Source organism: Bradyrhizobium sp. HKCCYLRH3099, from assembly GCF_051167855.1.
Taxonomy (GTDB): domain Bacteria; phylum Pseudomonadota; class Alphaproteobacteria; order Rhizobiales; family Xanthobacteraceae; genus Bradyrhizobium.
The window spans coordinates 1-214,203 of sequence record NZ_JBNPTW010000014.1; the positions used below are offsets into that span (position 1 = coordinate 1).

Annotated in this window: 150 protein-coding genes, 2 tRNA genes and 9 pseudogenes; 77 read left to right on the forward strand and 84 right to left on the reverse strand. The window is 64.6% G+C overall.

Features of this window, described 5'->3' with window-relative positions:
- Nucleotides 1–396: 396 nt before the first annotated feature.
- Nucleotides 397–471: transfer RNA gene (locus ACQR1Y_RS23595), tRNA-Glu, on the forward strand.
- A gap of 189 nt (nucleotides 472–660) precedes the next feature.
- Here the strand turns inward: ACQR1Y_RS23595 and ACQR1Y_RS23600 are convergent.
- Nucleotides 661–1,623 (reverse strand): annotated as a pseudogene (locus ACQR1Y_RS23600) (tyrosine-type recombinase/integrase); the annotation flags it as partial.
- A 752-nt stretch (nucleotides 1,624–2,375) separates the two neighbouring features.
- Here ACQR1Y_RS23600 and ACQR1Y_RS23605 point away from each other — a divergent pair.
- Nucleotides 2,376–2,609, forward strand: a complete 234-nt coding sequence (locus ACQR1Y_RS23605; protein WP_434878394.1) for a helix-turn-helix domain-containing protein — start codon at nucleotides 2,376–2,378, stop codon at nucleotides 2,607–2,609.
- A gap of 660 nt (nucleotides 2,610–3,269) precedes the next feature.
- The gene (locus tag ACQR1Y_RS23610) at nucleotides 3,270–4,211 is read left to right on the forward strand and encodes a hypothetical protein (protein WP_434878395.1); all 942 of its coding nucleotides are present in this window, start codon (nucleotides 3,270–3,272) and stop codon (nucleotides 4,209–4,211) included.
- A 523-nt stretch (nucleotides 4,212–4,734) separates the two neighbouring features.
- Here ACQR1Y_RS23610 and ACQR1Y_RS23615 read toward each other — a convergent pair.
- From ACQR1Y_RS23615 to ACQR1Y_RS23630, 4 genes are read right to left on the reverse strand one after another with little or no spacing between them, the layout of a single operon-like run.
- Nucleotides 4,735–5,556: a HesA/MoeB/ThiF family protein gene (locus tag ACQR1Y_RS23615; RefSeq protein WP_434878396.1), complete on the reverse strand. Its 822-nt coding sequence runs from the start codon at nucleotides 5,554–5,556 to the stop codon at nucleotides 4,735–4,737.
- Nucleotides 5,553–6,065, reverse strand: a complete 513-nt coding sequence (locus tag ACQR1Y_RS23620; RefSeq protein WP_434878397.1) for a hypothetical protein — start codon at nucleotides 6,063–6,065, stop codon at nucleotides 5,553–5,555. The genes ACQR1Y_RS23615 and ACQR1Y_RS23620 overlap by 4 nt, the downstream gene beginning before the upstream one ends.
- Nucleotides 6,062–6,397: a hypothetical protein gene (locus ACQR1Y_RS23625; protein WP_434878398.1), complete on the reverse strand. Its 336-nt coding sequence runs from the start codon at nucleotides 6,395–6,397 to the stop codon at nucleotides 6,062–6,064. The genes ACQR1Y_RS23620 and ACQR1Y_RS23625 overlap by 4 nt, the downstream gene beginning before the upstream one ends.
- Nucleotides 6,394–7,068, reverse strand: coding sequence for a multiubiquitin domain-containing protein (locus ACQR1Y_RS23630; protein ID WP_434878399.1), 675 nt, complete (start codon nucleotides 7,066–7,068; stop codon nucleotides 6,394–6,396). Before ACQR1Y_RS23630 ends, ACQR1Y_RS23625 begins: the two co-directional genes overlap by 4 nt.
- A 121-nt stretch (nucleotides 7,069–7,189) precedes the next feature.
- On the opposite strand from ACQR1Y_RS23630, the gene ACQR1Y_RS23635 reads away from it, so the two are divergent.
- Both ACQR1Y_RS23635 and ACQR1Y_RS23640 read left to right on the forward strand, forming a co-directional pair.
- Nucleotides 7,190–7,507 (forward strand): helix-turn-helix domain-containing protein, encoded by a 318-nt coding sequence (locus ACQR1Y_RS23635; protein ID WP_434878400.1) that lies wholly within the window; start codon nucleotides 7,190–7,192, stop codon nucleotides 7,505–7,507.
- On the forward strand, nucleotides 7,507–8,412 hold the full coding sequence (locus tag ACQR1Y_RS23640; protein ID WP_434878401.1) for an ImmA/IrrE family metallo-endopeptidase: 906 nt from the start codon (nucleotides 7,507–7,509) through the stop codon (nucleotides 8,410–8,412). The genes ACQR1Y_RS23635 and ACQR1Y_RS23640 overlap by 1 nt, the downstream gene beginning before the upstream one ends.
- A 31-nt stretch (nucleotides 8,413–8,443) precedes the next feature.
- Here ACQR1Y_RS23640 and ACQR1Y_RS23645 read toward each other — a convergent pair whose 3' ends face one another.
- The gene (locus ACQR1Y_RS23645; RefSeq protein WP_434878402.1) at nucleotides 8,444–11,716 is read right to left on the reverse strand and encodes a DEAD/DEAH box helicase; all 3,273 of its coding nucleotides are present in this window, start codon (nucleotides 11,714–11,716) and stop codon (nucleotides 8,444–8,446) included.
- Nucleotides 11,717–12,181: 465 nt separating this feature from the next.
- On the opposite strand from ACQR1Y_RS23645, the pseudogene ACQR1Y_RS23650 reads away from it, so the two are divergent.
- Nucleotides 12,182–12,679, forward strand: a pseudogene (locus ACQR1Y_RS23650) (transposase); the annotation flags it as partial.
- 397 nt (nucleotides 12,680–13,076) lie between these two features.
- Here ACQR1Y_RS23650 and tnpC (ACQR1Y_RS23655) read toward each other — a convergent pair.
- From tnpC (ACQR1Y_RS23655) to ACQR1Y_RS23685, 7 genes and pseudogenes are all read right to left on the reverse strand, one after another.
- Nucleotides 13,077–14,603: pseudogene (gene tnpC / locus ACQR1Y_RS23655) on the reverse strand (IS66 family transposase).
- A 62-nt stretch (nucleotides 14,604–14,665) separates the two neighbouring features.
- Nucleotides 14,666–15,019: an IS66 family insertion sequence element accessory protein TnpB gene (tnpB, locus tag ACQR1Y_RS23660; protein WP_434878403.1), complete on the reverse strand. Its 354-nt coding sequence runs from the start codon at nucleotides 15,017–15,019 to the stop codon at nucleotides 14,666–14,668.
- On the reverse strand, nucleotides 15,016–15,912 hold the full coding sequence (gene tnpA, locus ACQR1Y_RS23665) for an IS66-like element accessory protein TnpA (RefSeq protein WP_434878404.1): 897 nt from the start codon (nucleotides 15,910–15,912) through the stop codon (nucleotides 15,016–15,018). Before tnpA (ACQR1Y_RS23665) ends, tnpB (ACQR1Y_RS23660) begins: the two co-directional genes overlap by 4 nt.
- 116 nt (nucleotides 15,913–16,028) lie before the next feature.
- Nucleotides 16,029–17,555: an IS66 family transposase gene (gene tnpC, locus ACQR1Y_RS23670; RefSeq protein WP_434878405.1), complete on the reverse strand. Its 1,527-nt coding sequence runs from the start codon at nucleotides 17,553–17,555 to the stop codon at nucleotides 16,029–16,031.
- A gap of 69 nt (nucleotides 17,556–17,624) precedes the next feature.
- On the reverse strand, nucleotides 17,625–17,978 hold the full coding sequence (tnpB, locus tag ACQR1Y_RS23675; RefSeq protein WP_172134748.1) for an IS66 family insertion sequence element accessory protein TnpB: 354 nt from the start codon (nucleotides 17,976–17,978) through the stop codon (nucleotides 17,625–17,627).
- Nucleotides 17,975–18,871, reverse strand: coding sequence for an IS66-like element accessory protein TnpA (gene tnpA, locus ACQR1Y_RS23680; protein ID WP_434878406.1), 897 nt, complete (start codon nucleotides 18,869–18,871; stop codon nucleotides 17,975–17,977). Before tnpA (ACQR1Y_RS23680) ends, tnpB (ACQR1Y_RS23675) begins: the two co-directional genes overlap by 4 nt.
- Before the next feature lie 426 nt (nucleotides 18,872–19,297).
- Nucleotides 19,298–20,143, reverse strand: a complete 846-nt coding sequence (locus ACQR1Y_RS23685) for a 3'-5' exonuclease (protein ID WP_434878515.1) — start codon at nucleotides 20,141–20,143, stop codon at nucleotides 19,298–19,300.
- Nucleotides 20,144–20,422: 279 nt separating this feature from the next.
- Between ACQR1Y_RS23685 and ACQR1Y_RS23690 the strand changes: the two genes are divergently transcribed.
- Nucleotides 20,423–21,352, forward strand: a complete 930-nt coding sequence (locus ACQR1Y_RS23690; RefSeq protein WP_434878407.1) for a Ku protein — start codon at nucleotides 20,423–20,425, stop codon at nucleotides 21,350–21,352.
- Between the two features lie 48 nt (nucleotides 21,353–21,400).
- Here the strand turns inward: ACQR1Y_RS23690 and ACQR1Y_RS23695 are convergent, their stop codons facing one another.
- Nucleotides 21,401–22,846, reverse strand: a complete 1,446-nt coding sequence (locus ACQR1Y_RS23695) for an IS4 family transposase (RefSeq protein ID WP_434878408.1) — start codon at nucleotides 22,844–22,846, stop codon at nucleotides 21,401–21,403.
- Nucleotides 22,847–22,994: 148 nt separating this feature from the next.
- On the opposite strand from ACQR1Y_RS23695, the gene ACQR1Y_RS23700 reads away from it, so the two are divergent.
- Together ACQR1Y_RS23700 and ACQR1Y_RS23705 are read left to right on the forward strand one after the other, a co-directional pair.
- Nucleotides 22,995–23,261 (forward strand): hypothetical protein, encoded by a 267-nt coding sequence (locus ACQR1Y_RS23700; RefSeq protein ID WP_434878409.1) that lies wholly within the window; start codon nucleotides 22,995–22,997, stop codon nucleotides 23,259–23,261.
- Between the two features lie 154 nt (nucleotides 23,262–23,415).
- Entirely contained in the window at nucleotides 23,416–24,480 is a 1,065-nt protein-coding gene (locus tag ACQR1Y_RS23705; RefSeq protein WP_434878410.1) for an adenylate/guanylate cyclase domain-containing protein, read from the forward strand.
- A gap of 202 nt (nucleotides 24,481–24,682) precedes the next feature.
- Here ACQR1Y_RS23705 and ACQR1Y_RS23710 read toward each other — a convergent pair whose 3' ends face one another.
- From ACQR1Y_RS23710 to ACQR1Y_RS23740, 7 genes are all read right to left on the reverse strand, one after another.
- Nucleotides 24,683–29,980 (reverse strand): hypothetical protein, encoded by a 5,298-nt coding sequence (locus ACQR1Y_RS23710; protein WP_434878411.1) that lies wholly within the window; start codon nucleotides 29,978–29,980, stop codon nucleotides 24,683–24,685.
- Nucleotides 29,977–37,935: a hypothetical protein gene (locus tag ACQR1Y_RS23715; RefSeq protein ID WP_434878412.1), complete on the reverse strand. Its 7,959-nt coding sequence runs from the start codon at nucleotides 37,933–37,935 to the stop codon at nucleotides 29,977–29,979. The genes ACQR1Y_RS23710 and ACQR1Y_RS23715 overlap by 4 nt, the downstream gene beginning before the upstream one ends.
- A 37-nt stretch (nucleotides 37,936–37,972) precedes the next feature.
- Nucleotides 37,973–39,706: an ABC transporter substrate-binding protein gene (locus tag ACQR1Y_RS23720; RefSeq protein WP_434878413.1), complete on the reverse strand. Its 1,734-nt coding sequence runs from the start codon at nucleotides 39,704–39,706 to the stop codon at nucleotides 37,973–37,975.
- A gap of 384 nt (nucleotides 39,707–40,090) precedes the next feature.
- Nucleotides 40,091–40,675, reverse strand: a complete 585-nt coding sequence (locus tag ACQR1Y_RS23725) for a hypothetical protein (protein ID WP_434878414.1) — start codon at nucleotides 40,673–40,675, stop codon at nucleotides 40,091–40,093.
- A 249-nt stretch (nucleotides 40,676–40,924) separates the two neighbouring features.
- Nucleotides 40,925–41,515 (reverse strand): matrixin family metalloprotease, encoded by a 591-nt coding sequence (locus ACQR1Y_RS23730; RefSeq protein ID WP_434878415.1) that lies wholly within the window; start codon nucleotides 41,513–41,515, stop codon nucleotides 40,925–40,927.
- An 818-nt stretch (nucleotides 41,516–42,333) separates the two neighbouring features.
- Nucleotides 42,334–42,759 carry a hypothetical protein gene (locus ACQR1Y_RS23735; protein WP_434878416.1) on the reverse strand — a complete coding sequence of 142 codons (426 nt, stop codon included), beginning with the start codon at nucleotides 42,757–42,759 and terminating at the stop codon, nucleotides 42,334–42,336.
- A gap of 323 nt (nucleotides 42,760–43,082) precedes the next feature.
- Nucleotides 43,083–43,526, reverse strand: a complete 444-nt coding sequence (locus ACQR1Y_RS23740) for a hypothetical protein (protein ID WP_434878417.1) — start codon at nucleotides 43,524–43,526, stop codon at nucleotides 43,083–43,085.
- Nucleotides 43,527–44,443: 917 nt separating this feature from the next.
- Here ACQR1Y_RS23740 and istA point away from each other — a divergent pair.
- The 4 genes and pseudogenes from istA to ACQR1Y_RS23760 form a co-directional block, all read left to right on the forward strand.
- Entirely contained in the window at nucleotides 44,444–45,976 is a 1,533-nt protein-coding gene (istA, locus tag ACQR1Y_RS23745) for an IS21 family transposase (protein WP_434878418.1), read from the forward strand.
- Nucleotides 45,973–46,797 (forward strand): IS21-like element helper ATPase IstB, encoded by an 825-nt coding sequence (gene istB, locus ACQR1Y_RS23750; protein ID WP_434878419.1) that lies wholly within the window; start codon nucleotides 45,973–45,975, stop codon nucleotides 46,795–46,797. Before istA ends, istB begins: the two co-directional genes overlap by 4 nt.
- Nucleotides 46,798–47,291: 494 nt before the next feature.
- A pseudogene (locus ACQR1Y_RS23755) lies at nucleotides 47,292–47,535 on the forward strand (IS21 family transposase); the annotation flags it as partial.
- Nucleotides 47,536–47,912 (forward strand): annotated as a pseudogene (locus ACQR1Y_RS23760) (ATP-binding protein); the annotation flags it as partial.
- A 280-nt stretch (nucleotides 47,913–48,192) separates the two neighbouring features.
- Here the strand turns inward: ACQR1Y_RS23760 and ACQR1Y_RS23765 are convergent.
- From ACQR1Y_RS23765 to ACQR1Y_RS23810, 10 genes are all read right to left on the reverse strand, one after another.
- Nucleotides 48,193–49,572 (reverse strand): aspartate aminotransferase family protein, encoded by a 1,380-nt coding sequence (locus ACQR1Y_RS23765; RefSeq protein WP_434878420.1) that lies wholly within the window; start codon nucleotides 49,570–49,572, stop codon nucleotides 48,193–48,195.
- Nucleotides 49,573–50,414: 842 nt separating this feature from the next.
- Complete coding sequence (gene mauJ / locus ACQR1Y_RS23770) at nucleotides 50,415–51,845, reverse strand: methylamine utilization protein MauJ (protein WP_434878421.1); 1,431 nt, start codon at nucleotides 51,843–51,845, stop codon at nucleotides 50,415–50,417.
- A 22-nt stretch (nucleotides 51,846–51,867) separates the two neighbouring features.
- The gene (locus ACQR1Y_RS23775) at nucleotides 51,868–53,256 is read right to left on the reverse strand and encodes a hypothetical protein (protein WP_434859959.1); all 1,389 of its coding nucleotides are present in this window, start codon (nucleotides 53,254–53,256) and stop codon (nucleotides 51,868–51,870) included.
- Between the two features lie 503 nt (nucleotides 53,257–53,759).
- Nucleotides 53,760–54,155, reverse strand: coding sequence for a hypothetical protein (locus tag ACQR1Y_RS23780; protein ID WP_434859960.1), 396 nt, complete (start codon nucleotides 54,153–54,155; stop codon nucleotides 53,760–53,762).
- 79 nt (nucleotides 54,156–54,234) lie between these two features.
- On the reverse strand, nucleotides 54,235–55,425 hold the full coding sequence (locus ACQR1Y_RS23785; RefSeq protein ID WP_434878422.1) for a hypothetical protein: 1,191 nt from the start codon (nucleotides 55,423–55,425) through the stop codon (nucleotides 54,235–54,237).
- Between the two features lie 590 nt (nucleotides 55,426–56,015).
- Nucleotides 56,016–57,212 (reverse strand): cytochrome P450, encoded by a 1,197-nt coding sequence (locus ACQR1Y_RS23790; RefSeq protein WP_434878423.1) that lies wholly within the window; start codon nucleotides 57,210–57,212, stop codon nucleotides 56,016–56,018.
- A gap of 266 nt (nucleotides 57,213–57,478) precedes the next feature.
- Nucleotides 57,479–57,781 carry a hypothetical protein gene (locus ACQR1Y_RS23795; protein ID WP_434878424.1) on the reverse strand — a complete coding sequence of 101 codons (303 nt, stop codon included), beginning with the start codon at nucleotides 57,779–57,781 and terminating at the stop codon, nucleotides 57,479–57,481.
- A 468-nt stretch (nucleotides 57,782–58,249) separates the two neighbouring features.
- Nucleotides 58,250–59,008, reverse strand: a complete 759-nt coding sequence (locus ACQR1Y_RS23800; protein WP_434878425.1) for an SDR family NAD(P)-dependent oxidoreductase — start codon at nucleotides 59,006–59,008, stop codon at nucleotides 58,250–58,252.
- A gap of 166 nt (nucleotides 59,009–59,174) precedes the next feature.
- Complete coding sequence (locus ACQR1Y_RS23805; protein WP_434878516.1) at nucleotides 59,175–59,696, reverse strand: ParB N-terminal domain-containing protein; 522 nt, start codon at nucleotides 59,694–59,696, stop codon at nucleotides 59,175–59,177.
- Nucleotides 59,697–59,955: 259 nt separating this feature from the next.
- Nucleotides 59,956–60,867: a LysR family transcriptional regulator gene (locus ACQR1Y_RS23810; protein WP_434878426.1), complete on the reverse strand. Its 912-nt coding sequence runs from the start codon at nucleotides 60,865–60,867 to the stop codon at nucleotides 59,956–59,958.
- A 179-nt stretch (nucleotides 60,868–61,046) separates the two neighbouring features.
- Between ACQR1Y_RS23810 and ACQR1Y_RS23815 the strand changes: the two genes are divergently transcribed.
- From ACQR1Y_RS23815 to ACQR1Y_RS23840, 6 genes are all read left to right on the forward strand, one after another.
- Nucleotides 61,047–62,063 (forward strand): alpha/beta fold hydrolase, encoded by a 1,017-nt coding sequence (locus tag ACQR1Y_RS23815; RefSeq protein ID WP_434878427.1) that lies wholly within the window; start codon nucleotides 61,047–61,049, stop codon nucleotides 62,061–62,063.
- Between the two features lie 80 nt (nucleotides 62,064–62,143).
- The gene (locus ACQR1Y_RS23820; RefSeq protein ID WP_434878517.1) at nucleotides 62,144–63,124 is read left to right on the forward strand and encodes a catalase family peroxidase; all 981 of its coding nucleotides are present in this window, start codon (nucleotides 62,144–62,146) and stop codon (nucleotides 63,122–63,124) included.
- A gap of 31 nt (nucleotides 63,125–63,155) precedes the next feature.
- Nucleotides 63,156–63,710, forward strand: coding sequence for a hypothetical protein (locus tag ACQR1Y_RS23825; protein ID WP_434878428.1), 555 nt, complete (start codon nucleotides 63,156–63,158; stop codon nucleotides 63,708–63,710).
- Nucleotides 63,711–63,920: 210 nt separating this feature from the next.
- Complete coding sequence (locus ACQR1Y_RS23830) at nucleotides 63,921–65,426, forward strand: outer membrane protein (RefSeq protein WP_434878429.1); 1,506 nt, start codon at nucleotides 63,921–63,923, stop codon at nucleotides 65,424–65,426.
- Between the two features lie 152 nt (nucleotides 65,427–65,578).
- Nucleotides 65,579–68,407: a DUF3160 domain-containing protein gene (locus ACQR1Y_RS23835; protein WP_434878430.1), complete on the forward strand. Its 2,829-nt coding sequence runs from the start codon at nucleotides 65,579–65,581 to the stop codon at nucleotides 68,405–68,407.
- Nucleotides 68,404–69,828 carry a CapA family protein gene (locus ACQR1Y_RS23840; RefSeq protein WP_434878431.1) on the forward strand — a complete coding sequence of 475 codons (1,425 nt, stop codon included), beginning with the start codon at nucleotides 68,404–68,406 and terminating at the stop codon, nucleotides 69,826–69,828. Before ACQR1Y_RS23835 ends, ACQR1Y_RS23840 begins: the two co-directional genes overlap by 4 nt.
- Nucleotides 69,829–69,992: 164 nt before the next feature.
- Here the strand turns inward: ACQR1Y_RS23840 and aroQ are convergent, their stop codons facing one another.
- Nucleotides 69,993–70,451: a type II 3-dehydroquinate dehydratase gene (gene aroQ / locus ACQR1Y_RS23845; RefSeq protein WP_434878432.1), complete on the reverse strand. Its 459-nt coding sequence runs from the start codon at nucleotides 70,449–70,451 to the stop codon at nucleotides 69,993–69,995.
- 254 nt (nucleotides 70,452–70,705) lie between these two features.
- Complete coding sequence (locus tag ACQR1Y_RS23850) at nucleotides 70,706–72,898, reverse strand: methyl-accepting chemotaxis protein (protein WP_434878433.1); 2,193 nt, start codon at nucleotides 72,896–72,898, stop codon at nucleotides 70,706–70,708.
- 368 nt (nucleotides 72,899–73,266) lie between these two features.
- Here ACQR1Y_RS23850 and ACQR1Y_RS23855 point away from each other — a divergent pair, with 368 nt between their 5' ends.
- Nucleotides 73,267–74,265, forward strand: coding sequence for a helix-turn-helix domain-containing protein (locus ACQR1Y_RS23855; RefSeq protein WP_434878434.1), 999 nt, complete (start codon nucleotides 73,267–73,269; stop codon nucleotides 74,263–74,265).
- Nucleotides 74,266–74,403: 138 nt separating this feature from the next.
- The gene (gene adh / locus ACQR1Y_RS23860; RefSeq protein ID WP_434878435.1) at nucleotides 74,404–75,921 is read left to right on the forward strand and encodes an aldehyde dehydrogenase; all 1,518 of its coding nucleotides are present in this window, start codon (nucleotides 74,404–74,406) and stop codon (nucleotides 75,919–75,921) included.
- Nucleotides 75,922–76,004: 83 nt separating this feature from the next.
- Here adh and ACQR1Y_RS23865 read toward each other — a convergent pair whose 3' ends face one another.
- On the reverse strand, nucleotides 76,005–76,679 hold the full coding sequence (locus ACQR1Y_RS23865; RefSeq protein WP_434878436.1) for a helix-turn-helix domain-containing protein: 675 nt from the start codon (nucleotides 76,677–76,679) through the stop codon (nucleotides 76,005–76,007).
- A gap of 252 nt (nucleotides 76,680–76,931) precedes the next feature.
- On the opposite strand from ACQR1Y_RS23865, the gene ACQR1Y_RS23870 reads away from it, so the two are divergent.
- From ACQR1Y_RS23870 to glnT, 4 genes are all read left to right on the forward strand, one after another.
- Complete coding sequence (locus tag ACQR1Y_RS23870) at nucleotides 76,932–77,825, forward strand: class II glutamine amidotransferase (protein ID WP_434878437.1); 894 nt, start codon at nucleotides 76,932–76,934, stop codon at nucleotides 77,823–77,825.
- The gene (locus tag ACQR1Y_RS23875) at nucleotides 77,825–78,508 is read left to right on the forward strand and encodes a protein glxC (protein ID WP_434878438.1); all 684 of its coding nucleotides are present in this window, start codon (nucleotides 77,825–77,827) and stop codon (nucleotides 78,506–78,508) included. The genes ACQR1Y_RS23870 and ACQR1Y_RS23875 overlap by 1 nt, the downstream gene beginning before the upstream one ends.
- 10 nt (nucleotides 78,509–78,518) lie before the next feature.
- Nucleotides 78,519–79,844 carry an FMN-binding glutamate synthase family protein gene (locus ACQR1Y_RS23880; RefSeq protein WP_434878439.1) on the forward strand — a complete coding sequence of 442 codons (1,326 nt, stop codon included), beginning with the start codon at nucleotides 78,519–78,521 and terminating at the stop codon, nucleotides 79,842–79,844.
- An 80-nt stretch (nucleotides 79,845–79,924) separates the two neighbouring features.
- Entirely contained in the window at nucleotides 79,925–81,223 is a 1,299-nt protein-coding gene (glnT, locus tag ACQR1Y_RS23885; RefSeq protein WP_434878440.1) for a type III glutamate--ammonia ligase, read from the forward strand.
- 314 nt (nucleotides 81,224–81,537) lie between these two features.
- On the opposite strand, the gene ACQR1Y_RS23890 is transcribed toward glnT, so the two are convergent.
- The 4 genes from ACQR1Y_RS23890 to ACQR1Y_RS23905 are packed head-to-tail and all read right to left on the reverse strand — an operon-like array spanning nucleotide 81,538 to nucleotide 86,624.
- Nucleotides 81,538–82,134 carry a sarcosine oxidase subunit gamma gene (locus ACQR1Y_RS23890; protein WP_434878441.1) on the reverse strand — a complete coding sequence of 199 codons (597 nt, stop codon included), beginning with the start codon at nucleotides 82,132–82,134 and terminating at the stop codon, nucleotides 81,538–81,540.
- The gene (locus tag ACQR1Y_RS23895) at nucleotides 82,127–85,105 is read right to left on the reverse strand and encodes a sarcosine oxidase subunit alpha family protein (RefSeq protein ID WP_434878442.1); all 2,979 of its coding nucleotides are present in this window, start codon (nucleotides 85,103–85,105) and stop codon (nucleotides 82,127–82,129) included. The genes ACQR1Y_RS23890 and ACQR1Y_RS23895 overlap by 8 nt, the downstream gene beginning before the upstream one ends.
- Complete coding sequence (locus ACQR1Y_RS23900) at nucleotides 85,102–85,365, reverse strand: sarcosine oxidase subunit delta (protein WP_434878443.1); 264 nt, start codon at nucleotides 85,363–85,365, stop codon at nucleotides 85,102–85,104. Before ACQR1Y_RS23900 ends, ACQR1Y_RS23895 begins: the two co-directional genes overlap by 4 nt.
- Nucleotides 85,366–85,373: 8 nt before the next feature.
- Nucleotides 85,374–86,624 (reverse strand): sarcosine oxidase subunit beta family protein, encoded by a 1,251-nt coding sequence (locus tag ACQR1Y_RS23905; RefSeq protein WP_434878444.1) that lies wholly within the window; start codon nucleotides 86,622–86,624, stop codon nucleotides 85,374–85,376.
- A gap of 56 nt (nucleotides 86,625–86,680) precedes the next feature.
- On the opposite strand from ACQR1Y_RS23905, the gene ACQR1Y_RS23910 reads away from it, so the two are divergent.
- Nucleotides 86,681–87,664: a GlxA family transcriptional regulator gene (locus ACQR1Y_RS23910; RefSeq protein ID WP_434878445.1), complete on the forward strand. Its 984-nt coding sequence runs from the start codon at nucleotides 86,681–86,683 to the stop codon at nucleotides 87,662–87,664.
- Between the two features lie 15 nt (nucleotides 87,665–87,679).
- Here the strand turns inward: ACQR1Y_RS23910 and ACQR1Y_RS23915 are convergent, their stop codons facing one another.
- From ACQR1Y_RS23915 to ACQR1Y_RS23935, 5 genes are all read right to left on the reverse strand, one after another.
- Complete coding sequence (locus tag ACQR1Y_RS23915) at nucleotides 87,680–88,147, reverse strand: J domain-containing protein (RefSeq protein ID WP_434878446.1); 468 nt, start codon at nucleotides 88,145–88,147, stop codon at nucleotides 87,680–87,682.
- 47 nt (nucleotides 88,148–88,194) lie between these two features.
- Nucleotides 88,195–88,533, reverse strand: a complete 339-nt coding sequence (locus ACQR1Y_RS23920; protein ID WP_434878447.1) for a Rieske 2Fe-2S domain-containing protein — start codon at nucleotides 88,531–88,533, stop codon at nucleotides 88,195–88,197.
- Between the two features lie 204 nt (nucleotides 88,534–88,737).
- The gene (locus ACQR1Y_RS23925; RefSeq protein ID WP_434878448.1) at nucleotides 88,738–89,685 is read right to left on the reverse strand and encodes an ABC transporter substrate-binding protein; all 948 of its coding nucleotides are present in this window, start codon (nucleotides 89,683–89,685) and stop codon (nucleotides 88,738–88,740) included.
- Nucleotides 89,686–89,781: 96 nt separating this feature from the next.
- Nucleotides 89,782–90,819, reverse strand: coding sequence for an ABC transporter permease subunit (locus ACQR1Y_RS23930; RefSeq protein ID WP_434859986.1), 1,038 nt, complete (start codon nucleotides 90,817–90,819; stop codon nucleotides 89,782–89,784).
- Nucleotides 90,812–92,335 carry a sugar ABC transporter ATP-binding protein gene (locus ACQR1Y_RS23935; RefSeq protein WP_434878449.1) on the reverse strand — a complete coding sequence of 508 codons (1,524 nt, stop codon included), beginning with the start codon at nucleotides 92,333–92,335 and terminating at the stop codon, nucleotides 90,812–90,814. Before ACQR1Y_RS23935 ends, ACQR1Y_RS23930 begins: the two co-directional genes overlap by 8 nt.
- Nucleotides 92,336–92,661: 326 nt before the next feature.
- Between ACQR1Y_RS23935 and ACQR1Y_RS23940 the strand changes: the two genes are divergently transcribed.
- From ACQR1Y_RS23940 to ACQR1Y_RS23955, 4 genes are all read left to right on the forward strand, one after another.
- Entirely contained in the window at nucleotides 92,662–93,498 is an 837-nt protein-coding gene (locus ACQR1Y_RS23940) for an SDR family oxidoreductase (RefSeq protein WP_434878450.1), read from the forward strand.
- 171 nt (nucleotides 93,499–93,669) lie between these two features.
- On the forward strand, nucleotides 93,670–94,794 hold the full coding sequence (locus ACQR1Y_RS23945) for a diguanylate cyclase domain-containing protein (protein ID WP_434878451.1): 1,125 nt from the start codon (nucleotides 93,670–93,672) through the stop codon (nucleotides 94,792–94,794).
- Nucleotides 94,795–94,882: 88 nt separating this feature from the next.
- Nucleotides 94,883–96,217, forward strand: a complete 1,335-nt coding sequence (locus ACQR1Y_RS23950) for an acyclic terpene utilization AtuA family protein (RefSeq protein ID WP_434878452.1) — start codon at nucleotides 94,883–94,885, stop codon at nucleotides 96,215–96,217.
- Between the two features lie 85 nt (nucleotides 96,218–96,302).
- Nucleotides 96,303–97,850: a GMC family oxidoreductase gene (locus ACQR1Y_RS23955; RefSeq protein WP_434878453.1), complete on the forward strand. Its 1,548-nt coding sequence runs from the start codon at nucleotides 96,303–96,305 to the stop codon at nucleotides 97,848–97,850.
- A 317-nt stretch (nucleotides 97,851–98,167) separates the two neighbouring features.
- Here the strand turns inward: ACQR1Y_RS23955 and ggt are convergent, their stop codons facing one another.
- The gene (gene ggt, locus ACQR1Y_RS23960; RefSeq protein ID WP_434878454.1) at nucleotides 98,168–99,841 is read right to left on the reverse strand and encodes a gamma-glutamyltransferase; all 1,674 of its coding nucleotides are present in this window, start codon (nucleotides 99,839–99,841) and stop codon (nucleotides 98,168–98,170) included.
- A 188-nt stretch (nucleotides 99,842–100,029) separates the two neighbouring features.
- Here ggt and ACQR1Y_RS23965 point away from each other — a divergent pair, with 188 nt between their 5' ends.
- The gene (locus ACQR1Y_RS23965; protein WP_434878455.1) at nucleotides 100,030–101,523 is read left to right on the forward strand and encodes an amidohydrolase family protein; all 1,494 of its coding nucleotides are present in this window, start codon (nucleotides 100,030–100,032) and stop codon (nucleotides 101,521–101,523) included.
- The gene (locus ACQR1Y_RS23970) at nucleotides 101,520–102,449 is read left to right on the forward strand and encodes a CobW family GTP-binding protein (RefSeq protein ID WP_434878456.1); all 930 of its coding nucleotides are present in this window, start codon (nucleotides 101,520–101,522) and stop codon (nucleotides 102,447–102,449) included. Before ACQR1Y_RS23965 ends, ACQR1Y_RS23970 begins: the two co-directional genes overlap by 4 nt.
- Nucleotides 102,450–102,464: 15 nt before the next feature.
- On the opposite strand, the gene ACQR1Y_RS23975 is transcribed toward ACQR1Y_RS23970, so the two are convergent.
- The 3 genes from ACQR1Y_RS23975 to ACQR1Y_RS23985 form a co-directional block, all read right to left on the reverse strand.
- Nucleotides 102,465–103,601 (reverse strand): diguanylate cyclase domain-containing protein, encoded by a 1,137-nt coding sequence (locus ACQR1Y_RS23975; RefSeq protein ID WP_434878457.1) that lies wholly within the window; start codon nucleotides 103,599–103,601, stop codon nucleotides 102,465–102,467.
- A gap of 94 nt (nucleotides 103,602–103,695) precedes the next feature.
- A complete protein-coding gene (locus ACQR1Y_RS23980) occupies nucleotides 103,696–104,772 on the reverse strand; it encodes a DnaJ domain-containing protein (RefSeq protein ID WP_434878458.1) in 1,077 nt (358 codons plus the stop codon).
- Nucleotides 104,769–104,933: a hypothetical protein gene (locus tag ACQR1Y_RS23985; protein ID WP_434859997.1), complete on the reverse strand. Its 165-nt coding sequence runs from the start codon at nucleotides 104,931–104,933 to the stop codon at nucleotides 104,769–104,771. Before ACQR1Y_RS23985 ends, ACQR1Y_RS23980 begins: the two co-directional genes overlap by 4 nt.
- A gap of 298 nt (nucleotides 104,934–105,231) precedes the next feature.
- Between ACQR1Y_RS23985 and ACQR1Y_RS23990 the strand changes: the two genes are divergently transcribed.
- The gene (locus ACQR1Y_RS23990; RefSeq protein WP_434878518.1) at nucleotides 105,232–106,107 is read left to right on the forward strand and encodes a dihydrodipicolinate synthase family protein; all 876 of its coding nucleotides are present in this window, start codon (nucleotides 105,232–105,234) and stop codon (nucleotides 106,105–106,107) included.
- A 242-nt stretch (nucleotides 106,108–106,349) separates the two neighbouring features.
- The gene (locus ACQR1Y_RS23995) at nucleotides 106,350–108,683 is read left to right on the forward strand and encodes a xanthine dehydrogenase family protein molybdopterin-binding subunit (protein WP_434878459.1); all 2,334 of its coding nucleotides are present in this window, start codon (nucleotides 106,350–106,352) and stop codon (nucleotides 108,681–108,683) included.
- A 290-nt stretch (nucleotides 108,684–108,973) separates the two neighbouring features.
- Here ACQR1Y_RS23995 and ACQR1Y_RS24000 read toward each other — a convergent pair whose 3' ends face one another.
- Both ACQR1Y_RS24000 and ACQR1Y_RS24005 read right to left on the reverse strand, forming a co-directional pair.
- Entirely contained in the window at nucleotides 108,974–110,386 is a 1,413-nt protein-coding gene (locus ACQR1Y_RS24000) for a sensor histidine kinase (protein WP_434878460.1), read from the reverse strand.
- Nucleotides 110,361–111,026, reverse strand: a complete 666-nt coding sequence (locus ACQR1Y_RS24005) for a response regulator (RefSeq protein ID WP_434860000.1) — start codon at nucleotides 111,024–111,026, stop codon at nucleotides 110,361–110,363. The genes ACQR1Y_RS24000 and ACQR1Y_RS24005 overlap by 26 nt, the downstream gene beginning before the upstream one ends.
- Nucleotides 111,027–111,143: 117 nt before the next feature.
- On the opposite strand from ACQR1Y_RS24005, the gene ACQR1Y_RS24010 reads away from it, so the two are divergent.
- The 6 genes from ACQR1Y_RS24010 to ACQR1Y_RS24035 all read left to right on the forward strand — a co-directional run bounded on the left by ACQR1Y_RS24010 (nucleotide 111,144) and on the right by ACQR1Y_RS24035 (nucleotide 116,426).
- Complete coding sequence (locus ACQR1Y_RS24010) at nucleotides 111,144–111,923, forward strand: ABC transporter ATP-binding protein (protein ID WP_434860001.1); 780 nt, start codon at nucleotides 111,144–111,146, stop codon at nucleotides 111,921–111,923.
- An 18-nt stretch (nucleotides 111,924–111,941) separates the two neighbouring features.
- Entirely contained in the window at nucleotides 111,942–112,808 is an 867-nt protein-coding gene (locus ACQR1Y_RS24015; RefSeq protein ID WP_434860002.1) for an ABC transporter permease, read from the forward strand.
- A 38-nt stretch (nucleotides 112,809–112,846) separates the two neighbouring features.
- Nucleotides 112,847–113,860: an ABC transporter substrate-binding protein gene (locus ACQR1Y_RS24020; protein WP_434878461.1), complete on the forward strand. Its 1,014-nt coding sequence runs from the start codon at nucleotides 112,847–112,849 to the stop codon at nucleotides 113,858–113,860.
- A gap of 522 nt (nucleotides 113,861–114,382) precedes the next feature.
- Nucleotides 114,383–114,994 carry a LemA family protein gene (locus ACQR1Y_RS24025; protein ID WP_434878462.1) on the forward strand — a complete coding sequence of 204 codons (612 nt, stop codon included), beginning with the start codon at nucleotides 114,383–114,385 and terminating at the stop codon, nucleotides 114,992–114,994.
- Between the two features lie 15 nt (nucleotides 114,995–115,009).
- Nucleotides 115,010–115,915 (forward strand): TPM domain-containing protein, encoded by a 906-nt coding sequence (locus tag ACQR1Y_RS24030; protein WP_434878463.1) that lies wholly within the window; start codon nucleotides 115,010–115,012, stop codon nucleotides 115,913–115,915.
- A gap of 13 nt (nucleotides 115,916–115,928) precedes the next feature.
- A complete protein-coding gene (locus ACQR1Y_RS24035; protein ID WP_434878464.1) occupies nucleotides 115,929–116,426 on the forward strand; it encodes a TPM domain-containing protein in 498 nt (165 codons plus the stop codon).
- Nucleotides 116,427–116,614: 188 nt separating this feature from the next.
- Here ACQR1Y_RS24035 and ACQR1Y_RS24040 read toward each other — a convergent pair whose 3' ends face one another.
- On the reverse strand, nucleotides 116,615–117,586 hold the full coding sequence (locus tag ACQR1Y_RS24040; RefSeq protein ID WP_434878465.1) for a helix-turn-helix transcriptional regulator: 972 nt from the start codon (nucleotides 117,584–117,586) through the stop codon (nucleotides 116,615–116,617).
- An 87-nt stretch (nucleotides 117,587–117,673) separates the two neighbouring features.
- Here ACQR1Y_RS24040 and ACQR1Y_RS24045 point away from each other — a divergent pair, with 87 nt between their 5' ends.
- Nucleotides 117,674–118,315, forward strand: coding sequence for a glutathione S-transferase family protein (locus ACQR1Y_RS24045; protein WP_434878466.1), 642 nt, complete (start codon nucleotides 117,674–117,676; stop codon nucleotides 118,313–118,315).
- Nucleotides 118,316–118,357: 42 nt separating this feature from the next.
- Here the strand turns inward: ACQR1Y_RS24045 and ACQR1Y_RS24050 are convergent, their stop codons facing one another.
- On the reverse strand, nucleotides 118,358–119,059 hold the full coding sequence (locus ACQR1Y_RS24050) for a GntR family transcriptional regulator (RefSeq protein WP_434894318.1): 702 nt from the start codon (nucleotides 119,057–119,059) through the stop codon (nucleotides 118,358–118,360).
- Nucleotides 119,060–119,109: 50 nt separating this feature from the next.
- Between ACQR1Y_RS24050 and ACQR1Y_RS24055 the strand changes: the two genes are divergently transcribed.
- The 5 genes and pseudogenes from ACQR1Y_RS24055 to ACQR1Y_RS24075 all read left to right on the forward strand — a co-directional run bounded on the left by ACQR1Y_RS24055 (nucleotide 119,110) and on the right by ACQR1Y_RS24075 (nucleotide 124,036).
- On the forward strand, nucleotides 119,110–120,192 hold the full coding sequence (locus ACQR1Y_RS24055; RefSeq protein ID WP_434894319.1) for a ribokinase: 1,083 nt from the start codon (nucleotides 119,110–119,112) through the stop codon (nucleotides 120,190–120,192).
- 250 nt (nucleotides 120,193–120,442) lie between these two features.
- The gene (locus ACQR1Y_RS24060; RefSeq protein WP_434860011.1) at nucleotides 120,443–121,570 is read left to right on the forward strand and encodes a helix-turn-helix transcriptional regulator; all 1,128 of its coding nucleotides are present in this window, start codon (nucleotides 120,443–120,445) and stop codon (nucleotides 121,568–121,570) included.
- A gap of 683 nt (nucleotides 121,571–122,253) precedes the next feature.
- Nucleotides 122,254–122,490: pseudogene (locus ACQR1Y_RS24065) on the forward strand (hypothetical protein); the annotation flags it as partial.
- 36 nt (nucleotides 122,491–122,526) lie between these two features.
- Nucleotides 122,527–123,225, forward strand: coding sequence for a YadA family autotransporter adhesin (locus tag ACQR1Y_RS24070; protein WP_434878519.1), 699 nt, complete (start codon nucleotides 122,527–122,529; stop codon nucleotides 123,223–123,225).
- 4 nt (nucleotides 123,226–123,229) lie between these two features.
- A complete protein-coding gene (locus tag ACQR1Y_RS24075) occupies nucleotides 123,230–124,036 on the forward strand; it encodes a hypothetical protein (RefSeq protein ID WP_434878469.1) in 807 nt (268 codons plus the stop codon).
- A gap of 105 nt (nucleotides 124,037–124,141) precedes the next feature.
- On the opposite strand, the gene ACQR1Y_RS24080 is transcribed toward ACQR1Y_RS24075, so the two are convergent.
- Together ACQR1Y_RS24080 and ACQR1Y_RS24085 are read right to left on the reverse strand one after the other, a co-directional pair.
- Complete coding sequence (locus tag ACQR1Y_RS24080) at nucleotides 124,142–124,534, reverse strand: limonene-1,2-epoxide hydrolase family protein (RefSeq protein ID WP_434878470.1); 393 nt, start codon at nucleotides 124,532–124,534, stop codon at nucleotides 124,142–124,144.
- 189 nt (nucleotides 124,535–124,723) lie between these two features.
- On the reverse strand, nucleotides 124,724–125,365 hold the full coding sequence (locus ACQR1Y_RS24085) for an NADPH-dependent F420 reductase (protein WP_434878471.1): 642 nt from the start codon (nucleotides 125,363–125,365) through the stop codon (nucleotides 124,724–124,726).
- Between the two features lie 178 nt (nucleotides 125,366–125,543).
- Between ACQR1Y_RS24085 and ACQR1Y_RS24090 the strand changes: the two genes are divergently transcribed.
- From ACQR1Y_RS24090 to ACQR1Y_RS24105, 4 genes and pseudogenes are all read left to right on the forward strand, one after another.
- Complete coding sequence (locus ACQR1Y_RS24090; protein ID WP_434878472.1) at nucleotides 125,544–126,473, forward strand: LysR substrate-binding domain-containing protein; 930 nt, start codon at nucleotides 125,544–125,546, stop codon at nucleotides 126,471–126,473.
- Nucleotides 126,474–126,638: 165 nt separating this feature from the next.
- Nucleotides 126,639–127,214, forward strand: coding sequence for a DUF3885 domain-containing protein (locus tag ACQR1Y_RS24095; RefSeq protein ID WP_434878473.1), 576 nt, complete (start codon nucleotides 126,639–126,641; stop codon nucleotides 127,212–127,214).
- A 2,527-nt stretch (nucleotides 127,215–129,741) separates the two neighbouring features.
- Nucleotides 129,742–129,921 (forward strand): annotated as a pseudogene (locus tag ACQR1Y_RS24100) (hypothetical protein); the annotation flags it as partial.
- A 152-nt stretch (nucleotides 129,922–130,073) separates the two neighbouring features.
- Nucleotides 130,074–131,615 (forward strand): hypothetical protein, encoded by a 1,542-nt coding sequence (locus tag ACQR1Y_RS24105; RefSeq protein WP_434878474.1) that lies wholly within the window; start codon nucleotides 130,074–130,076, stop codon nucleotides 131,613–131,615.
- Between the two features lies 1 nt (nucleotide 131,616).
- Here the strand turns inward: ACQR1Y_RS24105 and ACQR1Y_RS24110 are convergent, their stop codons facing one another.
- The 3 genes from ACQR1Y_RS24110 to ACQR1Y_RS24120 all read right to left on the reverse strand — a co-directional run bounded on the left by ACQR1Y_RS24110 (nucleotide 131,617) and on the right by ACQR1Y_RS24120 (nucleotide 135,234).
- Complete coding sequence (locus ACQR1Y_RS24110; protein WP_434878475.1) at nucleotides 131,617–132,825, reverse strand: CaiB/BaiF CoA transferase family protein; 1,209 nt, start codon at nucleotides 132,823–132,825, stop codon at nucleotides 131,617–131,619.
- A 248-nt stretch (nucleotides 132,826–133,073) separates the two neighbouring features.
- The gene (locus ACQR1Y_RS24115; RefSeq protein ID WP_434860019.1) at nucleotides 133,074–133,274 is read right to left on the reverse strand and encodes a cold-shock protein; all 201 of its coding nucleotides are present in this window, start codon (nucleotides 133,272–133,274) and stop codon (nucleotides 133,074–133,076) included.
- Nucleotides 133,275–133,509: 235 nt separating this feature from the next.
- Entirely contained in the window at nucleotides 133,510–135,234 is a 1,725-nt protein-coding gene (locus tag ACQR1Y_RS24120; RefSeq protein WP_434878476.1) for an adenylate/guanylate cyclase domain-containing protein, read from the reverse strand.
- A 236-nt stretch (nucleotides 135,235–135,470) separates the two neighbouring features.
- Here ACQR1Y_RS24120 and ACQR1Y_RS24125 point away from each other — a divergent pair, with 236 nt between their 5' ends.
- Nucleotides 135,471–136,976 (forward strand): glycosyltransferase family 39 protein, encoded by a 1,506-nt coding sequence (locus ACQR1Y_RS24125; RefSeq protein WP_434878520.1) that lies wholly within the window; start codon nucleotides 135,471–135,473, stop codon nucleotides 136,974–136,976.
- Here ACQR1Y_RS24125 and ACQR1Y_RS24130 read toward each other — a convergent pair whose 3' ends face one another.
- The gene (locus ACQR1Y_RS24130; protein ID WP_434860021.1) at nucleotides 136,977–138,008 is read right to left on the reverse strand and encodes a YcjF family protein; all 1,032 of its coding nucleotides are present in this window, start codon (nucleotides 138,006–138,008) and stop codon (nucleotides 136,977–136,979) included.
- A complete protein-coding gene (locus ACQR1Y_RS24135) occupies nucleotides 138,005–139,468 on the reverse strand; it encodes a YcjX family protein (protein WP_434878477.1) in 1,464 nt (487 codons plus the stop codon). The genes ACQR1Y_RS24130 and ACQR1Y_RS24135 overlap by 4 nt, the downstream gene beginning before the upstream one ends.
- Nucleotides 139,469–139,675: 207 nt before the next feature.
- Here ACQR1Y_RS24135 and trhA point away from each other — a divergent pair, with 207 nt between their 5' ends.
- Nucleotides 139,676–140,371 carry a PAQR family membrane homeostasis protein TrhA gene (gene trhA / locus ACQR1Y_RS24140; protein WP_434878478.1) on the forward strand — a complete coding sequence of 232 codons (696 nt, stop codon included), beginning with the start codon at nucleotides 139,676–139,678 and terminating at the stop codon, nucleotides 140,369–140,371.
- A gap of 24 nt (nucleotides 140,372–140,395) precedes the next feature.
- Nucleotides 140,396–141,190, forward strand: coding sequence for an SDR family oxidoreductase (locus tag ACQR1Y_RS24145; protein WP_434878479.1), 795 nt, complete (start codon nucleotides 140,396–140,398; stop codon nucleotides 141,188–141,190).
- Nucleotides 141,191–141,857: 667 nt separating this feature from the next.
- Here the strand turns inward: ACQR1Y_RS24145 and ACQR1Y_RS24150 are convergent.
- Nucleotides 141,858–142,328 (reverse strand): MarR family winged helix-turn-helix transcriptional regulator, encoded by a 471-nt coding sequence (locus ACQR1Y_RS24150; RefSeq protein WP_434878480.1) that lies wholly within the window; start codon nucleotides 142,326–142,328, stop codon nucleotides 141,858–141,860.
- Between the two features lie 86 nt (nucleotides 142,329–142,414).
- Between ACQR1Y_RS24150 and ACQR1Y_RS24155 the strand changes: the two genes are divergently transcribed.
- The 4 genes and pseudogenes from ACQR1Y_RS24155 (at nucleotide 142,415) to ACQR1Y_RS24170 (ending at nucleotide 147,300) form a co-directional block, all read left to right on the forward strand.
- Entirely contained in the window at nucleotides 142,415–143,212 is a 798-nt protein-coding gene (locus ACQR1Y_RS24155) for an SDR family NAD(P)-dependent oxidoreductase (protein WP_434878481.1), read from the forward strand.
- A gap of 387 nt (nucleotides 143,213–143,599) precedes the next feature.
- Nucleotides 143,600–145,273 carry an outer membrane beta-barrel protein gene (locus ACQR1Y_RS24160; RefSeq protein ID WP_434878482.1) on the forward strand — a complete coding sequence of 558 codons (1,674 nt, stop codon included), beginning with the start codon at nucleotides 143,600–143,602 and terminating at the stop codon, nucleotides 145,271–145,273.
- Nucleotides 145,274–145,644: 371 nt separating this feature from the next.
- Nucleotides 145,645–146,802, forward strand: a pseudogene (locus ACQR1Y_RS24165) (helix-turn-helix domain-containing protein); the annotation flags it as partial.
- 366 nt (nucleotides 146,803–147,168) lie between these two features.
- Nucleotides 147,169–147,300, forward strand: coding sequence for a hypothetical protein (locus ACQR1Y_RS24170; RefSeq protein ID WP_434860028.1), 132 nt, complete (start codon nucleotides 147,169–147,171; stop codon nucleotides 147,298–147,300).
- Nucleotides 147,301–147,343: 43 nt separating this feature from the next.
- On the opposite strand, the gene ACQR1Y_RS24175 is transcribed toward ACQR1Y_RS24170, so the two are convergent.
- The 9 genes from ACQR1Y_RS24175 to ACQR1Y_RS24215 all read right to left on the reverse strand — a co-directional run bounded on the left by ACQR1Y_RS24175 (nucleotide 147,344) and on the right by ACQR1Y_RS24215 (nucleotide 158,879).
- The gene (locus ACQR1Y_RS24175; RefSeq protein ID WP_434878483.1) at nucleotides 147,344–149,101 is read right to left on the reverse strand and encodes a hypothetical protein; all 1,758 of its coding nucleotides are present in this window, start codon (nucleotides 149,099–149,101) and stop codon (nucleotides 147,344–147,346) included.
- Between the two features lie 346 nt (nucleotides 149,102–149,447).
- Nucleotides 149,448–151,070: a benzoylformate decarboxylase gene (gene mdlC / locus ACQR1Y_RS24180; RefSeq protein WP_434878484.1), complete on the reverse strand. Its 1,623-nt coding sequence runs from the start codon at nucleotides 151,068–151,070 to the stop codon at nucleotides 149,448–149,450.
- A 110-nt stretch (nucleotides 151,071–151,180) separates the two neighbouring features.
- Nucleotides 151,181–152,029 (reverse strand): FAS1-like dehydratase domain-containing protein, encoded by an 849-nt coding sequence (locus tag ACQR1Y_RS24185; RefSeq protein ID WP_434878485.1) that lies wholly within the window; start codon nucleotides 152,027–152,029, stop codon nucleotides 151,181–151,183.
- Between the two features lie 2 nt (nucleotides 152,030–152,031).
- Nucleotides 152,032–153,144 carry a CaiB/BaiF CoA transferase family protein gene (locus tag ACQR1Y_RS24190; protein ID WP_434878486.1) on the reverse strand — a complete coding sequence of 371 codons (1,113 nt, stop codon included), beginning with the start codon at nucleotides 153,142–153,144 and terminating at the stop codon, nucleotides 152,032–152,034.
- A gap of 9 nt (nucleotides 153,145–153,153) precedes the next feature.
- Nucleotides 153,154–154,320: an acyl-CoA dehydrogenase family protein gene (locus ACQR1Y_RS24195; RefSeq protein ID WP_434878487.1), complete on the reverse strand. Its 1,167-nt coding sequence runs from the start codon at nucleotides 154,318–154,320 to the stop codon at nucleotides 153,154–153,156.
- 158 nt (nucleotides 154,321–154,478) lie between these two features.
- On the reverse strand, nucleotides 154,479–155,060 hold the full coding sequence (locus ACQR1Y_RS24200; RefSeq protein WP_434878488.1) for a thiamine pyrophosphate-dependent enzyme: 582 nt from the start codon (nucleotides 155,058–155,060) through the stop codon (nucleotides 154,479–154,481).
- Nucleotides 155,060–155,605, reverse strand: a complete 546-nt coding sequence (locus tag ACQR1Y_RS24205) for a phosphonopyruvate decarboxylase (RefSeq protein WP_434878489.1) — start codon at nucleotides 155,603–155,605, stop codon at nucleotides 155,060–155,062. Before ACQR1Y_RS24205 ends, ACQR1Y_RS24200 begins: the two co-directional genes overlap by 1 nt.
- 402 nt (nucleotides 155,606–156,007) lie before the next feature.
- Nucleotides 156,008–157,279 carry a cytochrome P450 gene (locus ACQR1Y_RS24210; protein ID WP_434878490.1) on the reverse strand — a complete coding sequence of 424 codons (1,272 nt, stop codon included), beginning with the start codon at nucleotides 157,277–157,279 and terminating at the stop codon, nucleotides 156,008–156,010.
- A gap of 304 nt (nucleotides 157,280–157,583) precedes the next feature.
- On the reverse strand, nucleotides 157,584–158,879 hold the full coding sequence (locus ACQR1Y_RS24215; RefSeq protein WP_434878491.1) for a cytochrome P450: 1,296 nt from the start codon (nucleotides 158,877–158,879) through the stop codon (nucleotides 157,584–157,586).
- Nucleotides 158,880–159,100: 221 nt separating this feature from the next.
- Between ACQR1Y_RS24215 and ACQR1Y_RS24220 the strand changes: the two genes are divergently transcribed.
- The 3 genes from ACQR1Y_RS24220 (at nucleotide 159,101) to ACQR1Y_RS24230 (ending at nucleotide 162,742) form a co-directional block, all read left to right on the forward strand.
- Nucleotides 159,101–160,273 carry an isovaleryl-CoA dehydrogenase gene (locus ACQR1Y_RS24220; RefSeq protein ID WP_434878492.1) on the forward strand — a complete coding sequence of 391 codons (1,173 nt, stop codon included), beginning with the start codon at nucleotides 159,101–159,103 and terminating at the stop codon, nucleotides 160,271–160,273.
- A 212-nt stretch (nucleotides 160,274–160,485) separates the two neighbouring features.
- On the forward strand, nucleotides 160,486–161,607 hold the full coding sequence (locus ACQR1Y_RS24225; protein WP_434878521.1) for a DUF898 family protein: 1,122 nt from the start codon (nucleotides 160,486–160,488) through the stop codon (nucleotides 161,605–161,607).
- Nucleotides 161,582–162,742, forward strand: coding sequence for a M48 family metallopeptidase (locus ACQR1Y_RS24230; protein ID WP_434878493.1), 1,161 nt, complete (start codon nucleotides 161,582–161,584; stop codon nucleotides 162,740–162,742). Before ACQR1Y_RS24225 ends, ACQR1Y_RS24230 begins: the two co-directional genes overlap by 26 nt.
- Nucleotides 162,743–162,965: 223 nt before the next feature.
- Here ACQR1Y_RS24230 and ACQR1Y_RS24235 read toward each other — a convergent pair whose 3' ends face one another.
- Together ACQR1Y_RS24235 and ACQR1Y_RS24240 are read right to left on the reverse strand one after the other, a co-directional pair.
- Nucleotides 162,966–163,709 carry a DUF2927 domain-containing protein gene (locus ACQR1Y_RS24235; RefSeq protein ID WP_434878522.1) on the reverse strand — a complete coding sequence of 248 codons (744 nt, stop codon included), beginning with the start codon at nucleotides 163,707–163,709 and terminating at the stop codon, nucleotides 162,966–162,968.
- A 128-nt stretch (nucleotides 163,710–163,837) separates the two neighbouring features.
- Nucleotides 163,838–164,410, reverse strand: coding sequence for a L,D-transpeptidase (locus ACQR1Y_RS24240; RefSeq protein WP_434860040.1), 573 nt, complete (start codon nucleotides 164,408–164,410; stop codon nucleotides 163,838–163,840).
- 279 nt (nucleotides 164,411–164,689) lie between these two features.
- On the opposite strand from ACQR1Y_RS24240, the gene ACQR1Y_RS24245 reads away from it, so the two are divergent.
- Nucleotides 164,690–166,237: an acetolactate synthase large subunit gene (locus ACQR1Y_RS24245; protein WP_434878494.1), complete on the forward strand. Its 1,548-nt coding sequence runs from the start codon at nucleotides 164,690–164,692 to the stop codon at nucleotides 166,235–166,237.
- Between the two features lie 135 nt (nucleotides 166,238–166,372).
- Nucleotides 166,373–166,888 carry a hypothetical protein gene (locus ACQR1Y_RS24250; protein WP_434860042.1) on the forward strand — a complete coding sequence of 172 codons (516 nt, stop codon included), beginning with the start codon at nucleotides 166,373–166,375 and terminating at the stop codon, nucleotides 166,886–166,888.
- A 101-nt stretch (nucleotides 166,889–166,989) separates the two neighbouring features.
- On the opposite strand, the gene ACQR1Y_RS24255 is transcribed toward ACQR1Y_RS24250, so the two are convergent.
- The 5 genes from ACQR1Y_RS24255 to ACQR1Y_RS24275 all read right to left on the reverse strand — a co-directional run bounded on the left by ACQR1Y_RS24255 (nucleotide 166,990) and on the right by ACQR1Y_RS24275 (nucleotide 172,132).
- On the reverse strand, nucleotides 166,990–167,190 hold the full coding sequence (locus ACQR1Y_RS24255) for a hypothetical protein (RefSeq protein WP_434860043.1): 201 nt from the start codon (nucleotides 167,188–167,190) through the stop codon (nucleotides 166,990–166,992).
- Nucleotides 167,191–167,424: 234 nt separating this feature from the next.
- Nucleotides 167,425–168,582: a Na+/H+ antiporter NhaA gene (gene nhaA, locus ACQR1Y_RS24260; RefSeq protein WP_434878523.1), complete on the reverse strand. Its 1,158-nt coding sequence runs from the start codon at nucleotides 168,580–168,582 to the stop codon at nucleotides 167,425–167,427.
- 82 nt (nucleotides 168,583–168,664) lie between these two features.
- Nucleotides 168,665–169,807 (reverse strand): OpgC domain-containing protein, encoded by a 1,143-nt coding sequence (locus ACQR1Y_RS24265; RefSeq protein WP_434878495.1) that lies wholly within the window; start codon nucleotides 169,805–169,807, stop codon nucleotides 168,665–168,667.
- 377 nt (nucleotides 169,808–170,184) lie between these two features.
- The gene (locus ACQR1Y_RS24270; RefSeq protein WP_434878496.1) at nucleotides 170,185–171,225 is read right to left on the reverse strand and encodes a phosphatase PAP2 family protein; all 1,041 of its coding nucleotides are present in this window, start codon (nucleotides 171,223–171,225) and stop codon (nucleotides 170,185–170,187) included.
- Nucleotides 171,226–171,811: 586 nt separating this feature from the next.
- Nucleotides 171,812–172,132, reverse strand: coding sequence for a hypothetical protein (locus ACQR1Y_RS24275; protein WP_434860046.1), 321 nt, complete (start codon nucleotides 172,130–172,132; stop codon nucleotides 171,812–171,814).
- Between the two features lie 152 nt (nucleotides 172,133–172,284).
- Between ACQR1Y_RS24275 and ACQR1Y_RS24280 the strand changes: the two genes are divergently transcribed.
- Genes ACQR1Y_RS24280 through ACQR1Y_RS24290 form a run of 3 tightly spaced genes read left to right on the forward strand, consistent with a single transcriptional unit; the run spans nucleotide 172,285 to nucleotide 173,801 of the window.
- Nucleotides 172,285–172,461 carry a hypothetical protein gene (locus ACQR1Y_RS24280; protein WP_434878497.1) on the forward strand — a complete coding sequence of 59 codons (177 nt, stop codon included), beginning with the start codon at nucleotides 172,285–172,287 and terminating at the stop codon, nucleotides 172,459–172,461.
- A gap of 48 nt (nucleotides 172,462–172,509) precedes the next feature.
- A complete protein-coding gene (locus ACQR1Y_RS24285) occupies nucleotides 172,510–173,112 on the forward strand; it encodes a hypothetical protein (protein WP_434878498.1) in 603 nt (200 codons plus the stop codon).
- A gap of 2 nt (nucleotides 173,113–173,114) precedes the next feature.
- Nucleotides 173,115–173,801 carry a hypothetical protein gene (locus ACQR1Y_RS24290; protein WP_434878499.1) on the forward strand — a complete coding sequence of 229 codons (687 nt, stop codon included), beginning with the start codon at nucleotides 173,115–173,117 and terminating at the stop codon, nucleotides 173,799–173,801.
- On the opposite strand, the gene ACQR1Y_RS24295 is transcribed toward ACQR1Y_RS24290, so the two are convergent.
- Nucleotides 173,785–174,087 carry a hypothetical protein gene (locus ACQR1Y_RS24295; protein ID WP_434878500.1) on the reverse strand — a complete coding sequence of 101 codons (303 nt, stop codon included), beginning with the start codon at nucleotides 174,085–174,087 and terminating at the stop codon, nucleotides 173,785–173,787. The genes ACQR1Y_RS24290 and ACQR1Y_RS24295 overlap by 17 nt on opposite strands.
- Nucleotides 174,088–174,514: 427 nt before the next feature.
- On the opposite strand from ACQR1Y_RS24295, the gene ACQR1Y_RS24300 reads away from it, so the two are divergent.
- Nucleotides 174,515–176,263 carry an ABC transporter ATP-binding protein gene (locus tag ACQR1Y_RS24300; RefSeq protein WP_434878501.1) on the forward strand — a complete coding sequence of 583 codons (1,749 nt, stop codon included), beginning with the start codon at nucleotides 174,515–174,517 and terminating at the stop codon, nucleotides 176,261–176,263.
- Nucleotides 176,264–176,459: 196 nt separating this feature from the next.
- On the opposite strand, the gene ACQR1Y_RS24305 is transcribed toward ACQR1Y_RS24300, so the two are convergent.
- Nucleotides 176,460–177,497, reverse strand: coding sequence for a thioesterase II family protein (locus ACQR1Y_RS24305; RefSeq protein ID WP_434894320.1), 1,038 nt, complete (start codon nucleotides 177,495–177,497; stop codon nucleotides 176,460–176,462).
- A gap of 533 nt (nucleotides 177,498–178,030) precedes the next feature.
- Between ACQR1Y_RS24305 and ACQR1Y_RS24310 the strand changes: the two genes are divergently transcribed.
- The 7 genes and pseudogenes from ACQR1Y_RS24310 to ACQR1Y_RS24340 all read left to right on the forward strand — a co-directional run bounded on the left by ACQR1Y_RS24310 (nucleotide 178,031) and on the right by ACQR1Y_RS24340 (nucleotide 203,449).
- Nucleotides 178,031–179,005, forward strand: coding sequence for a TauD/TfdA family dioxygenase (locus ACQR1Y_RS24310; RefSeq protein ID WP_434878503.1), 975 nt, complete (start codon nucleotides 178,031–178,033; stop codon nucleotides 179,003–179,005).
- A gap of 7 nt (nucleotides 179,006–179,012) precedes the next feature.
- Nucleotides 179,013–183,212 carry an amino acid adenylation domain-containing protein gene (locus ACQR1Y_RS24315; RefSeq protein ID WP_434878504.1) on the forward strand — a complete coding sequence of 1,400 codons (4,200 nt, stop codon included), beginning with the start codon at nucleotides 179,013–179,015 and terminating at the stop codon, nucleotides 183,210–183,212.
- A gap of 107 nt (nucleotides 183,213–183,319) precedes the next feature.
- Nucleotides 183,320–199,300: pseudogene (locus ACQR1Y_RS24320) on the forward strand (amino acid adenylation domain-containing protein).
- A complete protein-coding gene (locus tag ACQR1Y_RS24325) occupies nucleotides 199,297–199,515 on the forward strand; it encodes an MbtH family protein (protein WP_434860054.1) in 219 nt (72 codons plus the stop codon). Before ACQR1Y_RS24320 ends, ACQR1Y_RS24325 begins: the two are co-directional and overlap by 4 nt.
- Nucleotides 199,512–200,477, forward strand: a complete 966-nt coding sequence (locus tag ACQR1Y_RS24330; protein WP_434878505.1) for a phytanoyl-CoA dioxygenase family protein — start codon at nucleotides 199,512–199,514, stop codon at nucleotides 200,475–200,477. The genes ACQR1Y_RS24325 and ACQR1Y_RS24330 overlap by 4 nt, the downstream gene beginning before the upstream one ends.
- Before the next feature lie 204 nt (nucleotides 200,478–200,681).
- Nucleotides 200,682–201,074 (forward strand): hypothetical protein, encoded by a 393-nt coding sequence (locus tag ACQR1Y_RS24335; RefSeq protein WP_434878506.1) that lies wholly within the window; start codon nucleotides 200,682–200,684, stop codon nucleotides 201,072–201,074.
- A 167-nt stretch (nucleotides 201,075–201,241) separates the two neighbouring features.
- Nucleotides 201,242–203,449, forward strand: coding sequence for a TonB-dependent siderophore receptor (locus ACQR1Y_RS24340; protein ID WP_434878507.1), 2,208 nt, complete (start codon nucleotides 201,242–201,244; stop codon nucleotides 203,447–203,449).
- Between the two features lie 372 nt (nucleotides 203,450–203,821).
- Here ACQR1Y_RS24340 and ACQR1Y_RS24345 read toward each other — a convergent pair whose 3' ends face one another.
- The 3 genes from ACQR1Y_RS24345 to exbB are packed head-to-tail and all read right to left on the reverse strand — an operon-like array spanning nucleotide 203,822 to nucleotide 205,832.
- Nucleotides 203,822–204,715 (reverse strand): TonB family protein, encoded by an 894-nt coding sequence (locus ACQR1Y_RS24345; RefSeq protein WP_434878508.1) that lies wholly within the window; start codon nucleotides 204,713–204,715, stop codon nucleotides 203,822–203,824.
- Nucleotides 204,712–205,134: a TonB system transport protein ExbD gene (exbD, locus tag ACQR1Y_RS24350; protein ID WP_434878509.1), complete on the reverse strand. Its 423-nt coding sequence runs from the start codon at nucleotides 205,132–205,134 to the stop codon at nucleotides 204,712–204,714. The genes ACQR1Y_RS24345 and exbD overlap by 4 nt, the downstream gene beginning before the upstream one ends.
- 8 nt (nucleotides 205,135–205,142) lie before the next feature.
- The gene (gene exbB, locus ACQR1Y_RS24355; protein WP_434878510.1) at nucleotides 205,143–205,832 is read right to left on the reverse strand and encodes a tonB-system energizer ExbB; all 690 of its coding nucleotides are present in this window, start codon (nucleotides 205,830–205,832) and stop codon (nucleotides 205,143–205,145) included.
- 975 nt (nucleotides 205,833–206,807) lie between these two features.
- Between exbB and ACQR1Y_RS24360 the strand changes: the two genes are divergently transcribed.
- Nucleotides 206,808–207,428 carry a response regulator transcription factor gene (locus ACQR1Y_RS24360; RefSeq protein ID WP_434860061.1) on the forward strand — a complete coding sequence of 207 codons (621 nt, stop codon included), beginning with the start codon at nucleotides 206,808–206,810 and terminating at the stop codon, nucleotides 207,426–207,428.
- A gap of 946 nt (nucleotides 207,429–208,374) precedes the next feature.
- Here the strand turns inward: ACQR1Y_RS24360 and ACQR1Y_RS24365 are convergent.
- The 3 genes from ACQR1Y_RS24365 to ACQR1Y_RS24375 all read right to left on the reverse strand — a co-directional run bounded on the left by ACQR1Y_RS24365 (nucleotide 208,375) and on the right by ACQR1Y_RS24375 (nucleotide 210,765).
- Nucleotides 208,375–208,449, reverse strand: a tRNA-Val gene (locus tag ACQR1Y_RS24365).
- A 240-nt stretch (nucleotides 208,450–208,689) separates the two neighbouring features.
- Nucleotides 208,690–209,970 carry a hypothetical protein gene (locus ACQR1Y_RS24370; protein WP_434878511.1) on the reverse strand — a complete coding sequence of 427 codons (1,281 nt, stop codon included), beginning with the start codon at nucleotides 209,968–209,970 and terminating at the stop codon, nucleotides 208,690–208,692.
- Nucleotides 209,971–210,102: 132 nt separating this feature from the next.
- A complete protein-coding gene (locus ACQR1Y_RS24375) occupies nucleotides 210,103–210,765 on the reverse strand; it encodes a DUF1134 domain-containing protein (RefSeq protein ID WP_434860063.1) in 663 nt (220 codons plus the stop codon).
- 120 nt (nucleotides 210,766–210,885) lie between these two features.
- Here ACQR1Y_RS24375 and ACQR1Y_RS24380 point away from each other — a divergent pair, with 120 nt between their 5' ends.
- Nucleotides 210,886–211,398 (forward strand): YHS domain-containing (seleno)protein, encoded by a 513-nt coding sequence (locus ACQR1Y_RS24380; protein WP_434894321.1) that lies wholly within the window; start codon nucleotides 210,886–210,888, stop codon nucleotides 211,396–211,398.
- A gap of 21 nt (nucleotides 211,399–211,419) precedes the next feature.
- Here ACQR1Y_RS24380 and cysQ read toward each other — a convergent pair whose 3' ends face one another.
- Nucleotides 211,420–212,256 (reverse strand): 3'(2'),5'-bisphosphate nucleotidase CysQ, encoded by an 837-nt coding sequence (gene cysQ, locus ACQR1Y_RS24385; protein WP_434860065.1) that lies wholly within the window; start codon nucleotides 212,254–212,256, stop codon nucleotides 211,420–211,422.
- Nucleotides 212,257–212,497: 241 nt separating this feature from the next.
- Here cysQ and chpT point away from each other — a divergent pair, with 241 nt between their 5' ends.
- Nucleotides 212,498–213,160 carry a histidine phosphotransferase ChpT gene (chpT, locus tag ACQR1Y_RS24390; protein ID WP_434878513.1) on the forward strand — a complete coding sequence of 221 codons (663 nt, stop codon included), beginning with the start codon at nucleotides 212,498–212,500 and terminating at the stop codon, nucleotides 213,158–213,160.
- A 240-nt stretch (nucleotides 213,161–213,400) separates the two neighbouring features.
- On the forward strand, nucleotides 213,401–214,203 hold an 803-nt coding region (locus ACQR1Y_RS24395; RefSeq protein WP_434878514.1), incomplete at its 3' end, for an Hpt domain-containing protein.

A 214,203-nucleotide genomic window follows, 5' to 3' on the forward strand; every position in this document is an offset into this window, starting at 1 on the left:
CAGGAGCCGCCTTCAGAATCGATTTTTGACCGGATCACAATGCCTTACAGCGTAATTTCACATGCGATTCCCCTGCCCGCTTGCGGGGGAGGTCGCATCGCATCGCGAGATGCGATGCGGGTGGGGGCCTCTCTCCACACGCACCGCCGCCGCGGCCGCCCCCACCCCGACCCTCCCCCGCAAGCGGGAGAGGGAGCCCACCGCGGTCGCGGCCGGCCGTTTTTGTCCCCATTGGGACCCGCTCCCCTCCACCACCCGGGCAGTCCGCCTCCCCTCCCCCTTGCGGGGAGGGGGCGGGGGTGGGGGTCCCCACGGGGACTCTCTCCTCCACCCCCAAAAAACTCCCATCCCCCGTCTTGCGGCGCGGCGCGTTCAAGGCTATGCGGTTCACCTCACGCTCCCTTCGTCTAGCGGTTAGGACGCGGCCCTCTCAAGGCTGAAACAGGGGTTCGATTCCCCTAGGGAGCGCCAGTTCTGCCTTTTCCCCGCTGATTTCTTTGAGCTTTTGGTCGGTTTTCCCAAACCGGCGGATTGCGTTTGGGGAAGACCGTTCGCCTTGTGTCCTTCAAGCCGCGCCAGAGCATCGACCGCAAGGCTCGCCTGATCGGCCTCCTCGGTGTATCGCTCAGCCTCTGCAAGAGTGGTGTGTCCAAGGACGGACATGATCATCTTTGCCGTCGCGCCAGCCTCCGCCAGGCGGCGGCCGGTCGCCTTCCGTAGGCCGTGTGGCTGACAACCGAGCGGCAGGCCTGCGTCAGTAATGGCATCGCGCATCCATTGGCTGAAGCCGTCAACGCTGAAGGACTGACCGTAGGCGGTCGTGATGATCGACACGTGGTCACGTTTTGCGACAGCCAGGGCCGAAAGCAGGTCACGGTGGAGCGGAATCAACAATCGCCGTCCTGTCTTCTGCTGGGCGACGGCGATCCTGTTTTCTGGCGTGATGTGGGACCACGCCATGCGGACCACATCCGATCGTCGCTGGCCCGTGTTCAAGAACAGTTCGAAGGCCAGCCGCTGTTTGGTTTCCAGAGGCCACCTCTTGCGGAACAGCTCGATCTCATCCTCGGTCCAAGATCTGATGCGCTGAAGCTTGGGTCGCTTTATCCCGAGCGACGGATCGTGCTTGATCCAGCCGATGTTGATGGCGTGGCGGATCAGAATGCGAAGTTTCTTGAGAGTATCGAGAGCCGCGCCGGGCCGGTCGGCGAACGGCTGAAGAATGCCGGTGATGATGCGCTCGCGAGAAAGTCCAGCGACTGTCCGATGCCCGTGCTCGATTCTGAGGGCCTCGAGGCGTCTGCCGTACCCCTCCTTGCTGGTCTTTCGAAGGCCGATGTACTCCGAGCTTCGCATGTAAGAGGCGATCAGCGCGGAGATTGTGCCCTGAACGGGAGAGCGGATTTCGGGTCTCGACGTTGTCACCTGACCGAGAAGCGCGCTTTGGTAGGCTGACATGAACTCATGGCTGGTCGGGTCATCTGGCAGGCGAATGCGCCGACCCTTGCCGCGCCGAAATGACAGGTATGTATGCCCCTTGACGTGATTGCGCTCAACGTATGGCGGCAACCTTCGAGGCATCGACATCGCTCCACGTCTCGTCAAGGCCAGGATCATTGCCATCTGAAGGCAGCAGATCAATGGCAGTGTCCAGTTCTCGGACGTCCCATGCTTTCCGGCGCTCACCTAGGATTTTGGGCCTTGGCATAGTGCCTGCTCGCACCATTTGGTCAAAGACGTTGGCTGAAACGCAGATGTAGGCGGCTGCCGCCTCGCGAGTAATGAGCCGTGGCTTTAGGGATGACGGGAGAGCCGTCTGCCTTGGCATCGATTGAATACCCTTTCCGAAGCCCTGTGCACCTGCCGGAAAAACGCCGGAGGACGTGTCTAGGCTTTGGATCAGGTAAGAGTGAAGGCCTTTCCGTCCTTCGGAAGTGTCATCGCGCTACCGGAAGCAAAAGGGTCGGTTCACGGGTTCTATCGCGGGTGCTCATCGTCAGCTTGCGAGGCGTCATCCTGCTCGGACACGAGGAGCTCGGAGACGCGAGATACAGCGTCCGAGTGACTGCGAATCATCCCGCTCCACGTTCTGCTCTTCCGCGTCTCGCCGCGAAGTGGACCTCCCAAAATCGTGGTGATGAAGCCGCAGACCGGGGCGGCGGACACGATGCGCTCGCACGCTAAGCTTGCGACTGTAATGACCACGTTGCCATGTTCAATCGCAGTCACTGCCACGGCACGACCCTGCGAATTTGGTTCGGCGAAACGACCTTGCGACACAGAACCTCCTCTTAGGCCGATCGGGCGTTACATACTTTAGTGAATACATACTATAGTTGATAAAAACCAAGCACGCAATGGGCTGACTTCTGCCCATGGACATGCGTCGGTTGGTCGGCCGTAACGTTCTGCGGATCCGAAAAAACAAAGAAATGACTCAGGAGAAGCTGGCGGAGATTTCTGGCTTCAGCCAGCAGTACATAAGCGGCCTGGAGAAGGGGCAGCGCAACCCAACTGTCGTGACGATTTACGAGCTGTCGATAGCACTCGATGTGGATTATCTCGATTTACTGAAGCCCGACGCTCCGTCGAAGAGAGTGAAGGAATAGCGCCCTCTGCAGCAGCTCGCGGACGCCGATATGCGAAAGCCCCTAATAGGCGCCGTATTGGACTCAGTTACCTGGTCGCGGCAAGGAACGGGGGAGGGGTTGTCTTCAAGAAAGGGGGAATGCAACATCGAGCCGCATGGCACTCCGCGGCGGCGGCATGATGACCTACTCCCTCTCAACTTACGCTGTCGGCCCGCCTTTCAAAATGATCACCTTTCCGGCGCCGTGAGCGCGCGGCGCGGGTCCGGCGCGCTGCGCGACCAGGTCGTCCATGTCAGGCTGATCGCGCCGGAGATGCTCTGTGGGCTTCTAGGCCGCGTCCCGGCTCCGCTGGCGGACCAGGATGCCGGCCCGCGTTAGTGGATGGGCTGGGCCTGCAGCAGGGTCTGGCGGAGGCCGCTGCGGGCGTCGCCGTTGCTGATTGCGGGCCGAGTCGACCCGGAGGGACTTCCTCATCTTTGAGCCCCCCTGCCTCCTCTTATGTCGGCATATTCAGTCGCCGGAGGAAGCGGTCAGCTGCCGGTCAGATCATGGTAACTACAGCGATGGCAACTACTTGGGTCGCTAGGCTGGCTTGACAGAGATTAGTTGTTCTGAATCCATAAAAATAGATGTCCTGAGTAACGGCCAAGCAGAACCGACGGATTGCGCGAGGGTCGCATGCAACGTGTCTTGACGACGAAAGAGATCTGGACCGAAGCAAAGCGGTTGGCAGAGAAGGCCCCGGTTCGCAAACTCGCGATCGCCTACGTGACGAAAGACCATATCGGCTTACGCGAAGGCGATGTGCTTGTCGTTGACGCGTCCGTGGGATCGATCCAGTCAGGGCAAACCGACGCCAAGTTGCTTGCGGGTCTGCACAAGAAGAAGGTGGCCATCCATAGCCACAAGGATCTCCATTCGAAAGTCATGTTGCTTGGCGGACATGCCATCGTGGGGTCCGCCAACATGTCTGGTTCGCGTCTTACCGAAGCAGCCGTTCTCACGGACGCGCCGACGGTTCGATCAGGAGTGGCGTCGTTTGTCGCTCAGCTCGCGACCAAGCGCAGTCTCTTGGACGAATCTGCCATTGCAAAGCTCTGCAAAATCGAGGTTGTTCGCAAGGGATGGTCAAACACGAAGGATAGACCGCGGACCCCAGTGCGGCCGCTTGGGAATGCGACTTGGATAGTTGGCGTGCATGATTTGGCGCGCGATCCGTCGGTGGATGAGCAGAACCTGATTGATCGGGCCACTCGGAAGATCAATGAAAATCTCGGTGCTACGGCCGAAGAATATACCTGGATGCGGTGGAGCAAGAAAGCCAAGTTCGCCAAGGAGTGCCGCGAGGGCGACATCGTAATTCAGATCGACAACAACAACGGCACCAAGGGTCGAATTGTAACGCGTCGTCGCGCTGTCTTGCTGAAGCGAAATGAGCCGAAGTGGGTCAGGATCTATCTTAGCGACGTTGAGAACGATTCCGACGAGATCAATTGGTCCACATTTCAGCGGGTGTTGCGTGGAGCGGGCTATCTGCGAAAGGTCCGGCCGTTCAGCGTACAAAGACTTGAACCCGACATGGCCGATGATATCGACCTTCAATGGACGAAAGCGGTTTAGAGGTTCAGGGATGAAAGCGTTCTTGACGATAGCGGCCATCGTTGCCGCGTTTGGATCTGCGGCCTTCCGGATGTGGTCCGCCCTCACCAAGCCGGCGTATCCGATGGCGTACTTGAGTGGTCCCAAGAGGTTGGCGACCGCATTCACTTTCTGGCCAAGCTGAACGCGGTCGCCGCCGCGTTGACGGGGGCAATGCCCTGCTGCAGGGGCTGCCGCTCCTTCTGTATCCGTAGAGTCGGCGGGGCTGGATGCTGAATTCGGGCGGCCAGACCTCACAGAGGCCGTCCTGTGTGGGCACCATGCAGGTCAACGGCCGCCTGCAGGTAAAATCTCACACGGGACCTGATGCGGGATCTCGTTCTCGGGCGCTTGCAACCTTATGTCGTGAACGCACAGTGAGTAATTCGACTGCCGGTTGTATTCGGGCCGAGACCAGCTGAACTAAGCGAGGCGCGTCCGCTTGGCCGAAGGGCGTTTCTTTAGCAGCGTTCAGCGGAACGTGACGTCCCGTAGCGCCCGATGACTAGCGAATCGTTGGTCGGAAAGTTCGAATGTCGAAGCCTGGATCGCCCAATTCATCTGCGGGGTAGTGCCGGCAATGGCCGGGCTTCATATGACTCATGCGCTGGCTTTCAGTGACGGTACCTAGGTTCCCATCGTACTCAAGGTATGCGCTTCGGCTTGCTGTAGAGGCCCAGGGCGTGACTAGGCGAACGAGCAGCCCGACAGCAGATGAGGCCAAGATTCCATTTGGCCAAACCACCTGGGGGTTGCTGCCGGCCTCGCCATACTTTTTTGCTTCCTTCTCCAGAAGCGTCTCGGTTACGACGTGGCAACAACGCAGACAGGGGCCGCCAGGCGCCGACAGAACCACCTGACCGGCGATCAGGAAATCTCCGTCGTGGCCATGTACGTCCATTCCCATGTCAATGTAAGGAATGAGGTGGCGGCGGCAGAATGCGTCGAGTTGGCTTTTCGCGTCGACCTTGTCCAGACCGCCAACAATGACGTCGCAAAGCTTGAGGGCATCGCCGGCAGATTGCCAATAGTCCTGCACAATGGTGACTTGCGCGTCGGGCCGAACTCCCTTGATCACGCGTTCGGCGATCAAGACCTTGGGCGTCCGGCCCTTGACGTCGTCGTGCGTCCCGCCGACCAGCCTATTCAAATTGGTGTCCTCCATCACGTCGGGGTCCACCAGAGCGAACGAACCGATTCCGACGTGGGCCAGTTGCTGGGCGACGTGGGAGCCTCCGCCACCAAGGCCAACGATGCCGACCCGCGTTTTCAGGAAAACTTGTTCGCTGTCGGTTCCGAGGAAGCTCTGTCGATCCAGCCAGCTCATTGCGCGTCTCCGTGCTTGATGATCTGCGGTCCGATCACGGAGATCTCGGAAACGTACCGGCCACGGTCGTTTTCATTCAGCCAGATCATGGCATTGGCGGAATTGTTGCTGAGGACCATCATCCCGTGGGGCATCCGCGGGATGGCGTGGAAGAAGCCGGGCACGAATTCCGCCCCGCTGCCCAAGTCGACACGGCTGAACTGCGGCCGTCCCAGCCTTCCATGGCTGTGAACGTGCAGTAGCGAGGCGCGCGACTTGTAGGCGAACTGCAACGCCTTGCGCATGGCGTTACTGCCGATCCTCGCGCCAACATTAGGGTTGGGGTCGCAATCGTAGTCCTCGTCAGAGACGGGTTGATAGTCTGCGGCCAGGATGACGAGGATTTCATCCGCGATGGTGGCCTTGGCCGTGAAGAAGCCCACCCGTTCATGAGCGAACGGGTGGGGGCGATCGAGGTCGCTGCGTGCGGTGGACAAAAGTTGATCGGTGATCTTGAGGTGGATCTTCATTTGAAGGCACTCAGGTGGTTCGCGAGGATCTCTACCCAAGGCAGCGTAGCCGGCACGCCCTGCCAGGAGCAGGCGTACCAGCTACGACCGCAGATGTTGAACGGATTCCAGTTATTGGCACTGGGGGCCCTCACGGGTTCCGACAGGAAGAGACGGGTCGAATATCCCTCCCTTGCCGCCGGCCAGAGCAGGACGTCACGGATCACCGTGGCGCCCTGGTTCGCGATTCTGAGCTGCGGCAGGTAGACGGCTTGCTGGCCGCCTTCCGTCCACATGTCCGCATTGGGATACAGCTTGCGGATTTCGGCGAACTGGCTTGCGGCGTCGATCATGAAGACTGTCCGCAGGGGGGGTGCGACACGAAGTGCATGTCGTCCTTGATGTGCACCGACTGGTTGGGGGCGATCTCCTTGAACTCGCCGTCCTGGGTGACGAGGTCGAGGATGTACTGGTTGGGCACGCCGAAGACGGCGGCCAACTGGGCGCCGGTGTAGTTGCCGGGACGCAGCTCGTACGGCTTCTCCTTGTAGAAGACCGTGACCGTCCGGTTCTGGGTGCGGAGATGTTCGGTGCCACGGGCGGCTAGGTCGATGGTGGCGTGCTCGTGCAGGATCAAGTCCGCTTCGTCCTGGCGGTCCAGCACCAGCGCTTTGCCGTCCGGGACGCAGGCGATATCGCGCATCTCCGGCTCGGCGATGGTGGGGCTGCCCCACGCGTAGCCGACCTCGTCGACGGTGAAGTTGAACGTCCGGTCGATCAGAAAGGCGCGGAATTCCTTCCCTCTCTCGCCGGCCAGGGCGACGTCCTCGTCCAGGCCGACCGAGCGGCTTCCCGGGCGCAGCAGTTCTATGAGGACATGGTCGTCAGCGGGATCGAACCCAGAGGACCGCAGCAGCTTGCGGGCATCCTGGATACGGTCTCCGGTCTGATGATGGTTCCCGTTGATGGTGTACGAGAACTGGTGGTGCTTGCCGGCATCTTCCGGCGGGGTCTCAATGGGCATAGAAATCTCCTTGCGTATCCGCCGTTGATCCGGCACTGTATGGTTATATCAGACGAAACGTTCGGCGTCAACTGTTATGAACGGTTCGTTCGATATATCAATACAATTTCAGGGAAATCTGATGCTGCTTGGCGATCGAATAAAGGGACTCAGAATAAAAAAACGCAAGTCGTTACAAGAGGTTGCGGATGCGATAGGAGCGAGCAAAGCCCACATTTGGGAACTTGAAAGCAATCGAAGCACTAACCCGTCCCTCGACCTCCTCAAGAAGTTGGCCGCGTACTTTGATACCACCGTGGCGTATCTCATCGATGAGACGCCTGCTGCCGGTCAGGCCGAAATGTTCTTCCGGAAAAATCTCGACAAGCTGGACAGCCTCGAAGAGGGGCAGTTCCAGGTTCTCGAAGACCTGCTCAATATGATCGCGAAGAAGAAGTGATGGCGGAGAGTCCGACGTTCACCATAGATCCTGTGGAGCTCGGCGACATCGCGGAGCCGAAGAAGCTGGCGCTCGAAATCCACCGTCAACTGCGAACGCAGTTGGGCGCGGTGCCCCTCGCGCTCCCGCTCGCGAAGATCGCGGAGGACGTCGGTATCGTCGGCATGAAGGAATTCGAAACCAAGGAATTTGAGGGCACCTTGGTAATCTCCGAAGGGCGCGGGGCAATTGGCCTTCGTAAGGGAATGAGGTCGGGCCGCAGAAACTTCACCATCGGCCACGAAATCGGGCACTTCCTGATTCCATCGCACCGACTGGCGAAGGTGAAGTTTGAATGCTCAAGTGCCGACCTCAAACGTAATCGGTCTAGCAATCAGAAATGGGATTCCATCCCGCCTGCGCAGCGGATTGAGATCCAGGCCAACGAATTCGCTGCGGAGCTGTTGGTGCCGATGCCTGAGTTTCGGGCTGAGAGGCGCAAACTTGGCAAAGGCGCTGACCTCGGTCGCCTGCGCGAATTGGCAAAAAGCTTTGACGTGTCCTTGGAAATGATGTCCGGCGTCTACGTCAGAGACGTCGAAGATCTTGCTGCCATCATCATATCGCAGGATCGGGTCATCCGAAGGATCATTCCTGCCACCGATTTCCCGTATATGGGACTGCGGTCGGGTTCGCCGGTTCCAGAGGCGGCCTTTACGAGAACCTGGGTCGGGAAGTCCCGTCCTGGAGATGTTTCTGATCACAAGGAAGTATCGACGAGCACCTGGCTCGAGAAGCGAGGTCGAGTTGAGGCAATCTACGAGCAGACCATGGCTCAGGCCAATGGTTGGGCCACCACACTGCTGACTATTGAACAGGCTGAGGAAGACGACGAGGACGAAGACCGAAACTGGAACAGGCGCTAGCAAGGACGGATGGCTTGGCGGCTTGGAAAGCTCAGTGACAGAAAAGCCGTAGTCGCACGTTGGCCCTCGCGCACCCGGTTTTGAGCGCATCTAGGTGCATCAGGAATTGACGCAGCCGCCGTCCATCAGGGTCGTCGGTGATCGCTTTTTCTAGCGAACTACGTCTGACCATATTGCCTGCAACGATCCAGACCTCGCGTTCGAATGAGTTGTTCAAGCTTGCCTGCTTTATGGCCTCGTTCAGCTCGTCCACTGAAAGGCCATCTGCATTTAGGAAAACCCGGCCACGTCCGGCAAGGACCCGATCATTGGCTCTGACGTCTGCGCGCCACCGCGATGCAGTCCAGCTTGGAGGAACATTGGCTCTCGTGAGGAACGCCAATGACGCTAGCGCCTGGCGCCCGACGACCTCTAGTGCACCAACGTTATAGTTGGCTGTTCCATCCCCACCTGCCTTTGCGTGGATGAAGACGATTCGCTTTTCAGCCGGATTGGCGGCAATGAAGTCGCAGGTCTCCTCATTGTCATCGTCGCACAAGACGATCGAGTAGGACTTGAGTCGCTTCCCGAGTTCGCCCCAAACCCGAACGGGGGCTCCATTTGCAGCAGCATTGCAAATCGCCTCGACAACCCCGAAGACCGTCTGCCTTTGCCAGACGGAGTGGTTGGTGAATTGGATAGGTCCGGTTTTTTGACCTTTTTCGCTGATTGCCTCCTCAAGCCGGGGGACGGCGAAGACGTCCTCAAGCACAGGGAGAGACCCATCTGGAAGTTTGAGGTCTATCCTGGGGCGGTAGAACTTGCCTTCGCTGTAAACTAGGTCTGCCCTGGCGGGGATGATCCGGAACGACTGCGCCTGGTTTATTCGTTGGGTGAGCGGGACAGTGTTGCGGCGATCACTTATAGGGAGTGGCTCGTCGAGTGCATTGAGGTCTTCCGAGCGGAGGAGGTATCGGCCGCTCGCTTCGCGATACTCGATGTTGCAATCGATCTTTGTGCCGCCGACCACGACCGTAAAATTTCCGTCATCGTCAATTTCGGCGCAGAGGTCTTCGTATTCAAGCTCCTGATCCACGCCCGTAGCTCTGGCATCCTCGGTATCCGACGCGCGATCTGCAAATGCATCCTCGGAAAAGTTAAGCAGGATAGACCTTGGTTGAGCATCTTTTGAGGTCAGCGGTCCGGCGACTTGCGCATAACGGTCGAAAACCGAGCTGCGGACCCGTCCGGTATCGCTCAGCTCGGTAGCGACACCTTCTGCCCACTTCAGGTAGGCTCCTAGAGGGCGATATCGCTCTGCCGCATCACGTATTCGACTTTTTGCGAAGCCGATGTAACGGGCGCGCCTGGACACGAAGCCAAATGCGGTAATTGGCACCAGCGAGGGGTCCAGAAGATCGGTGAACGTCGTTGCGAACGAGCGCGTCCGCGTCGCCATGCTTCGGATGGAATGTTCGGACATGTCCAATGAGGAAAATGACATGCGTGTCAAACGAACTGATGAGGGATCAGCACCTGCAGGAAAGGCTCTTTCCAACAGTTGGCGGCTGCCGCGCCCCAATCCAAGCTTTGCAGGATCAACAACGATCCGACCAGTATCGTGAATGATGGTGAGCCGGCCGCAATCCACCAGAATGAACACACCTAGGGTCCATTCGGAGAAGAACTGGTCGACCAGAAACGGCGAATTGCGCCAACCATAATAGCTGAACCCGATCGCGTTATTGGGCAGTCCCACGATCGGAGTTACGCGAAATCTGTCCTCGTCCAGGATCGCGTCTTCGATTATTTCCTTGGCGTCCCAGGGATCTACAGGATCGACCTTTTCGAAAACTGCTCCAGACAGAGGAAGCTGTATGTCTTCGGCCGAAAGCGGCCTTGTGAGGGCGAGGCGTTCTCTGAAGGCGCCAGAGATGTATTGGTAATCAGGCATGATCTCCAATACCCGATCCGGCAAAGCAACTTCATTGGAGACGATATGGCCAACGTTGCTCGCGCAGTAGCCCTCAAATGAAAGATATCGCTTCCAAGTCCGCCGAAGTCTGTCGGCGTTGGCATCCAAGGCGAGCACCGTCCCCGTTTGTGGAGACTTGCCTGCCCGCTGCTTCCACCGAATGACGCGCCCGATTTGCTGGATGATCTGGCGGTCGTTGCCCATCAGATCGAAGATCGCGATAGCGACGAAATCTGGATCATCAACCCCCTCGATCAGCTTCGACTGGTGAAGCCAGAACTGCGCATTTGGGTGGCGCTTCCGCATCACCGAGACCTTGGTTCCGCGATAATCGTTCTTTGCCGCGCCTTTCAAACCCTTTCGAAGAGGCTTTGCCTCTTCGTGGACGACGACGCTACTTGTATTGAAGGTCGTATCAATCTTGTCCTGGAGCTTCAGGAGCTGGTCGAGGGTTTCCGCCCGCACGATGACCTTCGGGGTCTTTGTCCACCTTCCCGCATTCGTCAATACAGGCCTGAGCTTTTCATCAAGCAGCCGGAGAAATGCCGTGAGCGCCGACTTCGAATTGCTGGGAGCGCCGATGAAATCTATCGGCCGGATCACCTTTGTTGCGGTGGCTTTCTCGTGCGGATAGTTGAAGACGAATCTGCCTCGGACGCGGAATGACTTGTAATCATTGCGGTAGGGTGTCGCACTTAGAAGGATTGTCGGTTTATTTAGATCACGAACTCCCTTTGACCACGAAATAGCTGGTTCGTAGTGCCCCTCGTCAACGATGACCAAGTCCACGCGGGATGCCAGATTTGCGAGGAACTGCGCAGCCTCGGCGGCAACATCAGGGTCGGAGTGACGTTTGGTTCGTCGGATTTGATCGAAGGCTTGGTGCGTTCCGATAAGGACGACACGGTCTTGTCCCGGAAGGTGAGTGTCGATCTGTCGGATCGTGCTTGGCAACAAGTCTGATATGTAGGCCGGGTCCAAAGGTCGGCCGATCTCCCCAGGATCACCGAGGAAAGTTGAGTTCTCGGTTGTGCGATAGCCGATGTGCTGCCAGAATCTCCATTGCAGATCGTCGGATAGCTGGTCTCGCAGTGCCTCGCGCGGAACCAATATGAGAACGCAGCGAACGTTCGGCACGCACCTTGAGAGTACGGCGACTATGCCAGACTTGCCCGTTCCCGTCGGTAGCTTGAGGAGTGCAGCCTCTCGCAGCGCAGGTCGGTCGGGAATGTGCGGGTCACAAACAAGGTATGCGCATGCCAGAGAGACAGCAGTGCGCTGATGCTCCCATAGGTGTGGTTCATCCCCGCTTTCTCGGGTCCAAAATCTGAACTTCCGAAGGTCTGCCATCAGGCGGTCGAAAGTCGGCGCATCTATCGAAGACAGAGTACCGCCATCGATTGAAGTCCTTGGATCATTTACGAGAGCGGATAGCTTCAAATGTCGAGACCCTTGATTACAGGTTATCGCAATTGGAACTGAAGTAGCGAATTCGGAAGAACGGACTGAGAGTAGTTTTTTGATCGACTCATCACCTGACTTTGAAGTCAAGGTTGTTTCGAGTAATGCAAGCCAAATCCTGTTGACGAACTGTCGACCGACGATAGTGGAGCGACCGGCAATTACCCGCGTCACCCGTCCTGCAGCCGAGCGGGAATGGCCCCCGTGGCGTGCCAGCAAGTCACGTGATTGGTACTCCGGAGTGGAAAGCCGGGGCCCGCGGCCCCCAGGCTGTCAAGGCTAGGCCCTGCGGGCGGAAGACGCCGGCCGGGTAGTCGGTCGCTTCGCGTCCTCCGGCCCGCACCAACCCGGCGGACCGAGTACAAGAGGCTGCACGGCTTGCTGGTTCAAATGGTCGGCCGGGACGAGCTCTGGCGGCGCTTCTGCCGTTCCAGGCGCTGGTCCCGTGACGGCCTTGACCTTCAAGGCAGCGATCGACGATCCGCACCGGTTCAGCAAGTCCAAGGCTGTACGGGCGCATTTTGGGCTGACCTCCGCCGCATACAGACGGGCACATCGATCGACATCGAAGAGTACATCTCGAAGTGTGGCGATGGGGAGGTTCGCACCGTGCTCTACGAGACGGCGAGCGCGATGCTGGTGCGCTCCAAGCAATGGTGCGGCATCAAAGGCTGGGGTGTTCGGATCGCAGCCAAGCGTGGCCACAAACGCGCGGTGGTGGCTGTTGCGGGTAAGCTGGCCGTGGTCATGCATCGCATGTGGATCGACGGATCTGTGTTCCGGTTCGCAGAAGATGAAAGTGCCGCTGAACCGAGTCTTAGCAACCCGACGGCGCTCGCCACCGCTATGTGAGAGCTCTGGCGAGCGCCGTCTGGCAGACGGTGCGACGACAGAAGATTGGCTGAGGTTCCGCCGATCGGCGGAGAAGCGTTTGGTGGATCGAAGCGGATGCGGAGAGCACGCTATCTTGCCGGCGACGACAGCTCGATTGAGACGTCGAGCGCGCTATTGTGTCTGTGTTGCCCCGCGATTCTGACGACGACATGTGCGCCCGCTTGGCAGGCGGGGCTGAGCACGAACTCCTGGATGGACCACCAGATGTCATCACCCCGAGATCACGACGAAAGCCGGACAAATGCGATGTTGTCGACACTCGTGTGCAGCCGCATAATATCATGCAGAGGAGACGATCCTGTCGGAGCAGAAGGTGGAGAAGCGCCGATGTAAGCGTCCGGCCGCTGCACATGCATCAGGTGTTGACATGATCAGTCAGCGTCCAGCTCCACCGCAGCAATTCGTCGAGACGGTTGGCGGGGTGTCCGTCGATCATCCGCTGCAGGACGTCCTGCAGGTATGCGTAGGGCTCGACTTCGTTCAGCTTGCAGGTCGTGATCAGCGAGCTGATGACCGCCCAGCGATGTCCGCCGCCATCGCTGCCGGCGAACAGGTGGTTCTTGCGGCCGAGGGTCACGGGGCGGATGGCGCGCTCGACCGGATTGGTGTCGAGCTCGACGCGGCCGTTGTTCAGGAAGCGCGTCAGGCCGTGTCAGCGCGAGAGCGCATAGCGGATCGCCTCGGCAAGCGTGCCGCGGCCGGAGACCAGGCGGAGCTGTGCATCGAGCCAGACGTTCATAGCGTCGACGATCGGCTTGGAGAAGGTCCTGCGTTCGGCAAGACGGTAGTCGGGCGATCGGCCGCGGATGTGCGCCTCGATTGCATAGAGCTCGCCGATGCGACGCAGGGCTTCAGTTGCCACGGGGGACGCCGTGGCTTCGGCCACATCGTAGCACTTGCGTCGCGAGTGGCTCCAACACGCTGCGAGCGTGATGCCCTCTTTGTCGGCCAATCGCTCGAAGTCGGCATATCCGTCGACATGCAGGATGCTCTTGAATGCGGCCAGATGTGCGGCTGGATGTTCGGCTCTGCGGTCCGGCGCGAACAGATAAATGGCTGCCGGACGTTCAGGTCCGCTCCAGGGTCGTTGCTCGCGGGCGTACACCCAGTGCCGTCCCGTTTTGGTTCGTCCGCGTCCAGGATCGAGCACCGGGATCGGCGTGTCATCAGCAAAGAGATGGTTGGAGGCGAACACGTTCTTGCACAGCCGTTCGTGCAAAGCCTCGAGCCACCAGCATGCGCCACCAACCCAACCTGCGAGCGTCGAGCGGCAGAGATCGACGCCGTGACGGTCGAAGATCTGCGACTGCCGATAGAGCGGAAGATGATCGCAGTATTTGCTGATCAACACTTGCGCGAGCAGCGCTGGCGTCGCCAGACCGCCAGTGATCAACCGCTCGGGCGCACCGGCTTGCACGACCTTGTTGCAAGCTCTGCAGGCGTATTTGGGTCTGGTCGTGCGCACGACGCGAAGCTGCGCCGGGACCCAATCCAGCATTTCGCTGACGCTCTCACCGATCAGATGGAGAGCACCGCCACAGCAGCCGCAGACCCGGTCTTGTACGTCAAGCAGAACGTCTTCGCGTGGCAGATGATCGGGCAGCTCACGACGTCGCGGCGGAGATTTGGCTTCCGGTGTGACCTTCGGTTGCGCTTCTTCCACGCGGCCGATGTCGCTGCCGAGATCCTCCAGACCGAGTGCAAGCTGGTCGGGATCGATGCGTTCGGACCTGAGGCCGAACTGCATTCGCTGCAGCTGTTTGATGATGGATTTGAGCCGCTCGATCTCGGTGTCGCGATGGTCGATCGCAGCGGCAATGTCGCGCACCAGGCGCTGCAGAAGCTCAGGATCGGACGGGAGAGATCGAGCTGCATGTCCAATGGTACTCGAACACGCTGATTCGTAGAAGAATCGCAACTCAGTTCAGCACTGCATTTTGCAGATTATCCTGCAATTGCAGGCTTCCAGACCCGCTCTGGTGCGCGCCAGTCGATGCCTTCGATCAGCATCGCGAGTTGGGCTGGTGTGAGTGTGATCGAGCCATTATAGCCTGCCATCACCGGCCACACGAGCCCACCCTGGTCGATGCATTTCGTGAACAAACAAAGCCCGTTCCCGTCCCAGAGCAGGACCTTCAGGATCGATGCCTTCTTGCCGCGGAAGGCAAACAGATGACCAGAGAACGGATCCTTCTTCAGCGTGTCCTGCACCAGCATCGCAAGGCCGTCCATGCCCTTGCGCATGTCGGTGTAACCGAGCGCCAGGTGCACCTTCACGCCTGCAGGGACGAACATCATGGCGCCGCATCTCCGCTTTCGATCTGCGCCCGGACCGCATCCGGATCGCTGCCGGCGGGAGCGAAGACGCGCCGTCCGTCAGCGAGGTCGACAGCCATCATGCCCTCCGGTGGATGCACGAGATCGCGCAGGGCGCGCGCGGCGGGCAGGTCGTCGGGCAGCACAACACGGGCGAACTTGGAGCGCTTCTTTTGCGCAATGCCGGACTGCGCCCGCCAGCGGAACAGAAGCCCGGTTACGATCCCATGCTTGCGCGCGACGGCAGAAACCTTGGCGCCTGGTAGCTCGGTTTCCCTGGCAATCGCGAGCTTCTCCTCGTCGCTGAAGAAGCGGCGGGCCGGCGTTTTGGGCGCGGCCGGATCGCCGACCTCGGCGGCTGTCAAGTGGCGTTCGGGCTGTGAGTTCCTGGCACTAGTGCTAACGGCGGGACGGGCGGAGGGATGAAGATGGGCGCGCCAATCGATCGTCACCTCGCCGGCGGCCAGTCGGTCGCGCCATTTGCGCAGCGAATGCGGCGACAGCTGCATCGCCGCAGCGTAGGTACGAGGCTCCATTCCGCTCCAATTCGGCGCCTCGACATGCATCGCCCAGAACGCCTGGCACGCTCGATTGCGTACATCCGAGGTGATCGCGAACCTGCGCTGCTTCCCCTTTCGGAGCGCCTTTTCTCGCTCTTCACGGGCGCGCTCGCGGCGCAATTCCGTCTGATATTTCCCGAGCTTAAGCGCGGCCTCGTCGCCGGCCAGCCGCTTCAGCCAACGCCGCAGAGTGTTCTCGGTCAGACGTTGTTGCTGGCAGTATTTGCGGATCCCGAGACCGCTGCGACGCCACGCTTCGATGTGCAGCGACCACCATTCGCGGCGCGCTCTGTTCTCGAAATGTTTGGATCCCACCGGAGATTCTCCACAGCAGCAGAGAACTCGAAATGGAACGACGACACATGAGGGGGAAGGTGTGCAGAGACCGGACGGTTACGATGCCGAGTAAGCGTCCGGCCGCTGCACATGCCTCAGGTCTTGACATGATCAGTCAGCTTCCAGCTCCACGGCAGCAATTCATCGAGGCGATTGACGGGATGTCCGTCGACCATCTGCTGCAGGATGTCCCGGATGTAAGCATAGGGCTCGACGTCGTTCAGCTTGCACGTCGTGATCAGCGAGCTGACCACTGCCCATCGTTGGCCGCCACCATCGCTGCCGGCGAACAGGTGGTTCTTGCGGCCGAGGGTGACGGGGCGGATGGCGCGCTCGACCGAATTGGTGTCGAGCTCGACGCGGCCATCGTTCAGGAAGCGAGTCAGGCCGTGCCAGCGCGAGAGTGCATAGCGGATCGCTTCAGCGAGCGTGCTGCGGCCGGAGACCAGGTGGAGCTGCGCATCGAGCCAGACGTTCAGCGCGTCGACGATCGGTTTGGAGAAGGTCCTGCGTTCGGCAAGACGGTAGTCAGGCGATTGGCCGCGGATGCGCGCCTCGATCGCATAGAGCTCGCCGATCCGGCGCAGGGCTTCTGTTGCCACGGGAGACGCGGTGGCTTCGGCCACATCGTAGAACTTGCGTCGCGAGTGGCTCCAACACGCCGCGAGCGTGATGCCCTCTTTGTCGGCCAATTGCTCGAAGCCAGCGTATCCGTCGACATGCAGGATGCCCTTGAAGGCGGCAAGATGTGCGACTGGTCGCTCGGCCTTGCGGTCGGGTGCGAACAGGTAGATGGCGGCCGGAGGTTCGGGTCCGCCCCACGGCCGTTGCTCGCGCGCGTACACCCAAAGCCGTCCCGTCTTGGTTCGTCCGCGGCCAGGATCGAGTACCGGGATCGGCGTGTCATCGGCAAAGAGATGGTTGGAGGCGAACACGTTCTTGCACAGCCGTTCGTGCAAGGCCTCGAGCCACCAGCATGCGCCGCCAACCCAGCCCGCGAGCGTCGAGCGGCAGAGATCGACGCCGTGACGGTCGAAGATCTGAGACTGCCGATAGAGCGGAAGATGATCGCAGTATTTGCTGATCAGCACGTGCGAGAGCAGCGCCGGCGTCGCAAGACCGCCAGCGATCAATCGCTCTGGCGCGCCGGCTTGCACCACCTTGTTGCAGGCGCGGCAGGCGTATTTCGGACGGGTCGTACGCAGGACGCGAAGCTGCGCCGGGACCCAATCCAGCATCTCGCTGACGCTCTCGCCGATCAAATGGAGAGCACCGCCACAGCAGCCGCAGCCCCGGTCTTGTACGTCAAGCAGAACGTCTTCGCGTGGCAGATGATCGGGCAGCGCACGACGACGCGGCGGAGATTTGGGTTCCGGTGTGACCTTCGGTTGCGCTTCCTTGACGCGGCCGATGTCGCTGTCGAGATCCTCCAGACCAAGTGCAAGCTGGTCGGGATCGATGCGCTCGGAGCTGCGGCCGAAGTGCATTCGCTGCAGCTGTTTGATGATGGACTTGAGCCGTTGGATCTCAGTATCGCGGTGATCGATGGCGGCCGCGATATCGCGCACCAGGCGCTGCAAAAGCTCAGGATCAGACGGGAGATTGGTGAGATCGAGCTGCATGTCCGATGGTACTCGAACACGCTGATTCGTAGAAGAATCGCAACTCAGTTCAGCACCGGTTTTTGCAGATCATCCTGCAATCGCCGGCTTCCAGATGCGCTCCGGCGCGCGCCAGTCGATGCCTTCGATCAGCATCGCGAGCTGCGCCGGGGTGAGCGTGATCGAGCCATCATAGCCCGCCATCACCGGCCATGCGAAGCCGCCCTGGTCGATGCGTTTCGTGAACAGACAAAGCCCGTTGCCGTCCCAGAACAGGACCTTCAGGATCGATGCCTTTTTGCCGCGGAAGGCAAACAGATGACCGGAGAACGGATCCTTCTTCAGCGTGTCCTGGACCAGCATCGCAAGGCCGTCCATGCCCTTGCGCATGTCGGTGTAGCCGAGCGCCAGGTGCACTTTCACGCCCGCTGGAACGAACATCATGATGCTGTCTCTCCGCTTTCGATCTGCGCTCGCACGGCGTCCGGATCGCTGCCGGCGGGAGCGAAGACACGCCGCCCGTCAGCGAGGTCGACGGCCATCATGCCCTCCGGTGGACGCACGAGATCGCGCAGGGCGCGTGCGGCCGGCATGTCGTCGGGCAGCACGACACGGGCGAGCTTGGAGCGCTTCTTTTGCGCGATGCCGAACTGCGCGCGCCAGCGGAACAGCAACCCGGTGACGATCCCATGCTTGCGGGCGACGGCAGAGACCTTGGCGCCTGGTAGCTCGGTTTCCTTGGCGATCGCGAGCTTTTCCTCGTCGCTGAAGAAGCGCCGCGTCGGCGTTTTGCCCGCAGCCGGATCGCCGATTTCGGCGGCTGTCAAGCGGCGTTCGGGCTGTGAGTTCCTAGCACTAGTGCTAACGGCGGGACGGGCGGAGGGATGAAGATGGGCGCGCCAGTCGATCGTGACCTCGCCCGTGGCCAGTCGGTCGCGCCATTTGCGCAGCGAATGCGGCGACAGCTGCATCGCCGCGGCGTAGGCGCGGAGCTCCATCCCGCTCCAGTTCAGCGCCTCGACATGCATCGCCCAGAACGCCTGAGACGCTCGATTGCGCACATCCGAGGTGACCGTAAACCTGCGCTGCTTTTGTTTTCGCAGCGCCTTTTCTCGCTCTTCCCGGGCGCGCTCGCGGCGCAATTCCGTCTGATATTTCTCGAGCTTAAGCGCAGTCTCATTGCCGGCCAGCCGCTTCAGCCAACGCCGCAACGTGTTCTCGGTCAGACGTTGTTGCTGGCAGTATTTACGGATCCCGAGACCGCTGCGACGCCACGCTTCGATGTGCAGCGACCACCATTCGCGGCGCGCTCTGTTCTCGAAATGTTTGGATCCCACCGGAGATTCTCCACAGCAGCAGAGAACTCGAAATGGAACGACAACACGCGAGGGGGAAGGTGTGCAGAGACCGGACGCTTACGATGCCGATTACTCCGGCAAGATAAAAGCGGCTCGCCGGTTGAACAGCAAGCCATTGACATGGCTTGCGTTCAACCGTGCCGTTCGGTCGGAGCGCGTGCTGCGCTTGCAGTTTCTGCGAACTGAATCAAAGCGATCTGTGGCACCAATCGTAGTATAGCGGGCTCAAGCGTAGAGTATCGAAAGTCTCTTGAATCCCTCGCTGAAAAGACCAAGCGTGATCAGGACCTGCTTGCACATCGTATTCTCGTGCGAGCTCTCCGCCCTCTTGGAAGGCTCTTTGTTTTGCAAAGACAGTTCTCCGTTTCTTTGCGCCCATTGGACGGGCCGCCGCCGCCGTTTCTCTCAGCCACGATTCGAAAATCGTTCGAACGCGGTCAGGCGCTGCAGCCGGGGTTCGACGTCGCAGAGATAGACCTCCTCTCTGAGAAAGGCGATCTCGGCTTCGATGGCGGATTGCTGGATGTCGATACACCAGGACTTCGGCCGGCCATCGGTGCCGTCGGCCCACCGGTAGCCGCGCTTCTTCAGGGTATCCTTGAGGCCGAAGGGAGACTGCTCCGCCCACACCCTCATGATCGGCTTGCGCGCCGTCTGGAGTAGGGCAGCCAACGCCGGGGCGCCCGTCGTCGGCAGGACGAAATCCTCGACCTCGAGCAGCGCGTGGCAGTCGTCAACGGCGCGATGGGCCTGGTGGAAGAATCCGGCGCCGTGCAGAAGATATCCGAGTTGCGCGCCGGCGAAACCGTGTGAGCGCCAGTCGACCTCGGTCGCGCTGCAGCCCCAGGCCTTGCGCTCGAAAATCGGCCAGTAGCGCTCGGCGAACCGACGGTCGAAGGCCGCGTTGTGGGCGATGACGATGGCCGCGCCGGCGACGAACGCCGATACCGCGTCCGGATCGATACGCTGTCCGGCGACCATCTCGTCGGTGATGCCGGTGAGCGCCGTCACCTCGGCGGAGATGGGGCGGCTGGGCTCGTGGAAGGCGGAGAAGACGCTCCTGACGCCGACGATGCGACCTTCCCGGGTGTAGTCGAACGATAGCATGCCGAGTTCAATGATCTCGTCCCGGGAGTGGTCGAGGCCGGTGGTCTCGGTCTCCAGCAGGACGGCCGTCCTGACCTCCTCTCCGATGGCGGCAGGGGAGGGGCTCGGGGGACAAGCCTGCGCAGCACCCGGTAATCGGGCGATTGGGCGAGGGCATCTGCCATGGCCGCCAAGTCGGCAGCCTCGTCAAAATGGTGTCGGTGGAATCGCGGCGCGGCAGTCATGACGCGGCACCATACCCAAGCAAATGACCACCAGGTATCGGAGAGTCACGCGATTCACGGTCATTTTCGGCCCACCTCCCGCCGCAAGGGCTGTGCGAAGAGGATCGCCTGATCTGCCGATTTTGATCGGCCGCCATGTCGGAACCCGGCGCTGTCATTCGTCTTGAATCTGGACCGTTGAAACCGGAGTTCCGCGTACATGGCCCCCCGCGCCAACTGGAAAGGCTTTCTGCGCCTGTCGCTCGTCACCTGCCCGGTGGCCCTCTACCCGGCCACGTCCGAGTCCGAGAAGATCAGCTTCAACCAGCTAAACCGGACGACGGGTCACCGGATCAAGTACGTCAAGGTCGATGCCGACACCGGTGAGGAGGTCCCCAACGAGGACATCGTCAAGGGCTATGAGCTTGAGAAGGGTCAGTACATTGAGGTCTCGAAGGAAGAGCTCGAGGAGATCGCCTTGGAATCCACGCGCACGATCGAGATCGACGAGTTCGTCGACAAGACCGACATCGACCCGCGCTACCTGATCTGCCCCTACTATCTGCGCCCGGATGGCATGGTCGGCCATGACGCCTTCGCGGTGATCCGTGAAACCATCCGTGAGATGAACAAGGTCGCGATTGGCCGGATCGTGCTCACGAACCGCGAGCACATCATCGCGCTGGAGCCGATGGACAAGGGCCTGGTCGGCACTCTGCTGCGATACCCTTATGAGGTGCGGTCGGAGCAGGAGTATTTCGAAGAGATTCAGGACGTGAAGATCACGAAGGACATGCTCGACCTCGCCCGGCACATCGTGAACCAGAAGGCCGGGACGTTCACGCCGGAGAAGTTCGAGGACCACTATGAAACCGCGCTGGTCGACCTGATCAACCAGAAGCGTGCGGGCAAGACGATCCGCCCGAAGGACCGGCCGAAGGGGGAGAACGTGGTCGATCTGATGGAGGCGCTGCGCCGCTCGGTCGGGCAGCAAGCGCAGCCTTCGGAGGCGGCCAAGCCCGCGAAGAAGCCGAAGAAAGCTGCTGCCGGCCAGAAGGAGATGTTGATGCCGATCGCCGGCAAGAAGGCTGCCGCCAAGGAGACACCGGCGAAAAAGCCAGCCGCCGGCCGTCAACGGAAATCCGCTTGAAGCATCCCGTAACGCCGGACGGGCGTACGCATCCGGTGAAGCTTTCAATTACCCACATCGTCGACGAGTTCTGATTGAGAGGCCGAATGCGATGTCGTTGAGGCGTGTTAGGCCTCGCCACACGACCATGTTTCCTGGCGGCGGATCGCGGTTCCGCGCCAGGTAGCCGCCCAGCATGGCGATCTGGAGCAAGTAGGTGGCGAGGGTCTTGTGCAGGATGCGCGGCTTGGCCCGCGCCGCGTCGATGGCATCTAGCGTTGCGATTTCGGTCGAGGTGAGGACTGTCTCCGGCGCAGCCTCAGGCTTCGCTCGTGCGGACATGGTGAGGAAGAAGATGCGCCAGCTGACCATCGCGATAAGGGCGAGGAACTTGGTCAACCGTTCCGCTGTTTCAAGCCTCGCCTCTTCGGCGCGGCAGCCGGGCTTCATTACCTTGTGAAACACCTCCGCTTTCCAGCGCAAGGCGTACCATTCGAGCTTCTCGATGGCGATGGCGAAATCTCCGACCGGCAGGTTGGTCACCAGCTTCCAGTCGATCGGCGGACGGCCCGCTGGCGGGTCGATCTCAAGGGCTTGAATGTAGGTGAGAAGCTGAGGACTGTATCGCTTCTGCTTGCCGACGGGCGGCAAGTTTTGGATGGCAGCGAACTTCACGTGCACGCATGCCGTCTCATCCTGTCCGATCGCTACGTAATGACGTCCCGCCCAAGGCGTGGTCGAGAGCTGGGCGAAGACCCGATGAGCTCCATCCCGCGGCTCTGTGTCGGCAGGCGAACCGGCCAATCGATTGGTCTGCACTCGCACCAGAAAGCGCGTGCCGAGATCCTGCGCTAGGCAAAAGAGTTCGTAAATATCGCTCTCGCGGTCAGCCACATGCACGCAACGCTCCGGCGTGCCCACGAGCGCCATCGACTGACGTAGGTTCTCGAGCCAGCGATAGCTTTCCTTCGTCTCGATCGGCACTCGTGTGGGGTTCACATGCCGCTTGAGCGTCCTGGTCCCCTTGAACTTCGTGCGTGTCCAGAACTTCGCTGCTGTCAGCCCGAGCGGCGTGCCGCCGAGGGTTACAGCCAGGCTCGAATGCATCAGCACTCCACACAAGGTCACGACATTGGGTTGACCCGCCTTATAACGTCCGGCGTTGATAGTCTTGGTGAAGCCGATCTTACCCGGCTGCGCACGGCTGTAGATGAACTCGGTGGTATCCTGCAAAATGAGAATTGGTCCATCGCTCGCCGCGCAGCGCATGGCGGTCGCGGCAAAATGGCCGGCCAGCATCCCATGCTCGGTAACCCGCGGATTGTCGAAGAAGCGGTAGGCCGCCTTCGTCGCCGCCCAGTCGCCGCACGCGGCGGGGACCGGTTGGCCAGGTGCTGCCGACATCTGGTCAAGCAGGCGGCCAAATCGGCGCGCCAATCGCTTGTCCGGCAGCCCTGCCGAAACGACTTCGTCGTCATGCCAGCCTGTAGCACCGGCTCCCGTGTCTACGCGCATTTGTGACGCCTCCGCGAATCGGCGTCACAAACAGAATCACAGACGATTCAACCGATGCAAATCCTGCGCACGAGATGTGGGTAATTGAAAGCGTCACCGGAGGCTTACGGACGGGCGCTACTTCGTGGTACGCGGGCGCCTTTGGCGAATGGCTGATCCGAGGCGTGGAGAGACCGAGCGCTCCGATCTGACGCGCCAGCTGATGTCGGCCAGGCGCGCCGTTCGAGCGGCCAAGATGGCGGAGGACCATAAGGACGAAGCCGCGGCACACCGCGCCGTGGACCATGCCAAGAGAGCGCTGGGGGAGCGGGGGCCGGTCTGGTGGACGGACGGCTCGCCCGATTTCAACCGCCCCATGGCGAAGAACACGCCTTACGCCACATGGTACGCTGAAGTCTCACGATCGTGCAGGTAACCTCCCGTGCCACGTAAGCTGAAGACCTATCAGACCTCGCTCGGATTTTACGATCTAGGTATACGGCGGAAATATCTTGTCGCCGCAGAGCGGCGAATCTGGAGCCAGTCTAGTGATTGAGTTTGTGGCCGGGTCAATTTGAGGGGCTATTGCGATGAAAATCATCTGGTGTGACGACAAGTCTGATCAGCCTGGCGAACTGCCGACATTCCAGCGTGAGTGGTTTGTAGAATCGTCGGAATTTCTTGCCGCCAAGAACGATGCTGAAGTTCTGGTGCACTTGAAGGATGCAGCCGATTTGCGTCTGCTTGTGATGGATTTGCTATTTGATCAGCCCGAGGACGAGACAGTTGTCCCTCTAGGGATCATATACTTGGATCGCATTCGTCAGCATTACCCCGACCTAATGGTCGTAACCAGGAGCGTAGTGTCGAAGCCTGGCATGTTTGGTCCACTCTACCAGCATTTCGTGCGAATAAAGATAAGGGACCATTTTTCATCCTATGACACGCATGCGTATTCGAAATTCAGGCGCGGGGTACTCATTGAAACGATCCGTCGAACTGTAGCTGTGGGCTCTGGATCGCCGCGTAACAAAACTCTTCGCGAGTACGTTGGTGATCAGTGGGGCATTGTGTTGTTCGCCGACATATCCGGCTTTACGTCGATGACAGAACAATTGTGGCATCAGAATCGAGACGCTCTATGTGATGCGCTAACGAAGTTCTACGATACCTGCGTTCAGGTGGTGCAGAAACACAACGGTGTGGTCGATAAGTTCATCGGCGACGAACTAATGGCATTGTTTTTCGTAGATAACAAAGACCACAAACATCTTGTGGCAGACTCCGCAGTGGCGGCGGCTATTGCACTTACCAACAGATTTCGAGATCTCTCTCATCAATTTAAGGAAGCGTTGAGCGAAAGCATTGATGAGTTCGTCGAGGTCTCGTGGCGCTTGAAGATCGGATTGGAGGCCGGTTCGATCAGAATACTCGAGAAAGAGTTAGGCGTCGGTAACCCGGAGTATTGCGCGATTGGGCACGCGGTAAACATGGCGGCTAGGGTCAAGGGTGTTGCCGGCGACTATGCTGTGGTGATCGGACCCACACTGCAGAGATCCGGCACTCGCAAGTATACGATGAGGTCGATCGAGGAGAAGCTTGAGCTTAAGAATGTCAGTCTTAAGATCGCAGTTGCAACTGTTGCTTACGAATAAGACGCGTTGCACGAAGTGCTTGTGGATGGCCCCGCGTTTCTTCGACAACCTCGAATAGCGGCCGTCCGCGTATCAATCAGGAAGCATCTTTAGAACTGAAGGATTGGAAATGATCAGTCTTCGCGCTCAGTAGGTCCGGTCGAAATGGGCCCGTTGGCTACTGATAAGCAATGGCAAAAGCTTCTCAGTTCGCCTATCGGTGCTAGTTAGTTTGCGTATAGGCCGACTGGTTTCCGGCAATCGCGCGGGGCGCGGTGCTCTTGCCATTGCGATGCGGTTTCGGTGTTTTCGGACGCTTCGGTTGGGTTCCAGCAGCATCGTTTTTGATCGGGATGCGGGCGATAAAGATGGGGCCTGTGTCGAGTAGCTGGACCGTGTTTTCAGATGACTTCGCGCGATCAAACTGGCGGGTCTCTCGCACCACGACGGCGTGCGACCAGCCGCCGTCCAGCTCGAGCGGACCGTCGATCGTAAACAGGCAGCTCCAGTGATAGCCGCCGTCCGACTTGATGAATACGCCTTTGGGCTTGCTGGTTTCGTCGATCGCTGCCGGGTTCGGCGTCCAGTCGTCGCACATCGCTGAATTTCCATCGATGTCCGTGATGGTGTACTCCTGCGGAACGCCGTCGAACACGCGGTGCCGAATTACTTCGACCACCATATGGGGCCGACCTTTCTCAGCCGCTGGATCGCTGGAAGGCCCGTTGACCACGCAAGTAAGCTCAAACCGCTTGTCGCTAATGGCGCGGCAGGTCAACGTCGCTCTCCGGCCCGGAAGCGGCTTGACCCATTCCTTGACGGGCGTCGAGACGCGGAGACGGACCGGCTCCGATCCTTCGAACGGCACGTTGTCCTCGCGGGCATGCGCCTGATAGCGCACGAGCCCCAGACGGACGCGCGGGAACGGCAAGGGATCGGTTTTCAGTGCCAGGTTGAAATACCACATCTCCTGGACCGGATCGAACTTCGGTTCGAAGGTCTGTAGCGCCACCGCCATGTAAGTGACGGGCGTCTGTTCATCGGTCGCTTTCCCGGGATCGCCGGCCTGGTCCGTCTGTTTGGGAGTGGTCTGATCGCTTGGGGCCCAGGTCTGGTTCGAGATAGGCACCGGCATGAACGCGCGGGGAATATGGTCGCCCTCATCTGGCAGGCGCGAAGGATCGATGAAGGGCCCGGTCGGAAACTTTTCCTGCTTCACGTCGTCGGCGGTGAGGGGGTCCGCGCCCCAGCGGGTGACAAAGGGGCCACCGGGGCCGAGATCTTCGTCGTAGAATTCGGGCGTTTCGTTCGTGTCCCTGTTCCTGGGGAGAACCTCCTGTCCCTTCTCATCGCGCCTCGTTCCGCGCGCAAACAGCCCGGGCGGCCACAGCACGAGCGCGACCTTTTCGCCTTCCCCCGAACTGAAGAACGGTCGCGCGTGCCAGATGGTGAGAAGGCACAACTGCTCGACGCCAACCGTGAAGGAGCCGTCCGCGTTGACGAGCGACTTGATCTTCCGGTGTGACAGCGAAACGTTGACGTGGTCGATGACCGGCGGCGCCGGCCTTGTCACCGCCGGAAGCCAGATTTCCCTGCATGCGCTTTCAGGGGCAACCGGGCGGGACTTCTGTTTCGGATCGGTGGGCACCAGTCCGGCGTGCCGGTTGATGGGGATCATTTTGAGCTGCAGCCGCCTCGCACCATTGCAGTGCAACGACGGCGGCAGCGCAGCGCGCAGCGCATCGCCGAACTGGCGCGCTTCTCCCCAGGCCGCGGCCATCAGCTCTTGCAGCGAGTAGGACTGCAGGCGGGATCTGCCGTCTTTGGGCAGAGGCAAGCCCTCGAGCTTGAGGAGCGTGATCTGCTTTAGCGGAAATGTGACGGTGCCGTTCGTCTCGATGGCAAAACCGAACGCCTTTGCTCTTTTATCCATCGGTTGGTCCGAGGCGACGGGTACGAAATCGCCTTTGCTCCGCTGGTCCGTCGTAAGGCTCATCGCAGGGTTGTCGAGGGATTCGTCGAACGGGGCGGCGGAGACGGCTTCAAGCAAGAGCCCGCCGGTACCGGCTGGATCGAACTTGACTGTGCCGCCAACGAGGGTGCTCGTTGCGCCTTGCTGGGTGCTGCTCAATCCCCATTCCGAGATCGGCGTAGCGTTGAGGAAGTCCGCCGCCGTTTGCGCCGTTGTGCCAGCGGCCGGAGTCGACTGAGCCGGGCCAGCGGCCTTGGCGCCATCGGCAGGGGCGAAAATGCGCCGCGTGATCGCAATGTCCGAACCAAAGATCGGAGCAGACAGCAAGCAGTCGTCGACGGCATGCGTCAGCCGCATTGTGAGCGGGCTGGCGAGAACCGAATTCGGTTTCAGCAGCAGTTCGCGATACACGAGGCTTGCGATGGTCTGGATGGTTTTCCGGGGCGGGGTCGCCAATCCGCCGGCGCCGAGGCAGGTCTTAGTCGCCACTTCGTCCAAGTGCTTGATATCGTTCGCGGCTGATACTTTCAGCTTCTCCTTGAGAATGGCTAGGCAAGCCGCGTGCTCATCACCCTTTCGCGTGTTCTCGGCGATCAACAGCAGCCCGGCCGACTCGACTGCGTCGAACCACTCGGTGAGCTGCGCGACCGTCGGCGCGTACCACGCCTGCAAAGCCAAGGTTTCGCCCCGCGCGAGGCTGACCCGAACGAGGTGAACCTCGACGGCATTGCCTCCGCCGCCGTCGACGATCTTCCCTTCTGACGTCAGCCACTTTAGTCCACCGGATTCTATCCGCGGCGTGGGCCTGCCCTTGTCATCCAGGGAATGGGCTTCCACGGCCTTCAACTCGAGGTGAATCGGCACAACATTCGGCCAAGGATGAAGCTGTTCGCGGACTGCGGTCTTGTCCGGCCAGGTGCGGGCGCCAACTTGTATGGCGATCGGCCGTTCGACGAACGGTGCGTTCTCGAGCCCTGTCTCCGCCGGGAGCTTGAGGCCGAACATCATTACGCTCGCTGCCGGATCGGGATAGTAGGTGTAGCGGTCCGGGGACTCGACATTGCCCACCCGCGCGCGATTGGGCTTCTTATCTTCGGGCCGATCCTTGGCCCCCAACAGTGAAAGGCCGCTTAGTCCTAGTTTGGGTTTCTTGACGCCTTTTCCGATGTCCCGCAGCACGTCGTGAAGCATGGCAAATTGCAAGGGAACGGGAGGCGGCACGATCAGCCTGCGCGTCGACGATACCATGCGGCTCTTGTCGTCCGCCGTGGTCCGGACGTACATGTCCGGGCTGAGTTGGGGCGGCGTCAGTTTGGCGAGCGTCGCCACATCGTTGTCGAGCAGCAGCGCCATCGGCGCATTGATGCGTTCGTGACGCAGGAAACGGCGCCCTCGAAGTCGCTTCGATTGGTCCCTGACCGGTGGCAAGGACACGGCGGGTATATGCTGGCTTATCCTTGCGACGTCGGCGGGCGTCATGCTGCCGCCGCCTTCGAAGACCGGCGCCAGTGCCGTGTAATAGGACCAGCCGAAGCGCAGGGCCGGACTCAGCAGGGATTCGTGGTGCTTCTTGTCACGGCTCGGTGACCTGAAGTGTCGCGTGACGTTAAGCTCTTCGACGACCTTCAGTTTCTTCGTCGTGATGGTTTGGCGTGTCTTCTGATTGTATTCCGGAGGTGCCACACCGGCAGGGTCGCTTCCCCACAGCGCGACGGTGCTGTCCTCGATAACCTTGATCGCCTCCTTTGCGAGGGGATCGTCTCCAGGCTTGTCGTCAAGAACGGCTTGTGTGGCGGACACCGCCATCGCGCCGTCCAGCTGGACGCGACGGCGTTGGTTTGTAGCGAGGTGACGACGGTCAAGTTCTTCCTCGATCCACTCCGTATTCACCTTGGATTCGGGCTCGGGGTCCTTGAACTCGATGGCGCGATAGTCTGGCGTCCGCCACAATATGTCGCCCCCCTTGACCTCGATGCCCACCATCAAGCGGTCACCGATCTTCAGGTCAGCGGCGTCCTCGATGATGTCCTGTGACGGACAGCCCCGGGCATCTTTCTTGTCATTGTCAGTCTTGTCTTCTTCGATCACGCGCAGGCCGCCATTGTGCAGGGCCGGCCTGCCGCGTTCGAGAGGCGCCAGCGCCGATCCCTTCGCGTCGCTGCGCTCGCGGGCGGCAGTGTTGTTGATGCTGTTCTCCGTCGCCAGCGCCGGATCGATCGTGATGATGTCGTAGATGGGATTGTTCTGCTTGTTGCGACGCGCAAGGTTGCGCAGGCCATGCGCGATCCGCGCCTTATCCGGGCGCTCGAAGATTTCGTCCCACGATGCCGGGCAGAACACGGCGCACGTCGCATCGGGTTCAAAGCGCGCCAGCGTCCAGCTCCCGTCAGGCGAATCGGGAGCCAGAGCCACGAAAGGTGTCGCGCTTTTGATTCCGAGCTTTTCGCGCAGCTTCGGTAGCGCTTCGGCGACCAGCGCGTTTTCGATCCGCAGGTCGAAAGCGAACCCGAATAGCCGTTGCAGCGTAGGCAAGCTAAGGAGCGCACCGAGCCGGCGCTGCGCCGTCTCCAGCTCCTGCTGCGGCGAAGCGCAAAACAGCGTGGATTGGTCCTGGGGCAGCGTCAGATGATGCGCGGCCTGCACGCACTCCAGGACCTGCGCTGCGGCAGGATCGCCGGCGAGGATCGCTCTGGCAAGCGTACGTGCTTCCGGCCAGATCGGATCCGGAGTCTCTCCGGCGAGCATGGCGGCCGTTCGCTTGCGATAGGGAGCCAGCCAGAACTCCACGTGCTCGGGGGAAGTCGGGTCCGGACCGGCGGCGGGGAGGTCGGGCGTGCTGCTGGCGAGCCGGACCGGCTGCTCTTCCCTGTACCATGGCCTTGCAAGGTTGAATTCCGTCGTCGTGTCGCTGTTCATCGCCAGCGGCGAGTCGGCGCTTGCGATCGCTTCCAGCAAGGCGCGTCCTCTCTGCAGGGTGAAGATAAGGGACGCCGCGCCGTGGGGGGTCGGCAGATAGGCGGCACACCTTGGCGCGGAGGGCTCGCACGCAAGGGTTTTGACTAGCAACTCCCAGAAGGGCGATTTGGCGCCATTGGGGTTCATCATGCGTCGCCAGAATCTATCGATGGGACTCGAACCTGATTTATCGACGAGGTTCGGACCTGCTTCGGGCGACCACGCCAGCTTCGCGTTCAGGCGGGGAAGTTGGCTCAACCCTTCCTTCCCGGCTAGTTCGCGAATTGCATTTTCTGCTTCTGCGGTAGTCTTCGGTAGGTTTCCAGGCAGGGGAATGATGCGCAGACCGACTTGTTTGGTCGCGAGCTTCGTGTGTTTGACAATCTGCGACGGCCATGCGCTGATGTCGATTTGCGACTCCCCGGCGCCAACCCACGGACGCAGCAACATGCAGATACGCGCATGGTCGTCGTCGCCGAAGCCATCCGCAACGACGCGGCTCGACACCGAGACGGTTTTCCCGACAGGTCCTTCGTCGATTGGCGACGCGGGCGTGGGATCGGGTTTGGTGGGGAGAAGAGGCAGATGTGTCATGCGATGGCTTCTGGAACAAACTTGGAATCGAACTGGGCTTCGAAATCGGACCAATCTTCCTCGGGGCTGTAGCTGACTGTGACCAGCTCGGCGCTCTGCTCTTCCGGGAAACAGATGGGGGCAAAGTTGCCGAGCGCTGCTACCTGCACGCCGGATCCGGGCAGGTAAGCGGCCTCCTTGCCGCCACCGCCAAAGCCGGCCTGCATCGAGCGTTGCACCCGGATCGTGTAGCTTATCTTGATGAAGCGCCCGATCGAGAACGTGAATGTCAGCGCGGCCTCGCCAGAGATCGAGCTGTCGCCGGCGCGCTTGAACAGCCGCAAGGTGAAGGCCGCACTGATCCCGAAGCAGGCGATGTGTGCATTGAAGCCCGCCGAGAACAGCGCGGCGAAGGTGCAACCCAACTGGTCCTTGCGGACATAGGCGCCGGTCGTCACATAGGCGGTGCCCTGCAACGGGCCGTAGCCGATCGACGCAATGCCGCCGAACTGGAAGCTGGCTTCGAATGCCTCGATGCCTTGCGGGCTCGCCTCGAGCGCCATGAAACCGGAGCCGCCGTAAATTCCGACCGAAATCATGAAGGGATTGTCGAGCGAGCCGAGCGCGGCGCGCACGCGCGCGCTGCCGCTCGTGAACGGCAGCACGATGGCCCCCGCAAAATTGATGTTGGTGAAGGTCGCGCCTAGCGTGATGACCGGAATTCCGATCCGGTAGCCGGCCTCGATCGAGGGGTTGCTGATATGCACGATCGTGTAGGGGCCGCTGCCGTCGCCGTCCCCGCCGAAGGAAAGGGATTTGGCCAGATCGGCGAGGAAGCTCAACTTGTCGCCGAACTTGATGTCTTCGGCGCGCAGCGGGGCCGTTATCTTGCCACGGCCGTCATCCACACCCTTGGTGTAGGTGACGCCTTCATTGAACGTGAAGGTCATTATCGTGAGGATGTCGAGTTCGAACGCCGTGACCGTCCCGGTGACTTCCGTTTTCGGAGCCGTTGGGTTGAGCAGGTTGATCGTGGCCTTGCCGCCCAACGTCAGCTGCTGGGAGGGGCCAATCGGACGGAACGTGCCGATGCCGACCGACGTCTCCTTCAGCGGCAACGACAGGCTGCTCTTCAGCGTTCGCGTCGTCGGCAGGGCTTCCGTCAGGGTGTCCACGATCTGCTGGCGCAGACTCTCGACGTCGAGCACCCTGGTGATGCTGGATCGAACGCCAACACGGGCGAAGTATTCGATGTGCTGCAGGATTCGCTGCGGTGCGGACTCGCCCTTCTGCCAGCGTTCCAAGACGCCCCTCAGGTCGTCCGCGGTCTTCTTGTTCTCCCGAATATCCTTTGTTTCATCGAAGAGCGCGTCGCTTTTCTCATCTACGCAATCATTGCTCCCGCTTTTCGGAACTAGAAGGATGAATTTGTCCCAGCTCTCCGTACAGGCGTCGTCGATTTTGCTTGGCGAGCCAAACAGTTTTGCGATGAGCGCAAATACTCCCGTCGACTGGTTCTGCACCAGCCGTTGCCGGACATTTCGATAGGCGAAGTTCCGTTGGTCGAGAATTGCTTCATAGACCCTGGCGATTTGTGTGAGAACACGCTCGGCAGCGTCGTCGAGACCCGGTTTGAAGTGCTTGGCGAGCAAGCTCGCCATCGCTGGACGCAACACACTCTCGGATAACACCGCTTCAGCTCTTAGCAGGGTGCCTTCCACAATGCTTCGGAAGGTGTTGGGAAGCTCGTTGATCAACGCCTGTACGGTCGCGGGGTCGGCGCCCGGAACGGACGCGAGCGCAGAAAGTCTGGTTTCGAGATTTGTCTGGGCCTGCCGGAGCGGATTCAGGAATTCGACTTGCTTGTCCAGCGCGACCCTCAGCTCCGTCTGTATATCTCCGGGGAGTGCATTGATGAGATCCGTCAGCTCCAAGTTAAGTTCAGTCCAGAGCTGCAGCCCATCAGGAGTTGCGTAACGAAGCGCGAACGCTTCTGCGTCAAACATCCCCGACCGCACCAAGGTCACGAAATGTCTCTGGACGTCCCGCCAGAACGGCTGCAGGGCCGCTGGTCCGGTCGGCAGTTCGGGGAAGGGTCGTTGAGGAAGGAGCTTTTTGAAGTCGAGCCAGGTATCGAGCAACTTTTTCCGCTGCGCGTTCAGCGCGGCGACTGTTCGTATCGTATCTTCGCCGAAATTCTGGCACACCGTGATGTTGGGTAACACAGCGGTAGTAAACCCGCCGGGCAAGGTGCCCAAGGCGCTCCTGGCAATGGTTTGTGTCTTGGTGATCTCGTTCGCGAGGCCGGTTGCAAGGGTAGCGACAGCCGTATGCCATTCACCGAGATACGTAAGCATGGGCTCCGCGGCCGGTCCAAAATTGCCGGCGACGATATCATCACGCGTCTTCTGGATGGCGTTCGCGAGATCACCGATCTTCTTGGCAGCAGCCGAAGCTTTGGTAGCCGAGGGGTCCACCACGGTCTGGAGCAGCTTACGAAGCTCCTTTATGGCCAGAGCACATGCCGTTGCGCCAAGCTTGGTTAGGGCGTCGATCCGTTGCTGGATGCCTTTGGCTGTATCAATGGCGTCGACAGCCCATTTCAAAGCGACGGCGAGGCTCTTCTTCTCGAACACGTCACCGAGACTTTGCTCAGCCAGAGAAACCAACGCGGCGGCAAGCTTGTAGAGCGGTCCTTCGGCGAGTCCGGTGACGTTTGCCGGCAATGGACCCACGCTCTTCGCGATCGCCTCCAGCGGAGACTTGCTCTTCCAGACCTTGATATCGCGGACTGCCGGGATGAGCTTTTCTTTGACGAAGGTGTTCAGCTCGGCCGGGTTTGCGCCTGCGTCCATCAGCACGACAATGGCGTCAGGGATCTGTTCGGCAACGCCAGCGACGAGCTTGGCTAGTTCGCTCTGAATCTCATCCCAAGGTGCAAATTCCTGGAAACGTTTGGCGATGTCCCCCTGCGACGAGATGAGATAGAAACGGAGCCGCTCCGCAAACTGGCTGATCGGCGTCCGTGCAATGGTTTCGAGCTCGCGGACGACGCGCTGTCCCGAAGCCCAGATCGAGGTTGCTGCTTCGATTTGCGCAGCCGTGTCGCTTGAATTGAGGGCAGCCAGGCTCACCAAGTCCTGCCTGAGGGTCTGCAGCGCGCAGGTAAAATCCGGAAATAGCTGCTGTCCGGCATTCTTGTCGAGCTGTTCAGTCAGGCTGTCGATGGGAGCTTTAAGCGAATTCGCGACCTTCGCCAGTTGGTCCCCGGTGAAGTTGGTAATTTCCTCGAGCTGGGGAATGTGTGCGCCGAGTTCGCCGGTGAGTGCCGCGATGAAGTCGCGCAGCTTGATCAACCCGAACAGCTTGGCATCGTCGCCGAAGTGCCCAATCGCCAGATTCTTATTGTCATATTTTCGCGGCGCCGTTGCGGAACACGTGGGCGCCGATGGAGGCAGAGCCTGTGTCGAGATGGGTGGCATGGCAGGCTGATTGGCCGCCGGGGCCTGCGGAGCGGGTGCTGGATCGGGCACGACCGGCGCTGGAGGAATTGGTGCTGGCGCAGGTCCTGGCGCCTGCGCAGCTGGTGCTTGCGGTGCTTGTGCAGGCGGTGCCGCCGCTTGCCCCGGCGCCGCTGGCGCTTGAGGAGCTTGCGGTTGCCCGGCTGTGGCCGCCTCGCCGTCCTTCTTCAGAAGTGTGCCGCAGTCTTTGAAATCGGGCGGCGGCGGCCCGGCGATGCCGAAGCGGCGGTTCAGGCCATAAATGATCTTGGCAGGGCGAGCGACGGTCCCGCCCTGATCACCGTGTTCGCCCATGTCGAGCTTGGGCAGCGGATCGTCGGTGACCCGCAGGAACGTGTCGGGGTCGGAGATTCCGCACGATTCCGGCGGGTTGAAGCCGTTAAAGACGTAGTTTTTCTCGTATTCGACGTGCAGCACCGGGGCAAGCGACCCCGTCAGGCCCTGGATCTGCTGCGGCCGAATCTGGGCCATCGCCAAACGGGGATAGAAGGGGGGTTGTTCAGCTGCGACAAGCTCGGAATTGAACGCGAAGTCGCTATCGCCTCCTACGGCCTGCAGCAATTGCCAGTCGGTGACGTAGGTGCATTGTCCCTTGCGCTGCTCGTCAGCATAGGTGCGCAAGGCGCCATTGTGCTGGACCTTGTTCCACTCCCTCGGCTTGTCGGAATCCCAGGTCTTGCCAATCTCGGGCTCATTCGCCTTCGGCTCTTTTGCCTTGCCCTTTTCGGCGGCCTGCCTTTCCTTTTCGGCGATCTCTTCTCCGCGGTAGTAGCCGCTTAGCGCCCTCATCGTCGCCGGATCGCTGGCGGCGCGATGGTCGGCGAAAATCAATGGCATCGAGACGGGCGCTGGCTGACCGTCGATGCGCATGCGGAATCTTACCGTGCCCCTCGTTCCGACCTCGGTGCGCGGCCAGAAGATGATGCCCGCCAGTTGGCCGACCAGGGGGCCGGGATTCGGAATTTCCTGTGGGTCCCTGCGATTCACCCATCCCCTGATGCGTCCATGCGGTGCGGCCTTTGCCGGTCGCGCGAGGATCTCGTCGAGCGTCTTCTTCAGGTTTTCGGGTGTATCGTCCTTTGCACCGGCCACGGGAGCGGGATCCGGCAGCGGCTTGTCGTCCGTCGGATCGATCAGATCCGGGGTACGCAGCGTCAATAGCGTGATCTCGCGCGGCTGGAATTCGCGGGCCTCGTGGGATTGCGCAACCGCCGGATACTGATGCGACGCCCGGGTTACCTCGATATAGATTCGCGTCGCCTGCTCGACGGAGTAACCGAGAGATGGACGCGTCGGATCGATCGGCCGCAGCCGCGGTTCGGTGACCTTGACCAATGAGGCCTTGTGGCCCAGCGGAAAGAGATAGCCGCGGCGCACAACCACGGTCAGCACGTCCGACCCGTCGCTGATCAGCGAGCGCCATCGCTGCAGACTGAAACTCTTGAAGTAGCCTTCGTCGCCCTTGGCCCTCGCCGATGTCACCAGCGGGAAGGTGGTATCGAGGTCGAGCATCGCGCCGGTCGCGCCCAGCGCCAGTCGCCGGGCACGCAGCGGGACTGGCATGTAGATCGCGTAAGGCGACTTCGGGTCCTTGCTCGCGTCACTGATATACTTGTCGTCGCCTTCGCTGGGCGGTTCGATCTGACTGCTGACTTCCTTGTCCTTCGAGGCGATGACGGGCAATCCGTACATTGAAGTGAGAGCCACCAGTTCCGCCCGGTCCTGCGGACTCATCGCCGTGCGATAGGTTCCTCTCCACTTCTCCAACTTCTGTGTTCCGTCGCTTCTAAGGGTTTTCTTCAGAAACGTATCGCGCGCGAACGCGTCGAACTCGTCCGACCAAATGGCGCGAAGGGAAGGCACCTTTTGCCCTTCCACGAGGCGGGCCTGCCAGACGGCCGTTGGCACGGTGCCTTCCAGTGAATCATCCAGGCGAGGCGGCAATTTCTTCGGGGTTATCCATCTCGCGTTCTGTGCGGGAGACAGGATCAATCCCGTCGGAATCTCGAGCGCCGTATCAAACCGATCCGGCTGTTTGACCGTGCCGACGATTTGACGGACGCGTTCTTCGCCGGTCTTGTTCCAGTCCTTGATCCCCTGCTTGCGGAGAATCTCTTTTGGTTCGGATTCTTCGACCTTACGATCGGATTCCTTGTACATCCGCTGCGCGCGTTGCACGACCCTCAGCTCGAAGGTTTCCCACGCGGTCAGTTCCGCGACGGTCAACGCCATCGGAGCGCCCTTCATTACGAAGGCGAGGCGAGAAGGCTCCGAAATCCAGGCCTCGACCGGCCGGCGGAAACCTTCGGGGACCTGGTCGATCCTTTGATCCTTGCCGCGAGTGTCGGATTGTTCGGTCCTGAATTCAGTGAGGCGACTTATCAACGCATCCTGAAGTCTCTTGTCCCTTTGCGCCGGCGTCTCGGTGTCGTCTGGCAGTTTTGAACCGGCGTTCTTGTAGATCGACTGGAGTTCTTCCTCCTTAAAGGGCCAATTTGGAAACAACAGCCACTTGTGGTCGTTCACCGTGACGCGCTTGGGATCAAATCTCTGAAACACGCTGAAGTCGTCGGAAAGCCTGACCGCTTCTTCCCACAGCTTCTTGAGATGGTTCCGTGTCAGCGCGTCGGTCTTGTCCTTTCTGTCTTTCTTGACCCAATCGGATGCTTCCGCGCGGCTCATCGGAAAATCGGGCCGCGCCAGAATTTCGGCGGTGTCTTCGAAGTCTTTCTGAGTGAACGGAGTGGTTTGCTTTATCAGTTCATCAAGCCGGCCGGTTCTGCGTCTTTCGGCAAATAGGCGCGCTGCTCGTCTTGCTTCGACGGTGAACAATCCGGCGGGCCCAATCCAAAGGCCAAACTTGTTTCCATTCTGCTTGTCCCATTCGTCCCAAGCTTTCGCAAAATCAGCGAACGGCAGGAATTTTTCGTCTTTCGGATAGTCCGCCAGTTCCTTTGCGAGCTTCTTGTCTTGAATCTCCTTGCGCAAACGCTGAGATTCCGGGTCTGCTGGCTGCAGGCGCTGCAATTGCCTGAGTTCGGTCGGCAAGACTTCGTCACCGGCATCCGGCAGCGGGCGGTCCTGGCGCAGGAACGTCCTTTCCATAATGTGCTGCGGCGGAAACTCGGCCAGCAGCACCGCTTCGTCCGGCTTGTTGGCCGGATCGATCTCGTCGCGGCGCAACGGAATGAGCTGGACTTTCTTGCCGATCGACAGGTCGATGTTGTGGAACTGGAAGCTGAGGCAGAACAGATCGAGCCCCCGCCACAGCCGCAGCTTGGCGCCATCCGGAAGCGGGAGTCGCAGCGCGGCGTCGGGCGCGGCATAGGCGAAGACCGGTGCCGGCCTCGGATGCGCTGGCGCCTCGGCCTTCGGCGGCGGCGAGTGACGGAGCTGAAGCGAAGCATCGCCCAGGTCGAAACGCGTGCGATCGACGTGCTCGACGGCGAGCGTCGTCGAGACGAGGCGAGCGTGGATACAGAAGTGCTTCAGCTTGCCTTCGTGCGCCGAGATTTCGATCGGGCGTGAGCAGCCTTGAGCCACGCCGTCTTCAGTAACCCGGGCCTCGAACGAGACTCTCGGCGTGTAGAGCCGCCAGATGTCGTCGGTCGGATTGATCGACCAGGTCTGGTCGCGGCCTGCCAACACGCGGGATGCGGAATGGCAGGGAATGCGCGTCGTCTCGCAGTGCGGACTTTTGACGAGGAGTTCGAGAGGCTCTGCCAGCGAAAGCCGATGATCGTGTCCGAGCCTTGCCGTGGCGTGTTTCGGCACTTCCAGCTGCACATGCAGGTGCTTGTCCTTGGCGACGTCCAAGAGGATCGAAGGCTTTTCGTTGATGAGCTCGACGCTTGCCCATCTCGAAAGAGGCCCCAGCAACAGGCGCCGTCCGGCGAACTGCTTGCCGAAGACGGAGAATTCCTGACCGGCGTCGGCCAAGATTTCCGTCCGTTGCGTTTCGGTGTTGAGCTGGAAAGTGGCGGTCCTGGCACCGGCCAACTGGGGGCCGCCGAGATGCTTGACGAGCGCCGCCAATTCCTGGGAGTTCAGCTTGTGCCGGAACGTGACGCTGCAAGGCGAAAATGGCGCCGGAATGGAAACGGTCAGCTTGGGCAGCTTTGCGAACCGCCAGGTCGCGTTGATCCTCCATTCCGTGTTGGCAAGCTCGATGGCGAACTCGACGCTCCGAACGTCACCTTCGGTGTTCCGAACGTCACCTTCGGTGTTGCCGACGATCAACAGCTTGGTGGCGGTTGCGCCAACCCGAATTCTACCCGGCACAAGGCTCGCCGGGTCCAGGTGGAAGATTTTCTCGCCACCCGACCGCAGCGCGTAGCCGGAGCCGTCCGGCACGAAATGAGGCCCGGCCGGCGGCTCCTGCGCATGGGCCGATGTGCTCGCCAGCACCGTGGCGCTCGTGCCTTCCAGGAATTCTCGCCGCGTAATCTTGTTCATGATCGAAATCGTCGACAAACGGGATTGGGCTGCGGGCTCATGTCGGCTTCGGCGGGCTAAACCGGGTCTGATTGTCGAGGGCGCCGAGTTCGGGAAGGAGGCCTTTAACGCCTTCTACGTAAACGGTCTCCTCGAGCAGGAATGCGTAGGGACCGCGCTTCATCAGGATGTCCTGAATGCTCTCGTAGAACGTCTTCTGCACTGCCGGGCCGGAAGCCTTCGCCGCATTCGCGATGGAGTTCATAATTTCGTCATCGCGCCAGTGGCAGTACCAGGCGAGGGTGTGCGTTGCCTCGATAGTCTTGCCATCGACGGCCTTGAATTCCTCGCGCTCGTAATGGGTGCCTAGCGCGTGGGCGTTGCTGTGCGGGTGCAGGTAATCGGAACTGAGAGAAACGAGTGCCAGCTCGAAGTCACGCTTTGCGAGGCGCTCCTGGAAGATGACGCCGGTCGAGGCGGGTATTAGCTCGAGGCCAATCCCGGCCTTCGCGAGTTGCCAGGCCAGTCCGTTGGCGACGGCAGAGCGTCCGGCGCCGACCAGATAGTCCAGCTTCAGGGCGCCCTTTTGATTTTCAAGCGCCGCTTTGGCCAAAGGGTCCTGCGGCGGAGTGGTGATTGGGAAATCGAAGCCGCCGATGGCGGAAGGAAAAAATCGATGCTGGGCTTTCCAGCGCGGCGTCTCGAACTTGCTGCTGTCGATGGCTTGGCGGATGCCCTTGCGAACCTCTGGATCCCCAAACGGCTTCTTCATGACGTTCATGCAAAGCAAGAGCAGATTTGCTCGCGGGTGAGGCAAGGTCAAATCGGTCGGTGGCTTCGTTTCCTTGGCCTTGCCGCCCTTGCGATCTTGTTCCTTGGGCGGGACGGTGGTGTCCCAGGCCACCTGAATTTCGCCGCACTGCAGAAGCCGTCGCTGCTCTCGCGGGTCGGGGATGGCGCGCACGATCAGCGGCTTGGACGATTTGCCATAGTCGGAGTGAAGGTCGTTCGGTTGCAGGACGATTTCGTCGGTACGTTGCGCATTGCGAACGATGAACGGGCCCGAGCCCGCACTGTTGAATCTCAGCCAGGCCCTGCCTGCATCGAGCGGGTCATATTCGCAGATGTCGGGAGCTTCGATTGGCGTAAATGCGCCCTGGAACGGAGCATGCGCGCATGTGACGGGGACGTCGGGGTTGGGAGCGAAATGCTGCGTGACAAGTACGCTGTCCAGAACGGCGCAGCAGGCCGAGGTCAGGCAATGCAGGACGATATCCTTCTCGACGGCCTCCGGAAGCTTAATCCTCAGAATGTAAGGATTGTCTTTGTCCGTGCTGACCCGCCGATCGACGTTGATGGCGGTTAGGCCGAGATGCGCGAGGGGATGGGCCGGACTTCGATTGAGCTTGACCGCTCGCCTGAAGCTAAAGGCTACGTCCTTCGCCTTGATTGGTTTTCCGGAAGCAAATCGCCACCCTGACTTGATTGCAAACGTCCAGGATGCTCCATTGGGCTCCTGCCACAAAGCAAGGCTCAGGAACGGATCGGGCTTCCCCTGCTTGAGGGTTACCAGTGTTTCGTAGAGATTGCCGATAATCTCCGCCGCCGGCGCGGAAGCGTTGAGATGCGGATCGAATCCCGATACGCCGCTGGTTTGCTTACCGATGATGATGTGGTCTTTTGGCTCGGGTTTGCCGCATTCCAGCGCAACGGCTCTCCGACCAAGCGGACTCATCGCCATTCCGCCCGCCGCAAGCGCCCGCAAAACGTCCCGGCGACGAATGAACGCCACGCGAAAGACTCCCGCCCCAAGGGATACAGCAACAGCCGTAGCGCAGAACGCGCGACAGCACATCCTCTAGTTTACTGCCCCAGTCAATAACTCATAGTAGGTCTTCGATAGCCAATACCACTACAATGCGAATAATCGCTGGGGCTGTCAAGGTCCTGAGAAAACGTACAAGTTTTTCTAGCGCGGGATCGCGCTTCTGCTGTCACAAACTTCTTTAGAAGGCCGGAAGCTGGCCAATCAATTCGTTTGCCACGCTGGAGCGCGCGCTCCAGCCCCGATGCGCTTTCGTCTCCAGAGAAGACGCGTTCAGAGCGCCGCGCGCCGCTGCGTCCAGATGCCGCCGGGGAAGCGCGAAGCCGATGGTACGAACAGGACGCCGCGGAGCTATTGCGGTCCCTGAGCTAGTTTTTCGGTCCAGCCCGCTTGCCCGGCCACGCTTGGCCAATTCACGAACTGGTCGTTGAACAACACCGCGCCGCTGATCTCGACGTGAACGCAGCTGTTCTGCGGCTCTTTGAGAAGCGCTGAGCTCGATCCCGCCAGGAGCGTAATTCGCCGCTGGTCGACGGCCTTCTGAACACCGGCCACGATTGCATCAAGGTCGGGTCCGGCCAAATCATAGGCTATTCCGCTCTGGTGATTGCTGCGGCCCGGCGCTGCGACCTTGTATCCCTTGTCGCGCAGAAACTTCAGAGCCCCGTTCCACGACGTCTCGTCCTCGAGCGTAGCCTCGCGCGTAAACCGGTAGCCGAGCCGCTTCGACGTATCGACGATGAATTTCAGCTGATCCTTTGCGGGACGCTTCACCGAGCTGAGCTTCGTGCCAGCCGGCAGGAAGGGGCTGAGCTGATTCCAGATTTGCAAATTGACGACGTCGACCAGGATCGTTCTCTCCGTGGCAACCAGCTGCGTCGAAAACGTGAAGCTGACCAGCAGGGCACACAAAACGGTTCGCGCAAATGTCGTCATGTTTCACCAGTGCCTTTCTTGTAATGGCTGCCCCGCAATGGCTACGTCCAGCAACGGTCGGCAATTTAGAATACAAGGCGAATAATGCGCATCCATTTGGCGAGTGCAAGTGCAAGGCAGCGCAGTTTCGCTTTCAAGATGTCGCGCCTGCGAATCCCGTTTCCGGTCTCACCCGGTTTGGAAGTTCTTCGCGCACGGCAAATGACAGGCGGCGCTTCCTCTTGGCTCCACGGCAGGATCGGCCAGCGCTCACTCTCCGTATATGCTCTTGCGGCCGTCTCGGTCGTCGGGCGCGAGTTCCCGTCGCGTCTTGCCGGGGTCCAGTTTCTTGTTCATGACGACCTCCCCGGAGGGAACGTCGCCTAGGCCAATGCAATGACCAAACTCATGCATTGCCACGCTGAGAAGATCGGTTTGAGCGGCCACCGGCGTGCCTGTGCCGTCGTACCATAATTTCTTCCTATTGAAGCGAATATCGCATTCGACGGTTCGTTTGGACCCGATTGTTTCCGGCCGCGCTCTGGTGTCAGCCGTTTCTCCGTTGTCCGCAAAGTCCGTAAACGAAATATAGCTGTAGCCGTCCGGTTTCGTCGTGGACGGGTCATCAAGGCATTTGTCCGGACCGAATTTGAACTTAAGTTTTCCATTGCTCCACTTGTTCGCGGCTTCCTTGATCCGCTGGACTGCACTGGCCGGGGCATCCGTTCTGCAGATGATGAATTCCTTCTCGATCGGATTGGCCTGGTAATTCCAACTCCAGCCTTGGATATCGTACGCTCCGGTGCTTGCGAAAGGGAAGATCACGAGAACGGCGACTGAAGGTGCAAGTCTCCAGAGCATGCAGAATCTCCTTTGCCACGGCAGGACGAATTGGGCGCAATTGCTTCAAGAAGACGAAGCGGGCTTGCCACGGCCACTATGCTTGGGTTGACTGATAGCACCGCAGCGATAATATGTAGATAGCTACAAGGAGAGATTGTATGAAAAAATTCGTGAGTTGTAGTTTCGTCGCGTTGATCTGTTTTGTAACGGTATCACAGGGAGCAGCCGAAGAAAACGCATCTCGGCCTATACTCATGAGGTCAGCCAACTTGACGGCTTCGTCGCTCGATCGTCTAAAATTCGATGGGTCGAAAATGCGACTGGCGGATATCACTTGTAGCAAATCTTGTAGCGTCACTACTTGCACACGTACATGCGCGAATTCCAAGCAGTGCGTAACTTACTGCAGTGGAGATGGGAAGGATGCTTATTGCGAGTGTAAGGACTGATATTTTGCCGCTGGGAGTCGACCCGCTCGACCGGGAGCATTGGGGCCAGTACGCCAAATGGCGCCGATAAACCGAACCGATAAGTAAGCCTGGCATAGGATAGCTTTCTCGCATCTCGACAAGGCAAGTTCCGACGTGGAGGAACCCTGTGATTGTCGGCCCGCCAATCGACAAGGTTTCATGCCAAATGGACTGAACGGCTAATTGGTAGGCAAAGAAGGGATTGGAGTCGGTTCGACCACCAATGAGCTTTTCGTACAAATGAAGTCAGTTCGTGGACTGATAAGGTTTCGGCACAACCGAGTCGGTCGGCAAACTGGTGTTCGGCCTGGTTCTGTCGGAAGCTGTTGTGGTAATGCTCATCGCTGCGGTCTGAGCGTATTTCATTTATTTCCGCAGATCTTTCAAAATCACGTCTATCGCCTGCCTTCTCTCAGCAACAATAGCCCCGACAGCAGCGTCAGGAAGGTATTCTGCCGTCATTTCGCGTTGTGTCCAGTATACTTTCTTGTCGCCATCTAACTTCAGCAACTTGAAGTCGCTGCGATGGAGTTCTCTGGTTGGGCGTTGATTTAAGGAGACTGTGGGATCACTCTCGAGCTGGACGCGTACAAGGACTTTCCAATCCTGTTGCTCAGAGTACGTCTTCTCGTCGACGTAGAGAATGACGTGTCGTTTTCCGTCCGTCAACGACCAATCAGATGTCATACTTGGATTTCCTGCCCGGCTCTCTGAATAAGAATATGCGCTTAGCACCATGTCCGCTAATCGAACTTTGGCCGCTTCTTTGCGCGCTTGCACCTGCTCTTTCAAAGATTCGACCGCCCTTTTCTTGGCCGGCTATATGTCGACACCAAAGGCGCTCGTAACCCCGACGGCCATAGGCGTTGTTAGCGCACGCGGACGCGTAAGCACGGCACAAGCTACGCCTGAATTTGCACTGCAGCTCGGGGGACCGGAAGGCGCCAAATAGCTAGGTGGTTGCGGACCGGCAATATTGAAGGCCAAATACTTTTCGTAGGACGGCGGTCCCAGCAATACCTCTAGAAATCCATCCGCCAAGTCCATAATCTTTTTTCGGTTCTGAGCCTCGCTGAGCGGAACGACGTTAGCCTTTGTCGGTCGACTTTGATCAATCAATTCGATTGAACCGTTGGCAACAAAACCGGCTGCCGAAGCAGCGGTCCATCGACCGCCCTGAAAAGAGTGATGTGAAACGTCTTGCTTTCATCGAACTCGAAGGATCCAACGAGCTTATAATTGGGAATCGGAATTTTCTTATCGGCCTTGTCGAGTGCCTCCGCGGCGGCCAACAGATTCCTATAGCGATCTGCCAGCGCGGCGCGTACTTGCGGATCGCTAGAAGCAAAGTCTTCCAACGCCGCCCTGTCGGCAATCCCGGGAGTAGTTCTGACGAACCTTTCCTGAGACTCCTTAACTTGCCGTACGATAGCGTCAATGGAGTCCTTTGCAGTATCCGCGACCTTGCAAGTGCCAAACACATCAATTCCAGCCACGCCGCACGCGCTCGCTGGGTAGGAGATCATTCCAATAAATATTGCAACAACAAGTGCTCGCATTTCAGTTTCTCCAATTGACCTCAGGACGGTGGTCCATTCGATGCTCCTCGTATCTTCATACCAGATCGTTGCTGGTCCATCGTAACGGCGCGAGAAAGCCGGCCACCCTCTCCGCCAACATTAGATCCGCATCTCTCCACCAAAAAGAGGTCGGGCGGACACCGATTCACAGACCATGCCCCGAGCGGCGGGCGATGATGCAACGGAAGCGTGCATTTGCCAATACGCAACCGTGATGCAAAAGCTAGAGACGATTTACGCCGAGCCCTGATCGTGTACCGACCGTCCCCGTCAGGTAGACCATATGTGGTATCAGCGTGTCGGTTGCTGAAGATGGGCTCGAAAGGCGCCGCTTCGGCTTTGCGGTTATCTTCTCGATAGCATTAGATCGGTAATCGGGGCGGTGATGAAAGTGACACTCAGCAAGCTCTCAATCGAGATACCGAGATAACCTGCCGCCGCTGAGGGTCGGTTCGTCCTGCATCAACCATGTGGCCGCGGTGTGCCCTACGGGTGTGTTGCGAAATGCCGCTGCCTAGCTAGCCCGGACAACCTTACAGTTCGGGAAAATGCCGTCTTGACGGATGCGGCGGTCTGTCCGTTGAACTCCACAAAGTGGCGCTTGATCGCTACCGCGGCGCCTCGCCGATGCCGGCAATATCCCAGCACAATCAATTGAGAGTTCGGTTGCCTGCAGCAGCTATAGAACCTGGCTCACTATTTTCGTACGTCGCGAACGATTACGGGCGACTAAGCCGTCGTTCATTTTGCGACCAGGTGCGCGGCGACAATCAAGGTGAGAGCCCAGCGACAATCAGGATGAGAGAGTGCCGGCGGCGCGTCCCTTCAGGCCGTCTGGCGGCCGGGTGGGGTTAGCGCAAGCTGTTGATTCGTCTCGCCAAGAGAGGATCGACGGCTTGCCTGGCCTCCACATCACCGACCACCAGATGAGGCTATACATGAGTTACCGACTGACGTTATCGGCTGAGGCCGCAGCGGCCAAAGCCGGGTTTTCGACGGCGAGTGCCTATCGGATCGAGGCCGATCCGCGGCTGCCGTCGCAGAAGCAGGAGCCGCGAGGCCGGCGGCGGCCTGATCCCCTGGCGCCCTATTGGGACGCGGAGATCGAGCCGATCCTGAAGGCCGCACCGGGGATCCGGGCGGTGGGCGTGCTGGAGGAGTTGCGCCGGCGCCATCCCGATCTCAATCCCAACATCCGCCGCACGCTGGAGCGGCGCATCACGACCTGGCGCGCGCTCCATGGCCCTGAGCGCGACGTCATCTTCCGCCAGGAGCATGAGCCCGGGCGGCTCGGCCTGTCGGACTTCACCGATGCCGGCGCGCTCGGCGTCACCATCGCAGGCGTGGCGCTCGACCACCGGCTCTATCACTTCCGGCTGGCGTTCTCCGGCTTCGCGCATGCCCATGTCGTGCTCGGCGGGGAGAGCTTCGTCGCATTGGCCGAAGGCCTACAGAACGCGCTGTGGGCGCTCGGAGGCGTGCCCAGGGAGCATCGCAGCGACAGCCTGTCGGCGGCGTTCCGTAACTTGGCTGCGGATGCGCGCGAGGACCTCACGCAACGCTACGACGAACTGATGAAGCATTACGGCATGGTGGCGACCCGCAACAATGCCGGCATCGCGCATGAGAACGGTTCGATCGAGAGCGCGCATGGCCATCTCAAGCAGGCGCTGGAGGACGCGTTGCTGTTGCGGGGAACGCGCGACTTCGCCGGCCTCTATGCCTACCGTGCCTTCGTCGACATGGTCGTCGGCCGGCGCAATGCCCATTGCGTGAAGCGGATCACGATCGAGAAAGAGATGCTGGCGCCGCTGCCAAGAAGGCGCACCAGCGACTTCGAGGAGAAGGTGATCCGCGTGACCTCGTCGGGCGGCTTCATCCTGCGCCGCGTGTTCTACACGGTGCCGTCGAAGCTGATCGGCCATCGTCTGCGCGTGCGCATCTTCGACGACCGCCTCGAATGCTTCCTCGGCACCACGCAGGTCGCGGCGCTGAAGCGTGGCCGGCCCGTGTCGGAGAGCCAGGGCGGCCACGTCGTCGACTATCACCACGTCATCCATGCCCTTCGGCGCAAGCCGATGGCGCTCGCCAATCTCGTCTATCGCGATCAGCTGTTCCCGCGCTCGGCCTATCGACGCGCGTTCGAGGCACTGCAGGACAGATATGACGAGCGTCATGCATGCAAGGTGACGGTCGAACTACTTGCTCTCGCCCACGAGCGGGCCTGCGAGGCCGAGCTTGCCGAGGCCATCGCCGCCGACCTCGATGCGGGACGGCTGCCGGATCTCGCTGCGCTCCGCCTCCGCTTCCGCCCCGAACAGGCATCAGTCCCCGACGTCGCCGTCGAGCTTGCTCCGCTCGCTGTCTACGACGAGCTGGCTTGCCTGGGCTTCGCACCGATGACCTCGAACATGGGAGATGCAGCATGACCATCACGACGACACCCGTCGATGCCGCGCGCGTCGAACTGCTGCTCACCGAGTTGCGCCTGCCGAGCGTCAAGGCGATCTGGCCGAAGCTCGCCGCGCAATCGGACAAGGAGGGCTGGCCCGCCGCGCGCTTCCTCGCAGCACTCGCCGAGCACGAGGTCGCCGATCGTGGCCGCCGCAGGATCGAGCGGCACATGGTCGAAGCGCGCCTGCCTGCCGGCAAGACGCTCGCGAGCTTCGACTTCGACAGCGTGCCGACACTGTCCAAGGCGCAGGTGATGGCGCTGACGGCAGGCGATGTCTGGCTCGAGACTGGCGCCAACCTGCTGCTCTTCGGCCCTCCCGGCGGCGGCAAGAGCCATCTCAGCGCAGCTATTGGTTTGGCCCTCGTCGAGAACGGCTGGCGCGTGCTGTTCACGCGCACGACCGATCTGGTGCAGCGGCTGCAGACGGCGCGGCGTGAACTGGCGCTGGAAGCCGCCATCGCCAAGCTCGACCGCTACGATCTCCTGATCCTCGACGACATCACCTACGTGTCGAAGGATCAGGCCGAGACCAGCGTGCTGTTCGAACTGATCGCCACCCGCTACGAGCGGCGCTCGCTGCTCATCACGGCCAATCAGCCGTTCGGCGAGTGGGGCCGCATCTTCCCAGATCAGGCCATGACCCTCGCGGCCGTCGACCGTCTCGTCCACCACGCCACGATCATCGAGATGAACGTCGAGAGCTACCGCCGCAAGGCCGCCCTCGGCCGCAAGCGCGGCGCCGGCAGACCGCCGGTTCACGCAACGCCAAAGGAGGTCGAAAGCTCGGCTGATTGACGCTGCGACACCGCTGATTGTCGCCCAGCGTCAATCAGCCCTTGCCAACCCGGGACCCGGCGACAATGATCACGGAACCCGGCCCCGATCTTCTCATCCAGATTGACGCCAAGTTCTCATCCTGATCGTCGCGCTATAGACCAGGTTTGCACTTGTATTGGTGCGTTCGCGCCGGTCGGCGCAGATTATAAGCGCAAACTGCTGATTCCGCTCGATGTCGCCCACCATTCCGGAATGATCTCGCCCACCGTTCCGATTTGATCTCGCCCACCCATTCCGAGATGATCTCGCCCACCATTCCGGGATGAAGTCGCCCGGGGTATCGCAAGAGCGAACCCGGGGTGACGAGGCCTCTTCTGGCTGCGATACGGTCCCGCCTTTCGGCTTTGCGAAGGGGGACCTGGATGCCGACGGAGAGGCTTGCGATGCGCCACGTGCGCGATGTGATCAGATTGAAGTCGGCGGGAAGCCGACCCGCGAGATTGCGCGGCGGATGCCTCTACGATCCGCAGATCAACCGCAGCTATGCCGACATGGCGGCGCATTACGGCACCGGCATTCTGCCGGCGCGGCCGCGACGGCCACGCGACAAGGCCAAGGTCGAGCAGGCGGTGCTGATGGTCGAGCGCTGGCTGCTCGGGCGACTGCGTCAGCGCACGTTCTTTGGCCTCGCCGAGGTCAATGCGGCGATCGCAGAGCTGCTCACGAGGCTCAATGAGGAGCGGCCGATTCGGCGGCTCGCTCCGGCGCGACAAGCGACTGTCGAAGCGGCTGCAATACGCCAAGCTGCGCCAGCAAGCCTCCGTCGAAGACATCGACTATCGCACCCCGCGCGGCCTCGACCGTGCCCTGCTGACGGCGCTGGTCGAAGGCCAATGGATCGACGATCACGCCAACCTTCTGATCTGCGGCCCCTCCGGCGTCGGCAAAAGCTGGCTTGCGTCTGCGCTCGGCAACAAGGCCTGCCGCGACAATCGCTCCGTGCTCTACCAGCGCGTCCCGCGGCTGTTCACCGATCTCGCGCTGGCCCGTGGAGATGGCCGCCATCCCCGCATCCTGCGCGCGCTCGGCCGCGTCGATCTGCTCATCTCGACGACTGGGGCCTCGAGCCGCTCGCCAAATTCACCGGTTCGCATCTCTCCGGCGCTCTTACCTTTGCGGCTGAGTTCGTTCAGTTGTTTGGGTCCTGCTCATAAAAGGCGTTGCAGAGCAATGATGCCTTTTTTCCCAAAACGGTTCCTCAAGTCTCTGATTTTGTTGCCTTTCCCTTCTTCCCTAGGGAGCGCCATGTCCGTTGCCTTCGCCCCGCGAAGGGACGAAGGCCCGGAGAGGCGGGTTTCTCAACCCTCAGTTTTCAGCCCTCAGTTCTCAGCCTCAACCCTCCGTCCTCGATTCTCACCCCTCCGGCATGCCGGCCGCGACCCATTCGGTCACATCGTCGAGCGTTGCCTTGAAGCGCTTCAGCAACTCGTCGACCTGGGCGGTCGTGATGATCATCGGCGGGCAGATCGCGATGCTGTCGCCGACATTGCGGATGATCAGGCCGTGCTGGTGGGCGGTGTCGAAGAATTTTAGCCCGACCTTGCCGACCGGCTCGAAGCGGGCCTTGGTCGCCTTGTCGGCGACCAGCTCGACGGCGGCGATCAGGCCGCGGCCGCGGACCTCGCCGACCAACGGATGGTCCGCGAAGCGCGCCAGCTTCTCATGCAGGTAGGCGCCGACCTCGGCCGCGTTGGCGACCAGGTTGCGCTCCTCGATGATCGCGAGATTCTCCAGCGCCACCGCGGTCGCGACCGGATGGGCGCTCGCGGTATAGCCATGGCCGAAGGTGCCGAGCCGGTCGGACTGGTCGGCCATCGCCTGGTACATCTCGTCGCTGATCAGCACGGCGGCGAGCGGCTGGTAGGACGAGGTGATCTGCTTGGAGCAGACCAGGATGTCCGGCTTGATGCCGAAACTGTCGCAGCCGAACAGGGTGCCGAGCCGGCCGAAGCCGTTGATGACCTCGTCGGCGATCACCAGCACGTCGTATTTGCGGCAGACCTCCTGCATGCGCTGCCAGTAGTTCACCGGCGGCACGATCACGCCGCCGGCGCCCATCAACGGCTCGCCAATGAAGGCGGCGACCGTCTCGGGGCCCTCGCTGAGGATCAGGTCCTCCAGCTCCTTGGCGAGCCGCTCGGTGAACGCCTCCTCGCTCTCGCCGGGCAGGCCGAAGCGGTAGTAATGCGGGCAGGTGAGATGCCGCGCGAACGGCAGCGGCAGGTCGAAGCCGCGCTGATTGGCCTGCAGGCCGGTGAGGCTGCCGGCGGCGATCGTGATGCCGTGATAACCGCCCTGGCGGGCGATGAACTTCTTCTTCTCGGTCCGGCCGAGCGCGTTGTTGTAGTACCAGACGAACTTGATGGCGGAATCGTTGGCCTCGCCGCCGGAGCTGGTGAAGAACACGTGCTTCAGATTGGCCGGGGTCATCGCCACCAGCTTCTCGGCCAGTAGGGTCGAGGGCTCGTGGGTCTTGTGCGCGAAGATGTGGTAGTAGGGCAGCTTGGCCATCTGGCGCGTCGCCGCCTCGACCAGGCGCTTCTCACCGAAGCCGACGCCCACGCTCCACAGCCCCGCCAGCCCCTCGATATATTCGCGACCCTCGTCGTCATAGACATAGATGCCGGAGCCGCGGTCGATGACGATCGGCCCGATGCGCTCGTGCCGCCGCATGTTGGTCGCGGGATGGATCTGGTGGGCGATGTCTTTGCTCTGCAGGGAATTCGTTCGCATGGAGGCGGGGACTTTCTGGTGGCGGAAGCGCCCAGTCTATCGCGATCCCCGCGCAAACCATAATGTCTTCAGGGAGCCCGGGCGCGGCAGGCGCGCGGGAGCGCCATGCCCGGTGTGCAAGTCTCGATCTCCGGCCTCCGAGCCTTCCGACTCCCAGGATTCCCCAAACCCCGAGATCTCCGACCCTCCAGCCACGGCGTCTCCGCCTCGCGGCGCGCTTGATCGGCCTCGCGGCGCGTTTGCGCGTCCGAGCTTTGCTCATCACGACGCCCTCTGGAAGAAGGGCGCAGGGAAGGCCGGGTGCAGGCCGCACCCATGGCCCGCCTGCAGACAAAAAAGCAGGCGGCAGTCACCACAGGATTGGCCGAACAACCGGCCTTCCCTGCGCGGTGGGTTTAACGGCTGCTCCGTGCTCTCCCAGGGGACCGGGCTTGCTTGCCCCCGTCATCGACATCGTCGCCGACCAAGACACCAGCGTCGGGGTGTCGGGACCACACGGCTTGACCGTCCGCGAGGGGATCGTTCGTCCGCACGCGAAACGCGCACTGCGACCCCAGGCGGCCACCGCATCCCCCGCTCCACGGTCCGTGACGATCGCGAAACGCCCCTTCAGTGAGCAGGAGACGGCGAGGAGTGTCGGCCTGATTTGGCCGACGACACAAGACCGGATTTGCCCGACGGAATGCGACAAACTGGCACGACGGGCAATTGGGGATGGGTGGGATGCAGCGAGGCCATTCTGACGGGTGAACTTGAGCGCGGTTGCACCGCTGTTCCGACGAGGCAGGCGGTGCTAAGTGCACTGTCAACGTCATACCAAAGCCGCATCGCTATCGCTCGGCTTAGTCACCCGAGTACATCAGGTCTGCCACCGCAAATTCCTGCTCGATGAACCGGCGGGCCAGAAGATGCATGACGCGGGCCGCCGTGTGCAGGCGGACGATCTCATGGGCATCGTCGGGATCGGACTTCGAGTGTTTCCCGGCATGCGCCACGGCAATTCGGCAGGAGTCGTGGATGTATTTATGCGGTGGCTCATCGCCGCACAATCTAAGGAAGCGAGTGATGTCGTCGTTGTTCTTTGAGGTCGCGCGCATCGCCTCGAAATTGGCGAGGAACCATTTGCGCGCCGTTTCCTTGCCGTGATTCCGGATCTCGATGATCTTGTAGTAATTCAGCACGGCGTAGCTCACAAAGCCGTTCTGCTGCGCATTGCGCGCCTCGCGAAAAAGGGCAAGCGCGCGCCGTGCTTCCTCGGAGCCCGGGATCTTCCGGTCGAAGATGTAATGGGTTGCCGTCGTGAAGGCGAGGTCGCGCTTGGTTACCGGGACCGGGACGGGATTGCCCGACCATCCAAAGCCGGCGATCGCGAAATTGTCGTCGCACCACGCCATGATGCTCAGGAAGCGATTGATCACCGTCATCGCGGTCCGCTCGTCGACCCGGTTGGCAACAAGGTCGATGTGCACCGATTGCACGTGCTCCCTCGTCTTGGGCATGAGGACGAGTTGGTAGCGGTCGAAGGTGATGAGCCGCTCTTCCTTGGGCCAGGTGACCTGGTTATCGACGCCAATATGGAGGTAGCGGGAGTTATTGCGCACGCCGAGCTTCTGGTAGCGTATCCGTTCGGCGTCCTCGGCGTCGTATTTCGAACCGTCGCCTTCGGGAGGCGCGGCGAAACGCTCGGCCAACTCGCATTCCCGCGCGAGGCGCCGGAAGAACTCCTGATTAAACGACATCTCGCGCATTGCTGGCGCGTTCATGCGGCTGCGGTCGGGATCGAAACCGGCTTCTGCCCCGGGCGCCAGAAGCGAGATGGCGCCGTCCGGCACGAAATAAGCCCGCCGCTTTTGCCCGTCATGCAGATAAACGACCTCCGCGCCGCCGTTGCTGTTCACGCCCGTCTCAGCCACGGTCTCGGTCATGCGGATGAAGTCCTTCCGCGCTTCTTGGTTCGCCAGAAGAATGGCAACCACGTCGCTGATCGTCCCTGCGCCGAAGAACGATGCGCCCGTGCCTCCCACCGGACGCAGGCCGCCGAGGATAATGGCGACGTGCCCCGCCCACCCGGGATGGACCGGGACAAGGCCGAAGACGGCCGCGGCGATATGATGCGGGGTCAGCTTCTCTTCGCGCCGCTCGCGCCCGCGCGGAAGTTTTCCGTAGCGGCGCAAGGAATCGAAACGCTCATCGAGTTCCTGCAGCGTGCTGTGCGAGACATCGCTGTCCTGACACAAGAGGCCTAAAATGCGGGCGAGGTTCTTGGCATACATCGGTTGTTCCTCACCCGCCGCCTTAGTCGTAAGCGTTGCGATAGTCCCTCAGGACCGGGTTTGCCCCGGTCCGCGAGAGACCTTTCTCGGGGATCGGCAGCTCGAGCGCGGTCAGGAGGTAGCAGAGCGATTCCATCGCCCGCATCGATTTTGAAAACTGCCGGAATTGCGCGTCGCTTTCCGGGTTGAAGTGACCATGCGCGCTCTTGCCGCGAAAATTGATCGCGCGCTTGAGATGCTCGACGGCTTCTTCCGGCATGACGCCCTTGCCGAACCTCGCCTGGACAGTCCCGATAAGACGCCTGAATTGCTGCTCGGCGGTTTCCGCCCTGATCCAGCGGATCGCGCCCGCGACCCGCTCGCCGATCGCCGCGTCATGCCCAAGCTCCTGCGCCTTCGCCGCCGCAACGGCGGCGATCGCGTCCACATCCGGGGCCGGGAGGACTGGCTGCGCCTTCCCGATCGGGATATCTTCGAACCATCGGCACGCGTTCAAGAGCCGCTCCGAGGAGACCACGTTTTTCAAATCGAAGGCGGTCCTCATCAACGCGTTGGGCCGCCGCCAGGCCGAGGCCCGGTTCATCCATACGATGAGGCATGCGCGGAAGGCGCCCAATTCCTCATCGTTCCAACAGCGTACCGGCGAGCCGCCGACCCAGAGATCGCAGTTATCAACGTCGGATTCCGGCCAGATGTAGTGGACCTTGTGGTCGCCGGGATATTCGTGCTTTTCGATGGCTTCCATCATTCCTGCGAAGGAAAGCCGGTCGATCCGGATCGAAGAGGGCGTGAGCGGCACGCCGAAGCAGAACGACAGGAAGTTCACGTAGTCCGACACATAGCCGATGTAGTCGCGGATGTTCTGCGGTCGATCGAATTCAATCCCGAAGGTCGGCCAGATTTCCTTCGGCCCCTCCAGCTCCATGCCGTAGGTCGCGCCGTACCACGCCCGGAGCGTCATGCCTTCCGCCGCCGCGTCGAAGATCGTGAGTTCATCCCCTTCCGGAAACCGCGTGCGGCCGATCGCCTTGACCTTGCCGTCATGGCGCATCAACTGGTTCGTGTGCTTTACGTTGAAGGTGACTTGCTTGACGCCGTCTTCGGCCGCCCAGGCATCGTGGCCCACGACTGCTACGTTCGAGAGGATCTCCTGATGGAGGGTCGTCCGCTGCGGCGGCACATTGCGCGATGAGGTTCCGGCGATCGTCGTGACGTTCGAATGCAGCGAGACGATTTCGTTCGTCGCGGTTTGCAGGAAGACCGGCTCTTCGCTTTCGATATGGAAGTGACCATCGTAGCTATAGATATCGACGCGGAGCGCGTTCTCCGAGATCAGAACCGTTCCCGTGAGGTTCTTCCCCGTGACGAGTTCGACGCAGTGCAGCGGTCTTATGCTTTCGCTCTTCGGCATGCGGCACCTTCGGGTGTTTAACCATTCGGCCTTGGCTAGAGCTAGAAACGCCAAGCCGCCAGAGCCGCAAAAAAGATCAACACAGCGGCGCAAACCGCCAGCGCGCCGACCGCACTAATCCTGAAACCCCACAGACTTACTTCGAGCCTTGGCTCTCGCATGGCGCAATTCTCCCTTAAGAATTCCGAGAATTGCCTTGCGGGGGGATTTCTTTTTGTCGCCGTTTTTCAGACGGCCGTCAACCACGCGCGGAATTCTTGTCGCGGATGTCTTTGAAAGCCTTTTGAAACGCCCTTCAAGGCGGCTTTAACATAAAGATGTCGAGGAGCCGCCAAAGCCGTGAGCGATGGCGGCATGTCCGCTTAAGTGATTCGTCCGTGCAAGAAGCAGCCATGAGCAAAGACGGCGCGTTAGCGCATGCGGCGTTGGGATTCCCGCACTGTCACCGATGTAAAGGGTTGAAACAATTTCAGATCACACACTCGGAAGCTATGCTGCCTGAGCTACTCGTATGGATGGCCCATTTTTCGAGCGCGCTGACGCCATCCCTCCCGCGCTTCCTTGTTGAGAAACGGCACAGTGGCGGACTGCTCATCAGCCGGTTGCCGATCGTGCGTCCACTGAGGCTTTAGATCGGACTCCGGACGCAAGATGAGATAACGGAAATGCTCGATGTAGGATTGCCACTCACCCGTCCAGGATCGCCCGAACGCGATATGACAACGCTTCAGTGCAATCGTATTCTCCGGATGCGCCCCTTTGGTCTTGATCAGGATTACGGGTCCAGTCCAGCACTGTCGCCGTAATTGGATCGGCGCCACCGGGCGCACGCCTTCCTCGAAGGCGCTGCGCCACGGGCCTTGCTCACGCACGGCCTGGAACTGCTGAGGGTTGGTCAAGGGGCCGTCGACGATCGTCGGTCGCACGTTGCACGGCGCATGGCCGCAACGGGGCGGCGTGAACTCTCTGGAAGCGGCCTCATTCGGCCTGCCTGGTCTCGCTCGTCGTTGTCGAATCCTCGCGCCGGCTGGCCAGGCCCAGCCGGCCGCCGAACGCGGCCGCGAACGCCTTGGTCTTGATGAGCTCCGCCGCGAGATAGCGGGTGAAGCGCGCCGCGCCGTTCCGGTCGAGGTGGCCGCCGCCGTCGAGCGTCGTGAGCGCGTCGTCATCCGGCGGCGGGATGAATTCCACGTTCAGGGCTTTCGCGAGCTCTGCGGCTTGGCGCGCGCAGGCCTGGCTGTGCGGCACCAGCATCAGCACGATTTGGCCGCCGATCTCGCGCAGCAGGCGGCGGGCATGATCCACCACCGCCGGGCTGGTGTCGCACTGCCGATCGCGCAGGATCCGCATCGGCGGATTGCCCGTGGCGGCATAGGCGGGATTGGTGTTCATCATGTCGCCGGTGGACACGCTGCGGTAGTCGCCGAACAGGGCGTCCGGCGCGGACCGTCCCTGCAGCACCGCGATCCAGTCTTCGATTCGCCATCTGACATTGCGGCGCAGCACGGTGAGATGGCCCTGCAGCCGGCTGCGCGCCGCGGCGTCGATCGGCTTCTTGTCGGAGCCGATCGTGAGGTGGAGGTCGTCGCTGAAGAAGTGCACGAACTGGTCGTCGGCATTGATCAGCCACAGCGCCGGCCTGATGCGCCAGCGGGCGATGATCCGGCGGGAGAACTCGCCGCCGCGGATGCCGAGAAAGGCCATGTTGTAGGTCTTCAGCCCGCCGAGCAGCGCCGAGGATCGGAGCGTTGGCCGGTCGATGCCGCGGGCGACGAAGGACGGGCCGAGCAGGACGATGTCCGAGGCCTTTGCCGCGGCGATCGAATGCCCGACATTGCTGTAGAAGATGTCCTGATCCTGAATCTGGTTGACGGACCGGCCGCCGACGTCGCGATACCAATCGGCATCGCCCGCTTTCGCGACCTGGCCCAGAAAATCATGCTCCACGCCGCCATCCCGCGACAGCAGCGCGACGATTCCGGCGAGCCCGATCATGACCAGCACCATCCCGCCCGCCAGCGCGACGAGATAGCGACGCATCAGGCGCGCGGTCGGAAGGAGGGGGAGGGGAGCGCCATTCGGTTCGCTCGCGCGTCCCGCCGGAGTGGGGGCGACTGGCATGGCGCGGGGACTAGACGACCGTTTCCGAAGTCCTGGCTCCTCGATCATGAAACCCCGGCTGTCATCGTCCGCGAAAGCGGGCGATCCAGTACGCCGTGACACCTCGGCGACTCTCTTCTGCCTCGGCGTACTGGATGCCCCGCTTTCGCGGAGCATGACAGCGGTGGGCAGGGCGAGAGCTCGATCCGGAAACGACCGGTTTCAAGGAAACACTCGTCGAGCCGATTCGCGCAACGGGCTTGCGATCCGGCGTCATGCTTCCCTCATGCCCGCCGGCTCGCCGTGAGCAGGCAGGGCTATCGTATTTGACGAACAGAGTTTTGCACGCGACTGCTTCCTCATCGTCATGGCCGGGCATGTCCCGCCTGCGCGGCCGAAGCCGCTTCGGCGCGGCGAAGGCCCGGCCATCCACGTCGTGCGGCATGCTGAGCACGACGTGGATGCCCGGGACGGAGCCCGGGCATGACGATGAGGAGACAGTTTCGCGACCCACTGAGCGTGATCATATGCGATAGCCCCTCTGCTGCCAAAGTCCCCGCGACGCCGCTGCACTCGGTCCGGCCAGTGCGACCGGCCGTCCCCGCGGCCGCGTGACGTGCACCGAGGCAACCCGAGCAACGACGCATGCGGCCCGATCCTTATTGCATCCGCACCGGCAAATTGAGCGGGCCGCGAAACCCGAACCCGTGCCACCGCACGCTGGCCGCATCGACCAGCTCCATGTTCGGAAACCGCTCGAACAGCATCGGCAGCAGGATCGCGCCGACGGTGCGGCGGGAGAGGTGGGCGCCGGCGCAGTGGTGGGGGCCGTTGCCGAAGGCCTGGTGGGGGTTGGGGTCGCGCAGCGCGTTGTAGCGCTCGCCGTCCTCGAACAGCTCCTCGTCGCGGTTGGCGGAGGCCTGGATGGTCATCACGGTGTCGCCCTTCGGGATCAGGCAGCCGCGGATCTCGGTGTCCTCCATGACCAGGCGTGAGCTCGCCTGGATCGGCGCCACCCAGCGCACGCCTTCCTCGAAAGCGGCGCGCCATTTGTCCTGCGCGCGCACGGCCTCCAGCTGGTCCGGGTTGGTCAGCAGGCCGTAGAGGATCGTCAGCAGCGCGTCGCGCGGCTCGTTGATGCCGCCGCCGATCGCGATCTTGATGTTGGCGATGATCTGGCTGTCGGGAATGGGGTTCTTGGCGTTGACCATGAAGGACAGCGCGGAGGAATCCGGCTCGTTGCGCACGCGCGCCATGTTGGCACGGATGCAGCGGTCCATCTCGGCATTGGCGAGGTCGGTGGCGTCGAACGGCCCCGGCGTCCAGCCGAAATTGCCGGCGCCGTCGATCAGCGCCTGCGACCAGCGCTGCATGTCGTCGTCGCTGGCGTCGGGAATGCCCATCACATGCGCGAGGATGCGCGCGGCCAAGGGGCCGGCGAGCGCGGGGAACAGATCGACGATGTCGCCGCGCGGCAGGCGGTCGAGATAAGCAGCGGCGAGTTTGGCGTAGAGCGGCTCCCAGACGGCTTCGATCGTCTTCGGCATCAAGGCCGGCATCATCGCCATGCGCTCGGCGCGGTGCTCGTCGTGATCCTTGCGCATCAAGGTGTGCGCGAGGAAAGCGCGCTTCATCGGCGTGTTCGGATCGTCGGACGAGAACAGCGCCGCATTGTCCTTCACGTATTTGGTGTCGGCCGCCTTGGTGAGGAACGTCCGGCCCACCGACTTGACCCGCAGCACCGGCGCCTCGCGCCGCAGCCGCTGATAGATCGGATAGGGATCGCGCGTGAGCTCCGCGATCGTGATGGTCTCGTCGAGGGGAGCCAGTCCAGGAGCCAGGGTCGCGGTCGGCATGGGGCGCTCCTTGCGAGGATGCGGGCCAGCGTGGATCTCTCTCCATGAGGATAGGTGCGCGAATAGGGCGGTGCAATGCTCGTCCGATGTCCTGATGAGGACGAGCCTGCTGTGACCGGCATGTGCTGCAGCGCGGCGGTGCACGTGCAGCAAGCTGATGGTGGGCGTCGCGCGCTTGATGTTGCGGCGAGCCGGATCGCCTGCTCCCGAGCGTTCCGTCTCGCACGGGCTCCGTGGAGGACCGTGCGAGACGGATGTCGGTTGGCCTACGGGCAGAACCACGCGGGGCCGATCTGCATGCAGCCGCGGCGGTGATAGTCGTGCGGGCGGGAGCGGAAGCGATGCCAGCCGGACGGCGGGCCATGACGCCGCTCATAGCCGCGATGATGATGGCGCCGCTGTTCGCGCTGCCAATGCCCGCGCCCGTCGCGGTCGTAGTCGCGCTGCGCCAGGCGCATCGGCGCGGCCGCCGTGGTGCCGGCCTCCGCGGACGCGGCCACCGGCGCGGCAGAGACGCCGGCGGTGCTCGCGAGAAGAAGAACGGACAGGGCAGCGATGGTTGCTCGCATCGGGAACTCCAATGATGTGTGGTGGCTGATGTGGCCGTAACGGCCGGGGGCGAGACGGACGCGTCCAGTGGAGCGCCGGCGATGCGCGCGTGTCCCGGCTCTGTCGTCCGCGTCGCGCCTATGGGCAATCGCCAGGCCCCGCGGCCGTTCCGGCTGTGCGTGGCCGCGGAGGCGCGTCAAACTGTCCTGCGCGGAAGGGCGCAGGTCCGGATCGGCTGAGATGATGATGCACGGCGACGCTGACGATCGGGGCTTTGCGCTCGGTATCTCTACGTCGTCATGGCCGGGCTTGTCCCGGCCATCCACGTCGGTCGGCATGCTGAGAACGACGTGGATGCCCGGGACAAGCCCGGGCATGACGGAATAACTAACTGGCGGCGCGGTGTGTGGCGACCTGACAGAGCGGTGTGTCGCGACCGCAGAAAGTCGAACTCAAGCGGAGATCATCATGCGCGACCCCGCGGGCCCTCACACCCAGCCGCCGTCGACGATGTAGTTCTGGTTGGTGCAGGCGCCGGAATCGTCGGAGGCGAAGAACAGCACAACGCGGGCGATGTCGTCGGGCATGATCTTGCGCTTGAGGCATTGCCGCTGCATCAGCTCCGCCTCGCCGGCGGGCGTCAGCCACAGCTTGAGCTGGCGCTCGGTCATGGTCCAGCCGGGGAGGATGGAGTTGACGCGGATGTTGTCGGGGCCGAGGTCGCGGGCGAGCGAACGCGTCAGGCCCTGGATGGCAGATTTCGCCGTGGTGTAGCAGGGCATGCCGCCTTGGCCGAGCACCCAGCTCACCGAGCCCAGATTGACGATCGACCCGATGCCGGCCGCGCGCATGTCGGGCGCCACCGCTTGCGCTGCGAAGAACTGGTGCTTGAGATTGACCGCCATGCGTTCGTCCCAATAGTCCGGCGTGACGTCCTCGATGCTGTGGCGGTCGTCGCGCGCGGCGTTGTTGACGAGCACGGTGATCGGGCCGAAGGCGCGACGCACGCCCTCGACCGCGGCGCGCAGCGCTGCGATGTCGCGCAGATCGGCGTGCTCGAAATGCACGCTTGCGTCGGACGGCAGGCTGGCGAGCAGCGACTCCGAGGCCTCGCGGTCGATGTCGATGAAGGCGGTGCGCGCGCCCTGGTCGAGGAAATTGCGCACGATGGCCTCGCCGATGCCGGAGCCGCCGCCGGTGACGAGGACCGTGCGGTCTTTCAGGCTGGGATAGATGGCGGTCGGCATGGGCGTCCTCTTGATCGGGGAATGGGGGATAAGAGTGAACTGCATTGCAGCGGCGGGCCTGATCAGCCGGGCCGAGACGGAACGATCGCACAGGCGCGCGCAACTTGGTAGTCCGGGCGGGCTCGTGGCCCGCCATGACGATGGGAGAGAGGCGGCGCGGGCGGCGTCAGTAGCGGCCGCCGCTGCGCTCCTGCTGCTTGATCCAGTCGGACAGCGTCTTCGGCGCGGCTGCGGCGGCGCGGGCCGGCTTGGCGGCGCCGCTGCGGTCCTTGCGGGGCGTGTCCGCGGGACCGCGCGGACGTGTCGCAGCGTGGGCGCTGGCGCTGCCGCGCGACGCAGCATTGAGCCTGTCGGCCTCTTCCTTCTCCAGCCGCAGCTTGCGCAGCCGCTCCATCTTCTCGCGCTCGGGATCGGGCGGAGGCGGCGGCAGCTCGCGCAGGCGCGCGTCCTCCGCCGAGATCAGAAGGCCGGTGATGGCGCCCTCGCCGAGCGCCTTGCAGGCCTCCAGGCGGTGCAGGCCCTCGACCAGGACATAATGATCCTTGTCGCTGCGGACGAGGATCGGCTCGCGCTGGCCAGACTCCAGGATGCTCTCGGCCAGCGCGTCGACAACGTCCGGCTTCAGCGCTTTGCGCTTCTTCTCGGGAACGTGGATCTTGTCGATGGGGAAACTTTCCGGTGCGGACACAGTCAAGGCTCCCTCATGTTGGCGCGGTCGCTTGCTGGCTCGATGATGTCGACGCGCCCGGCGAGCGAAGACGATCGTCCGGTGGACGATGGCTGCGGCATCCAGGTCTGGAACAAGGACGCGCCGGAAGACAGCGACAGGAGCATGCCGCTTTACAATACGGACATTCCCCCGGCTTCCGCAAGCGCCGCGGGCGGAGGGCGGGCAGGCGGCTGCCCTGCGCGTGCCGCCTCTTGACGCGGCTGAAGCAGCCGCAGCGTCACGAGGCGGAGCCTGGTGTGTTGAACTGCGCCTTCAGCCGCGGCGTCATCCAGTTGAGGAAGGTGCGCAGCTTGAGCGGCATCGGCTTGCGCGGCGGATAGAGAATGTGCACCGGCAGCGGCGCCGGCTCGAACGGGTCGAGCACGATCTCGAGCTGCTTCGCGCGCAGCGCGGCCTCCATCTTGTAGGACATCACGCGCGCGAGGCCGGCGCCGTCGATCGCCGCGAGCACCGCGGCTTCCGACGTGTTGACGCACAGCCGCGACGTGATCGGGACCACGCGGGTGCGGTTGCCGGCGACGAACTTCCACGCCGCGGGCGCCTTGTGGTCGTCGATCGTGATGCACTGATGCGTGGCGAGATCGGCCGGCTTCTTCGGCCGGCCGCGCGCCTTCAGGTAGGACGGGCTGGCGCAGACGACGGTGCGGATCGACCCGATGCGCGTCGCGATCATGCTGCTCTCCGGCAGCGGCCCGACGCGGACCGCGACGTCGAAATTCTCGTCGCCGATGTTGACGACGGCGTCGGTCAGCTTCAAGCGGAGCGAAATCTCCGGATGGGCGTCGAGGAAGGCGATCGTGTGCGGCAGCAGATGGGTGTGGCCGAGCCCCCACGGCGCCGTCACCGCCAGCTCGCCCCGCGGGATGCGGTACTCGCCGGACAGCTCTCGCTCGGCGTCCTCGACCTGCTCGACGATGCGCCGGCAGGCGTCGATATAGGCGCGTCCGGCCTCCGTCAACGTCACGCGGCGCGAGCTGCGCTGAAACAATTGCGCCTTCAGGCGGGCTTCAAGTTCCGAGACCTTGCGGCTGATGGTGGCCACCGGAAGCTTGAGGCGGCGCGATGCGGCCGAGATCGAGCCCGTCTCTGCGACTGCAATGATCGCCGTCATCGCCTCCAGGCGATCCATCGCGCCACCTTTCCGAAATCACCAAAGCAACTTCTCATCTATATGGGCTGCAATGCAGCGGAGCAATGCGATACCTCCGAGGACGACCATCCGCCGCGGGCCGCGCAGGTCGTGTCGCGCGGCGCCGGATGATGCCGCCGTCGCGGTGGCTCGCACCTCAATCTGCCTTGGAGTCCGACATGAAGCACGTTCGTCCGACCGGTCCGCTCGCCGCCCTGAGCCGCCGCCGTTTTGCTTTCGGCCTGCCGCTGCTGGCGGCCGGCGCGGCCGTGTCGCAGAGCCCAGCCACCGCGCGCGCCGCACCGGCCGGCACGGCGCCGGTAGTGACGCATCATCGCACGGCGACGATCGACGGCATCAATATCTTCTATCGCGAGGCCGGGCCCAAGGACGCGTCCAAGGACGCGCCGGTGGTGCTGCTGCTGCACGGCTTTCCGACCTCGTCGCACATGTTCCGCAACCTCATTCCGCAGCTCGCCGACCGCTATCGCGTGATCGCGCCGGACTATCCCGGCTATGGCCAGAGCGACATGCCCGACCGGACGAAGTTCACCTACTCGTTCGATCGCTTCGGCGAGCTGATCGACGGGCTGCTCGGCCAGCTCGGCGTGACGAAGTTCGCGATGTACGTCATGGACTACGGCGCGCCGGTCGGCTGGCGGTTGGCGCTCGCGCATCCCGAGCGCGTCACGGCGCTGATCGTGCAGAACGGCAATGCGTATGACGAGGGCCTGAAGGAGTTCTGGGATCCGATCAAGGCGTACTGGGCCGACCACTCCGAGGCGCGCCGCAAGCCGCTCTACAAGCTGGTGACCTTGGAGATCACCAAGTTTCAGTACACCGACGGCGTTAGCGATTTGAGCCGCGTCTCGCCCGACAACTGGGTCCACGACCAGGCGCTGCTCGACCGTCCGGGCAATGCCGACATCCAGATCGACATGCTCTACGACTATCGCACCAACCTGCCGCTCTATCCCAAGGTCCAGGCCTATTTCCGCAAGCATCAGCCGCCGACGCTGATCGTCTGGGGCAAGAACGACAAGATCTTCCCGGCCGACGGCGCCCATCCGTACAAGCGTGACCTGCCGCAGCTCGAGTTCCACCTGATCGACACCGGGCACTTCGCGCTGGAGGACAAGGCCGACGAGATGGTGCCGCTGATCCGCGACTTCCTCGGCCGCAAGCTCGGCGCGTGATGCGCCGTCACGATATTCGCTCCCGTCGCGAATTTGTGGTGTGATGATGGATGACTGACGACAACACAGGGAGCCGCTCCATCATGACACGCAAAATCGTGGCCGCGCTGGCCGCGCTGGCCTTCGTGCTGCCCACCGCTGCCTACGCCGAGGACGCGCCGCTCGAGCAGCAGCTCGTCGATGCCATGAACAAGGTGTTCGGCGTGCACGCCGGCTTCCGCGCCAATCACGCCAAGGGCGTGGTGGTCGAGGGCAGGTTCAAGCCGTCGGCGGAGGCGGCGACTTTAAGCAAGGCGTCGCTGTTCAGCGGCGGCGAGATCCCGGTGACCGTGCGGTTCTCGGATTCGACGGGCGTGCCGAACCTGCCGGATGGATCCGACGACGCCAATCCGCACGGCATGGCGGTGAAGTTTCGCCTCGCTGACGGCAGCGACATGGACATCGTCATCAACTCGCTGAAGTTCTTCCCCGTCTCGACGGCGGCCGATTTGCGCGACCTGTTCCTGGCGATCGCCGACTCCGGGCCGAACGCGGCGAAGCCGACCAAGCTCGAGCAGTTCATCGGCAGCCACCCGTCGGTGCCGGCCGCGCTCGGCACCATCGCGACGCCGGACAGCTTTGCCAACGAGGCCTATTTCGGCGTCAACGCCTTCGTGCTCGTCAACAAGGCCGGCGCGAAGCAGGCGATCCGCTATCAGATGCTGCCGGAGAAGGTGGTGCATCTCGACAAGGCCGAGGCCGCCAAGCGCGCGCCCGACTATCTGATGGCCGAGCTGCCGGCGCGGCTGAAACAGGGGCCGGTGACGTTCCGCTTCATGGCCCAGCTCGCCGCCGCCGGCGACGACACCAAGGACCCCGCGAAGCCGTGGCCCGACGATCGCAAGCTGGTCGAGCTCGGCGTCGTCACGATCGACAAGGCGGTGGCCGACAGCGATGCCGCGCAAAAGCAGTTGTTGTTCCTGCCGAGCCAGCTCCCCGACGGCATCGAGGCCTCCGACGATCCGATGATCGACATCCGCAGCGCCGCCTACGCAATCTCGTTCTCGCGGCGCAATCCCTGAGCGCCTCTCCTGCGCGGCGCGCCGCAAGATCGTGGCGCGCCGCAATCATGCACGCTTTGCGGCGCCTTTGATCAGTCTCCGTCGCGGCACCGACGAGGGATCGCCGCATTCGCCGGGATTGCGGCGGTGGGCGCCATGGTTTGTCCGCATCGGTGGCGCGCCGCGATCGGCAGTCTCGCGCGCGCTCGAGGGAACCTCGACCTCGACGCCGCGATCAGCCGCGACGCGTGTTGCCGAACCGACGCACCGATCCTCGCGCGACTGCGACATCATCCGCATCTACCTGCGCGAGCAATCAGCATCGACTGATCGGTCGTCCCATCGAGAGTGCGCACGAATCAGCCTGCAGCCAGCGATGCATTCGCAACGCGCCGCCTCGCGCGGCCACCTGCGTTCGTCGACGAACGATCGCAGCGGACCGAGCGGCCCGCGCACTCTGCGTCGCAATCGTGTCGGGCGTTGCTTCATTTTGCCTGAATTCTGCATCTCCGGCGCAACACTCGAAACGGAATCGTTAACGGCTCATCACGGCGATCTGCATTCCTTTCGATTGACATTTTTCAATTCAGGTCGCGACACAATCTGACCCTCCTGATGCGGCCGCCGTAGTTGCGGCCCGTGTTCAGGAGTTGTGAGTTCGATGCGTCGCGTATTTGGCGTATGCCTTTGCCTAACTACTTTCGCAGGAAGTACGACATCGGTTTGGGCGACCGACCTCGCCCTGCCGCCCCCGCTCCCGCCTCCCGACGTATTCGCCTACAGGTGGAGTGGCTGCCATGTCGGCGCCAATGGCGGCATGGCGTGGTCGCGTCAGCAGCAGACGTGGAGTCAGCTCGCCAATGCCGGCGCCGCGCCCGCGCAGCCTGCGCAGCAGCAGCCTGCCGGCAATGCCAACACTCCGCCGGCCAAGCCGCCGGTGGTTGCAAACCCGCCGCAGAACCCGCCGCCGCCGAACAACCCCGGCGGGAACAACGGCGGAGGCAAGCCGCCCTACAAGCCGCCTCACAAGCCTCCGGTTTATGGCGATCACGGCGGCGGCTGGTGGAAGCCCAGCAAGCCCGCTCTCTGCGAAAAGGATCACGACGGAGGTTATAGCAAACCGCCCTCCAAGCACGATCACGGCGACCATCATTGGCCGCAGGTCGGGTCGAAAGGTGGCGACAAGCCGTCCTGGCCGTGGCAGACGCCGTCCAAGGACAAGGACGACAACTACAAGGATAACTACAAGGACGTCAAATATAGCGACAACTGGTCCGGCAAGCGCCACGACGACGATCATGACAAGTCGGGCGGCTGGTCGCAGCTGCATTCGAACGGCTATTCCGACCGTTACTCCTGGCTGAGCCACGACAAGCATGATGACAACAAGGCCGGCGGCGGCTGGGGCAAGAAGGACGGCGGCTACGACAAGCCGATTTCGTTCGGCTGGTCGAAGCAGCCGGCAAAGCCCGGCTATGACAGCTACGCCTGGGCGAAGCCGGATCACGACGACGACAAGGGCGGCCACGGCGGCAAGCCCGACAAGGATCATTGGCAGCAGCACGGCGGCAAGCACGATCACGACGGCTGGCCGCAGCATCCGGACAAGCCCGGTTGGCCGCCGAAGACTCCGCCGAAGGACGGCGGCCAGCCGAAGCCGCCACCGCAGGGCAACAACAATCCTCCGCCGCAGAACCCGCCGCCGCAAAATCCTCCGCCTCAGAATCCACCGCCCGTCGCCGGAGGCGGCAACGTGGCGCCGCTGCCGGTTGCGGCCGTGCAGATTCCGACGGCCTCATCGAGCAATGGCAGCGACGTCCTCGGCGGCCTGCAGCTCGGCTGCGACTACCAGTTCGACCGCTTCGTCGTCGGCATCCAGGCGATGGCCGATCTCGGCAACATCAATGCGACGACGTCGCTGGCGCCTGGGATCGCGCTGGATACGCGCGTCAGCAACCTCTACACCGCGACGCTGCGTGCCGGCTATCTGGTGACGCCGGAGGTCCTGCTGTACGCCAGAGGCGGCGCCGCCTGGACGCGCACCCGCGTGGCGGTGACCAACACGGCGACGGGGCAATCGGCGAGCACGGCGTTCAACCGCAGCGGCTGGACGGTCGGCGCCGGCGTCGAGTGGATGTTCGCCCGCAACTGGTCGGCCTTCGCCGAGTATGACTATGCCGATTTCGGCACGGTCACCGGCACCGTGCCTGGCGCGGCCGCGATCACCGGCGGACCCAACGTCGTCAGCCAGAAGACGCAGATTCACACGGCTCTGGTCGGCGTCAACTACCGCTTCGACATTCTGCCGCGCCTCGGCCGCTGACGGCGCGCTCCGATCTCCACAGACGACAGGCCGCCTGGAGCCCCCAGGTGGCCTTTTCTGTTGCGCACGCCCATGCGTCGCCGCATTGAACGTTTCGACGCCGCGCACGGACAAAATGATCCGGCCGCGTGAACGGCAAAACGGAGGATGGCATGACAATCGTCTCGCGCGCGTTGCTCGTCTGTGGCGCCCTGCTGATCGGGGTGACCGGCACCCGCGCGCAGACGCCGCTCGTCGACGAAGCCGCCGCGCCGAGCGAGCCTTATCAGGGCCCGTTCGCCTATGACGAGGAGGAGATCGTGGTGGCGCGCTCGCCGGCCGAGCCGGTCGCGTTCGATCTGCCGCAGGGGCTGTCGTTGCGCGACTACGAGGCGTCGCCGACCGGCCGTGAAGCCGCCGTCATCGTCGAGGACGCCGCACACCGCCAGCAGGTGGCATTCTGGGCGTTCGGCCGCGACGGCTTCTCCCGCCGGATCGACGTGCCGGCGCAGACGCGGCTCGTCTCGATCACCTGGCATCCCCGCGGCAAGGCGGTGTTCCTGCTCGCCACGACCGAGCGCGGCTCGCAGATCCTCAAGCTCGATGCGGCCGCGGCGGGCTTCACGCCGACAACGGTCTACAGCAGCGCCGCATCGCTGCGCCGGCTGGTCGTCGGCCCGCGTCCGTTCGAGGTCAACGGCGAGAAGGCGCCGGTGCTGCGCCTGTTCTTCGGCGAGAAGCTCGCCAGCGGCGCCTATGCGCTGCGTACGGTGACCGAGACCGGCAAGGGGCTCTACACCGTGGTCGGGCCGCAGCGCGACGCTGGCAAGAAGGACGATGACGAGGCGCCGAACACGACCATCGCGGCATCGGCGCTGCCGCTGCAATTCCATCCCGCCGGCAATCAGCTGCTGTGGGAGGACCAGAAGAAATGCCTGCACAGACTGACCTACGCCGCCGACAATTGGGGCAAGAGCGCGCCGCTCGGCCGCGATTGCGGCCATACCTTGACCTACACGCCGAACGGCATCGCCATGATCGACTGGCAGCCCGGCCAGCCCGGCATCCGCATCAAGGGCCTGGTCGACAATTCCGACCAGGCCGCGCTCGGCGAGTACAAGCTCGACTCGGTGCCGTCGCAGATGCCGGACGGGCGCGGGGTGATCGCGCTCACCACGAACCGTGCCGTCAGGAGCCTGCATTATCTGCCGATCTCGGTGCCGCTGGCCGACGTCGCCAATGCCTGGATGTACATGGAGAGCGCCGCCGACCAGCAGGCGTTCGTGCGAGACCGCGGCCTGTTCCGGCGGCTGCCGGAGATGGACCAGCTCTACAAGCTGTATGACACCGAGTCCTATCAATGCGGCGCGCCCGACACGCGGGTGCCGACGCGGCCCTATTTCGTCACCACGGATTTGTTCTGGGAATTGTACAGCGCCGCCTTCGACGGGCTGTTCATCATCCTCGAGCGCGAGCAGGCCGGGCCGGCCTTCGCCCGCTTCGTCGCTGCCGCCGATGCGGAGCTTGCCAAGCGGCATCCGGGCAGCCGCATGGCCAAGGCGTTCGCCGCGGCGCATGCCGTGCTCGATGGCCGTAGCGAGTCGAATGCCGAAGCACGTCTCATCGTCGCGGCCCGCGGCGCCGAACAGTCCCTGGCGCTGCAGGAGACGCTGGACTTTGCGCAGTTCAAGCCGCGCGGGCACTACACGACGGACGCGCAGAAGCGCTATTTCGGCGCGGTGCGCTATCTCAGCGCGCTGCCGCTGTCGGCCGAGGACACCGCGATGCTGCGCGGCCTCGATGCGTCCGTCGGCAGGGCGGCGACCGACTGGATCGCGGTGTACCGGCCGTTCATCGCCTCATCGCGGCTCGACCTCGTGTGGGGCGGCGCGGCCTCGACCATCGCCTCGCATCCGGACACGCGCGGCCCGCGGCTGTTTCCGTTGTCCTGGGGCTGGGACAATGAGGCGCTCGACAATGTCGTAGACCACGCCGATCGGCCGGCCGCCGAGCGGATCGTGACGCGCGACGGCGGCTCGCGCCTGTTGCCGTCGGGCCTGGACTTCGCGGCCGTCGCCGGCAATCGGTTGGCAAGCGAGCTGCTCAGCCGCGACTTCGCCGCCTATCCCAATCTCGCCGGCCGCATCGCCGCGGTGCGCCAGCGCTTCGCCGCGGCCGGCGGCAAGTCGCGCAACAGCCTCTACGATTCCTGGATCGCGACGCTGGCAACGCAATGGGCCGACAGCACCACGTCGTCGGCCGTCGCGGGCCCGGTCTGGAACGCCAAGCGCCTGCAGACGGGGCTCGCATCCTGGGCGACGCTGCGCCACGCCACGGTGCTGGTCAACGACAAGACGGTGGCCGAATGCGGCGAGGGCGGCTTCGAGGCGATCGTGATGCAGCCGCCGCGCGGCTATGTCGAGCCCGATCCGGCGAGCTTCGCGGCCATCGCCGATCTGTTCGAGGCGACCATCGGGATGGTGCGGGACGGCCGGAGCCTCGCGGCAGATGCGGCGGCCAATGCGCGTCTGCGCGACGGCATCGTCCGGCGCCTGACGGAGTCTCGCGACTCCATCCGCAAATATCAGAGGATTGCGGAGAAGGAGTTGAAGGGCGAGACGCTGAGCGCGGAGGACTACAGGCTGATCCAATATGTCGCCCGCGCCGCTGAGCACAATTTCCTGATCTTCTCCAGCCTGTCGAACCCGCAATATGCGCTGTCCAACCCAGATCCGATGATGAAGGTGGTCGACGTGGCCGACGCGCCCGGGACGACGCGCGAGCTCGGCGTCGGACGGCCGCTGGAATGGGACCAGATCGTGCCGCATGGCGGTCGCTCGCAGATCGTCAAGGGCGGCGTCTATTCCTATTACGAGTTCGCCTCGCCCCGGCCGCTCGACGATGCCGAATGGCGCAAGATGGTCGATGCGCAGCCGCGGCCGGACTGGGTGGCGCGGCATCTGTCGGCGAACGTGTTGTCGTGTCCGGCGCGGCAGCCGTGAGGCGCGCAGCGCTAGCGCTGCTGCTGATGTTGTCCGGCGTGGCAGTGGCGGATGCGGCGGAGTCCGAGGCGGCGCGGCTGCTGTTCACCGGCGACATCATGCTGGCGCGGCAGGTGGCGCGGGAGATCGACGCCCGCCACGGCCTGTCGCCATGGCATGGCCTGCGAGACACGTTTCGGGGCGCCGATCTCGTGGTCGGCAATTTCGAAGGCACCGTCGGACCGGCGGACGCCTGCGATGCGCCGAAGGAGCTGTGCTTCGCGGTCGAGCCGAAGCTGGTGCCGCTGCTCAAGGACGCCGGCTTCACCGCGCTCGGCCTTGCCAACAATCATGCGGGTGATCTCGGCGCGGCGGGGCGCAAGGCGACCCGCGCGGCGCTGCAGGCGGCCGGGCTCGGCGCGATCGGAGCGGCGGAGTCGCCGGCCTTCGTCAAGGTTCGCGACCGTACGCTGGCGCTGATCAGCGTGAACCTCGTTCCAGGCCGCGATGATCTTGTCGATCGGATCCCATCGTGGCAGGTCGCGCGGAAGCTGCGGCTGGCGCGGGCGCTGGCGGACTGGGTGATCGTCTCCGTGCATTGGGGCAAGGAGCTCGCCGACTGGGTCGTGCCGGAGCAGGAGGCTGCGGCGAGGTGGCTGGTCGCGCAGGGCGCCGATCTCATCATCGGCGCGCATCCGCACGTCGTGCAGCCGCCGGCCTGCGTCGATGGCAAGCCGGTGTTCTACTCGCTCGGCAATCACGTCTTCGACCAGAAATATCCGCTGACCAAGCGCGGCCTGATCGCCGATTGCGCGATCAAGGACGACCGGCTGGCCTGCGGCGGCCTGCAGACGAGGACGCCGGAGGGCTCGGCCTATCCCGCCTTGGCGGCGCCCGAGCAGCCGCAGGCGGGTCTCGCCCAGTGTTCCGTGACAGCGGGAGCGCCGTTGCGCGTGTCAGGGCTTGCCATCGGTCCCTGGATTCGCGACGGCGAGATTGTCTCGGACCGCTTCGTTATCGAAGGCCGCGCGGCGGCGAGCCGCTGGCGAACGCCGCCGCGTGCGCTGCTGTCAGCGGAAGCCGGACGCCTGATGGCCGGCGAGCCACCGCTGCTGTTCACGCTCGAACGCCATGCCTCGCCGATCGACGGTGAGGACGGTCCCCGTCCCTATGTCTACGACGTCACGCCGCACGGCCTGGTGGCCAAGTGGCGCGGCTCGGCGCTGGCCTGGCCGCTGCTCGATGCGGTGCTGATCGCCGATGATGCGGGGCAATCCTATCTCTGCGCCCTGCATCGCGGCGATTCCTTCATCATGCTGGATACGGCGACGCCGTCATCGACACGGACCCAGGTCTATGCCTGGAACGGCTTCGGCTTCACCGGTGTGAGCGACGGCGCGCTCGATGCGCGTTGCGCGGGGCGATTCGCCCAGGGCGATTGAGCAGGCGCATGGCTTCAAGTGGATCGCTGCGGCGGGCGCCTGCGGTGCTGATGTCTGCAGCCGTCATTCCGGGGCGCAGCATCCAACCCGGAGTTCCGAGCTGATCAGGCGATCTCGAGAGTCCGGGTTCAGCCCCTTCAGGGCTGCCCCGGACTGACGGCGTCTCAGCCAGCAACGGCCTTGCCGTCATCGAGCAGCTTGGCGACGCGTCGCAGCGCGAGCTGATAGCCCTGGGTGCCGAAGCCCGCCATCACGCCGTCGGCGCGTTTGGAGACGAACGAGTGGTGACGAAATTCCTCGCGCTTGTGCACGTTGGAAATGTGCACCTCGATGACCGTGCCGTCGAACGCATTGAGCGCATCGAGGATCGCGACCGACGTATGGGTGAACGCGCCGGGATTGATGACGATGGCGGCGGCGGTCTCGCGCGCCTCGTGAATCCAGTCGATCAGCTCATATTCGCGATTCGACTGCTGGAAGCGGATCTCCAGGCCGAGCTCGGTTGCGAGCGACCGGCAGTCGCGCTCCACATCGGCCAGCGTCTCATGGCCGTAGATCTCAGGCTGGCGCTTGCCCAGCAGGTTCAGGTTGGGGCCGTTGAGAACATAGACGAGGCGGCTCATGAGAGGACTCCAATCGGCGATGCGCAGGACCTTTGCCGCCTGCAGCTTAATGGCGGGTTTCGGATTGCGCGATCGCGCTGGGGCGGACAATCGCACCAAGTGGGGGCGGTCTGCCAGCATCTTTCTGACGACAGGGGATAAGTCGTCATCTCTGGGCGTCTCGATCGTCACCCTGAACGACATGAGCCCCGCCGATGGGCGGGGCTCTGGTCAGCTCCGGTCAGAGAGTGTGGTCGTCTGCCGGACGCGACGGCTCAGCTGGCGCGGACAGAGCCGAGGAACCTGCTTACCTCGTCCTTGAGCCGGCCGCTGTCCCGCGACAGCAGCTTCGCGGCCGACAGCACCTCCGACGAGGCGGTGCCGGTCTGCGTCGCACCACGTTGCACGTCGGTGATGTTGGATGAGACCTGCTGCGTGCCTTGGGCGGCCTGCTGCACGTTGCGGGAGATTTCCTGCGTCGCGGCTCCCTGTTCCTCGACCGCGGCCGCGATCGTGGCCGAAATCTCCGACAGCCGCTCGATCGTGTCACTGATCTCGCGGATCGCGGTGACCGACTCCTGGGTCGCGGTCTGAATGCCCGCGATCTGCTGGCCGATGTCGCCGGTCGCCTTCGCCGTCTGCTCGGCGAGCGCCTTGACCTCGGTGGCGACCACCGCGAAGCCGCGTCCGGCATCGCCGGCGCGCGCCGCCTCGATGGTCGCGTTGAGCGCGAGCAGGTTGGTCTGGCCGGCGATGCTGTTGATCAGCTCGACGACATCGCCGATCCGCGCCGCGGCCTTGGAGAGCTCGCCGACGCGGCCCGTGGTGCTTCGCGCCTGGGTCACCGCATCGTTCGCCATCTGCGCGGATTGTTGCACCCGGCGGCTGATCTCGGTGACCGACGACGCCATCTGCTCGGTCGCCGACGCCACCGACTGCACGTTGGTCGACGCCTGCTCCGAGGCGACGGCGACGGTCGTGGCGAGCTTCTCGGCCTGGTCCGCGGTCATGGTCAGCGTACCCGCCGACGTTTCGAGCGTGTGCGAGGCGGCCGAGACCGTCTCGACGATACCGCCCACCGAAGCCTCGAACTGGTCCGCCATCACGTTCATCGCCCGCCTGCGCTCCGCGTCCGCGGCCGCCTGGTCCTCCGCACGCTGCGCGATGCTGCGCTTCAGGTCGCCCTGCATCGCCTTCAGCGACGTGGCGAGCGCGCCGACCTCATCGGCCTGGTCGATCGTCAGGTTCTGGTTGAAGTCGCCCTTGGCGATGCCGTCGGCGAAGACAGCGCAGGCCTGGATCGGACGGGCGATGCTGCGCGCCGCAACGGCGATCAGGAAGATCGCGAGCGCCGTGATCACGATGCCGACGCCGAGCTGCCAGATCGTGTTGGTGGTCGAGCGGCCGCTCAGCGAAGCGTCGAGCTGCTGCGCCGAGGCCAGCACGACATGGCGCGGGATCGAGATCACGACCGACCACGGCGTGTTGGTGAGGCCAAGGCGAATGGGTGCGTAGATGTCGATGTCGGTGACATTGGGATCGTCCTGAACCGTTCCCTTGCCGGTGCGGACGATGGCGGCGCTGTCGGTCCAGCGCGGATCGGCTGATGTCGCGGCCTTGCCGATGACGTCGTGATTGGCGCTGTCGGCGACCACGAGCCCGGTGTCGTTGAGGATCACGACCTTGCCCTTGCCGCCGAACAGCGAGGCGTTCATCTTGGTCGCGAGCGTCTGAACGAAATCGAGATTGTAGTCGGCGCCGGCGAGGCCGCGGAATTTGCCGTCGATCATCACCGGCACCGACATCGTGGCCAGAAACACCGGCTTGCCCTGGACGATGTAGGGCAGCGGTCCGAGGATGTTCTCCTTACCCGTGCTGCTCGGGTTGATGTACCAGGCGCCCTTCACGAGACCGTTAGGATGACGCTCGCTGCTGTCGTATTCGACCAGCGGCTGGACCGCGATCGCGCCGCCGGCGCTGCGCGTCCAGTAGGGCAGGAAGCGGCCGGTCTGATCGGAGCCGACGTCCTTGCGTCCCTTGAACGCGTTGTCATTGCCGTCGAGCGCGCCGGGCTCCCAGGCCGAGTAGGTGCCGTTGAACGCCGGGTTGAGCTCCAGCACGCGCCGCAGAACGGCGTTGAGCTGCGTGCGGCGCGAGGCGGCGTCGATGCCGCTCTTGTCGTCCGCCAGCACCGCGAAGGAATGCGCCAGGGTGCGCGCCGCATCAAATCCGACCTCCAGCTCGGCCTTGATGACGTTGGCCTCGGCGGCCGCCCGGTTCATCAGGCTTTCCTTGGTCTGCTGATCGACCAGCTGCATCACCTCGCGGTTGACGAACTGATTCATGCTCTGTGTCGAGAACAGGCCGTAGCCGATCAGGACAATGCAGGTGAGGACGAGGCAGACGCCCGCGATCAGGGCGATCTTGGTCTGGATGGAGCGGATGGCCGCAAAGGATGTCAGTCGCATGGTTCTCTCGCTTGATGTTTGTCGCGCGACCTCAGTCTCGGGGCGTGCGTTGGGCGCATGCGGGAACCATGGGGAACCGGAATTAACGCGTTTTGAGGAATGGCGCCCGCAGACTGGCTCGCCGGTCGTTTCGCGCCCGCTTGTGTCGCAGCCTTGCGACACCCGGTAATTGTCCGGAAACGTGGAGGTTGCCGGTTGTCGGAACGACACGCAAGCGGGGTGGCCGCTGCCGCATGCGTCTTGCGGCTACTCGTTCGAGAGGCCGGCGTCCGGGCGCGTTGCTTGACCTCGGTCAATCAGGGGTGCTGTATTCGCCATAATATGCCGGCAAAGAAGATCGCTGCTGGGAGAAGGCCAGGAGGAGTGACATGCGGCGCGCGCCCGGGAGTGCGCATTCCGATCGCGTGCTGGATGCTGTCGCCAAAAGCGATACCAAAGGCGATCTCAAGGACGATGCCACCGCCAGCCCGGCGGTCTCGGCGCTCGCAGCCTCATGGCGTCGCTCCGGCCATCTCCATGCACTCGATCCGGCGACCCATGCTCCGTCCCGCCGTCTGACGGCCACCGAGATCAATGTGGCGCGGGAGCGCCTGGGACGGCTGCTCGCGATCGCGCAAGCGAGCCTCGACCGGCTGTTTCTTGCCGTCGGCGGCGTCGGCTGCTCGGTGCTCCTGGCCGATGCCGACGGCACGGTGCTCGACCGGCGTGGCGCCCGCGGGGACGATGCGACATTCGAGTCCTGGGGGCTGTGGACCGGCGCTGTGTGGAGCGAGCGGCACGAGGGCACCAATGCGATCGGCACCTGCCTGGTCGAGAAGCGGCCGCTGACCATCGACCGGGACCAGCATTACCTCACCCGCAATTCCCGGCTGTTCTGCACGACCGCGCCGATCTTCGACGAGAATGGCCAGCTCAGGGCGGCACTTGACGTGTCGTCATGCCGGACGGATCTCACCGAAGGTTTCGGCCGCCTGATCTCGACCACGGTCGCGGACGCCGCGCGCCTCATCGAGGCGGAGAATTTCCGCCAGGCCTTTCCGCAGGCGCGCATCGTGCTGACACCGGAGAGCGAGCGCGAGATCAACTCGCTGCTCGCGGTGGACAGCAACGATCTCGTCGTCGGCGCCACGCGTGCGGCGCGTCGTGCGCTCGGCCTGTCGGCGTCGGCACTGGCGCGGCCGGTCCCGGCGAGCGACCTGATCAGGGGGGCGCGGAGCGAGAGTGACGATATCGACGCGGCCGAGCGCGCGGTGCTGAAGCGCGCGCTCGCGCGTGCCGCCGGCAACGTCTCGAAGGCCGCCAAGGAGCTCGACATGTCGCGCGCCACCCTGCATCGGAAGATGAAGCGGCTCGGGCTGGAGCGCTGAAGCGCAGTTTTGCCAGTCGCCTTGTCGCAGAACTGCGACACTTCCGGCGACTCACCGCCGCCGGCCACTGGTCCGAAAACCCGGTTTGACCGAGCCTCTCTCCAACGCCGTGGACATCGGCGTGTATGGGAGAGAGAAATGACCAAGGTTGACGTCCATGCGGCGCTCAAGCCGCCTTTCGCTGCGCGTTACGACAACTTCATCGGCGGCGGCTGGAAGGCTCCGAGCGCCGGAAAATACTTCGACAATATTTCGCCGATCACCGGCCAGCCGGTGTGCCAGATCGCGCGCTCCGATGCCTCCGACATCGAGGCCGCGCTCGATGCGGCGCATGCCGCCAAGGACGGCTGGGCGCGCACCAGCGTCACCGAGCGCGCGCTGATCCTCAACAGGATCGCTGACCGCATGGAGGCCAATCTCGCCACGCTCGCGCTGGCCGAGACCTGGGACAACGGCAAGCCGATCCGCGAGACGACCGCGGCCGACATTCCGCTCGCGATCGATCACTTCCGCTATTTCGCCGGCGTCATCCGTGGCCAGGAAGGTTCGATCGCCGAGATCGACCACGACACCATCGCCTATCACTTCCACGAGCCGCTCGGCGTCGTCGGCCAGATCATTCCCTGGAATTTCCCGATCCTGATGGCGGCGTGGAAGCTCGCCCCCGCGCTCGCGGCGGGCAATTGCGTCGTGATGAAGCCGGCGGAGCAGACCCCGGCCTCGATCATGGTCTGGATGGAGATCATCGGCGACCTGCTGCCGGCGGGCGTGCTCAACGTCGTCAACGGCTTCGGCCTCGAGGCCGGCAAACCGCTGGCCTCCTCGCCGCGCATCGCCAAGATCGCCTTCACCGGCGAGACCTCGACCGGCCGGCTGATCATGCAATACGCCTCGCAGAACCTGATTCCCGTGACGCTCGAGCTCGGCGGCAAGTCGCCGAACATCTTCTTCAAGGATGTCTGCGCCGAGGACGACGATTTTCTGGACAAGGCGATCGAAGGCTTCGTGATGTTCGCGCTCAACCAGGGCGAGGTCTGCACCTGCCCGAGCCGCGCACTGATCCACGAGTCGATCTACGAGCGGTTCATGGAGCGCGCGCTTCAGCGCGTCGGCGCGATCGTGCAGGGCAGCCCGCTCGATCCGGCCACGATGATCGGCGCCCAGGCCTCGTCGGAGCAGATGTCGAAGATCCTGTCCTATATCGACATCGGCAAGAACGAGGGCGCGCAACTCCTGATCGGCGGTGAGCGGAACGTGCTCAGCGGCGATCTCGCCGGCGGCTACTACGTCAAGCCGACGGTGTTCAAGGGCCACAACAAGATGCGCGTGTTCCAGGAGGAGATCTTCGGGCCCGTCGTCTCGGTCACGACCTTCAAGACCGAGGACGAGGCCTTGTCGATCGCCAACGACACGCTCTACGGCCTGGGGGCCGGCGTCTGGAGCCGCGACGCCAACACCTGCTACCGCTTCGGCCGCGCCATCCAGGCCGGGCGGGTCTGGACCAACTGCTACCATGCCTATCCCGCGCATGCCGCGTTCGGCGGCTACAAGCAGTCGGGCGTCGGCCGCGAGACCCACAAGGTCATGCTCGACCATTACCAGCAGACCAAGAACATGCTGGTGAGCTACAGCCCGAAGAAGCTCGGTTTCTTCTGAAGGCTGCTCGCCGCGCGCCAAGCCGGTCGGTCAAGAGCGCCTGACCGGCTTGTGCGTGTGCGCGCGGCAGCCGCGCTTCGCGGTTACCGGCTGCGCCTGGGATAGATGATCACCGACAGATAGGTCATCGGCGCCTTGATCAGCTCTTCGGGCCCGTGGCGCGCGGCGGCGTCGAAGAACAGCGCGTCGCCCGGCTCCAGCAGATACAGCCGGTCGGCATGGCGGTAGCGCACCTTGCCGGAGAGCATGTAGATGAACTCGACGCCGGCATGGCGGAAATCGGTGTAGGGGACGGCGTCGCCCTTCAGCGTGATCAGATAGGGCTCGACCACGACGTCGCCGCCGAGCGAGTGGCCGAGCAGGTCGTAGAGATGGCCGGCCTTGGTGCCGCGCCGCTCGATGCGCACGCCCTGGCCGGCTTTCACGAAGGAGCAGTCGCGCTCCTCGCCGTTCTCGCGGAACAGCCGCGCGATCGGCACGTTCAGCGCCTTGGCGAGCGCCGACAACGTCGCCAGCGACGGCGAGATCGAGCCGTTCTCGATCTTCGACAGCATGCCCGCCGAGATCCCCGCGGCGATGCCGAGCTCGGAGACGGTGAGATCGAGATCCTTGCGCAGCCGGCGGACCTCGGCGCCGATCTCCGATTCCAGCGTCGGCGTGGCCTCTTTCGGCGCCAGGGAGCCGGTGAGCAGCTCGGGCTCCGCTGACGGCGTGTCCGCCTTGCCCTTCCTGGATTGCTTCGCGGCGCCTTTCGCCACAGGAAACCTCGCTCGCTCGCCGGCGGCTTGCCGCGGCCTGACCGTTCTATTCTCTATACGCCGCGGCAGCCCTCGCGGCCAGTGTGAGCGCCCATTCTGCGCCTTGCCATCCCCTCCCGCGCTCTCATGGTTTGTTGTCGGATCGATTTTCCTGAAATGAACAAAAGTTTCTTGACGAGAACGGTTGGCTCGCTATCCTGATGGTGGGACGGGGGCCAGCCCGTCCCACAATGATGTGGATCGGAGCGGCGCATGTGCGGAATCGTCGGGCTGTTTCTCAAGGCTCCGCGGCTGGAGCCGGAGCTCGGCGCATTGCTGGGCGACATGCTCGTCGTGATGAGCGACCGCGGTCCGGACAGCGCGGGCTTCGCCGTCTACGGCGATCGCACCCAGGGACGCGTCAAGCTCACCATCAGCGGCGCCGATGAGGAGATCCTGCGACGCGCCGTTGCCGAGCTCGGCAAGGCGATCGACGAGACGCCGGCGCTGACCTTGCATGACACCCACGCCGTGGTGTCGATCTGCTTCGACAAAGAGAAGGCGGCGCGCGCCTTCATCGAGGGCCGTGACGACATCAGCTTCGTCGGCGCCGGCGCGCGGATGGAGTTGTACAAGGAGGTCGGCCGTCCCGAGCAGGTCACGCAGCGCTTCGGCCTGTCGCGCATGACCGGCAGCCACGGCATCGGCCATACCCGCATGGCGACGGAATCTGCCGTGACGACGCGCGGCGCGCATCCGTTCTCGACCGGGCTCGATCAGTGCCTGGTGCACAACGGCTCGCTGTCGAACCACAACGGCGTCCGCCGCATGCTGCAGCGGGAGGGCATGCGCTTTTCGACTGAGAACGATACCGAGGTCGCGGCCGGCTATCTGAGCTGGCGCATTCGCGAAGGCGCCTCGCTGAAGGAGGCGCTGACCAGCAGCCTGTCCGATCTCGACGGCTTCTACACCTTTGTTGTCGGCACCGAGACCGGCTTCGCAGTGCTGCGCGACCCGATCTCCTGCAAGCCGGCCGTGATGGCCGAGACCGACGACTACGTCGCGTTCGGCTCGGAGTATCGCGCGCTCGCGGGCCTGCCCGGCGTCGACAAGGCGCACATCTTCGAGCCCGAGCCCGCCACCGTCTACGTCTGGGAGCGTGGCTGATGCCGAGCTTCGATCTCGCCAAGGCGCCGCTGCGCGAGCTCAATGCCGCGCTCCACGCGCTGTCGCCGACCACCAATGAGACGCATTGGGTCGTCAGCAATCCCCTTGGCAAGCACGCCGTCGCCTGCGGGCTCGATGCGCCGGTGACTGTCGAGATCGACGGGCATGTCGGCTACTACTGCGCGGGCATGAACAAGACCGCGACGGTCGTGATCTCCGGCAATGCCGGCGTCGGCGTCGCCGAGAACATGATGTCGGGCGAGGTCCGCGTCAAAGGCGATGCCAGCCAGTCGGCGGGCGCTACCGGCTGTGGCGGCCTGCTGGTGATCGAGGGCAATGCCTCGGCGCGCTGCGGCATCTCGATGAAGGGCATCGACATCGTCGTGAAGGGCTCGATCGGGCCGATGAGCGCGTTCATGGCGCAGGCCGGCAATCTCGTCGTGCTCGGCGACGCCGGCGATGCGCTCGGCGATTCCATCTACGAGGCCCGGCTGTTCGTGCGCGGCCGCGTCGCAAGCCTCGGCGCCGACTGCATCGAGAAGCCGATGACGGAGGAAGATCGCGCGATCCTCACCGCCGTGCTGAAGCGCGCCGGGGTTGATGCCGTGGCCGGCGACTTCAAGCTCTACGGCTCGGCGCGGCGCCTCTATCACTTCCACATCGACAATGTCGACGCTTATTGAGGCCATCCCGATGTCCGTGCCTCCGCATCGCACCCCGCCGCGCTTCTCCGCGACCTTCAACCCGAACGTGATCGCCGAGATCCAGCGCGCGGCCGCGACCGGCATCTATGACATCAGAGGCGGCGGCGCCAAGCGCGCGCTGCCGCATTTCGACGATCTCTTGTTTCTCGGCGCGTCGATCTCGCGCTATCCGCTCGAAGGCTATCGCGAGAAGTGCGGCACCGACGTCACGCTCGGCACGCGCTTCGCGAAGAAGCCGATCAAGCTGAAGATTCCCGTGACGGTCGCCGGCATGAGCTTCGGCTCGCTGTCCGGTCCCGCGAAGGAGGCGCTGGGCCGCGGTGCGTCCGCCGTCGGCACCTCGACGACGACAGGCGACGGCGGCATGACGCCGGAGGAGCGCGGGCATTCCTCGATTCTCGTCTATCAGTACCTGCCGTCGCGCTACGGCATGAATCCGGATGATCTGCGCAAGGCCGACGCGATCGAGATCGTGATCGGGCAGGGCGCCAAGCCGGGCGGCGGCGGCATGCTGCTGGGGCAGAAAATTTCTGCCCGCGTCGCCAAGATGCGCACCTTGCCGGAGGGCATCGACCAGCGCTCGGCCTGCCGGCATCCGGACTGGACCGGCCCCGACGACCTCGAGATCAAGATCGAGGAGTTGCGCGAGATCACCGATTGGGAGAAGCCGATCTATGTGAAAGTCGGCGCCAGCCGTCCCTATTACGACACGGCGCTGGCGGCGAAGTCCGGCGCGGACGTCATCGTGCTCGACGGCATGCAGGGCGGCACGGCGGCGACGCAGGATGTCTTCATCGAGAATGTCGGCCTGCCGACCTTGGCGGCGATCCGCCCGGCGGTGCAGGCGCTGCAGGATCTCGGCCTGCATCGCAAGCTGCAGCTGATCGTCTCCGGCGGCATCCGCACCGGCGCTGACGTCGCCAAGGCGCTCGCGCTCGGCGCCGACGCTGTTTCGGTCGGCACGGCGGCGCTGATCGCGCTCGGCGACAATGATCCGCAATGGGAGGCCGAGTACCAGAAGCTCGGCACCACGGCCGGCGCCTATGACGATTGGCAGGAGGGGCTCGATCCCGCGGGGATCACCACGCAGGACCCTGCGCTCGCCGCGCGGCTCGATCCGGTCAAGGCCGGTCGCCGGCTCGCCAACTATCTCTCTGTGCTGACCCTGGAGGCGCAGACCATCGCGCGCGCCTGCGGCAAGAGCCACGTGCACAATCTTGAGCCTGAGGATCTCGTCGCCTTGACGATCGAGGCGGCGGCCATGGCTGGCGTGCCGCTTGCAGGCACCAACTGGATTCCGGGGCTCGACAAATAGGCTGGCTGTGCTGCGCGCGCCGCTGACGAGATCGACGGATTGAAGATGCCGGGGTCTTTCGAGGACTCAAAGGGGAAACCATGTCGAGTAGTCTCCATGCCGTCGCGTGCGAGCGGGGCATCAAATACTTCCTGATCTCCTACACCGACCTGTTCGGCGTCCAGCGCGCCAAGCTGGTCCCGGCCTCCGCCATCGACGGCATGGTCAAGACCGGCGCGGGTTTCGCCGGCTTCGCCACCTGGCTCGACATGACGCCGGCCGATCCCGACGTGTTCGCGATGCCCGATCCGGCGAGCCTGATCCAGCTGCCGTGGAAGCCGGAGGTCGGCTGGCTCGCCGCCGATCCCTGGATGAACGGCAAGCCGGTGGCCCACGCGCCGCGCAATTTGCTCAAGCGCATGATCGCGGACGCCGCCGCGCAGGGCTACGAGCTGAAATCCGGCGTCGAATGCGAGTTCTTCCTGATCACGTCGGATGGCAGCGCGCCGTCCGACGTCGCCGACAAGCAGTCGAAGCCATGCTACGACCAGCAGGCGCTGATGCGCCGCTACGAGGTGATCGCCGAGATCTGCGATTCCATGCTGGCGCTGGGCTGGAAGCCGTATCAGAACGACCATGAGGACGCCAACGGCCAGTTCGAGATGAACTGGGAGTTCGACACCGCGCTCAAGACCGCCGACCGCCACGCCTTCTTCAAATATATGGTGCGCTCGATCGCCGAGAAGCACGGCCTGCGCGCCACCTTCATGCCGAAGCCGTTCGTCGACCTCACGGGCAATGGCTGCCACGCCCATGTCTCCGTGTGGAAGGACGGCCGCAATCTGTTCGAGGACGAATCCGGCGAGCTGGGCGTCTCCAAGCTGGGCTATCAGTTCCTCGGCGGCATCATGCATTCGGCCGACGCGCTGGCCGCGCTGTTCAATCCCACCGTCAACTCCTACAAGCGCATCAACGCGGCGCGGACGACGTCGGGCGCGAGCTGGGCGCCGAACTCCGTCACCTATTCCGGCAACAACCGCACGCATCTGATCCGCATCCCCGAAGCCGGCCGCTTCGAGGTGCGCCTCGCCGACGGCGCCGCCAATCCCTATCTGCTGCAGGCCGGTCTGCTCGCCGCCGGCCTCGACGGCATCGCGCATGATCGCGACCCCGGCCCGCGCCTCGACATCAACATGTATACCGATGGCCACACCGTGAAGACCGGCAAGAAGCTGCCGCTCAACCTGCTCGACGCCATCCGCGCGCTGCAGGCCTCGGAGGTCCTGAGCGAGAAGCTCGGCGATTTCATTCCCTGCTACGTCAAGCTCAAGACCGAGGAATGGAACGCCTATGCGCGGCACCTGACGGAGTGGGAGCGCGAGACGACGCTGGACTGCTGATGCGGCGGCGTCCCAGAACATGACGCTGGCCATGTCATGCCCGGCTCTCTCCACGTCATTGCGAGGAGCGACGCGACGAAGCAATCCAGAGTCCCGCGTGCGACTCTGGATTGCTTCGCTGCGCTCGCAATGACGTTGGAAAGAGCGGGCGTGTAGGGTGGCAAAGACAGCGCGCGGCGGAAGCCGCGCGATGGTGTGCCCACCGACTGTCTGGTTCAGCTCTATCGAGATGGTGGGCACGGCGCGCGACATCGCGGCCGACAACTCACGGCGTGCAACGCGCCTTTGCCCACCTTACGGCCGTGCGCGCTGCGCTACGTCTTCACCTCGCCGCCGAACTCCGCCGCGGCGTCGGAGAACCAGCGCCAGAAACTTTGCGACAGGCTGCGGAAGACGGCGATGTCGAAGCAGGGATGGCCGTGCTCGTCGGCATTGCGCCACATGATCGCGCCGATGTGGCCCACCACCGTGGTTGCTGCAGCACCCGGCGGGAAGGCACCGTCGTGCAGGTCGATCGGAAAGCTCTTGGCGAGGACGTCGCGGATGGCCGGGCCGCCGACGCGGACCACGGCATAGCCGCCGCTCTGGTCGACGACGGAGCCGAGCGGGCCGATCGCGGCCTTCAGCGACGGGGCGAGCAGATGGCTGCGCCCGTCGGAGACGGCGAGCCAATGCTGCGGACCGAGGCCGACGAAGGCGATGGAGTCCGTGCCCACGACGGCCGGCGTGCGTGGCAGCGTCAGGCCATAATGATGTTGGACGGCTTCGCGCAACGCAGTGTCCTGGCCCTTGCGCGCCTGCAGGGTGGCGAGGCCGAGATCCGCGCGCTCGACGATCGTCACCCGGCTCCCCTGCGGAGGCACGATGTGATCGGTCAGAGCGGCCCGCGATGACAAGCTGCTGTCAGGCATGCAGCCGCGCTCCGTCTGGATCGACAAAGACCGGTGACACCAGCTCGACCTCGGTGTCGCCATCGCGCACCGGATCATAGGCGCGCATGCGCTCGCCAATCCGCTGCGGTCCGCGCTTCACCAGCGCGAGGCCGATCCAATGTCCGAGCATCGGCGAGAACGCCACCGAGGTGACGTAGCCCTCGTCATTCTCCGTGGTCGGCGCCGCGCCGCGCGCGAGGATGTGGGCGCCGGCGCGCAGCCGCGCCAGCGGGTCGACGGGACGCAGGCCCACCAGCGTCGGCCGCTCGGGATCGACGAGGCCCGGGCGTTGCGCCAGCACGCGGCCGATATAGTCCTTCTTCGTTGACATCATCCGCCCCAGGCCGAGATCGGCGGCGGTGGTGGTGCCGTTGATCTCGTTGCCGGCGACATGGCCCTTCTCGATGCGCATCACGCCGAGCGCCTCGGTGCCGTAGGGCGTGATCCCGAATTCGGCGCCCGCCGCCATGATCGCGCGGATCGCCGCGTCGCCATACGGCGCGGGCACCGCGATCTCATAGGCGAGCTCGCCGGAGAACGAGACGCGGAACAGCCGCGCCGGCACGCCACGCCAGACGAATTCGACGCAGCCGAGATAGGGCAGCGCGGCGTTGGAGACGTCGAGGGAGTCGCCGAGCAGCCGCTCCAGCAGTTGCCGCGCCTGCGGGCCGGCGATGGAATATTGCGACCATTGCTCGGTGACCGAGACGATCTGCACGTCGAGCTCCGGCCATAGCACCTGGCGCGCATGCTCGAGATGCTGCATGACCTTGGCAGCATTCGCGGTCGTAGTCGACACGACGTAATGGTCGGGCGCGAAGCGGGCGGCGGTGCCGTCGTCCATCACGATTCCGTCTTCGCGCAGCATCACGCCGTAGCGCGTCTTGCCGACGGGCAGGGTCGAGACCATGTTGATGTAGACGCGATCGAGGAAGAGGCCGGCATCGCTGCCTTGCACGTCGATCTTGCCGAGCGTCGACACATCGCAAACGCCGACCTTGCTGCGGACCTCGCGTACCTCGCGCGAGACGATCGGCAGCCAGTCGGCTTCTCCCGGTCGCGTGAACCATTGCGCACGCAGCCAGGCGCCGGTCTCGACGAAGCTTGCGCCGTTCTGTTCGGCCCAGGCATGGCCCGCGGTCAGCCGCGTCGGCCGGAAGTCGCGGCCGCGATGATGGCCGGCAAAGGCGCCGATCGCGACCGGCGCCACCGGCGCGCGGAACATGGTGGTGCCGATCTCGGCCATGGTGCGGCCGGTCAGCTCGGCCATCATGGCATGGCCGTTGATGTTCGAAGTCTTGCCCTGGTCGGTCGCCATGCCCAGGGTCGTGTAGCGCTTCAACAGCTCGACCGAACGGAAGCCTTCGCGCGCCGCCAGCGCGACGTCGGCGCTGGTCACGTCGTGCTGGAAATCGACGAAGGCTTTCGCGCGCGATGCGGCGACATGCCAGAATGGCGACAGTTCCACCTTGTCATCGTCGGCGCGCGGCACCGGAGGAGCGGCGCCGGCGAAGCCCGCGGCGTCCGCGGCAGCGGCGCCCAGCATGGTGCCTTGCCGGAGCGCCTCCGCGAGGCTGAACGCGCCCGATACGGCGCCGGCGATGCTCATGCCCGGTGGCAGGCCGTCAGGAACGAAGGCCGTCGCCGTCTCCGACCAGCGCGGCCGGTGACCGAGATGGGTGGTCAAGCCGAGATTGGGCGACCAGCCGGCGGACATCGCCAGCAGATCGGCGCGCAGCGTTGGCGCGCGACCGTCAGCGGTGCGGATCGTGATCGCCCGCAGGCCGTGCCGTCCGCGCGTGTCGATCACGTCGGCGCCGATATGGACGGGGATGCCGAGCCGCGTCGCCTCGGCGCGTAGCGGTGCGGCGACGGTAGAGCGGTGATCGATGATGGCGACGATCGTGACACCATGGCGCGCCAGATCGAACGCGGTGGTCCAGGCATCGTCACAGCCGGTGTAGATCGCGGCCTCGTGGCCGGGCGTCACCGCGAAACGGTTGACATAGCTGCGCACGCTGGCGGCCATCATCACGCTTGGACGATCGTTGCCGCCGAACACGATCGGGCGCTCGATAGCGCCGCTGGCAAGCACGGCGCGTTTCGCGACGATCTTCCAGAGCCGCTGGCGGGGCTGATGCGGCCGCGGCTCGGCGAGATGGTCGGACACGCGCTCGAGCGCGCCATAGGTGCCGCCGTCATAGACGCCGAACACGCTGGTGCGCGTGAGGATGCGGACGTTCGGCAGCGATATCAGCTCGTCCGCGATGCCCTCGGCCCATGCGACGCCGGGCTTGCCGTCGATCTCTCTAGCGTCCGCGTTCAGCCGGCCGCCGAGGGCAAAGTCCTCGTCGCAGAGGATCACGCGTGCGCCGCTGCGGCCGGCGGCCAGCGCCGCTGTGAGCCCCGCAGGTCCGCCGCCGATGACCAGCACGTCGCAGAAGGCGTTGATCTTCTCATAGCTGTCCGGATCGGCTTCGGTGCTGGCGCGGCCGAGGCCGGCCGCATGGCGGATCGCCGGCTCGTAGACCTTCTCCCAGAACGCGGCCGGCCACATGAAGGTCTTGTAGTAGAAGCCGGCGACGAACAGCGGCGACAGCAGCGAGTTGATCGCGCCGACATCGTGGCGCAGCGACGGCCAGCGATTCTGGCTCCAGGCCTGCAGGCCGTCGTGCAGCTCGATCGTCGTCGCGCGCGTGTTCGGCTCGCGCCGTGCGCCCGCGCGCAGCTCGACCAGCGCATTCGGCTCCTCCGGCCCGGCGGTCAGGATGCCGCGCGGGCGGTGATATTTGAAGGAGCGGCCGACCAGGCGGACGCCGTTCGCAAGCAGCGCCGAGGCCAGCGTGTCGCCGGCGTAGCCCTGATAGGAGACGTCGTCGAAGCTGAAGCGGATCGGCTTGCTACGATCGATCCGGCCGCCCGATGCAAGACGATGGAGATGCGCCGTCATGCCGCGCCCTTCCTGGCGAGCGACGCATCGAGGATCTCGTGCGTGCGGGTGTCGCGCGTGACCAGCAGCCAGCTGCGGCAACCCTGGGCGTGGTACCACAGCTCCTGATGACGGCCGGCCGGGTTGTCGCGCAGGTAGACCGCATCGAAGAAGCGTTGCTGCGCGTCGGGGACGGCCGGATCCGGGCGCGGCTCGGGATCGCCATGATAGGCGAACTCGATCAGGTCACGCTCGCCGCAGAAGGGGCAGGGAAGACGCATGGACGGCCTCAATGCAGGTTCGGCTGCGCGCCCTGACCTTTTTCGTCGATCAGGTGGCCGGTCGCGAAACGGTCGAGGCGATAGGCTGATGCAACGGGATGCGGCGTGTCGTGCGCCAGCAGATGCGCGAAGCACCAGCCGGAGCCGGGCGTCGCCTTGAAGCCGCCATAGCACCAGCCGGCGTTGAGATAGAGCCCAGCCAGCGGCGTGCGGTCGATGATCGGCGAGCCGTCCATCGACATGTCGACCAGACCGCCCCAGGAGCGCAGCATGCGCACGCGGCCGATCATCGGCATCAGCGCCATGCCGCCCTCGCAGACGTCCTCGATGGTCGGCAGATTGCCGCGCTGGGCATAGGAATTGTAGCCGTCGATGTCGCCGCCGAACACGAGCCCGCCCTTGTCGGACTGGCTGATGTAGAAATGGCCGGCGCCGAAGGTGATCACGCCGGGGATCAGCGGCTTGATCGCCTCCGAGACGAAGGCCTGCAGCACGTGGCTCTCGATCGGCAGCCGCAAGCCCGCAAGCTGCGCGACCCGCGAGCTGCTGCCGGCGACCGCGAGCCCGACCTTGCCGGCCTGGATGGGGCCGCGCGTCGTCGTGACGCCGGTGATGCGATCGCCGTCGCGCAGGAAGCCGGTGACCTCGCAGTTCTGGATGATGTCGACGCCGCGATCGCTGGCCGCCCGCGCATAGCCCCAGACCACGGCATCATGGCGCGCGGTGCCGCCGCGCCGCTGCAGCAGGCCGCCCTTGATCGGAAACCGCGCATTGTCGAAATCGAGCCACGGCAGCATGCGCCTGACGGCGTCGGCATCGAGCAGCTCGGCATCGGCGCCCGCCAGCCGCATCGCATTGCCGCGCCGGGCAAACGCATCGCGCTGCGCATCGGAGTGATAGAGGTTCAGCACGCCGCGCTGGCTGACCATCGTATTGTAGTTCAGGTCCTGCTCCAGTCCTTCCCACAGCTTCATCGACCATTCGTAGAATGGCTCGTTGCCGGGCAGCAGATAATTGGAGCGGATGATCGTGGTGTTGCGGCCGGCATTACCCGAGCCGATCCAGCCCTTCTCGACCACGGCGACGTTGCGGATGCCATGCTCCCTGGCGAGGTAGTAGGCGGTCGCGAGCCCATGCCCGCCGCCACCGACGATGATCACGTCGTAGCTCGCCTTCGGAGCGGCGTCGCGCCAGGCCGGCTGCCAGTCGCGATGACCGCGCAGGGCCTGGCGGGCGAGGGAGAACAGCGAGTAGCGCATGCGCGTGGGACCATCCGATTGCGTCGGGCACTGTGCGTTGCTATGGCAGGGCGGACATGTCCAGAAACGACCAGAAGATGTCGAAAAACGACGAGGCGCGGGTGCACCGCGTCGGCTTCCTGCTCATCCCGGGCTTCGCGCTGATGTCCTATGCGTCGGCCGTCGAGCCGCTGCGCGCTGCCAACGTGCTCAGCGGCCGGACGCTCTATCGCTGGCGTCACGTGGCCATCCGCGGCTCCGACATCCCGGCGTCGAACGGCGTACGAATTCCGGCCGACGCGACGATCGGGAGCGCGGCGCGGTTCGACTCGATCGTGGTGTGCGCCGGCGGCAATCCGGCGGCGTTTTCACATCCGCCGACGCTGGCCTATCTCCGACGCGCCACGCGCCACGGCATCCGCCTGATCGGGGTCTCCGCCGGCCCGTTCATCCTGGCGCAGGCGGGGTTGCTGCAGGGCTATCGCTGCACGATCCACTGGGAGCACATGCCAGCGTTCCGGGAGACGTTTCCGGCGCTGCCGCTCAGCCGCTCGCTGTTCGAGATCGACCGCGACCGCTTCACCTGCGCCGGCGGCATCGCCGCGCTCGACATGATGCATGCGATGATCCGGATCGATCACGGCGCGCGTCTCGCGTCGGCTGTCAGCGACTGGTTTCTGCAGACCGAGATCCGCCGTGGCGAGGCCGCGCAGCGGCTGTCGCCGGCGGAGCGTTTCGGCGTGCATCACCCCAAGCTGGTCGATGCGCTCTCGCGGATGGAGAAGCGGATCGAGCGGCCGCTCGCACCCGCGGAGCTGGCACGTCTCGCCGGACTCTCGTTGCGGCAGCTCGAGCGTCTGTTCGTCCGGCATCTCGGCACCACGATCCACCGCCGCTATCTCTTGGTCCGGCTCGAGCAGGCGCGGGTGCTGCTGCGCCAGAGCACGATGGCGATCGGCGAGGTCGCGCTGGCGACAGGCTTTGCCACGCCGATGCATTTCGCGCGCTGCTATCGCCGCCAGTTCGGCCTCGCGCCGCGCGAGGAGCGCGTGGCGCGCTGATGCTGAGCGTACATGTCAGCCGAGTTGCGCCAGCAAAGCTTCGCGTGCCTCGGAGATGCGTCGATACATGTCGTTGCTGCCGCCGGCGTCGGGATGCGCTGATTTGGCGAGCCGGCGGAACGCGGCGTTGATGTCCGATGCCGCCAGCCGGCCTTGCGGCGGAAGACCCAGGATGGTGCGAAAGGCGTCGTCCTCGTCGTCGCGCGAAAGCTGATCCAGCAGTGTGCGCCGTGCCGCGCGCGCCTCGCGCCGGAGCGTGTCCTGATCCTCGCGCCAGCGCTGCTGGGACATCACGAGGCAGGCGCCGAAGGCGATCCGGCCGTGCGTCTCCAACTCGTCGAGGCTGAACGGCCCGACGACGTCATAGGGCGGCGCCAGCCGCGCGAGCCGTCCGTCCGCTTCATCAACGACAGGGGCGAGCCGCACCGTATCGACGATCCCCATCGTGCCGTTCCAGATCACCCATTCCGCTGAGAGTGTCATGCTGCCGATCTCGCCGAGTCGATCTCCCGCCGGAGCATGCGAGGCGATCAGGCCGATGTCCGGGCCGGCTTGAGCGGCCCGACATCGACCTGAATCTCATCGCCCTCGATCTGCAGCGGGTAGGAATGCAGCGCGTTGCGGACGAGATGCGTGACGCATTTGCCGCTGACACTGTCGAAGCCCCATTGATGATGCGGGCAGGTGATGGTCTTGCCGTCGAAGGTCGCGTCGGTCAGCGGCACGTCGGCATGCGGGCAGCGGCCGCGCCACGCGGTCAGCTGGCCCCCAGCCGGCCAGAGCAGCAGCACGCTCTTCTTGCCGACCTGAAACAGGCCCATGCCGCCTTCGGAAACCGCGCTTGTCGGACAGACGACAGTGAAAGCCATGGAAAGGTCCGTGAAACGTGACGCCGGATCGTTTCACGCAAGTTCCGGACCAGCCGATTATGCGACCGATCATCGTCAGTTTGTCGCGAACGCGACATGCCGAGAGCGTCTCGCCCTACAGCTGTGGAGTGCGCTCCACCAAAGACAACGCCGCCCCGTGGGCGGCGTCTCTCGATCGCGATGGCAACGTGAACCGGCTGCGGCCTATTCCTTCCGCTCCGAGGTCCAGCCCTTGTACTCCGCGACATTGTCCCGGGTGATCAGCTTGGAGGGCAAGAGCTCGACGGTCGAGGCCGGCTTCTGGCCGTTGAGCAGGCCGACGCCGATCTGGACGGCGCGGCGGGCCATGAAGAACGGGTCCTGCGAGGCGGAGGCCTGGATCTGCTTGGTGGCCGGATCCTTCAGCGCCGCCTCGATGTCCGGCGCGCCGTCGACGGCCGTGATGATGATGCCGGTGCGCTGCTGCTGGCGTGCGGCGAGATCGGTGCCGATCGCCTGCGGATCGTTGATCGCGAAGATGGCGTCGATCTTGGCAAAGCGCGTCAGGTAGCCCTGCGTCACCGTGAGGCCACCCTCGCGCGAGCCCTTGCCGTCCTGGTCGCTCGACAGCACCTTGATGCCCGGGGCCTTGGCGAACACGCTCTTGCAGCCGTTGACGCGATCGATCACCGCCGACACCTGCGGACCGTTCTGGATGATGACGTCGCCTTTGCCGCCGAGCTTGTCGACGATGTACTGGCACGAGATCTCGCCGGCCTGCACGTTGTTGGTGGTCACGGTGGCATCGGCGCCTTCGGCCGCGGTGTCGACCGCGACGACGAGAATGCCTGCCGCCTGCGCCTTCTTGATCGCGGGGCCGATCGCCTTGGGATCGCCGGGGTTGAGCAGGATCATGTCGACGCCCGCGGCGATGAAATTGTCGATCTGCGTGACCTGCTTGCCGAGATCATATTCGAAGCCGACCGTGGTGATCTTGACGCTCGGGTTGGTCTTCTTGGCCTCGAACTCCGCGCCCTTCGACAGCGCGACGAAGAACGGGTTGCCGAGCGAGCCGAGCGAGATGCCGATCGATTTCAGCTCCTTGGCCGAGGACGGCGCGGAGCTCATGACAAGCGCCAGCGCGGCACCGGCGAGCGATATCGTCTTCAACATGGGTGTCCTCCCTGGCCCTTGGCTTGTTGTCTACGCACGGCGGACCAGTGGCCGTGGAAGAATGCGTTGCGGCGAGCGCGGGCCCGCCGTTAATTCTCAGGTGCGGGCCGAGCCTTGCAGGCGGTAGCGGTCGAGCGCGACGGCGCCGATGATGACGAGGCCCTTGATCACGTACTGCCAGATGTCCGACACGCCGACGAGAATGAGCCCGTTCGACAACACGGCGATGATGAGCGCGCCGACCAGCGTGCCCCAGATCGAGCCGATGCCGCCGACGAAGGAGGTGCCGCCGAGAATCACGGCGGTGATGGCGTCGAGTTCGTAGGACTGGCCGAGCTGCAGGCCGTTGGCGGCATAGAGCCGCGCCGCCTGCATGCCGCCGCCGAGGCCGGCAAGCAGGCCGGACATGCCGTAGACGAACATCAGCACCGCCCAGACCTTAATGCCGGCGAGCCGCGCCGCGCTCTCATTGCCGCCGACGGCATAGATGTGGACGCCGAGCACGGTGCGGCGCAGGATCAGCCATGAGCCGAGAATAACCAGCAGCGCGATCACTGACAGCCATGGGATCGAGACGATTCCGGGAATGATCGTCAGCGAGGCATTGCCGATGAACGCGTAAGGGATCTCAGGATTGAACACGGTGGTGTCGGCGCCCATCAGCCGGGCAAGGCCGCGCACGGCGGTGAGCGATCCGAGCGTGACGATGAACGGCGGAAGCCGCAGCAGCGCGATCAGCGCGCCGTTGACGATACCAAAGGCGAACCCTGTCAGCACGGCCGCGGGTAGCCACAGCGCGCCGAGCTCCGGCATTTTCGACACCGTCAGGCCGGCCATCGCGGCGGCGGCGAGGATCGAGCCGACCGAGAGGTCGATGCCGCCGGTCAGGATCACGAAGGTCATGCCGGCGGCGAGCACGGTGTTGACCGCGGCCTGCTGCAGCACGATGCCGAGATTCTGCCCGGTGAAGAAGCGGCCGTCGGACAGCATGTGGAAGCCGATACACAGGATCAGCAGCACCGGCAGCATGCCGGCGGCGCGGATCATCAGCCGCAGGCGCTGCTGCTTGTTGTCAGTCGCGGACGGCAACCCAGCGGCCGGCGCGGTCTTGGCTTGCGCTGTGTTGTCAGGCATCGACGTGCTCCATCCCGGTGGCCAGCGCCATGATGTCTTCCTGCGTGATCGGCGAAGTCGCGCTCTGCCGCAGCTCGCCGGCGAGATGTCCCTCGCGCATCACCAGCACGCGGTCGCAGATACCTAGGATCTCCGGCAGGTCGGAGGAAATCACCAGGATCGCGGTGCCAGACTTGGCGAGATTGTCGATGATCGAATAGATCTCGGACTTGGCGCCGACATCGACGCCGCGGGTCGGCTCGTCGAGGATCAGCACCTTCGGCGCGGTCGCGAGCAGTCGCGACAGCAGTACCTTCTGCTGATTGCCGCCGGAGAGTCCGCCGACCGTGACGCCCGGATTGGGCGCGCGGATGCCCAGTGCAGAAAACGCCTCGTCGGCGCGTGTGCGCGCCTTGTCGCGATCGAGAATGCCGCCAAGCCGGGCGTCGCGGCCGATCACCGCGAGGTTGATGTTGTCGGCGCAGGACATGTCGAGGAACAGGCCGAGCGCCTTGCGGTCCTCGGTGAGATAGGCGATCCCGGCATCGAGCGCGTCGCGCGGCGTCGCGATCTCGATCCGCTCGCCGTCGAGCTCGAGATGTCCCGTGGCCTTCGCTGTCGCGCCGATGATGAGATGCGCGAGCTCCGTGCGCCCCGCGCCGATCAGCCCGGCGAGGCCGACGACCTCGCCGGCATGCACGGTGAGCGAGCAGTTCCTGACGCGATGGCCGTCGCCGAGATCGACCGCCGTCAGCACCGCGCGGTCGCGCCTGGCATGCGGATCGTGATCCTTCTTGTAGAACGAGGAGACGTCGCGGCCGACCATCATCCGCACGATGCTGTCGGCGCGGATCTCCGGCTTGTCGAGCGAGCCGACCAGGCGGCCGTCGCGCAGCACGGTGACGCGGTCGCCGAGCGCATAGACCTCGTCCATGCGATGCGAGATGTAGATGATGGCGAGGCCTTCTGAGCGCAGCTGCCGGATCAGCGCGAACAGCTTTTCGCTCTCGCCCGCCGACAGCGAGGTGGTCGGCTCGTCCATGATCAGGATCTTGGAGCGCGCATGCAGCGCGCGGGCGATCTCGACCAGCTGGCGCTGGCCCATCGACAGCTCGCCGACCAAGGTCGAGGCCGTGAAGTCGGCGCCGAGCCGCGCCAGGATCGGGCCGACGCCCTCGCGCATCGCGCCGCGCGCCAAGAGGCCGCTCTGCGACAGCTCGCGTCCGAGGTAGATGTTTTCGGCGACCGTCAGGTTCGGCGCCAGCGACAACTCCTGGTAGATGATCGAAATGCCCGCCGCGCGGCCGCCGAGCGGGCCCTCGATGCGCGCGACCTGGCCGTCGATGCGGATCTCGCCGCCGGGATCGGGCCGATAGGCGCCGGACAGGATCTTCATCAAGGTGGATTTGCCTGCGCCGTTTTCACCCATCAGCGCATGGACTTCGCCGGCATAGACGGTCAGGTCCACCTTCTGCAGGGCCTTGATGCCGAAGAATGACTTCGACACCCCGCGCATCTCGAGGATCGGACCGTTCATCGTGCCTCCCAATGCACGTCGTCTTATCGTCCGCTGCTCGTTGATGTCGGCAGCGGGGACGCCATTAAACTAGAGGCTGTTGCCGAATACAATATGAAAGACAAACCGCAGGGATTTGCGGGTGGAGTCGAAAGCCCGTTGAGTTCGAAGCCGATCAAGCTTTCGCCAGCGCGGCAGCCGCCCGGCATCTTTGGCCGCCCGCGCCGGTCGCGGTCTCCGCGCAACGCAGGATAGGCGCGGAGCGATGCCAGTCTCCGGATAGCTTTATCGCCGGATGCGGATTATCCCGGGGTCTCGCGACGAGATCGACCTGAGGGAGTTGAGACATGCAGCCATCCGACCCGTCCGCCCGGCGTTCGCCGCGCCTGCTTGGCCATTATGTGCTGGTCACCGGCGCGGCGCAGGGGATCGGCCGCGCCATCGCGGTGCGGTTCGCCGAGGAGGGCGCGCATGTCGCAGTCAATTTCGGTGGCCCGTCGCCGTCGGGCGACGAGACGCTGGCGCTGGTCCAGGCGGCGTCCGCCGCGCATGGCCACGGTGCGCGCGACCATGTCGCCGTGAAGGCCGACATCGGCATCGAGACTGACATCGCGAGCATGTTCGAGACTCTGCTGAAGCGCTGGCCGCGGCTCGACTGCCTGGTCAACAATGCCGGCTTCCAGCGGGAGTCGCCGAGCGAGGCGCTCGATGTCGCCGCCTATCGCAAGATCCTCGAGGTGAATCTCAACGGCGCGGTGCTGTGCGCGCGCCATGCGCTGGCCCATTTCGTCGCACGCGGCGGCGGCGGCAACATCATCAATACGTCGAGCGTGCACCAGATCATTCCGAAGCCCGGCTACCTCGCTTATTCAATCAGCAAAAGCGCGATGGCCGGCCTCACGCGCACCCTGGCGCTGGAGTTCGCCGGCCGCGGCATCCGCGTCAATTCGGTCGGGCCCGGCGCGGTCGACACGCCGATCAACGCGTCCTGGACCGGCGATCCGCAGAAGCGCTCCGTGGTGGAATCGCATATCCCGATGGGACGAGTCGCGTCGGCCGAGGAGGTCGCCGGCGTATTCGCCTTCCTCGCCTCGTCGGAGGCGAGCTATATCACCGGACAGACGATCTATGCGTGCGGCGGCATCACCCTGTTCGGCGAGTTTCGCGACAATTGGGCGAGCTGATCGGCTGCCCGGCTCCTGCGTTGCCTCGTCCGGGCGCGTTCGGTCGAACCGTGCATGTCCTGGTGAAGCTTCGTTAAGCATCGCCAGCGCATGGCTGCTTCTCGCGGGTGCAGCGATATTTCATTAAGCTGCGGGTACGATAGTGCGCGCAATTCGTGAAGTGGAACTGCGATGCAACGCCTGGACCCGGAGATTCGTCGCGAGCTGGCGCATCTGCTGTACAGCTCGATGCCGCTGGTCGGGACGATTTCGGCCGCCGCGGTGGTGATCGGGACCGTGATGGCCTGGGTGGCGCGCGACGCAGCCTATGCATGGATCACGGCGGCGCTGTTGGTGGTCGGCGTCTTCCGTGTGGCGAAGCTCCTGATGTTCGCCGCGCGCTTCGATCAGCTCGATGACGTTGCGATCATCCGCTGGGAACGCCTGTACGGATGGGGCGCTGCCGCCTTTGGCCTCGCCGTCGGCGCGCTGTCGGCACGCGCATTTCAGATTGGCGATGGGCCGGGCATCTGGATGTGCTTCGGGCTGTCGATGGCGTTCTGCGTCGGTATCGTCTCGCGCGTCAGCCCGTGGATCGCGATGACCTCCTCGGCGGTGCTGCTGATCCCCACCGTGATCGCCTGCCTGATGCAGCCCGAGCCCGTCTATCGCATGGGCGCCGGCATGATCGTGCTGTTCTGGATCACCTTGCGCGGCACGTCGTATCGGCTGACCGCGGCCTTCACCGAGCGGATCATGGCGCAGCAGGCGCTGGCGCGACAGGCGCATCGCGACTACCTCACAGGGCTGCCGAACCGCGCCGCCTTCGTCGCGGCGCTGTGGCGCGCTGAGCGCCCGATCGCAATCATCGCCGTCGATCTCGACGGCTTCAAGCTCGTCAACGACCGCTTCGGGCATCAGGCCGGCGACGAGCTGCTCTGCCAGGTCGGCGCGCGCCTGCAGGATTGTCTCGCCGGCAAGGGCATCGCAGCGCGGTTCGGCGGCGACGAGTTCATGCTGCTGCTGCCGACTGCCGAACGCAGTGCGGCGCTGGCGCTCGCCGAGGCCGCAGTATCGGCATTGTCTCAGCCGTTCACGCTGGCCGGAACGCGCGTGCAGATCGGCGCGAGCGCGGGCATCCTGGTCACCGAAGATCAGATGGCCGAAACGGTGGCTTTGCTCGACCAGGCCGACCGCGCGCTCTATGCCGCCAAACGCGCTGGTGGACAGCGCTGCTGCTGGGCCGACGCGGATCTTTCCGTCGCCACCACATGGACGCAGGTTCCGGCGGCGCCGTCGCTCATCCTGTTCGACTAGCGCTTCGCTCACGCGGGGCACATGCTCTGGCAACACCGGAGCAGAGCCGCTATCCTCGCTGAAACCAGGACGCAGGGAGGAGCAGCCGTTGCGCAGCATCAGGATCGGCGCAGGCGCCGGCTATTCCGGAGACCGCATCGAGCCCGCGGTGGAGCTCGCCGAGAAGGGCGGCCTGAATTATCTCGTGTTCGAATGCCTGGCCGAGCGCACCATCGCGCTGGCGCAGCAGGCGCGCATGAAGGACCCCGCTGCGGGCTATGACCCGCTGCTCGCTGCGCGCATGCAGGCGGTGCTGCCGATCTGCCGCGCCAACAACATCCGTATCATCACCAACATGGGTGCCGCCAATCCGATCGCGGCCGCCGAAGCCACACGCGCGCTGGCGCGTCAACTCGGGCTGACCGGTCTCAAGATCGCGGCCGTCACCGGCGATGACGTGCTGGATCAGTTGAAGACGGCCGACGTCGCGCTCGACACCGGCGACACGATCCACGGTCTTGGCAACCGCATCGTCTCGGCCAACGCCTATGTCGGCGCGCGCGGCATCGCCGAGGCGCTGGCGTCGGGCGCCGACGTCGTGATCACCGGGCGCGCGGCCGATCCCGCGCTGTTTCTCGGGCCTCTGATCCATGAGTTCGGTTGGGCCTGGGATGACTGGGACAGGCTCGGGCAGGGCACGGTGGTCGGTCATCTCCTGGAATGTGCGGGCCAGATCACCGGCGGCTATTTCGCCGATCCCGGCTTGAAGGACGTACCGGATCTGGCGCGGCTCGGCTTTCCCATTGGTGAGGTGCGCGAGGACGGCGAGCTGATCGTGACCAAGGTCGCGGGCTCCGGCGGCCGCGTCACGCCGGCGACGGTGAAGGAGCAACTGCTCTACGAGATCCACGATCCCGCGCAGTATATCCAGCCGGATGTGGTGGCAGACTTTGCGGCCGTCACCGTCGAAGAGATCGGCCGGGATCGTGTCCGCGTGGTGGGTGGCCGGGGCCGGCCGAAGACCGGACTGTTGAAGACGTCGGTCGGCTATCTCGATTCCTATATCGGCGAGGGGCAAATCTCCTATGCCGGTCCGGGCGCGGTTGCGCGCGGCCGCCTCGCGCTCGAGGTCGTGAAGGAGCGGCTGGCGCTGACGGGCGTGGCGACGAGCGAGCTGCGCTGCGATCTGATCGGCGCGAACGCGCTGCATGGCGAGGGCCGCGCCGAAGGACACGCGCCCTACGAGGTGCGCCTTCGTGTCGCGGGCCGGACCGAGACGATGGCTGAAGCGATCCGCATCGGCAACGAGGTCGAGACGCTCTACACCAATGGTCCGGCGGGTGGCGGCGGCGCCTGGAAATCGGCGCGCGAGGTCATCGCGGTGGCGTCCTGCCTCGTGCCCGAGCGCGCGGCCGAGCTCTGCATGAGCATGCTGGTGGCCTGAATTTTCGAGGGCTTCCCGGACGGCGTCCGCTGGCGCAAAGTGTGCGCAATGTTTGCGATGCCCGAGACCGGAGAGACTCCCATCCATGTATGACGTTCTTGTCGTCGGCGGCGGCTCCGCCGGTGCCGCCGTTGCAGCGCGCCTGTCCGAGGATCGCGACCGGCGGGTGCTGCTGCTTGAAGCGGGCGCGGATTGGCGCGCGGCCGACGTGCCCTGGGAGATCGCCACCCCCAATCCGATCCCGATCATCCATGAGCGCGCCTTCCAGGAGAAATGGCAGTGGTCGCAACTGATGTCGCGCCGCGTCGCCGGGCAGGAGATGCGCTTCTACTGGCGCGGAAAGGGCCTCGGCGGCAGCTCGATGATGAACGGCCAGATCGCGATCCGCGGCGTCGCCGATGCGTTCGACGAATGGGCCGCGAACGGCTGCACCGGATGGTCGGCCAAGGAAATCATGCCGCTGTTCTCGGTGATCGAGGATGATCTCGCCTTCGGCGACCGCGATGGACATGGAAGCGGCGGGCCGCTGCCGGTGTATCGCGCGCCGCCGGAGCAATGGGGCCCGATCGATCGGGCCTTGCGCGATGCGGCGCTGGCGAGCGGCTATCCCTGGTGCGACGATCTCAACGGGCTCGATGGCGAGGGCGTCGCCTGCTACCCGATCAATAGCCGCGACAGCCGCCGCATCTCGACCAATGAAGGCTATCTGGAGCCGGCGCGCGGACGTCCCAATCTGGAGATTCGCGGTCGCGCGCTGGTCGATCGTCTGCTGATCAGCGATGGCCGTGTCACCGGCGTGCGCGTGCATCTCGAAGGCGAGGGCGTCAAGGAGATCGCCGCGCGCGAGATCGTGCTGTGCGCCGGCGCCATCCACAGCCCGGCGATTCTGCTGCGATCGGGCATCGGGCCTGCGGCTGATCTGCAGGCGATGGGCGTCGCGATCGAGCGCGATCTTCCCGTCGGCCGGCACTTCTTCGATCATCCGCTGTTCCGCACCACGATCCAGTTGCGCGAGGAGCTGCGTCCGACCGATCGCGACACCCGGCACACCAATTGCTGCGTCACCTATTCGTCGGGGCTCGCCGAAGGCGGCAAGCGCGACATGATCCTGATCGCGTTCAACCACCGCGGCATCGGCGTGCCCGGCGCGATCGGCGCCGGCCTGTTCAACGCGTTCTCGCGCGGGACGTTGAAGCTTGCCTCGACCGATCCGACCGTCGATCCGATCGTGGAGGAGAACATGCTCGCTGATGTCCGCGACATCGCGCGGATGCGCGATGCGGTGAAGCGACTGGCCGTGATCACGACGCAGCCGGCACTGCAGGAAGCCGCGGACTGGATCCGCCTCGGCGATACGACACTCACCTTGCCGCAAGCGGCCGCGCTGCCGGATGCCGAGCTCGATGCGTTGTTGCGTCAGATCACCGGCGACATCCAGCATGCAGCGGGCACCTGCCGCATGAGCGCTTTTGACGACGCCGATGGCGTCGTCAATCCGGACGGCACCGTGAAGGGCATCACCGGCCTGCGCGTCGCCGACGCCTCGATCATGCCATCCGACTGCCGCGCAAACACGCATTTCACCACGGTGGTGATCGGCGAGGCGATCGCGCGGATGATGCGGCAGCGGTGAGCTGACGAGCTTCATGGGGAACTCCTCGCCCTGAGGAGCACGCCGAAGGCGGGCGTCTCGAAGGGCGAGGCCACAGCGCGGGCCTCATGGTTCGAGACGCGCCTTCGGCGCTCCTCACCATGAGGAGCGAAAGCCGGCGGCACCGCCACCGGACCGTGAAGGAGCGGCCGGGGTCTCTCCACGACGTCATTGCGAGCGCAGCGAAGCAATCCAGGGGCCGCATGCGTGGCCCTGGATTGCTTCGTCGCTGCGCTCCTCGCAATGACGATAGAGAGAGGGCGTCCGGTGGCAGGTGATGCAGCCGCTGACCTAGAACCTCACGCGATCGCGAACCGCAGTCCGGCGCGGGCGCGGCCGCCGGAGATCGCGATCGGGGTGCCGTCGGCGCGCCAGCACGCGGCGCCCGTCATGATGCCGTCGTCGCCGAACGCGATCGCGTTCATGCCGCCGGCGACGACCGGCTCGCGCTTGACGACATGGCCGCGCGAGGCGAGCGCGTTCGCAACGTCGTCCGGAAAGGCCGGCTCGAGCTCGAGCACGCCGCCCTGCGTCCACAGCCGCGGCGCCTCGACCGCCTCCTGCAGTGACATGCCGTGGTCGATGAGGTTGACCAGCGCCTGGAACGCGGAGGGGAAGATGCGCAGGCCGCCGGGCAGGCCGAGTGCGTAGCGCAAGCGTCCGTCGCGCAGCGCCATCATCGGCGCCATCGAGGTGAAGACGCGCTTGCCGGGTGCGATCGACAATGCGCGGCCGGGATGCGGATCGAAATTGTACATGTAGTTGTTGGCAGTCATGCCGGTGCCGGGGATCTGCACGCAGGCGCCGAACAGGCCATTGATGGTCTGGGTCGCGGCGACGACGTTGCCCTCGGCATCGGCGACGGTGACGTGGGTGGTGTTGGCCGATTCAGTCGGCGAAAGCCCCGGACCGAAGCTCGTGGCCCTGGCCATGTCGATTTCCGCGCGCCGCTCGGCCGCGTACGACTTCGATGTCAGGCGTTCGACCGGCACGTCGACGAAGGCCGGATCTGCAGTCGCGACGGCGCGGTCGGCGAAGGCGATCTTCAGGGCTTCGGCGAGCAGATGCGCGCCGTCGGCCGAGCCGAAGCCGAGCGCGCCGACGTCGAAGCCTTCGAGGATGTTGAGCATCTGCGCGATGTGCACGCCGGATGAGGAGGGCGGCGGCGGACCGAGGATTTCATAACCGCGATAGGAGCCGCGAATGGGCTCGCGTTCGATCACGCGATAGGCTTGCAGGTCGGCCGCATCGATCAGACCGCCCTGGTCTGCCATGTCGTTGGCGAGCGCGACTCCGAGCGGCCCGCCGTAGAGCGCGTCCGGTCCCTGCTCGGCAATCAGCCGCAGCGTGGCGGCGTAGTCGGTCTGGATCACGCGCGTGCCGGCTTTGACCGCTTCGCCGCCGGGCAGGAACAGCGCCGACAGATTCGGATCGCGGGCGAGATCGCCCGCGACCTGCCGGACGCAGTCGGTGAGATAGGCGCTTGCGATGAAGCCGTGCTCGGCGAGCCGGATCGCGGGCGCCATCACCTCGTGCAGCGGCAGCCGGCCGAACCGCGTCAGCGCCTCGCACCAGCCTTTCAGCGCGCCGGGCACCGCGACGGCCAAGGCGCCGACCGCGTTGCGGCGGTCGCGCGTCTCGCGGGCCAGCGCGATCTCGTCCGAGACGGGATCGTACATGTCCGCCGTGGCGCGCCCTGGCGCGGTGCTCAATCCGTCGAGCACGATGTGGCGGCCATCGGCGAGCCGGATATGCGACAGGCCGCCGCCGAGAATGCCGACCATCATCGGTTCGACCACCGTCAGCGCGAACAGCGCCGCGATGGCGGCATCGATCGCATTGCCGCCGCGCATCAGCATCTCGGCGCCGGCGCTGGAAGCCAGCGGGTGATTGGTCACCACCATGCCGCGCGAGCCGGTCGCGGGCTGCTTCTCGCAGGTGAAGTCGGCGATGCGGTGGTTGGACGAAGCCATTCGGTGTCTCCTGTGTCGCCCCGATCCTGACCCATCCGTTGCGTCAGGGGAAGAGCGCGGCCGCAGGGACGAACTGATAGGTGCGCGACGCATGGCTCGGCGCGCATCGATCTCTCCGGCCGCGTTCTCATTGCCGCGCATCTGTGTTAGGGCTTCAGTAGTTCCACTTCACGGGCCCAGCTGATTTCATGCCTCACTACGATCTGATCATTCGCGGCGGGCGTGTGCTCGACCCGGAAACCAAGCTCGATGCCACCGCCGATGTCGCCATCAAGGATGGCGCGATCGCCGCGGTCGGCGATGTCGGCAGTGCGGCTGATCGGGTGATCGACGCGGCGGGCCTCGCGGTCGTGCCCGGCTTCATCGATCTGCACGCGCACGGCCAGTCGTTGCCGGCGGATCGCATGCAGGCGTTCGACGGCGTCACCACGACACTGGAGCTCGAGGTCGGCGTGCTGCCGGTGGCGCGTTGGTATGATGAGCAGGAGGCGATCGGCCGCACGCTCAACTACGGCGCGGCCGCGGGCTGGGTGTTCGCGCGCATCGCGACGATGACGACACAGCAGACCGCCTCGACCATCGGCGGCATGGGCGAGGCGATGCGCGACAAGCGCTGGGTCGAGGAGGCCGCGACACCGGCCGAGACCGCGGAGATCGTCGAGCGCACCAGGCAGGCGCTCGACCAGGGCGGCCTCGGCATCGCCTTCCCGAACGCCTATGCGCCGGGCACCGGCATGAAGGAGCTGTCCGAGCTGTGCAGCCTCGCGGCGAAGCAGGACGTGCCGACCTACACCCACATCGCCTACATGTCGAATGTCGACCCGCGCAGCTCGGTCGACGCCTATACGCGGCTGATCGGCCTGGCCGGCTCGACCGGCGCGCACATGCACATCTGCCACTTCAACAGCACCAGCCTGCAGGACGTCGAGCGCTGCGCCGAGCTCGTGCAGACCGCGCAGAAGCAGGGCCTCAAGGTCACGACGGAGGCCTATCCCTACGGCACCGGCTCGACCGTGGTCGGCGCCGGCTTCTTCGCCGATCCCGCCTTCTGCCAGCGCATGGGCACCGGCTATGACGCGATCGAGATGGTGGCCGAGCGGCATCGCCTCGGCAGCCGCGACGAGCTGTTGCAACGGCAGCAGGAGGATCCCGGCGCGCTGGTGCTGATCCATTTCCTCGACGTCGCCGTCAACCAGCGCCACCGCGACCTGCTCGACGTCTCCGTGCTGTTTCCGGGCGGCGCCATCGCCTCCGATGCGATGCCGTGGATTCTGGCCAACGGCACCGACTACACCGGCGACGCGTGGCCGCTGCCTGATGACGCCGTGTCGCATCCGCGCTCGTCGGCGACCTTCACCAAATTTCTGCGCGAATGGGTGCTGGACCGCAAGACGGTGCCGCTGATGGACGGGATCGCCAAGTGCACGCTGATCCCGGCGCAGATCCTGGAGACATCGACGCCCGCGATGCGCAAGAAGGGCCGGCTGCAGGCCGGCTGCGACGCTGACATCGCCGTGCTCGATCTCGAGAGCTTGCGCGACCGCGCCGACTTCCTCAACATGAACCGGGCATCGGAAGGCGTCAGGCATCTGCTCGTCAACGGCGCGGCCGTCATCAGCGACGGCGATCTCGTGCGCGATGCGCGGCCGGGACGCGCCGTGCGCCGGCCCGTGCTGTCATGATCGTCCCGGTCCTGCTGGTCGCCGGCGCGCTCGGCGCCGGCAAGACCACCTTGCTGAATCATCTGCTCGCCGACCCCGGCGGCCGGCGGATCGCCGCCATCGTCAACGATTTCGGCGCGGTCGACATCGACGCGCAGCTGCTCGGTACGGTGACCGAGGAGGTGATCAGCCTGAAGAACGGCTGCATCTGCTGCTCGCTGCAGGGCGACCTGCTGCGCACGCTGTCCTCCGTCATCAAGCGCGATCCGGCGCCGGATGCGATCGCGATCGAGACGTCCGGCATTTCCGATCCCGCCGAGATCATCCGCAGTTTGATGGACCCCGTGATCTTCAAGGTCGCGCCGCTCGAGACGGTGGTGACCTTGGTCGATCCGCAGCGGCTGCATGACGAGCCCGAGCTGGCGCAGGAGGCGCTATGGCGCTCGCAATTGCGCGCCGCGGACTTCGTGCTGCTCAGCAAGGCCGATCTGCTCGATCGCGCCGCGCTCGACTCCGTCAGGAGCATCGTCGGCCGCTTCAAGCCGCAATCCGCGATCTTCGAGATCGCGCACGGCGCCGTCGCGCGGGACCTGCTGTTCAGCCGCGACATCCGCGCGCCGCGCATATTGCCGCCGCAGCTCCCCGCCGCCGCCGAGCCATTCGCGACGATGACCTGGACGTCACAGGCGCCGCTGTCGCTGGCGCGCTTCCAGGAGGTGATCGGCCGCCTGGCGCCGCGCACGCTGCGCATCAAGGGCGTGCTGTCCTTCACCGAGCATCCCAACCAGCCGATCCTGTTCCAGTCGGTCGCGACGCGCGGCACGCTGGCGCCTTCGCCGGTGGCGCCGCCCGAGGAGCTGACCGCACAGCTCGTGCTGATCGGTCGCGAGGGCGAGCTCGACGAGGTGGAGATCGACGCGCTGCTGCGCGGCGTGATCGTGTCCTGAAATCGACCTGAAGGCTCAGCCGGCCTGGCGCAGCGCGCCAGTGTCGGCGTCCACCCAGGTGCAGCCACCGCCGCCGGCACGCTTGGCGGCGTACAGCGCGCTGTCGACCTGGCGTAGCAGGTCGTCGACCGCGTCATCCGTGAGCGGGCGATCATTGACGAGCAGGCCGGCGCTGGCGCCGATGATGACGGGAATATCCGACAGCAGGAACGGCATCGACAGCGCGCGGACCGCCTCGCGCGCCAGCAGCAAGGCCTCGTCGCGCGCCTGCGTACCGCCCGCGACCGGCTTCAGCAGCATGAACTCGTCGCCGCCGAACCGCGCGGCCAGGCCGTCAGATCCGACGCAGCTCGACAGCCGGCCCGCGACCTGGCGCAGCAGGTCGTCGCCGGCATGATGGCCGTGGCGGTCGTTGACGGGCTTGAAGCCGTCGAGATCGATGGCGATGATCGCGACGCTGCCGGTGGCAGCTTCCAGCGCAGCGAGGAACGCCGCGCGATTTGGCAGCCCGGTGAGGAAGTCGTGGTTGGCCTGGCGCGCCAGCGCGTGCTTGGCCTCCAGCCGTTCGATGAAGGCGGTGCTGAGATGGCGCGACGCCTCGCGGATCGAGAACCAGAACAGCACCAGCATCGCGGCGCCGAGCTGATAGGGCAGCTCGGGACGCATCAGGCCGGCGACCAAGGTCGGGGCAAACAGTACGGCGGTGGCGCTCAGCACCACCCAGGGGCGGATCGCCGCGCGCGACACCATGCCGACGCAATACGACATCGACAGGCCGAACGCGATCCAGGCGCCCGGCGCATCATTGAGCTGGAACGCGCGGAAGGTGAGGGCGCCGAGCGCGAGACCGAAGGCGGCGGCGCCGGCGGCGTAGACCTTTTCCCACAGGATCACGTCGCGGTCGGACAGCCGCGCGGCATGTTGCTTGTAGCGCAGCAGGCTGACCACGCGCCCCACGGCGTTGACGATGATCGCAATGGCAATGGCGATGTAGCCGGGGTCGCGATGCAGGATCGCCAGCGTCACCGAACCGGTGATGGCGGCGGCGTTGATCGACATGACCTGAGGCAGGGACGTGTACAGCAGATCGACCAGCTCGCGCCGGATCGCCGGATTCGGATGGATGAAGGTCGAAAGCAGCCCATGTCCCATGACGCCACCATGGGACACCTTTGCTAACAGTTGATGGGCGAGGACTGTTCGCGCGGACGGAGCTTCGCGATTACCTTAAAGCTTCGTCAATCGCTCAGGGTGCCCGGCTGGGATCGCTGGTGGCATAGGCCGGTGTCGCCGTCGACAGCCGCGCCGGGAGCGGCGCTGCGGCGGCCACCCGCGGGGCCTCGGCCTTGGGCGCTTCCGGCTTCACGTCCGCCTTCGCCTCGGCCTTGGGCGGGTCGAGCTTCAGCGGGCGCAGCGGCTGCCGCTTGGCCATTGCGTCCAGAACGGCGCGGTTGGCCTTGTCGATCCGCTTGGCGGCGGCGACGTCGGCGAAGGCGCGGTCGAACTTGCGCAACCGGTAGAACACGATGCCGCGGTCGATATAGGCGTCCTGGTAGCGCGGATCGAGCTGGATCGCCGCGTCGAGATCGGCCAGCGCCGCCGCAAAGTCGCCTTTCTGGAAGGCGGCCATGCCGCGATCATGCCGCGCCTGGGCCTCGTTCGAAGGCGTGCCGCCTGGCAGTACGGCCTCCGCCGCGCAGGGCGCGGTGGCGCCGGCGGCACATGGCGCATGATCCTGATCGGCCGAATTGGCCGCATCGGCCTTGCCGGCCCGCGCCGTGGCCGGGTCCACGGCCGCCGCAGCGTTGCCGCCCGCGACACTGGCCGCCGGCTCGCCGCCGGCATTGGCCGGCGCTTCGCCCACGGTCACCGCCTCGGGCATCACGGCGGCGGTTTCGATCGGCTTGGCCGGCACCTCGGACGGCTTGAGCTTGTTGGTCGCGACCACGACCGGCTTGAGCGGGGCGACCGAGGCCGACGACATGTGGGTGAACAGCAGATAGCCGGTGAGCGCCACGGCCGAGGCGCCGGCCAGCGCCATTACGCCGGAAGCGACCTTGTGCACCTTGGCGGCGACGGCGAGCTTGTTGTCCTGCTGGTGCTCGTCGCGGGCGGCGCCGAGCAGCCGGTCATAGGCCGTGCGCTGCTCCTTGTCGCCGAGGATATCGTGGGCGCGAATGATCTGCCGAAACCGCAACGCGGCGTCGGGATCTCCGGGATTGACGTCGGGATGGCTTTCCTTGACCGCCTTGCGGAAGGCGGCGCGGATGTCCTCAGCGTCATCGTCCGGAAGAGCTCCGAGTAAATCGTAAAGCGTCTTCATGGCCGCACTCGCTGCAGGTTTCCCTCGTCTCCGATCGAAATTCCCACCGCGAATTTACGCTCGAATTTACGCTGGAGCACTCGAACTAACTCTTTCCACTTGGCATGATGATGCGCCAATCCGGCGGAAAAATGACTGAAAATGGCGAAGTCGGTAGCCATTTCTGCCGCCTTTGGCACCATCACGCCCGTTTTTCGCCACCGAGCGCTACGCAATCTTCGATTGCGGATCGCAAACTCATCGCGATGACCGAGGACTTGCGTCATGGTGAAGAAAAAGTTTGAAGCAGCGTTTAACGCGGCTGCTAACTGATTGCCCCGCGAGCGTATCGCCCGCCAGCGCTGGTGTGAGTTCCGGGCCTGAGGCTCGGATCGGGCCGGCTGCGGTTGGCGCCTTCCCGGATCAGGCCACGTGGCGCTCGGCTTGCAGATGCGCCGGCAGGGCCGCTATACCGACCTCATGACTGATTTTCATGGTGTCTTTCCCTACCTCGCGACCCCGATCAGCGCCGATGGCACGATCCGCACCGATGTGCTGGGGCGGCTGTGCGACGACCTGATCCATGCCGGCGTGCACGGGCTGACGCCGCTCGGTTCGACCGGCGAGTTTGCCTATCTCGACCGCGCCCAGCGCATGACTGTGGTCGAGGCGACGATCGATGCCGCGCGCGGCCGCGTTCCCGTCATCGCCGGCGTGGCCTCGACCGCCATTGCCGACGCCGTGGCGCAGGCCAAGGCGTATCAGGCGCGCGGCGCGAGCGGCATCCTGGCAGTGCTGGAGGCCTATTTCCCGGTCAATGATGCCGGCGTGGCGGCCTATTTCCGCGCCATCGCCGATGCCGTCGACATTCCCGTGGTGATCTACACCAATCCGCAGTTCCAGCGCTCGGACCTGTCGCTCGACGTGATCGCCGATCTCGCCGAGCACCCGCGCATCAACTACATCAAGGACGCTTCGACAAACACGGGCCGGCTGCTGTCGATCATCAATCGCTGCGGCGATGCCATCAAGGTGTTCGCGGCGTCCTCGCATATCCCGGCAGCCGTGATGATGATCGGCGGTCACGGCTGGATGGCCGGACCCGCCTGCATCATCCCGCGCCAGAGCGTGGAGCTCTACAATCTCTGCAAGGCGTCGTGCTGGGACGACGCGATGATGCTGCAAAGGAAGCTGTGGCGCGTCAACGAGGCCTTCGCCCGCTTCAACCTCGCCGCCTGCATCAAGGCGGGCCTGTCGATCCAGGGCTACGATGTCGGCGACCCCGTGCCGCCGCAGGCCGCGCTGACGTCGGAGCAGCGCAGGGTCGTCGAAGAGGTGCTGTACAGCCTGGGGTGAGCGCTTGCTCCGGTCTTTCCATGCGTCATTCCGGGGCAGCCCGAAGGGCTGAGCCCGGAATCCATACGCCGTGTCCCTTACTTCGGGCAGGCTCGGAGACGTCGAGCTTCCAAACCCCCGCTCGTGATTATGGATTCCGGGCTCGCGCGGTCGCGCGCCCCGGAATGACCACCCCTGTTGTGTCGGGCGGCAAATCCGCTAAAACCCCATGCAATTACATTGAACTTGCCAAGGATTCCCGGATGAACATTCTTCCCAACAATATGCGGTTCGGTGCGGGCCAGCCCGTCAAGCGGCTCGAGGATCAGCGGCTGCTGACCGGGAAGGGGCAGTTCATCGACGACAAGCCGGAAGACGGCGCGCTCTGGCTCTATGTCCTGCGCTCGCCGCATGCGCATGCCAGGATCCTGTCGGTCGACACCGCCGCCGCGCGCGAGATCGCCGGCGTGGAGGCGATCTACACCGGCGCCGACCTCGTGGCCGACGACATCGGCACCATTCCGACCTTGGCGATCTTCAAGCGTCCCGACGGCAAGCCGATGACGGTGCCGCCGCGTCGCCTGCTCGCGCATGAAATCGTGCGCTACACCGGCGAGGCTGTCGCGGCCGTGGTCGCCACCTCGCGCGTGATCGCGCAGGAGGCGGCTGAGGCGATCGTGGTCGACTACGAGGTGCTGCCGGCTGTCACTGATCCGGTGAAGGCGATCGAGCCAGGCGCGCCCGCGGTCTGGGCCGAGGCGCCCAACAACATCGTCGCGGCGATGAGCTATGGCGATGCCGCCAAGGTCGAAGAGGCCTTCGCCAGCGCCCCGCACAAGGTGTCGCTCGACATCACCAGTCAGCGCCTGGTGCCCTCCGCGATGGAGCCGCGCTCGACCATCGCCGAGATCGAGAAGAAGACCGGCCGCCTGTTGTTGTACGTACAGTCGCAGACCCCGGCCTCGACCCGCGACGTGCTCGCCGACGCCGTGCTGAAGCGACCGAAGGAGAGCATCCGCGTGCTGGTCGGCGACATCGGCGGCGGCTTCGGCCAGAAGACCAACCTCTATCCCGAGGACGGCATCGTCGCCTATGCCGCGACCAAGCTGTCGAAGAAGATCCGCTGGCGCGCCGAGCGCACCGACGAGTTCGTCGGCGGCACCCATGGCCGCGACCTCACCTCGACCGCGGAGTTCGCGCTCGACGCCAAGGGCAAGGTGCTGGCCTATCGCGTGCGCTCGATCGGCGCCACCGGCGCCTATTCGTCCGGTGCGGCCAACATCATCCCGCTGGTGCTCGGTCCCTTCGTGCAGACCGGCGTCTACGACCTGCCGCTGGTGCATTTCGAGATCAAGACCGTCATGACGCACACGGCACCGGTCGGCGCCTATCGCGGCGCCGGACGTCCCGAGGCGGTGTTCATCGTCGAGCGCCTGTTCGACACCGCGGCGCGCCAGATCGGCATCGATCCGCGCACCATCCGCAAGGCGAACTACATCAAGCCGGCGCAGCTGCCCTACACCAACGCCGTCGGCCAGGTGTATGATTCCGGCGCCTTCGCCCACATGCTGGAGCGCGCCGCCAAGCTCGCGGACTGGGACGGCTTCAACGCGCGCAAGCGCGAGGCCAAGAAGCGCGGCATGCTCTACGGCCGCGGCCTCACCAGCTACATCGAATGGACCGGCGGCCGCGCCCACACCGAGAAGGTGTCGCTGCATGCGACCTCCGAGGGCCGCGTCATCCTGCATTCCGGCACCATGGCGATGGGGCAGGGCCTGCAGACCACCTATACACAGATGATCTCCGATACGCTCGGCATCCCGCTCGACAAGATCGACGTCGTGCAGGGCGACACGGATCTGGCCACCGGCTTCGGCAGCGTCGGCTCGCGCTCGCTGTTCGTCGGCGGCACGGCGGTCGCGGTATCCTCGAACGACCTGATCACCAAGGCGCGCGAGAAGGCCTCGAACCTCTTGGAGACCGCGGTCGAGGACATCGAGTATCGCGACGGCGTCCTGACCGTCGTCGGCACCGACCGCCGCATCAGCCTGTTCGACATCGCCGGGAAGGAGCAGGGCGCCAAGCTGTCGGTGGACAGCGAGGGCGAGGTCGACGGCCCGAGCTGGCCGAACGGCACGCATATCTGCGAGGTCGAGATCGATCCGGACACCGGCATCAGCCGCGTGGTGCGTTACACCACGGTCGACGACGTCGGCGTCGCGGTCAATCCGATGCTGGTGGCCGGCCAGATCCATGGTGGCGTCGCGCAGGGCATCGGCCAGGCGCTGTACGAGAACGTCGCCTATGATACCGACGGCCAGCTCCTGACCGCGACCTATCAGGACTACTGCATCCCGCGCGCCGACGACGTGCCGCCGATCGCGGTCACGCTCGACGATTCCGCCCCCTGCAAGACCAACCCGCTCGGTGCCAAGGGCTGCGGCGAATCCGGCGCCATCGGCGGCCCGCCCTGCGTCACCAACGGCGTCATGGACGCGCTGTTCGAGCTGGGCATCACCAACCTGCAGACGCCGCTGACGCCGGAAAAGGTGTGGGCTGCGATCCGGGATGCCAAGGCGAAGAAGGCGGCGGCGTAAGTCCGGAGCACAGCGGCTCTCATCAGAGCCCTTTGGATCCGAGCCCTCCCCCTCCCCCTTGCGGGGAGGGGTCGGGGGTGGGGGTCTCCGGGCGCCGAACGTAGTTGAGCGCGCCAATCAATCTCGCCGTGCTCGCGGATTGATCGAGTGCAAACATTGGACTGCATCAGCCGCGCTGATGATTTGGTTTCCTCATAGTCAGCGTCATTCGGGGACCCCCCACCCCCGACCCCTCCCCGCAAGGGGGAGGGGAGCGCACCGGCATCGGGGCGGCAGCCGGGGTCCAGCTTCTAAGTGTTGTTCACCTGAGATGAGACAGCGGGGTACCTTTGATCGCTGATCGGCAGCTCGAGCCTCACGCTGAAATCACATGCTCCACCGTCGAAGCGTAAGCGGCCGCCATGGGCTTGTGCGACCTCGTTGGCGATCGCAAGTCCGAGCCCGGAGCCGTGCGAGCCAGCGCCCTTCTGGAACGGCACCAGCAGCCCCGCCTGCGCCTCCGCCGCAATGCCCGGCCCATCATCCCAGACGACGATCGCGACACGCTCCGCTGTCCGCTCCACCTTCACCATCAGCCGCGTCCGCGCCCCATGTGCCAGCGCATTGTGGATGAGATTGGCGAGCGCCTCGCGCAGGCTGATGGCATCTCCTGCGACGACGACATCGTCGTCCGATTCCACGAAACTCACGGAGACTTCACGGTCCAGCGACAGCGGCACGCTCTGCGACAGCACGGACTTGGCCAGCGCGTTGATATCGGTCGGCGCGAGGCGAGGTGCCTGCGCGCGGTGCTGGATCATCGCGTGATCGAGCAACTGACTGGTGAGGCGGGCAAGATCCCCGATGCGGCCGCGCAGCCGGTCGAGCGTCTTCGGATCTTTGCTCTGATCGCTCAGCAGCTCCACCTCAGCATCGATCGCGGCCAGCGGCGTCCGCAGCTGATGCGTGGCGTCGGCGATGAATCGCTGCATCAGCGTGATCCGCTCGGACAAGCGCTGCATGAAGCCGTCGATGGCGCCGACCAGCGCGCGCACCTCGCGCGGCGGGGTGATCGCAATCGGGCTGAGATCGTCCGGCCGGCGCTTGACGATTTCGGCCTCGATCCGCGTCAGCGGCGCGAACACCAGCCGCAGGCACAACGCGGTCGCGACCAGCGCCAGCAGGCTCATGGCGGCGATCAGGCCGATCGCCTTCGAGGCGAGATCCCAGGTCAGGCCATCGCGGGCGCGCAAGGTCTGCGCTAGGACGATCTCGCTCCAGCCGTCGCCGGGGGCACCATCGAGCCGCCGCGCCACGGCGGCGATGCGCACCGGCTGGTCGCGGTACACGCCATCACGCAGCACGACGCCTTCGCGCAGCTTGCTCTTTGGGGCCTGGATCGTGAGATCGTCATAGCCGGCAATGACCACGCCGCGCGGATCGGTGACGCGGTAGAACACGAGGTCATAGGCCGACAAGGTCGCGAACGCCGCCGCCGGCGGATCGAGCGTCACCACGCCGCCTTGCATGTAGATGTTTTCGGCGACCTGCACGGCGCCGCCGGCGAGCAGCTTGTCATAGGCATCGCGCGCGGCCGTGGCCGCATATTGCCAGGCGGCGAGGCTGAGCACGACAGCACCTACGGCCAGGATCGCGCCGATTGCGATCAGCAGCCGCGCGCGCAGCGACGTCTTGATCTCACGAAGCGTGGAGCTGATAGCCAAGGCCGCGCTCGGTCTTGATTTCGACGGTCGTGGCCGCGAGCTTGCGCCTGAGACGCGCGATGAACTGCTCGACCGCGTTGGGACTCGGATCCTGGTCGAAGCTGAACAGCTGCTCGACCAGTTCGTCCTTCGCCACATAGCGCCCGGGACGGGCGGCCAGGATCTCCAGCACGGTGAGTTCGCGGCGCGTCAGGTCGAGCGGTTGGCCGGCGACGCTCGCGGTCCGCCCGGCGCGATCGATCACCAGCGGCCCGAGCGTCAGCAGATTGTCGGATTGGCCGGCGGCACGGCGGAGCAGGGCGCGGGCGCGCGCCTCCAGCTCGCGATAGTCGAACGGCTTGATCAGGTAGTCGTCAGCGCCGAGATCCAGCGCGCCGATGCGGTCGTCGACCGCCGAGCGCGCGGTCAGCACCAGCACCGGCGTGCGCAGGCCGCGCTTGCGCAAATGCTTGAGCACGGCGAAGCCGTCCATGTTCGGCAGCATCACGTCGAGCACGATCAGATCATAGGTCTGCACCTCGATCAGCTCGCTCGCGGTGCGGCCGTCCTTCTCCCAGTCGACGGCGTAGCCGATCCGCTCGAACCGGCTGGTCACGGCGGCGCCGATCTCGGGCGTGTCTTCCACCAGCAGGATGCGCAAGGTCGTGGTCTCAGTCCCGGAGTCAGGTTCGCGTCAGTCTCCTCCTCTATCACTTCGAACAAGGGCGCCGAAGTGCACCAGGCGAAATTTCGCGCTGCAACATAGAGGGGAGGACGCATGACCGTCCATCAGACACCATCCCAGTTCGAGCCGCTGCTCTCCGTCGAGGGCGTGACGCTCCAGTATAAGACGCCGGACACCCTGGTCACGGCAACCTATCGTGTCGATTTCAAGGTGTTCGATTCCGACCGCTTCGTGCTGCTCGGCCCCTCCGGCTGCGGCAAGTCCACGCTCCTGAAGGCGATCGGCGGTTACCTCAAGCCGACCGAAGGCCGCATCCGGCTCAAGGGCCATGAGGTCACCGAGCCCGGTCCGGACCGCATGATGGTGTTCCAGGAATTCGACCAGCTCCTGCCCTGGAAGACGGTGCGCGAGAACGTCGTGTTCGCGCTGACCGCGAGCGGCCGGCTGAGCACTGATGAGGCGCAGGAGCGCGCCAAATCCTATATCGACAAGGTCGGCCTCACCAAGTTCATCGATTCCTATCCGCATATGCTGTCCGGCGGCATGAAGCAGCGCGTGGCCATCGCCAGGGGTATGGCGATGGAGCCGGACGTGCTGCTGATGGACGAGCCGTTCGCCGCGCTCGACGCGCTGACCCGGCGCAAGATGCAGGACGAGCTGCTGCAGCTCTGGCAGGACACCCGCTTCACCGTGCTGTTCGTGACGCATTCGATCGAGGAGGCGATCAAGATCGGCTCGCGCATCCTGTTGCTGTCGCCGCATCCCGGGCGCGTCCGCGCCGAGCTCAACAGCGTGCCGCCGGGCACGATGGGCTCGCCCGAGCAGGTCGCGCTCGAAGGGCGCATCAACGACATGCTGTTCGGCCATCACTAAAGGGACGGGAGAGAGATCATGAGCGAGACGCTGACGCTGCGCCCCGAAATCGTCAATGCGGAGACCCCCCTCGGCGATGTCAAGGTCGAGGCGAGCCTGTCCTGGCTGGAACGCATCTACCGCTTCGGTGCGGTCCGCAAGGCCATCATCCTGGTCGCCCTGGCCGCGCTGTGGCAGGCCTATGGATTGTGGCTCGGCAATCCGCTTCTGTTTCCGACCTTCACCGACACGCTGTCCGCCTTTTTCGACAACATCGCCAATGGCGTCATCCCCGCGCGCACTCTGGTGTCGCTGGAGACCCTGCTGATCGGCTACGGCGTCGGCATCCTGCTCGCCGCAGTGCTGACCACGATCGCGATCGGCTCGCGGATCGGCGCCGATCTGCTGGAGGCGCTGACCTCGATGTTCAACCCGCTGCCGGCGATCGCGCTGCTGCCGCTGGCGCTGATCTGGTTCGGCCTCGGCAAGGGGAGCATCATCTTCGTACTGGTGCATTCGGTGCTGTGGGCGATCGCGCTCAACACCCATTCCGGCTTCCGATCGGTGTCGAACACCCTGCGCATGGTCGGCCTGAACTACGGCCTGCGCGGGCTGAAGCTGGTGCGCTTCATCCTGATCCCCGCCGCCTTCCCGGCGATCCTGACCGGCCTGAAGGTCGGCTGGGCCTTCGCCTGGCGCACCCTGATCGCCGCCGAGCTGGTGTTCGGCGTGTCCTCGGGCTCGGGCGGGCTCGGTTGGTTCATCTTCGAGAACCGCAACCAGCTGGAGACGGCCAACGTGTTCGCCGGCCTGTTCACCGTGATCATCATCGGCCTCGTGATCGAGAACGTCGTGTTCGCCACCATCGAGCGCAAGACGGTGCGGCGCTGGGGCATGCAGCACTGATGAGCTATAAGCAAAACAACAAGGAGAGGGAGACGACCATGTCCTGGAGCAAATCACTCATCGCCGCCGCATTCGGCCTCGCCGCGCTGCTCGGCGCCACATCAGCGCAGGCCGAGGTCAAGGAGATCAGGCTCTCTAAGGGCTACGGCATCCTCTATCTGCCGCTGATCGTGATGGAGGATCAAAAGCTGATGGAGAAGCAGGCCGAGAAGGCCGGGCTCGGTCCGTTCAAGGTCAGCTGGCAGCTGCTCGACGGCGGCAACATCATCAACGACGCGATGATGGCCGGCTCGCTCGACATCGCCGGCACCGGCGCGCCCGGCTTCATCACGCTGTGGGCCAAGGCCAAGGGCATTCCGGCGGTGGAAGTGGTCGGCGTCAGCGGTCTCAGCTCGACCTCGCTGTGGATGAACAGCAACAATCCCGAGATCAAGTCGCTGAAGGATTTCAAGCCGAGCGACAAGATCGCGCTGCCGGGCATCAAGACCTCGCTGTCGGCGGTGATGTTGCAGATGATGGCGGCGCACGAGTTCGGCAAGGAGAACTATGCCAAGCTCGATCCGATGACGGTCGGCCTGCCGCATCCGGAAGCGGTGGCGGCGCTGATGTCGGGCAAGACGGAGATCACGGCGCATTTCACCTCGCCGCCGTTCTCCTACATCGAGCTGAAGGATCCCAAGATCCACCGGGTCGCCAATTCGGCCGACGTGCTCGGACGGTTGACGATGGACGTGGTGTTCGCGCCCAAGCGCTTCGTCGACGCCAACCCGAAGGTCGTGCAGGCCTTCCTCGATGCGCTCGACGAGGCCTGCACCCTGATCGCCAACGACAAGGCCGCCGCCGCCGAGATCTACGCCCGCACCGCCAAGGTGAAGACCACCAAGGAGGAGGTGCTGGAGATGCTGCAGGACAAGGACACCTGGTTCTCCGCCACGCCGGAGGGCGTGCTCAAGATCGCCGAGTTCATGCATGGCGTCGGCTCGATCAAGGTCAAGCCGGCAAGCTGGCAGGACATGTTCGTGACGCAGCTGCGCGACCGGAAGGGAAGCTGAGGCGAGGGCGCAGCGAGTCCCGCTGCAAGACATCGGCCCAACTTTCTCCGCCCGTCATTCCGGGCCGCGCGTAGCGCGAGCCCGGAATCCATAACCACGAACGGCCTTGCGACGAAGACGCGCCACAGCCATCCCGCGCCACACGTCCGCTCGTGGCTATGGATTCCGGGCTCATCCGCGCTACGCGCGAATGTCCCGGAATGACGGCGTGTGTCGCCACGGCCGTGCCGTCCATTTCTCCCGCGCGGACCGCCGCGACATTGTGGCCCAACTCTCTCCGCCCGTCATTGCGAGCGCAGCGAAGCAATCCAGGGTGGTGGGCAGGACTCTGGATTGCTCCGCTGCGCTCGCAATGACGGTGGAAAGAGTGTGCCCGACAACGCGCAGCAAGCTCCGGAACTCCCCTGAACCCATGCAGCAGCCGTCGAGACCCATTTTCTGGCTGCCGGCGGCGTCATTGCGCCGTCGCCAAAGCTGTGCTGTGTGATGCTGACACAACCGGACGAAGAGGGGGGACGCGCGATGCGGAAATTGCTGACCGTGCTGGCGGCGCTGATGACGCTGAGCCTGACCAATTGCGGCTACAATTCCATCCAGACCAATGACGAGCAGGTCAAGGCGGCCTGGTCGGAGGTGGTCAACCAGTATCAGCGCCGCGCCGACCTCGTGCCCAACCTCGTCAACAGCGTGAAGGGCTTCGCGCAGCAGGAGAAGGACGTGCTGCTCGGCGTCACCAACGCCCGCGCCAAGGTCGGCAGCGTCCAGGCGACGCCCGATGTGGTCAACGATCCCGCCGCGCTGCAGAAGTTCCAGGCGGCGCAGAGCGAGCTGACCGGCGCGCTGTCGCGGCTTCTCGTGGTCACCGAGAACTATCCGCAGCTGAAATCCGATCAATTGTTCCGCGACCTGATGTCCCAGCTCGAGGGCACCGAGAACCGCATCACCGTGGCGCGCAACCGCTACATCAAGTCGGTGCAGGAATATAACGTCGGCATCCGGACGTTCCCGAACAACCTCACGGCCATGATGTTCGGCTACAAGGAGAAGGCCAACTTCACGGTCGAGAACGAGCGCGAGATCTCGGTCGCGCCCAAGGTCGACTTCAACGCGCCGTCGCCCGCGCCCGCCAAGTAGCCGGAGCTTTCGCTCGTGCGCGCGCTGCCGGCCGTCAAGGCGCTGCTTGCGACGCTGCTCGTCTGCCTCGCCACGCTGGTGTGGGCCGACGTCGCGGTGCCGCCGCTGACCGGCCGTGTCGTCGACCAGACCGGCACGTTGTCGTCGTCCGACATTGCCAGCCTGACGCAGAAGCTCAAGGATCTGGAGACCCGCAAGGGCAGCCAGGTCGCGGTGCTGATCGTGCCGACGACGGAGCCGGAGACGATCGAGCAGTTCTCGATACGCGTTGCGGAAGCCTGGAAGATCGGCCGCAAGAAGGTCGATGACGGCGCGCTGCTGGTGATCGCGAAGGGTGACCGCAAGCTGCGCATCGAGGTCGGCTACGGCCTCGAGGGCAGTCTCACCGACGTCACCGCGCGGCGCATCATCGACGAGGTCATCACGCCCAAATTCCGCCAGGGCGATTTCGCCGGCGGCATCAATGCCGGCGTCGACCGCATCATCGGCGTGATCAATGGCGAGACCCTGCCGGTGCCGCAGCCGCAGGCCTCGCATGGCGACGATCTCGACTTCGATTCCATCACCTCGTTCGCGCCGGTGGCGCTGTTCGGCGCGCTGGTGATCGGCAGCATCCTGCGCACGCTGCTCGGCCGCCTGCTGGGCTCCTTCGCCACCGGCGGCGCCATGGGCGTCATTGCCTGGCTGATGGTCGGATCGGTGGGCCTCGCCGCGCTGTCGGGGATCGCCGGCTTCATCATCGCCTTCATCGCCGACAGTTTTGCATCGATGTCGGGCCCGGGCAGCGGCCGCCGCGGCGGCTGGTCTGGTGGCTCGTCGTCATCGGGCTGGAGCAGCGGCAGCAGCAGTTCGAGCGACAGCGGCAGCTTCTCCGGCGGCGGCGGCAGTTTTGGCGGCGGCGGCGCCTCGGGCAGCTGGTGAGGGGGGTGCGACCATGAGCATCACACGGATCGGCCGTCACCTGCTGCACCACCACTGGCAGCTCAAGCGCATCTTCACGCCGGAGGTGCTGGCGCGCATCGAGCAGGCGATCGCGGCCGGCGAGCGCACGCATGCGGGCCAGGTGCGCTTCGTCGTCGAAGGCGCGCTCGATGGCCGGCCGCTGTGGTGCAACCAGCCGCCGCGCGAGCGCGCGCTCGATGTGTTCTCCAATCTGCGCATCTGGGACACCGCTGATAACAACGGCGTCCTGATCTATCTGCTGCTCGCCGACCGCGACGTCGAGATCATCGCCGACCGCGGCATCCACGATCGCGTCGGCGCCGAAGGCTGGGAGACGATCTGCCGGGCGATGGAGGCCGAGTTCCGCGCCGGGCGTTTCGAGCAGGGCGTGATGCAGGGCATCGCCGCCGTCTCGCGCGAGCTCGCCAAGCACTATCCACCGCACGCCGGCGAGACGAACGAACTGCCCGACGCGCCGGTGGTGATGTAGCTCAGATCGTGCCGTGTGTTTACGCCAGCCGCTCGCGCTCACCCCGGCTGGATGCGAGCGCGCACCGCTCTCACCCCGTCATTGCGAGCGCAGCGAAGCAATCCAGAGTCCCACCCGCCGTCCTGGATTGCTTCGCTGCGCTCGCAATGACGCGGAGAGAGCACGGTATTACAGCTCATACCTTTGTCTCAGCTGCGCCCGTAGCGTCGCGTCATCGCCGCCGCCAGCTCCGCCATCTTCGCGCGCAGCTCGGGCGGGTCGAGCACCTCGGCCTCCGGGCCGAACCGCAGCAACTCGCCCGCCGCATGCCACAGCGTCGTCCCGGTCGGGATCGTGGCGATCCGCCAGCCGTCGGCGTCGGCTTCGGCGGCGAGGCGGGTTCGTGCCCGCACGTAAGGCTGGCTCCACACCTCCAGCAGTTTCACGCCGAGCGGCGACAGGCGCACGGTGGCCGCATTCGGATGCATCTCGGCCTCGAGCCGCTCCGTCGCGGCGCGCCAATAGGCGGCGAGGTCGAAATCGGCCGGCCGCGCGAAGCTGTCGGTCGTCACCGCGCAATCGAGGATGCGCGCGACGCGATAGGTCCGCACGCTGCGCTCGACCCCTCCTGCGAGATACCAGCTGCCGCCCTTGAGGACGAGGCCGAGCGGCGCGATGCGGCGGCGCTTCTCGGCGCGCCAGGTCTGATAGCGAATGTCCACCAGGACCTCGCGGAGCAGCGCATCGGCAATGGGACGCAAATGCTGCGGCTCCTCGGCCTCGCCGAACCAGCCGGGCGCATCGAGATGGAACCGCGCCTGCATGCGTCCGGCAGTGGCCCGCGACGCCTGCGGCAGCGCGGCCACGAGCTTGCTCTGCGCCGCGCTCATCGCGCCGTCGAGGCCGAGCGCCGCGGCCGGGCCGGGCAGGCCCGCCATGAACAGCGCGTCGGTCTCCGCCGGCGACAGCCCGTTCAGTCGCACGCGGTAGCCGTCGAGCAGACGAAAGCCGCCCTCGGCGCCGCGCTCGGCATAGACGGGAATGCCCGCGGCCGACAGCGCATCGATGTCGCGATAGATCGTGCGCACCGAGACCTCGCAGGCCTCGGCGAGCTCGGGGGCGGAGGCCTGGCCCTTGGCCTGCAGGGTGGTGAGGATCGAAAGCAGACGGCTGGCGCGCATGCCGCGGTTAAACCATACCTGACATGGATTGTCAGGTATGCTGTGCGACAAGCTGGAGATCGCAACGAACCAGGGGAGGAGACCACCATGGCAACCGACGACACCATCACGCTGTATTATTCGCCGCAGACCCGCGCCGCCGGCGCGCGCATCCTGCTTGAGGAACTCGGCGCGCCGTATCATCTGCACGTTCTCAACATGAAGGCCGGCGAGCAGCGCAAGCCGGAGTTCCTGGCGATCAATCCGCTCGGCAAGGTGCCGACGGTCGGCCATCGCGGCCAGATCGTGACCGAGCAGGTCGCGATCTTCATCTATCTCGCCGATCTGTTCCCGCGGGCCGGCCTGACGCCCGCGCTCGACGATCCCCTGCGCGGGCCCTACTTGCGCTGGATCGCCTATTACGGCTCCTCGTTCGAGCCGGCGGTGATCGATCATTTCATGAAGCGCGAGCCCGCGCCCGTCACGCAGTCGCCCTACGCCGACTACGAGACGATGCTATCAGCGCTCGAGGCGCAGCTCGCCAAGGGGCCCTATCTGTTCGGCGAACGCATGACGGCCGCCGACATTTTGTGGGGCGTCGCCTTCAACTGGACGATGATGTTCGGCATCGTGCCGCGCAAGGACGTGTTCGTCCGCTATGCCGAGCGCATCACGCAGCGTCCCGCCTTCCAGCGCGTCACCGCGTCGGATGTCGAGATGGCGGCACAGCACGCGGCGGCAGCAGGCTGACGCGACGCGGCCAGAGGTGAGCGGCGCCGCCGCTCACCTCGGCTAGATCTTCATCTTCAGCCGATAGGCGTAGCTGTCGCCGCGGAACAGGCCCTCGACATATTCCAGCATGCGGTTGGTCGGATCATAGGTCCGGCGCTTGATCAGCAGCGAGGGCAGCGGTTCGGTGAAGCCGAAGATCGAGCACTCCTCCGCATCGGGCGCGGTGGCCTCTATGGTCTGCTCGCAATGATCCGGCGGCGCGCCATGCGCGGCGAGATAGGCGTAGACCGAGCCCGACAGATCGGCCTGCTCGAGGCTCTGGCAGGCATCGAGGCTGTACCATGCGACCTCACGCGACAGCGGCACGCCGTCGCCAAAACGCACGCGGACGAGCTTGAGAAACCGCGCCGTCGACGGCAGGCCGAAGATCGAGGCGATCAGCCGATCGCTGAGCGCCTGTCGTTCGAGAATCTTCGACGACGGCTTGCGGCCGAGCTCCTCCATCTCCTGCGTGAAGCCCTTGAGGCGGTTCATGCCGGGCTCGAGAACGGTCTCCGGCTTCTGAACGATGTAGCCGAGCCGGCCATGCGCCGCGAGCAGCCGCCGCTTGCGCAGCGCATCGTAGGTGTTCTGTACGGTCGTCCGGCTGAGACCCAGTTCAGCCGCGAGATGGCGCTCGGCCGGCATGGTCGCCCCAGGCGCAACCGCACCCTGCTCGATCATGGCCGCGAGCTGTTCTTCGAGCTGACGATACAGCGGCATCGCCGTGTCTTCGCGAAGCTTGAGACGATCGATCAGGCTGTCGAGCTTGGGTGGGGAGCTTTTGCTGCGGTTCAATTCTCTACATGACCGTTGTAAAATCGAGTGAAAATGACCTAGCGGCGCGACTTCTATCCCGATTGTTGCGCCGAGATCAACGGACGTTCATGCCAAACGACGGTCTTCTCTTTGTCATAGGTAGCTTCGTTGCAGCAAGTGCCGCCAAGGTTGAAAGATTCCCGCGGCCCGGCGAATCCATGACCGCGAACGCCTTTGCCCTGGAGCCCGGAGGCAAGGGGCTCAACCTCGCGGTGGCCTGCCGGCGATTGGGCACGCAGGTCGACGGCATCGTGCCGATTGGCGACGACATGCTCTCCGGCCTTGCCGCATCGGCGCTGGACCGCGCCGGCCTTCCCGGCAAGATGCTTCGCCGGCTTCCCGGTCCGACCGGCGCGGGCATCGGCTTCATCGATGCGCAAGGCGAGAATTGCCTGGCCGTCTTCCCTGGTGCGAACGGGCGTCTGAGCGCCGAGGATGTGCGCGAGAAGCGCAGCGCGATCGCGCGCGCGGACATCACCATGGCCCAGTTCGAGGTCGGCGATGCGCCGATCATCGCGGCGTTCGAGATTGCGCGCGACGCGGGCAGGGCGACGCTGCTCAACCCTTCGCCGCTGCGTCCGCTCGACCCGCGGCTGCTCGCGCTGACGACCATCCTGGTTGTCAATGCCAATGAGGCTGCGGACCTGGCCTCTGATCTCGCGGGTGTCGGCAGACCAAGCTTCGATGCTGAACTGACCGATGCAGGACTTGGAGAGATCCAGGCCTTGGCCGAGGCGATCATGGCGAGGGGGCCCGCGATCGTCGTCGCGACGCTCGGCCGGGGCGGCGCCGTGTTCTGCCGCAGCGGCCAGCCGCCGTTTCACCAGCCGAGCTTTCCGGTCGTCGCGGTCGATACGCTCGGCGCGGGCGATGCCTTTGCGGCGGGGCTCGCGGTCAGTCTCGCTGAGGGGCAATCGCCGGAGAATGCGATGGCGTTTGCGAGCGCCTGCGGCGCCATTCTTGCCAGCACGTGGGGCGTGTTCGACGCCTTTCCCGACCGCGCTGCCGTCGAGGCCCTGCTGCGCGCCCATCGCTGATCGCACGCGGTCGGAAAACGGCCTGTGCGACCGCTCACCTCCCGCGCCACGCTCCCTGAGGAATTCCAAACAGAGGGGCTTGTTTTGGACTGTGTTTGGACCTTTAATGGCTGCAAGGGTATTCGGGGCGGGTTGCGGTCAAGCCGATCGCAGCGTGCTCCGGCCCTTCGGGCATGGGGCCGTTCGCAAGCGCCTGAGGTGGTTGCGCGAGGTTGAGTCATGCCCGCGTGAATGCCTCTGGCCGTTGGACATGACCGACGCGTTATTCGTTGAGATCATCGGAGCGATCTATCAGGCGGCCCATGATCAGACGGTCTGGCCGGACGTGGTCGAGAAGCTGCGGACTTTGCTGCAGGGGTCCAGAGCCTGCCTCGTCAGGATCGGACCGGATCGCCGTCCCGGCGATCTCATCGCGCCCAGCAACGATCCCGCCTTCCAGGATCGCTACATGGCCGAGTTCCTGGACGAGCCCAACATCATCGAGGACACGCTGCTCCGGGCCCCCGTCGGTCTCGTCTATCATGACCTCGATCGGATCGGGCGCGAGACGCTCCGCGACAGCCGCCTGTGGAACGAATGGATGGCGCCGCAGGACATGTATGGCGGACTGACCGTCAAGCTTTATGAGTTCGGATCGTCGGCGTGGTTCTTCGACGTCCAGCGCGGCCGCGACCAGCCGCCATTCACCTCGTCGGATGTCGGGCTGCTTGAATCCGTGACGCCGCATCTGCGGCGCGCCTTGGAGCTGAGCCGGTCGATCGGCCTGTCAAAGCTGTCCTGGGCGACCTTGCAGCATCTGCCGATCGGATTGATGGTGGTCGACAGCGCGCAGCATGTGGCGGCGCTGAATGCTCCGGCGGAGCGCATTCTCGCCGCTGCGGGCGCCGCGCTGTCCGTGCGCAGGGGCATCCTCGCAGCCGCCAGCCCGCAGAAGAACGCGCAATTGCAGCGCTTCCTTGCCGATGCCTGCGCGGCCTCTCATTCCGCTGATCATGCGGCGGGCGGCGACATCATGTTCGGCGAGCTCGACGGCGACGGCGCGCCGCTGCTGGCGCTGTCGATCTGTCCCGCGCGGGTCGGAGACATTCCCACGCTGGCGCCATGCGCCATCGTGATTTTGCGCAAGATCGCGCCGGAGACGCCGGCCGGCTTCGTCGACGAACTACGCCGGCTGTTCGACCTCACGCCGAAGGAAGCCGATATCGCGGCCGTGCTGAGCTCCGGCCGGTCGCTGAAGGACGTCGCGGCCGGCTCCGGCATCAAGTTCAGCACCGCGCGCAGCCATCTCGAGCGGATCTTCCGCAAGACCGGCACGAAGCAGCAGAGCCAGCTCGTCGCCGTGCTGAAGGACGTCCAGCTGATTCTTCAGCGCGAATGATGTCAGCGCACCGTCGGCGGTCGGCCGTCGGTCCGTGACTCCCCACGTAATCCGTCGCGATCGACTATGCGCTGAGCCAATTGCGCCAGCACGTCTCCCATCCAGAATGTGCTCCGCGCATGCCAGCGCGTCAGCACCGCGCACGCATGTCGATCGCATCGTCCGCAAGACCGGCACCGGCCGGCAGAGCCGGCTCGTGGCCGTCCTCGAGGACGAGCAACTGACGACGCCGCGCGACGAGACAACCGCTTCCAAAGTCCTGGCACGCTGATGATGTCGCCCCCGCTGTCATCGTCCGCAAAGCGGACGATCCATTGCGCTTCGGTCCACGATGTCGCGGAGGACTGGATGCTCCGCCTTCGCGGAGCATGACAGCGGTGGGGGCGACGAAAGCACGACTCGAAGCAAGCGCAGGCTCGCAGGAAACGCTCGTCTCGGCGCAGCTCTGTCCGAGTCGTTGATGTGGCAGGCCAGACACAATCGGACATCATCTGCAGGCCGTTCTACAGAGTTCCGCCATTTGCCGGACGTCGGCGCCGGTCGTGCCGGTGCACTGTTTGAACGAGCAGATGAGCCGCACGTCGCGGGCGAGGCATCGAGATGTCGCGCCCCACTCCGACGTGCACCGGATCAAGGAGTTGTCGCTGAAGTCTCTGATGTCGTGTCTGTCGTCCGCCGCGGTGATGGCTGTCATAGCCATCGCATCTGCTTCGACCGCCTCGGCGCAGCAGGTCTGCGACAGCGGCGGCGCGCCGAGCGGAACGGCTACGGGTGCAAGCTCTTTTGCTTGTGGTGACAACGCACAGGCAACCGGGGCCCTCAGCATCGCAATTGGAAGATTTTCATTGGCGTCCCGTGACTCGGCAAGTGCTATCGGAAACGGCACTACGGCGTCGGCGAACTACGCAACGGCTCTCGGCAACGGCGCCTTTGCGCCCGGCCTCCAATCAACCGCGGTGGGAGCTGCCACTGCCGTCCTCGGCGGATCCAGCACCGCTGTCGGCTTCCAGGCTGCTGTCGGAAACAACGGCACCAACGGCGTGGCAATCGGCTCAGGCGCGCTCGTGCTCGAGGCAAATGGTGCAGCGTTCGGTTCGAACTCGGAGGTCAGGGCGGCCAACGGAACGACGCTCGGCAATGGCGCCTCGGTCACCGCGGCGAACAGTGTGGCCATCGGCACAGGATCGGTCGCCAACCAGGCCAACTCGGTCTCGATGGGCGCCGTCGGCAACGAGCGCCGGGTGACCAACGTCGCCGCCGGTGTCAGTGCGACCGACGCGGTCAATGTCAGCCAGCTCACGGCGGTGGCCAACAATCTCGGCGGCGCCGTGCAGGGCCAGCTCGATGGCCTGCAGAGCCGGATCGGCGGGCTGCAGACGCAGGTCAACGGCCTGCAAACCCAGGTCAACGACAATCTGCGCGAGGCGCGGGCCGGCATCGCGCTGGCGATGGCGGCCGGCGCGCTGCAGTTCGATTCTCGTCCGGGCAAGGTGTCGGTCGCCGGCGCCTATGGCAACTTCAAGGGCTATTCCGGCCTCGCGGTCGGCGTCGGCTATGCCGTGACCGAGCGCCTGCGCTTCAACGCGACGTTCTCCGGCACGCCGGATCAGAACGCCTATGGTGGCGTCGTCTCGGGCTCCATCACGCTGAACTGAGCCCGTGCGTCTCGAACTCCTGCTGCTCTGCCTGCGCGCGGTCGCGGCCGGCCTGGTGCTGGGACTGCTCTGCAGTCCCGTCGTCAGCCGGGCCGAGCCGCCGCTGAAGCTGGTGCAGGCCCCACCGGAGCGCGACGCGCCTGCGCCGGCCGCGACGATCGCGCCTGAGCCGGCCAAGCCACGTCCGACCAAGCCGGCGCCGCCGAATGGGCCGCCGCGCGCGGCCCCCGCGCCGGCGCCGCCGGCCAGCGGGATCGTCGCGCCCGCCGTCGATGCCGCTGGTCTAAGCCAGCCGCAGACTCCCGAGCCCGTGATGCATGCGGCGCGCGCGGGCCTTGGGCCCTGCCTGCCCGCGGTCGAGCGCGGTGCCGCCTCCAGCATCGATGCGCCTCACAACGCCGTCTCCAACTGGTACCCCGGCGCGCCCAATCTCCACGCCTTTTCGTCGATCGCGGCGCAGACCTATCCGTCGGCGATGGCGCCGCGCGCGGCCTCCATCCTGCAGGCGACACCGTCGGCGACCGGCTGCGACGCCAGCGCGATCCAGGTGTTTCCGACGGCGCGGTCGTGCGCCGATGTCGAGCAGGAGTTTCTCAAGAGTGGTCCGGCGATCGGCCGGGTCGCCGGCCTGCCGGTCTTCAAGATGAATGGCGGCCACCGCCTGCTGATGCCGAGCGCCGGCAATGGCTGCGTCATCATCGGCCTCACCGTGCAATACGTCCCCGCCGCCCCGCCACCGCCGCCGTCGATCGTGGCGCCCAGTGCCGAAGGGGCGGGGACGCAGCCGCAAGCTGCCCAGGCGAAGAAGTAGACGCTTGCGGGAAAGTCATCAGTTTTCCCGCGCTTGGAGCGCGCCTTTGGCCATCCATGATGAGCCGCGACGCGCCCTTTTCTTCAGACTTCTGAACTCATTCGTTCATCGCTTGATCAGCGCAAGTTGACGATCGAAATCGGCGGCATCGAAGTAGTCCCGCCACACCGTGATCATGCCGTTCGCGACGGTGATCGTCCCCATCACGGGAAGCGTGATGGTCCCGCCGCTCTGGTGGGTGAAGACATCGACGCGCTCGTTGAGCACGACGTTGCCGTCGGCGGCGATCGCGGTGACCTTCCAGTCGACGGTGAACGCCGTCCCGATGCCGAAGCCTTCATGAAACTGACGGACATTGTCGCGCCCGACAATGTCGGGGAACGGTACGTTGTCGTAGAGCACGTCGTCGGACAGCATTGCGAGGGCCTCGTCGATGCGGTTGGCGCTCCAATGCGCGAAGAAAGTCTTGGCGATGTCGATCGGTTCGGAGGATGCCATTATGCGTTTCCTTGTTTCTGAGTTCCGAATTTGTCACTCCGTCATGCCCGGGCTTGTCCCGGGCATCCACGTCGTTCGGCACGCTGGGAACGACGTGGATGGCCGGGACAAGCCCGGCCATGACGGCGCTGAGAGAGAGGAGCCCAATCTTCGATTGTCATGTGCGGCAGCCCTGGTGGGCGGCTGCGGTCAGTCGAACTTGACGAGATTGAGCGCGGGCAGCGGGCCGCCCGGGAACTGGACGAGACGTGCGCCGATCGAAAGCGGACCGAGATCTATTCCGAAGAAGCCGAGGCGGTCGATCAGCGCGCCAAGCTCGGCTTTCGCGTCCGCATCGTCGCCCGAATAGAACAGCACGCGCCGGCCGCCTTCGCTGCGGGGATCGCCCGCCAGCACCGGCGCGAGCAGATGGTTGAACGCCTTGATGACGCGAGCGCCCGGCACCATGCCGGCGACGATCTCCGAGGACGTGCGGCCATGAAGCTCGGCCGGCTTGAACAGCGGCGCCTCGATCGGATTGTTGGCGTCGATCACGATCCTCCCGGCGAAGTTCGGCAGGCCGGCGAGCGCCGCCGGAAGCTTCGACCAGTTCACCGCGACGACAACGATGTCCTTTGCCGCGGCCTCCTCGCGCGTGCCGGCGCGGATGCTCGGCCCGATCGCGGCGACGGTCTCTGCAAGGCTGTCGGGGCCGCGGCTGTTGGAGAGCGTTGCCGCGATGCCGTTGCGGGCGAGCGCCGCAGCGACGGCGCGGCCGATATTCCCCGCGCCGATGATGCCGATGCTGGGATCACGCCGTTTCGGTTCGGAGGATTCATTGAAGGTTGTCATCACGCGCCTGCCTTTCGTCTCGCATTGTTGATCAGCGGCGGACCGTCCAGCGTTTCTCGCTGCGGGCCACATTCGTTCAGGTCCAGTCGTCCGCTGAAGTCACCATGACCGAAGCCGAGCGGCAGGATTAGCCGGCCGTGGCTTGCAGGATTTTCAACGAATGTTTTAAAGTGGAGGCGTGGAAACTCTCGCCAATCTCGAGTCCTTCATCCGCAGCGCGGAGCAGGGCAGCTTCTCGGAGGCCGCGCGGCGCCTGTCGATCACGCCCGCTGCGGTGAGCCGCAACGTCGCGGCCCTGGAGCGCAACCTCGGTGTGCGCCTGTTCCAGCGCTCGACGCGGAAGCTGACCCTCACCGAAGCCGGTGAAGCGTTCCGCGCGGCGATTGCCGACAACCTCGAAAGCCTGCAGGCGGCGATCGCGGGGATTGCGACGGACAAGGGCGATCCGGCCGGGACTCTCAAAGTCAGCATGCCCCCGACGCTGGGCATGATGTACATCCTGCCTCAGTTGTCGAGCTTCAGGGCGCGCCACCCGCGCATCAGGCCGGAGTGGCATTTCGAGACTCGCCAGGTCGATCTGATCGCCGAAGGCTATGACGTCGCGATCGGCGGCGGCTTCGACCGCTCCGCCGGGATCGTGGCCCGCGCGCTGGCGCCTGCGCATATCATCGCGGTCGCTTCCCCCGCCTATCTGAAAGGGCGCAAGCTGCCGGCCGATCCCGGCCGGCTGCGCGAGATGGACGGCATCGTCATGCGCTCGCTCGATACGGGACGTATCCGGCAATGGACCATGCGCGACGTCACTGGCCGGGAAATGGCCGCGCCGCTTCCTGCGACCCTTGTGGTGAATGATCCCGTGGCGATGCGAGAGGCCGCACTGCTCGGCCTCGGCGTCACCCTGACCGCGAGCGCCGATGTCCTGCCGGCCTTGGAATCGGGAGCGCTGCTGCGCCTCGTTCCCAACTGGTACGCCGACGCCGGCGCGATCTCGATCTACTATGCATCGCGCAAGCTGCTGCCGGGCAAGACCCGCGTCTTCGTCGACTGGGTCGCCGAAGCGTTCAAGACGCAGCGTCTGGCCGAGCGTTTCGCGGGCAGTCTCCGGTAGCTGGTCGTTGCCGGAAGCGGGTCATCTTGAGCCCTCGGGATCAACGGTGACGACATGGGGTGACGTCATGTGTGCCGAACGCCACAGTCAGAAGGGTCGAGGCATGCAACTGGCATGGACCATGACATTCCCCAGTCAGTCCTTCTCTGTTCAGCCAGGTCGCCTATGAATGATCAGACGACACAGCTCCTCGACCTCTTCCAGGCCAGCTGGTCCCGCTTCCACGGCATCGCGCCGCCGCTGGCGTATGTTCTCAGGAGCGCGCAGCGAACGCCCTGGGTGCGTTTCCACGCTGTGCCGAATTCCAAGCGCTACGCGGACAGCGCTGAGGAGCGTCAGGAGATTCTGCACCGGGCGAACGCGTTAGGAACTGAGATCCTCTCCCCTGACTCGGATTGCTGGCTGGTCCAATGCCGCGCCGAGGGAGAGACGATGTCATCTCCCGCTGCATCCTCGTTCAAGCCTGACGCGTCCTTTCGATTCCCCGACGCCGAGGATGACGACCATCAATGGATCGCAGCGGTGACTTTGGTGCGCTGGCAAGAGAGGAGCTTCGACGACTTGCTGATAGCCAGAGCTGACGGTGAGACAGGGCCAACCTTGTGGATGAACGGCAGCAACGGGGCGATCTTCGCTCCTTACGACGGTGGCTTCGACCTGTTTCCTGCCTCTGTTGCCGACGTGAACCGTCTCAAGGCACGCCATGCGGATTGGCTGTCGCGCCATCCTGACGGCCTGTGATCCTACTGTGCAAATGCGGGTGATACTGGCGCATTCAGATTCTTAGCCCGCACGACGGGCAATTCCCGCAATCCCCTCATGCGCCATTTGCCCGTCGAGCCAGTTTGCCGCACGCTGCGCCCTTGTGTTGTCGGGCAAATCACGACGATGATTCCGGCCATCCCGCCTGCGATGAAGAGGGGCGTGTCGGCCGATCGTCACGAGACGTGGCAGCGGGGAGCGGTGGCCGTGTCGGGCTTGGGGCTTCGCGATGAGCGGGGCCGGCGAGCAAGCCGGATGCGGACGGTCAAGTCGTAGGGTCCTGGCATCCCGATGCCGATGCCAAGTTCGTACGCGGGCTTCGCCTGCTGCGGATGACGGTGACCAGAAAGCCCGGCGCACCGGGGAGACTACGAAGCAGCCGTAAAGCTATCGCGCAGGGAAGGCCGGGTGTGTCCGGCTGAGCCTGTGGTTCCTGCCCCGTGCACTCTTTTCCCGCACGGGGGCCGCAGGTATCAGTCGATACCCGGTCTTCCCTGCGCCCTCCGACGAGTCGGGAGGGAGACAAGCCTGCCAAACCTCGGGCGCAATCTTGCCGCGAGCTCGTGCCGTGCTGCTCGCGGTGCTGAACACAGCGCTCGTCGCCGCGTCCCGATCAGCCGCATATTCAGGCACCGCTTGCCACACGAGTTCCACTTTGTTGGCGCAAATCCGCCCCGGATGAATCCCTAAAACTCAGCCAAGCCTTCGAAAAGTAAGATTTTAGCAATCAATCAAACGCTAACTAAGGTTACCAAGTGCTCAACGTCATGCGGAGACTCTGAACGTGAGCGAGAAACAGGCCGAACGTGCCAGCCTCGATATGGGCCTTGGCATGGCCAAGGATGGCGCAGAGCCGGTACTGAACACCCCCGCATCTCCCGAAGTCGCCGAGTCCGCCGTGCCTGCGGTTGCCGCGGTCGCACAGCCGATGATCGCGCCGGATCACGAAGCGCCTGCGGCGGACGTGCCGGGGCAACTCGTGAGCGAGACCAAGCCGGTCGTGGCGGAAGCCGCTGCGACGAAGACGGAGGCCAAGGCAGAGGCCAAGCCAGAGGCCGTTGCCATGATCACGGAGCCGGCCAACGTCGAGCCTGCCAAGATCGAGCCGGCCAAGATCGAACCGACTCCGATGACCCATTCAGAGCCGGCGCCGATCCAGGACAACGCCGAAGCGATCAAGGCCGAGCCGGCCAAGCCTGAGACCGCAAAGCCTGAGACCGCAAAGGCCGAGCCTGCAAAGATGGAGGCCGCAAAGCCTGGGCCTGCCAAGCCCGAGCCCGGCAGGATCAACCTCGCCAAGCCGTTGCCCGGCAAGTCCGAGGCCGCGACCACCTCGAACATCGCAAGATCATCGCCGACGATTCTCGACCTGATGCGGACCGAACCGGTGAAATCTCCACCGATCAAGACCGCTGCCGCCGGCGAACCGCTCAAGGTCGACACCCCCAAACTGTCATCGCTCGCGGCGAGCGCGCCCAAGATCGGGCCGATGGCGGCCACGCCGTCCAAATCGGAGATCAAGCCCGATAAGAAGGCGGAGCTGCCGAACAAGGCCGACGTGTCGGCCAAGCCGGCAGCCACGGCGAAGCCGGAGCCCGTCTCCAAGCCCGAGCTGGCGGCCAAGCCCGATCTGGCGATCAAGCCGGAATCGGCTGCGCCTGCGGCTGCAGCGGTCAAGCCCGACCTGGCCGCGAAACGCCCGGCCGCAGCAAATGTCGAGACGGCGGCGAAGGCCGGCATCGCCAGCGCCGCGGTGGACAAGGCCACGGCCTGGGCCAAAGCGAAGTTCAAGCCCGAGCCGACCCCAGCCGATTCAGCGAAGACGGCCAGCCCCGCGGCAGCGGCCGGCGCCGCCGCGCCGCAGCCGGGCGTGATCGCGGCGCAGCGCGCCGCGGCCGCGCGCCTCGGCCTTCCCGCGATGGCTGCCATCCTGCTGCTGGCGATGGTCGTCGGCGGAGTCGCCGGAGGTCTGGTCACGGCCACCTTCGTCAAGCGCAGTGGCGGCGAGGTCGCCGGCGGCACGGCGGAGACCACCACCGATCCCACGCTCGCCGCCACCGTGGCGCGGATCGACGGGGATATCGCCGCGCTCAAAGCGAGCCTCGACCAGACCAATCAGACCAGCCTGGTCGAACTCAACAAGTCGGCCGAGCGCATCGACCGGCTGGAGAAGATCCTGGGCGAGCTGTCGACCAAGTCCTCGGCCAAGCCGAGCGAATTGCAGCGCCTGAGCGACGCGGTGGAGCGGCTGCGCGCGGCGCAGGCGTCCGCCACGGCGCAGCAGCCGGCGACGCGCGACGCCAACGCATCTGTCCCGCAGGCCGTCGGCGCCATCAATGCCGCTGCGCCGCCTGCAGGCGTGGCCACCAGGCAGGAAGCGAGCCGGATGCTTGAAGCCGCGCGCGCCGAAGCAGCCAAGTCCGAAGCAGCCAAGTCCGAGGCCGCAAGGGCAGAGGCGAGCCGGGCCGCCGAAGCGGCGCGGGCCGAGGCCAGCAAGCCGAAGGTTGTCGACGGCTGGGTGCTGCGCGACGTCGGCCGTGGCGGGGCGCTGATCGAGGGCCGCGGCGGCCTCTATGAAGTCTACGCTGGCGATCCCGTGCCGGGCCTCGGCAAGGTCGACGCCATCCGCAAGCAGGACGGCCGCTGGGTCGTCGTCACCACCAAGGGGCTTGTCGTCGCGCGCTGACGGACCATCTTCTCGTGAACGCAGTCGACGAGGCGCCTCACCGGCACGTGAGGCGCCTCGTCGCACAATTGGCTCCCGCCGCCGCCTTTCGGCTATGTTCGAGGGCTAGCAGGCCGTCAGTTGCGTCTACGTCGGAAGCGAGGAGGCCGGTCTTGCGACTGTCTGTCATTGGTCTTGTGCTGCTGGGCCTGAGTTCGCTCGCCCACGCCGACGAGAGCGCGCCGCTGGAGCGCGGCACCGCGATCCTCGAGCCGTTCGCGCTGCGCGAGCTCGACAAGGGCGCGTTCGGGCTCGGCGCGATGCTCGCGAAAAGCGAGGCGCCGCTGACCGGCGCCGCGCTGTTCGCGCTGCCTGCCATGGTGCCTGTACGCAAGGCGCTCGACGCCGAGTTCGACCGTTATGTCGACAAGCACAAGGCGACGTTGCCGAACGAAAGCATCGGCGTCGGCAATGCCTACGCATTCCAATTGTTCGACCGCGCGGTGCTGGATTCTTCCGACGCCCGCTTCGTCCTGGCCGGAATCGTCAACCGGATGGACCGCGCCTTCGTCGATCCCGCCCATTGCGGCGAGGTGCGGCTGCTGTACCGCCTGACGCGGACGATGCCGCCAGAGGCCAAGGTCGGCGAGATCGCCTCGCCCAGGCTGCCGATGACGCTCAACGTCGTGCTCAAGGCGCGCAGCGACGAACAGGCCAGGGCGGATTCGCCGAGCTGTGCCGAGATCGCCAAGCGTTGGCTTTCGACATCCGACCTGCAGCTGACCGGCCCCGAGCTGGCGGCGAAGTTGACCGCGCCGGACGGGCCGCTCGCGCTGATCCGGCCGGAGAACATCCATCGCATCGAGACCAATCTGCAGATTGCGCATGCGCCGAAATCCGCGGTGCGCGATTTCCGCACCGACTACATGATGAAGGTGTTCGACTATCAGGCCACGAGCAACAGCTTCGAGGAGGCGGTGCTGGAGGATCAGGTCGACCGCGACCGGCTGCTTGCGGATGCCGATCTCGCGCGCGAGTTCAAGGCCTGGCTGCTCGATCCGGTCAATCTCGCCGCCTTCGATCGCGGCATGGCGGTGATCCCCGACAAATTCCTGGCCAAGGTCGCGGTGGCGCCGACGCCGACCGGCTTCGTCAATTCGGATCTGCTGCCGGCCTATGGGCTGGTGCAGGGAGAGGAAGGGAAGGGCGCGGTCTTCAGCGAGGCCGACGTGGTCGGGGCGCTGGAGAAGGCGGCCGCGCAGGGGGTAACGCTGCAGACCATTCAATCGGTCGCCGGTTTCGAGCGGCGCCTGAACGATTCGAGCTGCGGCGGCTGCCACCAGACCCGCGGCATCGGCGGCTTCCACTTCCCGGGCGTCGACTGGATGGCCGAGAAGCCGTCCAACACCACGGTGGTGCCGGCCTCGCCGCACTTCTTCGGCGACCAGGTGCGCCGTCGCGACATCCTCACTGCCTTCGCCGAAGGCCGCGCACCCGACTTTTCGCGCGGCTTCGCCAGCCGCCCGCAACTGCGCGGCAGCGACGAGCTTGGGGGCACCGTCTACAATGACGGCTGGGGCGGCCATTGCTACGCGGCCAAGAGCGAGGCCGTCGACAACGACAGGAGCTTTTCGACCTGGACCTGCGCCGCGAAGCTGTCCTGTCAGACCGGCCCCGCGACGCGCTTCGGCATGTGCTTCATCGCGACGCGCTAGCTCAGGCCACCGCGCCGCGCGCACGCAGGGTTTTGATGGCGTCGTCGTCGAAGCCGGCCTGGCGCAGGATCTCGTCGCTGTGCTGGCCGACACCGGGCGGCTTGCGCGGGGCGACCTTGCGCTGGCCGTCGATGAAGATCGGGCTGCTGACGGTGAGCATGGTGTCGTTCTCGAACGGCACCAGCACCTCGTTCTCCAGCATCTGTTTGTCGTTCGGAATGTCGTCCAAAATTCCGACGACGCCGAACACCAGGCCGCTGCCGTCGAGGATCTTGCGCCAATCGGCCAGCGGCTTGGTCGCGAACACCGCGTCGAACTCGTGGATCAGCTCGACCGAGCGGGCGTGGCGGTCGGCCTTGGTGGCGAAGCGCGGATCGTCGATCAGGTCGTCACGGCCCAAGCAGCGCGCCAGGATCGGCCACTGCTTCTCCTCGTTGAGCAGCGACAGCATGATCCAGCGGCCATCCTGGCATTTGTAGTGGTTGGCCACCGCATTCAGCGCCCGCTCGCGCGGCCGCCGCTCAACAAAGGTCGCGCCGCACAGCTTGGCCTGGGCGAGCACGGAGGCCGCCCAGACGCCGTTCGCCATCAGGTTGGAGGCCACATGCGAGCCCTTGCCGGTCCGCTCGCGCTGATACAGCGCCGTGACGATCGCGCCATAGAAGGCCATGGCGCAGGGGTGGTCGCCCATGCCGGCCACCGAGCGCGCCGGCGTCGTGCTCTCGTCGGCGCGGACGAGGTCCATCAGTCCGGACCGCGCCCAATAGGCGTTGCTGTCGAAGCCCGGCTTGTCGGCCTCCTCGCCCTTTTCCCCATACCCCGTAAACGACGCATAGATCAGCCGCTCATTCAGCGGCGCCAGTCTTTCGTAGGTGAGGCCGAGCTTGGCGCGGACCGAGGGCGGGAAGTTGGTGATGAAAACGTCGGCCTCGCGAACCAGCCTTTGCAGGACGTCTTGCGCCTCCGGCTTCGACAGATCGAGCGCGAGGCTGCGCTTGTTGCGGGCTTCGAGATACCAGGCGTAATTGTGCTCGCTGCGGGGATAGCCGGGCAGGTTCGGGAGGTTGCGGTAGGGATCGCCGGCGCCGGGCGGCTCGATCTTGATGACGTCGGCGCCGAAATCGGAAAGCACGGTGGCGGCGGCAGGGGCGGCGATGAAGCTCGCGCAATCCAGCACCTTCAGGCCATGAAAAATGCCCTTGTCATCCATGTGGCGTCACTCCCGTCATCGTTTCCGCGCGCTGGAATTCTAGTGTCGGCGCGGTTCGGGGCCTATTTGACCCGGGACGGGCGGGCGAGGCAATGGCGGGGAAGACGGATGCTACTACAAACAATATGAAACATGTGATCAGGAGCGGTCGCCGCTCCTGTCTGATCTCGTCGTGTCAAATAGCGATGGCGTGGTGCCTGGAACGCGTGCGCCGAAAAGCCGTCTGACGGAATGGCGCGCCGCGCCTGCTACACCTTGAGGTTCTCAGCCGACGTCCTGCCACGGTTGGCGATCTCTTCGTACTCGATGGTCTGGCCCTCGTTGAGGGTCGTGAGTCCGGCCTTCTGCACTGCGGAGATATGAACGAAAATGTCCTTGCCCCCGGCCGCGGGCTGGATGAAACCATAGCCCTTGGTCGGGTTGAACCACTTGACCGTACCTTTAGCCATACGTTGCCTCCGCGGGTATCAATCCAGAACGAGCCTACGGTCCCCGCAAACCGTCAGGCCCGGATTTCGAGACTACTGCGGTTGTGACAGGCTTGGTAGCGCAAACAGCGGGCGCTCCTGGCCCGAAACGATCGATATCGTGGCGGTTTTGCGGCTTTCGACCGACGCGCGCCCACCCCGTCGCAACCGTTCTCGATATGACAGCGCAGGCTGCGGACAGGTTCAATGAGACCTTTCATGCGGCAGCGCCTCCACCTGCCACGAGATCGGTGGGCTCCGCAGCGGTGCGGACCCGCATCGGCTCGGCGCGGCCGCGGATCTCCACCTCCCGCTGCGGCAGGATGTCCGGACCGATCCCGGCCCGCGCGTAGACGTCGTCGGAGATGATGACCTGACAGCCGAGTGTCTTTGTCAGGTCCTGCAGCCGCGAGGCCACATTCACGGCATCGCCGAGCGCCGTAAACACCATGTGGTCGCGATAGCCGATCTCGCCAACGATGACTTCGCCGCCGTGAATGCCGATGCCGAAGCGGATCGGCTCGGGCAGATCGTGGCTCAGGAGCCGATTGAGCTCGGCGACGTTGACCGCGATGTCACCCGCGGCCCGGATCGCCTGGCTGCAGGCGACCTGCGGATCCGCCGAAAGTCCGAACAGCGCGAGCATGCCGTCGCCGACGAACTGATTAGGTTGCCCGCCGTTGCTGAGCACGGCTTGTGAGACCGCTGTGAGAAAGCGATTGACGATGAACACGACGTCGAACGGCAGGCGCTTCTCGGCAAGGCTGGTCGATCCGCGCATGTCGACGAACAGGCTGACGAGATAGCGTTCCTGCCCGATGCCAGCGCTCGGGTTGCTGTGCGCTCCATGCGCCAGGTTGGGCATGAACAACTGGAAGAAGGACAGGTCGTCGGTGGGACGCAACTGACAGGCCAGCCGAATCGAAGGATCGTCGGTGCCGACCTGCGCCAGGACGAAGGCTTCTCGTGGTGATGGCGGCGGCAAGTGGCTGGGATCGCCGATCACCCGGATGCGGCACGTCGAGCAGCGCGCGCGTCCGCCGCACATGCTGGCATGAGGCACGTTGTTACGTTGGCTGGCCTCCAGCACCGAGAGGCCCTTCGGCACCCGGATGACGCGGCCGTTGTTGTAGGACAGGGTCACCACCCCGCCGCGCCGCTCGTGCAACGCGCGGGCTCCGCGGGCAGCGAGCGCGATGCCGATCAGGCCGAGATAGCCAATCAGGAAACCGTTCATAATGGCTTCGAGCTTTGCCCCTTCCATGGGGGTGCCCATCTGCTTCTGAGACAGGTTCTCGGCGCGCCATTGCGCGGTCGTGCTCACGGCGATGACGTCACGGCCGCCGCGGTAGAAGCCGAGCAGCGCCAGCGTGGGGATCAGCACGGCGCAAGCGAGCAGCCACGGCGCCGCGCGCCTGTAGAACGGCTTCAGCCGCAGCCAGAAGTGTAGCCCGATGCAGCCGTGGATCCACGACGTCAGCAGTGCCGCGGACATCAGCCAGAGCCGCCAGGACGGGCCCGTCCAATAGGAATACAGAACCTGCGGGTACAGCTTCTCGTGTCCGTACAGCGTCTGCCCGAGACGCACGCCCGCGATGTGGCTGAAGATCAGCGCGGGAATGCTCAGGCCGAGCAAAAGCTGCAATGGCTCGATCGTGCCGCGGCTGAATTGCCGGCGCTGATACAGCGCCCACACCCCCAGCCCGCCATGCGTCAGAGCGGCCGCGTAGAATACGACGGCGACGGGGAGGAATTGCCAGAAGGCGATGTGGTAGGACACTCCGTCGGCGAGGGCGTCCAGCGAGATGTTGCCGAGGGCATGGTTGAGGAAGTGGCTGAGAAGATAGCAGAACAGGATGATCCCGCAGATCAGCCTGATCTGGCGGAGGCCGAGGCCGCGAAACGCGGTGCGCAGATGGTGTGGAAGCGAAAAACGGGTCATGCTGTCCGTGCGAGCGTGAACCGCCAAACTAGAGATTTATTCCAGCACGGCCTAGAGGCGATGGCCGAGCGGCGGCGGTATCGGGGCGTCTGCGCACGAGCATCGACTCCCGCGTTGACTCGTCCGGCCATGTCGGGGAAAAGCACGCCGTGGCGACCATCCCTCCCGACATTGACAGCCGAAAATCCCAGGACCAGCGCGCGGCGTGGCTGATCCCGTTGGCCGTGATCACGGGCATGACGATCATGCGCATGGTCTATGCGGCCGCTCTCGATCTGCGCACCGACGAAGCCTATTACTGGACCTGGTCGAAGGAGTTGCAGCTCTGCTTCCTCGACCATCCGCCGATGATTTCCTGGTTCATCAGGCTCGGAACCGCGCTGTTCGGCGACACCAACCTCGGTGTGCGCTTCGCCGGCATCCTCGCCATGGTCGCGACGCAGCTGCTGCTCGCCGACATCGTCCGCCGCCTCACCCACAACGTGCAGGCCGTGGTTCTCGCGGTGCTGCTGCCCGAGGCCGCGCTGTATTACGGGCTGCTGATGGCCAAGGTCGCCCCGGATGTCGCGGCGATTCCGTTCGCGGTGGCGATGATGTGGGCGCTGGTCAGGCTCGCCGAAAGCAATGACGGACGTTGGTGGCTGGCCGCCGGAATGTTCGGCGGTCTGGCGCTGTTGTCCAAATTCACGGTGGTGATGCTGCTGCCCGCCGTCGCGGCGTTTCTGCTCGTGCCGAGCTGGCGTGGCCGCTGGCTTTTCAGTCCGTATCCGTGGCTCGGCGCGGTGATCGCGCTGATCGTGTTCTCGCCGGTGCTGATCTGGAACGTTCAGCACGACTGGGCCTCGTTCCGCTTTCAGTTCGTCCGCGCCACGGCGCCGCACGATTTTTCGTTGCGGACGCTCGGCGACTACATCGGTCTGCAGTTCGGACAGGTTGGCTTCGTGCTGCTGCCGGTCACGCTGACGGCGCTGACCTTGACCGCCTGGCGCGGCTATCGCACACGTGAGCCGGTCGGCATTCTGTTGTCGACGGCGGTGCTCGTTCCCTTTCTCTACTTCCTCTGGAAATCCCTGACTCTGCGGATCGGCGACACCTGGCCGATGTTCATGTGGCCGATCGGGTTTGCGGCGGTGGCGATCAACATCGTCAAGCTCAGGGAGGACGGCGCGCCGGCCTGGTTCATCCGCTCGACGCTGCGCTGGGCGCGGATCGCGGTGGTGAGTGGGATCGCCATGGTCGTGCTGATCTTCCTCTATTACGTCGCCGCGCCCTGGAATTTCCTGGGCCGCACCGATCCGATCGGCGCGGAGGCTGGCTATGAGCAGGTGGCGGAGCGGCTCGAACAGGAGCTCAAAACCACCGGCGCCACCTGGATCGCGACTTCCGACTATCGCACCTATGCGATGATGCGCTGGTTCATGCGCGGCCGCGTGCCGGTGATCCAGATCAACGAGCGCGCCCGCTTCGTCGGCTTCCGTGATCCCGGCATGGCGCAGATCGCTGGGCATACGGGTCTCTATGTTGTCCGCGATCCGGACAACACCGCACCGCTGCTGGCGGGCACCACCGCACGGCGCGAGCCGCTCGGCAGCGTGGAGCGGAGCTGGCGCGGCCGTGTCATGGACAGCTACACGTTCGGCAAGCTGACGGGCTGGACGCCCGAGCTCTCGCCGCCGGCGGAGTCGCCGCTGTACCAGTGGCGCTGGCTCGCCGGCGATCCCGACGCCACGCCGTACGCCTGATCATTTCTCGTCATCCTCCTGCTTGCGCAGCAGGTCCTTGGCGAGATCCGCGAGCGCCGGCCGCGGCAGCGCGGCGAACGGCATCGGTCGCGTGACGTCGATCGCGGCGAGACCGAGCCGCGCCGTCAGCAGGCCGTTGAGCACGCCTTCGCCGAGGCGCTGCGACAGCTTCGCCGCGATGCCGTGACCGAGCACCTGCTGGATCAGGCTGTCGCTCGCCGCCATGCCGCCGGTGATGGCGAGATGGGCGACGACGTGGCGCAAGAGACTGATCATGCCGAGCGCGCCGGGACGTCCGCCATAGAGCCGCGCCAATTGCCGGATCATGCGCAAGGACGCGACGAACACGAACAGCACGTCGATCATCGCGCGCGGGCTGACCGCGGTGACCACCGAGACGCGCTGCGCGGCAACCGACACCAGCCGCCGTGCCTCGATGTCGAGCGGTGCCATCAGCTCGCGCTCGGCGAGCTTGATCATGTCGGCGCCGTCGATGATGTCGTCGGCATGACCGGCAAGCGCGGCGCGCGGCCGCGCCAGTCGCGGATTGGCGTGCGCGATCCGCAGCAGCTCGGCGATGACCTCGCGGCTTTCGGCGCGATCGTCGGAGAGCAGCACGGCGGCGGCGCGCCGATGCAGCTTCTCGATCGTGGCGAGCCGCACCAGCCCATAGGTCTCTCGCCCGATCACGGCGGCCAGCGCGATCGCTGCGGCGGCGGCAAAACCTGAGCCGACATAGCCGAGCGCCTCGCTGCGCGCGAACAGATCCTCGATCAGCCGGGTGACGCCGAGGCCCAGGCCGAGCAGGACGAGGCCGCCGACCGATCCCCAAAACAAGCCGCCCCAGGGAAAGCCGCGCCGCGCCGGCAGCACGGTCTCGATCGGCACCGGCAGTTGCGCCGGATCGGCCTCCGGGGTGATCTGGATGGTGCCGCGGCTCGGGCGCGCGGCGTCCTCGGTATCGACCACGACGACATCGGGATCGTCGAGCCGGAAGGTCTGGGGCCGACGGGGCTTGGCGCGATCGCTCATTGCAGCCGGTCTCCGATCAGGAACTGAAGGGCGCGGTCCATGCGGATATGGGGCAGCGCCGGCTCGACGCCAGCCTCCGGGACCAGCAGCGGCGGCCGGAAGCGGAGGAAACGGAAGTCGGTCCCGTCGGCGCCCGCGCTGGACAGGCCGCGATAGGCGCCGCCCTTGAACAGCTCCTCGGCATCGGCCGGAAGCTCGCCGGGGAAGGTGGCGACCTCGGTGTTGCCGTCGAAGATCTCGCCATTGGCGCTCTCGCCGGCGGCCGGGGTGCCGAGCAGCGACGGTAGCTTGTCGCGGCCGCGCGCGACCAGCGCCTCGCGCGTCGCGCGCACCGCTGCCAGTGCCACCACGTCGATCACGGCGCCGGTGCTCTCGGCGCGAGCGACCGCGCGATTGACCGCGCGCCGCAGCACCGCTTCGAGACGATCGTGGCTGGTGTGGTGGAGATGGTCGGCCTTGGTCGCTGCGAACAGGATGCGGTCGATCCGCGGCCTGAACAACGCGGTCAGCAAATTGCCGCGTCCGACGCGGAAGCAGTCGAGAATGCCGGTCAGCGCGGCCTCGAGATCGTGCAGCGCCTCGGGGCCGGCGTTGAACGCAGCAAGAGCATCGACCAGCACGATCTGGCGGTCGAGCCGCGCGAAATGATCGCGGAAGAACGGCCTCACCACGATTTCCTTGTAGGACTCGAAGCGCCGCGCCATCATCGCCCACAGCGAGCCGCTCGGCGCGCTGCCGTCGGCCGGCACGTCGAGCGGGGCGAAGGTCAGCGCCGGCGAGCCGGCGAGATTGCCGGGCATCAGGAAACGTCCGGGCGGCAGCAGGCTCATCGCGAAGCGCTCATCGCGGCAGGCGCGCAAATAATCGGTGAACAGACGGGCCGCCTCGAGCGTCGCCGGCTCATCCTCGCGGCCCTCGGCCGACAGCGTCGAAAGATGCGCGTGCCAGGCCTTGGCGACATCTGCCCGCGGCTCGCTGCGCGACAGCGCGAGGCTCTCGCTCGCCCACTGTTCATAGGTCTTGTTGAGCAGCGGCAAATCGAGCAGCCACTCGCCGGGATAGTCGACGATGTCCAGGGTCAAGGTGCGCTCGGCGCCGTTGGTGCGCTGAAATTCGATCACCAGCCGGAGCTCGCTGATATCGACCGTCGAGCTCGGCCAGCGCCGCTCGGCGACCAGCGCCTTGACGTGGCTCTCATAGGCAAAGCGCGGCACGCCGTCGTCGGGTTGCGGCGCGAGATAGGCCTTTGCGATACGGCCCGACGCCAGCGCCTCGAACACCGGCATGCGTCCGCCGCGAACGAGGTCGTGGATCAGCGCGGTGATGAACACCGTCTTGCCGGCCCGTGACAGCCCGGTGACGCCGAGCCGTAATGTCGGGTTCAGGAAGCTCTCGCCATAATCGAGCAGGGCGCGGGCCGAGAGCCGCGCTTCCTCGACGAGATCGGAGAAGGACACCATGGGAGGAGGGGATTGGCCAGTTGAAAAGAGCGTGAGCGATTTTTGACAGGTGGCGACGCAAAACGCCGGATTCAAGCTCACATTTCCGCACCGTTTCCGGATAGAACCAGACCTTGAACGGAACGTTGACCACTGGAAACCATAATCATTGCGGCACAATTGTCCCCTGTGGCCAGTTGTGCCGGCCAGCCAGCGCCAGGTTCTGAGATGACCGTATTTCAACTGAAGCAGTTCGCATCCACCTCCGTCCACGCCGCCACCGGGGCGATGCGGTGGAATTACGACAAGGTCGAGATCATCGCCGACGGCGTCGTGCATATCGTCGGCATCGCCGCCGGCCTAGTGGCCGCGACCGTGCTCGTGGTGCTGACCGCGATCTATGCCAGCGCCGTCGACATCGTCGTGGTGTCGATCTATGTCGCGGGCCTGCTGTCGATGCTGACCTTGTCGGCGACCTATAATCTCTGGCCGGTGTCGCCGACCAAATGGGTGCTGCGTCGGTTCGATCATTCCGCCATCTACGTGCTGATCGCCGCGACCTACACGCCGTTCATCGCCGCGTTGAAGGACACGCTGTTCTCGTCGGTGCTGCTGCTCGGCGTCTGGGGCGTCGCCATCTTCGGCATCGTGCTCAAGCTGCGCTGGCCCGGCCGCTTCGATGCGCTGTCGATCGGGCTGTATCTGGCACTCGGCTGGAGCGGCATCATGATGTACGATCGGGTGATCACGGTGATGCCGACCTCGGTGCTGGCCTGCGTGCTCACCGGCGGCATTCTCTACAGCCTCGGCGTCATCTTCCATTCGTGGCGGCGCTTGCGTTTCCAGAACGCGATCTGGCATGGTTTCGTGTTGCTGGGCGCCGGCTTTCATTATACGGCCGTTCTGGACCTGGTTCTGACATAGAAAATTCCACGGGGAGGGCTTTGCATGCAGGTGACCGGAAAGATTGTCGTGGTCACCGGCGGAGCCCGCGGCATCGGCAAGGCGCTGTGCGAGGCCTTCGCGGGTGCCCGTGCGGCCAAGGTGATCGTGGCCGACCTCGACGAGGCCGGCGCCAAGGCCGTCGCTGAGAGCATCGGCGGTGCGGCGTTCAAATGCGACGTCTCCCAGGAAGCCGACATCAGGCACGTCATCGAAGAGACCGAGCGGCAGTTCGGGCCGATCGCGCTGTTCTGTTCCAATGCCGGCATCGGCGGTGGCTTCGATCCGCTGTCGGTGAATGTCGGCGGCACCTCCGACGAGCCATGGGCGCGGAGCTGGGCGATCCACGTCATGGCCCATGTCTGGGCGGCGCGGCATCTGATCCCGCGCTACAAGGCGCGGGGTGGCGGATATTTTCTGAACACGATCTCGGCCGCCGGCCTGCTGTCGCAGGTTGGCAGCGCGCCTTACTCGACCACCAAGCACGCCGCGGTCGGCTTCGCCGAGAACCTCGCGATCTCGCACAAGGCCGACAACATCAAGGTCTCGATCCTGTGCCCGCAGGGCGTCGACACCGACATGCTGCGCTCGATCCCCAAGGGCCCGCAATCCGGCGACGGCGACCTTTCGCCGGAGCAGGTCGCGCAGGATGTGCTCAAGGGTCTCGCCGAAGAGAGCTTCCCGATCCTGCCGCATCCCCAGGTTCTCGGCTACATGCGCAAGAAGACCGAGAACTACGACCGCTGGCTCGGTGGCATGGCGAAGATCCAGGCGAGGATGCGCGAGGAGTTCGGGAAGTAGCTGCTTGTTCATTGGCGTTTCCGTCATTGCGAGCGAAGCGAAGCAATCCAGGGTTGAGCGTGGGACTCTGGATTGCTTCGCTTCGCTCGCAATGACAGCGTGGAGGGAGGCGCGGTATATCCAGGCAACTTGACGTGACTCCGCATCCCCGCGGCGTATGACGCCCGAGCTGTGCAATCGACTTGCCCCTCAACTATTCGAAGGGCGCAGGGAATGCCGGGTGATGGCCTCACCCATGGCCCGCCTGCGGAAAAAAATGCAGGCGGCAGGTACCACAGGTGCAGCCGGATCGACCCGGCATTCCCTGCGCGACGGTCTTAACGCTTATACGCAGTCTCCCTGGTGCGCCGGGCTTGTTGGCCACCATTCGCAACGATGCTTGCGCATCGCGCGGGACACCAGCATCGGGGTGTCAGGACGCTGCGACTTCACGTCCGCAGTCCCACCGTTCGTCGGCGCATCCGAGGACACGCTGCGGCAGACCGCGGCCATCGCATCCCCGCCTCGCGTGTCGTGACGATCGCGCGCAACGCCCCTTCGAGTGAGACGGGATGCGCGGAAGAATCGTCCTGATTTGCCCGACGTGACAAGGCCGCAAGATGCGACAATTCAACACGACGGGCAGTTTCGTCATGGCCCCCTTGCGTCATCTGCCCGTCGTGCACGGTCAGCCCGGCGATGGCATGTCTGCATCCGCAGCGCGCCGGGCTTCGAGCGCGCGCGCGTAAAGGAGCAGGCCGTCGCGGACCGTTCGCCGTTCGGATGTCGACAGTGACAACAGTGCTCCGCGGACCTGCTGCCGGCCGAACGCATGCAGCGAGGCCAACGTTTTTCGCCCCTTGGCGGTGAGGCAGAGCGGCTTGCTGCGGGCATCGCCGGGATCGACCGTCTCTTGCAATTCGCCAGCATCGATCAGCTTGCGGACCATGCGGCTGACGCTGGATTTTTCCAGATGCAGCGCGGCGCCGATCTGCATCGCCGTCAACGGGCCGCGCAGGCCGATCTCCAGGATGGTGTGGACGGCCGACGGCGGATGTTCGGTGGCGGCCAGCGTGGCGTCCATGAAGCCGAGCTCGCGCACCATCAGGCGTGAGGCGGCGCGGATGTCGTCGACGAGAGTGAGGTCCGGCTCAGGCATCTTGACTCCTGTCCAATAGTTGTAGCATACAACAAATAGCCGACGCAACGGAGCGTCGCCGGCGGTCTGCCTCCGGAGGGTGCGACATGGGTGATACACGGCTCGCGGCGCAGCTCGGAACGCCCACGGCCTCGCGCATGCAGGGACAGGTCTGCCTCGTCACCGGAGGCGGCTCCGGCATCGGCCGCGCCGCCGCCCTGAAGCTGGCGGCCGAAGGGGCGGAGGCCGTGATCATCGCCGGCCGCCGCGAGGCAGAGCTCGAGGACACAGCGTCGCAATGCCGGGCGCTCGGTTGCGAGGTGCTCGCCGTGAGAACCGACGTGACACGCACAGACGACGTGGCAGACCTGGTGCAAACCGTGCTGGACCGCTACGGCAGGTTGGATGCGGCCTTCAACAATGCCGGGTTTCAGGAGCGCCGGGCGCCGATCGAGCAACAGGGCGACGACGTCTATGAGGACGTGTTCGGCACCAATGTGCGATCCGTCTTTCTGTGTCTGCGTGCGCAGCTTGCAGCCATGTATGTCCGCGGACAGGGCCGCATCGTGATCAACGCCTCCGTGAGCGGGGTGCGCAATCCGAATGCCGGGCTCGCGCTCTATTCGGCGTCGAAGGCCGCCGTCATTTCCCTGACCCGCTCGGCGGCGATGGAGGCGGCGCCGCGTGGCGTCCGGATCAATGCAATCGCGCCGGGACGCGTCGTCACCGACATGATGCTCCGCGCCGGTGTCGGTGACATGGCGACGGTCGCCGCCGGGCTGCCGTTGCGCCGGATGGGGCAGCCGGAGGACATCGCCGAGGCCGTGCTGTGGCTATTGTCGGATGCATCGTCCTACGTCGTCGGCCACGTCTTGGCCGCGGATGGCGGATTTCTGGCAGCCTGAGGCTCACGAGTCCGCCGATCATCCGGCGGCATGCGAACACGGCGAGGGTGGCGGTCGACCAGATGCGGCTCGACCCGATCTTCGCGAGAGTGGTCGCCCGAATGGGTGCGTTCGTTCGAAGAGCGTTCAACTTGGCACCCGGCCGCCGCCGAAACCGATTGCGTGCGCTTCTCAATCTCGCATGAAATCTCCCCAGCGCGGCAAAACTTCCGCCGAGCTTTGCCGATTATTTCCAAGGGAAGGGGAACTCGTCGCGGAAGCGCTGCGTGTCGTCGCGACGGCGCCCTGACCTGACGTTCACGCATTTTTCGGCATATCCCCGGTTTTGTCTTGCAAGCTCATTCACCTCACAAGACCGGCGCGTTCGCGGTGCGGACGAAGCGGCTCATGGTGACGCGATCCCAGCGCGGGGTCACGCTCGCCTTCGTCGAGGTGCTGCTTCTGGCGGTGATGGTGGCTGACCCGGCCTCCGCGCAGCAGACCGTCAAGACGAAGCCGACCGACGTCGTGCCGGGACGTGCCGATCGCCTGTTCTTCCGCCATGTCACCGCGCGCAGCATCTACTACAACGTTCCGCGGATCGCGACCGACAGCCGCATTCTCATGATGCGCCAGGATCCGCGCGGCATCAGCGCGCTGCTGCGTCCCATGCGCGAGGCGGGGGCGCCATCGCTGGCTGCGCCGGGCAGGGATGCGCCGGCCGGCAGCTTCGCGTTCGGGCCTGCAACCTTCCGGCCGGCGCGTGGCACGGTCGGGGCGGCCACGCTGCCGGCCACCCGCACCGCAGCGCCCACCGCGCCACCGGCGCCGAAGCAGATTGCGGCCGCGACTGCGGCGCCCGAAACCACGGTCGCTGCGGCCCAGCCTGTGCCCGTGCTGCGCAATCGTGACGTCCTGCCAGAGCGCAATCTCGACACGGTGAAGCCGCAGCCGGTGGCGGCGGAGGCGAAGCCCTATGATCCGACAGGCGTGACGATCGGCTCGTTCCTGGTGAAGCCGGCGGTCGAAATCCAGGCCGGCTATGACACCAATCCGACCCGGCGTAACGGCGGGGCCGGATCGCCGGTGGCGATCGTCGCGACTGAAGTGGCGGTGCGCTCGCAATGGGAGCGGCATCAGCTCAACGCCGATTTTCGCGGCGCCTATATCGAGGACACCAACGTCCGCTCGCTCAGCCATCCGACGTTCGAGGCGCGCGCGCAGGGACGCTACGATGTCATCGAGGGAACGGCGCTGACCGGCGAGGCGCGCTTCGTCAACGATGCGCTGGCGCTTCCCGGCGCCGTCAAGCTGCCGCGCGCGACGACCTTCGGCGGCAGTGCCGGCGTGCTGCAGAAGATCGGCCCAGCCGAGATCGCGTTCAAGGGATCGGCCGATCGCGTCGTGTTCAACGATGCGCTGATCACCGCCAACGTGCCGCTGCGGACGCAGGATCGCAACTTCACCCAGCCGGGCGCACAGGTGCGCGTCACCTATGTGCTGACCCCGAACATCTCGCCGTTCATCGACATGAGCTTCGACCGGCGCAACCATGATCTGCAGGTCGACTTCAACGGCCAGCGCCGCGACTCCACCGGCATCGCCGGGCGCGCCGGCGCGGTCGTCAACATGGGCTCGGTGACCGGCGAGGCCTCGGTCGGCTATCTCACCCGTCGCATGGACTCGCCCATGATGCCCAATATCAGCGGCGTGATCGCGGATGCGACCTTGGCTTGGTCCGCGACCGATACGACGACCTTCGTGCTGGTGGCGCGCTCGCAGGCGTCGGAGACGCCGGCCGTGAACGTCTCCGGCATCCTGTCGCGCGACGTGATCCTGCAGATGGATCATCAGTTCGAGCCCTGGCTGATCGGCTCGCTGCGCGGCGGCTATGGCCAGGACCAGTTCGTCGGCATCGGCCGCGTCGACCAGCGCATGTTTCTCGCCGCGGGCGGCGTCTACAAGCTGAACCGCAACGTGCAGCTCAAGAGCGAGGTGCGCACGGAGTGGACGCGCTCGAACGTGGCGCTCAACAACTTCATGGCGGTGGTCGGCGTCGTCGGGGTGCGGGTGCAGTACTGAGGCGACGTGGGGCGCGAGGCGCGCACTCTGGCTGAGGGATGCGCAGCGTCTGCATGACTGACGGCCCGATAATATTAACGAACGGTGCTGCGATCTCGATCTCACCCTCCCTCGCGGGGAGGGGGCGATACACTGCCGTTGCCGCGAGCGTCGAGGTCTTCAACAAGCAGCGCTATACCCGCATTAGGTCGAGCGACGCGTTCCCAAGGACGGCGAAGCCTAGCGCGTTCGCCTTCGCCCCAAGCACCGCTTTCTCCGCTCCCCTCCCCCTTGCGGGGAGGGGTCGGGGGGGTCCAAACCGGCTACATAGGTGACAGAACAAACCGACGACATGGGTGACAGGTTGAGGTGATCGGCAGGAGGACTTGCCGATGGGCTGGAAGGAAACCTGCGCTGTGGACGAACGGATGCGTTTTGTGTTGGCAGTTGAAGCGGGAGAGAAGTCGTTTGCGGCACTCTGTCGGGAGTTCGGGATCAGCCGGCAGCAGGGCTACAAGTGGTGGCACCGCTACCAGGAGGAGGGTTTGGAGGGTCTGTTCGACAGGTCCCGAGCGCCTTTGCACCACCCCCAAGCAATCTCCGGGAAGATCGCCGAGTTCTGCCTCGAAGTCCGACGGGCTCATCCGACCTGGGGACCAGCGAAGGTACGCGCCTTTCTCGAGCGGAAGCGGCCCAGCACGACGTGGCCCGCGGCCAGCACGATCGGAGCGCTGTTTGACCGCGAGGGTCTCACGGTGAAGCGGAAGATTCGTCGACGCAGCCCTCCTTCGAGCTTTCCATTTGCCGATTGCGAGCAAGCCAACGATGTCTGGTGCATCGACTTCAAGGGCTGGTTTCTGACTGCGGATGGCACCCGTTGCGAACCGCTCACGCTGACGGACGCAGAGAGCCGCTGTCTGCTGCGGTGCCTGCCGTTGCAGCGTACCGACGGTGAGCATGTTTGGCCCGTGCTGGATGCGGCATTCCGTGAATTTGGCCTGCCGCTGAGGATGCGCTCGGACAATGGCGCACCCTTCGCATCACAGGGGGCGGGCGGGTTGTCGCGGCTATCGGTGAAGCTGATCAAGGCCGGCGTCACACCGGAGCGCATCACGCCCGGCAAGCCGCAGCAGAACGGCCGCCATGAACGTATGCATCTGACGTTGTTGCAGGACACCGCGAAGCCGCCGGCCCGGACGTTGCGCGAGCAGATCAAGCGCTTCCAGAGCTTCCAGCGCATCTTCAACGAAGAACGGCCGCACGAGGCTCTCGACAACGCAACGCCAGCCGATCGCTATCGTCCCTCGCCGCGCGCCTATCATGGCGTGCTGCGCTCACCCGAATACGAAGCGGATAGGGACGTCCGGCGTGTTCGCCACAATGGCGAGATCAGGTGGGGCGGCGAAACGATCTACATCAACCAGGCACTCGCGGGTGAGCCCGTCGGCCTCTCGGAAACCGAGGCGGGCTGGACTGTGAGCTATGGACCCGTCCTGCTCGGCACCATCGATCCAAAGAGGCATCAGCTCAGGCCGCCGAAGCGAAAGCGCCGTGGACTTGTGGACAACGCTACGCGTTGCCCACAGGGTCCACAGCAGCAAAAGCAGCAAAGGACACAAGAATTGAAGATCTGAACAAAACGAGAATTGTGTCAACTATGTCGTCGGTCAGATCTGTCACCTATGTCCCCGGTTGCTCACCCGCTTCGCGTGCGATCGACCCTTTCCCTCTAGGGCCCTCCAGGGGAGGGTGGCTGCGGGGCTGGCCTTGGGGCTGCGCTTTCCCGCGCTAACGTGCCGCAATTTCTGGAGCGAAGCCACATGTAGAGGTGCTGATCGCCATGTCCTCGCCGATGCCTGCATCGTCTCTACCCGCACTCGCGCAAAAAAAGCCCCGCCGGGGAGCGGGGCGTCGAGATGAAGCATGCCGGGGCGGATGGGGAGCCGGGGCGCATCACGCGGCGGGGTGAGGTCAACTCCCGCCGCGTGACCGTGATCCCCGGCCAGTTCGGCATGCGGCTGGTACTGGCCGTGTTCTTGTTGTCGTGACCGCGCCGCCCGACAGTCATCGGCGGCGCGGTGTGCAGCGGCCTTACTGCTCGAGCGCGGCGAGCGCTGCGTTGCCGATCTTCTGCGCCTCGGCCCAGGCGGCCTGGGTCGCCTGCTGCGCGGCGGCGTAGCCGGCCTGGATCTGCTTCTCGGCGGCCTCCCGCAGTGCCCCCTCCTGCTGCTCGCCGGTGACGCGCGCCTGGCTCAGCGCCTGGTTGTCCGCGTTCAGCTGGTTGTTGGCGGCGTTGAACGCGTTGGCGGTGGTCTGCGCCTTGGCCTGGGCGGCCGCGAGAGCCGCTTGGTTGGCCGCGTTGTTGGCGCGCTCGAGCACCTCGGCGGCCTCCTGCGCGTCCTGCTTGGCCTGTTGCGCGGCCTGGCGGGCCTGCTCCAGGGCCTGACGGTCGGCATTGACCTTCTGCTCGGCCGCCTCGACCGTCGCATCGATCGCGCCGATCTTCTGGTTCAGCGCGGCCTCGACCGCCTTCTGGTTCGCCGACGCGGCGGCGTTGGCCGCCTGGGTCTTCTGCTGGGCGACCGCGCGCGCCTGCTCGCCGGTCTTCAACGCGGCCTGGAGTGCGGCCTGCTCGGCGGCTTCCTGCGCCTCCTGGTTCTGCTGGTTGTTGTTATTGTTGTTGCCATTGCCGGCCGCGGCGCCGCCGCCATTGTTGGCATTGCCACCATTGTTGGCGTTGCCGCCATTGCCAGCGTTGCCGGCGGCCTGACCGGCCTTGGCCGCAGCTTCCGCCGTCTCGCGTGCGGTGTCCTTGGCGGCGTTGGCGGCTTCCTTGGCCTCGTTGGACACGTCGATGTCCTTGTCGAGCTTCTGGAAGGCGGCCTGCAGCGCGGCCGAGGCGGTGGTCAGCTTGGCGGCAGCCGCGGCGGCGGCGGCCTTGTTGGCGGCGGTCGGGTTCTTCTCGGACTGCTCCTGGGCTTCGATCGCCGCGCCCTTGGCGTTCTGCTCGGCCTGGCGCGCGACGTTGATCGCCTGGCGGTCGGCGGCGACCTGGGCCTCGGCCTTGGCGGCAGCCTGAGCGGCGGCCGCGGCGGCGGCATTGGCCTTGGCGACCGCGTCATTGTTCGCGGCACCCGCGGCGGCGGCCGCCTTGGCCGGCGTTGCGGCGGCGGCAGGTGCAGCCGCGGCCTTGGCGACGGCCACGGTGGTGGTCGCAGCCGGCTTGGCGGCGGCCGCCGTCGAGGTGGAGGCGGCGGGAGCCGCGGCGGCGGCCTTGGCCGTGCCGGTGGTCGTCGCCGCAGCCGTGGCCGCGGCCGGCTTGGCGACCGGGGTGGGCGTCGCGGCGGTGGCGACGGTGGTGGGCTTGGCCGCCGCGGTGCCGGTGGTCGTGGTCGCAGCGGCGGTCGCCGCGGTCTTGGCAGCGCTGCTCGCCGCAGCCGTGGCCGCGGTGGTCGCAGCCTTCGCGGCGGCGTTGGCAGCCGCCTTCGCGGCAGCATCAGCGGCGGCCTTGGCGGCCGCCTTGGCCGCGGCGTCCTGCGCGGCCTTCGCGGCGGCGGCGGCTGTTGCCTTGGCGGCTGCATCCTGCGCGGCTTTCGCTGCGGCACTGGCTGCCGCCTTGGCCGCAGCATCCTGCGCCGCCTTCGCGGCGGCCTTGGCAGCCGCGTCCTGGGCGGCCTTCGCGGCGGCGTTGGTGGTGGCCGAGGTGGCGAGCGCGGTCGTCACGGCCTGCGCGTTCGCCTGATGCGGCATGGCCGCCATCGCGAGCGCGGACATGAGGGCAAGCGCGCTGACGTGCCGATAGAGGTCGGTTCTCGATGTCGCCGTTTGAAAGGTCTTCTTGTCCGCCATCAGCTCAACTCCATGGGTACGCTGGATTGGATGGTGGAACCTTCTGATAATGATTTTGGCTTGCAGAATGGTCGGACCTTGCACGCAGCAAGGCGTCTGCTTGCCAGCAAAGGGCAGGATTTCGCGATGTTTGCGGCGGAGTGGCTGCGACGGGATGGCGCAGGGGCGCAGAAAGCTTTCGAAACAATCGCTTGCGGCCGTAACCGCCGGTTGCACCGTTGCGGCGGGGGCGTGAGCATTCGGCGGCAGGTCTTGCTGTCGCCCTAAAAGATGCGGCGCATGGTCGCATCCCCTGGGATTGACATGGCGTCCGGTGGACGAACGGCGGCTCAGCCCTTTGGCGTGTTCAGCTCTTTGGCGCGTAGAGCAGCGGCACCGCGGAATCGACCATCACCTCGACGAGGCTGGTGCCGTCATGAGCAAGGGCGCGCGCGAGCGCGCTCGCCAGATCAGCCGAGCGGCTGACGCGGACGGCATCGCAGCCCATGCCCTCCGCAAGCTTGACGAAATCGAGGCCGGGCAGCTCCAGCCCGGGCACGTTGCGCACCTGCATCACCTGGCTGAACGAGCGCATCGCGCCGTAGCCGGAATTGTTGATGACCACGACGGTCACCGGCAGCTTGCGCTGTGCCGCGGTCCACAGCGCCTGCAGCGAATACATCGCCGAGCCGTCGCCGATCAGGCAGATGGTGCGATCCTTGGGCCGTCCCAGCGCCATGCCGACCGCGGCCGGCAGGCTGTAGCCGAGGCCGCCGCTCGCCATCGTGTAGAACGAGGCAGCGCCCGGCATCGGCATGTATTTGTGCATCACAGGCCGATGCGAGGGGATCTCTTCGACGAGTGCAGCATGAGCCGGCAGGGCTTGCGACAGCGTGTGCAGCAGATAGTCGACGGGAATGGGATCGGCCGGCTTCGGCACCTCCGGCAGCACGCGGCCCTTCGGCGCCGCGCGTTTGGTCTCCGGCAGCAGCTCGAGCAGCAGCGACAGCGCAGGGCGCATCGTCGCGATGATGCTGGTGCCGATCGGCGGCACGGCCGCGCCCTCGGCATCATCGGTGATCTGATAGAGCGAGGTGGCGCCGTCGAAGATTGCGGCGTGGCCCTCGACGTGGAAGGTGAACACCGGCGCGCCGATCACGACGACGAGGTCGTGCGGCTTCAAGGCGTCCGACAATTGCCCGGGCGAGGCGTGCAAGAAGCCCTGGAATTGCGGATGCCGCTCGGGGAACGAGCAGCGCGCCGAGAACGGGCTGACCCAGACGCTGGCCTTGGTCTTCTCCGCGACCTGAACCATGAGATCGACGCAAGCCGCGCGATCGATGCCGGGGCCGACGACAAGGGCGGGATTCTTCGCAGCTGCCAGCGCTGCGACCAGCTCCTCCATCGCGGCACGGTCAGGGCCGAGCTCGCGGCTGACTTTTCGCGCTGCGACCGGCTGCGCCGGATGCATCCAGTCATCGATCGGGATCGAGACGAAGGTCGGGCCGCAAGGCGGCTGCATCGCGGTGTAGTAGGCGCGGGCGATCGCGGCCGGTACGTCCTCGGGCCGCGCCGGCTCGACGCTGTATTTGACGTAAGGGCGCGGGAATTCCGAGGGGCGCTCGGCATAGAGGAACGCCTGCAGCGGCAGGATCGAGCGCGCCTGCTGGCCGGCGGTGATGACCAGCGGCGTCTGGTTGCGATGCGCGGTGTAGATGTTGCCGAGCGCATTGCCGACGCCGGCGGCCGAATGCAGATTGACGAAGCCGGCATTGCGCGTCGCCTGCGCATAGCCGTCGGCCATGCCGACCACGCTCGCCTCCTGCAGGCCGAGCACGTAGTCGATGTCGTCGGGCCAGTCGCTGAGGAACGGCAGCTCGGTCGAGCCGGGATTGCCGAACACCTTTTTGATGCCGAAGGCGCGCAGCAGCTCGAAGGTGGCCTGCTTGACGGTGACGGGCTTGGTTGTTGTTTTCGTTGTCTTGGCCAAAGGCGTTTCCTCGGATTGCCGTCATTGCGAGGAGCGAAGCGACGAAGCAATCCAGAGCCACCGCGGGACTCTGGATTGCGTCGCTTCGCTCGCAATGACGAGAGCTTATATCACCACGTCGCGGTGCCCTTCATGGTCGGCTGGCGCTCGGCGTTGGCGGTCCACAGCTCCAGGCCGCCGTCCTTGTCATTGGCGTTCACCGAGAACTCGCCGCCTTCGAACAGCGGCTGCACGCCGCGATAGGCGAACTTGGCGGGCGGCTTGCCCTTCAGCTTCGCCGCGAACTCGACCAGCAGCGCGGCCTGCAAGGGTCCGTGGAAGACGAGGCCCGGATAGCCCTCGACCTTGGTGACGTAGTCGCGATCGTAATGGATGCGGTGGCCGTTGAAGGTCAGCGCGGAGTAACGAAACAGCAGCACGGGATCGGAAACATGGCTCTCGCTGTGCTGCGCGACCGGCGGAGACGGCGGCGCCTTCGCGGGCGCAGGCTGGCTGCCGCCCATGTCGCGATAGACGATGTCCTGGCGCTCGCGGATCGCTGTCCCGCGCGGCGTCGACACGACATGCTCGACCGCGACGAAGCAGAGCTGGCCGGTGGAGCCGCTCTTCAGGCTGACGTCGGTAATGGTCGAGACGCGCGTCGCGAGATCGCCGACGCGCAGCGGATCGATGAACTGAACCTCGCCGCCGGCCCACATCCGCCGCGGCAGCGGCACCGGCGGCAGGAAGCCGCCTCGGGTGGGGTGTCCGTCAGGGCCGAGCTGGTCATGCGGAAACACCGGCTGGCCCAGGCACCAGTGCACCGTGTAGGGCGCGATGTCGCCGGTGACCGGCTCGCCGATGTCCTGGAACAAGGTCGCGCGCAGGCCCTTGGTGAGCTGCGCGGTGACGATGTCGGCGGCCTCGGCGCTGCGGCCGACCCATTGCTTGAGGTGATCGAGATCGAGAGGCTCAGTCATGATCATCCCTTTCGCGGATGAGGCGAGGCTGCTTCGCCGATCGCCGGCACGGCCCCATAGCGCCTGTCGTCGCCGACCACGATCGCCGCCGGGGCGGGATAGGAGACGACGCCGTTGGGCGTCTCGACCTCGATGCGACGCAGATGCGGATGTGTCGCGAGATCCGCCATGCTGTTGACCTCGGCAAAGGCGATGTCCGCCGCGGCGAGTTTTGTCAGCAGCTCGTCGCGCGACAGCGCGGCAAAGCGGTCGGCGACGATCTTGTCCGTCAGCGCGCGGTTGCGCACGCGCTCCACCATGTTGGCGAAGCGCGGATCGTCGGGCAGCGCAGGCTGCTCCAGCACCTTGGCGCACAGGGTCTTCCACTCGCGCTCGCTCTGGATCGAGATCAGGATGTCCTTGCCGTCCTTCGAGGTGAACACGCCATAGGGCGCGATCGAGGGATGGGCGAGGCCGATGCGCTTCGGCGCATTGCCGGCCTCCGCATTGAGCAGGGGCACCGTGAGCCAGTCGGCCATCACGTCGAACATCGAGATCCGGATGTCGGCGCCTTCGCCGGTGCGGCCGCGCTTGATCAGCGCCTCCAGGATCGCGGCATGCGCGGTGGCGCCGGTGGCGACGTCGACGATCGACATGCCGACGCGCGACGGGCCCTCGGGGCCGCCGGTGATCGAGGCGAGCCCGCTCTCGGCCTGGATCAGGAGATCATAGGCCTTGCGGTCGGCGTAGGGGCCGGTGTCGCCATAGCCCGTGATGGTGCAGCAGATCAGCTTCGGATAGTCCTTGCGCAGCCGCTCGCGCGCGAAGCCGAGCTTGTCCATCGAGCCGGGCTTGAGGTTCTGCAACAGCACGTCGGCGCTGGCGATGAGAGTCTCCAGCTCGGCGCGGCCTTCGGGCTTCGACAGGTCGACGATGCGCGAATCCTTGCCGCGGTTGAGCCAGACGAAGTAGCTGCTCTGCCCCTTGGCGGCGGCGTCATAGCCCCTGGCGAAATCGCCCTCGGGCCGTTCGATCTTGATGACATGGGCGCCGGCATCCGCCAGGCGCGACGAGCAGAACGGCGCAGCGACCGCCTGCTCGACGGCAACCACGGTGATCCCTTCAAGCGGCAGCATCAACGAGCCTCAGTAAGAGCGCGGCATGCCGAGCACGTGCTCGGCGACGTAGGACAGGATGAGATTGGTCGAGATCGGCGCGACCTGGTACAGCCGCGTCTCGCGGAACTTGCGCTCGACGTCGTATTCCTCGGCGAAGCCGAAGCCGCCATGGGTCTGGATGCAGGCATTGGCCGCCTCGAACGACGCGTCCGCCGCGAGCATCTTGGCCATGTTGGCCTCGGCGCCGCAGTCCTGCCCAGCCTCGTATTTGCGGGTGGCTTCCTTGACCATCAGCTCGGCCGCGCGCATCGAGGCATAGGCCTTGGCGATCGGGAACTGGATGCCTTGATTTTGCCCGATCGGACGGCCGAACACGACGCGCTCCTTGGCGTAGTTGGTGGCCTTGGCGATGAACCATTTGGCGTCGCCGACGCATTCGGCCGCGATCAAAATACGCTCGGCATTCATGCCGGAGAGGATGTAGCGGAAACCCTTGCCTTCCTCGCCGATCAGGTTCTCGGCGGGCACGCGCATATCGGTGAAGAACACCTCCGTGGTGGCGTGGTTCATCATCGTCCGGATCGGACGGATGGTGAGACCGGCCTTCTTGGCCTCGCGCATGTCGACGAGAAACACCGACAGGCCATCGGTGCGCTTCTGCACCTGGTCCTTCGGCGTGGTGCGCGCGAGCAGCAGCATCAGGTCGGAATACTCGGCGCGGCTGGTCCAGATCTTCTGGCCGTTGACGACGTAGCTGTCGCCATCGCGTTTGGCGACCGTCTTCAGCGAGGTGGTGTCGGTGCCCGAGGTCGGCTCGGTGACGCCAAAGGCCTGCAGCCGCAATTCGCCGCTCGCGATCTTCGGCAGCCACTTCGCCTTCTGCTCGGCCGAGCCATGCCGCAGCACCGTGCCCATCGTGTACATCTGCGCGTGGCAGCCGCCGCCATTGCCGCCGGCGCGCTGGATCTCCTCGAGGATCGCGGCCGCCGCCGACAGCTTCAGGCCGGCGCCACCATATTCCTCGGGGATCAGCACGGAGAGATAGCCCGCCTGCGTCAGCGCATCGACGAAGGCGGACGGGTAGGCCATCTCGCGATCGAGCTTGCGCCAATATTCGCCGGGGAACTGGGCGCAGAGCTTGGCCACCGCGTCGCGGATGTCGGCGTAGTCGTCGTGCTGATGCTGGTCTGTCATGTCCTTGTTCCCCAGGCCGCTGTCACGCCGCCTGTGGTCTCCCTGGGTTTGTTGCTAATAGCCTATGACGAAGCGTGCGGCGCTTGGCAAGCCTGGCATGCCAGCGTTGCGGGCAGTCTTCCCTGCCGCGGTATGGGGATGAAGCGTGCATCCATGCTCTAGCTGACGGGATAGCCGAGATGGCCGCGAAAACGGTTCTTCAGGAACACGCCGTCGCGCGGGGGCAGGGCACGATCGACGTGATCGGCGGAGATCACGACGCGGGCGAAATGCGGACCGGCGCGATCGTGCAGCTTCGGCCTGAAGGCGTCGAGTGCGGCATGATCCGTGATCGTGTGCACTGACGGGAAGCCGGCACCGGTGGCGATCAGCTCGAGATTGGCACCGAGGCCGGAATGGCTCGTCTGCATGCCGGTTTCGCCGAAATGCGCGTTGTCGAGCACGACGACCGAGAGATTATTCGGCTTCTTCGCCGCCGCTGTCGCGAGACTGCCGAGCCCCATCAACTGTTCGCCGTCGCCTGTGATGACGGCGACCGGCCGCGACGGCTGCGCCAGCGCGAGGCCGAGGCCGATCATGACCGCGCCGCCCATCGCGCCCCACAGATAGAAGTTCGCGTCGTGATCGCCCGCGGCGAACAAATCGTAGGACGATGAGCCGAGGCCGCTGACGACCAGCAGGTCGCCGCGATCCACGAGCAGCGCCTGTACGGCGGCGCGACGGTCGAGCGCTGATCTCATCACTTGCCCTCCGTCCACTTCTTGGCGCCGATCATGCGCTGGGAGATCAGCACCGCGATCGGCTGGTCGCTGTCGAAGGCAAGCCTCGCGGCGGCGGCCGCCATCTCGCCGGCCTCCTCGGGGCGCTCCAGCCGAAACACGGTGACGCCCATGATCTCGAACGCCGCCTGCGTGGCCTTGCCCATCGGCACCTGCCACGGATTGAACTCGGCCCATTCGCCGCGCATGGTGACGAAGCTGAGGAACGGGAACCGGCAGCTCGCCAGCAGCGACAGCATGTTGACGCAATTGCCGACCCCGCTCGACTGCATCAGCAGCACCGCGCGCTGGCCGCCCAGCCAGGCGCCGGCCGACAGCGCGACGCCTTCCTCCTCGGTGGTCAGAACGGTCGTGGCGATGGCGGGATCCTCATGCGCGAGGCGGATGAGGCGGGAATGGCCGGCGTCGGGCACGTAGCAGAGCTGCCGGACGTCGGCGGCCTTCAGCGCCTGGTAGATGGCGAGCGGCCAGTCTGGAGCTGTCGTCGGCGTGTCGGAAGCGGCCATGGCGTCCTGCGGAATATGCGCACCGATGGTGCAGCGAATGATTTAGCCCGGAAAAGGCGGCGGTGGCTCATTGAATTTGGTTCACCCGGCCATGCCGGATTCTTATAGGCAGCCGGGCCTCGTGGTTCGAGACGCGCCGCAGGCGGCGCTCCTCACCATGAGGGGCGGGTCCAGAGACCGGCCCTGCAACTGGTCATCAGCGGCGATTTCATGGAGGAGTTAGCGCCTTGCTTATTCCGACGACGGTTCCACCCCTCATGGTGAGGAGCGCCGCGGGAGAAAGCCGGCCAAGACAAACAATCTTGATGGCGGCGCGTCTCGAACCATGAGGCCGAGGTCTCGGGCCTCGCCCTTCGAGACGCCCGCCTAGGGGCGGGCCCTCAGGGTGAGGGGCGGACATGCTCACCCCGGAATTCGGACCGGCAGGCTCTCGTAGCCGCGCACGAAGCTGGAATAGACGCGCTTCGGCTCGCCGACGACCTCGATGCGGTCGAAGCGCTTGAGGATCTCCTGCCAGACGATGCGCAGCTGCAGTTCGGCCAGGCGCATGCCGACGCAGCGGTGGATGCCGAAGCCGAAGGAGAGGTGGATGCGCGGCCGCTTGCGGTCGATGATGAAGGCGTCGGGATTCTCGATCACCTCGCCGTCGCGGTTGCCCGAGACGTACCACATCACGACGCGGTCGCCCTTCCTGATCTTCTGGCCGCCCAGCTCGGTGTCGACCAGCGCGGTGCGCCGCATATGCGCGAGCGGCGTCTGCCAGCGGATCACCTCGGGCACCATGGTGTCGATCAGCGCCGGGTTGTCGCGCAGCTTCTGATACTCGGCCGGGTTCTCGTGCAGCGCCAGCACCGACGCGGTCATGGTGTTGCGTGTGGTGTCGTTGCCGCCGACGATGAGCAGGATCAGATTGCCCATCAGATTGTCCGGCGTCATCTGCCGCGTCGCCTCGCTGTGCGCCATCATCGAAATCAGGTCGCGCCCGGGATTGGCCTGGCGTTCCTTCCACATCCGGCCGAAGGTCTCGGCGCAATCCGCGAGCTCGCGCCGGCGCTCCTCCTCCGAGGAGACGATGCCGCTCTTTGGCAAAGCCGTGGAGACATCCGACCAGCGCGTCAGCTTGCGCCGTTCCTCGAACGGGAAGTCGAACAGCGTCGCGAGCATCTGCGTCGTCAGCTCGATCGACACCTTCTCGACCCAGTTGAAGGTCTCGTTGCGCGGCAGGGAGTCCAGCACCTTGGCCGAGCGCTGCCGGATCAGCACTGCCATCTCGTCGAGATGCTCCGGCGTGAACATCGGCTGCACCGTCTTGCGCTGCTCGCCATGGCGGGGCTCGTCCATCGCGATGAAGCTCGGCCATTCATAGCCGGGCGGCACGTCGCGGATCATGATGCCGCCATTGCTGACATCCGAGGAGAAGATCGCGTGGCTGGTGTCGACATGCATGATGTCGTGATAGCGCGTCACCGACCAATACGGCTCGATCGGCGCCTTGGTGCAGTAATGCACCGGCGCTTCCTTGCGCAGCCGCTCGAACCACGGCCACAGCGTGTCGTTCTGGAACAGGCGGGGCGCGCCCGGATGGAAGTCCTCGATCGGCGTCGCATAGGCCTCTAGCCGCGCCTCGCGCAGCAGATCGGCAGGGTCGGAACGAAGCGCGGCCTGGGCGGTCATGGGGTGGTCCTTCTTCAAAGGTCGATTCATTCTCGACAATTCACGAAGTATGGGTGGTCTCCGTCATTGCGAGCGAAGCGAAGCAATCCAGGGCCAGGAAGAAAGTCTGGATTGCTTCGTCGCCTTCGGCTCCTCGCAATGACGCAACGCGTGGATAGGATCGTAGGGTGGGCAAAGCGAAGCGTGCCCACCGTCTTTCGCGCCAGTCGCGATATGGTGGGCACGGCGTTCGCGCGAGGCGCGACCGCCTTTGCCCACCCTACGAGATCGTTCGTGCCGGACCCGATTCGTCATCAAATACAACCTACGCCGCAATCCTCACCGGCAATGTCTCATAGCCCTTCACGAAGCTCGAATAGACGCGCTTCGGCTCGTCCATCACGTCGATATGATCGAAGCGCTTCAGGATTTCCTCCCAGATGATCTTGAGCTGCAGTTCGGCGAGCCGCAGGCCGACGCAGCGGTGGATGCCGAAGCCGAACGACAGATGCGTCCGGGGGCGGGCGCGGTCGATGATGAAGTCGTAGGGCCGCTCGATCGCGGCCTCGTCGCGGTTGCCCGACACGTACCACATCACGACCTTGTCGCCCTTTTTGATCTGCCTGCCGCGGAACTCGATGTCGGCCAACGCCGTGCGGCGCATATGCGCGAGCGGGGTCTGCCAGCGGATCACCTCGGGCACGAAGCTGTCGAGCAGCGCCGGATTGTCCTTGAGCTTGCGATACTGATCCGGGTTCTGGCTCAGCGCGTAGATGCTGCCGGACATGGTGTTGCGGGTGGTGTCGTTGCCGCCGACGATCAGGAGCACGAGATTGCCGAGGAAGTTCTTGGGGTCCATGTCGCGCGTCGCCTCGCTGTGCGCCATCATGGATAGCAGGTCGCTCTTCGGCGGCTGGTTCTGCCGCTCCTGCCACAGACGCGCGAAATAGCGCGCGCAGTCCATCAATTCGGCCTGCCGCTCGTCCTCGGTCGCGACCAGTCCGCCGGGGCCGGGCAGGGTGGTGGCAATGTCGGACCAGCGCGTCAGTTTGCGGCGATCCTCCCAGGGAAAGTCGAACAGCACGGCCAGCATCTGCGTCGTCAGCTCGATCGAGACGCGGTCGACCCAGTCGAACACCTCGCCGACCGGCAGGTTGTCGAGGCATTCCGCCGAGCGCTTGCGGATGTTGATGGCGAGCTCGTCGAGATGCGTCGGCGTGAACATCGGCGCCACGGTCTTGCGCTGGGGCGCATGCCGCGGCGGGTCCATCGCGATGAAGCTCTCGCGGCGCAGGTCGGGCGGCACGTCGCGGATGGTGATGCCGCCGAGCGCTGAGGCCGACGAGAACACCGCGTGGTTGGTCTCGATCTCCATGATGTCGTCGTAGCGGGTGATCGACCAGTAAGGACCGAACATCGAGTCCTTGCAGTAGTGCACCGGGTCCTCGCGCCGCAGCCGGTCGAAGTATGGCCAATGCGTGTCGGTGCGGAACAGCTCGGGATCGCCGGGATCGAAGTCGGTTAGCGGCAAGGATGCCGCGCGGCGTGTGGCTGCGTCGATCGCGTGCTCGGCGGCGCTGGCGTGCCGGTGTGCCTCGGCCGGTTTGGCGGTCCCGTGCATGGACGTCTCCCTGAGAGCCGGATTCTTCTGTCCGGCGATGTTTGGCGCGATTACATCCTGCCCGGGAGCGCTGGGCAAGCGCGGAGTTTGACGGGGCCGCCCGGACGGGTCTTGCGTCGCGAGGCTGCTGTTCGGTCCGAGGTGGGGCGTGACAAGCGTCACGTCACGGAATATGGCTTTGGCGATTGTTGCAAAGCAGAAGAAGAGCAGGAGGCCGCCCCATGATCGCCAACGCGCAGCGCATGTTCAATTTCGATCTCGGCGAGACGGCGGACGCGATCCGCGAGACGGTGGCCAGCTTTTCCCAGGAGCAGATCGCGCCGCGCGCGGCCGAGATCGACCGCTCCAACCAGTTTCCGCGCGACCTCTGGCCGAAGCTCGGCGAGCTCGGCCTGCACGGCATCACCGTCGAGGAGGAGTATGGTGGTGCCGGTCTCGGCTATCTCGAGCACTGCATCGCCATGGAGGAGATCTCGCGCGCCTCGGCCTCGGTTGGCCTGTCCTATGGCGCGCACTCCAACCTCTGCGTCAACCAGATCCGCCGCAACGGCAACGAGGCGCAAAAGCAGAAATATCTGCCCAAGCTGATCTCCGGCGAGCATGTCGGCTCGCTCGCGATGTCCGAACCGCAGGCCGGCTCCGACGTCGTCTCGATGAAGACGCGCGCTGACAAGAAGGGCGACCGCTTCGTCCTCAACGGCAACAAGATGTGGATCACCAATGGTCCCGTCGCCGAGACGCTGGTGGTCTACGCCAAGACCGATCCGCAAGGCGGGCCGCGTGGCATCACCGCCTTCCTGATCGAGAAGGGCATGAAGGGATTCTCGACCGCGCAGAAGCTCGACAAGCTCGGCATGCGCGGCTCCGACACCTGCGAGCTGGTGTTCGAGGATTGCGAGGTGCCGGAGGAGAACGTGCTGGGGCAGGTCGGCCGCGGCGTGAACGTGCTGATGAGCGGCCTCGACTACGAGCGCGCCGTGCTCGCGGCCGGTCCACTCGGAATCATGCAGGCCTGCATGGACGTGGTGCTTCCTTACGTGCATGAGCGCAAGCAGTTCGGCCAGCCGATCGGCACCTTCCAGCTCGTGCAGGGCAAGGTCGCCGACATGTACACGACGATGAACGCGGCGCGCGCCTATGTCTACGCGGTGGCCAAGGCCTGCGATCGCGGCGAGACCACGCGCGAGGATGCCGCCGGCGCCATTCTATTTGCAGCAGAGAATGCGACTCAGTGCGCGCTCGACGCGATCCAGCTGCTCGGCGGCAACGGCTACATCAACGATTATGCCACCGGACGGCTGCTGCGCGACGCAAAGCTCTACGAGATCGGCGCCGGCACCAGCGAGATCCGCCGCATGCTGATCGGCCGGGAATTGTTCGAGAAGACGTCCTGAATCGCGAGCCGCTCCGGCAGGCGCGAGCGGCGCGTTCGCCAACCGGTCAGGTGCCGATATTTCTTCAAGCATGCTGCGGCCGGAGCTTTTTTCCGGCCCACTTGCGTGCAAAATACGTCGAACCTCGGAGTCGCGCCCGCGACCAACAGACGAGGCGTATCGGGCATATTTTTATGTCATTGCGTGTGTCGGAGGCGTAAGCCGTGAACCAGATGAGTTTCGTTCCGGAGCAGCCTCCGCCGCTTCCCCCTTTGACGGCAGCGTTCTCGGGCAGCCGTGGTGAATTCTTCCGGCTGGTGAGCCGCGGCGCCGCGATCGAACTGATTACGCTGGGGTTCTACCGGTTCTGGCTGGCCACCGATATCCGGCGGCATCTCTGGGTCAACACCGCCGTCGACGGCGATGCCGCCGAATATACCGGGCGCGGCAAGGAGCTCCTGATCGGCTTCCTGTTCGCGATGGCGATCCTGGTGCCGATCTACCTTGCCTATTTCCTGATCGGCGTCGAGGCCGAACGCTATCAGGGCTTTGCCAGCGTGCCGCTGGTGATCGCCTTCTATGCCTTCGGCCAGTTCGCGATCTTCCGCGCGCGGCGCTACCGGCTGACGCGCACGGTCTGGCGCGGCATCCGGTTCTGGATGGATGGGTCGGGCTGGGCCTATGCCGGGCGCGCCATGCTGTGGACGCTGCTGACCGTGCTGACGCTGGGGCTGGCCTGGCCATGGCGGGCCGCCGCGCTCGAGCGCTACAAGATGCGGCACTCGCATTACGGCAATCTCAGCGGTGACTTCGAGGGCCGGGGCTGGGCGTTCTTCAAGCAGGCCTGGTATCTGTGGCTGATCGCGCCGTTTGCGCTGGCCTTGTTTCCGCTGTTTCCGTTCGTCTACGCGCAGTTCAAAGCGATCGAGTGGCGCTGGTGGGTGTCGGGCATCCGCTTTGGCGGCGTCCGTCTTGAGTCTCACCTGCCGGGAAATGCGTTTTTCGGCCTCTACTGGAAGGTGATCGGCTGGTGGACGCTGTTGTCGATCGCCTCGATCCTCTATTTCGCCGGTGTTGCGGTCCTGGTGTTCAAGTGGCTCGGGCCGGACGCCAACCCGCAGGACCTGTCCAACAACATCCCGATGATGGTGCTGATGGGGATCGGCTACATCATCTGGATCCTGGCGCTCAACGTCGTGACGCGCCTCTATCTGGTGCGCGACATGTGGGCGACGGTGCTCGAGTCGATCCAGATTCATGGCATCGAGGCCATGGCTGATGTCGCCGCCAAGGGCGATCTGGCCAGCGCGCTCGGCGAGGGGTTTGCCGATGGACTCGACGTCGCAGGATTCTGATCCCGCGCTCGGCCCCGCCGGCGATGCCGAGGCGCCGCCCGTGGCCGAGGTGCCGCCCGTCGGGTCGACCGCTCCGTCCGGCGGTCCCGCAACCTATTTCGACGGACTGTCGAACCGGCGCCAGAACGTCACGATCGGCTTTGCCAATCAGCTGGTGATGCGCAGTCCCGATAATTTCGTGTCCTGGCCCTATCAGGACATCCGCCGCGTCGACGGCCCCAGTGGCACGCTGCGCGTCAGCTGCCTGTCGGCCTCGCCGCTGGCGCGGCTCGAGATTCGCGACACGGCGCTGGCGGCCGAACTGATCGCGCGCTGCAGCCAGATCGACCAGAACCTGCTCACGCGCGGCGGCATCGCGCGGATCATCGGCTGGTCGCTGGCGGCCGCGGCCTCGATCGTCGCCATCGTTCTGGTCGTGTTGCCGTTCGCCGCCGAACGGCTGACGCCGCTGGTTCCGCCGGCCATGGAGAAACATCTCGGCGAGGCCGCCGTGGTGCAGATCCACGCGCTGTTCGGCGACAAGGCGTGCAACCAGACGGCGGGGCAGGCGGCCTTTGCCAAGCTGGTGACGGCGCTGCGCCGGCCTGCGGATCTCGACGACAGCATCGCATCGCAGGTGCTGGATACGCCGATCCCCAATGCGTTCGCGCTGCCGGGCGGGCGCTTCTTCCTGTTTCGCGGGCTGCTCGACAAATCGAACGATCCCGACGAGGTCGCGGGCGTGCTGGCGCATGAGCTCGGCCATCTGAAGCATCGCGACAACCTGCGGCAGCTGATTCACAACGGATCGAGCTCGTTCCTGATCGGGCTCCTGTTCGGCGACATCACCGGCGCGGGCGCGGCGATCTTCGCCTCGCGCGCCATGATCAACGCGTCCTATTCGCGCGAGGCCGAGGAGGCTGCCGACAGTTTTGCGATCGACGTCATGCACAAGCTCGGCCGGCCGACGCGGCCGATGGGCGAGCTGATGTTCCGGATCACCGGCAAGGAGGACGGCAAGCGCCCGTCGCTGTGGGCGAGCCACCCGCTGACCGAGGACCGCCTCGCCCGCATGCGCGCCGCCGACCGCCCCGCCAGCGGCCCGCCGCTGCTCAGCGCGGAGGAGTGGAAGGCGCTGAAGGGGATCTGCAGGTAGCCGTCGCGTTCATGCGCCTTACGCGCGATTGGTTGGGACGATCGACAGTCTCTCATCCGTCATTGCGAGCGCAGCGAAGCAATCCAGAGTCCCGCACGTCGCCCTGGATTGCTTCGCTGCGCTCGCAATGACGGGGTGAGAGCGGTGCGCATCAGCTTCGACGCGGGTTGAGCGATGACACGTTGAGCGACGGCACTTCTGGTGAGAAGGCGGCGCCGCCGCCTCACTCCGCCAGATTGTTGGTCTTCTTCACCCACGCCCGGACGTCCGTCAGCACGTCCGGCAGCACCGCCTTGACTTCGGCCAACGTCATGCCGGCCTTGACCCGGGGGTCGTAGAGCAGGTTGAGGATGTACTGGTCGTAGACGTCGAAATAGCCCATCGAGACGTTGTCGTTGAACATCGTCCACGGCACGCTGGAGGTGTCGTTGATCGGCCCGAGCGACTGCAAGAGCTCCTCATAGGCGCAGTCGAGGAAGACGAAGTCGCCATTGTCGACGGTCAGGATGACGTCGGAATGCTCGATCTCGAACGCGTCGTTCTTGCGGAAGCCGGACAGGCATTGCGGGTCGAGCGAGGTCTTGATCTCGCGGGCGCGCTCGCTGCCATAGGCCAGGCTGATGGTGTGGTAGAGGTCGCGGTCGCGCACCAGCTTGACGCGGACATTGGCGTCGCCGTCGCTCTCGGTCATCGCGATGTCGAGATGGCGGATGCGCGTGGCGATGTCGCCGACGACCTTGGCGAGCTGCGCCTTGCGGTCGGGGCGGCGGCCGTCCGCGAACACCCGCACCGGCGCGCTGTACTTCCTGATCCGGTCGACGCGGCCGGCGAGGTGATACTCCGCGCCGAACGCGGTCTTGAAGAAGCCGTCGATGATCTCGGCGTCGGTGAAGCTCTTCTTCTCGGCGCGCTGGCGCGCGGCGATGGCTGGAACCTCGGCGGTCGAGGCCGGCAATGGGATCGTCATGGTCACGAGCGCGACCGCCGCCGCGGTCAGCGCAAGCGCCGTCCTCGGCAGGCGGCGCCAGGAGCGGCGCTGCTCCTGGCGAGAACGGACGCTGAGGCCTTGCGATATCATCCCGATCGATCAGGCTCTCAGTTCTTGACGATCACGGTGGTGCCGACCGAGACCCGATCATAGAGATCGGCGACGTCGTCATTGGTCATGCGGAAGCAGCCCGACGACACCGCCTGGCCGATCGTCTCCGGTTCGTTGGAGCCGTGGATTCGGTACAGCGTCGAGCCGAGATACATCGCCCGCGCACCGAGCGGGTTCTCGATGCCGCCGGCCATGTGGCGCGGCAAATCGGGGCGGCGGCGGAGCATCTGCGCCGGCGGGGTCCAGGCCGGCCATTCCTTCTTGGCGGTGATGCGGTGGACGCCGCTCCAGCGGAACCCGTCGCGGCCGACGCCGATGCCATAGCGCAACGCCTGGCCGCCCTGCAGCACCAGATAGAGCCGGCGCTCGGAGGTGTTCACGACGATCGTGCCAGGCGCATACTGGCTCTGGAACATGACGGTCTCGCGCGGAATCGGGCTGACGCCGCCCTGGTAGAAGTTCGGCCCGCCACCGAAGATGTCCCTGGTGTCGAACATTTCCGCCCGCGCCAGGCCGGCGCTGGCCATCAACGCGACTGCAGCAATTCCCAAAGCAATAGACTGCTTCATTTCCATCCCCTGGCAAACAATCGAATTCCGTTCGCAGACAGGCCATAAACGGTTGCAATTCGCAACCCACGGCGGCGTGAGGCCGCCATGTGAAGCCGATCCGTGGCCCAAATCCCACGGCGCGGCGCATGGTCGGAGCCCAATACCCTGTTAGCAAAGTCCGCGTATGAGCAGGGCCGTGATGGCAGCAATGCGGCTGCGCCCTTTGACGGGGCCAGCGAACAATGATTGATCTGCCTTAAGCTTTTGAATACGGCGCGGATACAGCGGGAGCGAATGATGAACGGTGCGGAAAGCCTGGTGCGGACTTTGGTCGCGGGGGGCGTTGACGTCTGCTTTACCAATCCGGGCACGTCCGAGATGCATTTCGTCGCAGCGCTCGACCGGGTCGAGGGCATGCGCTGCGTGCTCGGCCTGTTCGAGGGCGTGGTGACCGGCGCCGCCGACGGCTATTTCCGCATGAAGGGCACGCCGGCCTCGACGCTGCTCCATCTCGGCCCGGGCCTCGCCAACGGCCTCGCCAATCTGCACAACGCCAAGAAGGCGCGCTCGGGCATCGTCAACATCGTCGGCCAGCACGCCACTTATCACATCGGCTTCAACGCCCCGCTGACCTCGGACATCGAAGGCTTGGCCCGTCCGATGTCCGACTGGGTGCGGACCTCGCCGAGCGCCAAGGCGGTGGCCGCCGACGGCGCCGCCGCGATCGCCGCCGCCAAGAGCGCGCCGCCGCAGATCGCCACGCTGATCCTGCCCGCCGACACCGCCTGGAACGAGGCCGACGGCATCGCCCAGGTTCCCGCTGACGCCCAGCGCCCGAGCTACTCGGCCGACGCGGTCGAGAAGGCCGCGAAGATCCTGCACGCCCACGGCCCGGACACGCTGGTGCTGATGACCGCGGGCGCGCTGACCGAGCAGGCGCTGACCTTTGCCCAGCAGATCGCCGGCAAGACCGGCTGCCGCGTGATGGGCCAGACCTATCATCCGCGCATGGCGCGCGGCGCCGGCCGGTTCTCGATCGACCGCATTCCCTATGTGATCGAGCAGGCGCTGCCGATCCTGAAGAACTACAAGCACATCGTGCTGGTCGAGGCCAACGACCCCGTCGCCTTCTTCGCCTATCCGAACAAGCCGAGCATGCTCAAGGCCGAGGGCACCGAGGTGCACCGCATGACCGCCTGGGGCGAGAACTCGGCCGCGGCGCTGGAAGCGCTCGCCGGCCATCTCGGCGCCAAGGCGGCTGACGTGAAGCCGCAGGCGCTCACTGAGCTGATCAAGCCGACCGGCGCGCTGAACCACACCACCATCGCCCAGGCCATCGCCTATGCGATCCCCGAGAATGCGATCGTGGTTGACGAATCCATCACCACCGGCCGCGGCTTCTTCCCGCCGACGGCGGCAGCGAAGCCGCATGACTGGCTGCAGAACATGGGCGGCTCGATCGGCTTCTCGACCCCCGTCGCGACCGGCGCCGCGGTGGCCTGCCCGGACCGCAAGGTGATGTGCCTCGTCGGCGACGGCAGCGCGATGTACACGATCCAGTCGCTGTGGACCCAGGCGCGCGAGAACCTCAACGTCGTCACCGTGGTGTTCGCCAACAAGATCTACCAGATCCTGCGCGGAGAGTTCGACGGCGTCGGCGCCGGCCAGCCGGGCCAGCGCGCCCAGGACATGCTGAAGATCGACCGCCCGACGCTCGACTTCGTCGCGATGGCCAAGGGCATGGGCGTCCCCGGCCGCGCGGTCACCACGGCGGACGAGTTCAACGCCGCGCTGGCGGAAGCGAATGCCGAATACGGCCCGCGCCTGATCGAAGTGCAGATGTAAGCGCCTCGCCCACGACCCGGCGGCCGCAAATCGGCCGCCGGCCGATGGCAGCGTCATCGCCGCTTTTTAGGTTGGCGACTCAACGCGATCGCGTGTTGATGGTGACGTCTCCATCGTTTGTTCTGTTTGGGCGGCATGCACAGCGAATTGAACCGGTTGATCTCCGCGCTGCAGGAGTTCTATGCGCGCGAGCGCTTCATCCTCGACCGTGATCTCGGTGAGCGCGCCCTGACGCACCGGCTGGCCGTGCATCTGGAACGCAACTTCCTCGGCTGGGACGTCGATTGCGACTACAACCGGCTCGACGACCGCACCATGCTGCTGCCGCGCGGCTCGATCGTCTCGACCGACGACGAACTGGGCAAATCGATCTATCCTGACATCGTCGTGCACAAGCGCGCCGTCCCCGACAATCTGCTGGCCATCGAGGTCCGCAAGGCCAGCAATCATCAGCCGCTCGCGCATGACCGCCACAAGCTGATGGCGCTGACCGACCCGCATCTGTGGTTTGCCTATTGGATCGGCGTCCTGGTGATCCTCGACCGCCGCGGTGTGATCACGCCGGAGGTCTATGTCGGCGCCCGGATCGATCCCGTGCTGTCGGCCTGGTTTGCGGGCCGGCTGCAGCAGATGGGGCTGGCCCCGGGCTGAGGTGCGTCGGTCCCCGTTCCCCATGAACAAGGGCCGCCCCTGAAAGGAGCGGCCCGATCTCGTGACGAGGAGGCGGGCCTGCGGACAGGCGCCGCCATCGCCTATTTCGACATGGCGTCGCCAGACGACTTCTTGGCCGCCTTCTTCTTCGTCTTGCTCATCTTCATGTCGTCGCCTCCGCCCATGGCGTCGCCGCCCTTGGCCGCCTGGCCGGTGGTCGTCATCGGCTTCTCGGTCGACTGGGCAAGAGCAGCCGACGAGACGAAGGCGAGGGCGGCGGTGGCGATGATCAGTTTACGCATGCGGAAAACCTCCGTGGGTTGGAAACGGTGCGGACCATAGGGGGATTCGAGCCGCGGCGTTCTGACGCACGAGTCAGGAAAACGTGAGAGTTCCGCCCTGCAATTGCCCGTTTGCGCCGCCCCCGCTGGCTGCGGCGGGCGCATTCTGTGGCGAATGTGCTGGGCGCAGGGACCCCATGCGCAAGCGAGCGAGGTCAAAATGGCCGGGTGGCGGCGATCCCGACTGATACGAAGCTACGTCGCAGCTATGGCGGCACGCCTCGCAGGCAGACTCAGCAGCGCCATGCCGAGTAGTCCGGACATCAGAGATCCCAGCATCACGCCGACCTTCACCTCGTTCTGAAGCGTCTCGGCGCTGGGAAATGCGAGCAGGCCGATGAACAGGCTCATGGTGAAGCCGATGCCGCAGAGGACGGACACCCCGTAGATCTGGTGCCAGGCCGTTCCGTCAGGCCGGTCAGCCAGCCCAAGGCGAATGGCCAACCATGTCGCGGCAAACACGCCGATCTGCTTGCCCAGGAACAGGCCGGTCACGATGCCGATCGTCACGGGCTCCTTCAGCACCACCCAGGCCATGCCGGCGAGAGAGACGCCAGCATTCGCGAAGGCGAAGACAGGCAGGATCGCGAACGAGACCCACGGCTGGATCGCATGCTCCAGCCGGAGCAGCGGCGACGGCCCGGCTCCCGAGGCAGGAATGGTCAGTGCGAGTGCGACGCCTGCCAAGGTGGCGTGGACGCCGGACTGCAGCGTGGCAAACCAGAGGACGGCGCCAGGGATCAAGTAGACCCACAACCTGGCAACCCCGGCTCGATTCGGGATCAGCAGCATCAAGATGATGGCTGCTGCCGCAGCGAGCCATCCGAGGAGAAGATGATCGGTGTAGAACACCGCAATGACCGTGACCGCCGCGAGGTCGTCCAGAATGGCGAGTGCTGTCAGGAACACCTTGAGCGATGCCGGCACGCGCGAGCCGAGCAGCGCCAGTGCTCCGAGAGCGAACGCGATGTCGGTGGCCGTCGGTATCGCCCATCCGCGGATCGTCTCGGCATCGTCCAGGTTGAAGCCGACGTAGAAGAGCGCGGGAACAGCCATTCCGCCTGCCGCCGCAAACGCCGGGAGCGTCCTACGCGGCCAGCTCGAAAGCTGTCCCGTCAGGAACTCGCGCTTGATCTCCAGCCCGACGAGCAGAAAGAACACCGCCATGAGAGCGTCGTTGATCCAGTGCAGGACGGAAAGACCCGCGACGTAGTGCTGGAGCGTGCCGAAGTAGAGATCTGATGCCGGGGAGTTGGCGATGATCAGCGCGGCGGTGGCCGCGATCATCAGGATGACGCCGGCGCCCGCTTGACTGGCCACATGGTGCTTCAACCATTGAGACAATGAGAACATCAGATGATCTATGCCCGCCGCGGGCAGTCGGATCAAACCATGTAGCAGCGATGCGGATGCGGCCAATCGCTGCGGGCTCTCGTCAGGAACTTCCTGTCGCGCCGGCGCTTGTCGGTCTCGCGTCGCGGCTTCGATCATCGATATGCTTGAACCAGCTCATGATCTTGGCGGCCGATGTCATCAGTATGATCCCGGCGAGACTCACGAGCAGCTGCAGGGCGACGCCGCCGTGAGCTTCCATGATGATGAAGTGCGCTGCGAATGAGAGCAGGACGCCGAGACAGAAGATCTCGAGCGAATGCTGGCCGCAAAGCACCAGCGGGCGAAGATAGGGCGAACGCAAGCCGGGTGTCCCATGCGGCACAAGGCGCACCACGAACACCGCCAGTGCCAGAAAGTGCATGATCCGCAATGGATCGAGACCCGCTTTGTCGATCGGATACATCCACTCCGCGAGCCATCGCGGCACCAGGATGGTCCATGCGGGGACGTGCCAGGTGACGACGATCGCCAGCGAGATCACGAGGGTGATGGCAGCGGCGGCCAAAGCGAGGTCGGAGAGGATGAGCTTGCGCAACCGATCGGCGCCGCCGAGGGCGCACCAGGCGCCGAAATTGAACAGGAGCTGCCAGGCAAACGGGTTGAACACCCAGTGACCGCTGGGATAGGCCGGCAGGTTGAGATCGATCATTCGGGCCGCGGCATAGATCGCGATGCTGCCGAGAAGGGCGACCAGCGGCCACCGGAGCATGAGCCAGAGCAGCGGAGCAAACGCCGCCAACAGCGCGATGTACAGCGGCAGCACGTCCATGTTCGCCGGCTTGAACATCAGCAACAGCGCCTGGATCAACGTGACGTCAGGCTCGCGAAGGAACTCGAAGACGCCCATCTCCTCGGAGTACAGCGCGTTCTCGAAATTCCGAGCGACGAAGGCGATCTGCGCCAGATAGACGCAGATCAGAAAGATGTGAGCCACGTAGATCTGCCACGTGCGGCGCACGATACGTGCGCTCGCGACCAGTAAGCCCTGCCGGCTCATCGCGGTCCCGTAAACCAATGCAGCCGTATAGCCTGAGATGAAGACGAAGATCTCGGTCGCGTCGCTGAACCCGAAATTCCTCAGCGTGAAGGAGTTGGCGATCGTCGAGGGGATGTGGTCGAGAAAGATCAGCCACAACGCGAGTCCGCGGAAGACGTCCAGGCGCAGATCACGTTGGGTCCCCACGGTGCCTCCCCCGCAACAGCGAACCGCATGTTCCGCCACCAGCGCGCGCCGAGCGATTTCGATGTCATGGATGGGAAGGGAGTTTGGCCAGCGCAAGATGCGCGGCGATGGGACGCATCGGCCGTGTTGCTCGCCGGTGGGCGTCCTCTCAGGCAGACATCCCGGCCAGTGTCGCGCCACCAGTGAACGAAGTGATGAAAAGAGCTGAGTGCTTCAGGCAAATCGCCGCCGTGCTGCCAGATGGCAACTCCCAATGAGTATCCGTTGAGAATAATAGATCCTGCCTTCTTGCACGGCTTACTCCGCGAGCCGCATTCGTTCAGCCCGCCCGCCGGATCTGGGATGCAAAGCGCTGATCGCCAGCGGAGGCGTGAGCCTCAGCTACTGTAGCCGCCCAAGCTGGCCGCCTTGATACGATCCGATTGCCTGCAGGCGATGGACCGCGCGGCGAGAATGGTCACGATCGCAATGATTATGCCGGCAATCACGTCGACAAGGTAGTGACCGCCGCCAATGGGCGTTGAAAGCAACATCGCGCCATTTGTGAAGGCATTGAACGGACGAAGCCAGCGAACCGGCCACAAAGCCCAGCAGTCGAGCACTGCGGCGGCGGCATGATAGCTCGGGAATGTCACGATGCCGGCGAGGGACCTTGGATCCAACAGACGCAATGTTCCGTCACGCACAAGAATCATTCCATGCGCTGAGTCGTAGAAGGCTTGCGGAACGATGTTCGGGTAGTCAGAGGGGAATAAGCCCAAAGCATGGTAGACGCCAATAGCCGGAACCAAGAGAGTGATGCAGCAAGTCGTCGCTAGTGCCAGACTTGACGCGAGATTGAATTCCGCGAGCCGACGATAATTGCCGGATAAGGGCAATGCGAGGACGATGACGAAGATCGTCAACGAGATCGATCGATAGCCAAACGCCAAGATCGTGATGATCCACGGACGGCCGTTGACGTAGCCCAAGAAGCTACGGAAGTCATAGCCTAGCAGCTCATCGATCGCGAGTAAGTTGGCGTCCTGGAGCCGCAGATTTGCAGCTGTCGCAATGTAGGATAAGGATGCCAAAACGACCGAGGCCAGGATGGATTGGGAGATCCCAGTGAGAAGGGAAAAGATCCAGGGCTTCGCTCGCTGAGATGATCGTGCGTTGGCGTAGCCGATATAACCGTAGATGGCGGAGATCGACAGGACGACAAGGTAGCTCATCGGTTCGGCGCGAAAGTCTGTAACGAGCAGACATAGTCCGAACGCGATCCAGAAAGCCGCTGTGATCACCCAGTTGATTTGGAAGACCGCCCAGGCTGTTGCTGCCTCATGGGCGCGGCGAGAGTCGAACAGAGCGCTCTTGACCACTGATATCCGGCTTCGGATGTAAGCAGGCAAAAGGCTAGCGCTCGCGGTCTCCGACATGGTCGTCCGCCTCACGTCTTGATTGATTGCGTTTTGTATCCGTCGGTGCCTTGTTACGGCGCTCGTGACCGCAAAATCAACCTCAACGAGTGAAATACACCAATACCTTTGATGTGATGCTTAAAATACCGTCTCTGTGTGCGACTGCGGGTTGTGTGGTTCGCAGCGGAGAGATAGGCGGCTATCTCCGTGTTCGCCGAAAGACAATCGCGGCTGTGCTCAAAGTGGAGCGCTGCGGCAACTTCGTCATCCTGCACCGTGAGCGGGACAATCGCGAACGAACATCGTTCGCAGCACGAGACAGTGACGGGTTTCGGATTTCGCGCGCAAAGCCCTCAGCAGGGTTTCCACTGCAGACCCGAACGATGGGAATTCCCGTAATTTCCGTCATCTTTATCCGTCCATGGCCATCGGATGGCATCGGGCAACCAAAGGGAACGACGCGCTTGGAGATGACTCGCACACGCGAGAGTTCAATTCAACGCATCGGATTTGACAGCGCAATTCCTCGAATCCCGACTTGTCCGCTTGGCAGGAGCTCCGAGGCGGAGGTCTCGATGACGATTTTGCTACGTTCCCGGCCACCTTAGAAAGAAGGTGGCCGGCTCTTGTCAGAATGTTTCCCGTCTGCCTGATACAGGTACGACTTGAAGTAGTGCCGGTCGATGGCGGGCAGAGAGATACAGGGCGTGACTGCCTGACATTGTTGCTGCGGTTTCACCAGGTTGCCGTCGATCCGAACCAGATTGCACATCAGCTGGCCAGCGAGCCGGTGGGTATGACCGAAATGCTTCGCTGCACCAAGCAGTTGAACCTCAAGGCGGGTGCGGTCAGGGAAAAGTGGCTCCAGGGCGGAGACGCGGAGACGAACCCGACGTTCCGATGTCGCCTTGCGAAAGGGGATCATTGACCTCGCTCAGTGAGTAGCGAAACGGGAAATCTGCTGCTCTGAGCCAAAGCGGCCCTCGCGTAGGAGATAAACCATAGATTGTCGGGATAAAAACAGGCAATCCGTTAATGGTGTCTAGGTGCGGTTCCGTAGATCTACGGGAGGGTACCATGACGCTGCACCTCGCTGCTGACCGCGGCCACTTCCAGAGGGTGAACGCCGCCTCAAATTCAACGGCGATAGGTTGGGCGGTCGTCGCAGGGCTTTTCGGCGCGGCAATCCTGCTGCGCCACATGACGCCAGGAAATAGCGACGTAAGCTGGCTGCTGATCGCCGGTGAACGTTAGCTGGACGGTCAGCGCCTCTATTCGGAGATTCTCGAGACCAATCCTCCCATGGCGGTGCAGGTCTATGTCCCTGCCCTCCTGATAGGGCGCAAACTCAGCCTTCCGCCGGAGTTCGTCCTGGACGTATTGGTGTTCCTGGCCATCGCCGTCTCCCTTGCCGCCAGCACGATGATCCTGCGACGGTCGACCGTATTTGCTCGTGGCCATGGATGGGGCATGGCGATCACGGCCATTGTTGCGCTGGCCTTGTTGCCGCTACAGTCCTTCGGGCAGCGCGAGCATATCGCGGTGATCGAACTGATGCCGTTCATTGCGGTCATGGCGATGCGCCTTCGCCGCGAGTTGCCACCACCATGGGCCATCTGGGTCGCTGGCGTCGGCATGGGCCTTGCCCTATGCTTCAAGCCGCATTTCGCTCTTGCAGTTGCCGGCGTCATCTGCTTCGCGGCAGCCCATCTGAAATCGTCGCGAATACTGGTCTCAGGGGAGAGCCTCGTGGCCGTTGCCGTCGTGGCGGTCTATGGCGCCAGCACCGTGCTGTTCTTCCCCGAATACTTCACCGACATGCTGCCGCTGGTCCGAGACGTCTATTCAATCGGATTGCCCCTGAGCCTGATTCTGATGAAGCCGGCCCAACGCTGTGGATCCTGACCTTGGCTGCGGCGCTGCTACCGAAGCGCGGCAAGGAGCTGGAACCGGTACTCCAACTCCTGCTCGTGACGTCAGTCGCATTCTTCGTCGTCTACTTGCTGCAGCGGAAGGGCTGGCCGTATCATTCCTACCCAATGCTGGCGTTCGCCTGGCTCAGCCTGGGCTTCGCGCTGAGCTCACCGGCGGCAGGGCCGATCGTCTCCCTGTCAAGACTTGCAAGAGCGGCGGCGGCAATCGCCCTCGTTCTGCCCACCGTCTCCTGGTTCAATCATGCGCTCGATGCAAGCTTTCTACGGCCCGCCATCGCCAGGCTCGGCCTGGAACATCCGACCATGCTTGCGATCTCCGGCAACGGCGGGCTCGCGCACCCGCTGATCCGGTCCGTTGCCGCAGTCTGGGCCTCACGTCAGCAAAGCCTGCTGGTCGCGAGCTATGAAGACTACGCCCGCGAAAGCGGCCTCTGCGATACTCAGACCCTGGCCATCGTCGATGCTTACTCGCAGCGGGAACGACGATGGATGATTGAGGATTTCCGGCGTTCGAATCCGACCGTCGTTCTTGTCGACAACATGACGGGACCGTGGGGCAGGTGGCTTCATGACAGCCCCGAACTCGATGACCTGCTCAGAGATTATCGCCTCGCCGATACGGTCCGCGACGTCGAGATCTATGTCAGGCGAGCCAACTGAGCCGACACCGTCGCCCTCTCTGCTCCGGCTGTACGCCACCATCGCCGATGAACAGCGCAAAGCCACGCTGTACCGAAGGTGTGGCAGCGGACGACGGTGTTCCATCCTCATTGAGCTGCCAGTTCGTCGGGTTTGGAAGTGATCGGACATAGGCGACCAGCGCGGTCAGTGTCTCCTTGGACGGCTCGGCCCCTTTCATGCGCGCAGCAGGCGTCTTGTCGGAGAAAAATATCGAGCGTGATAAATGGGCCCTGTCCACGCACCCCCAAGCTTGAATGATGGTCATTCGGGAATATTGAGCGCGCAAAGGAGGAGATCTTGCCCGAGAGTTCGGGAGAGGATGGAGGGGGGCCGGCCCTGTTCTGGCAAGGATTGCCTGCGCAGATGGACCGATCGTTGCTATCCAGATCGTGGCCAGGTTAACCATCGAGCTATCGACCGAACGGCCGGAGGAGCCCGGGCCTGTCTTTGGGATCGTGGATCGATTGTGGGCTGATCTATGCTGCTTGGTCGCGGCTTCGACCTGGGCGGCGCCCGAAGCGAATGGCCGGCCTGCTCCCAGCAATGCCGTCGGTCGCGATCTGTTTGGCATCTCGCTGTGCTGGACGGAGGGCCGCTGGATCTGGCGCGTGGGCTCCGTTGTTCCTCCAGACGACTGCGAGGTCGACGGTCCATGGCGTCAGCAAGCCGCAGTCCCGTGAGGTGTTCTCGTCATGAAGGAGTGGATCAAGCTGTCGGTGTGGATGTCCCACCACCTCCGGCTCAGGGAACGCCGTATGATTGTGGTGACCGTGCTGTGTGTGGTGATCGCGTCAGGATGCTTGGCGATGTCACCTCTTCTTCTCGGCCGACTGACAGATGACCTGCTGCAAGCAAGGTTCGGCTCAGGCTGGTACACCGCCTTTCTGGTATTCGGATATCTGGCCGCGATCGCTCTGCCGAGAATCATCGGAGTTCTTGTGCTGCAGCTCCAGAGCACATTGCGGCTCAATGCCAACAGCTCGCTGCTTGCAGGATACTTCGACTATCTTTGCGAGCAATCAGATGGTTTTTTTTCAAAGCGAAATTCAGGCGAACTGAGCCAGGAAATCGCGCAGGCGTCGAACGATCTTTACATCATCATACGAAGCGTCTCGTCCTCTGTGGTCGCCCCGCTGGTGCAGATCGGTGTCGCCATGGCCGTGCTTGCGGCCAACCGAAACGTCATCATGGCAACATTGATCGCGGTCTATGTCGTGCTGTTCATGGCGAACCATCGTGTCCACGGTCGAAAGCTCGGTGCGCTCAAGACCGGATCAATGGTCGCCGGCCGAAGGACCTATGCGACGCTGGTGGATTCGATTGCCAACATTCAAGTCGCGCGCCAATTCAACGGGTACGACCTTCTGCTCGCAAGGTACCGCAAGGCGCTCGATGAAGATCGAGATGCGCAGACCGCCTATTGGAACGTCAGCGTCCGGATGCAGCTTGTGAATGCGCTGCTCTTCGTCGGACTCTTTGGTGCCTCCTTTATGCTTGCTCTGTACGATGTGGTTCAGGAAGGTCGCTCGGTCGGGAATCTCGTGCTTGTCGGCACATACGCACTGACGCTTCTTTCTCCGATTGAGACTCTCGGTAACATGTTCTCCGAGATCAATCGGTCGCTCGCGACGTTCGGACAATTCATCGAAAAGCTGTCAGGCGCTCCGGCTCAACTGGTCAGGCCCGCTCCAACGACCGTGTCTGCCTCGCCATATCCCGCGATCGAATTCGAGCATGTATCATTGACCTATCCCGGCGCACAGACTGCCGCCCTGAACGATGTCAGCTTTACTGTGTTGCCAGGCCAGCGCGTTGTCATAACGGGACCAAGCGGCGCAGGTAAGAGTTCGGTCGTCAAGGCCTTGACGAGGCAGTACCCGCCCGACCGCGGGGCAATCCGGGTGTTCGGGCACGATATTGCAGCCTTTGACGTGCGGACCTTGAATGAGCGCGTGGGATGCGTTTCTCAGGACGTGTTCCTGTTCAAGGATACGCTCAGGTTCAATCTGCTGATTGCACGCCCGTCGGCTTCCGATCAGGAGTTACGATCCGCGCTCGACCGCGCTGGGCTAGGCGACTTCTTGAGCAGATTGCCCGCTGGCCTGGAGACGCCTCTCGGTGATCGCGGTGCCACGATCTCGGGCGGCCAGCGACAGAGGCTTGCTCTTGCGAGATTGTTCCTGCGCGCCCCCGATATTGTGGTGATCGATGAGGGGATGTCCTCTCTCGACGTGGTGACCGAACGCTGGGTGATCGACCAGATTCTCGGATCATTCGCGGGGGCAACGATCCTGATGGTGACGCATCGACCCAGCGCCATGGTGATGGGCGATGCGGTGATCGTGGTTCACGACGGCCGCATAGAAGGATATGGTACGTATGATGAACTGCGATCTCGAAGCGATTTCTTTGCGCGCGTGACCGGCGAAGCGACCTGCTGAGCCGTGCAGGGTTCGCTCGTCAGCCGTTGCCGCGCGTTTCTGTGGGTTATCACTTTCGGAGCATGTCAAGGCGTCGATTGTCATCTTGCGCTTAGGCGACCGAAGCGGCCATGCGACCAGACCCATCGATTGATAGTGACCATGGCAATGATCTCGCAGCTCGCGCGTGTGAGCGAAATGCCGATCTTGGTCGCAGCTAAGCCACCATTCGGGTCACGATCGCAGCGATGTGTGCCAGAACGTCCTTCTCAGCCGAACGGATAAAAAAGTGGTCGCCATCGAACATGTGCGTGCCCGTGCGCTCTGGGGCATGTGTGGCCCATGCGCGGAGATCGTGTGGCGTCGTCAACGGATCACGGATGCCGCCGAAGACCGTGACCGGACATGACAGCTTCGGACCCGGCTTGTAGCGATAGGTCTCGCTCGCTGCGAAATCGGCGCGCAGCATTGGCAGCAAGAGCTCCAGCAGTCCGACATGATGGAAGACTTCAGGAGGCGTGCCGTTCAGTCTCCGGAGACGCGCGATAAACTCGGGCTCGGGCAGGCCGTGCGAGGGGGCTTGCGGATCGGGCAGATGCGGTGCGCGCCGTCCCGAGACGATCAGGTGATGTGGGGCGGAATGCGAGGCAGTCATCAGCCGTTGAGCGACGAGGAAAGCCATCAGTGCGCCCAGGGAATGACCGAAGAAGCAGACCGGACCGCGTAGATTGGGAATGACGGCCGTGGTGATGGCGTCGGCGAGCGGCTCGGCTCGATCTAACGGTACTTCGGCGAAACGCCCGTCGCGTCCGGGATACTGGATTGCCCAGACGTTGCACCAGCCCGGCAGATGATCAGTCCATCGGCGTGCCATCGATGCCGTCCCCCCGGCGTGCGGAAATGCCAAAAGCGTCGCGCGTCCTGCTGAGGTGCTTCGCCACTTTACAATCCATGGCGTGTCGTTTGTATCTGTCACAGAGTAAGTCTCGGCGCGGGACATGGCATCCAGTTGCAATAGATCCTCTACAGCGCCGGTCCGACGACAAAAAGAGTCTTTGAAGGGACGCGCGGTGAAACTGCATGATATCCGGCTCAGCCAGGGGTCCTTCGGCGCATCATGGTGACGAGTGAAAGTCATCATTGTGACCATGCCTGGACACGACATCCAACAGGCGTGAGAGCGGCCCTCTCCGTTCTCGACTCTCGCGAACGTATGAGGCGTTGCACTAATTGTTCGAGAGTGGCGCGGTTGCATCAATTTTCGATGACGCGGTCAGGAACGCGGCATTTCGGGAAAGTTTGATCTGGGCCAATGGGAGCGGTGGCGACCGATCTCAGGAGAATCTGGAAAGGGCGGAGGTGCCCTGCGGACGCGTCGTTGCGCGTGGTGTTGCGGTTAAAATTGGTTTCAGGCTACCACTTCCGTCCAAAGCGGATCATCGCCGAATTCCGGGAGGGGACATGGTCAACTGTTGTTTCAGTTCTCAGCAATGCTCGGCGATTGAACCAAGTCGACAGATGCTGTCTGCGGTCGAACCGACTCCGGCAGCCTCGGTCGAAATCAGCTTGTCCGGGCCGCGCTAGTTTTCACGCACTTCGTAGCTTGCTGCCGCAAGGCTCCTGACATCCATCGCAGATTTCATCGTCTCCGTAGGCGCCTGATCGACGATCGGCGCGGCGAACGATTGCGCTCTGGGCTCAAGCTTGGACGCGTGCCTCGATGAATTCGCGTTTCGCGTCCGGATCACGGGAGCGGCGGAGGGGATCGTTTGGAAGGAGGCCCTCTTGTTGGATCGATCTGACGTGACCGCGCAGCCATTGCGCGTGGATGGCCGTCTGCCGCTGGTCGTACGGCCGGTGAGAAATGGCCTCGAGGCCGGCCCGTTTCTGCGGGCCAATCGCGCAGCCGTCGACCATCTGCTCTTGCAGCATGGAGCGATCCTGTTCCGTGGCTTCTCGATCGACGCGGTCGAACGCTTCGAGGTCGTCATCGAGGCGCTCGCCAACGAGGCGCTGGCGTACGAATATCGTTCGACACCACGAGAGAAGCTTGGAGGCGCCACCTATACCGCCTCCGAGTATCCGGCGATGCATACGATTCCGATGCATTGCGAAAATGCGTACCAGCGCGATTGGCCGACGAAGCTCCTGTTTGCCTGCGCGCGCGCCCCTCAGACCGGTGGGCAGACGCCGCTGGCTGACATGGTTGCTGTGACGAGCCGAATTTCACCGGCTTGTTTCGACAGTTTCAGGACGAAAGGGGTCGCCTACCTCCGTAACTATCATGAGGGGCTTGATCTGAGCTGGCGCAACGTTTTTCAGACGGACTCACCCGAAGAGGTGGAGCTCATTTGTCGGCGGTTGGAAGTCGACTTCGAATGGGTGGACGGCGAGCGTCTGCGAACGCGGCAGCTCGCGCAGGGCGTCGCGCGCCATCATCGGCTGGATCAGGCCATCTTCTTCAACCAGGCCCACTTGTTTCATGTCTCGAGCCTGGGCAGTGAGACGGCTGATGCGCTCGTAGAGACCTTCGGACTCGAGGACCTGCCACGGCACGCGTGCTTCGGCGATGGCAGCGAGATTCCGTCCGCCCAACTCGCCGAGATCAGAGCTGCCTTCGATGCTGAAAAGGTGCATTTCGACTGGCAACAGGGCGACGTCCTCCTGGTCGACAACATGCAGGTGGCACACGGCCGCGAGCCCTTTACGGGAGAAAGACTGATCCTGGCGTCGCTCTGCGATGCTTACTCCAAATCGCGATAGCCCGAACATGCAGCACGCCTCCAAGCCTGCATCATTTGCGTTCGAGCCCCTGTCGCAGCCGGTAGCTGGAGTTTCTAGGCCGACCTCCCTGTCGGCTGCCCAGACCGAAATCTGGCTCGCGCAGGCGCTCGCGCCAGAGAGTCCGGTTTACACGCTGGCGCAAAGGGCGACGCTTCCGGGCGACCTCGATGTGGCCTTGTTCGAGCGTGCGGTGCAGGCGACGGTTGATGAGACCGAGGCTTTGCATGTGTGGTTCGTCTCGGGCGACAACGGCCCGTTGCAGATCCCGGGCGTTGCTCCGCATTGGAGCCTCGAGGGCGAGCGCAGCGTCGGGTTGCCACCGCCCGACATCGACAGGGTCATCGACGACGCCTTGCGGTGGCCGTTGCCGCTCGCGGAAGGCGCGCTCTTCCGGTTGTTCCTGTTTCGGCGCCAGGATGGCGCGTGGGAGTACTGCCAGCTCTTCCATCATATTGCGATGGACGGCTTGAGTTGCGTGTTGTTCGCCACGCGGGCCGCCGAACACTATGGGAGTTTCGTTCGCGACGGCCAGCCGGCGCCACGGCGGTTCGAACATTTCGGCGCTCTGTTGGCTGCCGATCGCGACTATCGCAGCTCCAAGCGGGCCGAGGAGGATCGCAAATATTGGCGAGAGACGCTCGCGGGACTGGACGACGGGGTGGAGGGGCAGGCAGCCAAGGCGTCTTATGCGGCGGTTCTGCAGACGGCACGTCTTTGTCGTAAGCAAACCGCTCGGCTGAAGGCCATCGCGACCTCGGCTGGTACGACCCTCCCCAGCCTGTTTGGCGCGGTGGCTGGAGTCCTCTCCTCGGTTCGGAAGGATACCGACGACACCGTCATCGGTTTCGTCGTCGCCGGGCGGCCGGACGGTCCATCGCGGAGCATCCCTGGAGCGGTGTCCAACATCGTCGCCTTGCGGCTATGCGTACCAAAGGGGCTTCGCTGGATTGAGTTGATCCGCTCAGCGGGCATGCGGGTCAAAAGGGGGCTTCGGCATCAGCGAGCACGCCTGGAGGACGTCAGGCGAGATCTCGGCTTGTTCGGTCAAGGCGAGCAGCTCACCTCGATCGTCGTCAACTACACGCCGTTCTATGGGCCCATCTACCTTGGCGCGTCCACAGTACGCCTTCGCAACATGGGCAATGGTCCGGTCGACGATTTTGCCATCGTCGTCTATCACCACCCGGACGACGACGAGATTCTCATCGATTTCAAGGCGAACGGCTCTCGGCGTAGCGCCTCCGACGTCGCGCAATTTCGCCAGCAGTTCGAGTTTCTGCTCGCGGCTCTCGCCGTGGATCCCGATGCGCCGGTCGAGTCGGCCACGGTCCTCGGACCAGGAGAGCGGGAGCAGATCCTCACGGGCTGGAACGATACCAGCAACGCCCTCCCGGATGTGACCCTGCCGGACATGTTTGCCGCGGTTGTCCAACGCGTCGGCCGCGATATCGCCATCGTCGCTGGCGACGTGACACTCAGCTACTGGGATATCGACAAGCAATCAAATCGTATCGCTCGTGCCCTGATTGCGTTCGGCGCTCGTCCAGAAACGCGGGTCGCGGTTGCAATGCGCCGCTCCGAGCAGCTCATTCTGGCGTTGCTCGCAATCCTCAAGACGGGGGCGGCCTATCTGCCGCTCGATCTCGACAGCCCGCGTGACAGGCTCGCGCTGGTTCTGGCCGATGCGGAGCCGGTCGCGATCGTCACATGCCAGGACGATCGCGCGAACATCGAGGCTTTGGTCGGCACCAAGCTCAACCGCGGCAGCATCTTCGTTCTCGATGATCCCGACACGAACTGGTGCACAGATGAAGTCTGCGAAGCTGCCGCGGCGGGGGTCGTGCGATCCTGCGCGCTCCTGCCCGATCATCCGGCCTATCTCTGCTACACATCGGGTTCAACCGGCCAGCCAAAGGCCGTCATCGTCACGCATCGTGACGTGGCAGACCTCGTCCGCGATCGCCGCTGGCAACAGTCGGCGCCTGTCCGGATGCTCGTCCATTCGCCAGTGGCGTTCGATGCCTCGACCTACGAAATCTGGGTTCCGCTCCTGAACGGCGGCTCGACTGTGGTGGCGCCTCCGGGACGGCTCGATTCGCGAACGCTGGAAAACGTCATCGCTTCGCAGGGGGTGACGGACCTTTGGCTGACGGCCGGCCTGTTCCATCTCATTGCGGATGAGTCGTCGATCTCGTTCTCTGGGCTCCGCCAAGTGGTGGCCGGTGGCGACGTGGTCTCGGCCGAAGCCATCAGCAAGGTTCTAAAGGCGTGCCCGGATCTCCGCGTGGTGAACGGCTACGGCCCCACGGAAACCACCACCTTCTGCACGACCCATGAAATGACGGAGCGTTCGGCCCGGTCTGCGCCGGTGCCGATCGGCCGGCCGCTGGACAATGTCAGGGCTTATGTTCTGGATCGCCGGCTTCGCGTGTTGCCTGCCGGCGTGGTTGGCGAGCTGTATGTCGCTGGCGCGGGGCTGGCGCGGGGATATTGGCGGCGACCCGATCTCACCTCCGAGCGCTTCGTCGCCTGCCCGTTTGGACCCGCTGGTGAGCGCATGTATCGGACCGGCGATCGCGCCTCCTGGCACCAGGATGGATATCTGATGTTCGCGGGCCGCGCAGATTCGCAGTTGAAGCTGCGCGGATTTCGTATCGAGCCACGGGAGATCGAGGCCGCGCTCGCCGAGCTCGGGATCGGTCAGAGCGCAGTCGTGCTGCACAAGGGATCGGCGGGGCGCGATCTCCTCACCGCTTACGTCGTCGGCGAGGACGCCGATCCGCAAACGCTCAGGCGCCGGCTCGCGACGAAGCTACCGGACTACATGGTGCCGGCGGTGATCATCAGGCTCGAGGCTTTGCCATTGACGCCGAACGGCAAGCTCGATCGGCGCAGCCTCCCGGTTCCCAGCTTTACAAGCCAGGAGCCGATGGCTCCGCGAACCGCGATGGAGGAGATCATCGGCCGGCTGTTTGCGGATGCGCTTCAACTCGATACGGTTGGCGTCCACGACAACTTCTTCGATGACCTCGGCGGCAATTCCCTGCTGGCGCTGCGCATCGCCGGCGCTATCCGTCGCGACATCGGTGCAGACGTCGCCGCGACCGCGATGTTCACCGCGCCGACGATCGCCTTGCTGGCCCGCCATGTCGAAAGCTTCAAACCTGCCGCTGCTGCGGTTGCAGCCCCGGCGGTCGTCGCGTCTGGCGAGGCAATCGAGGCGACGATGTCGCTCGCCGAAATCGAGACCATCCTCGAAGGGCGATTTCGCAACGGGTCCTCCGACGCCAAGGCCTTCATCGCCACGGTGACGGAGCAGGGTGATGAGTTCCTGCTGTTCTCGCCCGGTGAGCGGCGCGCCAGCGATCGGACGGATGTCGCCTTTCCCCTGGGATCGATCTCGAAATTCCTCGCCTCGCTGCTGCTGGGCATGATGGAGCAGGCCGGCCGGATCACGATCCACACCGCCTTTGGAAGGAGGGTCCCTCGCGAGTGGCGGCTCCCCGAAACGCTTGCCGAGGGCATCTCGATGGCCGACCTGGCCACGCACACGTCGGGCTTGCCGGCCTATGTCAAAGAACTCGTGAATTGTTCGGAAGACGTCCTTCGCAACTATCTCGAGACGTTCGAGGGTGATCTGAGCGACAGAGCGTATGAATACTGTTCGCTCGGAATCTCGCTGCTCGGTTTCGCTTTGCGCCAAGACGAGGCGGATGACTACCTGAAGGTCCTGAAACGATATCTCCTCGATCCGCTCGGCATGACCAACACGGTTTCGAGGATACGAAGGACTTTGTCCGACGGCACCCAAGAGACGGGCTTCCATTTCTACGAATGCAGCTCCGACATGGCCGCCTCGATCGACGATCTGCACCGGATTCTCGCCGCCTTTCTGGCGCGCGGGTCGTCACCGGCCAAATCCGCTCTGTCCCGCATGCTGACGGTGTCACGGCCAACGGGGATGCCTGAACTCAATATGACGATCGGGCTTCGGTCGAGAACCACCCATGGGGATCATCTTCTCTATCATGGCGGCGGCGGCTCCGGCTTCCGGGCATTCTTCGGTCTCGCCCCGAGACGATCGAAGGGCATCGTGATCCTCACGAACCGTGAGATTCACATCGGCGATATCGGCCAGCATTGGCTCAGTCCGGCCTATCCGCTCATCGTCCCCAGACGCCCATAGCCGCGCAGGCTCGTTCAGGCCGGGGCGGTAGCAATCGCCTGGATGACGATCAGCACCGCGATACAGGCTCGCTCTCGTGTTCTCCCAACGGACGGCTCTTCCCCATGATGACAGGTCCTCTCGTTTCGCTCAGTGCTGCGCAGTTGGAGATCTGGCTGGCGCAGGCGCTGCAGCCTGATAGTCCATCCTACACCGTCGGCGAGGTGATCCATCTTCCCAGCGGCCTCGATCGCGGCTGCTTCGAGCGCGCGCTCCGGCAGACGGTCGATGAGACCGATGCGTTGCACGTCCGATTCTCGCGCTCGGACCGGGGACCCGTCCAACGGCTCGGTGTGCGGCCGCGCTGGCATCTCGTGCAGGAGGACATGCTGCTCCGCTCGGACGCCGATCTGTCGGCCAGACTGGCGCACGAGCTCAAGGTGCCCATCGACATCGAGGGCGACTGTCTGGCGCGCTCGCTGCTGCTGCGGTTCGAAGACGGGCATTTCGCCTGGTGCCAGCTCTTCCACCACATTGCGATGGATGGCTTTGCACGCGCGCTTTTTGCCAAGCGCGTTGCCGACACGTACAGCCGGCTCGTCTCGGGCAGGGAGACCTCCCCGAGGCCCTTCGGGGCTTTCGCAGAGCTGCTGGGTGATGATCGCGACTATCGTGCGTCCGACGAAGCTTTACAGGATCGCGCCTATTGGCGAAACGAGCTCGACGGTTTCGTTCATGGTGCATCCGCGGGAGCGCATGATCCGGATGGAAACGGCTTTCGACGTCAGACGGAACATCTCTCCGCAGGTTTGACCGCCGCTCTTCGGACGGTGGCTGCGACGGCCGGCCTGAGCACCGCAACCATCCTCTGTGCCGTTGCGGCGGTGATCTCGTCGTCGAGCCGTGGCTCTCGCGATACCGTCATCGGCTTCGTGGTTTCGGCGCGTTCCGCGGCAGTGGCGCGGAGCACGCCGGGCACCGTCTCGAACGTGGTTCCGCTTCGGCTGGCCGCCGATCCCCGCGCCAGTTGGCGCAAGTTTCTGGCCGAGATCCGGCTGAAGGTAAAAGCCGCGCTCCAGCATCAGCGCACACGCCTCGAGGATATCCGCCGCGACTTGTCCCTGACCGGAGCAGGGGACGAGCTCACCTCCGTCGTGGTCAACGTCATCCCGTTCTTCGACCTTCTGCAATTCGGTGACGAGACCGCGAAGCTGGAAAACCTGTCGAATGGTCCGGTCGACGACTACTCGGTCGTCGCCTACCCGAACGGCGACACCCCGATGTTGCGGATCGACTTCAACGCCAATGCCGGGCGGCGCAACGACGAGGACCTCGCGCGGTTTCGTCGGCGCTTCCTGCATCTTCTGTCGTGTTTGACATCTGACGTGGATGGCCGCGTGGGCGCGGTGGACCTGCTGCTGGAGGAAGAGCGCGATCTGGTGCTAGGTCGCTGGAATGCGACGGCCGCTCCGCTGCCCGAGAGGCTGCCCGCGGCGTGGTTCGAAGCGCAGGTTCAGCGCTCGCGCGACGCCACGGCGGTCGTCTGCGGTAGCGCTGCCTGGACATATGACGAGCTGAATCGTCGCGCCAACCGGATCGCCCACACGCTGCTGGCCCAGGGCCTCGGGCCCGAGGACCGCGTCGCTCTCGTCATGTCGCGCGCGACGCCGGATCTGATTGCTGCGCTGATGGGCGTGCTCAAGAGCGGCGCTGCCTACCTGCCGCTCGATGCAACCTATCCGCCGGCGCGCATCGCCGCGGTGATCCGCGACGCGCATGTTCGCGTCGCCCTGACCGACGACGCCAATGTGGAGCGCCTGCCTGCGGACCTGCCTTGCCTGCGTCTCGGCCATGATGCGCTCGCAGCTGACGAGACCGACCCGTCTCCGCATCAGGGCCATCACCGCCTGGCCCCCGGCAACGCCGCCTATGTCATCTACACCTCCGGATCGACCGGCGTGCCCAAGGGCGTCGTCGTCGAACAGCGAGGTGTCGCCGATCTCATTGCCTGGGCCCACGACACCTACGGGCGCAGCCTCGACCGCGTCTTCGTCACGACATCGCTCGCCTTCGACGTCTCGGTCTTCGAGATCCTGGCGCCGCTGTGCCGGGGAGGGCGCATCGACCTGCTGGAGAACCTGCTCGCGCTCGCCGAGCATGCCGATGATGCGGGCCCTGCTGCGATGATCAGCGGCGTTCCGTCCGCGCTGGCGAGTCTTCTCGACCACGCCGGCCTGCCGCCGGTCCTGTCCGCCGTCGTGCTGGCGGGGGAGGCGTTGCCGGCGCGCCTCGTCCGCCGCCTGCGGGCCGAACGCCCCGGCTGCCGCATCTCCAACGTCTATGGTCCGACCGAGGCCACGGTCTATGCCACCGCCTGGCACGCTCCCGACAGCGGCGACGAGGTTCCGCCGATCGGACGGCCGCTGCGCAACCGGCCCGTCTACGTCCTCGACAAGGCGCTGCGGCCACTGCCTCCCGGTGTCGCCGGCGATCTGTATCTCGCAGGCGTCGGGCTGGCGCGCGGCTATCTCGACCGCCCTGGTCTCACCGCCGAACGCTTTGTCGCCAATCCCCATGGCGCCCCTGGCGAGCGGATGTACCGCACCGGCGACATCGTCCGGTGGCGCAGCGACGGCAACCTCGACTATCTCGGCCGTTCCGATCATCAGGTGAAGGTCCGCGGCTACCGGATCGAGCTTGGCGAAGTGGAAGAGCGTCTGGTGCGTCATGCCGCCGTCAAGGACGCCGTCGTCGTGCCGCGCGACCTCGGATCGGGTGTCGCCTCGCTGGTCGCCTATGTCGTGGCGCGCGATGCGATGCCGCCGGCCGCGGAGCTGCGCGCTCATCTGGCCGAGACGCTGCCGGACTACATGGTGCCGGGTGCCTTCGTCGGCCTGGCGGCGCTGCCGCTCAACGCCAATGGCAAGCTCGATCGCGCCGCGCTGCCCGCGCCGCGGGCCGGGAGCTGGGGCGAGAGTGCCGTCCCGCTTTCGACGCCCACCGAGACGATCATCGCCGACATCTTCGCGGACCTGCTCGCCACTCCCGACATCCACGCCAACGCAAACTTCTTCCATCTCGGCGGGGACTCGCTGCTGGCCGTTCGCCTGGTCGCTGCCCTGCGCAGACGAACCGGAGGACGCTGGCCGCTCAGCACGGTGTTCCGATCGCCGACCGTGGCGATGCTGGCGCAGCATGTTGAGAGAGAAGCCGCCAGCGGCGATCTGAGTAATAACAAGCCGCAATGGACCCGTCTCACTCCACGGCCCGAACGCATCCCGCTCTCCAGGGCCCAACGCCGTCTTTGGCTGCTGGATCGCCTCGAGGGATCATTGCCCGCTTATCACGTTCCCGTGGCGATCGAGCTTGCGGGTCACCTCGATGAGGCCGCGCTCCGTGACGCCGTCAACGATGTCGTTCGACGCCACGAGCCGCTTCGGACTTGCTTCGGCGAGGAGGACGGCGAGCCGTTTCAGATCGTCGTCGCCGAAAAGAGCATCAGCCTCAAACCGAAGATCGTGCAGGTCGAAGCGGCAGCAGTCGACCCATCGATCCTCGCCGAAGGACGAACCCCCTTCGATCTTGCGCATGACATTCCCTGTCGTGCGGTGTTGTTCCGGATTGCTCCGGAGCTGCATGTTCTCCTTCTGACCGTGCATCACATTGCGATCGATGGCGCGTCGCTGACGCCATTGTTGCGGGATCTCATCCATAGCTATGCAGATCGGCACGCCGGGCGCTCCACGACGTTGGCGCCGTTGCCTCTCCAATATGCAGATTTCGCTCTCTCCGAGCAGAGCGGAGATGGCGATGGCTCGCCGGGATCGAGCCCGCCGGATGACGAAGCCTTCTGGAAGCGGACCCTCCACTGCCTGCCGCAGGAAGCGACGCCCCGAACCGACTACGTCCGTCCGGCGGTTCTCGACGACAGCGGCGACGAGCATCATTTCGCTATTCCTGTTGAATTGCATCGCCGCATCCTTGACCTCGCGGCCGAAGCCGATGCCACCCCTTTCATGTTCATCCATGCGGCGCTCGCCGTGTTGTTGTCCCGGCTCGGCGCTGGAACGGATGTGCCGATCGGCACGCCGATCGATGGACGCCATGATCCCGTCCTTCGCGACCTGGTCGGATGTTTTGCCAACACGCTGGTGTTGCGGACCGACCTTGGAGACGATCCGTCGTTCAGAACTCTGCTGGCCCGGGTGCGGGAGGCAGATCTCGCCGCCTATGACCATCAGGCTCTGCCGTTCGAGCGCCTGATCGAGCTTCTTGACCCACCGCGCTCGCTCTCTCTCCATCCGCTGTTCCAGGTGATGTTGGCCTTTGGCAACGCCGATCCGTTGCCTTGCGCGCCTGGATTGTCGATCCATCGCCGCGCGGTGTCGACCAGGACGTCGAAGTTCGATCTGTCATTCACCTTTCGCGATCACCGGGATTCCGATCTGCGGCCACTCGGCATGAGCGCCGTGATCGAATACAGCACGTCGCTCTATGCCCCGACGACGATCGAACTGTTTGCGAAGCGCTTCCTGCATCTGCTGTCGCGTTTGACGTCTGACATGGATGGCCGTGTGGGCGCGGTGGACCTGCTGCTGGAGGAGGAGCGCGATCTGGTGCTCGGCCGCTGGAATGCGACGGCCGCCCCGCTGCCCGAGAGGCTGCCCGCGGCGTGGTTCGAAGCGCAGGTGCGCCGCTCGCCCGACGCCGCGGCGGTCGTCTGCGGTGGCACTGCCTGGACATATGACGAGCTGAATCGTCGCGCCAACCGGATCGCTCACACGCTGCTGGCCCAGGGCCTCGGGCCCGAGGACCGCGTCGCTCTCGTGATGTCGCGCACGACGCCGGATCTGATTGCGGCGCTGATGGGCGTGCTCAAGAGCGGGGCCGCCTACCTGCCGCTCGATGCAACCTATCCGCCGGCGCGCATCGCCGCGGTGATCCGCGACGCTCATGTTCGCGTCGCCCTGACCGACGACGCCAATGGGGAGCGCCTGCCTGCGGACCTGCCTTGCCTGCGTCTCGGCCATGATGCGCTCGCAGCTGACGAGACCGACCCGTCTCCGCATCAGGGCCATCACCGCCTGGCCCCCGGCAACGCCGCCTATGTCATCTACACCTCCGGATCGACCGGCGTGCCCAAGGGCGTCGTCGTCGAGCAGCGAGGTGTCGCCGATCTCATTGCCTGGGCCCACGACACCTACGGGCGCAGCCTCGACCGCGTCTTCGTTACGACATCGCTCGCCTTCGACGTCTCAGTCTTCGAGATCCTGGCGCCGCTGTGCCGGGGAGGGCGCATCGACCTGCTGGAGAACCTGCTCGCGCTCGCCGAGCATGCCGATGATGCGGGCCCTGCTGCGATGATCAGCGGCGTTCCGTCCGCGCTGGCCAGTCTTCTCGACCACGCTGGCCTGCCGCCGGTCCTGTCCGCCGTCGTGCTGGCGGGGGAGGCCTTGCCGGCCCGCCTCATCCGCCGGCTGCGGGCCGAGCGCCCGGGCTGCCGCATCTCCAACGTCTATGGTCCGACCGAGGCCACGGTCTATGCCACCGCCTGGCACGCTCCCGGCAGCGGCGACGAGGTTCCGCCGATCGGACGGCCGCTGCGCAACCGGCCCGTCTACGTCCTCGACAAGGCGCTGCGGCCACTGCCTCCTGGCGTCGCTGGCGATCTGTATCTCGCCGGCGTCGGGCTGGCGCGCGGCTATCTCGACCGCCCTGGTCTCACCGCCGAACGCTTTGTCGCCAATCCCCATGGCGCCCCTGGCGAGCGGATGTACCGCACCGGCGACATCGTGCGGTGGCGCAGCGACGGCAACCTCGACTATCTCGGCCGTTCCGATCACCAGGTGAAGGTCCGCGGCTACCGGATCGAGCTCGGCGAAGTGGAAGAGCGGCTGGTGCGTCATGCCGCCGTCAAGGACGCCGTGGTCGTGCCGCGTGACCTCGGATCGGGTGTCGCCTCGCTGGTCGCCTATGTCGTGGCGCGCGATACCATGCCGCCGGCCGCGGAGCTGCGCGCTCATCTGGCCGAGACGCTGCCGGACTACATGGTGCCGGGTGCCTTCGTCGGCCTTGCGGCGCTACCGCTCAACGCCAATGGCAAGCTCGATCGCGCCGCGCTGCCCGCGCCGCGGGCCGGGAGCTGGGGCGAGAGCGCCGTCCCTCTCTCGACGCCCACCGAGATGATCATCGCCGACATCTTCGCGGACCTCCTCGCCACTCCCGACATCCATGCCAACTCTAACTTCTTCCATCTCGGCGGAGACAGCATCACATCGCTGCGGCTGGTGGCGCGTGCCCGCGCGCGCGGCCTGGCCATCAGCCCGCGTCAGGTCTTCCGTCATCCCACCGTCGCCGGACTCGCGCTGGTGGCCAGCCCGGCTGCCGATGGTCCTTCGTCCGATCCGATCCCGGGCACATCGCTGCCGGCAACGCCGATCATGCTCTGGCTGAGGGATCGAGGGCAGAGCGCCCATTTCAGCCAATCCGTACTGCTCGATGTCCCCGGCGATTTGACCGAGATCGCGGTGACCTTGCTGCTCGATCGGCTTGCCGCCCGCCACGATGCGCTGCGGCTTCGTCTCAACGCCGATTGGACCCTCGAGGTGCGGCCGGCCGAAACCGGATTCCATGCCGGTTCGGTTGCCACATTGCCGGCCGGGGCCGACGTTGCTGTGGCAACGCAGGAGGCCGCGATGCAGCTTCAGCCCTTCGAAGGTCGGCTGCTGCAGGCGCGACTCGTACCCGAGTCCGGAGATCTCGGACGCCGTCTGCTCCTCGTAGTCCATCACCTTGCCATCGACGGCGTGTCCTGGCGCATCGTGATGAACGAACTTGCGGCGCTATGGCAGGCGTTCGCCAACGGTACCGAGCCTCCGCCGCCGCCCTCGACCTTCCGCAGCTGGGCTCTCGGACTGAGTGACGCTGCGAGAAGCGCTGAAGTGGTCAGCGAAATTCCCTACTGGCGCGCGGTTCTGGAAGCACCCACGATCAGCTTTGCGTCAGGCCCGCTGATGGCGGCCCGCGACCGCGTCGCGCTCGTCAATCGCATGACCATCTCTCTGACGCCGGCGGAAACGAGATCGCTCTTGGTCGCTCCCGGCCGGCTGAACTTGAAGATCCACGAGCTTCTGCTGACGGCGCTTCTCATGGCTGCGCGTCGGATCGCGCAGTCGGAAGAGGGTGCACTGAGGATCGACGTCGAGGGGCACGGACGCGAAGACGTCGTCGCGGGGATCGACGCCGGTCAGACGGTGGGCTGGTTCACCAGCCTCTATCCCGCCGTGTTGAGCGGTCCTCCCGGAAACGGAGCAGCCGAACTCCCAGCGCTCCTGCGCAGCGTCAAGCAGGCCATGCGCACGATCCCAGCCAATGGCGTGGGGTTTGGGCTGTTGCGCTACTTGAACGAGTCCGAAGGCAAGCTGCTTCGGGATGCTATCTCGCCTGAGATCTGCTTCAACTATCTCGGCCGCTTCAGCGACGGAGCGGGATCATGGCTGCCGGCGCCTGAGCATCCGGCCCTCGGCGTTGTCCGTGATCCCGACATGGCTGTCGCGCATGCCATCGAGGTGCTTGCGCATATCAGGGATGACAGGTCCGGTCCTGTCTTTTCGATCGAATGGGCATGGGCCCCCGATCTCGTCGCGGGCTCGACCGTTGAAGCACTGGCTCGGTCGTGGGACGACGCCCTCCGATCCGTCCTCGATTTCGCGGGCAGGGACGACGTCCGCCCGATCGTGACGCCGGCCGATCTGCTGCTGGTCAAGCTGTCACAGGCCGAAATCGACGGGCTCGCTGCGCGGCGGGCGCAGCTCGAGGATGTTCTTCCGCTCACGCCGCTTCAGGAAGGACTGCTGTTTCACACGCTTTATGATGACGAGGGCGATGACACCTATCTCGTCCAGCTGGTCTTGAGGTTGGGAGGGCAGGTGGATCCGGTCCGCCTGCGCGCGTCATGTGCTGCGCTCGTCGCGCGACACGCCGTCCTGCGCTCATGTTTCGAGCACCAGGGCCATGATCGTCCGATCCAGATCGTCTTGTCCGCGGTCGAGCTGTGCTGGGAAGATGTCCGCATCGCCGATGCGGATGATGAGCAGGCCTGGCTCGCGTCCAACCAGGCCAGACGCTTCGACCCCGCGCAGCCGCCTTTGGTCGCCTTCACGCTGCTTCAACGAGACGACGGGACCTCGCTGCTGGTCCTCAGTCTGCATCATCTTCTTCTCGACGGCTGGTCGATTCCGGTCGTGATGCGAGATCTCGCCGCGCTGTATGACGGTGTCGGTCTGCCGGCGGCCGTTCCCCATCGCCGCTTTCTGGAATGGCTGGCCGCTCAAGACCGGGTCGAGGCTCTCAAGTCCTGGACCGAAGCCCTTGCCAGTGCTCCGCCTCTCACGCACCTGGTCGAGAAGAAGGATAAGAGCCGGTCGATGCTCCATGCCGTTGCGCGGGATTCCTTGAGCGCCGCGGAAACCTCCGCGGTCGCATCCTGTGCCGCTGCCTGAACCACCACGCCCAGCGTGCTGGTGCAGACCGCGTGGGCGGTTCTGCTGTCGCGTCTGACGCGCCAGGACGAGGTTTCGTTTGGGATCACGGTTTCGGGCCGGCCGCCCGAACTCTCAGGCGCGGACCGGATCGTCGGTCTTCTGATCAATACGCTCCCGCTGTGGGTCTCCGTTCGGAAGGACATGACGTTGCGGCAGCTCTGCCAATCCGTTCAGGACAGGGTCGCCTTCCTGCTTGCGCATCCCAACGTGCCGTTGGCCGATCTCCAGCGCATCGCAGACGGCAAGCTGTTCGATACGCTGGTCGTGTACGAGAGCTTCCCCGATCGCGAGGCAAGCCTCGGCGCCGGCGACTTGCGCATCGAGGCCGTCGAGGGACGTGAAACGTCTCACTACACGCTTTCGTTTCTGGCGCTACCAGGCACGCAGCTCGCTTTCAGGCTCAACTATCGCGCCGATCTGTTCGAGCCTGGTGTCGGGGACGAACTGCTCACCCGCTTTCGGCATCTTCTGATCGGGCTTTGCGCCAACCCGGACCAGGCCGTTGGCGCCCTGAGAGCGAGTTCTCGCGAAGATTTGCAGCAGGGAGTGATCAGCGGTCCAGATCCAGTGGCGCCAGCCCCGGACGTGATCGCCCGTTTCAACGCGCAGGTCGTTCGCCGGCCGGCGACGATTGCTGTCGAGAGCGGGGCGGATCGGCTGACTTTCAAAGACCTCGATCTCTGGTCGGATGCGATCGCCGCGCGCCTGACGAACAGAGGCGTAAGGCCGGAAGATCGGGTTGCGCTTCTCTTCGAGCGCGGAGCGGCATTGGTGGCCGCGCTCATCGGTGTTCTGAAGACCGGCGCCACGTTCGTGCCGCTCGACCCGAAGTACCCCGATGCGAGGCTCGATGCGCTAATCGCAGACGCCGACGTCAGCTTGACGCTCGGCGACGCCGCCGCAAGGCAACGCATGCGGTCCGAGATCAGTCTGGTCGATGCCCGCGAGAGCGGCGATCGCTTTCCCACGGTCCTTCCGTCTTCTGACAGCCCGGCCTACCTCATTTTCACCTCCGGCACGACGGGACGACCGAAAGGAGTCGTCGTCACCCGGGGCGGGCTTGCAAACTACGCCGGTTGGGCGATCGACGCCTACGGTCTCGGCGAGGGCGGTGGCGCGGCGGTCACGACGTCCCTCGCGTTCGACGCGACCATCACGAGTTTGCTGCTGCCGCTCCTGGCCGGCGAACGCGTCATTCTGTTTGACGAAGCGCGCCAGTTCGATCTGCTGGCCGACCAACGTGATCGCCTTTCCCTGCTCAAGCTGACGCCGACCCAGGTCGGATTGCTGGCGCAGATGTCCACTGTGGAACGTCTCGCCGGACTGGCGCGGCGGCTCGTCATCGGCGGCGAAGCGCTGGCGGCGGAAACGCTGCAGCCCTGGCGAAGAGGGGCGCCCGACACACGCCTCATCAACGAGTACGGTCCGACCGAAACCGTCGTCGGCTGTGTGGCCTATGAAGTTCGTGCCGACGATCCGGAAGCGGGCGCTGTCGCGATCGGCGCGCCAATTGCCGGCACCCGGCTCCTGATCCTCGATGAGGCGCTGCAACCCGTTCCTCAAGGACTCCCCGGGGAATTGTACATTGCGGGCGCCGGACTTGCGCGCGGCTATTTCCGGCGGCCGGATCTCACAGCCGAGCGCTTCGTCGCGGCCCCCTGCTGCGGTCCAGGCGCGCGCATGTATCGGACCGGCGACCTCGTGCAGCGCCGAGGCGATGGCGCGCTCGTCTTCCTCGGCCGTACGGATCATCAGATCAAGATGCGGGGTCACCGGATCGAGCCTGCCGAGATCGAGATGGCGCTTCTCGAACTGCCGGGCATCGATCAGGCATTGGTGCTGGCAATCTCCGACGAGGCGGGGCGGCAGAGGCTCGTGGCCTATGCCGTTGCCCGCGCCGCGCTGCCGCACTGGCGCGAGATCCTGGCGGGCCGGCTGCCGGACTTCATGGTGCCGGACGATCTGGTGATACTTGATCAGTTCCCGCTGACGGCCAACGGCAAGATCGATCGGGCGGGGTTGCTGATCCCGGCGTCCAAGGCCGAGAGTTTCGTGGAGCCGGCAACGGAGGCTGAGCGCGCAATCGCGCAGATCGCCGCCGGCCTTCTCAAGGTCGATCGCGTCAGCGCGGACGCAGGCTTCTTCGCGCTCGGTGGCGATTCCATCCTGTCGATCCAACTGGTCAGCCGCGCCCGTCGCGCCGGCTATGTGCTGAAGCCGCAACAGGTGTTCGAGCTGCAGACGGTGCGCGCCCTTGCGGCCGCAGCCCGGCCCGTGAAAGCGGACGCCGCCGCGCGGCCTGCCGCGGTGACATCATTCGAGCCGACACCGATCATGCAATGGTTGTCGCGCCGCGGCGGTCCCATCGGGTGCTACGCCCAGTCGGTGGTCATAGACCTCGGGTCGGACACCACCTCCACCGCGGTGATCGAAGCCGTCGGCACGCTTTGGCGTCGTCACGAGATGCTCCGCGCCAAGCAGCTTGCCGACGCCATCACGATCCTGCCGGTTGAAGCAGCCACGCCACCAGACGTCTCAGAGAAGGCCGTGGCAATGACGGAGTGGAGAGCGCAGCTTGCGGAGGAGCGTCAGAGGCTGGCCTTGGCTCTCTCGCCCGAACGCGGCATCATGCTGCGGGCGACAATCTTTGCAGGTGAGGATCGGCTCTGGCTGCTGCTCTGCCTGCATCATCTCGTCTGCGATGGTGTCTCCTGGCGAATCCTGATCGAGGATCTCGAGAATCTTCTTCGCGGCCGCGCACTCGATCAGCCCTCGACGCCGTTTGCCACCTACGCGCGCGAGATGGCCGGCGATGCCTCGTCACGCCGGGATGAGCTCCCGTTCTGGCAAGGGCAGCTCGATTCCGCAGGTCAGCTGCTGCCGAACGTCTGCCTCGACCGGGCACGCGATACGTTCGGGACGCGGCAGGTGCTCCGCACGACCTGTCCGCACGAGGTGACCCAGGCGCTGCTTGGGCCGATCCCGCAAGCCTTCGCCGCAAGCATTGACGATATCCTGCTGACGGCACTCGTGGTCGCCGTCAAGCGCTGGCGTCGGGGGCGAGGGGATGCACGGCCGAAGCTGCTCGTGGCTGTCGAAGGCCACGGACGCGGGCACGGGTCTCTCGATGTCTCGCGCACGGTGGGCTGGTTCACCGTGATGTATCCGCTCCTCCTGTCGCTCGACGAGTCGTCGAACGAGATCGATGATGCTGTGCTGACCATCAAGGAGCAGCGGCGACGCATGCCGGGAGATGGCAGCGGCTACGGCATCCTCCGCGCGTTGGCCGAGAACGGCGACGCTGACGCCCGGAGTCTGACCGCCAATGGGATTGAGCCGCAGATTCTCTTCAACTACCTGGGACGTTCGACAGGAGTGCTCGACGAATTCGCGGCGAGCGCCGGCGACGACTTGCCGCTCGCACATATCCTGACCGTCAATGCCATCACCCGAGAGGAGGAGGGGCGGCCCACATTCGACCTCGATTGGTCATTCGCTCCCCATCTGATCGGCGCGTCGGACGTCAGGGCGATCGCTGACCATTGGCACGCTGCGATTGATGACATTGCGAGCTCGGTGACGCGGGGCGGGGGCGGGCGGTCGCCGTCAGATTTCCCGCTGGTCGCGCTGTCGCAGGAGCAGGTCAACGGCCTCCTCAGGGCCGTTCCGGACGCCGTCGATATTCTGCCCCTCGCCCCGCTCCAGGAAGGCCTCCTGTTCCACGCCCGCTACGAGCGAGAGGCGAGCGCCATCTACGTGTCGCAGGTCGTTCTCGACCTCGAAGGTCCGCTGGATGAGGAGCGGCTGCACGCGGCAGCCACTCGTCTGATCGATCGGCATGATAGCCTGAGGGCGACCTTCCTCGACACCAGCGATGCGCGACCGGTGCAAGCGATCCGCCGCACGGTGCCGCTCGACTGGCGGGTCATCAGCCTGCCGCAGCAAAGCGACGTCGCCCCCGATCTGGCCATTCGCGACATCATGGATAGGGATCGCTGCGCGGGTTTCCGTCTGGATCGTTCCGATCCGCTGGTCCGCTTCCGCCTCATTCGCCGTGACGCGCAGCATCACAGTCTGCTCTGCACCTTCCATCATATCGTCATCGACGGCTGGTCGATCCCGAACATCATTCGCGAATTGATGACACTGCACGCTGATCCCTCGGCGGAACTGGCTTCTCCGGGGCGGCGCAAGGACTACCTCACCTGGCTCGCCGCGCAGGATCGTGAAGCTGCGATCGGCGCTTGGCTCGACGCCTTGCGTGGACTCAACCAGCCGGTCCGATTGGCCGGCGCCGCCGCGCCGGGCGACGGCCAGCACGTGCAGATCAGGCGCCGCCTCGCCCTAAACGCGGAGGCCGGCCTTCTCGCCCTCGCACGCGCCAACGATCTGACCGTCAACACCGTGATGCAGGTCGCCTGGGCCATTCTGCTCGGACGGCTCACGCGACGCAACGACGTGGTCTTCGGCATCACGATCGGTGGGCGGCCGCCGGAATTGCCAGGTGTCGAGACGAGCGTGGGTTTGTTCATCAACACGCTTCCGCTGCGGGTCGTGCTACGCACGGACGAAAGCGCCCATGCTCTTCTGCAACGGGTTCAGGCCTCTCAAGCCGCGCTGCTGTCGCATCAACATGTCAGCCTCACTGCCATCCAGCGGGCCATCGGACTGGGCGATCTGTTCGACACGCTGCTCGCGTACGAAAACTACCCGCTCGACCGGGCCGCGCTTGCTCGACCGGTGGGAGAGCTCGCGGTCGCCCGCGTCTGGAGCGTCGATTTCGCGCACTATCCGCTGTCGATCGTCATCGTACCGAGCGAGTCGCTGGACATCAGGTTCAACGCCCGAGCGGACATCATTCCGGAAGCAACGCTCGAGGGAATTGCCGCGCAATTCGTTGCGCTTTTGGAGGATCTTTCGCGGCAGACCGATCGGCCCGTAGGAGCTCTTGGAACGACAAGATCGTCCGTACCACCGGCGCTGGGGGGCGCTGAGGTCGATCAGCCCGAACGTTCGATCTGTGATGTCTTCGCGCGCCAAGTCGAACAGCGGCCCGGCGCGACGGCCATCGTCGATGGAGACCGGACGAGCACCTATGCCGAGCTTGATGCATCGTCCAACCGGCTCGCCCGGCATCTCGTCACCTTGGGCCTCAGCGTCGGTCAATCCGTGGCCATGGTTCTGCCGAGAGGTCCGGAGCAGGTCATCACGATGCTGGCGATCCTCAAGGCCGGGGGCTGCTACATCCCGCTCGACGAAGCGCTTCCGGCCGCCCGCGTCGCTGACATCCTGGCCGAAGCCGGTGCGACCGTCCTGGTCACTGTCACAGCGACAGACCCATCCCTGCGGGAAGGCATCAGGGCTGTTGTCCTGGATGATCCCGAGACCGCATCTTGTATCGCCTCGTCGCCGTCAACGCCGCCTGGCATCACGGCGCATCCGCTGGCAGCCGCCTATGTGATCTACACATCCGGGTCCACGGGGCGCCCCAAGGGCGTGGTGGTGACACACGCGAATGTCTTGCGGCTGTTCACGGCCACGCGGCAGTTTGCCTTCAATGAACGGGATTGCTGGACTCTCTTCCACTCGACGGCGTTCGACTTCTCGGTCTGGGAGATCTGGGGCGCGCTGTTGCATGGCTGTCGTCTCGTCATCGTGCCCTGGGAGACGTCGCGAGACCCTGGCGCATTCCTGGCGCTGCTCGAGGCGCAGGCAGTCACGATCCTGAACCAGACTCCGTCGGCGTTCTACCAGCTCTTGGACGCGATCGAACTGCAGCCCGAGCTCGCTACGAGTTTAGCGCTTCGCTGGGTTATTTTCGGTGGCGAGGCTCTCGACGTTCACAAATTGCGTCCTTGGTTCGACCGGTTCGGAACCGAACGGCCGCAGCTCGTCAACATGTACGGGATCACCGAGACGACGGTCCATGTCACGCATCTCGTCCTGCCAGTCTCGCCGACGAGAGGCGGCAGCCCGATCGGCATCCCGATCGATGATCTCGAAATTCACCTCCTCGATACGGCGCTGCGCGAAGTGCCGAGCGGACTCATCGGCGAGGTCTTCGTCGGCGGAGGCGGCGTGTCTCGGGGGTACCTCGGGCGCCCCGATCTCACAGCCGAACGCTTCGTCGCCCATCCGACGGGCAACGGCAGACGACTCTACCGGACCGGCGATCTGGCCTTGCGGCGCGAGGATGGAAGCCTGGCCTATGTCGGCCGCTCCGATCATCAGGTGAAGATGCGCGGCTTCCGCATCGAGCTCGGCGAAATCGAAAGCCGGCTCTCGCTGGTCGATGGCGTCAGGCAGGCGGCCGTGATCCTGCGCGAGGACGAGCCGGGGCATCGGCGGCTCGTGGGTTATGTCGTGCTGAGCAAGGATGCCGTGCATGACGAGGCAAGCGTGCGGGCGTCGCTGGCCGCCTACCTGCCCGGCTACATGGTCCCGTCGCAGATCATGATGCTCGACCACATGCCGTTGACCCGCAACGGCAAGCTTGACCGCGACCGGCTGCCCGCGCCGGAACGCGCTGTGTCGGTCAGCAGGCGCGCCCCACGTGACAGGCGAGAGGAAGAGATGGGCAGACTGTTTGCCGAGGTTCTCGGCCTGCCCGAGGTCGGTGTCGACGAGGAATTCTTTGCGCTGGGCGGCGACTCGCTGCGTGCGATGCGTCTGATCGGGCTGGTCAGAGCCCGCTTCCAGGTCAATTGCTCGATCCGCACGCTGTTCGACAATCCGACGGTTGAAGCCCTGGCGAACAGCATTGATCACGTCGCCCCTGAGGGGAATCCCTTGGAGGGGCTCATTGCGATCAGAGCTGCCGGGACGAGGCCGCCCCTGTTCTGCATCCATCCGGGTGGCGGGCTGAGCTGGGTCTATGCGCGATTGATGCGATATCTCCCGGCCGATCAGCCGATCTTTGCGCTGCAGGCCCGGGGCTTCAAGGACGGCGACACGCTTGCTTCGAGCATCGAGGCGATGGCGGAGGACTATCTGGCGGCCATGCGCAGGGTCCGGCCGAAAGGTCCATATCACCTTCTCGGTTGGTCGTTCGGCGGTTTGACCGCCTATGCCATTGCGTGCCGCCTGCAAGAGCAGGGCGAGGCTCCGGGGATCGTCACGCTGCTCGATGCCTATCCGGTCCGCGCTGCGGATCAAGCCATGCCGGTCCAAGACGATGAATTGCTTGCCGATCAGGTCGCGATGTTAGGCGCGTTTCCTCGGTGGAAGGAGGCCGGGTCCCTGCGCCAGGCGCTGCTGGCCGATCGTGGTGCTCTCGCGACGCTCAGTGCAAGGGACATCGACGCGCTCGTCGAGATCACGCGAAACAACGTTCGATTGGCCACGGGTTGGGAGCCGCCCCGTCTGGAAGGTGATGCGCATCTCTTCATTGCGGATGCAGGCGCCCTGCCGCCGTTCGATTGGAGGGACCGGGTTGACGGGACGCTCCATCGCCACCTCGTTCCCTGTCGACACGGGGACATGCTGCAACCCGGCCCGCTCGCCAGCATCTGTCACACCCTCAACGGCCTACTGACACAAGCTCACAAGCAGGAGATCCTCTCATGACCAACCCGTTCGAAGATCCTGACGCCCGATACCTGGTTCTGATCAACGAGGAGGGGCAATACTCGCTCTGGCCGGCGTTCGCGGACGTTCCTCCCGGCTGGGAGGTCCGGCTGCGGGACGCCGCGCGCGCCGAGGCGCTTGCTTTCGTGAACGAGAACTGGACCGACATGCGTCCGCGCAGCCTGGTCAAGGCCATGGAGGGCGGCACGCAATGACCGAGCTCGTCGAAAGAACGGCAGAGACGCTTCGATCAGATTGGCATGAGGCGTTTGCCCGCGAGGGATACATCGTTATTCACGACGTCCTGTCCGCCGCTGAAATCGATGCCTGCGCGGCGTCGCTCGCAACGCTGCGCGAGCTGCGTCCGGACCTCGTCGCTCCGTCGACCGCGCCCGCCCGCGATCGGATCGAATCCATGGTGAGGCTGGCGCAGGCAGGAAACGAGATCGATGCGGTGGAGCAAATTGCCCTGCATCCAACGATTCGCGACGCCCTTCACCAGGTGTTCGGTCAGGAGCCGGTGGCGCGCTACACGCGGCTTCTCGCTCAATCCCCGGGCGCCTTGCCGGTCAACGCTGCGCGACGCGGCACGCCCCATCTCCATAATTTCGGAATGGCGACCCGCCCGCCGGGCGGCCGGGCGATCGCCTGGACTCCCGTCGACGACGTTCATCTCGATGCCGGCCCGATGTGGGTGCTGCCGCGATCTCATATCGCGTTCGCCTCATTTCCGGATCGGCTGCTCGATGCCATTCCGGACGGTCGCGACCGCCTGCACGAGCTGTGGCGGCAAGGCGGCAGCGCCGAAGACTGGCTGAGCTGGCACGGCGCGGTCGGCGATCACTCGATGGCGATCCTCGCCGATTGGATCGAGGAGACCGGCGCTCAGCCTGTTCCGGTGATGCTGCGCAGGGGAGACGTTCTGATCTTCTCCAACGACCTGCTGCATGGCTCGCTGATAGCCCGCAATCCCGACATCCCGCGCCGGATCATGTTCACCCACTATCATGCCGACGGGCGAGAACTCTGGGAGCTCGGTGACGCCGTGGGATCTGACGAGAATCCGCAAGGACCCCGGCTCTTCGAGAAGCGCGACTGGGTCCGGCGCAAGCGCGGACTGACCGATCCCGACGGCCTGTACCGGTTCTATGCTTCCATGAAGGGATTTTTCGACTAACTCACCGGGTGAATGTACCAGCTTCGTCCGGGACGGCATTGAAACAGACGTCGCGAGACTTTCGCGATGCCGCTCCAAAATGCGCGGCTTGAGCGTCCATACACGGCAACTGAACCAATTGGCGGTGATGAGGGCGGATCCTCGTCCCGCTTAGTCAACATCACGGAAAGCACCCAATGTAACCAGTCCATGGAGCAAGCACCCATGGTCAAATCGCGACGTGCCTTGGCCGCACTGATCAGCGTTTCCGCGCTGTTCGGGCCGTTTGTTGCGCACTCCCAGACGCTGACGAGGCTTCACGCATTCACGGGATCGGGCGACGGCCTCAAGCCATGGTCGCTGTTGAGCGCGGGCGGGAAGTTGTTCGGGACGACGCCGGCCGGCGGCGCCGCAAGTTCAACCATGGCGCGGGTCACACACGCGCGCTGTGACGCGAGTCGTTCGACGGTGCTGCAGGATGCAATCTGCAAGGCGACAATCAGCGATCGGTATCGGCAACTATCAAGCACGTCATGGACGAGAGTATTCTTCAGCGTGGCCAGGACGCGTCGTTCGCGCGACCCGGTCGTCCGAATGGCAGCCTGCCGGGACGAATGATGCTTTGACCAAGGGAATTTGCTTAATCGAATTTCGGGAAATTTTGGAAATTAGCCGCCTCTCTTGTCTCAACCTTGCGTTTGGCGAAATTGCGCTGTGTTGCTGCCTGAATCGATTCCTAGCTATCAAGCCAAGCTAATAGCAAATCGCTGAGGGGATCGGGGCACATGGTGAGACGCAGTCTACTTACAATTCTGATGACGACGGTTGCGCACAACGCCCTTGCTCAATCTGCAGGAGGGACGGCTCCGATCGCCGTCCCTGAAATCGTCGTCTCTGCTCCGCCGAAATACGATCCTTACGGCGGCAAGTACAACGGAGCCGTCGCTGAGACATCCGATGTGACCGGGACGAACAAGCCGATCCTCGACACGCCCCGCTCGGTCTACGTCGTCACCCCGCAGACGCTTCAGCAGCAGATGCCGCAGAGCCTCGTCGAAGCGGCTCGGAGCATCCCGGGTGTTTATGCCGGCAACGGCACCGGCGGCAACACGGACTACCTCACGCTTAAGGGGTTCGAAGTCAACACGACGGACGCCATCCTGATCGGCAGTGGCAACGGGCTGCTGGTCGACGGTGTGCGTGCGCCGATGAATCGTGCCCTGAACGCGAACTCGAACAGCGTGGAAGTTCTCAGCGGTCCTGCCTCCTACCTCTATGGCTATTCGTCCGAGGGCGGTGTCTTGAACGTCAACCGGAAGCTGCCTTTGCCGGAAGCCCATTACACGGCGGAGTTCCTCGGCGGTCTGCCGAGCGGCGATTTCAAGAACTTCGCAGGCTCGATCGATGCGACGGGGCCGCTGTACAAAACGGCCGATGGCGTATTTGCCTATCGGTTTGTCGCCAGTGCGTCAAAGAACGATCCCTGGCGCACGGGCAATCCGGTCAGCCGAGATGAGCTCGTTGCGCCGACGTTGGCGTATTATAGCGACATGGTGACTTCGGTCCTCGCCTACGAACACGGACAGAACCGTCAGCCTTATGACCGCGGTGTGACCAGCTTCAACAATGCGCCGCTGAAAATCCCGCGAACTGTTTCGTACTCGGAAGAGTTTTCGAATTATAGCGAGAAATATGATTGGGTACATGGCCATACAGACTATAATCTGGACAAGAATACCGACTTTCATCTGAAATATTCGTACGCATCCACGCTCATGAACCAGTCCGTGATCCGGTCGGACAACCAGACGGACTTCAATGCAGCAACCGGAAACTTGAAGCGTTATTACTCCACCAACGGGCCTGACGGCCGTCTGACCGACCAAGGTCTGATCGGATTCAGCGGCGCTCACCGATTCGACACCGGAATCCTGCACCATGAGGTCCAGGCTGGCGCTGATTATTACGAGGCGAAGCTCACCGAGCAAGATGTCTACAACAGCAAGAGCTTTGACGGGTTCAATCTCTATAATCCAGTCTACGGTCAGGCCAATATTCCGGCTCTCACAGCAACGAGCCATCCGGCCGGCGAGCCTCTCTCATTGCAAAAGATCCGAGAACTCGGCGTGTTCGCGCAGGATGCGGTCACCCTCGGCAAGTTGACCTTGACCGGAGGCGGCCGCTACGCCCAGATCTACGAGTATCAGCGCTATGCCGGATCGACCCAGACGGACTACACCTCGTATGCGTTCCTGCCGTCGGCTTCGGCGCTGTTCAAGATCAATGAGCGCACATCGCTGTTCGCCGATTACGCGCAGTCCTATCGTCCGAACATCTACGCGACGGGCCTTGGCGTGAACCTGAAGTTTGTCGGGCCGATCCTGCCTCAGCAGGGCACCGGCTATGAAGGCGGCATCAAGGCCAAGTTTCTCGATGGAAAGTTGCTGGCGCAGGCATCAGTGTTCCGCATCGACAAGACCAACGTCCAGACCCTGATCGGCAGTGCCTTGACCTTTCAGCAGGCTCAGCGTTCGGAGGGCGTTGCGCTGTCGCTGCTCGGCAAAGTCACGCCGAATTTGGACGTCAATGTCGCCTATAGCCATCAGCGTGTCTGGGTGACCGACGACATTGCGGCGAACAACACCATCGGGAAGCAGGTCGTCAATGCGCCCAGTGACATCTTCGCGCTCTTCGGCGCCTATCATTTCATGGACGGTCGGCTCGACGGCCTGACGCTGTCGGCGGGTCTGAGCGGTGCGACCAGGAATGCGGTCGACTCGAAAAACACGTTCTTCCTTCCTTCATACGTGGTCGCCAACGCCGGCATTTCCTACAGCTTCAAGCCGCAGCCCGGAGGACCGCTGACGACCCTGTCGTTCAAGGTCAACAATCTGTTCGATACGACCTATTATCCGTCGTCCGGAAGCAAGACGAACTGGATCACGATCGGGGATCCGCGCACGTTCCTCTTCAGCATGCGGGTGAGCTTGTAGGACACCCTGTCACTGCCCGGTGACGACGTGAGCTCTTTACGTCGGGCGACCGGCTGCTCAATGGGCACTTGGGCTCCCGTGGACAGATCGGTCACTTGTCGATCGATCTCGAGGGAGCATGCTCATTTCCTCTTGGCTCGCCCGCAGTACAGTTCCGACATCGTGTACGGCAAGCGATGCAGTGCATGACGTGATCTTCGTCAAAGACGGCGATCGGGATCTGGCCGGCTGACCCATGGTGTGCGTACGCAGCAACGCCCGCTCTGGATGGCCCGCTGCAACTTGCCCGCTCGCGCAATGGGCAATGGTGCGATGAGTTGATTTGCGAAAATATTGCCGAGCTTGGCGCTGTCCGGACCGAGCCCCGGTATCTCAGGGAGCGAAGGTGACCGGCACGGTCAGGGCGGTCTGCGCCTGGGGCATGCTGGGCGGAAATGGCGGGAGCGGCTGCGCGCGTTCGATCATGGCCAGGACTTCCTGATCGAGCGCGGACGAGCCCGAGCTGCGCTGGATGTGGCGTGACAGAACGCGGCCGTCGCGGCTGACCGTGAAGCTGAGCTGGACGGTCCCGGTCCGATGCTCGGCAGCGGCTGCGGCCGGATATTGCTTGACGCGCAGGAGTTTGGCCCTCAGCTCTCCGAGCCACGCCGCGCGTCCGTCATCGGCGCCGACACTTGCTGCGTCCTGATGCCGTGGCGGGGCAACGAATTTGGCGGCCTGTGCCGAAGCGGCCTGGGCCGGTCTTGCAGCCGGCTTCTTGCGATCGTGGGGCTCGGTCTTCGCATGCTGGGCGATCGGAGGACGAATGGGTGCCGCGGGCGCTGGCCGCTCGACCACTGTCTCCACCGGCGGCTGCACCGCGACCGGCTGCTCGGCCATCTCGGATGGTGCCGCTGGCTGCGACATCTGCTGGGCGGGCTCCGACGGCTGAGGGGGCAGGGTCGAAGCCGACTGCTGTTCCGGTTCTGAGGCCGTGTCTTCGGGAGATGGCGCGGGCTGCGGGGCTGGTTCCTCGACCGGCTTGCGGTCGATCGTGTCCTGTGCTGAGGCAGCGCCGACCGTCTGAGACGAGGGTTCGGTCAAAGGCGGCATGAATTCGACGGTCACGACGGGGGCGGCAGCCAGACCGGCCGCGGGTCGATACAATGCCAGATAGCCGATCAATGCGGCGGTGTGTCCGGCCAGCACAGCCGTGGCTGCGAGCCCCCATCCCGCGCGTCGTGCGCGGCCGTCGTCGTCGGACCAATGCGTTGGCATGCTGCTCATGTGCCGGGCCGGGACTCCAGCGCAACCAGGGCGATCTTGGTATAGCCGGTTGTCCGGAGCAAATTCATGAGCTGCATGATTTCACCATAGCTCACCGCGCTGTCAGCACGCACGAACAGCCGCTTCTCGCGGTCGTGGCTGCTGGCGGCATCGAGCGCTCGCCCGACATCGTCCCGACTCACCAGTCCGTCGTTGATCGCGACCGAGCGATCGGCCTTCAGCGTGACAAAGATAGGTTTGTCGGGTCGCGGTTGCAGCTGTGCTGTCGATCTCGGAAGATCGACCGGCACGTCGACTGTCGCGAGCGGAGCGGCCACCATGAAGATGATCAGGAGCACCAGGATCACGTCGATGAACGGCGTCACATTGATGTCGTGGCTCATTGCGAGATCGTCGCCGCTGTCGGCTGGAAACACCATCTTCGCGCCTATTCTGCTGCTTCGGAGATGGGGGGCTCGGGCGATTCGTCGGTCGTCGATCTCGGCAATGATCGGGCCGGCGTCCGGTCCACCAGGCACAGCACAGCGACGGACATGTCCCGCAATGTCGCGCGATAGTTGCCGATCGCCCGTGTGAAGCCGTTGTAGATCACAACCGCGGGAATCGCGGCGACCAGCCCGGTTGCGGTCGACAGCAGCGCCTCCGCGATACCGGGGGCCACGACAGCGAGGTTGGTGGTATGCAGGCGCGAGATGCCAATGAAGCTGTTCATGATGCCCCAGACGGTACCGAACAGACCAACAAAGGGGGCGACCGCACCGATCGTAGCAAGCAGGCCCATGCCAAAGGCGATGCGCCGGCTGGCGGCTGCCTCCACGCGCTCCAGCTGCCAGGACAGCCTGTCTCTGACGCCATGCTCCGAAACGCCGGATGATAGTTCGACTTCCCTCAGGGCCGCTGCCACAAACCTGGTCGCAACGTTACGACTGGGGCGCAGCTCCGACGCGGCGGCTGCAAGCGTCTGCGCCGCGGTCAGCACGCGCAGTCCGGCGCGTGCGTTCTGTTTCGCGAGATGGAGCTCGACGGATTTGAACAGCCACACCGTCCATGTCAGCACGGACGTCAGGACCAACCCGATCATCACGCTCTTCACGATGATGTCGGCACCGAGAAACATGGTGAAAGGAGATAGTTCTCCAGGTGCGGAGCCACCTTCAAGTGCCTGCTCAGCAATCGGAGGCGACGCGTTTGGGGGCGACGAAGGCGCCACACGCGCAGGCTCGCTGACAGCCACGGGTTGCGGGGGCGTGGTGACCGTAGCAGCCTCACTCGAGGCAGGTGGTTTCGCTGCTGACTCCGGAGCTGGCGCGCCTGCCGCCCGTGATGGTGAGTTTGGGCCGGTCGGCACTGCCATGGACGAAGTCGAGCCACTCGTCTCGATCGGCGTTCCACTGCCAATATAAGACGGGCTCTGTGCCAACGTTGTCCGATCCGACCAGCATAGTACAAAAGTGACAATGGCTGCAGCCATCCAGATCCGAAATGAAAGACCTCGGGATTGCTGCAGGGTTCTAAGTAATCTTGACACACTCATTCTAGGCCCTGACCTGCAATGCCGATGCGAAGCGTAAAGCGGACAACTCGACGACGACGCGCGCCTCACAAGCGGACAACCGCAAGATTTCAACTTCGGTCTACTCTGACGCCGTCATTCCCAACTCATCGTCGTGCGGGATAGGGGCGAAAGTGCGAAAGGAAGAGCGGGTCTTCGTGGCGTAACGCCCGACAGCGCCGCTGGCTTGCGATCTCGATCCCGAAGTTGAACGGGATTGTCAGAATCTCCCGACATGTTTCGGGAAGAAATTCCTGTTTGCACCAGGGCGCGTCATGTTCTCGTAACGCGACGATGGAGCTGATCTCTCGGTCCAATTTCAGCTGCTCGACGGAGATGGCAACGGGTGCCGCAACGCCGACCGAATTGATCGCGCATGGAAGCAATCTAAGATGGTAATCAACAAAAGGTTGAGTTGTATGCGCATCTTCAATCGGGCCAGATCAATCCGTCGGAATTCTGAAAATCAATCATCGCGCCGCTTGCCGCCGTCGAACTGAGTAGCTACATACCTTTTTGAACTGATCGCCGAGCAGATAAATGCGCATTCTGATTGTTGATGATCACCCGTTGATCGTCTCGGGTTGCAGGGCTTTGATCGAGAGCGATCCGGAGATTGAACTGATCGACGCGGCGGACGGAAAGAGCGGATACACCAAGTACTTCTCGTCGAGTCCGGACGTTGCAGCAATCGACATCAATCTTCCGGGCATTTCCGGGTTCGAATTGTGTCGCCGAATCCTGCTGCGTGACCCGAAAGCCCGGATCATCATCTTCAGCATGCACAGCGACCCCATCTTTGCCGCCCGCGCGATCGACGCTGGTGCGAAGGGGTATCTGTCCAAGAGCGACGATCCCTTGCGTTTCCTCGACGCGATGCATCAGGTCGCGAAAGGTGCGGCGTATATCTCCGAGGAAATCGCCCACAAGCTTGCCTTCTTCAAAGCGTCCGGAGGGGCAAGTCCGCTCCGTGAACTGACTTCACGGGAGCTCGAGATCCTTCGCCTCCTTGGCGCTGGTCTTGCTCCTGCGGAAGTCGCCAACATCTTGGAGGTCTCGTACAAGACGATCGCCAACAATTGCACGGTGTTGAAGAGAAATCTCGGCGCCCGAAGCTTGATGGACCTCGCCCGGATCGCGGTCGAACATGGATTGGCGTGAAGAAGTCGTACGGCTCCAGCCGTTGCTTGCGCCTCGTAACGTCCTCGTAGTCGAGTATGTCACGCACGCCATTTGCGTACTCGTCGCGTGCGCGTTGTCCGATCATCGAGAAGCAGATCGACAGCTATCGACGGTCAGATCTTGGACGTAGACAGGCGGATAGTGTCCGGCCCACGATCTCTCTCCCAGCTCCTAGAATGCAGTCGTTTCGCCAGACATTCCCGCAGCCTCGTCGTCGACATGAGAGTTTATGCCGGAGCCCTCATCGCGGCTCTTCTGGGGGGATCAACATCCGCAATCTCGGCTATGTACCGGCCGAGGAGATCACCGGGCTGAGGAACATCGTCTTCAACGGACCGTCCCGCGATCGCGGCATGCCGGACGTCACCTGCAAGCTGACGGACGAGGACGTCGTGAAGATCCAGGCTTTATCCAGGCGACGGCTGACGCGATCAGGCCGAAGAGGCCGTAGCGACCATCCTGCGGGCGACCGGGTCCGATGAGGAGCCCGGTCGCCGTGCAGCCAGAGAATGGATGCGCTCGTGCTTCAATCGACCAAGCCTCGTTGCTGCTTTTCCGTCCGGTCGATGCGGCCAAGCGTCAGTGCCGCATGCCTGCTGGCCTCCTGATGGTGCTGAACGGCTGCGCGCTCGCGCGCGAGCGATACGATGGCTGCGAGCTCTATGGCCAGATGGCCAGGATGAAGAACCTCGCGTCGCTGGCGATGTGACCAGCCGCAATTTCATTGCGCCCGCTGCCCGATCGCAAGCTTTGGGTTCGTGCGGAGCGCCTCTGCTTGATTGTCCAGCAGGTGTGTTTTGGGGACTTGCGGTCAACGAGACCGTGACGATCGCCGACATTTGCGGTGTGCCCGGATTGTGCCCCGGCAAAATAGGGGCACATCGTTAGGGAATAGTCGGCTAAGCTCTTGAAATTTCCGGCTTAATGGTGGGCGCACAAGGGATCGAACCTTGGACCTCTCCCGTGTGAAGGGAACGCTCTCCCGCTGAGCTATGCGCCCGGATCTGGGTGGCTGCCGGCCGAGAGGCCGTGAAGGCAGCTGCCGAAGCAGTCCGTCGGAGCCCGCGATTTACGAAGCGCGGGTAGGGGGTGTCAAGGATTTGCGGCGGGGTCGGTGCGGAAAACTGCGCGGGAGTGACCGCGCCGCCCCCGATTGGACCGAAATCGGCCGTTCGGCGTCCCTCCCTGGAAGCCCAAAGGAAGGCTCCAAGGGGCAGGCAGGTCGCGATCCGGTCTGCCCTCAGGCCCCGATCTGCCGCGCCCGCGAGGCATGCGACTGCAGCGCGCGGATGCGGTCGGCCAGGGTGCCGCCCTGGGGCGCACCGCCGGCCGCCGCCGGGGCTGCGGGAGCGCCGTTGGCATTCGCCGGCTTGGCGGCGGGCTCGGCGGCCAGCATGGCCTCGATCGTCGAGTTCGGGCCCTCGATCTGCATCGCGAGTTTTGCCACCTCGGCGGCGATGTCGTTGATGCGCTCGCGCAACAGCGCGTTCTCCATGCGCTCCTGGGCCCAGGTGCTCTCGGCCTGCTGCTGGATCGCGTTCATCTCGCGCTGCAGCTTGGTGCGCTCGTCGCGCGCGGCCTGCAGCTGCTCCTCGAGCGCGGCCTTCTCAGACTTGAGCCGGTCGAAGGCGGCGGACTTGCCGCTGCCGTGGCCGGCGAGCTCGTCGCGCAGTTCCTTCAGGGCGCGGTCGGCGGCGGCATTGGCCTCGCGGAGCTGGCTGTTCTCGAAATCGCGTTCGGCGAGCAGCTTGCCCTGGGTCGACAGCCGGCCCTCGAGGTCGGCCACGCGAGAGGCCAGCATCTCGGCTTCCTTGACCTGGACGATCAGCTGGCGGTCGAGCTCGGTGACGCGCTGGCTGAGATTCTCCACCCGTGCGCGGGCGTCGTTGAGCGCCTTGGTCGCGGTGTCGGACTCGTCGCGCTCCAGCGCCAGGCGCGCCTGGGTCGCGGAGAATTCCTTCTCGGCTTCGGAGACGCGGCTGCGCAGCTCCTCGACCTGGGTCTTCACCGTGACGAGTTCGACCTGGCGGCTGTCGGCGAGCATGGACTTGTCGTTGAGCTCGGTGGTCAGGCGGACCAGCTCGGCCTGCTTCTCCTTCAGCGCCTGCTCGGCGGCGCGCAGCGCCTCGGTCTTGGCGGCGAACTCTTCCTCCGTCGCGCGCAGCTGATCCTTCAGCGCCTTCTCACGCGCTTCGAGGGCGAAGATCGCGGCGTTCTTCTCGCCGAGCTCGATCTTCATGCGGTTGATGGCGTCGGTCTTCTTGCCGAGATCGGCGAGCTGGCCGGTGGCCTTGTTCTTGAGCGCGTCGACGCTCATCTCCAGCCGCCGCGCCGACATCGCGAACTCCGCGCGCAGCTGGTCCTTATCGGCCTGGATCTCGGCCATCGACAGCGGCGTGGCCGCTTCCAGCCGGCGCGTCGTCAGCCGCACCGCACGATTGTGCACCAGCGGCACGATCATGAGGGCACAGAGCATGGCGATCAGAAAACCGATCGCAAAATACATGATCGGCTCGACCATGACGCACAACTCCCGGTCCGGAATGATTAACGGAATCACAATGCACGGGGGGCTGATTCAACGCCAGCCCAATGCCGTGTTAACCTTGATCCGTCACCGGAGAATGTGTCGCGATGGTATCAGTTGGCGGCCTCAGAACGGGTTCCACGTCGCGCTCGGGGTAAACTTCAGATAGCCGACATTGGCGCCGAGCCGCAGGCCGATGCCGGAGCGGATCGGTACCAGCACGATGTTGTTGGCGGTCAGCGCGGTCATTCCGAAGCCGCCGACGATGTAGGCCGAGCCGTCGATGCCGACGAAGCGTTGATAGATCGCGCTGGTGGCCGGCAGATTGTACACCAAGGTCATGGTGCGCGCGCCGTCGCCGCCCCAGTCGAAGCCGAGTGAGGGGCCCTGCCAGTAGACGCGGAGGTCGCCGGCGTTCTTGGTGTAGAGCGTGCCTTCGCCGTAGCGCAGCCCGGCCACGAACGCGCCCGCGCCTTCCTCACCGAGGATATAACCGTTCGGCAGGCCCCATTGGCTGACGGCGCGCTCGATCACCGAGGCGAGCCCGCGCGAGACGTTGCCGAAGAAGCGGTGGCCGGCATTGACCAGCTCGTCCGGATTGAAGCTGTCGGGGCTCGGCGCCGGGCGCGGGGGCGGTGCCGGCTGCTGGTACTGCGGCGGCGCAGCCTGGTAGGGCGGCGCGCCCTGATAGGGCTGCGCGGGCGGGGGCGCCTGCTGCGCGACGACCGACGCGGTCGTGGCCAGAATGGCCGCAAGCGTCGTGGCGGCAAGGCGGGTTGCGAAACTCATCGATGGAAATCCCCTGCTATCGGCTGCCCGACCATCGCCCTTAACCTGACGCCAACCACATCCGGCGATTGTCCGCTGAAGGGCATAGCCCTTGCTGCACCCATGTTATCGGCACCAACTATGACCGCACAACGGCAACAACGGAACATCAGCGGCTCGAGGCCGCTGTTTCGCCGCGTATTTGCCGCCATCGCGCTGGCGACGCTGATGATGCCGCCGGTCGTCATCCGTGCGGCCACCACGGGGCGAATCATCACCGATCGCTTCAGCGGGCTGGCCATCGATGGTTTCGACCCGGTGTCGTATTTCGTGGATGGCCAGGCGCAGCTCGGCCTCCCCGACTATGAGGCGGCCCAGGGCGGGGTGGTCTGGCGGTTCCGCAACGAGGGCAACCGCGCCTCGTTCCTGGCCCATCCGGAGGTCTATGGCCCGCAATTCGGTGGCTATGACCCGACCGACGTGGCGCGCGGCGTCACCGTGGCCGGCAATCCGCGCTTTTTCGCCGTCATCGAGGAGCGGCTGTTCCTGTTCAGCCGCGAGGAGAGCCGGGATGCCTTCAAGGCCGACCCGGCCCGTTATCTGGCGCGGGCCGAAGCGCGGTGGCCGGCGCTGCAGGACGATCTGCCGGAATAGCTCCGCGTCAGACGGGTCTCGTCAGACGGCTCTCGCCGCACTGGGGTCGCCCCAGGCGATGAAGCTCGGCACGAGGAAGCTGTCGCCGCGCTCGCCATAGCGCAAGGGCACGCCGGTCTCGCCGGTCACGGTGCCGCCCGCTGCCACCACGACGGCATGGCCGGCCGCCACGTCCCATTCCGAAGTCGGGCCGAGCCGCGGATAGATGTCAGCCAGCCCCTCGGCCAGCCGGCCGAATTTCACCGCCGAGCCGAGCGGCAGCCGCGTCGCGCCGGGCCGCGCGGCAATGAACGCCTCGGTGCGGTCGTCGCCATGCGACCGGCTGACGGCGGCCACCCAGGCCTCGCCCGGCTTCGGCATCGGACGGGTGCGGATCGGTTCGGCCGCGCCGAGGCCCGCCTCGGAAAATGACAGCCGCTCGGCGCCGCGCCCGACCAGGCCGCGCCAGATCAGCCCGATTGCCGGCGCGCAGACGATGCCGAGCAGGGGGCTGGCGTCGCTGATCAGCGCCAGGTTGACGGTGAACTCGCCCCGCCCGGCGACGAACTCCTTGGTGCCGTCGAGCGGATCGATCAGGAAAAAGCTGTCCGTGAACGGCGCCGCGCAGGCCCCGACCCGCTCTTCCGACAGGGCCGGGATGTCGGGCGTCAGCCGCGCCAAGCCGTCTGCGATCACCTTGTCGGCGGCCAGGTCGGCCTCGGTGACCGGCGAGCCGTCGGATTTGTCGGTGACGGCCATGGCGCGGCGGTTGACGGCCAGGATGGCGTGGGCCGCCTGCACCACGAGCTCGGTCAGCGGCGTCATCAGCGCGGCGGCGGCTTCGAGACCGACGGTTCCTGCGGTCGGGCGGGCCGTCATCGCGCCGCGCCCTCTCGGGCCGATCCGTATCCAGCTTGCATGGTCAATTTCCTCTGTCCGTCCGGTCACGGAGCGCTCCCATCGGCCGGTTTGATGCGCGATTGGGCAGCGCCGGCGTGGAAAACCGCTACGTACTTTCCCGTGTCCTGCCCTAAGCTCGGTGGCGGTTCATGCTTTCGCAGTGTATCAAACCACCAGGCAAGCATGATTCGTCAAAGTTCGCGGATTCCAGGAACATCGAATGTCCGGCACGTCCTCTTCAGAGATCGCCAATCCGATTCCCGCTCCCGATACGCTCGAACTTGCCGCTCTGCTCTGCTCGAAGGTCTGTCACGACCTCATTAGTCCGGTCGGCGCCATCGTCAATGGCCTCGAGGTGCTCGACGACAATCCGAAGCCCGAGGATCGTGATTTCGCGCTCGAACTGATCCGCAAGAGTGCCAAGACCGCCTCGGCCCGGCTGCAGTTCTGCCGCCTCGCTTTCGGCGCCGCCGGCTCTGCCGGCGCGCAGATCGATCTCGGCGATGCCCAGACCATGGCGCGCGGCCATATCGAGGACGCCAAGACCTCCATCAGCTGGAATCTGCCGCGGCTGCTGCTGCCGAAGAACCGGGTCAAGCTGCTGCTCAACATGATGGTGGTGGCGCAGCAGACGATCCCGCGCGGCGGCATGCTGACGGTCGATCCGATCGGCGAGGGCGAGACGATGAGCTTCCGCGTCGCCGCCACCGGCCTCAATGCCCGGCTGCCGCAGAACATCGTCAACCTGCTGTCCGGCGAACTCCAGTCGACGGTCGACGCCCACGCCGTGCAGCCTTACTACACCCGGATGCTGGCCGAGGCCTGCGGCCTCAAGGTCACGCTGGCCGCCGACGGCCCCGCGATGGTCGTGCAGGCCGCCTGATCCCGCTGGGTCCTGCGGCTACGAACTGCGACTTCGTGTCGTCGGTCCGGCGCAAGAAACCATTCACCGTGGTTAATCAAGTCTTAGCCGCGTCTCCGAAATTGTCCGGAGACATCTTATCTCTTTGTTGAGTCCGTTCATTTGCGCTTACTCAACTAATATTAAACGCTTTGGACCGAAACTGGCCACGGTTTGAAGGGCGCGTCATGTCGCGTTCCGTTGCGTGCGAAGGCCAGTTTCATGGATGACCTGTTGCGTGAGTTTCTGACGGAGACCAGCGAGAGCCTGGATACCGTCGATAATCAGTTGGTGCGGTTCGAGCAGGAGCCGAACAACGCCAAGATCCTCGATAACATCTTCCGTCTGGTACACACGATCAAGGGGACCTGCGGCTTCCTCGGCCTGCCGCGGCTCGAAGCGCTGGCGCATGCCGCCGAAACCCTGATGGGCAAATTTCGCGACGGCATGCCGGTCACCGGCGAGGCCGTGACGCTGATCCTCACCACGATCGATCGCATTAAGGACCTGCTGGCCCAGCTCGAGGCCAATGAGTCCGAGCCCGAGGGCGAAGACCGCGATCTCATCAGCGAGCTCGAGGCGATGGTCGAGCGCGGCATGGCCGCGATGGCCGCCGGCGAGGCTGCGCCCCCGCTGGTGCCGGCGGCGCCCGCCGCTGCACCTGCGGCCAAGCCCGCCGCAGCGGTTACCCAAGGCTCCCTGATCGATCAGACGCTGGAGCGGCCGCTGCGTCCGGGCGAGGTGTCGCTGGACGAACTGGAGCGCGCCTTCCGCGAGACCGCCATCGAGACTCCGCCCGCGCATGAAAAGGCGCCGGAGCCGAAGGCTGAGGCCAAGCCTGCCGCGCCGAAGCCGTCTGCGAAAGCCGAGCCCGCGAAGGCGGAGGCCAAGGCCGACGCGCCGAAAAAGGCGGCGCGCGCCAAGGCGAACGCCGATGGCGAGATGGCCGAGAGCGACAAGGTCGCCAACCAGTCGATCCGCGTCAATGTCGACACGCTCGAACATCTGATGACGATGGTCTCGGA

Excerpts from the sequence above, each read along its gene's own strand:
- ACQR1Y_RS23605 (WP_434878394.1), top strand. The coding sequence starts at position 2,376 with ATGGACATGCGTCGGTTGGTCGGCCGTAACGTTCTGCGGATCCGAAAA.
- ACQR1Y_RS23610 (WP_434878395.1), top strand. The coding sequence starts at position 3,270 with ATGCAACGTGTCTTGACGACGAAAGAGATCTGGACCGAAGCAAAGCGG.
- ACQR1Y_RS23615 (WP_434878396.1), bottom strand. The coding sequence starts at position 5,556 with ATGAGCTGGCTGGATCGACAGAGCTTCCTCGGAACCGACAGCGAACAA.
- ACQR1Y_RS23620 (WP_434878397.1), bottom strand. The coding sequence starts at position 6,065 with ATGAAGATCCACCTCAAGATCACCGATCAACTTTTGTCCACCGCACGC.
- ACQR1Y_RS23625 (WP_434878398.1), bottom strand. The coding sequence starts at position 6,397 with ATGATCGACGCCGCAAGCCAGTTCGCCGAAATCCGCAAGCTGTATCCC.
- ACQR1Y_RS23630 (WP_434878399.1), bottom strand. The coding sequence starts at position 7,068 with ATGCCCATTGAGACCCCGCCGGAAGATGCCGGCAAGCACCACCAGTTC.
- ACQR1Y_RS23635 (WP_434878400.1), top strand. The coding sequence starts at position 7,190 with ATGCTGCTTGGCGATCGAATAAAGGGACTCAGAATAAAAAAACGCAAG.
- ACQR1Y_RS23640 (WP_434878401.1), top strand. The coding sequence starts at position 7,507 with ATGGCGGAGAGTCCGACGTTCACCATAGATCCTGTGGAGCTCGGCGAC.
- ACQR1Y_RS23645 (WP_434878402.1), bottom strand. The coding sequence starts at position 11,716 with ATGGCAGACCTTCGGAAGTTCAGATTTTGGACCCGAGAAAGCGGGGAT.
- tnpB (WP_434878403.1), bottom strand. The coding sequence starts at position 15,019 with ATGATGTTCGTCCCTGCAGGCGTGAAGGTGCACCTGGCGCTCGGTTAC.
- tnpC (WP_434878405.1), bottom strand. The coding sequence starts at position 17,555 with ATGCAGCTCGATCTCACCAATCTCCCGTCTGATCCTGAGCTTTTGCAG.
- tnpB (WP_172134748.1), bottom strand. The coding sequence starts at position 17,978 with ATGATGTTCGTTCCAGCGGGCGTGAAAGTGCACCTGGCGCTCGGCTAC.
- ACQR1Y_RS23690 (WP_434878407.1), top strand. The coding sequence starts at position 20,423 with ATGGCCCCCCGCGCCAACTGGAAAGGCTTTCTGCGCCTGTCGCTCGTC.
- ACQR1Y_RS23695 (WP_434878408.1), bottom strand. The coding sequence starts at position 22,846 with ATGCGCGTAGACACGGGAGCCGGTGCTACAGGCTGGCATGACGACGAA.
- ACQR1Y_RS23700 (WP_434878409.1), top strand. The coding sequence starts at position 22,995 with ATGGCTGATCCGAGGCGTGGAGAGACCGAGCGCTCCGATCTGACGCGC.
- ACQR1Y_RS23705 (WP_434878410.1), top strand. The coding sequence starts at position 23,416 with ATGAAAATCATCTGGTGTGACGACAAGTCTGATCAGCCTGGCGAACTG.
- ACQR1Y_RS23710 (WP_434878411.1), bottom strand. The coding sequence starts at position 29,980 with ATGACACATCTGCCTCTTCTCCCCACCAAACCCGATCCCACGCCCGCG.
- ACQR1Y_RS23715 (WP_434878412.1), bottom strand. The coding sequence starts at position 37,935 with ATGAACAAGATTACGCGGCGAGAATTCCTGGAAGGCACGAGCGCCACG.
- ACQR1Y_RS23725 (WP_434878414.1), bottom strand. The coding sequence starts at position 40,675 with ATGACGACATTTGCGCGAACCGTTTTGTGTGCCCTGCTGGTCAGCTTC.
- ACQR1Y_RS23730 (WP_434878415.1), bottom strand. The coding sequence starts at position 41,515 with ATGCTCTGGAGACTTGCACCTTCAGTCGCCGTTCTCGTGATCTTCCCT.
- ACQR1Y_RS23740 (WP_434878417.1), bottom strand. The coding sequence starts at position 43,526 with ATGCGAGCACTTGTTGTTGCAATATTTATTGGAATGATCTCCTACCCA.
- istB (WP_434878419.1), top strand. The coding sequence starts at position 45,973 with ATGACCATCACGACGACACCCGTCGATGCCGCGCGCGTCGAACTGCTG.
- ACQR1Y_RS23765 (WP_434878420.1), bottom strand. The coding sequence starts at position 49,572 with ATGCGAACGAATTCCCTGCAGAGCAAAGACATCGCCCACCAGATCCAT.
- mauJ (WP_434878421.1), bottom strand. The coding sequence starts at position 51,845 with ATGTATGCCAAGAACCTCGCCCGCATTTTAGGCCTCTTGTGTCAGGAC.
- ACQR1Y_RS23775 (WP_434859959.1), bottom strand. The coding sequence starts at position 53,256 with ATGCCGAAGAGCGAAAGCATAAGACCGCTGCACTGCGTCGAACTCGTC.
- ACQR1Y_RS23785 (WP_434878422.1), bottom strand. The coding sequence starts at position 55,425 with ATGATCGAGGAGCCAGGACTTCGGAAACGGTCGTCTAGTCCCCGCGCC.
- ACQR1Y_RS23790 (WP_434878423.1), bottom strand. The coding sequence starts at position 57,212 with ATGCCGACCGCGACCCTGGCTCCTGGACTGGCTCCCCTCGACGAGACC.
- ACQR1Y_RS23795 (WP_434878424.1), bottom strand. The coding sequence starts at position 57,781 with ATGCGAGCAACCATCGCTGCCCTGTCCGTTCTTCTTCTCGCGAGCACC.
- ACQR1Y_RS23800 (WP_434878425.1), bottom strand. The coding sequence starts at position 59,008 with ATGCCGACCGCCATCTATCCCAGCCTGAAAGACCGCACGGTCCTCGTC.
- ACQR1Y_RS23810 (WP_434878426.1), bottom strand. The coding sequence starts at position 60,867 with ATGGATCGCCTGGAGGCGATGACGGCGATCATTGCAGTCGCAGAGACG.
- ACQR1Y_RS23815 (WP_434878427.1), top strand. The coding sequence starts at position 61,047 with ATGAAGCACGTTCGTCCGACCGGTCCGCTCGCCGCCCTGAGCCGCCGC.
- ACQR1Y_RS23830 (WP_434878429.1), top strand. The coding sequence starts at position 63,921 with ATGGCGTGGTCGCGTCAGCAGCAGACGTGGAGTCAGCTCGCCAATGCC.
- ACQR1Y_RS23835 (WP_434878430.1), top strand. The coding sequence starts at position 65,579 with ATGACAATCGTCTCGCGCGCGTTGCTCGTCTGTGGCGCCCTGCTGATC.
- aroQ (WP_434878432.1), bottom strand. The coding sequence starts at position 70,451 with ATGAGCCGCCTCGTCTATGTTCTCAACGGCCCCAACCTGAACCTGCTG.
- ACQR1Y_RS23850 (WP_434878433.1), bottom strand. The coding sequence starts at position 72,898 with ATGCGACTGACATCCTTTGCGGCCATCCGCTCCATCCAGACCAAGATC.
- ACQR1Y_RS23855 (WP_434878434.1), top strand. The coding sequence starts at position 73,267 with ATGCGGCGCGCGCCCGGGAGTGCGCATTCCGATCGCGTGCTGGATGCT.
- adh (WP_434878435.1), top strand. The coding sequence starts at position 74,404 with ATGACCAAGGTTGACGTCCATGCGGCGCTCAAGCCGCCTTTCGCTGCG.
- ACQR1Y_RS23870 (WP_434878437.1), top strand. The coding sequence starts at position 76,932 with ATGTGCGGAATCGTCGGGCTGTTTCTCAAGGCTCCGCGGCTGGAGCCG.
- ACQR1Y_RS23875 (WP_434878438.1), top strand. The coding sequence starts at position 77,825 with ATGCCGAGCTTCGATCTCGCCAAGGCGCCGCTGCGCGAGCTCAATGCC.
- ACQR1Y_RS23880 (WP_434878439.1), top strand. The coding sequence starts at position 78,519 with ATGTCCGTGCCTCCGCATCGCACCCCGCCGCGCTTCTCCGCGACCTTC.
- glnT (WP_434878440.1), top strand. The coding sequence starts at position 79,925 with ATGTCGAGTAGTCTCCATGCCGTCGCGTGCGAGCGGGGCATCAAATAC.
- ACQR1Y_RS23890 (WP_434878441.1), bottom strand. The coding sequence starts at position 82,134 with ATGCCTGACAGCAGCTTGTCATCGCGGGCCGCTCTGACCGATCACATC.
- ACQR1Y_RS23895 (WP_434878442.1), bottom strand. The coding sequence starts at position 85,105 with ATGACGGCGCATCTCCATCGTCTTGCATCGGGCGGCCGGATCGATCGT.
- ACQR1Y_RS23900 (WP_434878443.1), bottom strand. The coding sequence starts at position 85,365 with ATGCGTCTTCCCTGCCCCTTCTGCGGCGAGCGTGACCTGATCGAGTTC.
- ACQR1Y_RS23905 (WP_434878444.1), bottom strand. The coding sequence starts at position 86,624 with ATGCGCTACTCGCTGTTCTCCCTCGCCCGCCAGGCCCTGCGCGGTCAT.
- ACQR1Y_RS23910 (WP_434878445.1), top strand. The coding sequence starts at position 86,681 with ATGTCCAGAAACGACCAGAAGATGTCGAAAAACGACGAGGCGCGGGTG.
- ACQR1Y_RS23915 (WP_434878446.1), bottom strand. The coding sequence starts at position 88,147 with ATGACACTCTCAGCGGAATGGGTGATCTGGAACGGCACGATGGGGATC.
- ACQR1Y_RS23920 (WP_434878447.1), bottom strand. The coding sequence starts at position 88,533 with ATGGCTTTCACTGTCGTCTGTCCGACAAGCGCGGTTTCCGAAGGCGGC.
- ACQR1Y_RS23925 (WP_434878448.1), bottom strand. The coding sequence starts at position 89,685 with ATGTTGAAGACGATATCGCTCGCCGGTGCCGCGCTGGCGCTTGTCATG.
- ACQR1Y_RS23930 (WP_434859986.1), bottom strand. The coding sequence starts at position 90,819 with ATGCCTGACAACACAGCGCAAGCCAAGACCGCGCCGGCCGCTGGGTTG.
- ACQR1Y_RS23935 (WP_434878449.1), bottom strand. The coding sequence starts at position 92,335 with ATGAACGGTCCGATCCTCGAGATGCGCGGGGTGTCGAAGTCATTCTTC.
- ACQR1Y_RS23940 (WP_434878450.1), top strand. The coding sequence starts at position 92,662 with ATGCAGCCATCCGACCCGTCCGCCCGGCGTTCGCCGCGCCTGCTTGGC.
- ACQR1Y_RS23945 (WP_434878451.1), top strand. The coding sequence starts at position 93,670 with ATGCAACGCCTGGACCCGGAGATTCGTCGCGAGCTGGCGCATCTGCTG.
- ACQR1Y_RS23955 (WP_434878453.1), top strand. The coding sequence starts at position 96,303 with ATGTATGACGTTCTTGTCGTCGGCGGCGGCTCCGCCGGTGCCGCCGTT.
- ggt (WP_434878454.1), bottom strand. The coding sequence starts at position 99,841 with ATGGCTTCGTCCAACCACCGCATCGCCGACTTCACCTGCGAGAAGCAG.
- ACQR1Y_RS23965 (WP_434878455.1), top strand. The coding sequence starts at position 100,030 with ATGCCTCACTACGATCTGATCATTCGCGGCGGGCGTGTGCTCGACCCG.
- ACQR1Y_RS23970 (WP_434878456.1), top strand. The coding sequence starts at position 101,520 with ATGATCGTCCCGGTCCTGCTGGTCGCCGGCGCGCTCGGCGCCGGCAAG.
- ACQR1Y_RS23975 (WP_434878457.1), bottom strand. The coding sequence starts at position 103,601 with ATGGGACATGGGCTGCTTTCGACCTTCATCCATCCGAATCCGGCGATC.
- ACQR1Y_RS23980 (WP_434878458.1), bottom strand. The coding sequence starts at position 104,772 with ATGAAGACGCTTTACGATTTACTCGGAGCTCTTCCGGACGATGACGCT.
- ACQR1Y_RS23985 (WP_434859997.1), bottom strand. The coding sequence starts at position 104,933 with ATGGCTACCGACTTCGCCATTTTCAGTCATTTTTCCGCCGGATTGGCG.
- ACQR1Y_RS23990 (WP_434878518.1), top strand. The coding sequence starts at position 105,232 with ATGACTGATTTTCATGGTGTCTTTCCCTACCTCGCGACCCCGATCAGC.
- ACQR1Y_RS23995 (WP_434878459.1), top strand. The coding sequence starts at position 106,350 with ATGAACATTCTTCCCAACAATATGCGGTTCGGTGCGGGCCAGCCCGTC.
- ACQR1Y_RS24010 (WP_434860001.1), top strand. The coding sequence starts at position 111,144 with ATGACCGTCCATCAGACACCATCCCAGTTCGAGCCGCTGCTCTCCGTC.
- ACQR1Y_RS24015 (WP_434860002.1), top strand. The coding sequence starts at position 111,942 with ATGAGCGAGACGCTGACGCTGCGCCCCGAAATCGTCAATGCGGAGACC.
- ACQR1Y_RS24020 (WP_434878461.1), top strand. The coding sequence starts at position 112,847 with ATGTCCTGGAGCAAATCACTCATCGCCGCCGCATTCGGCCTCGCCGCG.
- ACQR1Y_RS24025 (WP_434878462.1), top strand. The coding sequence starts at position 114,383 with ATGCGGAAATTGCTGACCGTGCTGGCGGCGCTGATGACGCTGAGCCTG.
- ACQR1Y_RS24035 (WP_434878464.1), top strand. The coding sequence starts at position 115,929 with ATGAGCATCACACGGATCGGCCGTCACCTGCTGCACCACCACTGGCAG.
- ACQR1Y_RS24040 (WP_434878465.1), bottom strand. The coding sequence starts at position 117,586 with ATGCGCGCCAGCCGTCTGCTTTCGATCCTCACCACCCTGCAGGCCAAG.
- ACQR1Y_RS24045 (WP_434878466.1), top strand. The coding sequence starts at position 117,674 with ATGGCAACCGACGACACCATCACGCTGTATTATTCGCCGCAGACCCGC.
- ACQR1Y_RS24050 (WP_434894318.1), bottom strand. The coding sequence starts at position 119,059 with ATGCCGCTGTATCGTCAGCTCGAAGAACAGCTCGCGGCCATGATCGAG.
- ACQR1Y_RS24060 (WP_434860011.1), top strand. The coding sequence starts at position 120,443 with ATGACCGACGCGTTATTCGTTGAGATCATCGGAGCGATCTATCAGGCG.
- ACQR1Y_RS24080 (WP_434878470.1), bottom strand. The coding sequence starts at position 124,534 with ATGGCATCCTCCGAACCGATCGACATCGCCAAGACTTTCTTCGCGCAT.
- ACQR1Y_RS24085 (WP_434878471.1), bottom strand. The coding sequence starts at position 125,365 with ATGACAACCTTCAATGAATCCTCCGAACCGAAACGGCGTGATCCCAGC.
- ACQR1Y_RS24095 (WP_434878473.1), top strand. The coding sequence starts at position 126,639 with ATGAATGATCAGACGACACAGCTCCTCGACCTCTTCCAGGCCAGCTGG.
- ACQR1Y_RS24110 (WP_434878475.1), bottom strand. The coding sequence starts at position 132,825 with ATGGATGACAAGGGCATTTTTCATGGCCTGAAGGTGCTGGATTGCGCG.
- ACQR1Y_RS24115 (WP_434860019.1), bottom strand. The coding sequence starts at position 133,274 with ATGGCTAAAGGTACGGTCAAGTGGTTCAACCCGACCAAGGGCTATGGT.
- ACQR1Y_RS24120 (WP_434878476.1), bottom strand. The coding sequence starts at position 135,234 with ATGACCCGTTTTTCGCTTCCACACCATCTGCGCACCGCGTTTCGCGGC.
- ACQR1Y_RS24125 (WP_434878520.1), top strand. The coding sequence starts at position 135,471 with ATGACGATCATGCGCATGGTCTATGCGGCCGCTCTCGATCTGCGCACC.
- ACQR1Y_RS24130 (WP_434860021.1), bottom strand. The coding sequence starts at position 138,008 with ATGAGCGATCGCGCCAAGCCCCGTCGGCCCCAGACCTTCCGGCTCGAC.
- ACQR1Y_RS24135 (WP_434878477.1), bottom strand. The coding sequence starts at position 139,468 with ATGGTGTCCTTCTCCGATCTCGTCGAGGAAGCGCGGCTCTCGGCCCGC.
- trhA (WP_434878478.1), top strand. The coding sequence starts at position 139,676 with ATGACCGTATTTCAACTGAAGCAGTTCGCATCCACCTCCGTCCACGCC.
- ACQR1Y_RS24145 (WP_434878479.1), top strand. The coding sequence starts at position 140,396 with ATGCAGGTGACCGGAAAGATTGTCGTGGTCACCGGCGGAGCCCGCGGC.
- ACQR1Y_RS24150 (WP_434878480.1), bottom strand. The coding sequence starts at position 142,328 with ATGCCTGAGCCGGACCTCACTCTCGTCGACGACATCCGCGCCGCCTCA.
- ACQR1Y_RS24155 (WP_434878481.1), top strand. The coding sequence starts at position 142,415 with ATGGGTGATACACGGCTCGCGGCGCAGCTCGGAACGCCCACGGCCTCG.
- ACQR1Y_RS24160 (WP_434878482.1), top strand. The coding sequence starts at position 143,600 with ATGGTGACGCGATCCCAGCGCGGGGTCACGCTCGCCTTCGTCGAGGTG.
- ACQR1Y_RS24170 (WP_434860028.1), top strand. The coding sequence starts at position 147,169 with ATGAAGCATGCCGGGGCGGATGGGGAGCCGGGGCGCATCACGCGGCGG.
- ACQR1Y_RS24175 (WP_434878483.1), bottom strand. The coding sequence starts at position 149,101 with ATGGCGGACAAGAAGACCTTTCAAACGGCGACATCGAGAACCGACCTC.
- ACQR1Y_RS24185 (WP_434878485.1), bottom strand. The coding sequence starts at position 152,029 with ATGACTGAGCCTCTCGATCTCGATCACCTCAAGCAATGGGTCGGCCGC.
- ACQR1Y_RS24190 (WP_434878486.1), bottom strand. The coding sequence starts at position 153,144 with ATGCTGCCGCTTGAAGGGATCACCGTGGTTGCCGTCGAGCAGGCGGTC.
- ACQR1Y_RS24195 (WP_434878487.1), bottom strand. The coding sequence starts at position 154,320 with ATGACAGACCAGCATCAGCACGACGACTACGCCGACATCCGCGACGCG.
- ACQR1Y_RS24200 (WP_434878488.1), bottom strand. The coding sequence starts at position 155,060 with ATGAGATCAGCGCTCGACCGTCGCGCCGCCGTACAGGCGCTGCTCGTG.
- ACQR1Y_RS24205 (WP_434878489.1), bottom strand. The coding sequence starts at position 155,605 with ATGGCCGCTTCCGACACGCCGACGACAGCTCCAGACTGGCCGCTCGCC.
- ACQR1Y_RS24210 (WP_434878490.1), bottom strand. The coding sequence starts at position 157,279 with ATGACCGCCCAGGCCGCGCTTCGTTCCGACCCTGCCGATCTGCTGCGC.
- ACQR1Y_RS24215 (WP_434878491.1), bottom strand. The coding sequence starts at position 158,879 with ATGCACGGGACCGCCAAACCGGCCGAGGCACACCGGCACGCCAGCGCC.
- ACQR1Y_RS24220 (WP_434878492.1), top strand. The coding sequence starts at position 159,101 with ATGATCGCCAACGCGCAGCGCATGTTCAATTTCGATCTCGGCGAGACG.
- ACQR1Y_RS24225 (WP_434878521.1), top strand. The coding sequence starts at position 160,486 with ATGAGTTTCGTTCCGGAGCAGCCTCCGCCGCTTCCCCCTTTGACGGCA.
- ACQR1Y_RS24230 (WP_434878493.1), top strand. The coding sequence starts at position 161,582 with ATGGACTCGACGTCGCAGGATTCTGATCCCGCGCTCGGCCCCGCCGGC.
- ACQR1Y_RS24235 (WP_434878522.1), bottom strand. The coding sequence starts at position 163,709 with ATGACGATCCCATTGCCGGCCTCGACCGCCGAGGTTCCAGCCATCGCC.
- ACQR1Y_RS24240 (WP_434860040.1), bottom strand. The coding sequence starts at position 164,410 with ATGAAGCAGTCTATTGCTTTGGGAATTGCTGCAGTCGCGTTGATGGCC.
- ACQR1Y_RS24245 (WP_434878494.1), top strand. The coding sequence starts at position 164,690 with ATGAACGGTGCGGAAAGCCTGGTGCGGACTTTGGTCGCGGGGGGCGTT.
- ACQR1Y_RS24250 (WP_434860042.1), top strand. The coding sequence starts at position 166,373 with ATGCACAGCGAATTGAACCGGTTGATCTCCGCGCTGCAGGAGTTCTAT.
- ACQR1Y_RS24255 (WP_434860043.1), bottom strand. The coding sequence starts at position 167,190 with ATGCGTAAACTGATCATCGCCACCGCCGCCCTCGCCTTCGTCTCGTCG.
- nhaA (WP_434878523.1), bottom strand. The coding sequence starts at position 168,582 with ATGTTCTCATTGTCTCAATGGTTGAAGCACCATGTGGCCAGTCAAGCG.
- ACQR1Y_RS24270 (WP_434878496.1), bottom strand. The coding sequence starts at position 171,225 with ATGTCGGAGACCGCGAGCGCTAGCCTTTTGCCTGCTTACATCCGAAGC.
- ACQR1Y_RS24275 (WP_434860046.1), bottom strand. The coding sequence starts at position 172,132 with ATGATCCCCTTTCGCAAGGCGACATCGGAACGTCGGGTTCGTCTCCGC.
- ACQR1Y_RS24280 (WP_434878497.1), top strand. The coding sequence starts at position 172,285 with ATGACGCTGCACCTCGCTGCTGACCGCGGCCACTTCCAGAGGGTGAAC.
- ACQR1Y_RS24285 (WP_434878498.1), top strand. The coding sequence starts at position 172,510 with ATGGCGGTGCAGGTCTATGTCCCTGCCCTCCTGATAGGGCGCAAACTC.
- ACQR1Y_RS24295 (WP_434878500.1), bottom strand. The coding sequence starts at position 174,087 with ATGACCATCATTCAAGCTTGGGGGTGCGTGGACAGGGCCCATTTATCA.
- ACQR1Y_RS24300 (WP_434878501.1), top strand. The coding sequence starts at position 174,515 with ATGAAGGAGTGGATCAAGCTGTCGGTGTGGATGTCCCACCACCTCCGG.
- ACQR1Y_RS24305 (WP_434894320.1), bottom strand. The coding sequence starts at position 177,497 with ATGCAACCGCGCCACTCTCGAACAATTAGTGCAACGCCTCATACGTTC.
- ACQR1Y_RS24315 (WP_434878504.1), top strand. The coding sequence starts at position 179,013 with ATGCAGCACGCCTCCAAGCCTGCATCATTTGCGTTCGAGCCCCTGTCG.
- ACQR1Y_RS24325 (WP_434860054.1), top strand. The coding sequence starts at position 199,297 with ATGACCAACCCGTTCGAAGATCCTGACGCCCGATACCTGGTTCTGATC.
- ACQR1Y_RS24330 (WP_434878505.1), top strand. The coding sequence starts at position 199,512 with ATGACCGAGCTCGTCGAAAGAACGGCAGAGACGCTTCGATCAGATTGG.
- ACQR1Y_RS24335 (WP_434878506.1), top strand. The coding sequence starts at position 200,682 with ATGGTCAAATCGCGACGTGCCTTGGCCGCACTGATCAGCGTTTCCGCG.
- ACQR1Y_RS24340 (WP_434878507.1), top strand. The coding sequence starts at position 201,242 with ATGGTGAGACGCAGTCTACTTACAATTCTGATGACGACGGTTGCGCAC.
- ACQR1Y_RS24345 (WP_434878508.1), bottom strand. The coding sequence starts at position 204,715 with ATGAGCAGCATGCCAACGCATTGGTCCGACGACGACGGCCGCGCACGA.
- exbD (WP_434878509.1), bottom strand. The coding sequence starts at position 205,134 with ATGGTGTTTCCAGCCGACAGCGGCGACGATCTCGCAATGAGCCACGAC.
- exbB (WP_434878510.1), bottom strand. The coding sequence starts at position 205,832 with ATGTTTCTCGGTGCCGACATCATCGTGAAGAGCGTGATGATCGGGTTG.
- ACQR1Y_RS24360 (WP_434860061.1), top strand. The coding sequence starts at position 206,808 with ATGCGCATTCTGATTGTTGATGATCACCCGTTGATCGTCTCGGGTTGC.
- ACQR1Y_RS24370 (WP_434878511.1), bottom strand. The coding sequence starts at position 209,970 with ATGGTCGAGCCGATCATGTATTTTGCGATCGGTTTTCTGATCGCCATG.
- ACQR1Y_RS24375 (WP_434860063.1), bottom strand. The coding sequence starts at position 210,765 with ATGAGTTTCGCAACCCGCCTTGCCGCCACGACGCTTGCGGCCATTCTG.
- ACQR1Y_RS24380 (WP_434894321.1), top strand. The coding sequence starts at position 210,886 with ATGACCGCACAACGGCAACAACGGAACATCAGCGGCTCGAGGCCGCTG.
- cysQ (WP_434860065.1), bottom strand. The coding sequence starts at position 212,256 with ATGACGGCCCGCCCGACCGCAGGAACCGTCGGTCTCGAAGCCGCCGCC.
- chpT (WP_434878513.1), top strand. The coding sequence starts at position 212,498 with ATGTCCGGCACGTCCTCTTCAGAGATCGCCAATCCGATTCCCGCTCCC.